Origin of the sequence: Chryseobacterium paludis, assembly GCF_025403485.1 — a bacterium.
Taxonomy (GTDB): Bacteria; Bacteroidota; Bacteroidia; order Flavobacteriales; family Weeksellaceae; genus Chryseobacterium; species Chryseobacterium paludis.
In genome coordinates, this window is the sequence record NZ_CP099966.1 from 2,768,231 (window position 1) to 2,998,916 (window position 230,686).

Below are 230,686 nucleotides of genomic sequence, written 5' to 3' on the forward strand. Positions count from 1 at the left end.
GTTTATCATACAAATAGTTCAAACACCTTTGATTTCTTTTATGCAAATCCTGTAATTTTGACTAATAATGATTTACAAGATGTTCAAATTGGATATGGATACTATATTCCTTTAATAATGCAGGCACAAAATGAAAAAGGTGAATGGAAAGATATTGAAAGTTATTATGCTGCTGATTGTGGCACCTGTTTAAGTATGATTTATTTTAAGCCCAACGAAATTACAGTTACAACTTCAGTAATCTATGATGGTAATTATGAAACTAAATTACGATTAAGACTTGGTGAAAATAATTTTTCAAATGTATTTACTGGAAAGATAAGTAGATTACAATTAGAATAAATAGCTCTGCCACTAAAGGTCTTTTAATTTAATTTCAATAAAAAGTACGTTTAAAACAATTAATCAAAAAATGAAAAAACTCACTATCCTTTTAATTTTCATTTTCACCATCACTCTATTATGTGCTCAAAATCAAAGATTTACCTATGAATATTCTTTTAAAATGGATTCTTTAAATAAAGAAAACGTGGAAAAAGAAATCATGAATCTTGACATTACAAAAGAGGGTTCCAACTTCTACAGTGCTTTGCTCATCACCAGAGATTCTCTTTTTAAAGCAGAAATTGAAAAAGGAAAAGCTTCTCAATCTATGGTTTTTGATATGAGAAAAATTAAACAGGCCAAAGTTAATTTCCGGGTTTCCAAAGACTATCCTAATTTAGAAACGGTTTATCATACGTCCATGAGTGCCAGCAATGTCGCTTTAAAAGAACAGCATAAAATAAACTGGACTATTACCCCGGACACAAAAACCATTGAGGGTTTTAAGGTTCAAAAAGCAACCACTACTTTTGGTGGAAGAAATTGGATCGCATGGTTCACGAATGACATTCAAATACAGGATGGCCCCTATAAATTTTGTGGCCTTCCAGGCTTAATTTTAAGTATTGGAGACGATAAAGGAGATCATATTTTCAACCTGGTTGGAAGTAAAAAACTTAATTATGAACCTTTAATGATGAATTCAAGCATGAAAGAAATTTTTCTGACCAATGAAAAATTCAATAAGCTCTGGAATGAATATAAAAAAGACCCTGCAAAGAATATAAAAATCATGCACAATTCTTCAGAAATGTCAGAAACGATATTTTCTGATGCCAATGGAAATCCACTAACAAAACAAGATCTTATTAAAGGAAAAGAACAACGAGCGCAAGAAAGTTTTAAGAAAAATAATAATTTTATTGAAAGAGAATTATACAAATAAAAATATTGGTAAACAACTCTCTCAATATTGATCATCCTTACTTAATAAATTTACTCTTTTACCAGACTTATGAAGTTCAAATTTTTATTTCTGTTTATATTAATATCTATAAAATTTTTAGCAACCGGCCAGCAAACTAATTTTATCACAATACAAGGGAAAAAGTATAAACTACTGAATGATCCTTTAGAAAGCTATTTTGAGAAACATCCAGAAGATCATCCTGTTTATGGAGAAAAGTTTGTAAGAAAAAATGAAAACGGAGATGAAACATTTTCAATGACTACCTCAAACCATCGTGGGTATATTGCTTATTTTGAAATAATAGATAATGAATTATTTCTGGTCGATCTTACAATAACGGATCCTGACAGTGATTCAGACACACAAATTTCAATGTTCAACAAAATTTTCCCCAATAAAAAAACTAAATTGAACTATTCAGGAATTCTTACTGTACCGAATGGAGATTTTATTGATTCTGATAATTTTGGTTTTTCAAGCTACTATTCAAGTTATCTAATTCTTACTTTACGCAATGATATCTTAACTAAAAGCAAAGAGTTACAAAACGAGGAGTACATCAAGTTTAAAATAAAGCAGTTCAAAGAATTTCAAAAAACTAAAGAATATAGAATTGCATATATAAACTATCTCAAAAGTAACAAAGAGGACAAAGAATGGGATCTATCCTATGAAAACACCAAAGAATTATCAAAAGAAGAAATTAAAGAGATAAAGAAACAATATTCAAAGAAACCGACAAAAGATCAAATTGACAATTTTTTATTTATGATGTCGAATTTGGAAAAGGTGTATGTTGATTATTAACAATAACTTTATGAAAATATGAAATCAAAATTATTACTCCTTATATTTTTTGGCTCATTGTTAGCTAATTCACAAACGCTTACATTTCAAAATCTCAAAAATATGTCTGTAGGCAGAGGTGCCATAACCAGTGTAATCGTGAATGATAATATTTATGTAAGCAATGGGTATCAGGAAAAAGCAAGTGATGCAAAGTATATTGAGAAATACAATATCACTGATAACAGTTGGAGTGTTCTTAATTCTACTCTACTTCCCAAAAGATTTGCTAATTCGGAGACTTACAATAATAAAATTTATGTTTTTAATGGTTGGGGAAACAGCCATCTTGAAATTTTAGACCTTGCCACCAATACCATAACAAAGGGCGCTGTTAATCGTTCCTATACAGGAAATGCAGGTTCTGCAATCTATAATGGCAAAATATATGTGTTCGGTGGCAGCGGACTCAATGGAGCTGCAAAGACTGTATTTTCTAATAAATTCCAGTATTATGATATTGCTTCAAATACTTGGAATCCATTACCCAATATGCCCACAGCCAGAGAAGCAAAGGGCAAAATTGTTAATGATAAGCTTTATGTAATTGGTGGTTTTAATGGCACACCGTCTCGTCTGATCAATGTTTATGACCTCAACACTAATCTTTGGGTCGATCAATATACGATGCCTGCTGCTATATCCGGACACTCTTTAGCGGTATCCGGTGATAAGATTTTTATTGTAGGTGGTTTTAATAATCAATCTTTTCTGGCCTATTTTGATACTACGACTAATAAATTACATCAGCTATCATCCAATATGATTCCCAGAAGACACGCTGCAGCGGAAGTATATAACAATAAATTATACGTCATCGGTGGAAGTACAACGTCTCTAACCAGCTCAGCTATTAAAAGCATACAAGTAGCAGATATTAGTGAAAATATACTCTCTGGAAAGATAACGATGGAAGATCAAGTATTGAAAACAAAAGCCTTCGTCAATGCCTATAGAGACGGTTTTGTAATCAGTAATAAAAATAATAGCAATCAATTTGAATACACCATTTTCTCAATAGATGGAAAACAAATTACCAAAGGTTTTACCTACTATAATAAAAATATAGATTTATCAAAAGTACGGAAGGGAACTTATATTTTTCGTTTTAAAAATGAAAAAGGAATTTTAGAATGCATTAAAATTGTGAGATAATAATAAACCTTCAAATATGAACATGAACATGAATATCAATTCCATAATTCGTTTTTCCATTTTAACAATTACAACTCTATTTCTAAGCCAATGCAAAAATAGTTCGGAGGCTAATAAATACCGTGTAGGCCAGGAATGGAATTACAAAACCCGTCCCGGAGAAGAAAAATCGGCTCTAAAATTTTAAAGATTGAAGAATATCCACAGACCGGGAAAGTGATTCACATTTCAGTTAGCGGATTAAGGATGAAAAGTCCAAAAAGCCCTGGAGGCTTTGCAAATGAATTAAGCCATCTCCCGATTTCTGAAGAAGCATTGAACAAAAGTGTCACCAAAATACAAAATGAAAACGGCAAAATGCCTGACTCCACTGAAATGGACGGATATTCTTTTTGGAAAAAAGAGTTTGACAAAGGAGAGGCCGGAATCTTCAAAGTTCCAGTTTCTGAGATTGTGGGAGTAATGGAAGATCAAATTGTTTCAGGAAACTATACTGACTAAAACACCAATGTGCAAAGTAAGGAAGATTTGAACAGCCTAGAGTTCTTTATCTTTATAAAAATCCATGACCAATGAAAATAAAAATTATAACCTTTATCATTCTCGCCATAACAAATTCATTTTGTCAGGCACAACAATCAAATCCATATCAAATTGAAAAGCTTGGATGGGTAATTAACCTTCCGAATGATTTCACTAATATGAACCTGGAAAAGAAGCCTGTTCAAATAGTAGAAGCGAACAACAAACAGGAAATAAAAAAGATAAATCCAGTAACGGAAAAGGCAGAAGAAACTAGATTCCAAGGAAGAAATCACACAAACTTTCTGACTTTTTACAAAAAAGATACATCAAAAACCAATCTATTCAAAGAATCTGAAATCAAAAAACAAAATAATGATTTAATTGAATCATTAAAAGTAACCCAGCCTGAAGCTCGATTTAACAGTAAAATTACAGTGGAAAAAATCGATGGAGTTACTTTTTATAAAACAGTTTTGGAAAAAGATTTAGGAAATAATGTTTCACATAACTTTATTATATATCGCACCCTGATAAATGGATATGAAGCCAGTTTTACCATCTTTTACATCTATCCTACCCCAGAATTAGATAAACTTGTGAAAGCATTTGAAAATTCAAAATTTAAAAAATAAAAAGAGTTCCACCCTGTAACCTCTCCCAAATCTTCTGACTTCGGACAACTTTTACCAATGTACACAAAGAAAATTCTAAATCTAATCTTAGCTCTATTACTTCTTTCATCTTGCAAATCACAAAAAAAATTGCAGGGAATTTATAAATCTAACAAAGTTGAATTTGGTTTCTTCGTCACTAAGATCGACTTAAAAAATAGCAATGAATTTAATTATATATTTTCTGGAGATCTTCAGCATACAGAACTTTCTGGTTTCTACAAACGAAGCGGTCATAATCTATATTTAAAATTCGATAAGAATAAAGGAGAAATAGAATCCGTAAATGATTCATTAACAATATCCGACATATTATCTGGCAACTATCATAATTATGATTTAAAAATCGAAAATGGAATTAACTACCATTTAAAATATAAAATTCAAGGAAATAAACTATTTGCTTATAGAATTGACAATGATAGACTCGTTAAAAAATCAAAGGTATATACTAATAAAAAGAAGTTTTTGCTTTTAGGTAGTAAGTGGAAAAATAAAAGAAGTTATCTTAAAAAAATTAAATAAGTCCCGCTACACAACCATCGTATACATATCTTAAAATCATTAATAATATATTTAAAACCGCTTTATTTTATACAAAGCGGTTTTTATTTAATAAAATAATTTATCTTTGTAACTAAGATATTTATCTACTAAGCATTATGGAAATCACAGAAGAAGTCGTTAAACTGAGAAAATTAAGCCAACAGTTTGCTTATACTTCCATTCAAATGCACGAAAGCATTGGAAGGAAAATAGGACTTACGGGTACTGATCATAAATACTTAGGATTTTTACTACAAAAAGGAGCAATGACGGCTGGTGAACTCGCTGTCATCACAGGATTAACAACCGGGGCGGTAACAGGATTGATCGACAGATTTGAAGCAAAGAAACTGGTTAGCCGACAGGCTGATAAGAATGACAGGCGAAAAATAAATATTGTTCCTGACATTGCACGAATCACTCAGTTAATCACTCCTTATTATCGAGATTTTCAGAATAATACCGATCAGCTGTTTGCTTCTTTTTCATCTGAAGAATTAAAAACTTTAGAAAAATATTTTCAAAATGCCATGGAAATCATGAACAACAAAATTGAAACAATCAACCAATAGCTTATATATTAACACAATGGAAAATAACAAAAATGAACCGTTTACTAGTGATGTTTTAGACAATGGACCATTTTATCACGGAACGAAGGCAGATCTACAGATCGGAGATTTGCTGACTGCCGGATTCGGATCCAATTATTATCCTGAAATAATCATGAACCACATCTATTTTACCGCTTTAAGAAATGGCGCCGGACTTGCTGCTGCTTTGGCACAGGGTGATGGTCAGGAGCGCATATACATTGTAGAACCTACAGGAGCTTTTGAAAATGATCCTAATGTAACAGACAAAAAATTCCCTGGAAATCCTACCCGATCTTATCGCAGTAAAGAACCTTTAAAAATTGTAGGCGAATTGACAGACTGGATCAAACTGACAGATGAAGAGCTCCAAAGATGGCGGGAAAATATCGTGAAGATACGAGAGAACCCTAATGCTGAAATTATAAATTAACTCATTAAAATACGATAGCCATTCTGCCTTTTCAGAATGGTTTTTTGTTATATTTACGTTCATTAAAAAGAATCAATGAAGGCAACATTGGGCACGATAATATTGTATGTTAGAAACGTTGAATTACTTAAAAACTTTTATGTTGACAACTTTAACCTGAAAGTGACTGAAGAAGATCCTATCTGGGTATTGCTGAATGCGGGAGCAATCAATATTGGCTTTCATAAAATTGGAGAGCAATTTCTTAAAGAAATAGATGAAGATTACAAGTTCGACAACAACACCAAATTAGTTTTTGAAATCGATCTTGATATAGAATCGACAAGGAGCGAATTTATATCAAAAAATATTCTGATGCGGGAAATCAAAACATTTGAGAATTATGATTTCTGGTTATGTGATGGAACAGATCCTGAAGGAAATGTCTTTCAGCTAAAGAGTAGAAAACAATAATAAAGGCTTATTCTATTCTGGAACTATTTGACCTTCGCTTTTAATACCTTGGTCAACTCCTGAATAGCTCCGGCTTTGTCTTTTTTGATTTTTTTCCCCAATTCTTTCCGTGGACAATTAGCATTGTACTTTGCCCCCCAATCCATTATCTCAATGACAATAGGCAGCAGATCAACTCCCTTCTTTGTTAAGCTATATATAAATTTTGACTTGTTAAGTGGTGATACTTCTTTAAGCAAAATTTTCTCAGACTCCAGAATCCCCAGCCTGTTAACAAGTATATTGGATGCAATCCGCTCTTCTGAATTTAAAAATTCACTGTAAGACATTTTACCTCTCAGCATAATATCTCTAATTATTAAAAGTGACCATTTATCTCCGAAAACATCAAGAGAACAACTAATTGGGCAATCCGACCTATGTTTATCCATAAAAAATATCTTATTGCATAATGCAATAACTTTTATATATTTGTACTTGCATAATGCAACAACAAATATAACCACAAAATTTTAATAAAATGGAAAATCAAGCAACAACAAGACAACTTCTTGAAATTTACTACAAAGGTTTTGCTGAAAAAGCAAACTGGGAAAGCATGATAGCCGATGACTTTGAATATATTGGCGGTGATATGAACAACACAACCCCTATCGTTGGAAAGCAAGCCTATATTGAAATCATAAAGCGATTTTCTCAGCGCTTTGAAGCAATGAGCGTAAAGGAAATGATAATTGAGGGGGATAAAGCAAGTGTTATTGGTAACTATGACTTTCAGTTCCCAAATGGTTTTAAAATTAATGGGAATGTCTCAGAAAATTGGACCGTAAAAAATGGCAAACTGCAATCTTTAACCCTTTATTTTGACACCCTGACTTTTATGGCCAATCTGAAACCATAACTTTCGATTATTGGGTGGAACGAAACGGTAGAATTGCTTAGCTTTAGCAAATGACTTAATTTTTTAATGAAGATAATAATTACAATCAGCTGTATAGTTTTGGTGTTGACTTTTATTTACTATCCTGCTTTCGACAGTGTAGGAATATCTTACTTCATTACTTTTTCTTGCTTTGTTGCGCTTTGTTTTTCAATTGCTAAAGTATATGCTCCTGATGATAAAGAGGTTTATGCTTCTGTTGAAAAAGAGGCCGATAGATTAGAGAAGTTTGATGGGGAATTTCAATATATAAATGACGGATTTTACCACAAAAATAAGAACCCATTGGAACTTATCAAGTGGGATGAAATTGTTTCAGTACATTCATTTAGTATTCCAGTTCCGGGTAGTAGCAGACAAACAGGCTTAGAAATAATTACCGATAAAAAACATTATGAATTGAATAGTGAAACCCCAGGAATGAAAAAATTAACCAATGAATTGTCTGATCATCTTCCAGATTGGCACCTCGATGCTCCTACTATTAGAGTCAATAATTATGGACTTGAAAAAACAAAACTGTACGAACGAAAGGATGTCGAAAGAGAAAAATGAAGAATAAGTTTTCATTTTCCAAAGTACCTTTCCTCTCTCTTGCCTTACTACACTCATAAAATCACAATTTCAATTCCTCTTAATTTTTTTGTAGTTTCGTTCTATTGACTCCTGACGAAATAAATCTTTTGTATAAGGTTCAATTAAAAAAACATCCATGAAAAACCTGCAACGGGAAGATATCCAAATTATCAGCCGCCACAGTAATGTGACCGAACAGGGCATTGAAAGAGCCTTAAAAGAAAACGTTTACAATGATAAAGAAACATGGCAAAAATTCTTCCGCCTTTTCCTGATCACTCTCGGTATTGGTTTTACGACAGCAGGGATCATTTTCTTTTTTGCCTATAACTGGGCGGATCTGAATAAATTTGTAAAACTTGGATTGATCGAAGTACTCATTGTAGCAACGACCATTATGGTCTTACTTCCAAAGATAAAAAGTGGAACCAAAAATATTATTCTTACGGGTTCTTCATTTTTGGTAGGGGCTCTATTTGCCGTATTCGGACAGATTTATCAGACAGGTGCCGATGCCTATGACTTCTTTTTAGCCTGGACCTTATTTATAACGCTATGGGTTATTGTTTCCAATTTTGCTCCGTTATGGCTGCTGTATATTGTTTTAATCAACACCACATTTTTTTTATATACAGAGCAGGTTGCCAAAGATCTGCCTGAAATCCTTGTTATTACATCATTGTTTTTGTTTAATACAGCAATACTTATTGCATCCGTTCTATTGGATCACTATAAAAAGATTGAAAATATTCCGAAGTGGTTTACCTACATTCTGGCTTTAGGATCGGTTACCTTCGCGACGATGGGAATTGTTTTTGGAATCTTGGATGATAATCCACCTTTATTTCCCCTTTTGATTTCAGCTGTTATACTGGTTTTTGCCCTTGGAATATGGCACGGAATACGTTCGAAAAATACATTTTATCTTTCAATCATTCCATTGAGCCTTATCATTATCATTACCACCTTATTATTTAAAATATCAGATGAAATGATCATGTTTTTAATTGTCGGCATATTTATCATTGTAAGTGTTACTTTGGTTATTATGAGTCTGCTTAAACTTCAAAAAAAATGGACCAATGAGAAATAAAGAAGAGATAAAAGAAGTATTGGATTATTTCCAAACAATGGATGATAAAGAATTGAAATTTGATGAAGAAGCTATTTTAACCGCATATCAGAAAAAAGAAGATCATCAGTCTTTAGCCATAAAAATCCTATCCATTTTTGGTGGAATTTCAGCAGGTCTTGTTTTTCTGGGAGCGTTGTTTATTACGGGGATATATGATTCAGATTCAGGATTATTAGCATTTGGAGTAGTGGCTATTATTGGAGGTGTCTTCATTAATAAGTTCTTTGATAAATTAATTATTGATACCATCAGTGTCTCGTCTTATATCATTGGGTTTATTCTTTTAGGTGTAGGTATGTTTAAAATGGAAGCGAGCGAAAATACGGTGTGCTTTCTGTTTATTCTGATAGCCATTGCATCATTACTGATCGTTCGGAGTTATATTATTTCCTTTATTTCGGTATTGATCATTAATGGATCTATTTTAGCACTACTCCTATTCAATAACAATTTTTTTGGTATTCAGATGTACACTTGTGTTCTTGCCATCATGGTAACTGTTGTGTTCCTGAAAGAGGCAAAAATAATTTCTATCCATCCAGCATTTTCAAAATTATACAACCCTGTTCGTATAGGACTGATTTTTTCATTCCTTGGAGGATTGGTTCTTCTTAATAAAAGTGACATTCCCGATATATCAATAAACTACCTTTGGATATCATCGGCAGTGATTATCCTGACCATACTATATGCACTTTCCTACCTTTTTGAAGTATTGAATATTTCACAAACGAAACAAAAGGCTGGAATATATATTGTAAGCACGGTCATATTGCTATCTACCCTATTATCTCCAGGGGTATCGGGTGCTCTTTTAATTATTCTTCTAAGTTTTCTGGTCAACTATAAAACCAGTTTTGTTATTGGCATTATTGCCTTCATTTGCTTTATTTCACAATATTATTACGACCTTCATTTTACACTGCTTACCAAATCTATATTTTTATTTTCGTCAGGTGTTTTATTTCTGGGTCTTTATCTATTAACTCACAAAAAACTGACATCAAATGAAAAAGTATAAATGGATTATTATAGCACTAAACCTCATCGTCTTACTGATCTATTTTAATTTTTCAGTATCTAAAAAGGAAGCCGTCCTAAAAGACGGAAAGTTGGTTCTTTTACAGCTTGCTCCGGTTGATCCCCGTTCTTTAATGCAGGGTGATTACATGAGTTTAAGGTATCATATAGCACAAAATATAAATCTGGATCATATTCCTAAAAGAGGATATTGCGTTGTTCGTCTTGATAAGAATGGAGTCGCAGATAGAGTAAGGCTTCAAAAAGAGACAACACCACTGAATAATGGTGAATATCTTATTAAATATTCTTCACCTGAACAGTGGACCATCAATATTGGAGCAGAATCTTTCTTTTTCCAGGAAGGACAAGCCGAAAAATATGAAAATGCCAAATATGGTGGTGTGAAAATCGATGAAAATGGCAACAGCGTGTTAGTGGGACTTTATAACGGGCAACTAAAAAACATAAAATAAAAACGTTATCACACAAGATTACAAAATATATGATCTGACTACAGATCAAGAAACCTACTTAAACTTTTAATTTCCAGCATTTATATAACATCATGAAAAAGGCACTTGAATTTCTTAAAAAAATCAATGAAAATAACAATCGCGAATGGTTTAGTGAACATAAGCATGAATATGATTTAGTTGTAAAAGAAAACAAAGTCTTTTTTAATGAGATCTATAGTGAGCTACAGCAGTATGATAATTTAAAAGGCATCCATATTTTCAGGATTTACAGAGACGTTCGTTTTTCTAAAGATCAATCTACGCCTTATAAAACTAATTTCGGAGTTGGATATTCCCGTTCAAAACCTATGTTAAGAGGCGGGTATTATATTAACCTGGAACCCAATAACAGCTTCGTGGGAGGTGGATTCTGGGGTCCTGAGGCTAAAGATCTCCTCCGTATCCGCAAAGAATTTGAACTCAATACAACAGAAATTGAAAAGATAATGTCTGATGAAACTTTTATAAAATATTTCGGAGAAATCAAAGGTGATGCCGTAAAAACGGATCCAAGAGGTTTTGATAAAAATCATCCTGCCATTGATCTCATCAGAAAAAAGCAATATGTTGTGATGCGAAAATTCACGGATAAGGAGATTCTGTCTGGTGATTTCCAGAAAGAAGCCATTCTGACCTTATTAGCCATGCGGCCTTTTTTTAATTATATGAGTGAAGTTCTTACAGTGGATTTAAACGGAGAACCTTTATTTTAAAAGTCAGCTCACCTGTTATCAAAGCCTTCCTGTTTTTAGAAAGTCTTTTTTGTTATATTTACTCTCATTTAAAATTCTAATATAACCAGCATGAAAAAAATTTTAGCCCTTTTTGTGATTTTATCTATACTTTCCTGTGAAAGCGAAAAGGAAAAAAAAGAAAGAATTTTTAAAGAATTCCAAAAGGAGGCAAAAGAATTGAAAAAAAATCAGATTGACTTCTTTCTTAATGCAAAGCCCAAATATTTTTCGGCTAAAACAATTAATGGAAGTGTTTTTAATTCACAAAATTATAAGGGTAAAAATCTGGTCATTTTTGTTTACGATAAATCTTATCTAAAAAAGAGTGCATCTTATGATATGCCAGAAGAGTTTAATGCGCTGTATAAAGAATTTAAAAACGAGGCCAATTTTATTGGTATTGTAGAAGGATTTATAGAAAATGAAAAAGAACTAAAAGATTATCTGAGCCAGTCAGATATTTTGTTTGAACAGATTGACAATACCAAGTCATATAGTAAATCCGAAAAATTAAACTACAACCTGTTTTGCAGTCCGGCAAAAATACTCATCGACACCAATGGAAAGGTGATCCATTCTTCTTGTGGTGGTGGAAACAATTCAGAAATCGAACGAAAGCTGGACAGCATAAGATCTGCTGTAAAATAATTAATTTTATCTTTAAAAATGAAAAAAGTAATATTAGATCTGGCGACTACTTTAGACGGATTCATCGAGGGACCGAACGGTGAAATCGATTGGTGTATTATGGATGATGATATGGATTTCGATGGTTTTCTTTCAAGTATAGATACTATTTTTTACGGGAGAGTGAGTTATGATGCCTGGGGAAATTATCAGGCTGGTGAAAATGCAACTCCAGAAGAACAGAAACTCTGGGAGGCCGTTCATTCTAAAAATAAATTTGTGTTTTCCAGTCAGGACAGAGAAGACAAAAATGCCATTTTTATTAATACGGATATTGAAACAAAAGTTTCAGAGATAAAAAATCAAGGCGGAAAAGATATTTGGCTGTATGGTGGTGCCAGTCTTATTAAAACTTTTATTCAGCATAATTTGATTGATGTCTACAGAATATCTGTTCATCCTATTGTCTTAGGAAGTGGGAAACCTTTATTTGAAGATCTGAACGAAAGATTACATTTAAAACTCATGACAACCAATGTCTTCAAATCCGGAGTAGTACAGCTTATTTATGAACCTGTAAAATAAAATGTATGCAAAATAACGACAGAGTTTATAATATGTCTTTTGCAGGAGTTTATCCTCACTATATTCAAAAAGCAGAAAAAAAAGGACGTACAAAAGAAGAAGTTCATGAAATTATTTTCTGGCTGACTGGTTATAATGAAAAAGATCTTCAGGAAATACTAAATAACAAAACCAACTTTAGAGATTTCTTTGAACAGGCTCCTCAGATAAACCCTAATGTTTCCTTAATAAAAGGCGTTATTTGTGGCTATCGCGTTGAAGAAATTGAAGATGAGCTGATGAGAAAAATTCGTTATCTGGATAAGTTAATTGATGAATTGGCGAAGGGAAAATCCATGGATAAAATTCTGAGACGATAAAATATTTTTAAATTTCTAAATAATTTTTCTCCATCTTTTGTCCAATTTCGAAAACTCGATTGTCATTAGAGTATAAACCCATAAAATTATACATAATGAAAATCACAGTAATTGGCGGTACCGGCCTTATCGGTAGCAAACTTGTTAGTAGTCTTAAAAATTTAGGTCATGAAGTTTTAGCGGCATCTCCCAATTCAGGAGTCAATACCTTAACAGGAGAAGGCCTTGACAAAGCTTTGGAAAATGTAGATGTCGTGGTAGACGTTGCCAACTCTCCTTCTTTTGCAGACGATGATGTCATGAAATTCTTCAAAACATCAGGTGAAAACTTAATTGCAGCAGAAAAAAAAGCAGGTGTAAAGCATCACATCGCTTTATCGGTAGTAGGGACAGACCGTCTACAGGAAAGTGGATATTTCAGAGCAAAACAGGTTCAGGAAGATCTTATTAAAGAGTCTGGAATTCCTTACACGATCGTTCACTCTACTCAATTTTTCGAATTTGTTGGTGGTATCGTTCATTCCAGTACAGTTGATCACAAGATTTTAGTTTCTCCAGCATTAATCCAGCCTATCGCTTCAGATGATGTGGTAAAATCAATGACTGAAGTTACCATTAATCCTCCTAAAAATAATACCGTAGAAATCGGAGGTCCTGAAAAAATAAAACTGGATGATTTGGTAAGAAAATACACATCGATCATGAAGAATCAGGATGAAGTAGTAACAAATCCGGAGGCTACTTATTTCGGAGCTCCATTAAATGACAGCACTTTAGTGCCCAATAACGATGCAAAATTAGGAAGTATCCGTTATGAAGAATGGATTTCAAATCCTGAAAATCAGAGATAAGATCCAAGCAGGATTTTTTATTATTAAATTTATAAAGTAAAATACATTTTATTTAAAATTACAACATCATGAATGAGTTTTTAATCGCCATACACCGGGATATTATTAATAAAGACGCAAGTCCTTCACCAGAGCAAATGCAGGCTTCTATTCAACCTTTTCAAGACTGGTTAGGAAGTATTGCCGCTCAGAATAAACTCGTTTCTCCACCCAAAAGATGGGACCTTGGCGGAAGAGTGGTAAAAAACGACACTGTTATTAATGGACCTTATGCAGAAATCAAAGAATCTATTGGCGGGATGTTCATCATCAGAGCTAATGATTATGATGAAGCGGTAGAAATAGCAAAAGGCTGTCCTATCCTTCAATGGGGAGCCAGTGTAGAAGTTAGGATGGCAATTCCACCAGCGCAATAAATTATTAAAATTTAATGCAGGAACATTCATTAATACCCAATTTATTCAGAACAGAGTACCGGAAAATTGTTTCGGTGCTCTGTTCTGTATTTGGTATCAATCATATTGAAATTGCAGAGGATATTGTAAGTGACACTTTTCTTACTGCTACTGAAACCTGGAGTATTAATGGGATTCCGGAAAACCCTACTGCCTGGCTTTATACTGTTGCCAAAAACAAAACCAAGAACTATTTCAAAAGAGATGCTTTGTTTCAACAAAAAATCTCAGATGAAATCAAATATTCAACTTCTGATCAGGAAGAATTTGAAATAGATCTTTCCGATAAAAATATTATTGACAGTCAGTTGGCGATGATGTTTACAGTCTGTAATCCTTCTATTTCAAAAGATTCTCAAATTTCATTAGCCTTAAACTTACTTTGTGGATTCGGAACCCAGGAAATTGCCGATGCTTTTCTGGTTAATAAAGAAGTGATCTATAAAAGATTGAAACGGGCAAAAGAGAAACTAAAAGCCCAGGGAATAAAAATTGAACAACCTTCAGTTGTTCAGATTCATTCAAGCCTGGAAACAGTTCTTACGACTTTATATTTATTATTTTCAGAAGGCTACTATTCAACATCACAAAATGCTATTCTAAGAAAAGACCTCTGTCTTGAAGCGATAAGGTTAACATTATTACTTCTTAAAAACAAGCTTACCAATACTCCATCTACTCACGCATTATTATCTCTCATGTATTTTCATTCCTCAAGATTCAATGCGAGGATTAATGATAAGGGTGAAAGTATTTTATACGGGGAACAGGATGACACTTTATGGGATCTGGAATTGATTAATAAAGGGATTAAACACCTGAACCAAAGTGCTTCAGGAAATTCTTTAACCAAATTTCATTTGGAAGCAGCCATCGCCTATTGGCACACAAAGAAACAGGATCAAGATGAAAAATGGGAAAATATTCTGCAATTATACAATCAGCTTTTACAGGTTGAATATTCTCCAATGGCTGCTCTCAACCGAACTTTTGCCTTTGCAAAGGTGAGAGGAAAAGCTGCGGCAATTATTGAGGGCGAAAAGCTGGAACTCATTGACAATCCTTTTTATTATTCCCTTTTAGGACATCTTTATACCGGTATTGATGATTTAAAAGCGATACAACATTTTGAATCGGCCATAAAACTTTCTAATTCGCAATCCGTTATGAAAACCCTGAAAAGGTATATTGATACTTTGAAAAGAAAATAACGTCATCTAATAGATATTTGTTCTCTTAAGTAGTTTTGAAAACCCATTATTTGATTTTTAACGCATACGCTCTTTGAATATATTCTAAAATACTATACATTTGCATTTATAATTAAATGAATATTCATTTAATTATAAATAACTGATAATAAAATAAATATGCGTAACCGGGATTCTACCAAAGAAAATATGATTAAGCAAAAGGCTATTGAAATCATTGTAAAAGATGGATTGGATGGTTTTACGATCAACAAATTGGCGAAAGCATGCAATATATCTGTAGGTACCCCTTACGTATATTATAAAGATAAAGATGACCTCATCGTTAAACTGGTTATTGAGGAAGGAAATAAAATGGAAACACTGATCAATGAAGGATTTGATCCGGCTTCTTCTCTTGAAGAAGGACTGCGTGTACAGTGGACGAATAGATATCATTATGCCATCAAAAATCCCCTACTCCTTCCTTTCTTTGAGCAGATCAACAATTCTCATTACAGCCAGCAATTTGTTCAAATGTTTAATGAAAAACCAGGGATGTTTATGAGCGAATTCAAAAACAATCTCTTAAATTTTATCTCCAATACGGTGCAACGGGGAGAAATAGAAGAAACGCCATTTGAAATTTACTGGTCAATTGCTTTTGCTCCATTATATACCTTATTACGTTTTCATCAACAGGGAAAGAACATCAACGGATTACCTTTTGTTTTAACCGATGAAATAATATGGTCAACTTTCAACAAGGTTTGCAAAGCATTAAAAAATTAATAAAAGAATCATAATTCAATACGCACAATGACACATTCATTTTTAATGATCGGACAATCCAATATGGCAGGTCGGGGGTTCATGAAAGACGTTCCTTCTATTCATGACGAAAAGATAAAAATGTTAAGAAACGGAAGATGGCAGATGATGGCGGAACCTATTAATTTTGACCGATCTACTTCAGGAATCAGTCTGGCAGCTACTTTTGCTTCTTCATGGCGATTATTTCATAATCAGGAAGATGATATTGCATTAATTCCATGCGCCGATGGAGGTACAAGCCTGGAAGATTGGTCTGTAGAAGGTCCGTTATTTCAAAATGCAGTTTCTCAGGCAAAAGCTGCACAAAAAATAAGTAACCTGAGTGGAATTCTCTGGCATCAGGGAGAAAGTGATAGCTATGGACAAAAACATCAGCTCTATAAAGAAAAATTAAGTCTGATTATAGAAACCCTGAGAAAAGAACTTAATGCTCCGGATATCCCTCTGATCATTGGAGGATTGGGAGATTTTTTACGAGACGGTATCTATGGTCAGTATTTTAATGAATATAATGAAATCAATGCAGCTTTAATTCAATTCGCAGAAGATCATGATCACACCTACTTTGTATCTGCAGAAGGTTTAACAGCCAATCCCGATAACATTCATTTTGATGCTATTTCTCAAAGAAAATTTGGAATCAGGTATTTTAGAGCTTTCGAGCAAAAAAATCATATTCTGGGAAGATTACCAGATGAAGATCAAATTATAGAAATGATCAATAACCGTCCACTGACGAAAAATGAAAAGCATGAATTGCTCCAATTTCAATTAGCAATGGGAGCTATAGAGGTTGAGGAATTTCAATCCCAATTAGCAAAACTTGCTTGATCAATAGATCTTACTAATCATAAGAAATAATAAAATCCGCTCTTTTTTCAGATCGGGTTTTATTTTATACAAACTCAATTCATATTTTATTTATTTTTATTTTGAAATAATATCAAAAACAACATCAAAAAATAAAATAATTATGAGCTTAAAAACATTAGTCACTAAAAGTGTTCAGTACAACAATTGGGTCGTTAATAAATACATTGACTGGCTTTCTACCAAATCGGATGAACAGCTTAATCAGGAAACGATCTCAAGCTTTCCAACCATTTTAAAAACATTACATCACATCTGGCAAACTCAGCAATACTGGTGGAGTCACATTGCTGAAAACGGTGATTTTGATTTTGCTAAAACTTCAGCAGTAAATACTAAGGAAGAAATTTTCAGTGCCATTAAAAACAATTCCGAAATGCTGGTGAAGTATGTGGAAAGCCTGTCAGAAGAAGATTTAACCAAAAATGTAAAAATAGAATCTCAGTGGTTTCAGTGTGATTTCTCCAAATATGAATACATCCAGCATGCCATCATTCATGGAACTTATCACAGGGGACAAATCGTAACCATGGGGAGAAATGTCGGAATTACAGATGCACCGATGACCGACTACAATTTCTGGAATATTTATAAAGATCAGTAATAAGTGAAATTATTTATTCCAATAAAGACTAACTTCAAACTAACCATTCTAAAATTTAGGATGGTTTTTTATTTTCTGAACAAATTAAAAAGTACACAAAAGAGTAATTGATTCATAATCATGGGCAGGGTAAATTTGGTATATAAATTAATAAAACAAACGACCATGAAAACACTATTTAAAACATTTTTTATCTTGCTAGTCTCCATTAATCTTATTCAGGCCCAAGATCCACCAAGAAGTTGTGAGCATTCAGTAAGTTTATTCGATGCCATTATAAAAGGAAAGATAACGAGCCAGGTTCGTACAGCACATCAGTATTATATGAACAGTTCAGATCCAAATGCAGGAAGCACCTACGAAGAAAGAACTGCTAATTTACAGAAGGAAATAGCCAAAACATTTCAGGCTTTTATGAAAGTCCGCAGAGAGGAATACAGAAAAACTATTTGTCATTACTACAAAACAGATTGGAATAAACCAGGCAACAGCAGCTATAGAACGCTAACCGTCCAACCCGGTTTCTATCTCTTGGTCAATACCCTGAAGCGCACAACAAATGGCGACTGGAAAGGAGGCCCAATATGGCAGCCCGATTCAACTGCTCCCACTTCAATTAGATGGAAAACCGGTGGGCACAGGAGAAGTGAAACTTTTGTAGATATCCAGGCCATGTACGGGGAAAGTTACATAAAAACAACGATTGTTAATGAATTAAACCTGGTACGAAAAGAACTTAATGATCTTGGTATACCCACTGAAATTCCCCCATTCCTCGAAGAATAAACCGTTGAACTTTAACTCTGGAGAATTATCTCAATAAGAATTTCACTAATATCAATATAAAACTGTTCTGATTTTCAGGACAGTTTTTCATTAAGCACCAATCAAATATGTATATTTGAATATAATATACATCACTATCTGTCCCCGCACAAAATGAAAAAAAACCTACTCCTTACTTTCACTTTTATATATACTCTTTATTTCTCCCAGAATAAAATTTCGCTTTCTCACGCGTCCCAGTATGATGATTTTATTGAGATCGGAATAGAAATAGACAAACCAGTCAGTAAATTTGATTTAATTGATCTGGATACCTTAATTATCAGTGATACTAAGAACAATATCCTAAAAGAGAATTGGGAATATCCGCTAAATTACAACTATAACAATGGCATCACCAAAGTAAGACGTTTTTACATCCCGGATAAAAAAATTAAAACCGCTGATATAAAGGGTGTATTTAACTATTTTACACCTTCTAAGGAAACCAATACTTACTTTGATTTGGGTACCCTTAAAGATATCAAGCGAAATGTAAATCTCATTGATAGGAAAATTACAGATAAAAATCCATACCTCCATTTCAGTATTGTTGATTCCACAGAGATCAAAAAAGTTTTTCCTGATTTCGAATATAAAGAGGGTGATGAGAAAGAATACAAAAAAATTAATTTCAAAGATTTTGATTTTATATATGCCTACAGATATAATAATAAACAAAAATTAGTTTATTTCTTTAATGATAATCCTGCCCCCGGATACCACACCTTCACCATGAGAGATAAGAAGACAAGAATTAATTATATTCTAATCAAATTAAAACGTGATATCACTCCTTCCGAACTGGGTAATGTCAGAATTGAACTGATGATAGAAAATGAAAAGTCAGTGAGAAAAATACCTTTTGAATTGAAAAACGTAGTTATTGAGAAGAAATAGACATTGAGATAATTAAGTTTGAAATTTGGCAATTAAAGTATAGATTATTTCAAAAATACATGACCCATATTAGAAAAAAAATTCCCAAATTTATATTCTTAGAAAATAATACAACCATTTTACTTATACCAATGGAAAAATACGCAACATCTTCGGACGGTCAGAAAATTCATTACAGAGAATCAGGTAAAGGAAATATTTCAATTATTTTTGTCCATGGATGGTTGGGCAATGTGGATTGGTGGATCACTCAAGTAGATTATTTGAAGAATCAATTCAATATCATACAAATTGACCTGGCCGGACATGGAAAGTCAGACAAATCAAGGCAAAACTGGACGAGTGAACAGTATGCTGATGATATCAAAGCAGTAGCCGATCAGATCGATTCACAAGATATTATTCTTGTAGGGCATTCGATGTCGGGTGCATATGTTCTTGATGCTTCTTTGAAAATTCCTGCAGTAAAAGCACTTATTTTAGTGGATACGCTGAAAGATCTTGATGAATACTTTAATGAGGAGATGGCCGAAGAATTTTTATTTGTACACTATCGAAATGATTATAAGAACGCAGTTGAAAATATTCTTCCGCAATATCTTTTTGTTGAATCGACTCCAGGTACAGTAAAGGATAGATTACAAACGGAGTTTCTACAAAACACGCCAGAGATGGCTATCAATCTTCTTAAACCATTATACAAAAGGGACTTCAGAAACGTTGCAAAACAAATTCAGATTCCTGTAAGGGCTATTAATTCTGATGGATCACCAACCAATACAGAGTCGAACAGAAAGTATTTTAAAGATTTTGATTATATAAATATGGCAGGGGTTGGTCACTACCCTATGCTTGAAAAGCCGGATGAGTTTAATATAATCCTTGAGGATGTCATAAAGCACCTGATTTAAAAACGTCCGTTTCAATAAAACCAAATAAACCGTTCCAATTCTTAGAGCGGTTTTTATTTTTAAATCTATTCTAAATTCTTTAAGGTACATTGATAAAAAGCATGAAAAATATTTTCTCCATTTCAAAAACTTCCCGAAATTAGCAGTCTGTGCGTTAAATACAAAATCAATGAACTAAAGAACAATTAAACAAACATACAGTAAAACTTAGTATAAGTTTTCTTCGGGGCAGGGTGTAATTCCCTACCGGCGGTTACAGTCCGCGACTCCTTTTTTATTAAAGGACTGATTTGGTGAAATTCCAAAACCGACAGTTAAAGTCTGGATGGGAGAAGAAAATGAAACGATCAATAAGGCTACCTTATGGACTTATTGTGTTGTATTTCATTTCCATGTACCGAAGTGTATTTTAACTTTTTAAAGTAAAATAACATGGAAAAATTATTAGAAAAATTCGGAGTTTCCTCCAGAGAACGTGTAGAAAATGCACTTTTAAAATTACAACAAGGTAAAGGAATCCTTTTAGTAGACGATGAAAATCGTGAAAACGAAGGCGACATTATCTTTCCTGCCTCCACCATTACAGAACAGGATATGGCACTTTTGATCCGCGAATGCAGCGGCATCGTTTGCTTGTGTATTTCTGAAGAGAAAAGCAAACATCTAAATCTCCGTCCGATGGTGGAAGCCAACAACAGTAAAAATCAAACCGCATTTACCATTTCTATTGAAGCTAAAGAAGGTGTTGAATCCGGCGTTTCAGCAAAAGACCGTGTGACAACGATCAGAACTGCTGTGGCAGAAAATGCTTTAGCAGATCACATTGCAAGTCCGGGGCATGTCTTTCCTTTAATTGCTAAAAAAGATGGTGTTTTCGAAAGAAGAGGTCACACTGAAGGCAGTGTAGATTTAGTAAAAATGGCTAACCTTGGTGACGATGCTGTACTTTGTGAACTCACTAACGAAGATGGTTCTATGGCCAGACTTCCGGAAATTGTAGAGTTTGCGACAAAAAGAGAAATGAGTGTGGTGACCATTGAGGATATTTATTCATATCGTAAAATGATGATCAGCCAGAACTAAACCAGAATAATTTAACGCACAGAAAATCTCCCACGACTTTGTCATGGGAGATTTTTATTGTAAATAGAATGATCATTAGAAAGTCGCTGCAGGAGCGGTTGAATTATTCAGTTTTTTCTCAAGATCCGTTTTCTTACCCCTAGAAAAATCATAGCTTAATCCCAGAACAAACATCGATTTATTGTTCATGATCTGACCAACCTTTGAATAGTTAACCAAACTTTCAGGAAGGCTTTTTGTTTTATATTCCGAAGGCATTCCTATCCAGTACATTCCCGTAGAAAATGTCCAGTCTTTATGTTTATAACTGACAAAAATGTGATTCTGGTTTTCGTTTGAATTAAGAAACGCTCCACTAAGCATATAAACAGGAATATTCAACTGATACTGTATTGAGAATGACTTATACTCTGAAGACAGCTCCAGGTTATTGGCTATATAATTGTTTTTGATCAATGCTCCTTTGCTGGTTCTTACCGTTTCTGATGAAGGAGCAACCATCGCTTTGATCACGAGAAGGTTGTTTCCAAAAGGTTTATAGGAACCCGTAAGCTGTATCCCATACTGTTTCGAATTTTTTGCATTCTCATAGGTAAGAGCATAACCTCCAAAAGTGTCATCTAATACATAAAACTGATTAATGGTACGGCGCGTATCCGAATAAAATAAATTGGCATTGAAATCAAAATGCTTATTATTTAATGAATAAATCAGGTTATTTCCCCATGTCAACTGTGATTTAAGAAATGGATTTCCTTTTTGCACAATATTGGGTGCCATCTGAACGACATTACTACTTAATGCAGCACTCCATGGACTTCTTGGTTTATAACTACTGGTCAAACGCAGACTCTGATTTCCTTTCAGCTGATATCCTAAAATGATTTTAGGTGTAACAGACCACTCATCAAATGTAGTTTCGGCACTTTTATTATGAATATTGGTAAGCCCTGCTCCGATTCGATATGAGAATTTTTTAATCTTACCTGAAAATTCTGTATAAAAATACTGTTCTAAATAATTCACCTTATACTGTGAGAAACCTGCAAGGTTTTGGAGATCATTCGAGATTGATGTGTTGGAAATACGATAACCTGAAGAAAGTTTTCCTGCTTCAAAGTCATGCGTGTGGGCAATTTCTCCAACCAAACCGGTTTGTTTAGTGTTAAGGTTCATATCATTGTCAAAAACAGGATTCCCAGTATTAGTAACCCATTCTTTTGTAAATTCGGATGTATCGGTTGTAAAGTGGGAACCTACAAGATTCACACTTAATTCATCTTTTTTACTCAGGTTTTTGGAGAAATAAAGATCAAGCGTTGGGGTCACATAATCTGTAGAACCTCTTTTCATCATCGTATGATCCTCCATTAAATTATCTTTTGAAAAAGAACTTTCTCCATTGCCTTTAACGAAACTATTAAGAATATCCATATTCAATTTTGCCTGAAATGAATAATTATCGGGAACCATGCGGGTGTATCTCAAAGCAATATTTTGATCGGTATATCCAAAATGATCTTTTTTATTTTCATCTGAAAGATAATGAGTATTATCCAGCTGGTAGTCGTAGATACTATGTACTTTTCTGTTATTATAATCTCTTAAATTAATAGAATATTCTAACCCGAAGTTATTTTTACCTTTGGTAAAATTGGCATAGGCTGATCCGTTCACAAACCCGGTATTCAAGGCTGTTCTGGCATCGGCTCCAAAAACATATCCCGTCTCGTTAGACCGGGTAATGATATTAATCACCGTATCTGCTCTTGTTGCCCATCTTGCTGGTGGAATATCATAGTATTCTACTTTTACCACTTCACTTGGTGCCACACTTCGGATCTGCATATCCGTGGCCTCAATTCCATTGATGAGAAATAAAGAGGTTCCACCTTTGGTGCTTTTAAGCTTATTTTCAATAGGGTCGAGTTGCAGCTCCGGTAATGTCTGCAGGAGATCTTTTGCATAGCGGGCTTTGTCTAAAGCATCTTTATCAAAGGTATAAACAGCCTTATCGGCAAATTGTTTTTTACGCTGAGATTTAATAATTACCTCCTGGATTTCGGCGGTTTTCGTTTTATCGATAGTATCATTTGTTACGGCCTCTTGCGAAAACACAAAAACCCCACAAAGAAAAAACACAGCACCTATGGTCTTTTTCATATCAGAATTGGAATAATATAAATAGAACAAGCAGGATCAGAAATTCATTACATAGTAATCGAATCCTAACTTCTATTAAAAGCTTATAAAACTTAAAATGAAGAGCTTATTTTTACTCAATTTTGCTTTTTGATTAATTCTTGCCCGTTTTTTGCTTCAACTTTTACGAACACCATCGCCTAATATTTAATGAAAATTTAAAGTCATGAAAAAAGGTCTTTTACTCTTCTTTTCTTTCCTTATTTTGAAAGTTTATGGCCAGGAAATCAGTGAATCTCCGTCGAACAAAATGAACATTATTAAAACCAATGTAACTGCATACGCCGTCAGAAATATTAATTTATCTTATGAAAGAGCTATTAATCAATGGTTTTCTATTAATGTTGGATTTGGGACAATGCCTGAAGGAAAAGTTCCTTTCATTAATGCATTTCTAAAAGACAAAGATGAAGACCGTTTCCAAAATCTGCGAGTTAAGGCTACCAATTTCACCGTAGAGCCTCGTTTCTATCTCGGAGCAGGCTACGGAAAAGGCTTTTATGTTGCTCCTTATTACAGATATTCTAAAGTAAGTTCCAATACTTTTGATTTCTATTATGATTTTAAACCTTTTAATGGAGTTACTTATCAGATTCCATTGCAAGGAACCGGAAGTACTAACGGTAACAGTGGTGGATTGATGGTTGGGGTTCAGTTTTTTCTCACCCGAAGCCAGAATTTAGTTTTAGATCTCTGGATTGCCGGAGCACACTACGGCAGTGGAAAAGGTGACTTTAGCCTTAGCAGTGATTTTTTACTTACCCCTGAAATGCAGCAGCAGCTTAAAAAAGAGATCGAAAACCTTGATATTCCTTTCGTAAAATATACCGTTGAAACCAATGCCAACGGAGCTAGAATAAAAGTGGATGGGCCTTGGGCTGGTTTTAGAAGTGGACTATCTTTGGGATATCGGTTCTAACAATATGAAAATGACCCCCTAAGAAACCATTCTCATTTTTTAGAATGGTTTTTTTATATCTTTAAGCCCGCAATAATGTATTTTGATTAATATTTTCACATGAAAATCCTTATCATCGAAGACCATAAAGATCTGGCTACCAACATTACAGACTATCTTAAAAAAGAAGATTACGTCTGTGAAGTGGCTACCAATGCAAAAGAAGCTTTAGAAAAAATTGAGCTTTTTGAGTATGATTGTATCCTTTTGGATCTTATGCTTCCCGACGGAAATGGATTGGAAATTCTTAAACATATTAAAAATGATGCGCCGGAATCAAGTGTTATCATTGTTTCAGCAAAAAACTCCTTAGATACAAAACTTACAGGCTTGGATGATGGAGCTGACGATTATATTACAAAACCATTCTCACTACCTGAATTACATTCCCGAATAAAGGCCGTTCTCAGAAGAAAAACCCCGGAAGCCCATCGTATTCTCAGTTTCAATGAATTTACAATCGACCTGGAATCCAAGGAATGTAGAGTCAATGACCAATTGCTGAATCTGACAAAAAAAGAACTAAATCTACTGATCTACTTCATCAACAACCAAAACAGGATGCTTTCCAAGCAAGCCATTGCCAGCCACCTTTGGGGAGATTACACCTATAGTGTTGATAATATAGACTTTGTATATCAGCATTTAAAGAACCTTCGGAAAAAGATTATTGATGGTGGTGGTAAAGATTATTTACAGACCGTTTATGGATTGGGTTATAAATGGATTGACAAATGAATTTAAGTTTTCGTTTTGCAAGAGCATTTACCATCTTGGTATTTTTCGTCCTTACGACGGGATTTACAATTCTATATTTTGCCTTTGAAAGAGCTACTATGCGTTCTGCCATTCTAAAGCTTGAAGATCTGAATGTTTATGTCGCCAAAAAACTGGAGCAAGACTCTGCTTATGATTATCTTAATTCTCACCATCGGCAGACTCAGGTTAAAATCCTTCCCGCAAATTATAAGAATACCAAAGAAAAGATTATTGAAGAAAAATACATCTGGAATAAGAGCGTACAATCTTATATCAACAAAATTACGGTGATCACCTATCCAGTAATTCATCAAAAAAGATATGCAATAACAAGTGTCCGATATATTACCATCATAGAAAATCATTTCCTCATAAGCATCATTATGGTTGTTGCATGGATTATGGTCTTTCTTATTATTCTGACCATTATTGTAGGAGTTCTGGTTTCTAAAAAAATTCTTGAACCTTTTTACCATGCTATAGATGAGATCAAAAAGTTCAGTCTGAAAGACAATCGTTCTATGAGCTTAATGAAAACACAGACGGAAGAATTTAAATCACTAAATACCTTTCTACTTAAAATGTCTGAGAGTTCAAAAAAAGATTATCACTTATTAGAGGAACTTTCAGAAAATACTTCTCATGAATTACAAACCCCTTTGGCCTCTATTAAAGGGAAGATAGAATTATTGATGGATAGTGATCTTTCCGAAAAACAACTCCTTACGCTTTCTTCAATGAATGATGAGCTGGATAGACTTTCTTCCATTAATCAATCCCTTATTCTTTTAGCCAAGCTGGAGCATTTTGAAAAAAATGATTCACATCATATTAATTTTTCAGAACTGCTTACTGAAAGGCTTTATTATTTTGAAGACTTATTCGAAATTCAGAATCTTACACTGAAGAAAGAAATCCAGAAAGAAGTTTATCTTAATTTTGATGAAAACTTAGCCATCATCGTTATCAATAATCTCATCAATAATGCTAAAAGACACAATATTGAAAATGGAAAGATCGCTGTAACACTTACAGAAAGCTATTTTCAGATTTCAAATACAGGAAATCCGCCTACTATTCCTACTGAAGAATTGTTCAAAAGATTCAAGCGTGGAAATCCAGATCAAAACTCGATTGGTATCGGTCTAGCGCTCGTGAAGAAGATTTTGGAGATTTATGATTCTGAAATCTCTTATCATTTTGAAAACAATCAGCACATATTAAAAGTCAATTTCACAAAATAAACGACTGAATTTCAAAAACATAACAACAAATATTGAATTTTGATTAAAACTTCAGAAATTCTTCAGAATTTATCTATTGTTTAGGTGCAAATAAAGCATCAATGAAAAAACTTCTCATTATTTTAGGTTTAGCTGCTATACAATATACCTATAGCCAGGATACTCTTAAAGTCGATAAGAACCCTGAAGAAATTGTGCCTGAAAAAGATCCTTTGGATATCGGCGAGCTTAAAATCAATCTGAATTCAAAAGGAGACAAATGGCTGAAATTTGGTATTTCGAGTCAGATTTGGCTACGTAGTATTGATAATAACCCTGGAACTTTAGTGAATGGGGTTCCTCAAGAACAAACCTATGATGCCGGAATCCGAAGAATGAGATTAACGATTCAAAGTCAACTGACACCGTTTTATTCTATCTTTTTACAAATGGGAATCAACAATCAGTCTTTTATTTCGGGAGGTGGAACGGGTACTGGAAATAATGGTGCCGGAAAAAAAGCCCCATTCTTTTTTCACGATGCTTATAATGAATTGGCCATTATTCCGAGAAATGATTTTCAGACTGGAAAGCCCAATAAAAACAATTTGTATCTGGGAGCAGGACTTCACTCATGGAATGGTGTCAGCAGATTAACCAATGCAAGTACTACGAAAATGCTGGCTGGTGATATTCCGGTTTTTAATTTTCCTGCTATAGAAATTGCCGATCAGTTTTCAAGACAATTTGGTATTTTCGTTCATGGAGAATTTGATAGATTAAATTATAGATTTAGTGTGAACAAACCTTTTGCAACTAATTTAAAACCTGCTATTGGAGGACCTGCTGTAGATAATAATCAAAGTGGGAAATTGTCTTATTCAGGATATGTATTTTATCAGTTTTTTAATAAAGAAACTACCGTAACCTCTTTTCTTCCCGGAAATAATCTTGCAGCTAAAAAAGTATTAAACTTTGGAGCAGGCTTTTATACCACTAAGGATGCCACTCAATCTCAACCTTCAGAAAATGTTTTTGAATCTCATGATGCCAATGTTTTTGGCGCAGATGTTTATTCAGAACTTCCATTAGGAAATAAGAATAAGGAAATGGGATTAACCTTATATTCTGTTTATTATAATTACAACTACGGTCCGAATTATTTAAGGGTAAGCGGGCTTCTGAATCCAGGTACTCCAGATCCACAATTTACAGGACAAAAGGCATTAGAAGGAGCAGGAAATAACAGAGTTTTGATGGGAACAGGAAATATCTGGTTTTCCCAAGTGGGTTTTGTTCTTCCTAAATTCAGTAAGATCCTGAAAGTACAGCCCTTCTTTAACTATGCATTGAAAGATATGAAAGCGCTTAACCAAAGCGGAAGCTATTATGATGTGGGTGCCAATTTCTATTTATATGGTCAGAATGCAAGAATAGTTGCGCAATACAGCAGCAGACCACTATATGATCTGACATCGAAAACAATTTTTGACAGAAAAGGAGAATTCTTATTGTCTTTGCAAATTATACTTTAAAAAATTTAATATATTACCCCTATGAATACGACTCAAATTACAACCGCCCAAAGGATCAAAGCCATCGTTGGTGGTTCCATTGGAAATCTTGTAGAATGGTATGATTGGTATGCCTATGCAGCCTTTGCCATTTATTTTTCCAATTCATTTTTCCCGGATTCGGATCTTAATGCTCAACTGATGAATACTGCAGGGATATTTGCAGTAGGATTTCTAATGCGTCCTATTGGAGGATGGCTTTTTGGAAGTATTGCTGATAAGATCGGAAGAAAAAAAGCAATGACCCTTTCCGTTTTACTGATGTCATTTGGTTCTTTGCTTATTGCCCTTACCCCGACCTATGAAACCATAGGTATTTTGGCACCCATCTTACTTTTAATTGCTAGATTATTGCAAGGGTTAAGTGTAGGTGGAGAATATGGAGTTTCAGCAACGTACCTCAGTGAGATGGCCACCGAAGACAGACGGGGCTTTTATTCAAGCTTTCAATACGTAACGCTTATTGGTGGTCAGCTGATTGCACTGGGAATTCAGTTGGTTTTACAAAAATTGCTTTTAACGGAGGCACAGTTGGAAGATTGGGGTTGGAGGATACCTTTTATCATCGGAGCAGCCCTATCGATTATCGCTTTATATTTACGGGCTAACCTTCATGAAACGGAAGCTTTTGAAAATAAAAAGGAAGTAAGCGATAAGAAAAAAGGAACTATTACTGAGCTTCTTAAACATCCCAAAGCTCTTCTTACTGTTGTAGGGTTAACTTTAGGAGGAACATTAGCTTTCTATACCTACACTACCTATATGCAGAAATTCCTTGTGAATACCGTTCATCTCACAAAAGAACAATCTACACTGATCTCTTTTATCTCCTTATTTATTTTCGCATGCCTCCAACCGGTTTTTGGTGGCTTATCAGACAGGATTGGAAGAAGACCATTGCTTTTAGGATTTGGAATTCTAGGAACCCTTTGTACTGTACCCCTGCTTACTGCCTTGAGTACAACAACTTCCATGTGGGGTGCATTCTTTTTAATTATGATCGCTTTAATTATAGTAAGTGGTTATACTTCGATTAATGCTGTAGTAAAGGCAGAACTTTTCCCATCCGAAGTACGGGCACTTGGCGTTGGTCTACCTTACGCTTTAACAGTCGCTATTTTTGGAGGAACGGCAGAATATATTGCTCTTTGGCTTAAACAATCTAATATGGAGTCTTACTTTTATTGGTATATCACAGCGTGTATATTCTTTTCATTGGTCGTATATGCCCGAATGAAAGACACCAAAGAAACATCAACATTAAATAAGGATTAAATACATATCCCATTAATAAGACGCGCCACAGAAATTCTGTGGCGCGTCTTTTATTTTTATTTTAGCTATAAGCTTGTCTGAATTTGACGATAAGATCATCTAAATTGTGACGCTGCACATAGATTGTTTTCACCTCCTCATATTTGGGAGACTTATAAAATACTTCATGAAAGTCCATGCTTCCATTTCCTACTTTTACTACTTTTTGTACTTCGATATTCAATTTTCTCAATTCGTCTTTTAGAACTTGAAATTCGTCTTGTATATTGTTCATCATATTTTTGGATTTAATTAAAAAAACGGCTACTTTATTTACAACACCCCCACTATCTTCATGGGGCAATTATAAATTCTTACTAAATTTAGTGAATTTTCTAATACAAACACTAGGTTTCACTAAAATTTTATTAATTCCTATACGATGCAAAAACTATACCTATTATTATAGGGATTACATAATATTTTTAAAAAAACCGAAGTTAACTTACAGGAAATGAGGACTAACAACCAAAACCTGACTTTACTTCATTAAATGTGATTTTAAAATTTCCAGAATCCAAGGGCATTTCCAAGCATTTCACATAATATTTTAAATTAATTTAAAAATTTTGTAACATTTTAAAAGGTGTCGTATCTAAAAGATAAATTAACCATTAAAAATTAGAAAAAAATGAAAAAACTAACTTTCTTAGCCGTGATATTATTATTTCTAGCATTATGTGCTAATGTATTTGGACAGATAAAATCATTTCCATTTGAGGTAAAAAAAACAGGACAGGGGAAACAATCATTAATTTTCATTCCAGGTTTTGCTTCTTCAGGTGATGTATGGAAAGAAACAACAGCAAAATTCGAAAAGAACTTTACATGTTATACATTAACAATGGCAGGATTCGCAGGAGTAAAACCACAGTCTGACGCTACTTTTAAAAACTGGGAAAGTAAAATTGCAGAATATATTGCAGATAATAAGATCGATAAACCCATTATCATTGGCCACAGTATGGGTGGCGGTCTGGCATTGGCTCTTGCTGCCGACTATCCAACATTAATCGGCAAAATAGTAGTGGTGGATGCTCTACCCTGCTTATCAGCATTAATGAACCCTTCTTTTACATCTAAAGAAAATAATGATTGTTCCCCAATGATCAGTAAAATGACTGCTATGACAGATGAACAGTTTCACCAAATGCAGGTAAAATCCATTCCACAGCTTTTGGCAGATACTACCATGCAGGAGACTGTTATTGGTTGGAGCGATCGATCAGACCGAGAAACTTTTGCTAAAATGTATTGTGACTTTTCAAATACAGACCTAAGGGAAAAAATAAAAACCATTCAGTGTCCTTCCCTTATTTTATTAGAATCTTATTTTGCTAATTTTAAGCCAGCCATGGAAGATCAATATAAAAATATGAAAAATGCTAATTTACTATACTCTACAAAAGGATTACACTTTATTATGTACGATGATAAAGAATGGTATTTCACCCAATTGAATAATTTCTTATTACCAAAGTAATGGCATTTGAAGAGATTTATCAGCTGTATTGGCAAAAAATATTCCGCCTATGCATGGGATATGTGAACGATTCTGATTCTGCCCAGGATCTGGCTCAGGAAACATTTATCATCGTCTGGCAGCAACTTCCAAAATTTAGAAATGAATCCAGTATTGGAACCTGGATATTCAGGATAGCTTCAAACAATTGTCTGCGACAGATTGAAAAAGAAAAGCGGTTTACAAAAGGTGATCTGCCCATCAATCTGGAGGAGAAAAAACAAGAGTCTTTGGAAACCGAAATACAGCTTCTTTATCAATTTATTTCAGAACTTCCGGAAACAGACCGTATCATCATTTCTTTGGAATTAGAAGACTTAAAACAGGCGGAAATAGCTAATATCGTTGGACTTTCAGAATCCAATGTAAGAGTAAAAATTCATAGGATAAAAGAAAAATTAACTCAAAAGTTTAAGGAACATGGAACCCACTAATATAGATTTTAAAAACATCTGGCAAAAACAAAAGGTCAGTGAGCCCAATTTTGAAGATTTGCTACGAAAATTAAAACAGTTTAAAAATAAAAGTTTGCGGAAATTGATCATTACAAACATTTTATTACTGTTGACAAGTGTCGGTATTGGCTTGATCTGGTATCATTATCAACCCCAGATGATCACTACAAAAATTGGAATTGTTCTTATTATTTTGGCTATGGCTATTTATCTATTTGCTTATAATAAACTATTTTCACTTTTCTATGTAACTGACAGCACGCAAACGAACAGCGAATATTTACAAAGTCTTTATGTACTGAAAAGCAAACAGGGATTTATGCAAACAACGATGATGAATCTGTATTTCATCATGTTATCGACCGGAATATGCTTATATATGTATGAATATGCTTCACGAATGACTATTTTCATGGCTGTTTTCGCTTATGGGGTTACCTTGATCTGGATAGGATTTAACTGGTTTTATGTAAGACCAAAGACTATAAAAAAACAACAGACCCAACTTAACGAATTAATTAAAAAATTTGAAGATATCAACAAACAACTAAAAGACTAAAAATAGTTTGATTAAAATATTTTCTTTCATGATGTCTTTTGTAATTTAGTCCCTGCTAAAAACATCATTACTTATGGGCTCGCCAACGAATAAAAATCACTGGGACACAGTATATGAAACTAAAAACCCTGATCAAGTAAGCTGGACGCAGGAAAGACCTGAAACTTCACTCAACTTTATTGCTTCTTTTGGACTTGGAAAAGATGCTAGAATAATTGACATTGGCGGTGGCGACAGTAACCTTATTGACTGTTTACTTGATGAGGGATATCAGGATATTACTTTACTTGACATTTCTGAAAAAGCATTGGAAAAAGTAAAAATCAGATTGGGAGACAGAGCAAAAAAAGTAACATTTATTGCGACAGATATAACAGAATTCAAGCCAGATCATCACTATGACATTTGGCATGACAGAGCTACTTTTCATTTTTTAACGGAACAAGAACAAATTTTGAAATACCTCAGCATTACAGAAAAAAATGTAAAAGGATTTTTAATATTGGGTACTTTTTCAAAAAATGGACCGACAAAATGCAGTGGATTGGAAATTAAGCAATATGATGAAGAATCTATGACAGGACAATTTGAAACTCATTTTGAAAAAATAGAATGTACTTCAATAGATCATACTACTCCTTTCAATACGATTCAAAATTTCACATTTTGTAGTTTTAAAAAACAATAGCAGGACACATTTCGTTATAATGTTTCTCGTTCTCGCTATTTTTCAAGTAATATAATCAAAATGAAAAATTTTCTTCTTGTCTTTTTTTTATCTGTATTTTCTTTGTTTTCTGCTCAGGATTCGATAAAAGCCCCAACACCTATTACAAAAGATACAAAATTCGGACTAGCACTCAGTGGGGGTGGCGCCAAGGGATTTGCACATCTAGGAATATTAAAAACGATAGATTCACTCGGTATAAAAGTAGATTATATTACCGGAACCAGTATGGGTGGAATTCTTGGTGGGCTTTATGCAATGGGATACAATGGAGATCAGTTAAAAAAAATGGTGTATGGCATGAACTGGAAAAGGATTCTAAGTAATAAAATTCCATATAACCAGGTCAATATAAGTGAAAAAGATGAGTACAATAAATATATCCTTGAATTTCCTGTTAATGATGGGCGCCCTTCTTTGCCAAGTTCTTATATAGAAGGTCAGTACATGAGTGAAGTACTTAATACGCTTACCTTTCCTGCAAAACATATCAATGACTTCAGCAAACTACGTATTCCTGTAGAGCTTACCTCATCGGACATTGTAAATGGAGGATTGGTTATGCAGAAAAAAGGGTCTCTCGCATTGGCTATACGTTCTACATTGGCTATACCCGCAGCTTTTGCGCCCGTTTATATTGATGGAAAACTTCTTGTAGATGGAGGACTTGATCGAAATTTTCCCGTAAAGGAAGTAAAAGATATGGGCGCTGATTATATTATCGGTGGTTACACGGGATTCAGGCTTTTCACAAAAGAAGAAATCAAGAACCCAATGAAAATGATCTATCAGACTCACGCATTTCATTCTGTTCAGGACTTCAATGAACAAAAGAAAACCTCTGATATCCTCGTCGATTTTGTAACACCGCTTAATGATTATACCACCAAGGATTTCAGAAAATATAAAGAGATCATTAAAATAGGTGAACAGGAAGCTAAAAGACATCTTCCTGAATTTGTAGCCCTTGCCAATGAACAGCGAAGACTGGGAATTATTTATGATCATCAGCTTATCGAAGAGGTAAAAAAGCCAACTATACAATTTACATATAGTGAAGACAATGGTACACCAATCACTAATCTATCAGAAATTGAAGCAATAAAAAGCCTGATGGGATTAAAGGAAGGCATATATTATGATGCAAAAACAATTAATGCAGCAATTGACAGAGTTTTTGGAGTGCGACAGTATGATAGGGTTTATTATACCTATACCGATTCTGAAAATGGATTAATTATGAATATTTTCGTAAAAAGATCGGCTCCCAGCAACCTAAAATTAGCCCTTCATTACGATAATGAACAATCTGTAGGGATTATATTAAATTACACTTACCGTGATTATGCGGAAGGAAAATTTCGAGCATTGGCTACCGTTGATATTTCAGAACGTTTTAAAGCACGCTTACAGTTTCAGAAGTTTCTGGATACTGATTATCACTGGTGGGTAAGTATGGAAGGGAATATTTCATTTTTAAAAAGTAATGATCTCCTGCTAAGATTTTCTGATAACAATGACGCAGAGAATAATTTGTTTTTTCCAAATTATATTTATAGAAACATCAAGGCTAATACAGCCATAAATTATTCTATCCATCCAAATACAATGGCTTCATTTGGATTAGAGTTCAATGCAGAAAAGCTGAACAGATCTGTCGACAGAATTAGTCAGACCTTTACCGATTTATACAGCAAAAAAGTCTACTATCACACCAACCTCGATCTATTCTTTAAATTTAATCAAAACAGTTTTAATACAAGGTATTATCCAACCTCAGGAAATAATTTACAGTTTATTACAAAATACTATTTCGGAGATCAGCACGATTTATACGATCTAAAGGAAATACAGCCGCAATTATATGAATATTTAAACCCGGGAACTGATGGATATTATAAACCAAAGAATCTTATTACTTTAACCCTTAATGAGAATTATATCATTCCCATCAATAAAAAGGTATCTGTAAAGGCAAGTGCTTTTTTAGGAACCAATTTTTCACCTCAGACTTTAGGATCTTCAGAAGGTATGCCTTACCTATTTCTTAACCAGAAATTTAACCTTGGTGGAAGTGAATTTAATTTTGATGGTATGAGTCCCGAATTTAATGGTTTCAGACAAAAAGAGGTTCCCATAAATTCTGTTGCGAAAGTTGGACTAGAAGTTCAATATAGATTTTACCATAAGTTATATCTTACCCCTTCTTTTCATTATGCAGCGATTAGTGATGAGCTTTCTCCTTTTAAAAGTAATGCCAAGCTAATTGGTTATGGACTAAACCTTGGTTATGAATCTATTTTAGGACCTATTAACTTCAATATATCAAGAAATGATGCTCTTAATTTCTGGAGGGCTTATTTCAGTATTGGTTTTAAATTCTAATTTTCACCTTAGCAATTAAAAAATGAAATTAAAGAAGATCGGATTGGTAGGCGGAATCAGTTGGGTATCCACCTTAGATTATTATACATTCATTAATGAGGGAATCAATAATAAGTTGGGTGGATTAAACTTTGCCGAATGCATCATTTACTCATTGAACTTTGGGGATATTCAGGAAAAAACCTGGGAAAATTCTTATGAACTTCTGCTTAATGCCTGCGAAAGCCTAAAGAAAAGCGGTGCTGAAGCAATTGTTTTATGTGCTAATACAGCCCATTTATTTGCTGATAAATTAGAAGAACAGATTCAACTGCCATTCATAAACATCATCTCTGAAACTGCAAAATCTATTAATAAAGCTGGCTTGAAAACCATAGGACTTTTAGGCACCAAATTCACGATGGAAATGGATTTTTACAGCACTAAATTAGAAAGCTTTGGAATACAGGTACTGACCCCTGAAACACAAGAAGTGCGAGACTATATTCAACATACCGTAAAGGAAGAATTGGGAAGAGGAATTGTAAACCATCATACTAAAGAAAAATATCTGGAGATCATCCAGGATCTGATTAAAAGAGGTGCCGAAGGAATTATTTTAGGCTGTACAGAAATTCCTTTACTTCTTAACCAAAATGATTTTTCAATCCCTGTTTTTGACACTACAAAAATTCATTCTGAAGCCATTATTGAATATGCAATATCTTCCTAATATCACCTATTAGGCACTTCAGAGGGCTTTTAAATTATTTCCCATAGTATTGATATTTTTGTTTAATTTTAATAATATTTTATTAACACCATTAACAAATATATTATGAAAAAACTATTATTCTCTGTTATTCTTGGTTTCTCGTGCACTACTTTTTATGCACAGAAAACCGAGTTAGTAGAATGCGGAACCGATGAATTAATGCGAAAACATTATCAGAGATTTCCGGAAGAAAAAGCCAGAGACGATGCTTTTAATTTAGAATTATCAAAACTGATCAAAAGTGGAAAACTAGCATCAACTATCGACAAAAATCAAGTCTATGAAATTCCTATCGTAGTTCATGTCGTAGGCGACGGAAGTGCTATAGGTACGGTAAACAACAAATCCGATGCTGATATTATTGCTTGGGTAAATTACACGAACGGTGTTTTCGCAGGAAATTCCTCCAGCGGTATGTCACCTTCCAGCGCTATATTGCCTGTAAAGTTTGTTTTTGCTAAAATCAGCCCCAGTTGTGCAACAACGAATGGAATCAACAGGATCAACGCATCAAATCTCCCTAAGTATGTAAGTGGCGGCGTAAATAATGACAATACCACCAATGCCGTAACTGCATCTGAAATTACAGCCATGGGAATGTGGGATACCAGCAAATATTACAATATCTACGTCGTTAAAAAATTAGCATCCAACTCTGGAACTCTTAATGGTTTTGCCTATTATCCTGGCGGAAGCAATGATTATGCATTTATGTCCACCAGTGCATCTGCTGTTAATGCCCAAACATTGGCACATGAATTTGGACACGCCCTAGGACTTCGCCACACTCATGAAGGCTTTAATGACTCCACTGGCGCATGTCCCACCAATACAGATTGTACATTACAGGGAGACCTGGTATGTGATACAGAACCTATGAAGAGCCTCTATCATTCTTCTGTTCCTTTTACGTGTCAGACAGGGCAGATCAATCCTTGTACAAGTCTAACCTATGCAGGAGGTGAAAGAAATGTAATGTCTTATACTTTCTGTTTCAGGGATTTATTTACCAACGGCCAATCTGACAGGGCAACAGCACAGCTTTTACAATACAGACAATCACTTATAAATTCTCCTGTAGGTAATGCAACTCCTCCTAACAACACGGTATCTTTAACAACAGCTTGTATACCGACAACCATTACCAATCCAGGAAATTTCAATATCGGAATTACATCCGTTAAGTTTGGAAGCATTAATAATTATTCAACCAATTTTAAGGCCGTATCTAACAATTTCTATGAAAATTTCACAGGAAATTATTGCTTAGGCGCATCAAAAACATCCATACCTTCAGGCTCTCCAACAACCCTCACGATTGCTCCCGGAGCAAATAACCCACATATAATTAAAGCATACATCGATTATAATAATGATGGCCAGTTCAATGAAACAACAGAATTGGTTCTTAACCAGAGTAATATAGCAAGTGGAACTACTGCGACCGCAGCTGTTACTCCACCATCGAACGCTGTCGTTAATAAAGCTTTAAGAATGCGTGTGATCGGTGAATATAATGGTACTGCGGTGACTTCATGTTATACCCCAAAATATGGACAAGTGGAAGATTATTCAGTTATTATTCAGCCCCGAACTTTATCCACTAAAAATAATATGATTGAAAACAGGACAACTATTTCCCAGATAGAAAATACAGTCCAAATAAACAGTGATATAAAAATTGTTTCACTCACCATCTATGATTCTTCAGGAAGAATGCTGATCAACCAAACCAACATCAGATCAACTGAAGTAACGGTTCCAATTAATGCTAAAAATGTTGTCGTTATAGTACGTGCAACACTGGAAAATGGAAAAGTGATCACCCAAAAATTAAGATTCTAAAAACACAAAAAAAAGAGAGCTGGTTTTCAGCTCTCTTTTTATATCTATTAAATTCTATTTATTTTATTTTGAAGCTTCACTCTCTGCTTCCATTTCAACCTCATGTCTCAGCTGAGCTTTATACAAAGTAGAATAATATCCATTTTTATTAAGCAATTCCATATGCTTTCCCTCCTCAACAATTTTACCATGCTCCATGACAATGATCTTATCTGCTTTCTCAATTGTTGAAAGCCTGTGGGCAATGATAATAGAAGTTCTGTTTTTGGTAATTTTTTCGGTTGCCCTTTGAATCAGCTTCTCACTTTCATGGTCAATAGAAGATGTAGCTTCATCAAGGATAAGAATTTTGGGATCTGATAAATAAGCCCTTAAGAAAGACAACAACTGTCTCTGACCTAAAGATATCGATGAACCTCTTTCACTTACTACATAATCATATCCACCCGGAAGCTGCTGAATAAATTCATCTACTTCAATCTCTTTAGCACCTGCTTTTATTTTTTCTAATGTAACAGAATCATCTCCGAATGCAAGGTTTTCAAAGATACTTCCGTGGAATAAGAAAACATCCTGCAATACCACCCCTATATGACTTCTTAGATTATATAGCTCATAATCTTTAAGTTCCACATCATCAATAAAAATTTCCCCGGAATTAATATCATATAGTCTTGTGATCAAACTGATGATCGTAGATTTTCCAGCTCCAGTAGCTCCCACAATCGCTACAGTTTCTCCAGGATTTACTTTAAAATTTATTCCTTTTAAAACTTCCTGTTTCTCATCATAGGCAAAACGAACATCTTTAAACTCGATTTTACCATCAAAATGATCTTTCTTAATAGTACCATGATTAGGCATTGCATAATCTTCATCCATTACCCCCAAAACCCTTTCTGCTCCAACAATTCCACGTTGAATATTATTAAAACGATCCGCTATTTGTCGCAACGGACGAATCAACATTGAGATATATTGAATAAACGCAATAACTACCCCTGCACTAATTGTAATGTATCCACCATAAAAAAGAATGAATCCGATAAATAATGAAGAAATAAGTTCTACTACAGGAAAGAATAATGAGAAAATGAAAACAGTTTTCAATAAAGCGCCTTTCAGCGTAATATTGATATCATCAAATTTTTTGAATTCTGCTTGCTGCCTGTTGAAAACCTGAATAATGGGCATCCCTGCTAATCTTTCCTGAACAAAAGAGTTTTGGTTCGCTGTCCATGTTCTTTCATCTCCAAAAGCTTTTTTCAGTCTCTTTTGAAAGAATCTCGTGATCAAAACCATTAAAGGGAGAATTGCAAGGGTAATATAACTCAAATGAACATTGGTACTGAACATCATCACCAATACAAATACAATTCTCAGTATATCTCCAAAAACCATCAGGAAACCATCTGTATATACAGTAGCAATGGTTTCAACATCACCAACAGCACGTGTTACCAATTGCCCAATTGGAGTTTTATCAAAAAATGATGTCCTGAAATAGATAAGTTTAGCATACAGCCTTTCTCTTATATCCCTGATTACATTCTGAGAAATATAGTTGGAGAAATACACCAAAAAGAAATTTAAAACAGTTTCAGCAAAAACCAATCCCACTAAAATGTAGATATGCTTCATCATTAAAGCTTTATCCTGCAGTTTCGTGATATCGTTATCTACAACCTGCATTGTAAGATAAGGTCTGTAAGTAGAAACTATTGATAGTATAATAGAAATTATTAGGGTAAGGATAAACCAAGAACGAAATTTCATTCCGATAAAGAAGAGCCTTTTAATAATTCCCCAGGTATCTTGTTTTTTCATTGTACAAATTGAAGAAAGAATTCAATTAAATTCTTTGCAAAAATAACACTTTATAATTTGAAAGCGGGAACAACTTATTCAAATAGTAATAGAAAATTTCTGATATCTATTATTTAAAATATGAATATCCTGTCATTACATATTCCTCATTTTCAACCCAAATATCCATCACACATACGATGGATAAATACAATAACAGATAAGTATTTATATATTTTCTTTAATGCCTATTTCTTCAATCTCTAAACTAGGTTTCTTCATAACTTCTTTCTTAAACTTTTTTTCAAGAAGTTGATAAATACCCCAGACCGCAACTATAGCAAATATCCAGCTTATAACATTAACCAGTGTAAAACCACTATAGTTATTATCTTCCAGAGAACCGGGATTCGTAATCGCAGTATAAACGCCGTAGCATAAAAGAAACACTACCTGAAATCCCAAGTAGATACCAATCGCCAAAAGCCCAAAATGCCATTTTGTTTTTCCAAATTTCTCGGCCAGCCCCGCGTAATATCTATAAGCTCCTATCAGAATAAAAATTGACATCATAGTTATTATTTTTTAGTTTTATTTTAAAATTCGTAGCCTACATCAACAAGAAAGAGACCCTGAGCCGGAGCAGAAGTTCCAGCAGAATTACGGTTTTTATCTTCAATAACTTTTCTTAAATCTTCGGGTTTTATTTTTCCGGCACCAATCTCTACCATTGTTCCAACAATTGCCCGTACCATATTTCTGAGAAAACGATTGGCAGAAACAGTAAACTTTAATTCATTCCCGTTTTGCTCCCATTCTGCTTTATACATTTTGCAGATATTGGTTTTATTATCTGTTTTCAATTTAGCAAAACTTGTAAAATCTTCGTATTCAAATAAAATTTTACAAGCTTCATTCATCGCCTCCACATTTAAAGATCTTCTCCACATCTGCCATGCAGAATCTATTGTAAAAGGATTTTTTTCCAAAGAAATATAATACTCATAAGTTCTATAAGTAGCATCAAATCGCGCATGGAAATCATCTTTTACCGGAAAAATTCTTTTAATGGAAATATCTGGTGGAAGAAAGCTGTTTAGTTTATGGGAAAGCTGATCATTTAAAACTTCTTCAGTATCAAAATGAGCAAACATTTTTTTAGCGTGAACACCAGTATCCGTTCTTCCGGCACCCGTCATTTTAATTTCTTCCCTTAAAATTGTGGAAAGTGCTTTTTCTAATTCTTCCTGTACAGAATTAGCATCCGGCTGGATCTGATAACCGAAATAATTTTTCCCGTTGTAAGAAAACTCTATAAAGTACCTCAATGTAATAGAATAACTCCACAAAAATACTTTAATTTTATTAAATATTTGTTGAAAAGTCATTGAGAATATTAAACAAAATCCTCTTGAAAATTACTATTTTTGCAATCGTATGAAAAGATGGTACCTTTATCCCTTCTCTGTAGGTTATCATTTGGTAACGGGTATCCGAAACACAATGTATGATCTGGGGATCTTTAAATCTACGAAATTCAAAACACCGATCATCAATGTCGGTAACTTGTCTGTTGGCGGAAGTGGAAAATCACCAATGGTGATGTACCTTGCCCAATATCTATCTAAACATTATAGAACCGGTGTTCTTTCACGCGGCTATGGCAGACTTACAAAAGGTTATGAAATAACGAATTATGACAGCAACTATAAAATGGTTGGTGATGAAGCTATGCAGTTATTCGAACGTTTTAAGAACCGGTTTGTAATTGCCGTTTCTGAAGAAAGAGTTCCTGGTGCTAAAAAAGTGATTGAGGATATGGATCTCGATGTTTTGGTGCTTGATGATGCACTGCAGCACAGAGCGATCAAAGCTGGTTTCAATATTTTGATGACCGATTTTAATGATCCTTATTTTAAAGATCACCTTCTTCCTGCAGGAGATTTAAGAGAATCGAGAGGCGGAGTAAAAAGAGCAGATATCATTATGGTCAGTAAATGTCCTGATGAATTGACTGAGGAAACCAAACAGTATTACATTTCGAGAATAAGACCTGATCGTTATCAGAAAGTATTCTTTTCATCTATCGGATATGACGAGAATGTATATGGGAAAGAAAAAATGCTTCCTGACAACAACCTTAATTATTATGATATTCTTTTAATTACAGGAATTGCAAATCCAAAACCTCTATTAGAACATTTGGCTAAATTTTCCAATAGAGTAAAACATCTAAAATTCAGGGATCATCATAATTTTTCTGACGACGATATCAAAAAAATTGTTGCTGAATATAAAAAATTAGGTGAATACAAATTAATCCTTACAACGGAAAAAGATTATGTCCGTTTAAAAAGCTTTGACTATCTTAGAGATATTGTTTACTACTGGCCTATCAATGTGATCATTGATAAAAAGGAAGAGTTTAACCAAATCATCTTAGATTATGTTAGAAAAAATCACGGAAACCGTTAATTTCATTAAAAATATTATTCGGGATACCCCTGAATTTGCTATTGTTTTAGGATCGGGATTAGGAAAACTACAGGATGAAGTTGAACCTATTCATATATTAGAATATAAAGACATTCCCAACTTTCCTCAAACTACCGTGGCTGGTCATGAAGGTCAATTAATTTATGGAATTTTAGAAGGTAAAAAAGTTTTGATGATGAGTGGTCGTTTTCATTATTATGAAGGCTATTCTATGGAAACTGTTGTATTTCCTATCCGTGTTTTTCATCTATTAGGAATCAAAAACCTTCTTCTTTCTAATGCTGCAGGAGGAGTAAATCCCAATTATAATGTAGCAGATATTGTAATTTTAAAAGACCATATCAATATGATGCCCGAGCATCCTCTTAGAGGCAAAAACATTGATGAATTCGGACCTCGCTTTGTTGATATGAGCGAGCCTTACAATAAAAAAATGATCGCTGTAGCAGAAAAGGCAGCTTCTGACCATAATATTAAAATTCATCAGGGAGTTTATGTAAGTCTGCAGGGTCCAACTTTTGAAACGCCTGCAGAATATGGAATGATAAAAGCGATAGGTGGTGACATGGTTGGAATGAGCACCGTTCCTGAAGTTATCGTTGCCAAACATATGGATATGAATGTCTTTTGTGTTTCTATTATTACCGATCTTGGAGGCCCGGATGTTGCTTTCGCTGTATCACATGAAGAAGTTCTGAATGCAGCCAACAAAGCAATGCCTATTGTAATTACGGTTGTAAAAGGCTTGGTTAAAAACTTTCAATAATTCTTTTATTGAATTTTCAAATTTCTTAAATTTTTTCTAATTAATACAGAAAGCAATTCATAACTTCGTTTCATTGTTTAGATTTGTAAAAAAAATGAAATTGAAAATGAAAAAGCTATTCTTATTTTTTATGTTAGGAAGTTTTGGACTTTCTTATGCACAGCAAACTCCAAAAGTTCTGAAAACCAGTTTTTCTAAAGAAGCTTTACAACAAAAGCTTGAAAATGAAGACGGAAAAAATATTACGATACAAGATATTCTTGATCAGCATAAAGGGAAAGTTGTTGTGATTGATTTCTGGGCCGGATGGTGCAGAGATTGCCTGAAGGCACTACCAAAAGCTCAGGAATTGGAGAAAAACAATCCGAATATAGATTTTGTATTTCTTTCATTAGAAAGATCTAAAGAGGGTTTTGATAAAAGCCTTGAAAGATTTGATATGAAGGATAAAGATAATTACTGGTTTGCAACGGGATGGAAAAATGATTTCAATAACTATATTGACCTCAACTGGATCCCAAGATATATGGTGATTGACCAAAAATCTGCAATTGCAAAATATTATGCGATCACACCGGAAGATCCTGAAATTCAAACTACCATAAATAAGCTTTTACAATAGAATAATATACTGTTATGACTATAAGAGAAGCTACGAAAGAAGATTTGAAAGTTCTTTTAGAATTTGAACAAGGTATTGTTGATTCTGAAAGACCTTTTGATAAAACTTTAATTGATGGTGAAATCCATTATTACGATTTAAATTTTTTGATTAGTTCAGAAGATGCTTTATTAGTTGTCGTTGAAAAAAACAACGAAATTGTTGCCTCAGGATATGCCTTGATCAAGGAAACACAAAAAGATTACAGCAATTTTAAAAAATATGCCTACCTCGGTTTTATGTTTGTAAAACCCGAATATAGAGGCCAGGGAATCAATCAATCTATTGTTGATAAATTGATTGAATGGTCAAAAGAGAAAGGAATGTATGAAATAAGGTTAGATGTATATGATAAAAATGAATCGGCAGTAAAAGCTTATGAAAAGGCCGGTTTCGAACCCCTGCTTCTTACGATGAGATTAAAAAAAGAATCTTAATTCACTGAAAAATAGAAATAAATGAATCCATATCTTTGTATATGGATTTTTCTTTTCCCATCCGCAAAATTATTCATGTTGATATGGATGCATTTTATGCTTCTGTAGAACAGCATGATAATCCTGCACTTCGGGGGAAGCCCATCGCAGTAGGCGGTGAACATCGCGGAGTTGTTTCAGCTGCAAGTTATGAAGCAAGAAAGTTCGGAGTCCGTTCTGCCATGCCTAGTAAAATAGCAAAAGAAAAATGCCCCCATCTTATTTTCGTTCCGCCACACTTCGCACGATATAAGGAAGTTTCAAAAAAGATCCGGGAAATCTTCCATGAATATACAGATTTGGTAGAACCTTTATCTTTAGATGAAGCTTATCTGGATGTCACTGAAAATAAAAAAGATATAGAATCTGCTAATGAGATCGCAAGAGAGATCCGTCAGAAAATATTTGAACAAACCGGCCTCACGGCTTCAGCAGGAATTTCTGTCAACAAATTTTTAGCAAAAGTAGCTTCTGATATTAATAAACCCAATGGCCAGAAAACAATACATCCTGATAAGATCGAAAGTTTCCTGGAAGAATTACCTGTAGAAAAATTTTATGGAGTTGGAAAAGTGACGGCTAATAAGATGTTTACTTTGGGGATTTTTAAAGGAAAAGATCTAAAGAAGAAAACACTCCCGGAACTTGTCAGTCTTTTTGGTAAATCAGGAAGTTACTATTATAATGTAGTCCGTGGCATTCATAATTCTGAAGTTAAACCTCATCGAATTCAAAAAAGTGTAGCTGTAGAACGTACATTTTTTGAAGATCTTTATGATGAACAGCAGATCAATGAAAAATTAAAAAGCTTAAGCGAGGAATTACATCAAAGATTACAAAAGAATAATATTCTTGGAAGAGCACTTACTTTAAAGATAAAATATAAAGACTTTTCGCTTTTTACGAGAAGTATGACAAAAGAAGAATATTATATTTCCGATGAAGAATATTTCAAAACAGCCCAAAAGCTATGGGAACTTAGACCTTTTGATAAGCCGGTCCGTTTACTAGGATTATCCCTCTCCCACCTTAATACGGAAGAAAAAAAACAAATCTCCGTTCAACTAAAAATCCCGTTTGAAGAGTTTGGAAATCAATAGTTATAAATTTTCACTACATTGTAGTAAGTAAACCTTATAATGTATGAATTCAACAATGATTCAGTTTTTTCACTGGTACTCAGATGGAAATCAAATGCTTTGGAAGGAGGCTCAAAATCAATCCGAATATCTTGCAGAATTAGGAATTACATCAGTATGGTTTCCACCAGCTTACAAAGGAACAAGCGGTGGGTATTCTACAGGATATGACGCTTATGATCTTTTCGATCTCGGAGAATTTGATCAAAAGGGAGGAATTCCTACCAAGTATGGTATAAAAGATGACTATATAAAAGCAATTCAGGCTTTAAAAAAACAGAATATCCAGGTTATTGTTGATATTGTTTTAGGACATAAGGCAGGGGGTGATGAGCTTGAAAAATTCAAAGCTGTAAAAGTGGATGAAAACAATAGGGAAAAAGTAATTTCTGATATTATTGAAATAGAGTCTTATACTAAATTTACCTTTCCCGGAAGACATAAAAAATACTCTGATTTTGAATGGAACTTTACCTGTTTCAGCGGTGTAGATTATGCGGAAGGAATGGATTCTCATATTTTTAAAATACAGTCTGAATATGGAAATGACTGGGAAGAGATGATAGATGATGAAAAAGGAAATTATGATTATCTGATGTATAATGACATTGAACATCGTAATCCTTTTGTTCGTGAGGAACTTAATAGCTGGGCAAAATGGTATTTTGATCAAACTGATTTTGATGGAGTGAGACTGGATGCTTTAAAACATATTTCTTTTGATTTTTATAAAGAATGGCTTACGCTGATCCGGTCCAACTCAGGGAAAAATATTTTTGCTGTTGGAGAATATTGGGCGCCGGGATACTTACATCTACTTCAAAAATACATTGACGTCACGGAAGGATGTATGAGTTTGTTTGACAGCTCTTTACAAAATAATTTTCATAATGCGTCTAAAGAAGGAGGTTCTTATGATTTAAGAAAAATATTTGATGAGACCTTGACCCAGGCAGATCCTTTACATTCGGTAAGTCTTGTTGATAATCATGATACTCAGCCACTACAGGACCTTGAAGCTCCTGTTGAAGAATGGTTCAAACCGATCGCATATGCTTTGATCCTATTAAGAGAAGATGGGTATCCATGCGTATTTTACCCCGATCTCTATGGTGCTCATTATGTTGATAAAGACAGGGAAGGGAATGATCAGGAAATTTTCCTGAATAAGGTAGATGGAATTGAAGAATTACTGAAAGCCCGAAAGGAGTATGCCTATGGGATTCAAAAAGATTATTTTGAAGATTCCAATTGCCTGGGATGGATTCGTGAAGGAAATGATGAGCATGCAGGCTGTGCCATTGTTCTAAGTAATAAAGAGGCTTACAATAAGCCCATGGAAATGGGTGAAAAATATATTGGACAAACTTTTTACGATTTACTCGGCAGATTCGACGAAAAAATAATCATTGATGAGAAAGGTTGGGGAAATTTTCCGGTTCCTGCAGGAAATGTAAGTGTATGGATCCCTCAATAAATTTTCAAAAAAAGAGCATACATGGCAGGAAAGGTTATTCCTTCTGTCATGTATGCTTAAAAGTGGAATCTTTTAATTAGTTTGTAGATCCTAACACTGTATATATCTACAGTTCCATATGTCCGTAGCCCATTCGCAACATTGGTTGTCTTCGTTTGAAGTACAACAAACCTTACCCCGGGTAATGTCTCCTGCTTTTATAGTTTTAAGTTCCTGTCTGTCGAGCTGTCGAACACGACGCTGTTGTAAAGTATTATTTTTCATTTTGAAATATTTTTGATTGATAAAGTAAAGTTTAATCGCTGAAACAGAAATTCGGACAAGGATCCGAAGTCACATAATTGTAAGTCCCACAATAGCAGGTATGTGTTGACCCTGTGCCACCTCCACCTCCTGTACTACCACCAGTGGAAGGATTATAAGGTACACATCGTCCATTATCACATATCTCACCAGAGCCACAGCCACCCTCTCCAGGGCCACCTCCTGAAAAACAATAAGCAGGCTCTCCGGGAGATCCGGCCAGTAGATTCTTTAGTGTATCTCTACTCAGTTCATTCCATTGAAATTTGGTATTCATGATCTTTTAATTTGGTATTAGTAGTTACTTTTTTGGTTTATGTTGTTTGTTCAGGATCTGGTCCACCTAGACCACCACCAGTTCCTCCGCCGCCACCACCAGAGCCACCTGTACCAGTACCTCCACCGGAACCACCACTACTTCCGGAAAGTTCACATCCATATAATCCACATACATAAGGATAAAGACATTCCTCACCTCCTCTGGCGGATACATTAGTACAGCCTTCACCACCAGCTAGTACTGTTTTCAGAGCTGTTCTGCTCAACTGTTTTTGAAAAAGTTTTGTTTTCATATTTATTACATTTAAGACTTGATTACTCAAATATAACAAAATATTAAACGTATTATTGAATAAAAATCACTAAATAAAGAATTAAAGCTACCAAAAACACATTTTGATTTCTTCTTTAAACACAAATCTTTAGCACAAATGTTTACAAATAGATTTTGTAGACCTATCAAAAGTCTCATTCTATTGGTTACATTTCTGACATCTTTTAATTCAAATGCAATGGCTTAGATTTTTAAAGCTCAGTATTCCCAAATAAATATCGGTGTGATTCGTGAAATCATTAGTGTTATTTGTGTTTAGATCTAAACTACATTCTTTGGATTTTTAAGATCTCCGGTTTTTCCGAATCATCGGAAATATGCCCGTTCCGAGCAAACTCCGCCCACAATGCTCTTAGTTTTCTTCCGTTTTCATGAATATACTCCCAAGGAATATCTTTTAATAATCCTGCAGATCTCCATGCACCTTCATTTCCAAATAATAAGGGTAAGTCAATGCTATGAGCTGCGCCGATATGATTCGTTTCCAGCGTCGAGTAAATCCTGAATAAATAAACATTACCTCCCGCCAACGCATAATTCTCAGCAAAAAGCTCTGCTGGTTTCCCATAGATCTTTTCTGTGGTTAAATGAACTGTTTTATTGATGAGTTTCTGTCCAAAACCCTTACCGAAATAGGTATTTAATGCTTCAGATGTTTTAAGGTAAAAAGCGGTTTCATCATTATTTAATCCTATTAAAACATCAAATTTATTTGCCCTGGTATTCCATCTTTCTTCTGCTTCATCTTCTCTGCATAAAGGTGGAAATCCATATTGAAGGCCAAATGGCATTACCGCTTTCAGTCCGTATTTTATGACAGAGGGAACTTCTTTTTTGTATGCTAACATCATTTTTAAAACATCAGCTTCATTTTTTATGCCGTCTGTTCTCCTGAGAAATTCAGCAGACATTTTTTGCCTGCCATGACGAAGTCCTAATGGTGCACTTTGAATAATAACGCGTTGGAATAATCCTTCAATACCGTCTGAGATCATTAAATGGGCAATCACATCACCTCCGGAAGACTGTCCAAAAAGGGTAATATTTTCTGCATCGCCACCAAAGCTTTCGATATTCATTTTGATCCATTTTAATGCTTCAATGACATCAAACAAACCAAGGTTTGCAGGTCTTTCTTCATTCCCTCCTAAAAACCCAAACATCCCTAACCGGTAAGAAACTGAAACAACGATAATATCCTGTTCTTTCACCCATTCACTGGCATCTGAAGTGGGAATATCTCCACAGCCTATTTCGTGGGAGCCTCCATGAATCCAAACAACAACAGGGAGTTTATTTTTTTCACCTTCAGAACGAACAACAGAAAGATACTGTGTAGATTCATCCACTTCAAAGTTGTCAAGATTGGTATGTCCAATCATTTTTTCAATAAGAGGGCTAATGCTCTGTGGACAAACAGGTGTTTGATCCGGGAAAATAATTTCAGCAGTTGATGGCTGAATAGGAACAGGCTTTTTAAATCTTTCGGAACGGGCATAACGGATACTTCTGGCCCTGATAACGCCATTTTCTCTAAGTGCTATTATTCTTCCGAAAGGAGTTTGAAAGACATAAGTGCCGATCTGCTGCTGTGATTTCATCTCAAAAAACTTCTTTATTAAAATTAAAGCAGTTTTTTTTAAATCTCGAATTTATTTGAAAGAAAATGACTATTATTTTAATTTACTTAAACACAAATGCCACAGATTTTTTAGCACAAATGTTCACAAATAATAAATATAACAATTAGTGCTATTAGTGTCAAAAAAGATTAATTCAACGATTTATATTCACTGGGAGACACTCCCACCTTAGCCTTAAACAACCTCGTAAAATGTTGTGGATATTTGAATCCCAGATCATAAGAAATCTCACTGATTGACTTGCCGGGATTAAAAATCTCCTCTTTAGCGACATCGATCAGTTTATTATGAATAAATTCCTGAGCTGAAACACCCAATTCTTTTTTAATTAAATCTCCGAAATAGTTGGCCGAAAGATTAAGTTGTTCTGCAAAATAATTAACCATTGGAAATCCAATGCTTTTAGGCTTATCAGATTTCAAGTATTCATTCAGGAGATTTTCAAATTTACCAATAACACCTTGGTTAATATGATCTCTAGTGATAAACTGGCGATCATAAAACCGCATACAATAATTTAAAAATAATTCAACATTATTAACGATTAAAGATTTGCTATGTTTATCGATAGACTGTTCTAATTCAAGTTTGATATTTTTAAAACATTCAAGAACAATTTCCCTTTCCTTCTCAGAAAGGTGTAAAGCTTCATGAACATCATATGAAAAGAAAGAATAATCTTTGATGTTTTTACCCAGATTGGTTCCCTTTATTAAATCGGGATGAAATATCAGAGCATATCCTCCAGGCTGGGTATACGTTCCATCATTATTGATCCCATACACTTGTCCGGGGGCTATAAAAACCAATGTCCCCTCCTGATAATCATAATTATTCTTTCCATAATACATATCTCCACACATAACATCTTTTAGAAACACAGTATAAAAACCATAACTCCTTCTGTATTGGGAAATAGGATCTGATTTAGAAAAATCTACAATACTTACCAAGGGATGTAAGGTCTCATGATTCATCATTTTATTATAATCCGAAACACTGCTAATTATCTGAACCTCTTGATTTTCCATAAAATACCCTTTTAATCTTATCCAAAATTACCACTTTCTATTCTACTTTTTATAAGGTCTGTAAAATTGGTACATGTTTCTGTAATCTGTATAAGTCCCGTTTGATTAAAAGTATCGACTTTTGTATTGTTATGGAAACATCAGAAAACAAAAACATTTTTCCCAAAGGAGAAAAAGCACCTTCCGAATATTTTTCGGGAGGAACAGCCTGGATACAAATTCTAAAACCTAATACAGACGAACTAAATTGCCAGATCGGAAACGTAATCTTCGAAGCTGGCTGTAGAAATAACTGGCATTCTCACGGTGGCGGACAAATTTTAATTGTAACTTCAGGAACCGGTTATTATCAGGAAAAAGGAAAGCCTATACAAATTCTAAATCCCGGAGATGTCATGAATATCCTTCCTAACATCATTCACTGGCATGGTGCCAGTCCCAATAGTGAATTTACCCACATCGCTGTGAATCCCAATACTCAGAACGGTATTGTGGAATGGATGGAACCGGTAACCGACGAAGAATATAACAATTTATAAACTAAAACATAACTTAAAATTAAAAATCAAATGAACACATTCACTGTAAAAGCTTACGGAGCAGAGTCTACTACGGCAGATCTGAAAGAAATGAATATCGAAAGAAGAGAAATAACTCCTAATGATGTAGAAATCGAAATTCTATATTGTGGGGTTTGTCACTCTGATCTTCATACTGCAAGAAACGATTGGGGCGGAACTATTTACCCGGCTGTTCCGGGACACGAAATTGTCGGAAGAATCACAAAAACAGGAAGTAATGTTTCTAAATTTAAAGTTGGAGACCTAGCAGCAGTTGGCTGTTTAGTTGATTCTTGTGGAACATGTGACAGCTGTAAACAAGATTTGGAACAATATTGCCTAAACGGATTTACCGGAACCTACAATGGAAAAGATGTACATTTAGGAGGGCATACTTTTGGTGGTTATTCTCAAAAAGTAGTGGTAGATGATCACTTCGTATTAAAAGTACCTGAAAATTTAGATCTGGCCGCTGTAGCTCCTCTTCTTTGTGCTGGAATTACAACTTGGTCTCCATTGAGACACTGGAACGTAGGACCTAACTCAAAAGTGGCTGTTGTAGGATTGGGAGGATTAGGACACATGGCTATTAAATTAGCCAAAGGACTGGGAGCTGAAGTAACTCTATTTTCAAGAACTCCTGGAAAATCTGAAGATGCAAAACAATTAGGAGCAGATCACGTAGTGATTTCTACAGAACAGTCTGAAATGGATTCTGTAAAAGGAAAATTTGATGTGATCATCGATACTGTTCCTTACGTTCACGATGTGAATCCTTATGTAGCCACTCTAAATATCAGTGGAACATTAGTTGTTGTTGGCTATTTAGGTGGATTGGAACCCATCTTAAATACAGTTCCAATGATCATGGGAAGAAAATCGGTAGCAGGTTCTGTCATCGGTGGAATTGCTGAAACTCAGGAAATGCTTGATTTCTGTGGTAAACACAATATTGTCTCTGAAATCGAAATAATCAAAATGAACGAAATCAACGAAGCTTATGAAAGAATGTTGAAAAGCGATGTTAAATATCGTTTTGTCATTGATATGCAATCTTTGTAATTCTTCGGATATTTTTTAATAGAAAGGCCCCTCAATTGAGGGGCTTTTTTGCTATACTTTTAATTTTCTCTTAACGTTTTAATTACACTGGTTTCCAATTGTGCTCTCCTTTCATATCCTGAAAAGCCCAATCTGCCATCGCATCGATCACAGGAGCCAGTTTATTGCCTGCTTCACTTAGCTCATACGTTACATGAGGTGGAACAACAGGCTTCGCCGTTCTAATGATTAAACCATCAGCTTCCAATTGTTTTAAATGCTGGATCAACATTTTTTCTGTTACTTCGGGAATGGCTCTTTTTAGCTCACTGTATCTTTTTCCTCCTGTTGACAACTGAAATAGAATAATAGGTTTCCAAAAACCACCAATCTTTTCCATAACGTACATTACGGGACATTGATCCAGTATATTTCGTCTGTTTTCCTGGATGGTTGAACTTTCTTTAATTTCTGCCATGATACATACTTTAGGGTAAGTACTTGTATAAAAGTAAGTACAAATATAACTTTGTTCTCAGAAATAAAAAAATATTTACATATGAAATCGCAATCACTTGATCAATTCATAAAGACTAATCAATATTCAACGATTACATATGACCATTAAAAACAATAAAAATTTTACATATGAAAATTATAATCACAGGTTCATTAGGAAATGTAGCCAAACCATTAGCTCAACAATTAATTACAGAAGGACATGATATTACTGTCATCAGCAGTAATGAATCTAAAAAAAATGAAATTGAATCATTAGGTGCAAAAGCAGCTATCGGCTCTATTACAGACTTAGATTTCTTAAATAAAACATTTGAAGGTGCAGATGCCGTTTTTGCCATGACCCCTCCAAATATGGGTGGTGTAAATATTGTTGAAGAAACTGCAAATGCAGGAAAGAATTATGCAGAAGCAATCAGAAAAGCAAACGTGAAGAGACTTGTCATGTTAAGTAGTGTAGGTGCAGCTTCTCCAATAGAAACTGGTCCTATTAAAGGTCTTCACCGTATCGAAAAATCATACAATGACTTAGAAAATACAGCTATCACTTTCTTACGTGCCGGATATTTTTACATTAATTTTTTCAATGATATTCCATTGGTTAAAAATGCAGGAATCATAGGTGGCAATTATCCGGAAAACGCAAGCATTCCGTTGGTACATCCAACAGATATTGCTAAAGCAGCGGCAGAAGAACTGGTTAAAAGTCCTGAGGGTAAAAATATAAGATATGTCGTAAGCGATGTGCGCACTCCATCAGATTTTGCTGCCGTTCTGGGTTCATCGATTGGAAAACCTGAATTGCCTTGGGTAGAATTTACAGATGAAGAATATTTGAACGGAGCACTTCAGGGAGGCCTTCCCCAGGAAATGGCTGAATTATATACCGAAATGGGGAAAGGAATGAGGACGGGAGTGGTACAGGCCGATTTTATTGAGCGTGGCTCACCTGTTTCAGAAGGAGTTAAATTAGAAGAGTTTGCGAAGGAATTTGCAGTTCAATTTAATTCCTAGATTTTTTATCAATAAAACAGTTTCGGCGGACCTTTGGTCCGCCGAAACTTTATTTTAATCGGATCTTAATCTTATTTATCTTTTAAAGTTCCCTTTAAAACTTTCAATTTACCATCAATTGGCTGGTCATTTTTCAATCCCAAGATTTCAGTCACTAAAGGATAGACATTCACATTGGTAAATTCATCAATAACCAGATTATTTTTGAACTGTGGACCCCAGGCAAAGAATGTTGCTTTCATCTCAGGAACAAGCCTTGGGTTATATCCATGCTTTCCAACCGATGTTGTCTTTCCTTTTTCTAAGAATATCTTTGGAGCCTTTGGTATCAGAAGGATCTGTCCTATTCTGTGATATTGATCATCTTTAGCTCCAAAATGCATGTATTTAGGAAGCCTTTTATCTAAGTAAACTTCGTAATCGTCAGTTTTCTTTGCTTTAAGTTCGTTATAAACTGTTTTAGTTTCTGCGGGATTTTTTACCACAACCCTTAATAAAGTCTGAGAATTAAAGAAATCGAATCTTTCTTTATTAAAAAGCATCTCAGGGATTTCTAAAGGAGTCCCTCCATCTACTTTTATCATTCCATGATCAGAAACAAAAATGAAATTTACATTTTTTAATCCCAGATTATTTACTTTCTGAACCAGTTCTCCGATTGCATTATCCACCAGATGAACGGCTACTTCCGTTTCCTTAGCATCAGGTCCAAAATGATGTCCGCTTCCATCTACTTCCGGAAAATATAATGTAATAAAATGCGGCCTTTTATCCATTGGCAATTTTAACCAGTTAACCACTTTATCCACTTTCTCAGAAGGAGTGAACTTTTCATGATAAGGATAATAATAGGTTGGTCTTTTCCCTCCTGCATCACTCGCAGAACCTACCCACATCATTGTGGCAGAGATCATCCCTTGTTTTTCAGCCAGCCCCCAAAGTGGAGTTCCACCATACCAACTTCCATCTTCAGCATTCTTTTTATCACTCATCGCATAAAACTCTTTCCTTTTATAATCGTAGAAAAAGTTATCAATTAATCCATGATGTGCAGGATACAATCCCGTGATTAAACTCCAGTGATTAGGAAATGTAATACTTGGATAACTTGGAATCATTGCCTTTGCCTGAACCCCATTATTAGATAATTTTAAAAGATTTTCAGCATTGTATTTTTTAGCATAATCATATCTAAACCCATCCGTTGAGATCATAATAACATATGGCTTCGTTTGAGCATCTACACTATTATATCGATTAGGGATCACGACCTGTGTCGTATCAACTGGTGCTTTCTGAGCAAATCCCATTACCGAAATAAACAGGAGTAAAATTTGTATTCCTCGCTTCATTATAAAATTTTTGGCAAAGTTACATCCTATGTTTTTCTCTGAAAAGTTTAATAGATTAAAAGTATATTAAAGAAATTGGAAACTGATGAAAATTAATTATCCTATCCGTTAATTCGAATAATCCACAAGCTAAGATCGACAATAGATTAAAAGAATTAATAATAAGATAACTGCTGATAATTACCATGGAAATAGACTTAAATTTGTACAGAAAGGCTTTAACTTAATTAATATGAAATATTTAAGATTTTTTATAGTGTTTATCGTTTTTGCAACAATAGTAATATTTTTAAAAAAAACAGGTGCAAAAGAAGATATTAGATTAAATAATGTTTTAAATAATAATGTAGAATTGAATGGTTATGTTACAAATATTAAACAGTCACGTAATCATGCCTTTGGTATTATTCAATTAAGATTGACACATAGCAGTGTAAAAGAGTTTAATAAGTCACTTAACGACACAGTAAAAAATGGAATTTATCCCTATAGAATTGAAGGATCTCTCGCTGAACTATATACAATAATACCCGGTGGAATAAATGAGGGTGATAGTGTTAGATTAAAATCGTGTGAGAAAAATAGTCATTATTATAATGTACAGACAAAACAAAGTTCCGAAGGATATATATGGGTAGTTGCCAATTCCACTGATATAGATTTTGTAAAAGAAAATACAATGTTTAAATAAAAAAATCCTCCGCTGCCGCACGAATCCTTTCGTGTGGCATTTTTATTATAATTACTTTCGACAAACTGCCTCATTTTATATCTTTACATAAAACATGTAGAAATCTGGTTAAAAATAGGTTTTGAATGAGATCTTATTTTTTTAAGATGCAGGAATATAATTTTATCCACACGAAAAGATTCGTGCGGTAGCGTGCAAGTAATAATATTATGAAAAAGAGAAACATAATAATCCTATTTTTAACCAGTATTGTATTTTTTGCTGGTTATTTATTTTACAGAAACTCTTATACTACATTTCAACCTACCAGGTTTGATGGTAATAATTATGAAAGTTATATTCCTGAAAATAATTCAGAATTTCATAGAAGATTAAAGAAAGTTTTAAGCTACTATGGTGAAGATTTTAAAACTACTGAAGATGGAAATATTCTCATAAAACAGGAGCTCCAATCAGATAGTGAAACTATATATAATTACACAAATAAAGCACTGGATTATAACTGGCAGAAATCTAAATAAGAAAAGAATCAATCATGTTTATGAGTGGCTTTTTTGTAATAAAATAGTAAACGACAATTTTGTTTACTTCAGAGCACATCAAGGAGAGCAATTTTCTCAAAGGATAAGTATCAACAAGAATATTAAAAACAACAATTTTCTTTATATTTGTACAAAGCACATAAACAACAACTATGGAAAAGCTAAGAATTTTAAGAAAGCAAAGAGGGTATACTCAAGAATACATGTCTAAAATCCTGGCCACAGATGTTTCCAATTATTGCAGAAAGGAAAGTGGAGATGTGAGAATATTTGATGATGAATGGGAAAAGCTGGCTAAAGCTTTAGAGGTTCCGGTTGAAGATATAAAAGAAGAAAAGCCTTCAAGTATCATCCAGAATAATGACAATCTTACATTTAATGATAGCTCGGGTAACTATAATTATTATTGTAGTATTCCCAATCATGTTTTAGATCATTTAAATGACTATATTAACTTACTTAAAGAGCAAAATGAGTCTCAGAAGAAAGACTTGGAAAAGTTTAAATCTGGAAAATAATCAATGATCATTTCTACTAAAAATATAAATGAAAGAATGCTGTTTCTATAGAAGCAGCATTCTTTTTTATGATTCAATATTAATATTATTCGCCATCTCAAACTGAGACACCCAATTTTCAAGACCTATTTTCCTCAGAAACTGAGACGTATTTTCTGAGGAATCATCTACATTATTCATAACGACTACCGATCCCGCACTCATCTCTCCTATCACCTTAAAAAGTTTCGCCCCAATCCCCATTCTCCTATTTTCTTTATTAACAGCCACCTGATATACTTTTCCTATCGCTGGATTAAATATAGCATAACCTACAAGCTCAGTCATTTCGTATGCTCCCAAAATAACCAAGTCATTTCGCATCTGGTCAAGGACAATTACCGAACTCTGCCATGAGGGTTCAATATCCCAGAAAGACTTGAACGTTTTCCATTGGAAGTGATCCAGCTGTTGCACATTGATCTCAGAAGATGTTTCTTTAGTTTCAATATTTCCTTTAAAACAAAGCAGTTTTCGAGAAATCTTAAATCCTAGATTGGTATATGCTCTGATCGCAGGTTCATTTCCTTCAATAACTTCAAGTGCCAATATATCTGTTTTTCTGTCTCGTAGCATTGGGATAATATAATCATACATTTTTCTCACCAATCCCTGTCCACGGTATTCAGGAGTAACCCCAGTTCCGGCATTATACACAATTCGTTTTCTATCTTCTACTTTTTCAGCATGCAGAATAAAACCAACAATCTGATTGGATTGAAATGCTCCAACTGAAAGATTCATATCTATTTTTTCTGCATTAATTTTTGATGTGAGCTGCTCCAAAGTCAAATGAAAAGGAACCAAATAATCAGAAAAAGAAAGATTAAATACTGATAAAAGGCCTGTTATATTGAGGTCGGCTAAATTTCTGAATTCCATTGATATTATTTTGTACGTTTTAAAATTACTGAATTAACCTGAATTTGGATTGAAGATGGTCGTGTTATGATACATGATTTTACGCAGGTCTTTGTAAAATCATCTCAAGTGAATTACAGGAGATCTCGATACATTTTCCTCCATTTCATTTCGAAAAACACTCGATCTGACGATAGATATTTTCACGCCGAAGATCATTCAAAAAATTATATTTTCTGCCCAATATAATATAAGCTCAGGTTTTCACAAAAATAAAAATACCTCTATTTCTAGAGGTATTATAAATTAAAGAATTATTTTTTTTCTTATTCTTTGATCAATTTCTCAAAAGATAAAGTTCCGTCTTTAGAAGTGATTTCAAAATAATAGGTTCCAGATTTTAAATCAGAAACGCTGATATTTTCACCATTCAATTTTACGGTTCTTACTTTTCTACCTGTTGTTTCATAAATGTCAATAGATTTTATTCTGTCAGCATTTTTGAAGTTCACTGTTTCTTTTGCAGGATTTGGATAAAGAACAATTTTTTTACTTTGTAATTCAGTATCGTTTACTCCTAATACAGCAGAAAAAGAAGCTGTTGCATATCCTACGTTAGCAGTCCCGCCATGAGGAGCAACCGTCGTTGTAGCAGTAGCTGGTCTTGGTCCTGCAAAGCTTATAGAATTTGTAGTAGCGTAAGGCATTTGATAATCATTAGGATCTGAATTTGTCAAAGCTCTTGTTAAAGTCAGTGTTCTTACAGCCCCTGAAACGACATCACTTACAATCGTCCAGTCTTGTGAAGCGTCTAGTGGTGGCTGAAATGTTCCTTGAAAATTTCTATCTGTCAGTTTTGGAGTCGTAACATCAGAATAAACCACAGCATCACCCGCTGACATGCTAAATCCTGCACTAACGCCAATCCCCAGACCGAACCATCTGTCAGCCGGACCTTTTAAAATCAAAGTTACTTTAGAAGTGGTATTATCCAAAGTAAAATTTGCAGTTATCCCGTTATTTGGGGATAAAGGTACATCACCTGTGGTCTTTTGTTGCGAAATGCCCAAAAAACCTGTTAATAGAAGAGAAAAGAGTACAATGTTTTTCATATTTTAATTTTTAAATTGGTTTATAAGTTCTTGATTTTTTGAAAGAACAGCATATTCAAAAGCTGTAGTTCCTTGTTTGTCCTTTAAATTTTTATCTGCTTTGTTTTTCATGAGAAGTTTCACCATTTCTATATTCCCTAATTTTGAAGCAAAAATTAATGGTGTTGTTCCTGTAGCATCTGTTGTATTGATATCTGATTTATGATCTAATAATTTTTGAGTTAGTTTTAAATCACCTTTATATATAACCGCCATGAGAGCAGTCCCCATTGAAGAATTATAATTAATATCTTTTACTTTATCCATCAAAAAATCAGCCACTTCTATATTCCCTCTGTAGCATGCTAAGATCAGAGGAGAGAAGCCACTTTCATTGGTTTGGTTGATAACATCCGGATTCTGTTTCATCTGTTCTTTAACTTCAGCTACAGTTCCACTTCTGGCAATATCAAAAATTGATTTTGCTTTTTCCTGAGCAGACACAAAAGAAAAGCTCAGGAAAACACTAAGAATAATAATTAGTTTTCTCATTGTTTAACCAGTGTATAATTGTATTCAACATTGATACTTTCAGCAATTTTTTTCGTAACCATTTTAGGAATGGTCACATTAAAATCGGCTGGCTTCGCTACAAAACTTCCCTGCATGTATATCTTTCCGTCTTTTGAGGAAATTGTTGCTGTAGAAGAAACCGGTTTATTTACCCCATGGAAATTTAATGTTCCCTGTACTGTATATTTTTGCGGTGTTGCAGACAGCTTACTTTTATCAAAATTGGCAATCTTTCCTGTAAAAGTTGTTTTGGGATATTTTGCCGTTTCTGCATAGCTTTCATTGAAGTGTTCTTCCATTAATTTTACTTTAAAATGGAAATTCTTCACTATTGATATAGATGCCATATCACCCGTATCTGTATTCACAACAACGATGTTGTTATCATCCTGGGCATACACATCTTCGAATAGTGGTACAGATGCTTCAAAAGTTACTTTGCCTGTTTTAGAGCTGTATTTTTGCGCTAAAATCAGATTACTAAAAAGTAACGAAACCATTATGAGTGTTAATTTTTTCATATTAAAATTGATTTAATTTTCAATAAGTCCATCAGCTTTCCATTTGATAAAAATATTGATTTGTGATTGTGGTAACGATCCTCCCTGCGGCATTTTCTCAGGATCTCCAAGTGGTCTTTGTATCCTATTTAACATATCATCTATACTGGCTTTCACCAGATCATAATTGGTAAATGGCTTATAGGCAGCTGGACCATTTACAGAATGACAACTGATACAATTGGCATCAATAATTGGTTTTATATCTGTTGTGTACTTTACCTGTTGAGTGATTGGCGTATTATCTGAAATCTCTTCGTATGTTCTGCTTTCACAAGAAATAAGTAAAGCTGTCGATGCTATGATGTATATTAACTTCTTCATCTTAAAAAACTCTATAAAGATTAAAACCAAAGTAAATATGTCCTTTTCCCCAGTTTCCAACAGCATTGGAAAGATAACCTATATCAGAATTGAGCTGGGAGTTGCTAAATACCAGCTGGAAAACATGGCCTCCTGTCTCGATGTCCATGCCTAATGATAAAGGATTTTTATAAAAACTATGATTGTCAAAATTCACAAAATATTCAGCATTGATAGAGATCCTTTTAGAAATTTTGTAACGTCCTCCTAATCCTGTTAAGAACTGATTTTTATCTTCATTTTTAGGTTCGTAAAGGTTCTTATGAATGTATGAGGGAGTTAACTGTAACGAAAGTTTATCATCAAATCTTCTGGAAATTAAAGCCTGAGTAAGATAAGAAAGTCTGTCGCCAAAATGAAGCCCCGGATAATTATCCTTATCAAGATCAGTATTCAAGGCCAATACATTGTAACCAACTACATCAACAGGAAAACTTTCGTTTTGTTTAAGGACCTTATATTTAGCGCCTAATTCAAAAGTTTTCTGATTGGTTTCTCTGGATAGGTTTAGAGATAGCCAATCGTTAACCCCATAAATAGCTCCTAATTTAGTAGAAGCTTCATCCAGTCCAAAGAAATTTTTGAATCCTGTACTGATGTCACCAAAACGGTGCGCCACCACAATGTACCATTCATTTTTAGCAGCAAGTTTTGTAGATTGTCCTGTAACAATCTGCAGGGCCTTAAAAGCGGGCTGCGAATTTTCTGTGTTTGCTTTAATGGTGTCAATATCTTTCAGCAAATCCTCCTGTGAAAAGGCAAGAGTTGAGGATAATATTGACAAAAATAATAGAGTTTTTGTCATACAAATTTTAAAAAATATTAGTATGGCAAACTTATAGAGTTATCAGTTCAAAAATGTGTGATAAAAGTCACCTAACAAATTGTATTTATCAATTAGCTTATTAAAAAAAACTATTAAAACAATTTTCATTAGAGTTAGCTAACATTTTCATGAATAGCAATTCTAATTCCCTCTTTTCCCTGAAAGATCTCACCTTCATTTTCTATCTTTTTCAGGACTCTGCTTACGACCTCCCTGGATGTCCCAAGGTTACTCGCAATTTCTCTATGTGTTAATTTTATAGGATGATTCCCTGTTATTGAAATTTGTTGTTTGATATAATTAAGTACCCTTTTATCCAACCTATGGAATACGGCTTCATTCACCATATTCATTACGTCTATAAATCGCTTATCATATTCCTGATAAAAAACTCTGTTAATTCCAGGAAAACGAATGAGCCAATCGTGCATTACAGAAACAGGTATTAACAATACTTCAGATTCTTCTTCGGTGATTGCATAGATTTTACTGATGTAATTACTGAAGATAGACGAAAATGTCATCACACAGCTCTCATTAGGTCTTACATAATAATAGATCAGTTCCCGTCCATCATTCAGACAGTATACCTTCACAGATCCTCTAATCATAAAAGGGATATACTTAATTTTCTCTCCTTCTCTGATCAATTCAGTCTTTGCTTTGATTTTATCTGTAATACTGTATTCATGCACTTCATTTACAAAATCATTACCTAGAAAGCCGAATTTATTAACAATAAATTGATGATCGATCATATATTATATCAAACTAATAGAAGACAAATATATAAAATGAATTGGTGAATAAATGTTAAATTTTTATTATCCGCATTCAAATGACGAATATTTTACTCTATTTAAAGTAATACTAAATAAAAAAAATTACACCGCTCAAATTCGTAATCATAAATTACTAATCGAATAATAATTTATCAAAATATAAACTATCATAAATTATAGTGATAAACACAGCAATTCTGGAATAATTAAAATTATACATAAAAAATGCCTCAATAAATTGAGGCATTCTGATTTATTTTAAGAAAAATCTTATGCTTGTACATTGTTACCTCTAAAACGAAAGGCTCAACTTCATTAATTTTCCCTAACTTCCATTTTGAGTTGTATTCTTCATCTGAAAAAATTAGAAAGACCTAGATTTAACTCTTTTTTTCTCTAAGCTTTGTATTACATATTCACTTGGCGTAATCCCTTCTATCTGTTTAAATACCCTATTGAAAGTAGCCTGATTGCTAAATCCCGCTTCCGTATAAATATACATAAGGGTCACCTTCTGCAAATCACTTTCATTGATAAGATTTTTGACATAGTTAACTCTAAACGTATTTAAATAACTATTAAAGTTCTTATACCCTTTGTAACGGATAATTTTTGAAATATAAGTATAATTTACATTTAAATGGGTACTTACTATTGATATAGTGAGATTCGAATTTTTAAATAATTCTTCATCCCTCATACACCTTTCCAGCTGTTCTGCTATTTCTTCATTAATCATATCATCTTTCCTTTCTATCTTCTCTAAAACAGTTACTTTTTGAACTTTAATGCGATTACGACCTAATTCCTGCTCCTGAATTTCCAATAAGAATTCCAATTTATTGATTTCGTTATTATAAATCAACAACATCATGATGAAAGTAAAATTAGAAACAAAAGCAATCGTATCAAGAATAATAATTTCTCCACGAGAATAGTCTCTAAATTGAAAATTAAAATAGTAATAAACAACAAAAGAAGCTAGTATATTGGCAATGATATACACAGAATAGGCTATAGCAACTTTTTTTGAGAAAAATATGTAAGCCATCAGTGGCAAAGGAAATAACCATGCAAAAGTTACCACTGTACTTTCCCAATGTACAAGCATGCTAAAAAAAAGATACAAGGGAAGTATAATCAGATAGGCATGTACCATTTTATCTGCAAGATATCTTTCTCGCATCATTAAATAGCCATAAGATAAAAATATCAGCCCACCTATATTATATAAAGCCATGACTGTATCATCTATAAAAAATCTAATCCCAATCTCTAACAAGACAATGCTGCTCATCAAAATGAAATACTGGTATATAAAACGACGTTTAAGCTCTTCCATTTTTACCTTATAAATTATCATTAGTGTTCTATCTAAATATTTTTCAATTTTATTTCATGTAATATACTGATTTTAAATACATTAAATAAAAAATAAATTTATTTTCAAATTTAATTTATATCCCATATAACTGATTTACAAAAGTACATAATTTTACAAAAAACATACAAGGAAAGCAAAAAAAACAAAAAAACACTATTCAAAAGCATAAATGAATCACCCTATACAACAAAACTTTAAACATATCCATATAGGTCAATACCTAAAGATTAAAGTTGAAGAGCTTCAAGTCCCAATGGCTAGGATCTGTAATTTTCTAAATGTCTTAGAAGAAGAAGTAGAAATAATGTATCAATCTGAAAGTATAGACAGTCGGCAATTATTGAGATGGAGCAAATTACTGGAGTATGATTTTTTCAGGTTGTATTCCCAGCATTTAGTACTCTACTCACCACCTTCAAAGCAAGGATTGTCCATTACTGAAAATAATAAAAAAAGCAGACTGCCAGTTTTTAAAAAGAATATATATACCCGGGAAATAATCAATTTTATTTTAGAACTGATCAGCAGTCAACAAAAAACAAAGCAACAGATTATAAATGAATACAGAATCCCTAAAACCACACTCTATAAATGGATATCAAAAAATACCAAATATGAACAACCCTAATTACAATAAAATTTATAGTGATCTGATTGAAAAAGAATTTCCTGAAAGAAGGAAAGAGCTCAATCCATTATTATCCAAAGAAATAAAAACTTCTCTTGAATTTATTGAAATACACAGAAGTATTTTCACTCATCAGACCAAAGAAATGCATGCTTTTAATCAGAAACTTCATTCTTATGATCAGATAAGTATCCAAAAAATTATAGAATATCAGAGAGTGAACAAAATCAATAATATACAGACCTCTAAATTATTTGGAATAAGCCGAAATACACTTGCCAAATGGAAAAGTCAATTTCCATTATCACTATAAAGGAACAATTAATTTTAAACACAAAAGCAATGAGAAAAAAAATCTATTATTTAGCAATTTGTATAATTTATTCATTATCGATGGGCAATCTGTCCGCTCAGATCGGAATAGGAAACAGCACTCCAAGGGGAGCACTTGATATCAACAAACCTACCACCAATAATATGGGACTTGTACTGCCTATTAATGCAGATCCTAATAATCTCATCAACCCAATAGGTGGCTCTGTAGCAATAGGAACCATTATGTATGATTCTACTCTCAGCTGTGTCAGGGTTTTTAAACCATCAGGCTGGTCCAACTGCTTATGTGATGATTGCAAAAACACAGATCCTGCTTTCACATTAACCTGCGATGGAGCTCTTGCAGGAATCTATAAACCGGGAATTAGCAGCTCGGGAAGCAAAGTAATTAACTACACAGCCGGCCAGGGACAATCTTACGGAGCCATCAGTATTGCATCTACAGGTGTTACCGGCCTTACTGCTACAGCACCTGCAGGTACCATGGCAAATGACAGTGGCACCATTGCACTCAGCATCAATGGTATACCAAGTGGTGAAGGTATTGCTAATTTTGCGATAACCCTGAGAGGACAAACGTGTCATTTCCAAATACAAGTAACCTCCGCTAACAACTTTGCTTTCAAGTGTGGAGAAGCTCAATTCTTCGGAAATACTACTGTAGGCGGAACGTCTTCAGGGCAACTAAGAATCCCCTATATCAATGGTAATGGTGCAAGCTATGCTGGTGGACAAATATTTTAATTCAACTGGAGTTACAGGCTTAACTGCCACCTCTCTTCCTTCAACACTTGATAACAACAATCCTCTTGATTTTACAGTAACCGGAACTGCCAATCAGCAAGGCTATGCTGTTTTCAATATAAGCATTTTAAATTCAGTACCATGTGCAGCTACGATCCAGGTACCCATTGAAAATCATTAAACCAAAAGTATTAAAAAGATCAGAATTCAAGTGATCTATTTCATTGTACTATTTTTCACAGATTTGATCATAGATAAGATACAAGTCTACATTACACCATTCTGAATAAAGTATGGCAATAGAATCTTCCTGAAAAATAAATATTAAAAAACATAGATGAATTGTATGGGTGTACTATGTTTATATGCTACAGCTTTCAACAGAAATAAAGCATTACCCTCACATGCATTTTTGTTGGCAACCTTAGAAAAATCACCTGTACAGACTAAATTATTATACAATTTTTTAACCTAAAAATTTCAGTTATGAAAAAAATCATTTTTTTGTTAGCTGCTTCAGCGCAATCGCTGGCAATGGCTAATGACATCCATTTTGATAACAAAATGGAAAAATCAAAATTAACGGCAAGCAGATTCATCGTGCCTTCAGGGATCTCACCCACCAGCGTTAATTTTGTTAATTCAGAATATTACGCTAATGTATATTCTACAGGAACTCTGGCTGTACCATACACTGGGGGAGCTTATTCGGCAATGAGTATAGCATCCCAAGGAGTAACAGGATTAACAGCCGTAGCCAATGCCGGAACTGGGGGGAATATTACGTTCAATATAAGTGGAACTCCCTCTGCCGTAGGTACAGCATACTTCTGGACTGTTATCAATAATACTCCTGTTCAATTTCAGGTTACTGTAAAAGAAGCGTTAAGCAGCGAAAGGGTAGCCTCTTTAGACTGTTCTTCTGCAACCGTTGTCGGAACTTTTTCTGCAAACATGCCAAGCGCAGGAAGCAAGGATATTCTATATACAGGAGGTAACGGACGTCCTTATTTAGAGAAACAAATAATCTCTACCGGAGTAACCGGATTAACTGCTGTATTGAATAGTGGAACATTGAACTCCGGTAATTCAGTTCCGGGAAAACTTTCACTTCAAATTTACGGTGTTCCAAGTAGTGCAGGAAAAGCTTATTTCACAGTATCTTTTGGTGGACAAAATTGTACTTTCTCTGTAGATGTGACCGATGCTGACGGAAGTGTTCTTTCTTTAAACTGTGCTGCATCAGAAGCAACAGGATCATTTATAGTAGGCGCTAACAGCAATGGTGCAAAAATAGTACAATATTTCTCTGGTAATGGAAAAGCTCATGCTCCGCAAGTAGCACATTCTACTGGGGTAACAGGGTTGACCGCAGTACTTACTGCCGGTGTATTAAATTCTGGTAATGGTAACATTACCTATCAAATTTCAGGTGTTCCCGCTAGTGCAGGTACCGCAAATTTTGTAGCAAGAATAGGAAATCAAACTTGTACATTCTCAGTGAATGTAGGAAGCCATCCTACTGTTACAAGCCTAAATTGTAATGGTACATTAACAGGTACTTACAGAAAGAAAAGTTATACATCCAACGGAACTAAAGTAGTCAGTTATCAAGGAGGTGCATCAAGCACTTACAATCAAATGGTAATCAACTCTACAGGAGTAACAGGATTAACCGCAGTAGCACAAGCTGGAATATTAAATAATGGTTCTGGTACTATTACTTATAAAATCACAGGAACTCCTCAATCCAGTGGTACGGCTACATTCACTGTAAACATTGGAAACAAATCTTGTTCATTTACGGTAAGAGTAGAAGATGAAATCCTAGATGCAAATTGCAATTCTGCAGAAGACTTTGGTTACAACATATCTGAAAATCCCAATGCTCCGACAACTCTTATGATCGGAGGCGAGCAAGTAAAAGTATATAGAAAAACCACTAACAGAGCAAAATACCCAAGTTGTTATGCAGCATTTTCTCAGACCCAAAATGGAATTACTATGGGGAATGCCTGTGCACGTTTCAGAATGGGGAATGGTTATGTTAATAGTATGACGCTGGTATTCGATAGACCTGTTAATAATATTGGATTCAAATCAACTTGGTACGCAAATAACGATTCAGCAATCATAACGACCAAGGGTGGAGGAACACTAGAAATGAAAGGGATAGCTGGTGATGCTTCATTGGTTACCAACAATTCTGGAACTTTCTTAAGAACAGCAGGTAACATATCTAGTAGAAATGCTGCAGGAGTTGCTTATATTATTTCGGCTAGCCAGCCTTACACAGAGCTTACTGTAACTTTTGACACTAAATATGATGATGTTATTGTAGCCTTCAGTAAGTGCAGTGCACGTGTGGAAGACGAGGATAATGGTACAATTTCTAACAGAATGGCGTCAGTTTCAGCAAATGCAATGAAAAATGATATTGAAACAAAAACTGTTACAACCAAGGAATCAACGATATTAAAATTATATCCAAACCCAGTAAAAGATTTTCTTAAGGTTTCTCCTATCAAAGGGAAAGCTTCATATCAAATCTTTAATTTAGGAGGAAGACCAGTCGCTTCTGGTACTGTTTCAGAAGATACTTCAATAGATGTTACAAAACTTATGCAAGGTACTTACATCCTTACAGTAGAAGATGCTGATGGAAAGCATAGCAATAAATTTTTAAAAGACTAATTTTTAATGTCTATTTAAATATAAAAACTGTTTAAAAATTCTATACTGAAGAATAGAAAAATCATAAAACAGCAAAAGATGGCCGGATTTTTCCGGCCATCTTTATTTTATAGATCAATTTTATATCAAATAATCCGTGATATTAGTAGAACTTTTTAGCCTGAAATATGATATGTAATCGGATCAGTATTTACTTACTGGGGAAAAAAGGCAAAAATACAACCATAATATTTTTATGTACCCCATCAGAATTTTAGATATTTTTTTAAGGTTAATTTTTATTATTAATCTTACATGATATAATAAAAAAAAGCCTCAATAAATTGAGGCATTCTGATTTATTTTAAGAAAAATCTTATGCTTGTACATTGTTACCTCCTAAAACGAAAGGCTCAACTTCTTTGATTTCTCCAAATTGTTGCTCGTAGTTAGCGATGTTTTGTTGAAGAGCAGATAATACTCTTTTAGCATGAAGAGGAGCAAGAATGATTCTTGATCTCACTTTAGCTTGTTGAACACCTGGCATTAATTGGATGAAATCCACTACAAACTCAGATGGAGAGTGGTTCACTAAAGCTAAGTTAGCATAGATACCAGCAGCTACCATTTCATTCAGTTCGATGTTGATGTTTCCGTCTTGTGGATTTTGATTTTGATTGTCCATGTTTTCTTTAAATATTTTTTTGTTTAAAAAGTTTCAGGCCTCTAATTTAAAATTTAAACTTGAATCCTGAAACTTTTATATACATTTTAGTTAATATCTTCGAATTCTTTTTTAGAACCTACGATTACACTCTGATACTCTTTAAGACCTGTACCTGCAGGAATTCTGTGTCCTACAATTACATTTTCTTTAAGACCGCTAAGGAAATCTACTTTCCCAGCAACTGCTGCTTCGTTAAGAACCTTAGTGGTTTCCTGGAACGATGCTGCAGACATGAATGACTTGGTTTGAAGAGCTGCTCTTGTGATCCCTTGCAATACAGGCGTTGCTGTAGCAGGAAGTGCTTCTCTTACTTCTACCAGTTTTTGATCTTCACGTTTCAGTTTAGAGTTTTCATCTCTTAGTTCTCTTGCTGTAATCATCTGACCTGGTCTGAATTCTTTTGACTCACCAGCTTCAACAACTACTTTAAGACCAAATACTCTGTTGTTCTCTTCTAAGAAATCGTATTTATGTTCTAAAGCTCCTTCAAGGAATTGAGTATCACCTCCGTCAACGATAGATACTTTTGTCATCATCTGTCTTACGATAATTTCAAAGTGCTTATCATCAATTTTTACCCCTTGCAGACGGTAAACTTCCTGAATTTCATTTACAAGATATTCCTGAACCGCAGTTGGACCTTTAATTCTTAAGATATCATCTGGAGTAATAGAACCATCAGAAAGCGGAGAACCAGCTCTTACGAAGTCATTCTCCTGAACCAAGATCTGATTAGAAAGTTTCACTAAGTAAATTTTTCTTTCTCCTGTCTTAGCCTCTACAATAAGTTCACGGTTACCTCTCTTAATTTTTCCATAAGAAACTACCCCATCAATTTCTGTAACAACCGCTGGGTTTGAAGGGTTTCTTGCTTCGAATAATTCGGTTACTCTTGGAAGACCTCCGGTGATATCCCCTGCTTTTGCAGATTTTCTTGGGATCTTGATCAAGACTTTACCAGCCTTAATTTTTTCACCATCATTTACCATTAAGTGGGCTCCTACCGGTAAGTTATAAGCTCTTTGCTCAACACCTTTAGAGTCTACCACCTTCAAGGTAGGTACGGCTTTCTTATTTCTAGATTCAGAGATTACTTTCTCTTCGAATCCTGTTTGTTCGTCAATTTCCAACTGGAATGAAATACCCTGAATAATATCTTCGTATTCTACTTTACCAGAAGTTTCAGCAATGATAACCGCGTTATACGGATCCCACTTACAGATAATATCACCTTTCTTCACTTTATCACCAGGTTTTACCGCCAATACTGAACCGTAAGGTACGTTAGCGATCATCAATGGTGTTTTAGTTTCGTTATCAGCGACTAATCTAAATTCCGTAGAACGAGATACTACTACTTCAGCAGTGTTTCCGTTTTCATCTTCAGAAGTAATTGTTCTTACTTCATCCATTTCAACGATACCATCTCTTCTTGCTACGATTGAAGGATTTTCTGATACGTTACCTGCAGTACCCCCTTGGTGGAAGGTTCTCAATGTTAACTGAGTTCCCGGTTCACCAATTGATTGTGCACCAATTACACCTACCGCTTCACCCATGTGAATTACTTTACCTGTTGCCAAGTTTCTACCGTAACATTTAGCACAGATACCTTTCTTAGCTTCACAAGTTAATGGAGAACGAACTTCAACAGCTTCTAAACCTGTTTCTTCAATTCTCTTAGCTAATTCTTCATTGATCACCTGATCAGCCTCAGCAATTAACTCATCTGTTTCAGGATCATAGATATTATGAAGAGAAACTCTACCTAAAATTCTTTCAGAGATCTTCTCAACGATCTCGTCATTTTTCTTCAGGGCAGTAACCTCAGTACCTCTTAAAGTACCACAATCTACTTCTGTAACGATAACATCCTGAGCTACGTCTACTAATCTTCTTGTTAAGTAACCTGCATCGGCAGTCTTAAGAGCGGTATCCGCAAGACCCTTACGTGCACCGTGGGTAGAGATAAAGTACTCTAAGATCGAAAGACCTTCCTTAAAGTTTGCAAGGATCGGGTTTTCGATGATCTCTGCACCAGTAGAACCGGCTTTCTGCGGTTTTGCCATCAAACCTCTCATCCCTGATAACTGACGGATCTGTTCTTTAGACCCCCTCGCACCAGAATCAAGCATCATATATACAGAGTTGAATCCACCTTGATCGGTTTTCATTCTGCTCATGATCATCTCAGTTAATCCAGCATTTGTGTTTGTCCAAACGTCAATTACCTGGTTATAACGTTCTGTATCTGTAATAAGACCCATGTTATAGTTGGCTCTAATTTCATCTACAGTTCCGATTGCCTGAGCGACCATTTGTTTTTTCTCAACAGGAACCACAATATCCCCAAGTGAGAACGAAAGACCACCTTTAAATGCGTTCGAATATCCAAGATCCTTCATTGCGTCCAAGAACTTCACTGTTGTAGGGAAGTCAGTATCTGCAAGAATTTTACCGATAACGTTTCTTAATGATTTCTTAGTTAGAAGTTCATTAATATATCCTGATTGTTTAGGTACAATTTGGTTGAACAAAATTCTACCAACTGTCGTTTCAATTAATCTAATTACTAATTCTCCATCTTCTTTAACCGGTAGTCTACATCTTACCTTAGCATTTAAAGAAACTTTACCTTCTGCATAAGCAATTTCTGCTTCCTCAGGAGAATAGAATGCAAGACCTTCACCTTTTACTTTCATATCTTCTGTAGAACTCAATTCTTTAGTCATGAAATAAAGACCAAGAACCATGTCCTGAGAAGGTACTGTAATTGGAGAACCATTAGCAGGGTTCAAAATATTCTGAGAACCTAACATCAATAACTGAGCTTCCAAAATCGCTTCTGGGCCTAACGGTAAGTGTACCGCCATCTGGTCACCATCGAAATCGGCATTGAAGGCTGTTGTTACCAACGGGTGTAGTTGAATAGCTTTACCTTCGATCATCTTAGGTTGGAAAGCCTGAATACCCAATCTGTGAAGAGTAGGTGCCCTGTTCAATAGAACCGGGTGGCCTTTCATCACGTTTTCAAGGATATCATAAACTACAGGTTCTTTTCTATCAATAATTCTCTTCGCAGATTTTACTGTTTTTACAATCCCTCTTTCAATTAGTTTTCTAATGATAAATGGTTTGTAAAGTTCTGCTGCCATATCTTTAGGGATACCACATTCGTGAAGTTTTAGGTTTGGACCTACAACAATTACCGAACGCGCAGAGTAATCTACCCTTTTCCCTAGTAAGTTCTGACGGAAACGACCTTGCTTACCTTTCAATGAATCTGAAAGTGATTTCAATGGTCTGTTTGATTCAGATTTTACGGCAGAAGATTTTCTTGTATTATCGAATAGTGAATCTACTGATTCCTGAAGCATACGCTTCTCGTTTCTTAAGATTACTTCTGGAGCTTTGATCTCCAATAGTCTCTTTAAACGGTTGTTTCTGATAATAACTCTTCTGTAAAGGTCATTTAAGTCAGAAGTAGCGAAACGTCCTCCATCCAATGGAACCAATGGTCTCAGTTCTGGTGGTATTACAGGAAGTACACGCATGATCATCCACTCCGGTCTGTTGATCATTCTAGTATTTGCACCTCTCAATGCTTCTACAACGTTCAATCTTTTAAGAGCTTCAGTTCTTCTTTGTTTAGAACCTTCATTGTGAGCTTTGTGTCTCAAATCGAAAGACAATGCATCAAGATCAATTCTCTTTAATAATTCTTCTACAGCTTCAGCACCCATTTTAGCGATGAATTTGTTTGGATCAGAATCATCAAGATATTGATTTTCAACAGGAAGAGTTTCCATGATATCAAGGTACTCTTCTTCTGTTAAGAATTCCATTTTATCAAAATCAGAACCATCTAATTTTTTAGCAATACCTTGCTGAATTACTACGTATCTCTCGTAGTAGATGATCATATCTAATTTTTTAGAAGGAATACCTAAAAGGTAACCGATTTTGTTTGGTAAAGAACGGAAATACCAGATATGAGCGATAGGAACAACAAGATTAATGTGTCCAATTCTCTCTCTTCTTACTTTCTTCTCTGTAACTTCAACCCCACAACGGTCACAAACGATCCCCTTATAACGAATTCTCTTATACTTTCCACAAGCACATTCGTAATCTTTAATTGGACCAAAGATTTTTTCACAGAACAAACCATCTCTTTCAGGCTTATGCGTTCTGTAGTTAATAGTTTCCGGTTTTAGGATCTCCCCTCTTGAATCCTGAAGAATGGATTCCGGAGAAGCTAAACCGATGGTTATTTTATTAAATCTACTTGATTTATTTTTATTTGACATTTTTTAGATTTTAGATTTTGGATTATAAATTTTGGATTTAAATTCTGAACTGATCAAAATTCAACACTCAAAATTTAAAATTATTCCTCTAGTCTTACATCAAGTCCAAGTCCTTGTAACTCGTGAAGTAATACATTGAATGATTCCGGAATACCTGGTTCAGGCATAGATTCACCTTTTGCAATTGCTTCATAAGTTTTTGCTCTACCAATCACGTCATCTGACTTCACAGTCAAGATTTCTCTCAAGATATTTGATGCTCCGAATGCTTCAAGAGCCCAAACCTCCATCTCTCCAAATCTCTGACCCCCGAATTGAGCTTTACCTCCTAACGGCTGCTGAGTAATTAATGAGTAAGGACCAATAGAACGTGCGTGCATCTTGTCATCTACCATGTGTCCTAGTTTCAACATATAGATTACCCCTACTGTTGCAGGCTGAGTAAATCTTTCTCCAGTACCACCATCATAAAGGTGAGTGTTACCAAATTTAGGAAGACTTGCCTTTTCAGTATATTCAGTAATCTGATCAAGAGTTGCTCCATCGAAGATTGGTGTAGCGAACGTCATTCCTAATTTCTGACCAGCCCATCCAAGAACTGTTTCATAAATCTGTCCGATGTTCATACGAGAAGGTACCCCAAGTGGATTCAATACGATATCTACTGGTGTTCCATCTTCTAAGAATGGCATATCTTCTTCACGAACGATTCTCGAAACGATACCTTTGTTACCGTGACGTCCTGCCATTTTATCTCCTACATTCAGTTTACGTTTTTTAGCAATATAAACCTTAGCTAACTTCATGATACCTGCTGGAAGCTCATCTCCGATAGAAATTGCAAATTTCTCACGGTTTTTAACCCCTTGGATATCGTTGAACTTGATTTTATAATTATGAATTAATTGTTTGATCAATTCATTTTTATCATTATCAACAGTCCAATCTGCACCGCTAACGTTAACGTAATCTTCAACTGAAGTCAATAATTTATGAGTAAATTTCACTCCTTTTCCGATAATTTCCTCGTCAAGGTCATTAGTAACCCCTTGAGAAGTTTTACCGCTTACAAGTGTATTTAATTTTTCAATTAAAGTATTTCTCAACTCATCAAACTTAGCCTTGTAAGTGTTTTCAATTTCTTCAAGTTTAAGTTTTTCTTCAGTTCTTTTCTTTTTATCTTTAATATTTCTAGAGAACAATTTCTTGTTGATAACAACACCTCTTAATGAAGAATCTGCTTTTAATGAAGCATCTTTTACATCACCAGCTTTGTCACCGAAAATCGCTCTAAGAAGTTTTTCTTCAGGAGTTGGGTCAGATTCACCTTTAGGTGTGATCTTACCGATCATAATATCACCAGGCTTCACTTCAGCACCAATTCTGATCATCCCGTTTTCATCAAGATCTTTAGTTGCTTCTTCTGAAACGTTTGGAATATCTGCTGTCAATTCTTCCATACCTAATTTGGTATCACGAACTTCAAGAGAATATTCATCCACGTGGATCGAAGTAAACCAGTCTTCACGAACTACTTTTTCATTGATTACGATCGCATCCTCAAAGTTATATCCTTTCCAAGGCATGAACGCAACCACTAAGTTTCTACCAAGAGCCAATTCTCCGTTTTCAGTAGCATAACCATCACAAAGTACCTGTCCTTTTTCTACAGTTTCACCAATTCTTACGTTTGGTCTCAATGTAATAGTTGTACTCTGGTTGGTTTTTCTAAACTTAGTCAGTTTATATGTTTTCGTAGCAGATTCGAATGATACTAAATCTTCGTCATCGCTTCTTTCATATTTAATAGTAATTTGATCAGCATCTACATACTCTACAGTACCATTACCTTCAGCATTGATCAAAATTCTAGAATCTTTCGCAACTTGTTGTTCCAGACCCGTACCCACGATTGGAGCTTGTGGCTTCAATAGAGGAACTGCCTGACGCATCATGTTTGATCCCATCAATGCACGGTTCGCATCATCATGTTCCAAGAATGGAATTAATGAAGCTGAAATACCAGAGATCTGGTTTGGTGCAACATCGATAAGATTAACTTCAGATGGCTCAACTACCGGATAATCTCCATCTAGTCTCGCAATAATTCTTTCAGTTAAGAATTCACCATTATCATTCAATTCAACGTTTGCTTGAGCAATAACTTTATCTTCTTCGTCTTCTGCATTCAGATAAATAGGAGCAGCATCAAGATCGATCTTACTGTTCTCTACTTTTCTATATGGAGTTTCGATGAAACCTAAGTTGTTAATTTTAGCATAGATACCTAAAGAAGAGATCAAACCAATGTTTGGTCCTTCTGGAGTTTCAATCGGACAAATTCTTCCATAGTGAGTATGGTGAACGTCACGAACCTCGAAACCTGCTCTTTCTCTTGATAAACCACCAGGTCCTAGGGCAGAAAGTCTACGCTTGTGCGTGATCTCTGACAATGGGTTGGTTTGGTCCATGAACTGAGAAAGCTGGTTGGTACCAAAGAATGAGTTAATAACTGATGTTAAAGTCTTAGCATTCACCAAATCAAGAGGAGTAAAGATCTCGTTATCTCTAACGTTCATTCTTTCCTTAATCGTTCTGGCAATTCTTGAAAGACCTACACCGAATTGTCCTGCTAACTGCTCTCCAACAGTTTTAATTCTTCTGTTAGAAAGGTGGTCAATATCATCTACCTCTGCTTTTGAATTTACCAATTCAATTAAGTGTCTTACAATAGCGATAATATCTTCTTTTGTAAGAACTTCAGTTGTTGTAGGAATATTAAGACCTAATTTTTTGTTCAATCTGTAACGTCCTACTTCTCCTAATGAGTATCTCTGCTCAGAGAAGAATAATTTTTCAATAATTCCTCTAGCTGTTTCCTCATCTGGTGGATCTGCATTTCTTAACTGACGGTAAATATATTCTACTGCTTCTTTTTCAGAGTTAGTAGGGTCTTTCTGTAATGTATTCTGGATGATAGAGAATTCATTGCTGTTTTCTTTGTGGATCAAGATAGATTTCACACCAGCATCAAGAATAAGATCTAAATGCTCTTTTTCAAGAACAGTTTCTCTATCCAGGATAATTTCATTTCTTTCGATAGAAACAACCTCACCAGTGTCTTCATCTACGAAATCTTCGAACCAAGTGTTCAATACTCTCGCAGCTAATGTTCTTCCCTCCACTTTTTTAAGAGCAGCTTTAGAAACTTTCACTTCTTCCGCAAGGTCGAAGATCTGAAGGATATCTTTATCAGATTCAAATCCGATAGCTCTTAATAAAGTAGTTAATGGTAACTTCTTCTTACGGTCAATATACGCATACATTACGCTATTGATATCCGTAGTAAATTCCATCCAAGATCCTTTGAAAGGGATAATTCTTGAATAGTAAAGTTTAGTTCCGTTTGCGTGGTAAGTTTGCCCGAAGAATACACCAGGTGAACGGTGTAACTGCGTAACGATAACTCTCTCAGCACCATTGATGATGAAAGAACCACTAGGTGTCATATAAGGAACCGGACCTAAATATACGTCCTGAACTACTGTTTGGAAATCCTCGTGCTCAGGGTCTGTACAATACAACTTAAGTCTTGCTTTAAGAGGAACGGAATACGTTAAACCTCTTTCTACACACTCGTCGATTGAATAACGTGGAGAATCTACCAGATAATCTAAGAATTCCAATACGAATTGGTTTCTTGAATCTGTAATTGGGAAATTTTCCTGGAAAGTCTTATGCAGACCTTCTTTTTTCCTGTCTTCAGGAAGGGTATCAAGCTGGAAAAACTCTTTAAAAGACTCTAATTGGATATCCAAGAAGTCAGGAGTAATAATTTTTCCTTTCGCTGATGAGAAATTAATTCTCTGATTTCCCCTAGTTGTTACTGTTGTTTTACTCATAAAACTTTTAAGAAGGGTTAAAAAATATTTTGATTTATAAAAAAATATCAGGAACAGAAGAAAGAAAATAGAGAAAAGATAAAAGACTTCAAATGTTTGGCGCTATTAGAAATAGTCTTTATTCTTTTTTCTTTATTCTAAGAATCTGATTCCTAACTGCAACACTGGTATATCTTTTCACAGCGTAATGCAAAATATTCTTAATACTTTTGAGGCAGAAATTTCGTAACACCTATAAACATAAAATCCCCTTCATCATTATGAAAGAGTTGATTTATAATATTTTATAGATTTACAAACAATTATTAGCGCCAAAAGAGGAGCAAAGGTACAAAAAGTTATCCACATTCACAAGATTTATTATGTAATGTATTAACGTAAAATGTATTAATGATTTCCAGGATGTGAATTAATTTTAATAAAACCTTTAACGATGCTGCTAAAAGCATTCTCAAACTTAAAATTAATACTGGAAATATATCTAAAAAGAATCAATAAAAAAAGCCCGAACAAATGTCCGGGCTTATATTTGTAAGATAAATTGAATTATTTTACTTCTACTTCAGCACCAGCTTCTTCAAGTTGCTTCTTAAGAGCTTCAGCTTCGTCTTTAGAGATACCAGTTTTGATTGCAGCAGGAGCTCCATCTACGATATCTTTAGCTTCTTTAAGACCAGCACCAGTTAAATCTTTTACCAATTTAACGATAGCCAATTTAGATGCACCTGCAGCCTTAAGAATTACATCGAATTCAGTCTTTTCTTCAGCAGCTTCTCCACCACCTGCAGCAACTACTACAGCAGCAGCAGCTGGCTCAATTCCGTACTCATCCTTAAGGATAGTAGCTAATTCATTTACGTCTTTTACTGTTAAGTTTACTAGCGTTTCAGCTAAATTTTTTAAATCTGACATTGTTGTAATGTTTTTTGTTGATTATTTTATTTAATTTTTTGAGTCTAATTATTCAGCACTTGGAGTTTCTTCCGTGCTTTCTGCTGCAGGAGCTTCTGGAGCTGCTTCAGCAGGAGTTTCTTCAACAGCAGGTGCAGCAGCTACTTCTTCAGCTTTCGCTTCTACTGTTTCAGGTTTGTTTTGAAGAGCAGAAACAACTCTTTGAATTGGAGATTGAAGTAATCCGATGATTTCACCAATCATTTCTTCTCTAGACTTGATGTTAGCAAGTGCAGTTAAGTTTTCGTCTCCAACATAGAAAGTTTCCTGAAGGTAAGCAGATTTTAAAGCCGGCTTATCTTCTTTCTTTCTGAATCCCTGGATTAATTTTGCTGGACCGTTTGCAGTTTCTCCAACCATTAATGCAGTATTCCCTTTAAAAGTCTGGAACATTTCAGAGTAATCTACTCCTTCAATCTGCTCCATTGCTTTTTGTAAAAGTGTGTTTTTTACCACTTTTACTTTGATGTTTTGTTTGAAAGCCTGTCTTCTGAATTCTGAAGACTTAGCAGCGTTCAACCCATCTAGATCTGCTACGTATACTACTTTTGCATCCTGAAGCAAGTCTTTGATCTCTTGTATTGCTACAACTTTTTGGTCTTTTGTCATTGTCTTAAGGATTTATATTAGTTAACAGATTTAGTATCAATTGCAATACCCGGGCTCATTGTAGAGGATAAATAAATACTCTTCACATAAGTTCCTTTAGCAGCAGTTGGTTTCATTTTAACCAATGTCTGGATTAATTCCTGAGCATTTTCTCTTAATTGAGCAGCATCAAAAGATACTTTACCAATACCTGCATGGATAATACCATATTTATCTACTTTGAAATCAATTTTACCTGATTTCACTTCAGTTACAGCTTTTCCTATTTCCATAGTTACTGTTCCTGATTTAGGGTTAGGCATCAAACCTCTTGGTCCTAATATTCTACCTAAAGGTCCTAATTTACCCATAACAGCTGGCATAGTAACGATAACGTCAACATCAGTCCAACCATCTTTTATTTTTTGTAAATATTCGTCAAGACCTACATAATCAGCACCAGCTTCTTTAGCTTCAGCTTCTTTATCTGGAGTTACAAGAGCTAATACTTTAACATCTTTACCAGTTCCATGAGGAAGAGATACTACACCTCTTACCATTTGGTTTGCTTTTCTTGGATCTACACCCAATCTAACAGCGATATCTACAGAAGCATCAAATTTTGCAGTGTTCACTTCTTTTACAAGAGCTGAACCTTCTTCAAGATTATATACTCTTCCTTTTTCTACTTTGCTTAAAGCTTCCTTTTGCTTTTTTGTTAATTTTGCCATTTCTCTAAGTTTTAAGCGTTAGCTGGTTTAGTTCCTGTTACTCTCAATCCCATAGATCTAGCAGTACCTGCAACCATAGAAAGAGCAGAGTCCAATGTAAAACAGTTAAGGTCTACCATTTTATCTTCTGCGATTTTCTTTACTTGATCCCAAGATACAGAACCTACTTTGTTTCTGTTTGGTTCTCCGGAACCTCCTTTAATTTTTGCAGCATCCATTAACTGAATTGCAGCTGGAGGAGTTTTAATTACGAATTCAAAAGATTTGTCTTCGTATACAGTAATTACTACTGGCAAAACTTGACCAGGCTTATCCTGAGTTCTTCCGTTAAATTGTTTACAAAACTCCATGATGTTTACACCGGCAGAACCTAATGCAGGACCTACTGGTGGAGACGGGTTTGCAGCCCCTCCCTTCACCTGAAGCTTTACCATTTTAAAGACTTTTTTAGCCATTTTCTTTTTTTTTAATTGAATAATTAATGAGTTTGGAAGCATTTATTATTCAGCAGGTTACCGCACTCACATATAGTAAACCTACTTTTCGGACTGCAAAATTATAAAATATTTTTGAAATAGCAAATGGAATTGATTGATTTTTAGAAAGTTTTTAATATTTTTTACAAACAAGTGTACTCAACCTTCCCGATAAATTTTGCTATAAAAGAAAAAAAGCCATATCCTATTATTGGTATATGGCTTTTTATATGGTTTATCTTTTTATTTAAAACCCAGACGGTTTATTAATCGTCTCCGTAGATCCATCTTTACCACCAAGATCAGTATTGATGTCATTTATATTCTGCTTGGTGATCAATCGCTTATATACCATCAGATAAAATTCCACTGTAAAGTCGTTGTACACTCTTGATGGTCTGGCCGAAGTAAAGGCAATTAATTTACTATTTGTAAATCCTGCTTTTAAATGCCATGTCCCGTTACTTTTAAATGCAATTACATTAGGAGATCCTTGTGCATTATCATCAATTCCGTTATCTCCATAATCAAGAGCGACACTCGTACTCCCGTCATTTAATTTAAAAGAGTAATTATGTACAGTTACCAAAAAGTCATTTGCATTTATTTTGGTATCGTAATCTGTAATTCCAGAAGCAGAAACCCCAGTAAGTGATAATTTGATATAATTGAATAATCCACTGGTTTCCAAATTCGGATCGTATATCTGTAATGAGTTTTGAGAAGTCGCTAAAAAGTGTCCTCCTGTTGTGGTTGGTTCGCCTGGATTTCTCATATATAAAGAATTCGTAAGAGAATTACCATTAACATCCAGTGTTTCAGTAGGAGTTGTAGTTTTAATACCTACATTTCCTGTTTGAGCCTGTAGGATCATCCCCATACAAGCCATAATGATGATATAAATTTTTTCTTTCATAATTTTTGTTATTGAAGTCCTACGGGTGTATTTGTGGATACTCCTGAATATCCAGGAGATGCTGAAGAAGAAACTGAGCCAGTAAAAGTTCCCCAATCCTTAATCAATGATCTTTCATAAACATTCAAAGTAAGGGTCCAGGTTCCATTTTTTGATCCTACAGTTCCCGCTCCTTTAAAAGCCAGGTTAATACCATGATAAGTTTTTCCTCCGCTGGTAACCTGGGTTATCTCAGTTGAGTAGGCACCATATGATTTAGGAGTAGTAGAAGTATTTGATGCTGAAACCGCATCAGTAAATACGGCACCGGTAATTGCTACTACATATTTATTAACCTCTAATCCAGTGTTCAAATTAATAACTTCATCCAGTTTAACGTTTTTCAAAACCACATTATATGCATTGACCGGAGCTACATCTCTTAGAGAAATGTCAAGCATCTTAACTTTACCTACAGGAGTAGTATCCTTTGATCTTGTAAGCAGAAAATAGTTTCCTGTTGCTGGCGAATTCGTTGTATCTATAATATAGGATTCTACTAGTGTACCACCAACCACATCTAAAGTTCCCTGTGGTGTATTTGTATTAATTCCTAGTTGGGCCTTAACGCCACAGAACGCATAAGCCATAAAAAATAGTATGGTAATTTTTTTCATTATGTGAATGTTTTTTATTGAATTAAAGGAGATGCAGCTACACCAGTAGTGGAAGTGGCCATCGCTTGTGTTTTATTGATTTCTTTTGCATAGGCCCTATCAAAAACTAGTAAGTTAAGTGTCCATACCCCAGCTGGTAAATTTGCTGCTGGAGCGAAACCCTGGTAGTCAGCCTTCACCTTCCAGGTGCCTGCATTATAATAAGCATATATTTGAGGTACTGGTGTAATCCAATCTGGACTATTCGTTCTTATTGGCTGAGTAAATCCGAAAGAAGAAATGACAACAAGAAATTTATCCGAGTTAATTTTTGTGTCATACTGATTAACCCAATCTTTATCTGTCGGGTCACAGGTGATCTTATATTGGATAATATTAATAGGTGCAGGAGAATTGGGTACAAAGGTGTCATTATACGCTGTAATTTTGTTTTCCGGTGCGGGAGACTTAATGATAAAGGTATAATTTTCATTAGAACCCAATTTTTCGATTGGATCTTTAAAAACCATTCCAGAAGTTTTCATTGTCCCGTTTACAGATAATTCTTTTTCAGGCGTTTTTGTATTGATCCCTACTTTACCAGTAACCTGAGCATTCATCAGTGCAATAGTACTTGTACAAAGTACTATCGAAATAATTTTTGTCATTGAAGTATGTGTTTATGTTTGTGTTTAAATTCCTGACAAAGAATTCTAAAGAAACAGTTAATTAAACCAGTGTATAAGTTTAAAAATCAGAATAATAGAACTCATTTGTGTTTTTCGAAAGTATAGTTTACAAGAAGTGTGCCATAGATAAAAAATATTTTTTATCTAAATATTTAGTTTTAATTAAATTACTAATAAGACATTACTATTAAAGCGTATAAAATAAATAAAAAGTTTTAAAATAAAAACATCTTAGCATTAAAATACTATGATGAATCTGACTTAAAATAAAAAAACCACTCAGATGAGTGGTTTTATATTATTGAGAGTATTTTTATACTTTTTCTACTTGCATATAGCTTAACTCCATTGGAGTCTTTCTACCGAAGATTAAAACAGAAACTTCAATTTTCTTTTTATCTTCAAGAATTTTTTCAATTGTTCCATTGAATCCGTTAAATGGACCATCGATCACTTTAACATTCTCTCCTACTACATATGGAATTTCAAGATCAGTAGCAAATTCTGATAACTCATCCATTCTTCCAAGCATTCTGTTAACCTCAGATTTTCTCATTGGAACCGGATCACCTCCTTTGGTTAAGCTTAAGAAAGATATAACTCCTGGAATATTCTTAATAACGTGAGGAATCTCTCCCATTAAATCTGCTTCAACCATTAAGTAACCAGGATAGTAAGGTCTTTCTTTAGGAACTTTTTTACCATTCCTTAATTGAATAACTTTTTCCATAGGAATAACCACCTGAGTAACGTACTGCTCAAACCCTAAACGTTTGATTTCTGTCTCAATATAGTTTTTCACTTTATTTTCCTGTCCGCTGATTGCTTTCAGCACATACCATTTCAATTCGCTCATTATGGGAAAATACTTTTTTAGTTGAACACATTAATTAGCATTCCTATTATGTTGCTAATTGCTTTTGAAAACAATTCGTCAACTCCAAAGGTAAATAACGCCAGAATAACTGTTGCAATAGTTACTACAATTGTAGATGATTGCAGATCAGCCCATTTTGGCCATTCAACTTTATGTCTGAATTCGTTATAAGAACCTTTTAAAAAATCGATAAATGAACTCATAATTATTATTTGCACGGGCACAAGGATTCGAACCCTGATCAACGGTTTTGGAGACCGGTATCCTACCATTGGACGATGCCCGTAGAAAAAGCTTCCGTAAAGAAATTCCTTACGGAAGCTTTATTTATTTTAAGATATTAATCTAAGATTTCAGTAACCTGACCAGAACCTACTGTTCTACCTCCTTCTCTGATCGCAAATCTAAGACCTACGTTAAGAGCGATTGGTTGAAGTAATTCTACAGTGATCTCTAAGTTATCACCAGGCATTACCATTTCTACACCTTGTGGTAAGAAGATCTCACCTGTAACGTCAGTAGTTCTTACATAGAACTGAGGACGGTATTTGTTGTGGAATGGAGTGTGACGTCCACCTTCTTCTTTAGAAAGGATATAAACAGATGCTTTGAATTTTTTGTGTGGCTTCACAGAATCTTTCTTAGCGATAACCATACCTCTCTTGATGTCAGTTTTTTCAATACCTCTCAACAATAGACCTACGTTGTCACCAGCTTCACCTCTGTCTAGGATTTTTCTGAACATCTCAACTCCTGTAATTGTAGAAGTTAATTTTTCATCACCCATACCTACGATATCAACTGGATCTCCAGTATTAATAACACCTGCCTCTATTCTACCAGTTGCTACAGTACCTCTACCTGTAATAGAGAATACATCTTCAATAGGCATCAAGAATGGCTTATCCATATCTCTTGTTGGTTGCTCGATCCAAGTATCAACAGCATCCATTAATTCTTCTACGCTTTTGAACCACTTATCTTCTGTGTTAACAGGAGTTGCAGTAGCTGCAGTAAGTGCACCTAGTGCAGAACCTTGAATTACAGGAGAGTTATCTCCGTCAAAATCATAAGTAGATAATAAGTCTCTAAGCTCCATTTCAACAAGCTCTAATAACTCAGCATCGTCTACCATGTCAACTTTGTTCATGAAAACAACAATTCTAGGTACGTTTACCTGACGACAAAGTAAGATATGTTCTCTTGTCTGAGGCATTGGTCCATCTGTTGCAGCACATACTACGATTGCTCCATCCATCTGAGCAGCACCAGTTACCATGTTTTTAACATAGTCGGCGTGACCTGGACAGTCAACGTGAGCATAGTGTCTATTTTCAGTTTCGTACTCAATGTGAGCAGTATTGATAGTGATCCCTCTTTCTTTTTCTTCTGGAGCAGAGTCAATCGCAGAGAAGTCTTTTTTCTCAGCAAGACCCTTGCTAGCTAATACAGCAGAAATAGCAGCTGTAAGAGTAGTTTTACCATGGTCAACGTGACCAATAGTACCAATGTTCAAGTGTGGTTTGTTACGATTAAACGTTTCCTTTGCCATGATTTAAATTATTTATTTATTGTTTATTCAAATTTTCGGTGTGCAAATATAATGAATTTTTAAATACTAAAATCTTTTTTCCTAAAAAATTTTAATATTCAAATCCAAAGAATTACAAACCTTATATACTTCGATGTATTGAAGTGCAAATTTACACAAATTTCTCGATAGAAAAAATCATTGGAAATCTTTTCATTAAAATCTAAACTATCTGATTAATTCTGAATATTATAGAGAATTGAAAATTGTTCATTCATATAAAAAAGTACTAGAAAAAACGACATTAATTTTGACATATACCAAGTAGAAAATCAACAAAATAGCTTTATTTCCTCTTTAGATAATTTGCAACTTATTTCTTTTAATAAAACAAAAGCCTGTCAACAATTATTGATAGGCTTTAATTAATATATTTAACTTAAGATAAAGGTAAATTCCTATTAAAATTTTAGATAAGAATTATTTCATCACATTGAATCGCTGGTTTATGTCAAGCTATCAAGCATATTTTCTAAATGATCTGATAAGAAGGTAAATTCCAAACAGGAAAGCTCCCCCTAATATAATTAAGGATGAAGCATAAATAGAATCAAACAATTCAAAGAATTTATTCAGGATATAACTTACACCATTAAAATCAAAAACTACAATAAGTAGCAGATATAAAGCAACAAAAGCAATACCCCAAAGTTTATATCTAGGTTGAAATACTGTTTTCAACAGCCTTTTTAATTTTGCTTTAAAATTTAATGGCACCAATTGTGAGGGAATAAAAAGTGCATAAAAACCTATTGAATAGGTAAATGATATATTAAACATCAGCAGCACATTTAAATGAAAAAACAATGTAACCAATATCATCAACCTAAAGAATTTAGGTTTCAAAAATGCCACCAGAAAAATAGTTTCAAAAAACACGGTACAATAGTCTAAAAATTCCCAAAAAAATTGAGAGTTGATTTTATCATAGGTATCTGACATAAGATCATCCCATCCAATACCATATCTGTATTGATAAAAAAACACCTGAGTACTTTGTATATCAGTATTAAGCCAACCTCCTAAAATTTTTGCAAGACCTGCTGTAAAAATTCCAAATCCAAGAAGCATACTTAATAAAAACATAGGCCATGATTTAGAAAGTATATCAGTTTCTCTTTTGGGCTCCGGAAAAAAACTATAGGTCGTATTCCAGGGCGAAAAAGCCATAATTATTATAGGGAGAGCATAAACAAAAGTGTGATTTATTTTTCCAAAAGAAAAGGCATAATTACTGCTCACAATATAGACCACCATATATAGTATTGCAAATATCCTGGGCTTCAACCCTATTAAAATCAATAAAAGACATAAATACATACTGTAATAGCATCCAATAAAAAACCATTCCGGAGGTACATTATCTGTAAATGATAAAATACTTATTGGTGGATGCATTGCACTATTGGGAATACTATATACCCAGCTATCGTTTGATATTCCCATCCATAATAAATATAAAGAAAAAAATATCCTATAGAAAGCCAAAAACTCATCACTCGGATTGTAGCTTGTGAACGGCAGTTTTTTTATTTTTTCAATCATTGTGCTCATTAAAACTTGAAATTAATCAGTGTGTCCCTGGTTACCCTATTCGTTAATTGTTTAGTCGTTATATCAAAATCTTTATTCTCATTAGTGACTAATATCTGAGCTACCTCTTTGTTTGGGAAGTTTTCTCTAAGCTTTTTTACAACAAAAGCTTTGCTTTCCTCTAAATTGATTTTCTTAATATTTCTATTGAGAATAGACTTTTTTAGTATATACAATCTTTTTTTGTAGGGCGGTAAGGAATTGACCCTTGCATCAAGTATGGGATATTCTGTGGGAAAAAGAAGATTTTTAATGAGCGTAATTTGTATCGTTCGCGGGATTTTATTTCCTAAATAATCGTTTTGCGCTACAATTGTATCAGTTTTGTCTTTAAAATAAACTTTGGTAGTCGTTTTAGTAAATACAATATATTTTTCTTCTTTAATAGGTAACGAAGCAAATCCAGGAAAATTAAATGAGGGATAGGTTTCTTCTAAACTTATTTTAAAAAACAATTGCAGGGGTAATAGTATACAAAAGCCTACAAATACGAATAATACGGTATTCTTATAACGTTTCATGTGAGGGATTTCTTGTGTTTTTAGTGGGAAACGGTTTACTTGTGCGCAAATATACTTTATTTTTTAAACTCATTATCATGAAATAAATGATTCCGATAAAAGAATTAAAGTTCTACCTATAATAAATAAAATAAAAAGATAAGTTCGGAATAAACCTATCCCCAACTTATCTTTTTATTTTAAAAATCGATCAACTATATATGTTCCGATTTTTTCGTTCTGTTAAAAATCCAGAAAATAATTGGGAAAATAAGCAATGTAAGTACTGTCGCAGTTATGAGTCCCCCAATAATAACAATTGCCAATGGCTTTTGAGATTCGGAACCTATACCTGTAGAAAGTGCAGCAGGCAAAAGACCAATGGAGGCCATTAAGGCAGTCATAATTACCGGTCTGGTTCTGGATTTCACCCCAGTAAATATTGCCTCATCCAGGTTTAATCCATTTTTAATATTCTGATGAAACTCTGTAATTAGAATTACCCCATTTTGGATACAGATTCCTAAAAGTGCGATCATTCCTACTCCTGCTGATATCCCAAAATTCATTCTCGTAACATGAAGAGCAATTATACCTCCAATCAGTGCGAATGGAACGTTCGCTAAAACTAATAGAGAATCTTTTATATTTCCAAATAGTATAAACAATAAAAAGAAGATCATCAGAATACTTACCGGGACCACCTGTGCCAATCGATGTGATGCTCTTTGTTGATTTTCAAACTGACCGGTCCATCCAATTGAATAGCCATCGGGAAGTTCAATCTTGGAAACTTTTTTCTGAGCATCAGCAATTGTGCCCCCCAGGTCACGATCACGTATTGAAAATTTCACACCGATGTAACGTTTAATATCATCCCTATAAATAAAGGCGGCACCATTATCTTTTACAATATTGCTTATTTCTTTTAAAGGTATTTTCGCCCCATCCTGAGTGGGAACCATCAATGCCGCAATATCATTTTCGTCTTTTCTATATTCCTGAGAATAACGAAGTCTTATTGGAAATTTCCGTTCACCATCAAACATTTCTGAGGCAGTTTTACCACCAAAAGCCATTTCCAGAACCGCCTGTGCATCAGCCGGCATTACTCCATAGGCTGCCATTTTATCTCTATCAAGCACCACACTAACCTCTGGCTGACCAATATTTTTAATGATTCCGGGATCTTTAACCCCATCCACATTTTTTATTTCTTTTAAGACCTCCGCTGCTAAACGATCTAAAGTCTGCAGGTTATCCCCATAAATTTTGATTCCGTTTTCAGCCTTAAATCCGGCTACCGCTTCCGCAACATTATCAGAAATTGGCTGCGAATAATTAAAAGTAATTCCTTGATAATTTCTTAGCTTTCCATCGATCTCTTGGATCAGTTCATCATAAGAAATCTTTCGCTTCCAATCTTCCCGTGGTTTCAGATTGACGGCAAACTGTACAAATCCAAATCCATTAGGATCTGTTCCATCATTACTACGTCCTGTCTGTGCCAATACGTCGGTAACTTCAGAAAAGCTCATAATGTCTTTTTTTAGGAGATCTGCAGTTTTTAAAGATTCTTTCAGTGAAGAACTCATCGGCATTTCTGCAGTGATCCATAATGACCCTTCATTAAGCTGGGGTAAAAATTCAGTTCCTAAGAATTTTCCCGAAAATAATGTAGCGACTAAGAAAGAAATAGAAACAATTAAACTTAATTTTTTATTTTTAAAAGTATAGCTGAATCCTTTTTCAACAATCCTATCCCAGAAATTTACAAATGGATTATTCTTTTCTCTTACATTTTTATTTAATAGAATATGAGAAAGAACGGGTACTAATGTCAAAGTAAATATTAATGCCCCCATCAAAGCAAATCCTAGCGTAAAAGCCAAAGGTGAAAACATTTTACCTTCAACTTTCTGGAATGAGAAAATTGGGATTAAAGAAGTAATGATAATTAATTTAGAAAAGAATATTGCTTTTCCTAAACCTGTTCCGGTTTGTTTTATCCACCCACCTTTTGCAAGCTTATTGAATTTTTCCATTCCATATTTTTTGGCTTTATGGTCAAGCATAACAAAGATACCTTCCACCATGACGACGGCTCCATCGATAATAATTCCGAAATCGACAGCTCCCAATGAAAGCAAATTAGCACTCATACCCGCCAGCTTCAGACATAGGAATGCAAACAATAAGGATAAAGGAATAATAATAGAAACTATTAATGTCGTTCTCCAGTCTGCCATGAATATTAAAACCATGACAGTTACCAGTACAATGCCTTCAAGTAAATTATGCATTACGGTTTCTGTCGTAAAATCCATCAGGTTATCACGATCATAAAAAGTAACCATTTTCACATCCTTTGGAAGGATTTTTTCATTCAGCTCCTTGATCTTGGCCTTAACACCTACCAATACCTCGCGGGGATTCTCTCCTTTCCTCATTACCACAATCCCTTCCACCGTATCTTCATGGTTGTTTAGCCCCGCCTGCCCTACTCTTGGCATAGAGCTCTCGTGAACATTGGCAACATTTTTTACCAATACAGGATTTCCACTTTCATTCTCAATGGTAATATTTCCAATATCTCCGATAGATTTTACCAAGCCAATACCTCTTACCACATAAGCCTGACCGTTCTTCTCTATCACATCTCCACCTACATTCAGATTACTTTTTGTAACAGCATCATACACCTGAAGTGGTGTCAGATTATATTTATCCAAAGCTCTCGGATCAATGCTCAGTTCGAAAACTTTATCCTGGCCTCCGAAGACATTGATATCTGCTACACCCGGCACTCCTCTCAATGCTCTGTCTACTACCCAGTTTTGTAGTGTTAATAATTCCCGTGAATCTTTCGTTTTACTCTCTAAAGTATATCTGAAAATTTCACCTGTTGGTCCGTAGGGTGGTTGTACTTCGGGATCTACCTCATCAGGAAGGCTTATAGTTCTTAGTTGGTTATTCACCTGATTTCTGGCAAAAGTATCGTCCACCCCATCATCGAACAGAATTTTAACAATAGAAAGACCAAACATAGTGGTACTTCTTACACTTGTTTTTTTCTGAACCGGACTCATTGCTAATTCTATTGGTGTGGTAACAAAGCGTTCTACTTCTTCTGCGCTTCGTCCGTTCCACTGGGTAATAATTACAATCTGGGTATTGGTAACATCAGGAAAAGCTTCAATAGGCATATTTTTGAAACTTATAAACCCAGCAACAGCCAATATTGCTACCCAAATAAAGGTAAATGCTTTATTTTTAAGTGAAAAAGAAATTATATTTTTAATGAATTTATTCATAGTATTTTAAATTGATGACCTAGAAAAGTCGTTTAAAAAAAGACTTTGATTTAGTTGTTAAGAGAACGATAAATCAACAATTGATTTTCAGTAATGACTTGTTCTCCATCCACTAACCCATCAGATATATAAGTGGTATCTCCCACCTGTTTTAAAACCTTGACTTCTTTAACTTTTAAATTAGTTCTGGATTTAAAAACAACAACAAAGCTTCTGTTATCATCGAAAATTACCGCTTTGGAAGGGACAGTTAATGCCATATTATTTTCTGAAGTAGAAACTTTTATGGTAGCCTTACTATCTGGGATCAGCAATCCGTTTGCATTATCTAAAACAACTCTGGCTTGCATCGCATTGGTTTGAGGATCAATAATTTTGAATATCTTATCAATCTTTCCGTAGAATATTTTATCAGGATAAGAAAGTGTAGAAACCTCAGCTTTCATTCCAAGACTAATTTTATCAATGTCAGATTCATTAACGTTCATAATAGCCCAAACATTAGTGGTATTGGCAACATCAAAAATATTGTCACTTCTATCTGTTCTCAACTGCATATCCTTATTGATATTCTTCTGAACAATAAATCCACTGATGGGAGCTAAGACACTATAAATATTTCCTCTCTTTACATTATAAACCGTGCTTATTGCACTTGCTCTCTGCATTTGGTCCTGTGCTTTTTGCAATTGACTTTTAGCTTCAAGGACATCTCTTTCTGTATTTAGTTTGCCTTCATACATTTCTTTGGCAACACGAACATTATTTTGAGCAACTACCAAATCTGTTTTAGCATCGCTTACATCCTTTTGTACTTCAGCAAGCTCCGTACTTCTGATGGTTGCCAGAACCTGACCTTTTGTTACATGGTCTCCAAGTTCAACATTTACACTCAAAACATTTCCTCCTACTAAAGGATAAACATCTATATAGCTGTTTTGATCTGCAGATATTTTTCCGTAAAAATTATAATTGTCTGCGATATATTTTTTTTCAACTTTTGCTAAAGCGATGGATTTAAGCATTGTATTGCTTAGTTCAAATCCTTTTGGTTCTACAACTTTCGTTTCTTCCTTCTTAGAGCAAGATAATGATGCAATGGCCACAAATAAAGCAATTATATATTTTTTCATTTTTTTAATAGAAGATTTTAGTTTGTACTAATTGATTAAGCTGTTCAGCCGATTGGATGATATCATTTTTCATGTCATATATCTGAAGAGCCGTTTGTCTGTAGCTTTCCATAAAGTCAGTAAATTCAATAAGACTTACATTTCCGCTTCTGAAATTTTTAAGCATCCCATTATATACAAGATCAAGATTATTAAGATCTGTCGCTTTTATTTCGGCTAACTGATCATATTGGCTTTTCCAGGTTCTGTATGAAGCCTGTACTTTTGTTTCAAGATCCAGTTTTTGGTAATCAGCATTTTTCTGATTCTGCTGAATAGCATAATTTGCTTTTTCAACATTTCCCTGATTACTTTTCCATAAAGGCAATGGAATACCTACCATCAAATTAATTTCATTTTTGAAAGTCCCTCCATTCTGATCCCAGCCTGCTCCTACATTAAGGTCGGGAACATTTAAAGACTTCTGCCATTGGGCAAATAATTTACTATTATCAATCAATTTTATGTTGTATTGATAGTCTGCATTATTTTCCAATGCCTTTTTCTTTAATTCCTCCTCATCACCAAAAGGCTGTGTGGCAAGAATTTCCTTAGCCTCAGAATCCGACAGCTGCGGTTCTATATCTTCTGTAATTCCTGTTAGGACTTTTAGATTTTGCTCTACTGTGAGAATATTTTTATTGATCTCTACCTTATCATTGTTCAGCTGAATAACGATACTTTGTAATCTTACCTCGTCTTTAAGTGATACATTTCCTTTTGCAGACTGTACTTTGTAAGCACTCAGAAGCTCTTTCATGTATCCCAACTGCTTGTTGGTGTTTTCCAGTTTTAATTTTTCAAAGTAAAGATTGTAGTAAGTGGTGTGTAATTGTGTTTTAAGATCAACTAAAAGTTGAGAAAATTGAAATTGTGCCAGTTCCTTATTCGATTTCGCAAAAGCAATCTCATTCTTTTTCTTTCCACCCATGTAGATCAGCTGAGTTACCTGTGCCCCTTTAGCGTTTCCAACATCAAATACTTTTTTCTTTTCAGGATTATAAGCATTGATTTGTCCACTTAGTTGCGGCAGTTCCCAGATCTTGGCCTGTAAAATATCAGCATCCGCCATATTGATATTATACTGTTGGGCGAGAAGTTGAAGATTATTCGTCTGGAAAGCATTTTCACAATCCAGGAGTGACATTTTCTGTTGTGCTGTCATGAATGAGGAAATGACAACAAACAGTCCTGCAATTTTGTTCATTCTTTCAATTTTATGATACAAAAGTGCTAAGACACGATTAAAACGAACTTAAATGAGGCTTAAAAAAAAATTAAATTTTAGTTTTTGAAGGTAACACTAAACTTGTTTACGTTTTCTAATGGTGAAGAATAAATGATATCAGCTCCGTGGTATTCTAAAATTCTTTTTACAATACGAAGTCCTAATCCGGAGCCGGAAATATGCTGGGAATTGTGTCCCCGCATAAATGCCTCAAATAGTTTTGACTGCTCATCCTCTGAAATAGTATTTCCATGAGAAATAACATCCACAATCAGTTTTGAAGTAGTTTCTGTAATAAGAACATCCACTTCAGTATTATCTGAATATACCGCTGCATTTTTGAACAGGTTGATAAACACGATATCTAGCAATGATTGTATTCCTTTAATGGTTAATAGTGCTTGTTCTGAAGTTTCTTCAGAAATTAAAAAATCCATTTTCAGATCCGGATAACTTTTTTCTACGGTTTCAAAGGAACTGAATATAACTTCATCAATTCGTACTTCCTCATACAAACTCTGAATATTCTCTTTGTCAAATTTGGTAAGAAGCAGCAAGGAATTGGTCAGATCAGACAACTGATATACATCTTTCTGAATCTGTTTTAATGAAGATAGTGTCTCAGGAGAATGTTTTTCAAATTTAATCAGATTCTCCAACTGGAATGCCATCCTTGTGATGGGGGTTCTTATTTCGTGCGAAGCGCTCGCTGTGAAATCTTTTTGAGATTGAAATACGTCATTTAGCCTTACAATCATCGTATTGAATGACTGTGCCAGAATGCTAATCTCGTCTTGAGATTCTTGTACGGGAATTTGTGTAGTCAGTTTGTGGGCTGTAACTTCGGATATTTCTTGATTCAATTCTTCTAATGGACGAAGAAACTGTCCCATAAAATAGTAACTGAAAAGACCAATCAAAAGTGTACTCATCACATAGGCAGTGATAAGTAGATATTTTAAATAGTTCAACTTTGATTTCCCATTGCTGTCAAAAGCGCTGGTGAGAATATAGTAATTTTCTCCACGGATGTTTTTTAATGCTGCATATATTTCAGGAACTGTCTTTTCTGTATAGATCATTTTTTTCTGATCCAGCTCCTTTAATAAAGCGGCGTCCCAGGTGACATTCCGATCTTTTATGGTACTGTAGATCAACTCCTTTTCCGCATTAAAGATCAGGATCTTTTCATTAAGAAGGATATTATCCGAATTTTCATTAAAAAAAATGGGTGCTTCCCTTTCAAAATCTTTAGATTCTGAGATAAAATGAGATGTAAATTCTAACCTCTGTCTGAATCTCTCTTTAAATTCATCTCTTCTAAAATCATTAAAAGACATGTATATTATAACCATCACAATACCGAAAAGTAATGAGAAGGCAATACTTAAATTTAAAGCGATCTTCCTTTTTAACGACATTTATAGTGGGCTTAAGTAATATCCAAATCCCGATCGGGTATGAATAAGTTTAACTTTAAAGTCTTTATCTATTTTCTTTCTTAAAAAATTGATGTATACCTCTACGGTATTCGTATTGGTATTAAAATTATGCTCCCAAACATGTTCTGTGATCTGTTGCTTGGAAACCGTCCTTCCCTGCGCTTCGGCCAGATAGGCCAATAATTGAAATTCTTTCAAAGTAAGGGTAATTTCATTTCCGGCTCTGAAAACTTTTTGCTCTGTTTTATTAATGATAAGATCATCAATCCGTACAATTTCCTGATCTGAAGTATCTACAGGCATTTTTCTTCTCAACAGAGAATTTACACGTAAAAGCAATTCTTCAAACTGAAAAGGCTTTACAAGATAATCATCCGCAAGTCTTGTGAAGGCATCTTTTTTATCAGAAAGATCTCCGTACGCCGAAATAATGATAATGGGTGTATTTTTATCAAAAGAACGAATCGTCTGGCAGACATCCAACCCGTTTATCTTGGGAACATTAATATCAAGAAGATATAAATCGTAAGAATTGTTTTTTATCTGGCGAAGGAAAGTTTCACCGTCATAAATTTTATCACAGGTAAAATGATTTGATTCCAAAAATTTACAAAGTTCAGCTGAGAGAATAAGATCGTCTTCTAATAAAAGTATATTCATCAAAAAATATTTATACGAATTTAACGAAAATTTTTATGATTGTTGATTAAAATCATCAACAGATGATTTATATGTTTCTTTGAATTTAATTTATTTCCAAAAAAAAATCCCGAAAGAATCCGGGATTATTACGAGAGCCAACTACGGGACTTGAACCCGTGACCTCTTCCTTACCAAGGAAGCACTCTACCGCTGAGCTAAGTCGGCATTAAGCAAAAAAATCACACTAAAAGCGTGATTTTCTTTGAGCGGAAGACGGGGGTCGAACCCGCGACATTCAGCTTGGAAGGCTGACGCTCTACCAACTGAGCTACTTCCGCAATTTTGTTTCCAAAACTATTGGTAAACGCTGTGCAAATCTATAAAAAAGCTTTTAAATTTGCAAGTCTTTTTTCTAATATAAAATGTGGGAAGAGCAGGATTCGAACCTGCGAAGCCGAAGCAACTGAGTTACAGTCAGTCCCATTTAGCCACTCTGGAATCTTCCCTCATGTTTTATATTAAATTGAGCCTCCAGAGGGATTCGAACCCACGACCCCGAGATTACAAATCACGTGCTCTGGCCAACTGAGCTATGGAGGCAATTTAAACTTTCTGAAGCTTTTCGAAGACTCTATCTTAAGCTGTATCAGGTTTAAAAAAAATCACGCCTTATGGTGTGATTTTACTGAGCGGAAGACGGGGGTCGAACCCGCGACATTCAGCTTGGAAGGCTGACGCTCTACCAACTGAGCTACTTCCGCAATTTTGTTTCCAAAACTATTGGTAAACGCTGTGCAAATCTATAAAAAAGCTTTTAAACTTGCAAGTTTTATTTTCAATATAAACAGTGGGAAGAGCAGGATTCGAACCTGCGAAGCCGAAGCAACTGAGTTACAGTCAGTCCCATTTAGCCACTCTGGAATCTTCCCTAGTTTATATTAAATGAGCCTCCAGAGGGATTCGAACCCACGACCCCGAGATTACAAATCACGTGCTCTGGCCAGCTGAGCTATGGAGGCATATTTTAAAAAGAATTCAAAAGATCACTGTTCCCTTTTTGCGAGTGCAAATATAGAACGGATTTTTTGAATTCTCAAATTTTTCGTTAACTTTTTTAAAAGTTTTTTCTATGCGGTTTCTTTTTTCTTGATTAATAGCTTCTTAGCAGTATCAACACATAGATCCAAACTCTCTTCAAAACTTACACTTGTCTTTTTTACTACGATATCGTCTCCTGGTACGGCCAAAATAATCTCGGTCGTTTTATTCGATTTATCCGAATTATTTTCAACTTTCAGGAATATTTTACATTCATGAATTTTGTCATAAAAGGTTTCAAGTTTGCTTACTTTTTTTTCGATGTGTGATTCTAATGGTTCGTGTGGAGTTAAACCAATTGATTGTACTGTGATCTTCATAATTCTTCTTTTTTAGACGCTCTTGGATGAGCCTGATTAAACACTTTTTTCAATTGTTCAATATTAGCATTTGTATAGACCTGCGTACTTGCAAGACTGGAATGACCTAATATTTTTTTTACTTTAGAAATCTCTGCCCCATTATCTAAAACGTGTGTAGCAAAGCTATGTCTCAGAATGTGAGGACTTCTTTTTTGCTTTGAAGTTATAAGACTAAGGTACTTATTTACGACTACATAAACAAACTTTTCCGACAGTTTTTTACCCTTCTTATTGACGAAAAAATAGGATTTATATTCTTCATCAGGTTTTCTTAATTCTAAATAACTTCGAAGTAAATGTGTTAAATCTTCAGCTATGGGAACATATCTTTCTTTATTCCCTTTACCTATAATTTTCAACTCATTTCCATCTAGGTTTACATTCTCAAATATCAAGCCACAAAGCTCCGCTTTACGAATACCTGTCTGATATAAAACCTCTATGATACAATGGTCTAAAACATCATGCCCATCTTCAAAAAATGCATTATCAAGCACTTGCATTTCTTCCTGAGAAATAGGAATCTGTTTTTCGGCGTAAAATTTAAGTGAAGAAATACTTTCTGTGGGTGAAACTTTAATTTCACCAATCTTTAAAAGAAAAAGATAAAAGCTGCGAAGTGAGGAAAGTTTTCTGTTGATACTTCTCTTGGAGATATTATTTTCGCTTAACGCAACTATAAAATTCCGGATTACTTTTTTATCAGCTTTGGAAATATCTTCAGAAGATTCTGTTTTAAGGAAGAAATAAGAAAAATCTTCAAGATCTTTTCTATAACTTGTAATAGTATGAGGTGAATACCTCTTTTCGAACTCTAAATATTCTAAATACTTATTCAGCATCACGTCTGGAGTGAACATAAAAAATTCACTCCTCAAATATAAGTATTTAAGAAGTGAATTTAGTATTTGTTTAAGAAAAATTTCTTAAGCCTGCTCTTCTTTGCTAAGTGCTCTTTGCTTGTAAGCAGCTTTTAACTTAGATTGTCTCAAAGTTACAGAAGGCTTGATAAACGCTTGTCTTGATCTCAATTGACGAACTGTACCCGTTTTATCAAATTTTCTTTTATATTTTTTTAATGCTCTGTCGATGGATTCACCATCTTTTACTGGAATTATTAACATATATTACATCTCATTTTGGATTGCAAAACTAGGACTTTTTTTCTTAATGTGCAAAATTACTCTCAAATTATTTTACATTTTTTATACGAAAACCAATTGTAACACCACTCAAACCTTGATTTTCTTAAAAACAGTAAATTGGAACATTGCTTTAAAACCTCCCAAACAGAGATCATTCAAAGGCATCGTTAAAAAACCGTTCATATTTGAACAAAAATCCTTACTTTTGCATTCACTTTAACATGGGGTTGACTGGTTTCGACAGCAAGACCAATGGGTAAGTAAGCATGCAGAGAACCGTAGCGCGATCTCTTAAATCCCTTGCTACAAAATTTTAACTGGCAACGAAGAGTTCGCTCTTGCAGCTTAATATCGAAGTTTAGTAGATTCAAGCGCTTTCCCGAAGATTTCAGTAGGGAAGCAAGATGTCTCACAAATGCTCTGTTTTGCGGCGTTTGATCCTGAGATATAGGAATGCAAAAATAAGGTTTTAGATACTTTGGCTAAAACTCGAAAACCTCAGAAGATAAGCTGGAAGTTGGGTGTCTGCTCTCTGCCTCCAGTCGAAAACCAATAGTAGAATAAGCATGTAGAAATCTTATGTATTGCTTGTTTGGACGAGGGTTCGAATCCCTCCAACTCCACTAAAGATACAGCTCCTCGTAAACATTGATTTACGAGGAGTTTTTGTTTCAAAAGACAGAAACAAGTGCAATATCCCGCTAAAAATTACTGATCATAACAAGGTCAACTGCCTTAAATTAATATTTTCAACATATAAATATTATTGAGGATTTTATTTTAAAATAACCCAAAAAAGGCAGTTTCTAATAAAAAAAATCATAATAATATGTTTTTATTATAATAATTATGCAAATTTAATTACTTTTATAGCTATTTATATTTTGAATTAAAAATTCCATAAATCAGGATTTTTTTTCATTTTACGAAATAACACCACCAAACACCATATTAAATATATTAACTATGAAAATTAAACAATTACTTTATCTGGGGATATTTATTTTATCCATTTCCCTGGGAAAGGCACAGGATTTTTTCACCACGATCAGTGAGAGATCCATTAAAGCAGACCCAAAAAACAGAACGGTTCAACCCGAAAAATCATTGACGTACACATTGAATGTGTCTGGAATGAAAAGCTATTTCAATTCGGTTCCGGAACTGAGAGACAATGAGCGTAAAGACAACGCACCGATTATTGTCCTGCCTATGCCTGATGGGACGAAAGCAAAATTCAGAATCTGGAAGTCTTCAGTAATGGCTCCTGAACTGGCTCAGAAATTCCCTCAACTGGTTACTTTCACAGGACAGGGCGTTGATGACCAATATGCTACTATAAAATTGGATTTTACAGAGTTAGGGTTTCATGCTCAAATAAAATCTGTAATAACTGGTGATACCTATATTGATCCTTATGCAAAAACTAATATCAATGATTATATTGTTTACAAAAAGAGTGATTTAATTGATAGAAATCCAAGAATTTGCGGAACAAAAGACGAGGAAATAACACCCGAAAAAAAAAGCGTTCAGAAAAGCGTTACTCCAAGCGTAGGTACTCAAATTAGAATTTTCAGATTTGCAGTAGCTTGTACCGGTGAGTATGCAAAGGCTGCAACAGGATTAGCTACACCTACAGTTGCTCAAGCCCTGTCTGCCATCGTAACCTCCGTAAACAGAGTAAATGGAGTATACGAACAGGAAGTAGCTGTAAGGTTGATATTGGTTCCTACTGAAACCAATGTTATCTTTACCAACCCTACTACAGACCCTTTTACAGGCAATAATGATGCATATACCTTAATAGATGAAAGTCAGGCACAGATTGATGCACTAATAGGAAATGCCAATTATGACATAGGACATACCTTCAGTACGGGAGGTGGCGGACTGGCCGGATTAGGAGTGATCTGCAGCACCGGTAACAAAGGAAGCGGCATTACCGGATCATCCAATCCTGTTGGAGATCCTTATGATATCGACTATGTTGCCCATGAAGTTGGACATCAGTTCGGCGGTCCTCATACTTTTAATGCAATAACAGGAAATTGTGCAGGAAACCGCAGTGCTTCAAATGCTGTAGAACCGGGAAGCGGAGTTACGATCATGGCTTACGCTGGTATTTGTGGTTCTGTAAACGACCTTGCACCAAACAGTATTCCTACTTTTCACACCAAATCATTCCAATCGATCACCACGAAAGTTCAATCAACAACATGTCAGGTGACAACGCCGGTTGCCAATACAGCTCCTGTTGTGAATGCAGGAAATGATTACACCATTCCTAAAGGAACTCCGTTTAAGTTAACAGGTTCTGCTACGGATACACAAAATAATGCACTTACCTACTCATGGGAACAAAATGACGTAGGACCTGCAGGAAACTGGAATGCTCCAACTGGAAATGCTGCTATTTTCAGATCATTTGTCCCTGTCACTGTTCCTTACAGATATTTCCCAAAAATTACTGATGTAATTAATAATACGGTGACCAGAGGAGAGATCTTGCCATCTTATGCAAGAACCATGGAGTTCAGATTAACGGTTAGAGATAATAACCCAGGCTGTGCAGGGGTTGCAAACGATGATGCAATAGTTACAGTGGATGGAAATTCTGGGCCATTTACAGTTACCGCACCAACAACTGCTGTAACATGGACGGGCAATACTACTCAGACCATCACATGGAATGTAGCGAATACAACTGCTGCACCTGTGAGCTGTGCGAATGTAAGTATTTTACTTTCAACAGACGGAGGTCTTACTTATCCTACCACAATTATCGCTTCTACTCCAAATGATGGTTCAGAGACGATTATAGTTCCTAATGTAACTACAGCACAAGCAAGAATTATGGTTGCAGGACAGGGTAATGTGTTTTATAATATTAATCCTGTTAATTTTGCGATTGATAAGGTATTAGGTGTTAGCGAAGTAGTAGGAAGTAAAGATGTATTTGTAGTATATCCTAACCCAAGTAAAGGACTTCTGAATATTAAATTTACCAACTCCAATGAAAACTACGACATCATGGTATATGATGCAAGCGGAAGAGTAGCATTCAGTAAGCTGAATAATACATTAGACGCTGGCAAGGTGGGCACTTTCAATTTAGCTCACTTAATGACAGGAGATTATGTGATTAAGATTAAAACTAAAAATATGGAGAAATCCGTAAAATGGGTTAAAGAATAAGAATATCTAAATCCATCAGTTTAATAAAAAAAGGTTGTTTTCATTGTAAAACAACCTTTTTTATTTTTATAATTAAATGATATAAAACCCATTGGATCATCAATATCAGTTAGAAACGAAACACTATTTATTGAAACCTTTTCACAAGCCACTTCCGTACAGGCACATCATAAAATCTCATATACAAGTAAGCCAATATAATAGAAATAACGACAGTCAGTAAACCAAAAATCCATGATCGGGGTTCTGCCAATGTATGTTTTCCATTGGCAACCCATGCATAATAAGTGTATGCCAACGGAAAATGAGTAATATAAATAGGATATGAAATATCACCCAGCCACTTACAGAATTGATGGGTATTTTTATTTAAAATTTTCCCTCCTGCTCCCAGTAAAATAACCACCGGAAATAAAATCATTAATGCAAAGCATTCATATAAAGCATTCTGCCAATGAGCATCATTTCCCCCCAGTCGTGGAATAGCCAATATGACCATCAATAAAACACTTGTGGTAAAAAAAGCATTTTTCGTCAATTTCAATTTGGCCGCTCTGGCTAAAAATATTCCCATTAGAAATGGAAAGGCCAACCTTATGAAACCAATTCTCAACTGCTTGGCATCATCAATAGACCAACCTCCGATTATATCGCCACTGGGATTAGTGAATGCATAATGAATGGTAAATGCTGCCGAAACCAAAACTAAGATCCCTAATACGATTTTTGAAACCTTCCGTAAAATCAGGGCGTAAAAAATATTCGCGATGTATTCATAAAATAATGACCAAGCCGGACCATTCAGTGGATGCATTTCATTCCAACCTCTGATATCAAGACCCTTTCCTACTGGAATTACCGTCATTCCAATGAACATTACCAACAAGAGCTTCCATACCGGAGTTGTTGAAATACCACCCCATCCCATTCCTTCCGAGTGTTGGAAATAAAATAAAACTGCTCCTACCAACGAGCCAATAATGATCATAGGCTGCAACCTTATCAAACGGCGTATAAAAAAATCTTTCATTGTCATCTGACCCCATCGGTTATCATAGGCATAGCTGATTACATAACCCGATAACATAAAGAAAAAATCTACCGCTAAATAACCGTGATTAATAATCTGTTTCGTATGATCACCATTCGAATACACTTCAAAAATATGAAAGAATACCACCATAATGGCAGCTACTCCACGTAATCCGTCAAGAATTTCGTAGTGAGGTTTAGAAGAGGAAATGGGTAAGGTTGAGCTCATATATGGATTATAAAATTTGATACAAAAATATAGGTTCGTAGTTTAAAATACTTGTTCTATATTTTTTAATCATTGTCTTATATTTACATAATTGATTTTATTATCATATAAATGAAGCAAAATTTAAAATATTATCCAAATATCAAAACCAAGAGGTTTCACTTTGACCATGTACATATCAAATGGGATCAACAGGTTCCACTCCACCAACAGGAAACGTGGGAACTGTCTTATATCATCACTGGAAGCGGAGCCAGAATTATTGGCGATGTCGTGGAAAATTTTTCAAAAGGCGAGATCATATTGATTCCACCTAATATCCCACATTGTTGGTCTTTTGATGAATCTGTTCATGACCGTGAAGGCAAAATTGAAAACATTACCATAGTTTTTGAAAGTGACTTCCTGAAAAACTGCACCCTGATTTTCCCTGAGCTATTTACTGCTATTTCTGAACTTCAAAACAATGAAAATGCAGTTTCATTTACAGGAGAACCCTTACAAAAACTTCAGGTTTTAATGACTTCAATGATTCATCAGAATGATATTGAGCGGATATCTTCCTTCATTATATTATTAGAGCTGATTTCCTATTGCAAAGACATGCGGATTGTTGGAAGACCAATAACTGAAAATAAACAGGAAAAGAAGCTACAGAAAATACACCTCTATATCCTGAGTAACTTCCAACGAAATATCACTCTGGAAGAAATTTCACAATCTGTGGGTATGCAGAAATCTTCATTTTGTGTTTTCTTTAAAAGAATGACCGGAAAATCTTTTTTCACTTATTTAACCGAATTCCGGATCGAATCATCATGTCAAATGCTATTAAAAACAAAACTGTCCGTGAAAGAAATCTGTATAGCATCGGGTTTTAGTGATATTCCTTATTATAATCGGGTTTTTAAAAAGATCAAAGGGATGAGTCCGGGTTATTATAGGAATAAATATCACTAGTACTGTGTTCTACTTTTGTAATTAAAAGTCCTTACATGATGACTTTCATTAACCATCCCTATTTGGATACGAGCAAGATGATTGCCCCAGAAGATATTTTAAAAATCCAGGAAAGAATTTTCCTGGATTTTCCTTTTCCAATATTTGTAAATCACTGAAAGTCTTATCTAAAATACAAAAGAAAAACTCCAGCTATCTTATACTAAAACATCTACTTAATGTCACTATAACTTTTCACCGTTTGTAACAACTCTTTTTTATAAAGATAGATATCCTCTAAACTATTTAAAAGTTTTTTTTCACCACTATCTTTACCATTATGGAATAATTCAATGTACTTATTTGATGAGTTAAAATGCAAACGACACAATGGCTTTCTATTGTTATCATCAAATAAAATTCCGAAATACGATTGAGTATCTCTAAACGCAATTCTAGAAGCTACTAATTCCTCTCGAAGTATAGCTTTTACAATTTGTGATCCTTCCACCTCTTCTTCTGTAGTATTTATTTTCACCAAATCAATATTTTCATCAATAGGTAAGGTTTCACCTGATCCCTTAGAAGGTACTGTCTCACTTATACTAAGTGCATTTTTTAAACGAAAATTAATTGATTCATTAATTGAATTCGCAAGCGCTCGTTTTGTATACTCCTTAAATGTAACGAGTCTTGCAGCCGTTATCGGTTTATCAAAAAATTTACCAACAAGGAGCTTTACCATTTCATCTGAAGGATTATCTAACTCTTTTTCAAATTCATTCTTGATAGCTTTAATATATTTTAATGCTTCGGCAGAATCCAAAATACTTTCCAAATTGTATCCATTTTTAGTAAAGTTTTCAAGAATTTTCAAACTCGAATCTTTTAGATTTGCAAGATCTAACGTATAAAATGGTTTTTCATCCATAATATTTGGTTTCTCCAAATCAGCATAAAAATTGTAGGTGTGCCCATTTGTTAGAACACCAAATCTAGCTTTAGAAACATGATAATATCGATGGAGTTGAGAATTATGTGCATCTGCATTTTCTTTCCAATGTTTACATTCAATGATAAGGATTGGTTCATCGTTCTTTTTAATAACGTAATCAACTTTTTCACCTTTCTTTGTTCCTATATCACAAATAAATTCAGGTATAACTTCTGTAGGGTTGAAAATGTCGTATCCTAATATTTGTATAAATGGCATCACAAATGCATTTTTAGTACCTTCTTCTGTGTTGATTTGATCTTTTAGAGAATCAACCCTTTGATGAAGTTGTTCTAGTTTTAATTTTAAGTCTGCTTCCATTGGTTATTGTTTAGTTTAATTTCAAATTTACAAATTATGTGAAACTATTAAGGTTTTATTTATTTAAGTACGGCATTTCTTTTAATACAGAGCGTCTTAAAAGAATAACTTGTAAACAATATCAAAAAAAAGCTTAATTATACTAGCATAATATCAATATCTCTTTTAAAAAAAATACCACCTCATCAAGGCAGTATTTTTCTATATTATTTTTTAAAAGCAGATACTATTTTTCAGATTCAAATTTCTTTAGTTTCTCTTTTAAAGACTCATTCTCTTCTTTCAACATTTTAATATAATCCTGTAGATTATCCATTATCTGATTTGGAACATTATAATAATTGGAGTTGATACCCGATTCATTAAAAGTCGAGTTATCAATATTCTGTACAATAGTTGCCGCTTTCTCTTCTTTAATTTCTTCAACCGGAACATCCAGCGCCTTAGCAAGCTTCTCCCATTCATCATCATAAATTTTTACATCTCCATTTTCCTTTCGGCAATAATTAGAAACATCCGTTGCCAAGACCTTTGACATGTATTCCTGAGTATATCCTCTTTGCTTTCTTAAACTTTTTAGTTTTTCCATAGTGCCCGTATATGTGCTTTGTACAAATATAAAGAAAATTGTAATTCAAGTTTGTCAATAGTAGAATAAGCATGTAGAAAACTTATTTATCGTTTGGACGAAGGTTCAAATCCCACCCACTCACTTAAAGCAAAAAGAGAATTTGTAATTACTACAAACTCTCTTTTCGTTTCTGAAAAGGATATGTCACGAACCACTCAATAACCATATCGCTACTTTATCAGAACTATGTATTAACCTAATTTTATATTTAATTCAACTCATTAAAGCTGATATCGATACTTTTTATATCAACGATCTTCGCTAATGTTTTCAAAGGTTCGTTGTAATGGGTTGTCATACTATTTATTATTTTATCATCCACATTATCATCAAATTTTCTTGCAAAAAGATTACTGCCTGTTTTTAAGAATTCAAAATCCGTTTTGGTAAATGTTTTTGGACGTAATTTAATATCTCCATCCGGAATCCATATAATTGCTCTTTTATCGTCATTTACTAAAATACCATCAAAAGAAGTATTCATTAAAACGGTTTGAAAAAAGGATTCATCAGCAATCAGGGTATTAAAATAATAGGTTTCAAACTTTTTTACTTCTGCACTATTGCAGATAAATTCGCAACAGTTTCTGGTTAAGATCATCCACTGTCCACCGATGTAAGGAATTATATCTTTCATAAAACCTCTTTTATGGGTGTCTTCAGAAATTTTATCTTCAAGCTCTTCGAAATAATTCTCAATACGGTTCATCGTTTCAGGTCTATTTAATTCCTGATCAGCTACTTTAATGTAACTCTTCCCATTATTTTTCGATAAAAATTCTTTGATTATTTTTTGTGATTTCAAAGGATAATCCTGTCCACTTAAGTTGATAAAATAATCCCATTTCTCGCTCATACTAAGCAGGTAGTTCATCCCATCCAGTTCTGCCTGAACCATACTATATCCACCCCACACTACTTTCTCACTTTTAAGGATATGCACATTCGGATATTCTTTCAGAAAATCTTTTACTTCTTCTCCAATTTCCTGATTGGCCTTTTTATCAATATGGATAAGATAGAAATTTGAAGGTTCATATATGGCTTTAAAAAGTCTCTTAAACTGTTCAGGTAATCGATGTACTAAAACCAGATAGGCAATACGGACAGGTTCTAGTGACATACTAATATGATGTTCATTGCTCTCGCTCATGTAAACATTTCTCATTTTATATTTTTTTAAAATTATGAATGCTTACAACTCATTTTATAAAGTATTAATAGACATTTTTCTCAATTTACGATAATTTAATGGTCTTTTATTTATTAATTTCTCAAAAAACCATTTCCCTGTATGAAATTATTTCAATGAAGTTCCTCCGATGACAGGCTTACATTGAAAACTTGCTTTATTTACATGAAGTACAATTTTCTTACATTTAAAGTTACTATTTTATGACTTGGCATATTTTTATCATAGGTGCACTAGTAATTGTTTGATTTAAAAAAAATGACTTATTTATCCAGAATTTATTTAAAAGATGATCACCCGGAAGATTTTCCGTTTAACCTTCCTATTTTTAAAAATGGTTTAAATCTTAATTTAAAAACCAATGTCACATTTTTTGTTGGTGAAAACGGAACCGGTAAGTCTACCTTAATGGAAAGTATTGCTGATAAATGTGAATTTAATTTATCGGGTGGAAATCGAAATCACAATTATGACTTCCATAAAACAGAATCTGTATTATCGGACTACCTTACACTTTCATGGCGCACAAAGATCAATGAAGGTTTTTTCATGCGTGCAGAAAGCTTTTTTAATTTTGCCACTTATATAGATGAAGTTTCTACGAGAGATTTAAGGGTTCTGGATGCATACGGAGGAAAGTCTTTACATAAACAATCTCACGGGGAAGCATTTCTGGCTTTATTCCATAATCATTTTGAAAAAGGCATTTATATACTTGATGAGCCGGAATCAGCACTTTCTCCACAACGCCAGCTTTCACTTTTATCTATCATACATTCATTGGAAAAAACGGGAAAGGCACAATTTATCATATCAACCCATTCTCCTATATTACTTAGTTATCCGGGCGCAACAATTTATTCCCTGGATCACCATCTTAAACCTATTAATTATAAAGACACCGAACATTATCAGATCACGAAAAACTTCCTGAATTCTCCCGACTTATATTTTCGTCATTTATTTAATGATGACGACATCTGATCAGAAACACTTTTTAAGAAGATAATTTACTTGGAGATAATCCATATTGCTTTTTGAAAGCAAATGAAAAATGAGAAAGATCTTCAAAGCCCAGATCCATATAAATATCCGACGCCATTCTGCCTTTTTCAGCAAGGAGGTAATGTGCTTCCTGTAATCTTTTCTGCAACAGCCATTTTCCGGGTGTGTTCCCAAATATTTTTTCGAAATCACGTTTAAAGGTTGCCAGACTTCTTCCTGTGAGATAAGCAAAGCGATCAAGGTTTACATTAAAATGGTAATTCTTGCGCATAAATGCCTCGATATCAATTTTTCCAGGTTCATTAAAATCGAATAAAATATCTTTCAGTTCAGGATTCTCCTGGAGCAGTAAAATAATCGCTTCTTTTATCTTCACCTCTACCAGACGCGGATCGGAAAGCGTATCAGTCTTCTTATACATCAGCAATAAATCCATATAATTTTTTAAAAGAGAACTGGATTCAAATAAAACTAAAGAGCTCGTCGAACATTTCTTCTCCGACATTACATTGTACATTAAACTAAAGTCCTGTAAGGTCTGCTGATCCAAGTGAATGGATAACGACTGAAATTCTTCACCCGGAGGAGGTATTTTCGTAAACTTCAAAAGCTGATTACGCTTTAAAAAACGAATAGAACCTTCTTCCGATTTGTATTCATTGATTCCATCATTTAAAATTAAGTCTCCGGAGATCTGGTAACTGATCACATGATCGGACACAAAATGTTCTCCCTGCCTGCTCAACTGAACATAGCAAGAGTATATGATATTTCCGAAATCCTGTCTTGTTGTTTTCATTTCATTACAAATATAATAAAGCATCTTTAGAATAATTCGATAAAACAAGTGTAAGTATTTTCATTACACTTGTTTATGATCAAAATATCAATCTATACGGATTCCTTTTTTTGCTAAAAACTTTTTGCCTTCTTCAGATTCCAAAACATTTACAGCATCATCATGATCTGTGGAAACACTAACCTCACGCCACTTTTCAAATTCTTCTTTTCTGTGTTGATCCGCATTTTGAAGAATGGCCGCCGCCTCACTTCCTAAAACCAGATGTAATGGAGGTGTTGGATGATCGACCAAATCAACCATTACTTTTGCTGCTTTAGCCGGATCACCCATTGGAAGAAATTTCCCTGACGTCAGATATTCTTTAATGCTTCCTACCGTATCCTCATAACCTTCAATATCTTTAGCAAAACTCATAGAAGCTCCAGCCCAATCTGTTCTGAACCCACCCGGTTCAACAGAAGTAACCTTAATTCCCAAAGGCAAAACTTCTTTACTTAATGATTCTGAAAAACCTGCAAGACCAAATTTTGAAGCCTGATAAATGGACAGGCCAGCATTTCCTACTCTTCCACCTACAGAACTGATCTGTAAAATATGCCCTGATCTCTGTTTTCGCATATGAGGCAGCACAGCTCTGGTTACTTCGATAGGAGCAAATAAATTAACCTCCAGCTGATTTCTCACCTGTTCTTCAGTAAATGCTTCTGCTGCTCCGGTGATTCCGAATCCAGCGTTATTTACCAATACATCAATTCTTCCAAAGTGATTAACTGCTTCTTCAACAGCAGAATAAATCTGCTCTTTAACCTGAACATCTAACTTTAATAAAAGTAACTGTGAGGAATAATTCTGCAACAGATCATTTAACTGCTCAGGATTTCTTGCGGTAGCCACAGCATAGTCCCCTTTTAACAAAACTGCTTCTAAAAGACTTTTCCCCAGTCCTTTTGAACTTCCTGTAATAAACCAAACTTTTTTCATTGTTTTTATTTTAAATTTTATTGAGACAAAGTTCCATCAAACCGACCAACATTCGGTTTGTTAAAAAGCTCAAATCCACTTTGTTAAAACACTCACTTCCGGTCATGTAATTTTGTGCTAGTATTCAGCTGAAATGAACTAGTCTTTCGTACTGCGCCTGAATAACTTTGCATCATAAAATAATTCAAATACAAAATAATGAGCAAAACAATTTTTATCACAGGAGCATCTAAAGGATTCGGAAGACTGTGGGCAGAAGCTCTTTTAGAGCAAGGAAATAATGTAGCCGCTACTGCGAGAAACATTTCTACTTTGGATGATCTTAAAGCAAAATATGGTGACCAGATTCTCCCATTGAAACTGGATGTCAATAACCGTCAGGAGGTATTTGACACAGTAGATACCATAGAAAAACATTTCGGAAAGATTGATGTTTTAATCAATAATGCAGGTTATGGCTTATTTGGCACTGTGGAGGAAACCACCGAACAGCAAGCCAGGGAACAAATGGAAACTAATTTCTTCGGTTCTCTTTGGGTATCGCAGGCCGTATTACCAATAATGAGAAAACAAAAGAGTGGGCATATCATTCAGATCTCCAGTTTTCTTGGATTAACTACTTTACCTTTATTAGGCCTATACAACGCTTCAAAGTTTGCGATAGAAGGTTTAATAGAAACTGTAGGAACAGAAACCGCGCATTTAGGAATTAAAACAACTTTAGTTGAACCAAACGGATATGCGACAGACTGGGCAGGAGCATCTGCCATACAAACGTCAGCTGATATTTCAGATTACAACCCAGTACGGGAAGCATTTGCAAAATCGGGAGACAATCCTGATACATGGGGAAAACCGGAAGCTACCGTACAACCTGTTTTAGACATTATAAATTCAGAAAATCCGCCACGACGTTTATTACTAGGAAAACTGGCCTACCACATGATACATCAGATGTACACAGATCGTTTACAGGAGGTGGAAGACTGGAAAGATGTGAGCATCACTGCGCACGGTCATTAGAATCAAAATAATACTTAGAAATCGAAAAATTCAATAATCTGCAGATCAATCTTATCTGCAGATTATTGTAATTTAGAAAATTGAAAATCCGATGAAACATTATAAGACTCTTATCGAACTTCATTCAGAAAGTAACTGGGAAGCACCACAACATCCATTATTAGGTTTGGTAGGATGCTTGTCGGAATGCACGATGGGAAACCGGGAGTTTACCACAGACTGCTATATGGTTGCTTTCAAAAAAATAAAGTCCGGCATCTTTATGTATGGCCGTACCCCTTACGACCATGATAACGGCTCTCTTTTCTTTACAAAACCAAGACAGCTCATTGAAATGAGAGATCTGGAATTTGAAGAAGAAGGTTTTATGCTTCTTATTCATGAAGATTATCTCAAAGGACATGAGTTACATAAAGCGATTGAACAATACAGCTACTTTGACTATGAAGTCACCGAAGCGCTCCATCTTTCTCCTAAAGAAGAGCAGAATATCCTTGAGCTTCATGATAAAATTAATAATGAGTACAGAAATAATCCTGATGAATATAGCCGGGAAATTATATTAAGCCACCTTTCAACTATTTTGAAATATGCACAGCGGTATTATAAAAGACAATTTATAGAACGTGAACAGATCACCGGAAAGATGGCTTCAAAATTTAATGATGTTCTGAAAAAATACATCAATAATGATAATTTGAAAAACCAGGGACTTCCAAATGTAACAGAATTAGCCGGTCAACTGAATATTTCTCCGCGTTATCTGAGCGATCTTTTGAAACAGGAGACAGGGAAAACAGCAATAGAACTTATTCATATTTATCTGATCTCGGAAGCTAAAAATCTTTTGCGACTGGGAGAAAAAGGAGTGTCTGAAATAGCCTATGAATTAGGCTTTGAAAATGCTTCATACTTCACCCGGTTATTCAAAAAACAAACAGGAATGAAACCTGTAGAATTTCGAAAAATGCATATTAATTAAATGATCTTATCAAAGATATAAGGGTGGAATCCTATCCTGAACACCAGAATAGACTCCAAAACCTGCCTATACATTTCATGATTGATTTCATCTTCTGCTTTGCATACAAATTCTAAACACCTGAAAACTAAAAGACTAAATCCCATCATGATAAAATACGTATAGTCTACCCACAAAAAAGACTAAAAAAATGTTTTATCGTAAAGAATTTTATATATTTGCAGCATCTAACAATTAAAAAAATAATTTACTATGTCAGACATTGCATCAAGAGTAAAAGCTATCATCGCTGATAAGCTTGACGTTGAAGAAACAGAAGTAACTCCTGAAGCTAGCTTCACTAACGATTTAGGAGCTGATTCACTGGATACAGTTGAACTTATCATGGAGTTTGAAAAAGAATTTAATATTCAAATCCCTGATGATCAAGCTGAAAAAATTACTACTGTAGGTCACGCTATCGCTTATATCGAAGAAGTAGTAAATAAATAATATTCTTCAACAAAAGGAAAATTTAAAAAAGTTTATGGAATTAAAAAGAGTAGTTGTAACCGGTTTTGGAGCAATAACACCGATTGGAAATAATGCGAAGGAATACTGGGAAAATCTTGTTAAAGGTGAGAGCGGTGCAGCTCCGATTACTCTTTTTGATGCCACAAACTTCAAAACAAAATTCGCTTGCGAGGTCAAGGGTTTTGATCCATTGCAACATTTCGATAAGAAAGAAGCAAAGAAAATGGATCGAAATACTCAATTAGGACTTGTTGCTGCAAGAGAAGCTGTAGAACATTCCAGAATTATCGAAGACTCTGTCGATAAAAACAGAGTTGGTGTAATCTGGGGTTCCGGGATCGGAGGTTTAGAAACTTTTGAAACAGAAGTTCTAGGATGGGCAAATACGGATATTCCAAGATTTAACCCATTCTTTATTCCTAAAATGATCGCGGATATTACGCCAGGACACATCTCAATCGAGTATGGTTTCCATGGTCCTAATTATACTACGGTATCTGCTTGTGCTTCTTCTGCAAATGCACTAATTGATGCTAAAATGCTTATCCAACTTGGAAAAGCTGACGTTATTGTATGTGGTGGCTCTGAAGCTGCTGTTACAGCAAGTGGTGTTGGTGGATTTAATGCTATGATGGCACTTTCTACAAGAAATGATGATCCAAAAACAGCTTCAAGACCTTTTGATAAAGACCGAGATGGTTTTGTATTGGGAGAAGGAGCGGGAACTATTATCCTTGAAGAATATGAGCATGCAGTAAAACGTGGCGCAACAATTTATGCAGAATTAAAAGGTGGAGGTCTTAGTGCAGATGCACATCATATGACTGCACCTCATCCTGAAGGTTTGGGAGCTTATCTGGTAATGAGAAATTGTCTGGAAGATGCAGGGTTAACTGCTGATGAAGTAGATCACATCAATATGCATGGTACATCTACTCCATTAGGAGACATTGCAGAATCTAATGCAATTTCAAAATTATTAGGCGAGCACGCTTACGACATTCAGATTAATTCTACAAAATCAATGACAGGACATCTTTTAGGTGCTGCCGGAGTTATTGAGGCTATTGCTGCTTTGGGAACAATTATTCATGGTATTGTTCCTCCTACCATTAATCATTTTACTGATGATGAAAATATTGACAGCAGACTTAATTTTACATTTAATGACGCTGTGAAAAAAGATGTAAAAGTAGCCATGAGCAATACTTTTGGATTTGGCGGGCATAATGCCTGTGTTCTGTTTACGAAAATCTAAATTTACTGAATGGAGTTACAGAAATACTTTTCTAAATTCCTTCTCAAAAAAAGAAAAAGAAAATTAACGGAGAGAGATTACTTTCTTAGTACCGAGCTCAGTAAAGTGCTTGGTTCTGAGATACAAAATGTTGCTCTTTACCGGGAAGCTTTTTCTTTAAAAAGTTCTTCTAAAAATCAAGACAGTAATTACGAAAGGCTTGAATTTTTAGGAGATTCTGTTTTGGGTACAATTATTTCTTGTCATTTGTTTCAGACTTATCCTCAGGCTAATGAAGGATATTTAACGCAAATGAAATCTAAGATTGTTAATAGGAAAAATCTTAATAAATTAGGAGAAGATTTAAAGCTGACGGATCTTTTAGTAAAACAAAATTCTGTAGCTTTAGGTGAAAATATCTCCGGAAATTTATTCGAGGCATTAATCGGTGCTGTTTATTTAGACTTCCAATATGACACTTGTAAAAAGATTATTTTGGAACGACTACTAACGCCATCCGAGATCAATAAGCTCGAAAATAAAATTGTGAGCTATAAAGGCCTTCTCCTGGAATGGAGTCAAAAGAAAAAAGTACATATAAAATATGAGACCTGTGAGGAAATTCAGGTCAATAAAGCAATTGTGTTTCGTTGCCATGTTTGGCTAGGCGATGAGAAGATTGCCAATGCTACGGAAACTTCCAAAAAGAAGGCAGAAGAAAAAGCTGCACAAAGGGCATTTTATATTTTAAACAAAAAAGAAAACATACTTGGAAATTCAAAAACTTTATGATATAGACGATATAGAATTTGAAGATATTGCCATAGGATTGGTAAGATTAGCAAAAAATGTATTCGATCATGAGTTTTTTTTCAAAATAAATCAAAGTAATGATCTCAAATTTTCAAGGATAGACGATCTTGTCTTTCACGGATCTTATTATGATTATTATTTTTCAAGATTTGAGGCTTATCACAAGTTTACAAAGACCTGCTTTACTTTTATTTCCAATAAATCTTCAGAAAGTAAGCAAAAGAAAATACAGACAGAGCTCTTCGCAGAAGAAGAGAATATTAAATTTTTATTAAATAATCAGGTAGATGTAGAATATATTCTTCATAGTTCGGAACAGTTTCCTGATTTTTCCGTAATTTTGCTCCCTGAAAATCTTGTGTTTCCAATTCAAGATTATACATTAAGTTCTGATGAGGAACTTTATCAAATTATCCAGTATTATGAATAAGTATTTAAAGAAGACAAAAATTATCGCAACGCTTGGCCCTGCATCATCATCTAAAGAAGTCATGTTAGGACTTATGAAAGCAGGTGTAGACGTTTTTAGAATAAATTTTTCACATGCAGATTATGACTTAGTTCGATCCAATATTGATATCATTAGAGAACTCAATAAGGAACATGGATATTCTGTAAGTATTTTAGGAGACTTACAAGGTCCTAAATTACGTGTAGGAGTTGTAAAAGAGGGATCATATCTTAATCCTGGAGACATCTTAACTTTCACTAATGAAAAAATTGAGGGTGATTCTACAAAAGTTTATATGACTTATCAGCAATTTCCTCAGGACGTAAATGTAGGGGAAAGAATCCTTATTGATGATGGAAAATTAGTTTTAGAAGTTATAGAAACCAATGCTGTAGATACCGTAAAGGCTAAAACAATTCAAGGGGGACCTCTAAGTTCTAAGAAAGGGGTAAACTTACCTAATACCAATGTTTCACTTCCGGCTTTAACGGAAAAAGATATTCAGGATGCCAATTTCATGCTAGATATGGAGGTAGACTGGATCGCTCTTTCATTCGTTCGTCACGCACAGGATATTATCGATTTAAAGGAGCTTATTAAAAAGCACCCGAACGGTAAATTCAAAACACCAATTATTGCTAAAATAGAAAAACCTGAAGGGGTAAAAAATATTGACGAGATCTTATTAGAGTGTGATGGATTGATGGTTGCCCGTGGAGACCTTGGAGTAGAAGTTCCAATGGAGGAAGTTCCGGCAATACAGAAAAATCTTGTTGAAAAAGCAAGATTCTATTCCAAGCCTGTAATCATCGCTACTCAAATGATGGAAACAATGATCAATAGCTTAACTCCTACAAGAGCTGAAGTAAATGACGTTGCAAACTCTGTATTGGATGGTGCTGACGCGGTAATGCTTTCAGGAGAAACTTCTGTAGGTAGATATCCTATCCAGGTAGTAGAAAACATGGCAAAAATCGTTCAGAATATAGAAAAGACCAACTTCTACCAGCATAAAAACGAACCTATCGAAAAAGACTACAACTGTATTGATGAGCGATTCATTACGAACAGGGTTTGTCTTGCAGCAGTTAGAATTGCAAAAACGACTAATGTTACTGCAATTGTTACTTTAACGCATTCAGGTTATACAGCTTTCCAACTTTCGGCACACAGACCAAACTCTCACATCATTGTTTACAGTGGTAATAAAAGAGTTATTAATATGCTGAATCTTCTTTGGGGTGTTCATGCGTATTATTATGACATGAATAAATCAACAGATGAAACGATTATCCAGGTGAATATGCTGACGCATAATTATGGATATATTGAAAGTGGAGATTTTGTTATCAACATCAATGCAACTCCATCATATGAAGGAGGGAAGACGAATACACTGAGATTAACAACGGTTTAAAATCGAAAAAGCAGAAATGCAAATTTGCTTTTCAATATAAAATAAAAAACTCTCGATAATTTCGAGAGTTTTTTTATGCTGTTAGTTTAAGATTAAAACTAATTTCCTACAATAGTCTTAGGTGTTACAAATTCTTTCAGGGCAATTAAAGAAAGTTCAGTTCCATATCCTGATGCCTTGGTTCCACCAAAAGGAAAACGTGGATCAGAGCTTGTCATTCTATTGATATTGACCGTTCCGGATTCTAAATTTTCAATAAAAAACATCTGGCGATCATTATTCTTTGTCCAAACAGAATTAGAAAGTCCAAAAGGAATATCATTAGCCATTTGTAGGGCTTCAGTATCATTTTTAGCAACCATTACCATTCCCAATGGCCCAAATAGCTCTTCCTGTAAAATAGGATTTCCTTCTTTTACTCTGATTAATCCAGGATTAAATTCATGATCAGAAATTCTTTCAAGAGGGATAATAATTTCAGCTCCGTTTTCTAAAGCTTTATTAAACTGCTTTTCCAGATCATCAGCAAGATCAGGTCTTGCCATACCACTGATCTTGGTTTCTTTATCCATTGGATCAGCTGGAATAAATTTCTTATATGCTTCAATGAATTTTGGCATAAACTCATCTTCAATCTTTTCATCAATAATAAATCTTTTTGCCGCAACACAGGTCTGTCCACAATTTTGAAGTCTTGCCTGGGCACCCACTTGTGCAGCCTTATCCAGATCAGCATCATCCAGAACAATAAAAGCATCACTACCTCCTAATTCGAGCACAGATTTTTTGATATTCAGTCCTGCTATTGAGGCTACTTCTCCCCCTGCTCTTCCACTACCTGTTAAGCTTACTCCTTTTACAGCATCGTGCTCCAGAATTTCTTTTACTTCTTTATGACCTACCTCCAGATTTTGAAAAATACCTTCCGGAAAACCTGCTTCCAAAAAGACCTGTTCAATGGCATTGCCACTTCCAAAACAAATAGAAGCATGTTTTAATACAACAGTATTTCCAGATAAAATAGCTGGAGTAGCAAATCTTAGTACCTGCCAAAAGGGGAAATTCCATGGCATTACACCTAAAATAACTCCTTTCGGAATATAATGTACTTCAGAAAATTTATATTCAGATTCTATTTTCTCAGGTTTTAGGATATTTTCGGCATCAGCATAATAATTCATCATTAAAGCAGATTTTTCAACCTCAGCGATTGATTGTGAAATTGGTTTATTCATTTCTCTGGTAATGATTTCTCCAAATTTCTCTGAATTTGCCTTTAGCACTTCTGCAGCTTTTGCAAGTAATTTTTGTCTTTCTTCAAAGGGTACTTTTTTCCATTCTGAAAAAGCCTTATCTGCCTTAATAAGTTTATTTTCAATTGATTGTTCCATAATGTAATTTTTGTTTCAAATTCAAAATAATGAATTAGAATGCTTTATTGGTAAAGCATGGATGAAAGCAACAAATTTTGTTCCTTTAGGTTAAATAAAATAATGATTTTCTCTATTAAAAGAATATATTTTTTGTTATATCATAAACCACTCGTTGATCAGGCTGGCTGCTAACCTCGCTGTCCTATCCTGAATATCATACGAAGGGTTAACTTCTGCCACATCTAATGCAACAAGTTTCTCATTCTTTAAAATATGTTTATAAAAATGCATAAAAGCCGAATCTGCAAAAATACCATTATATGCTGAAGCCGAAACTCCAGGAGCAACAGATGCATTAAATACATCCATACAAATGGTAAGGTAAGCTACATCAACTCCATCCAATAGATCATTTATACGCTGGTATATGGATGGAAGATTTTCAAAGAACAATTCATCAGCAAGGATATATTTCATCCCATATTGATGGGCAGTATCAAATAATTTCAGGGTATTGGAATTCCTTTGTATTCCTATATGCAATGAATTGATATCTCCCTCTTGTGCAATCTGCCAGAATCCCGTTCCGGAACTCGCTCCTACACCGTCTTCGGGCTGTCGATTATCAAAATGGGCGTCAATATTAATAATTCCTATTTTCTTCTCAGGAAAGGCTGTCTTTACACCCAAATAATGGGCATATGTCAACTCATGACCACCGCCTATAACAAGTGATTTCCCACCTTTCAACAGAACTTTTGAAACATTTTTCGCAAGGCTGTTCTGGGTCTTTTCAAGATTCGCATCATCACATGTAATATTTCCAAAGTCTAATAATGAGAAATCAGGAAGGATAACCGGAAAATTAGACATGTTCTTTCTTATCACATCCGGAGCATCCTTAGCTCCTAATCTTCCTTTGTTCCTTCTTACGCCTTCTTCAACAGCAAAACCATGTAAAACGAAATCATTAGTAGAAATAGTATCGTAATCTCTCGCTATTTTTACCCTCTGAAAAATTCTATGGTATAGAAGTTCATCTCCATCCCTCCTACCTTGCCAAATATTTTGTGATATCATTTTTTATAAATTCAATTACAGTTTATACTCAGTAAAACTAAATAATATTGTTTAAATAGTAAAACTACTTTCCTCAATTATAAAAGCATTCCTCTTACAGCTTTTATCCAGTTGCCATTATACTTTATTCTGATTGGCATTGCTGCTGATAAACATTTCGTTTTTCTCTTCCGAAATAATTTCTAAAAACCGTTCGTAATGTTTAAGCACATCAGAAATTAATTCATTCTTTGTGAAGTATTGTACATCATATCCTTCTCTTGCATCTCCAAAATATGATTTTGGATAATGGGTCGTACTATTTTCCAGATCAGGAAGGTTTTCTTCATTAATAACATATTCTGAAACCGTTTTCTTCTGATTCACTATTCCATAGATAAAGTTATTGACGACACCGTGATGAATTTCTATTTCAATTTTTGTAGGGTTTTCACCATAATTCATCTTTACTTCAATCCCATTCTCTGCAAACTCCTGCTGCAATTCGATAAAACCTTCTTTTACTGTACTTTGAATAAAACCATCAACAGAAGAATTATCTTTAAATGAAACAATTCTCTTTAACCTTTCTTTCCAAAATTCGCCTGACCACGGAATAGCAGAAGCAGAGAAATTCCTATCATAATATTTCTGATCGATGATCAATGCCTTCATCAAACTTACAATGAATAAAAGTACGATAATTGAAAATGGTAATGCCGTGATTAATGTCATACTCTGAAGAGCCTTCAAACCTCCGACATTTAATAATAAAAGAGAAAGAACAGCTAACAGCAGTCCCCAGAATACCAACTGCCATTTGGGTGACTTTTCGGCATTTTTCGTTGCAATACTGTTCATTACAAATATTCCGGAATCTGCTGAAGTCACAAAAAATATAATGATTATGGCAATAACAAAAAAACTGGTAATGCTCGATAATGGCATATATTCTAAAAACCTGAACATCAATGCATCAGGATTAGAAGCAAATTCACTTAGTTTACCATTGGCTACATTAAAATCAAACCATATCGCACTGTTACCAAAAACAGACATCCAAATAAAATTAAATAATGTCGGCAGCACCAGGACGGCAAAAATAAATTCCCGTATTGTTCTTCCTTTTGAAATTCTGGCAATGAACAAGCCTACATAAGGTGACCATGAAATCCACCAGGCCCAATATAAAATGGTCCAGTCATAGAACCATGGCAATGTTTCTTTTTCATAAACATGGGTACTAAAAGTAAGATCGAAAAAATTATTGATGTAATTTCCCAGTCCTTCGGTAAAGCTCCCAATTAAATAAACAGTTGGTCCTAATATTAATACAAACAATAAAAGTACAATTACACTGATCACATTTATATTACTCAATAGTTTCACTCCTTTATTTACTCCACTAATAGCAGAAAATACTGAAAGAGATATTAGGCAAACCACAATGATGATCTGATATATAAAATTATTTTCAGGAATTACCCTCATTATTTGTAGTCCTGAATTGATCTGAACAACTCCAAATCCCAGTGTCGTGGTAATCCCAAAAAAGGTACAGCAAAGTGCAAAAATATCGATCACATTTCCCCACTTTCCATTTATTTTATCCTTAAGTAAAGGATAGAAACAACTTCGTAACGACAATGGTAATCTATACCTGTAGGCGAAATAGGACAATGAAAGACCTACAATCCCATAAATAGCCCAGGCATGAATTCCCCAATGAAAAAAGGTATAAAGCTGTGCCTGTTTAGCTCTGTTTATATAATGATTATCTCCAAAGACTTTTGAGGAATAATGCTGCATAGGTTCTGCTACACTGAAGTATATTAAACCAATCCCCATCCCCGCAGCAAATAACATTGAAATCCAGGAAAAGAGCGAATATTCTGGTTTGCTATCATTAGCCCCTAATTTAATATTTGCATATTTACTAAACATCAGGTAGACTAAAAAAATAACAAATATGGTTACTGACCATACGTAAATCCAGTTTAGATTCACAAAAATAAATTCTTTAATACTATTTAAAACAGTCTCAGTCGATTTTGGATAAACAGCAGAAAGAAAACAAGTCCCAATAATAAAAATTAAACTTGGAATTGTTACCCCTTTGTTGAATGTCGTTTGTATTTTTCGAAATTTCATCATATTTATTTTCATATTAAATTACTGATACATCATTCTGGCAAAGCCGCAACAGAAGCAATCAAAAAAAATTAAGAAAAATAAGATGGTCTTTCTTTATCAATTAATTACACTTACGAACTACAGAGATTATTTTTTCTCTCAGAAAAAACAATATTTGCATACTAAGGAAACTTATCATAAGATACTAAACGGGGCGGAAGGGGTTTAAATTATAAATCCCACCTTACTCCATTGATATAAACATTTTCAGCCTTCAGGCTTCCTTGATTATATAATACATTTTGAAAATTATCAGTTCTAAAAGTTACAAAATCCGCTTTTAATCCGTTTTCTAACCTTCCTCTGTCTTCTAATCCCAGAGCATATGCTGAACGAAAAGTTATCCCTGCTAAAACCTCTGCAGTCGTTAACTTTTGATATGTTGCTAAAATAGATGCCTGAGTAATCAGATTACCCATTGGTGCGGAACCAGGGTTCCAATCACTGGCTATTGCAAGAATAGCTCCTGCATCCAACAACTTTCGTGCCGGAGTGAACTTTTCTCCTAATCCCAGACTTGCTCCAGGTAAAGCTGTAGCTACGGTATTTGAATGCGCAATAAATTCAATATCCTCATCAATAGTTGCTTCCAGGTGATCTGCAGATTGAGCTCCAACTTCAACAGCAATTCTTGAACTCCCTGGAGTGAACTGATCTGCATGAACTGTTATTTCAAAACCTAATTGTTTAGTTTTAAGTAAAAAATCTTTGCTTTCTTCTGGTTGGAATGCCGATTTTTCGATAAAAATATCTACTCTTTTTGCCAGGTTTTCTTCTTTTACTTTTGGTAGGATCTCGGTGATAATAAATTCTAAATATTCTTTATTACTGCCTTCAAAATCTCTGGGCTTTAGGTGTGCAGAAAGACAGGTTGGAACTAATGTTGCCTTAGTCTGTCTTTGTGCTTTTTGGATCATTCGAAGCATTTTCAGCTCATTTTCTACATCTAAACCATAGCCACTTTTCACCTCAATTGTTGTTATGCCTAAAGAAACAAGGAAATTGATTCTTTCCAGGAGTGTCTTTAATAAGTCTTCTTCTGATGCATTTCTTGTATGCAACACGGAACTCCATATACCACCTCCGCTTTCAGCAATTTCAAGATATGTTTTGCCGGCATTTCTCATAGCAAAATCATTGGCTCTGTTTCCACCGAAACAAATATGAGTATGAGAATCGACAAAAGTGGGAAGTACAATTTGCTCACCTTGAACTTCTTCCAATGTGATATTTTGATTTTCTGATCTTAGTTTTTCAAAATTCCCAATTTTTTGAATGATATCACCATCGATTAGAATTCCGCCATCAACAATTATTTCAAGTTGTTCATCGGTTAATTTTCCTCTTAATGGAAGATTGCTGAGTGTAATGATCTGCTTAAATGGTCCTATTAATTTCATGGGTTTATGATCAGAAAAAGTTGTGTTTATGTTTAAATTTCCATTCCAAAAATACTCAAAAAATATCTTTTAACCTTCATTTTTTAGCATAACCTTTTCCCTAACCTAAGTCTAAAATCCCTATCTTTGAAGTAAATGAAATGAATTAATGCCTGATTTTTTACATCCAGATAAAGAAAACTTTTCCCATGAAGAGCTCATGCAGGAAGAACAAATTCGTCCCCAGAGTTTTAAGGATTTTGCAGGGCAGAGAAAGACGTTAGAAAATCTTGAAGTTTTTGTTACTGCAGCTAAAAAGCGAGGCGGAGCTCTCGACCATGTTCTTCTTCATGGCCCACCGGGTCTAGGTAAAACAACTTTAGCAAATATTATTGCCAATGAATTGGGTGTAGGCTGTAAAATAACCTCCGGTCCTGTTTTGGATAAACCAGGAAGCCTGGCAGGTCTTTTAACTAATCTCGAGGAAAATGATGTTTTATTTATTGATGAGATACACCGTTTATCCCCCGTAGTAGAAGAATATCTGTATTCGGCAATGGAAGATTACAAGATCGATATTATGCTGGAAACCGGGCCTAATGCAAGAAGTGTCCAGATTGGATTGAACCCTTTTACATTAGTAGGCGCAACAACCAGAAGTGGAATGCTTACCAAACCGATGTTAGCAAGATTCGGTATTCAAAGTAGGCTGGAATATTATACGATAGAGCTACTATCAACTATTATCATAAGAAGTTCCAGAGTTTTGGGAGTAAAGATATATGAAGATGCAGCTATTGAAATTGCAAGAAGAAGCCGGGGAACACCCCGAATTGCCAATGCACTATTGCGCAGGGTACGTGATTTTGCAGAAATAAAAGGAAACGGTGAGATTGAAATTAATATTACAAAATATGCGTTGAATTCTCTCAATGTAGATGAATTTGGGTTGGATGAAATGGATAATAAGATCATGCGTGTTATGATTGAAAATTTCAAAGGAAAACCCGTGGGTATTTCAGCACTGGCAACTTCAATTGCTGAAAACCCTGAAACTTTAGAAGAGGTTTATGAACCTTTTTTAATTCAGGAAGGCTTTATTATCCGTACTCCAAGAGGGAGAGAAGTAACGGAAAAAGCTTATAAACATTTACATATTCCAATACCAAGAAATCCAGGAGAGTTATTTTAAAAATTATGTTTATCCCAAAAATATACAGAAGTGAAGATTATAATGTAATGCGAGAGATCATTAAAGAGAATGCTTTCGCCTTGCTTATTTCTTCGGTCGATAAGATAAGAGCAACGCATTCAATGATGATGCTCAATGAAGATGATCCTGAGCATATTTATGTAGAAACTCATATTTCGAGAGCAAACCCTCAGGCCAGAACCCTTAAGGATGGAGATGAAGTAGTATGTGATTTTTTAGGAGCTCACACTTATATTTCCAGCAGCTGGTATGATCACATGAATGTTTCAACCTGGAATTATGAAGCGGTACAGATCCACGGAAAAGTTGAGTTGATGAATGAGGAAGAACTTTATAAGCATTTAGACAAATTAACCAGCAAATACGAAAATTTTCAGCAATGCCCTGTATTGGTAAAGGATATGGGTAAGGAGTTTGTTGAAAAGGAAATGAAAGGAGCCTTCGGAATAAAGGTAATCGCAACAGAAATATTTATCAAACAAAAGCTTTCTCAAAATAGAAAGGAAGGAGATTATCAAAATATTATTTCCCACCTTGAGAATTCTGACGATCAGGCAAAAAAGATTGCTGAAAAAATGAAATTAAATAAAAAGTAAATACATTATAAAAACATAATATTATATGAAGCTATATCCAATACAATGTGGAAAATTTAAGCTGGACGGCGGCGCAATGTTCGGAGTCGTCCCAAAGAGTTTGTGGGAAAGAACAAATCCTGCAGACGAAAAAAATCTGATAGAACTAGGAACACGCTCATTACTTATTGAGGATGGCAAGAAGCTGATTTTAGTGGATTGTGGTCTGGGAAATAAACAGGACGAAAAATTTTTCGGACATTATTCTCTTTGGGGAGATGATAATTTAGATAAAAACTTAAAAAAGTATGGCTTCATAAAAGAAGATATTACTGATGTTTTCTTGACGCATTTACATTTTGACCATTGCGGTGGTGCTATTGAATGGAATGATGATAAAACAGGTTATAGACCAGCTTTTAAAAACGCTCAGTTCTGGACCAATGAAAACCATTGGAAATGGGCTACTGAACCCAATCCAAGAGAGAAAGCAAGCTTTTTAAAAGAAAATATTCTCCCTATACAGGAAAGTGGTCAGTTGAACTTTTTACCACTTCCAACTACAGGAAACTACGGTTTTGCTCCTGATTTGAAAATGGATGTAATTTTTGTAGATGGACATACGGAAAAACAAATGCTTCCGGTGATCCAGTATCAGGAAAAAACAATCGTATTTGCTGCAGATCTTATTCCTACAGCAGGGCATATCAACCAGGTTTATGTAATGGGATATGACACAAGACCTCTTTTAACGATGGAGGAAAAAGGAAAGTTTTTAAAGCAATGTGTAGATAATGAATATCTATTGTTTTTTGAACATGATGCACATAATGAGTTGGCAAGTCTGAAGATGACGGATAAAGGAGTAAGACTTGATGAAATTCACAGTTTTAATGACGTTTTCGGATATTAATTTGAACTATGGAAGAATTGTATTCAGAAACAAAAAAAGCAGAACCAGAACCAGCACCCAAGATCATTGGATTAACAGGAGGAATAGGTTCAGGTAAAACTACGGTTGCCCAGTTTATTGAAGAATGTGGATTCCCGGTTTATTATTCTGACGACAGAGCAAAAACTATCGTCAATGACAATGAAGATCTTAAGGATAAAATTAAAGAGCTTTTAGGGGATCAATCTTATGATATAAATGGCTTTTATGATCGGAAATTTGTGGCGGGAAAAGTATTTAATGATACCGATCTTTTGCATAAATTAAATGAAATCATACACCCTGCTGTCCGAATTGATTTTGAAGAATGGGTGAAAAGACAGTCTAAATATTTAGTTTTTAAAGAGACCGCTTTATTATTTGAATTAAAGCTTAATTTGCAATGTTACAAATCTCTTTTGGTAACAGCACAGGACAATATAAGGATAAAGAGGGTGATGGATAGAGATAACAAAACTTATCGTGAAGTACAAGCAATTATGGAACGCCAGATGCCTGAAAAAGATAAAATAAGAATCGCAGACTACATCATCTATAATGATACTAATTTAGAAGATTTAAAGGAGCAGACAGAGCGTATTATCTTTGAAATAGAATAAACAAAAAAGCGTTAGATGTTATTTTCTAACGCTTTTTTTATATAAAGATTAAAAAAATAAGCTCTCATTTCTGAGAGCTCATTTTTTATTTAATAGTGATTATTTACTATTCTTTGATAAATTTCTTCTGAGCTGTACCTTGAACATCTTCGATGTCTATTACATATACTCCATTTATCAATCTGCTTACGTCAATCTTATTATTCAGGATAACTCCACTAATAACAAGTTGCCCTGCAGCATTGTATAGTTTATAATTAGCTTTCTTGCTAATATTTTTCACATACAATACTGAACTTACTGGGTTAGGATAGATCAGAATTTCCGTTTGATTAACAGGGTTTGGTACTGTTTGTTTAGAAATTCTTACTGTATAATCCTCAACTTCTCCATTTGCAAAACTCACACAATTTACAGGGATACCATCTTTTTGCATTGCAACTCTCATAACAACATATTTGTAATCTGTCATACTGATGAATGCATCTGCCGGTACACTGAATGTTCCTTTCACAGGAGTGGTTGTATTAGGTCCAGAAACAAGAATTCTTTCATTAAGATCAAAAGTTCCGCTTCTGTCGAAATCTATCCATACTGCAATTCCTTCGTTATTTGTTACTCCTGACCAAGATTTAGCAATAGAAATTTCATTGCCCGTAGAACCTTGGATCAGTTCTATAAATTTCTCAGGAATACCAGTAAAGTCTGAATAATTCTGAGCGTTTGAATCATTAGACATTTGTGGTTTACCATTAGGTTTTACCGTAACGTTCGAAATGTATTCACTTATTGAACTTCCAGATGACATCTGACAATAAATTACTGTCGGAGTCGTAAAGAAATACGGAGGTGTAAATGTTCCAGGAGTACCACTACAAATGTTAGCAACCTGCATCTCATATTTCGTTAATTCTGTTAATCCTGTAAGCGTAAGGGTATTTGTTGCTACAGGAATTGTTGTCCAGCTCGGAATACCTACTTTTCTATATCTTAAGATATACGTAGCTCCCGGGAACGGATCCCAAACCACGACTGCCGTGGTAGGCGTCAGGCTAGTTATCGTTAATCCCGGAGGTGGTAATTCACAAATTCTTTCAGTAGTAAACACCTTAGGGTTTGAATATGGATTAACCGTAGTTTCACCCACACATATATTAGCTACCTGAACTTCATATGTTGTATATGGGCTTAATCCTGTTAATGGATATGAATTCCCAGGTGTTACAGGTACTGTTACATTGATCCAAGTAGTTGTTCCAACAACTCTGTATCTTAATACATAAGTTGAACTAGGAGCAATCGGCGCCCATGTTACTAACGCTGAATTCGTTGTTACGTTACTAATTGTTACTGTAGGAGGTGTAGGATCACATCTCGTAGAGAACGTTTTAATTGGCGTAAAGGTACCTGGTGTAGCTCCACAACTTGCAGCCACCTGTACTTCATATGTTGTAGCAGGTGTTAAACCTGTCAATGAAATAGGTGGATTCCCTGAAAGAGTAGATACATTCACACTTGTCCATGTAGTAGATCCCAGAGGTCTATACTGTAAAATATAAGTAAGACCATTAGTTACTCCTGACCAGTTGACAACAACTGAAGTATGTGTGATTGTATTGAATGCCAAGTTCGTTGGCGTACCAGTCGCACATGGTCTAATTCTTACGGCATAATCTTCCACCTCACCGTTCGCAGCAACCTGACACATTACAGGAGCACTACTACGTTTCAGTACTACTCTCATTGTGGTTGTCAAAGGTCCGCTATATGCAGTAGATGGTACATTGAATAATGCATTAACAGTATTCGTTGTATTGGCAGGTATTGCCATAATCTGCTCTGCTGCTTCGAAAACTCCATTTCTGTTAAAGTCTATCCAGGCGCTTACGGCATCGTTGTTCGTTGCTCCTGTCCATCCTTTTGTAACAGCAATTTTATTTCCTGTAGAACCAAGTTCTAAGTTAATAAGCGTAGCAGGTGTTGTATAACTGATATAGTTCGTTTGAACTGAAGTGTTACTCATAGGAGTAATACCTGGATTTACTGAAGTAACCGTTACATTAGAAATATGATCATTAGTTCCTGTTCCGGTCATATTACAATAGCTAATAGCCGTTGTAGTAAATGGAATTGAAGCTGAGAAAGCCCCTAAAGTTCCACTACACCTTGTTGCCACCTGTACCTGATATGCTGTAAGTTCAGTAAGTCCGGTAATAGTGTAACTGTTTCCAGGCGCAAGAACAGGATCGATAACATTCCATGTTCCGGTAGCTCCCAGCCTCCATCTTAATACATAAGTAGCTCCGGTAGATGCTAGCCAGGAAACATTTGCTGTAGTTGCTGTAATATTAGATACTGTAATGTTACTTGGAGGTGCAGTTGTACATGGCTGCATATCTACAAATTTAACAGCATAATCTTCAACTTCTCCGTTACTTGTGAAGTTTTGACATGCACTGTCAATCGTATTATAATAAACCACAACACGCATTTTAACTTTATTTCCTCCTGTATATGCATTAGCAGGAACAGTGAAAGTAGCTGTTACCGGTGTTGTACTGGAGTAACCAAGATTCATTACTCTTTCTGTCGCATTATCAAAAATACCATCTCCATTATAATCAATCCATACAGATGAAGCATATGTACCTGATAAGATGGTTCTTCCAATTGAAATATTATTTCCTGTAGAGCCACGAACAAATGTAGTAAGTTTAGCAGGATCGTTAGAATAATCTGTGTATGTAGTAGGTCCTGAATTATTAATCATTTGAATCGAGTTGGTTGGAGTAACTGTTACGCTACTGATGTAACCGTCAGTTACTGTTGCCGTCCCCGCATTACAATAATTAATTGCTAACGTTGTAAAGTTCATAGACGCTGACCAAGCTCCCTGAGTACCACCACAAATCGTAGCTACCTGTACTTCGTAAGGTGTAGCAGCATTTAAGTTACCAATAACATAGCTATATCCAGGTGCAGGAACAGGGTTAACTGTTGTCCATGCAGCAGATGCTGTAGCTTTGTATCTCAATGCATAGGTAGCACCAGTACTGCTTAACCAAGAAACTACCGCTGTAGATGCTGTAACACTACTTACTGTAATTGGTGCAGGTGGAGCTGTAGAACATGGCTGCATATCTACGATCTTAACAGCATAATCTTCAATTTCACCATTTGTAATATTTACACAAGGATCATTGATCGAAGCTGAAGAAATAATTACTCTCATTCTAAGAGTAAGTGGTCCATTGTACGATGTCATTGGAACCGTAAATGTTGCAGCGATAGGTGTTGTAGCACTAGTTGTTGTGTTTATTACTTTTTCACCTGCTTCAAATATTCCGTTTCTGTTAAAATCAATCCAAGCTCCAACCGCTAAATAAGGAGGGAATGAGCTTGGTATAAGCCAAGATTTACCAACTGAAATACTATTATTCACAGATCCACGTACCAATGTTACCAATTTGTCAGGATCAGGTGAATAGTTTGTGTAAGAGTTTGCCCCAGTGTCATTATTCATAACATATGAATTCGTTGGAGTTACCTTAACATTTGAAATATATCCGTTCGTACTATTACCTGTAACCGTACAATAGTTGACAGCTGGTGTACTGAACTGAACAGGAGCTGTAAAGGTTCCGGTTGTTCCGGAACAAACATAAGCTACACGAACCTCATACTGAGAAGATTCAGTTAAACCAGTAATAGTATATGCATTAGTTGTCAGAGGAACAGGTATCCAGGTTGTTGAACCTAAAGCTCTGTATTCTAATATATAAGTTGCTCCCACTGCCGGATCCCACATAACAAATGCCGATGTAGCAGTAATGTTAGTCACACTAAGGTTCAACGGAGCATTACTTGTACAAGGTATAGGCTGAATTAATTTTACTGCATAATCTTCAACCTCACCATCACCAAAGTTTTGGCACATTACAGGAGAAGTATTGTATCGCATTGCGACTCTCATTCTTGTTGTTGATGGACCATTGTATGCTGTTGCAGGTACGTTGAAAACAGCACTAACAGGAGTCGTAGTATTAGAAGGAGAGTTCATCACCTGCTCTGCCGGATCAAAAATGCCATTCCTATCAAAATCTATCCAAACACCTACTGCTTCAGAATAGGTAAATCCTCCAGGATAAAATTTTGTAACAGAAACAGTATTACCTGTAGAACCAATCACAAGATTCACTAAAGTACTTGGATTGGTGCTGTAATCTGTATACGTACTTCCTGCGGAGTTATTACTCATAGGAGCCGCTCCAATTGGCGTTACTGTAACATTGGAAATATACTCACTACCGAAGTTACTTGATTGCATCTGACAATAATTCAAACCAGGAGTAGTGAAATTAACAGACGCAGAGAAGGCTCCCTGTGTTCCTGAGCAGACATTTGCTACCTGTACTTCATATTGAATTCCGTCAGTTAACCCTGTTAATACAATAGAGTTAGTAGTTGCTGGTAAAGAAATCCAAGTTGTACTTCCTACCGGACGATATTGAACAACATATGTTGCTCCAGCAGAAGCAGCCCAAGAAACAGTGGCTTGTGTCTGAGTGATCGCTGAAACGGTAACTCCTGTTGTAGGAGCTCCGGTACAAGCTGCTAAACTTGCAACTGTTGCGCTACCAATCGCATAAAATACATTACCGATAGCACTCACTCTGATTTTAACAGTAGAGCCTAATGTTAGAGCTCCAAAGGTTAAACTTTCACTTCCATCATTAGCTGTAGACGCTGACAAAACAGTCCATGTAAGACCATTATCAGTTGTGTAGTCTATTTTAACATTAGCAACACTATAAGGAGCTGCTGTCGTATTTACAACATCCCAGGCTACTGTAGTAGGCCCGTTATTATAAGCTGTTGTAGTTGTAACTTTAAAAGGTCCGTTATTACCTACAATAATCGTTTGTTCTGCAAACTGTGTTTGCTGTTGATTTGCAATAGGGCTATTATCTCTAACAGTTACAGAGAATTTACTGTTTCTAGCTATTGTAGAAACTGATTCCCAACCATTGTTAGAGTTATTAAGAACCCCAGCTAATACTGAAGATAATTTAGGGAAATATCTTGTAGGACTTGTAGTTGGTTCCACAGATCTGAATGATGCACCACTAGTGGTTAGTCCTAAGTTATTTTTATTAATTATAACGGTAGCGTTATCTACCTCTTCCCACGTATAAGTCATTGGGTCATTCTCCGGATCAGTTGCAGATGCCGTCAATACGAACGCTGTTCCTTTAGGAATATTATACGTAGGTAAAGCAGCAATTACAGGTGGATTGTTGGCAACCGGAGTTTCAACATCACATGTTTTACTGATTAAATTTGCCTGTACCTGTTTAATACTGGCAATATGAAAATAATCATCTGAATGTGGCTGAACATCAGTATTTGGACCGGTAATCCCGGCATATCCCATAATAGTAGATCCAGAACCTGGTTCCATGTTTACACCACTTCCTTCAAGACCGTGAGAGAAAGTGTGATTACCTCCTAACTGATGTCCCATTTCATGAGCAACGTAGTCGATATCGAAATTATCACCTTGCGGAATTCCATCTGCAGGAGAGGTAAATCCAGAACCTTTACCTTTAGGAACTCCAGTTGTAGGATCTACGCAAACGCAACCTATACAGCCTGCATTACCTCCACCTCCTGAAGCACCAAATAAATGCCCAATATCATAATTGGCATTTCCTACATTAGCAGTTAATGTATTTTGCAATTCCAAATTCCAAGCCCCACCAACTCCAGGACCAGCAGCAGAATAAGGATCTGTCGCTGCATTGGTATAAATTACCCCAGGAAAATTCTGTAAATTTAAGTGTAAAGCAAAATCTTTTTCAAATACCCCATTTACTCTGGTTAGGGTTGCATTAATAGCAATTAATGCTCCCGCCACTGTTCCGCCATGAAACTGGGTGTACTCTCCAGTAACAGACATTGCCAATCTCATTGTTCTATACTTCTTATCAGAAGATTTAGAAAAATTGGTGGTCTGATTCGTAAATGCAGATCCCTTTTCGTAAAGTTTATTGATCTCTTGTTTAGACAAAAGGCTTTCATTCATAGAACATAAAAACCCTTCATTACTTTTATCAGTTTTAGGATGCACACCATAAACTGTCTTTTCTCTATTCAACGGTTCTATAAATTCGGACTTTCCATTTTTGACAATCATTGACTGAAAGTCATCAGGGGCTAAACTAAATCTTAGGTACTTGCCCGGATCATCGATTCCGACCCCTACATAAGATCCTAATTGATATTCATCTGCCAGTTCTTTTACAACAACCGGAAAGCTGTAAACGGCAAATTTTTCAATTTTCCCATCCATGGTTGGCAATGAAATAGTAACAGGCTTTGCATTTCTGCCTGTTTCCTGTGCTTTTGCCAATTGGGATTTTAATAAGGGAATGTCTAAAGAGTAATAGTTCCTGATTTCAGAACTTCCTCTGATTTTTTCCCCTCTGAATGATGTAGGACTCCATTGTGCACTGGTGACGACAAACAAACAGAGAAAGAAGAAAGAAGTAAAAATTTTCTTCATAAGTTTCTCAATATATTATATTAATTATACAAATCTAATCATTTTTTATTATTAATTTACACGTACAATCATTTTTTTCATACAAATTCCACAATAATATAATTTATCATTTCAAAATAAAAAAATCCCCAGGAATACCTGAGGATTTCATATTTATAAAAAAATTTTATTATTTTTTTTATTACTTTTTAATGAATTTAGATGTGAATAAATCTTTTCCTTTTTCATCAATTGTAATTACGTACCCACCTTTTACCAAAGTAGAAACATTAATTTTTCCACCATTTATATTTCCACTGCTTACTAATTGGCCAGTAACACTGTAAATTTTGTAAGTAGCTTTATCAGAAACCTTAGTAACGTTTAATACATCACTTGTAGGGTTAGGATAGATACTAAAGCTATCTTTAATTACTTCGTTAGTTGCTAAATTATTAGGCGAAATTACAACGTTATAATCTTCTACTTCTCCATACTGGAAGTTCACTCCACACAAATAGTCTGAAGGTAATGTTGCACCTGCATTTTGGTCTCCAACATAGAATACAACAACTCTCATTCTTAAAGGCTGTCCTTCTACAGCATTAGCAGGAACCATAAATGATCCTGTTATCGGAGCAGCTGTCGGAACTGCAACAGGAAAGTTCAGAACTCTTTCTGAATCTTCAAAAACACCATTTTTATTGAAATCAATAAAAATAGCTGCAGCATCATAATCTGGAACATCAGGATTACCAATTGTAAGTGAAATAGGGTAAGTAGTTCCTTTTGTTAAATTAACCTGAAGAGCTGTATTCGTTGTATAGTTCGTATAAGTACTTGCTCCTGAAGTATTATTCAAATTGGCAACTGTTACATTTGCAATATTCTCATAGCTTGTACTAGAAGTACTCGCAGTACAATAAGCAAGGACTAGTGTTGTAAAATTAACTGATGCAGAGTAAGTTCCAACTGTAGTTCCACAAACTAAAGCAACCTGTACCTCATATGCTGTACCGTCTGTTAAATTGCTCAAGTTAACTGAAGGAACATTTGTATCAATCTCAGTCCATACGCTTGCACTTGTTTTTTTATAACGTACTTTATAAGTAGCACCGGTATAAGACATCCAAGATACACTCGCTGAAGAACTGCTGATGTTACTTACCACCACATTTGTTGGTGCAGCACTGCTACATGCAGCAAGTGGACCTAATGTAACACTACCAATAGCATAAAATACATTTCCAATTGATGAAACTCTTACCTTAATAATCTGCCCGTTCATAGAAGATGGAAAGGTAAAGTTTTCAGAACCGTCATTCGGAGTTGAAGCAGCTAGTACAGTCCATGTAGTCCCATTATCTGCTGTATAATCAATCTTCACATTCGCAACACTATAAGGTGCAGCAGTAGTATTAGCTACAATCCATTGAATTGGAGTCGGTGTATTAATATCAGCATATTGACTCGCTAATCTAAAAGGTCCGTTATCTCCAACGATGATCGTCTGAATTTTACTCTGTGACTGTTGTTGAGCTATATTTGAATTATTATCCCTTACAGTTACTTCAAATTTTGTAGTTCTTGCAACGGTAGATACCGCTTCCCAAGTATTGTTTGCGTTATTCAAGACTCCATTCAATACAGATGAGAGTTTAGGGAAATATCTAGTAGGACTTGTCGTTGGTGAAATCGATCTGAATGAAGCTCCAGAACTGGTATTCCCTAAGTTATTCTTATTAATTGAAAGTGATGCATCATCAACCTCCTCCCAAATATATGTCATTGGATCACTTTCCGGATCTGTAGCAGAAGCCGTTAGTACGAAAGCCGTTCCTTTTGGAATATTATACGTTGGTAAGGCTGCAATCACTGGAGGGTTATTTGTAATTGACGTTTCTACATCACAAGTCTTATCAATCAAATTCTCTTGAATCTGGCCAATACTTGCTGTATGGAAATAAGGATCAGAATGAGCCTGAACATCTGTATTTGGCCCTGTGATACCAGCATATCCCATAATCGTAGACCCAGAACCAGGTTCCATATTTACACCACTTCCTTCTATATTATGCGAAAAAGTGTGATTTCCACCTAACTGATGTCCCATTTCGTGAGCAACATAGTCAATATCGAAGCTATCTCCTTGTGGAATTCCATTTGCCGGAGAAGTAAATCCAGAACCTTTACCTTCAGGTACAGCTGTTGTAGGATTAACACAAACACATCCGATACATCCGGCATTACCTCCACCTCCTGAAGCACCAAATAAATGCCCAATATCATAGTTGGCATTTCCCACATTGGCAGTAAGTGTATTTTGCAATTCAAGATTCCAAGCCCCACCAACTCCAGGACCAGCAGCAGAATAAGGATCTGTCGCTGCATTGGTATAAATTACTCCCGGAAAGTCTTGTAAGTTTAAGTGCAATGCAAAATCTTTTTCAAAAACTCCGTTTACTCTGCTTAATGTAGCATTAATAGCTGTTAAAGCTCCAGCTACGGTACCTCCATGAAACTGAGTATACTCTCCTGTCACAGACATTGCCAATCTCATTGTTCTATATTTTTTATCAGAACTTTTGGCAAAATTTGTTGGCTGATTTGAAAAAGATTGCCCATTTTTCAATAAGTCTTCAATCTGTTTTTTAGCAGCCGGACTTTCTTCTGTTGAACATAAAAATCCACTTTCGTTTTTACTTGTTTTAGGATGCACTCCATAAACAGTCTTATCAGCAGAAGCTGGTTCAATAAATTCATAGTTCCCTCCATCGATGATCATCGATTGAAAATCATTAGGAGCAACACTAAATCTTAAGAATTTTGTAGGATTATCAACACTAGCTCCCACATATGATCCCAGTTGGTACTTATCTGCTATTGTTTTTACAACAACCGGAAAGCTGTATACATTGAATCTTTCAATCTTCCCATTCATAGTAGGAAGAGAAATAACAACAGGTGCAGCATTCGGTCCCATTTCCTGAGCGTTCTTTAATTGGGATCTTAATAAATCTAAGTCCAATTTATAGTATCCATTACTTCTTGTACCTGATGGATTTACTTTAAATTCCGTACCTCTTTTCTTGTTGTCTACTTTTTTAAAGGAAGTTGGCGTCCATTGGCCGAACATAGCTCCCCCTACTAAAGTACACATTAAAGTAGTAAGTAGTTTTTTCATAAATTAATCTTTTTTTTAAATTCACATTTAACAAAAATATAAAAACTTAAACAGATATTTAATATAAAATATCATAAATATAAAAATACAATCATTATATTAAACAACCTGCCATGATTAGCAATTATCATTATGTTTTTAAAAAACAATAAGACCATAAAAAAAATAGCAAGACACAGCAACAAATAGCAAAAAGACAGAATTACAAACAAATAATAGAAGTAAAAAACAACAATAATATAATCAACAAAAAGAAAGTCTTCCACTATAAAGTAGAAGACTTTCTTTTTAAGTCTAAGTTTTAATATTATTATTTCTTAATGAATTTAATGCTTTCAGAAATTGCATTATCTTTTATTGAAATAACATATGTCCCTTTTACTAAATCAGCTACTCTGATTTGATTATTAGTGATGGTACCACCTTTTACAAGCTGTCCAACAGCATTATGAATTTCAAAGCTTGCCTTATTAGAAACTTTGGTAATATTTAAAATATCATTTACTGGGTTAGGGTAAATAGCGAAGCTATTCTTAACCACTTCTTTAGTTCCCAATACCTGTACTTTTAAAGATCTACTTTGAGTAGTAGCAAAGTGAGATCCTGAAAGTAGCGTTGTTCCAGATAAAGATTTAATATTATAATATCCACCATAAGGATAGAATCCATCACCAAACTGATCATTCACAGTTAATGTATAACATTCATCTGCACTTAATGTCCAGTTAAATGATTTTAAAGCCGGAAGAGCTGGTGTTGGAGAATCCGGATAAGGGCCACCACTATATACGGTAGTTCCTGAGCTATTTTTAAGTGTCCAAGTTGTTTCAGAACCATATTGGTCTAATTGAAGATTAAACACAACATTAGCATCTGCTCTTACAACAGCTCCTAGATAATTTACAGTAATATTGCTATTTGATAATCTTTGATCAGCTACACCATTTACTGAAGTTACATTAATATTCATTTGCCCACCTAAAGTATTCGCATCCATTGGAAGTGTCAGAACTTGATATTTGTCCTGAGCCAGACTTCCTGTCCAGTTAAATACCTTTGCATTTCCATTTACAGTATAATTTATTACTGCAGAAGTCAATAGACTTGTTCCTCTATTGTAAAGAGATACTTTTACATTTTGAGCTGTAGTAGTAGCGCATGTAGCTGTCGCACATTCTCTCTCCAGTTTCACTTCGGCATCATTTGGAAATAATGCAATTGGCTGATCTGCAGTTGATGTTTTAAGCTCAAGTCTCCTAGGAGAATTATTCATTACTGCTGTAATTCTATCTTTTTGATTAATTGTAAAGATATTCATACACGTATCATTTGTATAATCCATATAGTTCTGGACCATCTCAAATACAGTAGGAACAGTACAGCTTGCTATTGCTGGATTACAAGTATAATTTGATGTATGAGCCGTTGGAGTATCAGCACAAAAATCATCCCCACAACTTGCATCACCCCAGATATGTCGCAATCCTAAGAAATGGCCAACCTCGTGAGTCATTGTTCTCCCTTTATCATATGGTGCACCAAGAAGGAAAGTATTATTAACATTATAGTCACTGCTTCCAAAAGTAGCATAGTTAGCAACTACTCCATCGGAATAAGCTTCACCTCCTGAAGGACTCAATCCTGGCAGACCTGAAGTAGATGGGAACTGAGCATATCCTAATAAAGTAGTATCAGTAAATTTTAAGCTCCACATATTCATATATTTGGTAGGATCCCAAATAGTTTCAGGTTTCACAAAGCTTTCAATATCTGCTCTACCCCATGAAGGCTGACACAAATTTACTCTATCAATACCATTAGTTGGATTTCCTTTAGGATCCACTTTTGCTAAAGCGAACTGGATCATGACATCGGCTCCCACAACATTGTTGTTAAAACCTGGAGTACCTGCCAATCTACGATAATCATTATTCATTACCGTAATTTGAGAAATTACCTGCTCATCAACAATATTAGGAGCAACCCCTAGGTTCTGGCCATTATGAACAACATGTACCACTACTGGGATCGTAATGATATTTCCGTTTTGTGATTTATTGGCTTTAGCATTTTTAACCAATGGAGCCAACCATGATTCGAATTGATCTGCAGTCATTCTTCCAGGAAATTTTGCCTGCAAGTAGTTTTCATATTCTACAGTAGAACATCTTTCAAAGCCATGTGACTGAGTAAGTTCTGCAGGAGATTTTCCTGTGAATTTCGCTTCTCTTTTTACTCCAGCATTTGTAGTCTGTGCATTTAATAATCCTGCAACAAACAATGGAAGTAAAAAAAGAAACTTTAAAGTAGTAGATTTTCTCATTCTTTATTCTTATTTTTTTATATGATTTGCAAATATATTAGTTTAAACTAATATATTTAGTTATATTTCAAATAAATAGAATAAAATACATAAAATTTAAAAATGAAGAATATTATAGCATCTACAATCATATTTTCTATAGCATTTACGGGAAGTTGTAATTCACAGAAAAATACGGAAAACAATCAAAATAAATCAGTTATAACAGATCAAAAATATGATATTGAAAAAATCGAATTAACGGAACAAACCAGAGGAACAAATAAGAAGACCACTTTTACTCCTACTACCATCACTACTTTATTAAATGAAACTTCAAAAGTCTCCGATTTATCGGCTAACAATTGGAAAAGCATAGTAAAGGAAGCGAGCTTAATTGATTTAAATAAAATATCCTCTTATCCATCACCTACAACAGGTCGTTTTTCTGATCGGGCACTGTCATCAACTATAATCATTACCCATAAAGGTAAAACTTTCCAATCATCAGAATTTGATGCTGGAACACCTCCAAAAGAACTGGAAGCATTATATCAATTATTAAAAAAATAACCTGAAGCAAAGTTCAGGTTAAAAGTAAAAATTAGAATTTGTAGGCTATATTCCAGGAAAAGCCCATATTGAATTTAGATGAACTTCTACCAAAACCAGGAACAATCATAGGTTGTATATCGTCCTGTTTTGTTGTAAATACCATATACTTAGGTTGAAGGTTAACATCAATATAAAAATTAGATTCAAATAATTGTACTCTACCTCCAATAACTCCTTCAAGCCAATAGGAAGATTGAGTAGAAGACGGGAAAGCAATAGATGAACTGCTTCCTCCAAATCCCCGGACAGGTACAGCCATATACTCCTGAGTATAGAATGATCCTGCAGCTTTTCCGCCTGCATAGAAACCATTGAACTCATTTTCAGGATCCTGAGCAAGCATATAAAACACACCCAGCTTTACAAAAGGACCATTTACCTTTGCGTCATACCCATTCTTCTGATAAATATTTTTCTCAAAACCAGCTTCTGCAACTCCATGCAAACTTCCTTTAATCTTTGAAGATATAAATCCCTGATATAATTTCCTGTCTGAGAAAAAAGCACTTCCAAAATTAAGAACGTCAAAACCAACCATAAAATTAGGCTCATACTTCCATTTTTCTTTTTTAGGCTCTGCTTTTACTTTCTTCTCCTGAGCGAAGCTCAATAAGCTTAGTATACTAAAAAAGAAGGTAAAGATTAGTTTTGTCTTCATTCTCTATATTATTTTGTCCTATTTCTACTTTAGTAACTGGATTTGGAGTTACTAATTCAGAACTTACATTATTATATGTTTTCTTCACACCACATCCCGGAGAGACGTAGGTAGCTTTTGTGCCATAACTTATTCTTACTTTGGATTCCTGTCCTTTATCTGTAAGTCTGATATAAACGTCTGTATAAGGAGAGTCATCGACTCTAAGAGGCACTAATCTGGAGGTTATTTTTTGCTGTTTTCCTAATTGCACTTTTCCTGATCCATAATCTACAGCAACATACAGAGAATCTAAAGTTACTTCTTTATCAGTAGCTGCACTCTTGAACCCAATCTTAATTCTGGGCGTTCCTTCTCCACTTTCACAAATATCATCATCTCCACCACATGAACAAAGCATTCCCAAAATCAGGGTTAATATGAGAAATTTAAAATATTTCATAATATGATTTGAATTCAAATTTAGGCAAATTATTTTTTTATCAGCAATGCAATATTCTCAACATGATGGGTTTGGGGAAACATATCAACAGGTAATATTTTAACTACATTATAATGATCCTTCATTAGTGCTAAGTCTCTCGCCTGAGTAGCTGAATTACAACTTACATACACTACTTTTTCAGGAGAAAGTTTTAAGATCTGTTCTACAACTTTCTGATGCATCCCATCTCTTGGTGGGTCAGTAATTAAGACATCAGCTTTTGGATGATTTTCCAGGAATTCATCATTAAAAACATTCTTCATATCACCACAATAGAAGGTGCAATTGGTAAGGCCATTTAACTCAGCATGTTCAATTGCTGCATCAATAGCTTCCTGTACCGATTCTATTCCGATTACCTGTTTTGCTTTTCTGGCTACATACTGTGCAATAGTTCCGGTTCCTGTATATAAGTCATAAACTACTTCATCACCTTTTAAATCAGCAAATTCTAATGTCTTTCTATAAAGTTCCAAAGCCTGTTTGTAGTTGGTTTGAAAAAAAGATTTTGGTCCTATTTTAAATTTCAATCCGTCCATCTCTTCCATTAAAAACCCTTCTCCAAAATATGTTTTAATATTTAAATCATAAATAGAGTCGTTTTGCTTAGAGTTAATTGCATAGACTAACGTTTTAATCTGTGGAAATTTATTCAATAAAAATTCAAAAAGCTTTTCTCTGTTTTCTTTTTCTTCTCTATAAAGTTGGAATAGCACCATCCATTCCCCGCTAGAGTTTTGTCTCATCATTAGAGTTCTCAAAAAACCTTCCTGATTTCTAACATCAAAAAAGTCTAATCCATTTTCCACGGCATAGTTTTTTACCGCCAAACGGATCGCATTGGATGGATCTTCCTGAAGGAAGCATTCTTTAAGATCTAAAATTTTGCTCCACATTCCAGGAATATGAAACCCTAAAGCATCTCTGCTTCCAAAATTTTCTTCAGAACTTATCTCGTATTGAGTAAGCCATCTGGCATTTGAGAAAGAGAACTCCATTTTGTTTCTATAGAAATACTGATCCTCAGCACCTAAAATTGAAATGGTTTCAAAATTATCAATTCCACCAATTCTCTTTATATTATTATAAACCTCTTCTTGTTTGAAATCCAGCTGCTTTTCATAGCTCATATTCTGCCATTTACATCCACCACAAGTTCCAAAATGAATACATTTGGCATCTACTCTAAAAGGAGACTTTTCTAAAACTTCTACTGTTTCAGCTTCAAAATATTTAGATTTAGACTTTCTTACTCTTGCGTTCACAACATCTCCCGGAATAGCACCTGAAACCAAAACGGTTTTCCCTTCATCTGTCTTCCCTATTGCTACACCTTTAGCACCAGCTGTTAAAAGCTTAATATTTTCAAGAATAATATCTTTCTTCTTTCTCATTCCCTAATTTCTATTTTTTCTATATCACGAATGTAACCTTCCGGTTTCAATTTGCAAAAATACAATAAAAAAAACCTTATCCTAGGACAAGGTTTTTCATCTATGTTAAAGTTTATTATTTTGTTGGAGCGGGTTGAGGATTTTCTGGTTGAGGAGCCATCTGCTGTGCAGAAGGATCAACACCTAACCCTGGTTGCAATTGTACATTAGGATTTACTTTAGGTGCAGAAAGCCCTGTAATTTTATCCAAAATTGTTACCAATTCCGGTTCTCCCAAATTCACAAAAGATCTACTTGCTATTTTACCATCCTTATCTATGATTACAAAACAAGGTAACTTAAATCCATAAACGCCATATTTCTTAGCAATATCAGAATTTAATCCCCCATCACCATATACATTTGTTCCTGGAATTCCTTTTAGTAAAGAATTACTTGTTTTTACAAACTGATCTTTAGTATCATCAACATTTACAAATACGAAATTCATCTTAGATTTATAAAAATTAACAACTTCTTTCAGCACTGGTACAGCAGCTTCTCCTATGTATGGATTCCAAGATGCATAGAAAAGCAACATATAAGGTTTTCCTTTATTTTCAGTAAGTTTATAAGATTTACCATCTTGCTTTATTAAAGAAGCATCGGGAGCAACATCACCAATTTTAATACCATTTACTGCTATTTGAATTTTCGAAAGGTCACTCTTAATAGTAGCATCTTTGATATCTTCATCGATGATCTTCTTAATCTTATCAGTAACCTTAGCGGGTGAACCTGGATGAATATCAGACTGAGCCATTACGAAAGCCAAAAGATAATCCTTAGCCGTTTGATTGATATCCTTTTTTGATTTTAAATATTGGGCAAACAATTCTGAAGTTGTAACATCAGTTTTATTTTTGCTATTTGCTTCAGCATACTTTTGAAAATCAGGACTCATTTTAGCCAATAAATATTGTCTGTAATAAGGATTCTCTTTTATCATAACATCCTTATTTTCCTGAAGTTTATTTTCATAATCAGTAAAGGTTTTACCTACTTTAAATGAAGGATTACCGGTCTGACTTTGTTTCATTTCATACTGACTGATAATAGATAATAATGTACTGGAAAGATCATTCTTTTTCCATTTTACTACCTCACTGTCAGGACTAAATTTTCTTTCATTTTCTTCAATATTGCTGTTGATATCTTTTTCAACTTTTTGGATACCTGCAAGAAAACCTTTTTCATCTTTAGTCATCAGCTCATTCATGTTCACCGTTTGAGCATAATTAGTTAAATACTTTTGGGAAGCTGTAAAGAAGTCATTATTCTTTTTTGCATCTCCTGTAATAACATAATCATTTGGAAATGTCATTCCATTTCCTGAGATATTAAGGGTTTGCCCACCCTTTAAGTATACTAAGTTTTGCTTTCCAGCATAAGAAATAAGATACATCCCATTTTTAGGAGCTTCAAAGCTTCCAGCGAAAGTACCATCATTTTTCACTCCAATGTTAGCTAACGGTAACGTAGCAACCCCTGAAGCTTCAATAAATTCTATTCTTTCTAATGGTGATCCACCTGTAATTTTTCCTTTTACTTCTACTTTTTTAGAGCAAGACATCACAAATATTGCAATGATAAACAATAAAAGATATTTTTTCATTTTGATTTTTAATAATTAAACAAAAATAAGTTTTTCAAGTATACTAAATACAATTAAATAGTACTTTTTATGAAACATTTAACTAAAAAAATCGCCATCCAATAAGGAGACGATTTTTTTTATCTATTTGAACTAGTTTTATCCTTTATCAACTAGCGCTGACATATATTCTCTGTTCATTCTGGCAATGTTTTCAAGAGAAATTCCCTTAGGACATTCTACTTCACAAGCTCCTGTATTTGAACAGTTACCAAATCCTTCTTCATCCATTGCCTGCACCATATTAAGAACTCTTCTTTTTGCTTCTACTCTTCCTTGAGGAAGTAGCGCGAACTGAGACACTTTAGCACCAACAAATAACATGGCAGAACCATTTTTACAGGTCGCCACACAAGCACCACACCCGATACATGCTGCTGCATCCATTGCTTTATCAGCATCTTCTTTAGGTACTGGAATAGCATTTGCATCCAATGTATTTCCTGAAGTATTCACAGAAATAAAACCACCTGCGGCCATTACTCTGTCAAATGCACTTCTATCTACCATTAAGTCTTTAATTACCGGGAAAGCAGCACTTCTCCAAGGTTCAATAACGATCGTTTCTCCGTCTTTGAACATTCTCATGTGAAGCTGACAAGTGGTGATCCCTGTATCAGGACCATGTGCTCTACCATTGATGTAAAGAGAACACATTCCACAGATTCCTTCACGACAGTCGTGATCGAAAGCGATAGGTTCTTTTCCTTCGTTAATTAAATTCTCGTTAAGGATGTCCAGCATTTCTAAGAATGAAGAATCTGTAGAAACATCCGATATTTTATAGGTCTCAAACTGACCTTTAGTTTTTGTATTTTTTTGTCTCCAAATTTTCAGCGTAAGATGAAGGCCTTTTTTTGCACTCATAATTTTATATTTATAGGTTGGAGATTATTTGTAACTTCTTGCTTTAACTTCGATGTTTTCATAGATAAGATCTTCTTTGTGCAGAACTTCCTGTTTGATATCATCACCCTGATATTCCCAAGCTCCTACATATTTGAAGTTAACATCATCTCTTTCCGCTTCACCTTCCGGAGTAGCATGATCTTCTCTGAAATGTCCTCCACAAGATTCGTTTCTGTGTAAAGCATCAATTGCCATTAGCTGTCCTAATTCAATAAAGTCTGCTACCCTGAACGCTTTTTCAAGTTCAGTGTTCATCCCTTTAGCTTCTCCCATTACTTTTACGTTCTTCCAGAAATCTTTTTTCACTTCATCGATTTCTGCGATCGCTTCTCTTAAACCTTCAGGAGTTCTTCCCATTCCAACCTTATTCCACATGATGTGTCCTAATTGCTTGTGGAAATGATCTACTGAATGTGTTCCTTTATTATTAACAAAGAAGTTTACCTTGTCTTTAATTTCTTTTTCAGCTTCCTCAAACTCAGCAGAAGTCGTAGGAATTTCTCCCGTTCTGATATCTGCAGAAAGATAATCTGCAATGGTGTAAGGAAGTACGAAATATCCGTCTGCCAAACCTTGCATTAATGCAGAAGCTCCCAATCTGTTGGCTCCGTGGTCTGAGAAGTTAGCCTCACCAATTACAAAACATCCCGGGATTGTAGATTGCAAGTTATAATCAACCCAAACACCACCCATTGTGTAGTGAACCGCTGGATAAATCTTCATTGGAGTTTTGTAAGGATCATCTGCAGTAATCTTTTCGTACATTACGAATAAGTTACCATACTTCTCCTCAATCCAACTTTTACCTAAATCATAAATTTGCTGATCTGTAGGATTGTGAATATGCTTTTCAATAGCTGCTTCTTTACCTTTTTTAATGATTTCTGTAGAGAAATCTAAGTAAACACCTTCTTTGGTATCATTATTTTCAATTCCGAAACCAGCATCACATCTTTCTTTACCAGCTCTTGATGCAACATCACGAGGAACAAGGTTTCCGAATGCCGGATATCTTCTTTCAAGATAGTAATCTCTATCTTCTTCTTTAATATTTTCAGGTCTCAATTTACCTTCTCTGATGGCAACTGAATCTTCAATATTTTTAGGAACCCAGATTCTTCCTGAGTTTCTTAATGATTCAGACATCAAAGTAAGTTTGGACTGCTGTGTTCCATGAACAGGAATACAAGTCGGGTGAATCTGTACATAACAAGGGTTTGCGAAATACGCTCCTTTTTTATGAATTTTCCAAGCCGCAGAAACGTTTGAACCCATTGCGTTGGTAGACAAGAAATATACGTTACCGTAACCTCCTGAAGCAATTACAACTGCGTGAGCCGAATGTCTTTCAATTTCACCAGTTACAAGGTTTCTAGCGATGATCCCTCTTGCTTTTCCGTCTACGATTACCAATTCTAGCATTTCGTGACGATTGTACATTTTTACTCTTCCTTTTCCGATCTGACGGCTTAATGAAGAATATGCACCTAATAATAACTGCTGTCCAGTTTGTCCTTTTGCATAAAAAGTTCTTTTTACCTGAACCCCACCAAATGAACGGTTATCTAATTGACCGCCGTAATCTCTACCGAAAGGAACTCCCTGAGAAACACATTGGTCGATAATATTTGCAGAAACTTCAGCTAATCTGTAAACATTTGCCTCTCTTGCTCTGTAGTCACCACCTTTGATCGTGTCATAGAACAATCTGTAAGTAGAGTCACCGTCTCCCTGATAATTTTTAGCTGCATTGATTCCTCCCTGAGCTGCAATAGAGTGTGCTCTTCTTGGAGAATCCTGATAGCAGAATGCTTTTACATTATATCCTTGCTCAGCCAGAGTAGCTGCAGCAGAACCACCTGCCAAACCTGTACCTACAACAATAATATCAATCTTATCTCTGTTGTTTGGTGCAACAAGGTTCATATGATCTTTATGATTTTTCCATTTATCCTTTAAAGGACCCGCCGGAATTTTTGAATCTAATTTACTCATATTAGTATATTGATATTATTGAGTTACAAAATGATAAATTGCAATAAAAATAAACCCAAATGGAATAAGGATCGAATACCAAGTTCCTATCGCCTTAAGTATTGGAGTATATTTTGGATGTCTTGCACCAACTGACTGGAAAGAAGACTGAAATCCATGAGCCAGGTGCAGTCCCAATAATACAAATGAGATTACATATAAAGCTACTCTCCAGATATCAGCAAATTTCTCATGCAATTCCGGCCAAAAACGTTCCGCATCCGGAGCCAGTCCTTCCACATACTTGTAGTTTATTTCATGAATCCAGAAATCATAAAAGTGAAGCGCTAAAAAAGCCAATACAACAGCTCCGGAAATAATCATATTTCTAGACATCCATGTAGAATTCAAAGCCGCATTGTTTGAAGCATATTTAACTGGACGCGCTTTATTATTCTTAATCTCCAGCACAAATCCCATAATAAAATGGAAAAGAACTGCAAAACCAAGAATAGGTTGCATCAAGAATTGAACAAAAGGATTATACCCCATAAAATCTGATGCTGTATTAAAAGCATCGCGATTTATAACAGATAATAAATTTGTTGTTAAATGCAGTATAAGAAAAATCAGCAAAAACATAGCTGATAATGCCATAGCATATTTTCTACCTATTGTAGAACTCGTTAAACCTGCCATATTAAGTTTAAATTTGAATTTCTACAAAATTAGGAAATGTTAACAATATTATAAAGTGAGAAATCTCACTATTAGCCAGTTTGTAATCTTTCTAAATAAGAGCCTAAAGTATAGTAAATAAGAGAAAAAATAAAAAAATGTAACAATTAATTTATATCATAAATTTTGCTCTTATAGATAATCTTTTTCGTTATACCCTCTAAACTTTTCAATTCAATATTTTTTAATCTTCTTGATGAGCTGTATGGATTAATCACATACTTAATTACTTTCTCTCTGTCAGAAGTATTTGCCATCCAAAAATAAGCCCTGTTTCCATCCTTAATTGAAAGTACCTTATCCTTTCCTACTTGGTGAACCAAAATTTCTTCTCTCTGATTCTCTTTAATATTAAACCCAGACCGGACAATAAAAAACATTAAACTTAGTATGATGAATCTCATTATATTTTTAAAATTAAATTTAAGAAATACAAACCTCAGCACATATATAATTATTAACAAGAGAAAAACCTCAACCAAATTCATTGAGATATTTTCAAAAAAGAGAAAATCGAAATCGGCAAACCAATGAATAGATTTTAATAATCCGTGAATCACAAAGTCATACACCATATTAATGATATCAAAATCTAAATGGAGGGCAATTAAGCCTGCCATTCCAAATGATAACATAATGATCAGTTCAGAGAAAGGAACAATAACAAAATTGGCTAAAATGGAAATAAAAGAAAACTGATGAAAATAATATAAGACCAAAGGAAGGGTTGCCAATTGAGCTGAAATCGAAATAGAGATCGTATTAAAGATTAACTTTTTACCATAGCCATCCTGCTTTGGAAGGCACTTTAAAATAGGTTGATTTAACCAGAAAATCCCCAAAACGGCAATAAAACTTAATTGAAATCCTATATTAAAAAGCTGGTGAGTATCAAAAATTAGAATAATAAAAGCTGACAAAGCCATAGAATGTAATACATCGGGTTTTCTTTGAAGCAATACATAAATAAAATAAACGGTCAACATGATACATGACCTCAGTACTGAATTACCAAACCCAATAAAAGCAGCAAAAAACCAGAGAAACACTAAACTTATAATGATGGTATATCGCCTAAATTTGAGAGGTAGTACCAATTTAAAAAGAAAATAAAACAATCCAAAGATCACCATAATATGTGTTCCGGAAATAGCAAGAAAATGAACCAGCCCTGATCTGCTGAAATCCTGCACTATGGAGGAATCAATCTCCGTCCTATCGGCAAGAATAACACCTTTTAAAAACTCCCTGCTTTGAGCAGAAATGTCGGTATTATCTATATTCTGCAGGACTTTAAGCCTTTTCTGCTTAATTTTTTCCTGTATATCAAGATCAGTTCTTGGAACAGAAAGAATTTCATTCGACACATACAATTGGTACCCAATATTTTTCCGTTTCAGGTAATGGGAATAGTCAAATTGAAAATCATATTGTGGAGGTTTTAGCTTACCTATAAAAGCTTCTACTTTATAGTAGTGATCAAAATCAAGCTGATCGCGTTCTACAGGTATACGTACAATTGAACTAAAGTATTTTTTCCCAACCTGTGCAATACATTCATAATTTTTATACTTTTCATTGGAATTTAGTTTCTTAGAGATTTTAAAGACTACAGTCTTTTTTGATGAATCAAAATTGGTTTCAGAAGAAGTGACCATATTACAACAATGAATAATAATCCCTATTCCAAAAAACATTATTCCTAACAAAACCGACTTGCTTTTATGTATTAGATAAGATTTAAAAAATAGTGTAGCAAAAATGGCTGAACAAATTCCCGCAAAAATAAATATTGCCGTTTTATTCAGCGAAAATTGATCCTGGAAAATTATTCCAAGGATAAAACACAGGACAAGAATAAAAAGGGGTTGTTTGTTCAACTTAAGGATTTACTATACCAAAATAGTAAATAAAAACCACATAACTGCATGGTTTTGTTTTTCTTAAAATATAGGAACAGAAATCCGATATGTTTTTTCCTTTATATTTTCAAAATAATATCCGCAGCATGATCACTAGCTCCTTTTCCGCCAAGTTTCTCTCTAAGCAGCTCATAATCTTTTAGTACCTGATCTCTTTTTTGTCCTTCCAAAATTTTAGTTAATTCTTCAACAAGGTTTTTAGTATTCAGATCATTTTGTATCAATTCTTTCACAACCTCCCTATCCATGATCAGATTTACCAAAGAAATATAGTTGATATTCTTCACTAACCTTTTAGCAATGGCATAGGAGATTTTACTTCCACGGTAGCATACTACTTCAGGAATATTCAGCAAGGCCGTTTCTAAAGTTGCTGTTCCGGAGGTTACCAATGCTGCTTTAGAACATCTCAACAAATCGTATGTTCTATTGGAGACAAAATGAACATTATCATCCACATAACTTTGATAAAACTCTTTGGGAAGACTTGGTGCACCAGCAATTACAAATTGATAATTTTTAAAATGAGGCCTTACAGAAAGCATTATTTCAAGCATCTTTTCAACCTCCTGTTTTCTCGATCCCGGAAGCAGTGCAATTATTTCTTTTCCGTTTAAACCATGTTCTTTTTTAAATGCGTCGATGTTGATCTCTTGTAAACTTGAAATTGCATCCAGTAAAGGATGGCCTACAAAATGAGAGTGAACACCATGCTTTTTATAGAAATCTTCTTCAAAAGGTAAGATAACCATCATTTCATCTACGTACTTCTTGATAATCTCTACTCTACCCTCTTTCCATGCCCATAGCTGAGGAGATATATAATATACTACTTTTATCCCAAGTTCTTTGGCATATTTTGCGATCCTTAGGTTGAATCCTGGATAATCAACCAGAATTAAAACATCAGGTCTGTTATTCTTAATATCCTCTTTACAAAATTTTATATTATTAAGAATTGTCCTTAGGTTCATAGCCACTTCCAAAAACCCCATGAAAGCCAAATCACGGTAATGTTTCACTAATGTGCCACCTTGTTTAGTCATCAGATCGCCACCCCAAAACCTAAATTCGGCATTTGAATCTTTTTGTTTTAAAGCTTTCATTAAATTACTTCCGTGTAAATCCCCTGATGCTTCGCCAGCAATGATGTAATATTTCATTTCTATAATAAGGATAGAGAACAAATTAAGACTTTGTTAAATCTTAATTTGTAAATTTGTTCAAAGATAATGATAAAAAATGTCAGAAGAATTTGAAATCAGAAATAAAGTAAATGAAAGTGGTCTGGTAAATTTTGATCTTACTACTCTTCTTCCCAAAGGAATACGTAAGGGTATAGATCTTAAAGATTTTCTTTTCCAGGAAATGATCTTAAAAGAAAAAGATTTTCGCGAGAAAGTTGCCGCGATCAACACCGACGAATATACCGATACCTATATTTACATCTATAATTCCGCAGATGCCATTGTTCCATTATGGGCATATTTTGTCCTTACAGCTAAACTTACAGATGCAGCAAAAAAAATAGTTTTTGGCAATCGTGAAGATCTTGAAGTGATATTAATGCACAATGCAATACAAACTTATGATTTCGATGACATGAGAGGCAAAAGAGTTCTCGTAAAAGGTTGCTCAGATAAAGAAATTCCGGAAAATGCCTATGTAGAATTGGTAGAACAATTGAAACCTATTGTAAAGTCTCTTATGTTTGGAGAGGCATGTTCTAATGTCCCAATCATTAAGAACTAGTAATGAAAAAAAACGTAACCGCTTTTCTCTTATTTCTCATTTTTTTATTCATCTATTATGCTGGGAGTTTTACAAAAATTCCTTTCGCTGATTGCGTTGGATTTGTAGCACTTGTGGAAAAAGGTGAATGGATGACCACAGCCACAGCTACGACACATTTTTTTTATACCAATACGGCAATTCTCATTAAGAATTTAGCCAATATTAATTCTATAGAAGCAAGCAGGATTCTGGTTATTCTTTCCGGAGCAGCCACAATTGCGATAATTTACCTCACTGTAAGGATTGTTACAAAAAACGAATGGGTATCTATCACTACAGCTTTTGTGTTTGGTTTTAGCTTTACTTTTTGGAAAAATGCAGAAATAGTAGAAGTATATACCTATAATTCTTTATGGATTAGCCTCGTGTTTTTTTCAATAATAAAAAGTTTTATAGAAAATAAAAAAAATTACATTGTTTTAAGTGGATTATTTTTAGGGATCAGTCTCTGGATCCATATTCAGAATATCCTGTTGATCCCGGCGCTTCTTTTATTTCTTTTCTATTTCAGAGCAGAAAAAAAACAAGTCTTTTTATCCCTGCTTATTTTCTTAGTGCTTTTCTCTTCTCTATTTATTTTAAATACTTCTCAGGGATTATCACTAAGCTCTCCTTACACTTCCGATCAGGGAACCTGGGTTGAAGACTCCTTAAACAAAACATTTTTACAATATGTACAAGACTTCTTTAAGTCTTTTGTTTATCTAATTTATAACTTCAACATATTTACCTTCTTTGGAGTTGTTGGTGCATTTTTATTGTATAAATCAAATGCAAAAATGTTTTTTGTATTCTTTGCAGGATCATTATGCGTCTATGGGTTTTCAACTTTTTATGCGGTTTCGGATAACTATGTATTTTTTATTCCGTTCAATATCATCTTTGCGTTGTCTATTGGATATGGACTATCATCTTCAAAATATGCTGCCTTCAAAAAGATATCCTGGCTCTGTCTTTTTATCCCTTTAGGATATGTTCTTTCATATAGCGCAGTATCATCAACAGATAAAGGAAAAAACTTCAACGATTTTAAAAAATACAAAGGTGGACTAAAATATTATATGTTGCCATGGATGAATGACAATGTGGGTATTCTTGAATTTACTATTGATAAGAAAGAAGCTCCGGAACCAATCAACTGGATGACTGCCAGCGCTAAAGAATACATTAAGCTGTTAAGATCTAAAGGATATACCGACGAAGATATAAGAAAACTTTAACAGTAATTTTAGATTAAAAAAATTGTTTGGGAATATTTTTTGATAACTTTGGTTTACTAACAATTTAACAGACACAAACATGAATTTAATCGATTTGCTTACAGGAAATACAAGCAACCAGGTTGCAGAACAGGCAGAAAATAAATTTGGAATCAGTAAAAACCAGATTATTGCATTGTTGGCTGTTGCAGCACCTTTAGTTATTTCATATTTAAGAAATAAATCACAAGATTCAAAAGAAGCTGAAGCATTAAACAACGCCCTGGATAAAGATCATAACGGAAGTATTTTAGATGACTCTTCTCAGTTAGAAGCAAGACAAGCAGAAGGAGGTTCAATCCTTAGTCATGTTTTTGGTGGTGACAAACAAAATGTAGAAAATCAATTATCACAAAATACAGGGATTTCAATTGATAAAATAGGTCCCGTTCTGGCTATGCTTGCTCCACTTATCATGGGGTATATTGGTAAAGAAAAACAACAAAATAATGTTGGTGCCGGAGGCTTAGGTGATTTATTAGGCGGAATACTTGGAAATGCATCTAATCAGGCTCAGGCTGAGCAATCCAATCCATTAAATGACATCTTAGGAAGTGTATTAGGGGGTGGTGGACAATCTCAATCATCCGGAAATCCACTGAACGACATTTTAGGAAGTGTTTTAGGAGGGGGACAGCAAAAACAGCAGGAAGGAGGACTAGGTGGTATTTTGGGAAATATTTTTGGAAAATAATTTAATTTGTATATAAAAAAGGCCAAAGAATAGATCTTTGGCCTTTTTTTATTTTGTTTACTTTTTAGATTTTTCTTCCGAAGTCACTAATGATTTAGAAGCTTTTCTAGGTCTTCTTTTCCCATAGCTTCCATTATTAATTTTACCTCTTCTAGATTTTCTGTCTCCTTTTCCCATAATAATTAAGTATTTGTTGATTCATACGAATGTAAGAAAACTCGTTCGAAACAGACTACTTATCGCTGTTAAAGTTTTTATAAATCTAAACTTTAATGGTCTTCCATTTTCCTTTTTTAAATAATATAAAAGCCACTATTGTAATTAGAATTTCTGCTACAGGGATTGAAATAAAGACCCCTTTCGGCCCCATTCCAAGATGTTTTGACAGAAAGTAGGCAAAAGGAATCTGAAACATCCAAAATCCAAAAAAATTTATCCAGGTCGGTGTCCATGTATCTCCGGCTCCATTAAAAGCATTAACCATGACCATTCCTATTCCGTAGAAAAGAAAACCTACACTCATTATATGCAGCGCATTTTTAGCAAAGCTTTTAATTTCAACCTCCTGTGTAAAAAAACCGACCAGAAAATCTCCCAAAAGAAAAAATATCAAACTTACAACGAGCATAAAAACAACATTATACTTTACGGTTTTCATCACAGATTGTTCGGCTCTTAACATCTCGTTAGCCCCCATGTTCTGTCCAACCAAAGTAGAAGCAGCATTACTTAAGCCCCACGCTGGAAGCATAAAAAACATCATCAATCTTAATGCTGTCTGATACCCTGCTGAAGCATTTTCTCCTCCCGTTGTTGCGACAAGCTGTGCCAGAAATATCCAGCTGCATGATGCAATAACAAATTGAAAAATTCCTGGAGTTGCTATTTTTACAACTGATCTTATTAATCTGAAATCTGGTTTGAAATAATTTAATTTTATTCGGATTTGTGTATCAGCAATTAAGAGATGATACAATTGATAAATAACGCCCACACTTCTTCCTATTGTTGTTGCAAGGGCTGCGCCAGTTAAACCCATTGCCGGAATAGGACCAAAGCCCCTAATTAAAATGGGACAAAGAATAATATTGGCAATATTTGCGATCCATAAACTCTTCATTGCAATGGCTGCATTTCCTGCCCCTCTGAAAATTCCGTTAATTAAAAACAGAAGCATAATGATAACACTGCTTCCCATCATCATTCTTGTAAAATCTTTACCATAAGCGGCTGCTTCTGGCTTAGAACCCATAAGAATTAGGATTTCCTTTGCGTAAATTACTCCAAGTAAACTTAGAATAAAAGTAATGACAATCGAAACAAATAAAACCTGTGCAGCACTTCTGGAAGCTTGCTCAGGGTTTTTCTCACCAATTCTCCTTGCAACCAAAGCTGTTGCCGCCATACTCATCCCGATTGCAATAGAGTACATTACAGAAAGAACAGATTCTGTGAGCCCTACGGTTTGTATCGCATAACCACTTTCTTTCAGATGCCCTACAAAATACAGATCCACCAGAGCAAATACAGACTCCATTGCCATTTCCAGCATCATCGGAATGGCTAAAAGAAGTACAGCACTCCTTATACTGATCTTTGTATAGTCTACATCTCCGCCTTTAAATGCTTTTTTGAAAAAGTCTATATATTTTGTCATAATCTTTAATCATATTAATAGGATTCAAAAATATCACTTCCAAAACGATTAAGACTTGGCATATGGAAAGTTTTAGGAAAAAATAATATTATCTTTGCAAAAAATCTTATCAATGTTCAGAACACATACCAACGGAGAATTATCTCTAAAAAATCTTAATGAAGAAGTTACACTTTCAGGATGGGTACAAACTATCCGTGATAAAGGATTTATGATTTGGATAGATTTACGAGATCGTTACGGAATCACTCAGTTGGTTTTTGACCAGGACCGTTCTTCTACTCAGTTGATGGAAGAAGCTAAAAAACTGGGTCGTGAGTTTGTGATTCAGGTTAAGGGAAAAGTAATTGAAAGGGTAAGCAAAAACCCTAATATTCCAACTGGAGAGATTGAAATTTTAGTTGAAACATTAACGATTCTAAATGAGTCACAGCTTCCACCTTTCACTATTGAAGATGAAACCGATGGCGGCGAGGAACTAAGAATGAAATATCGTTATCTGGATATCAGAAGAAATCCTGTGAAAGATAAATTGATCTTCCGTCACAAAATGGCTCAAAAAGTAAGAAATTATCTTTCAGATGAAGGATTTATTGAAGTTGAAACTCCGGTTCTTATTAAATCTACTCCGGAAGGAGCAAGAGACTTTGTGGTTCCTAGCAGAATGAATCCAGGACAGTTTTATGCATTACCACAATCTCCACAAACTTTCAAACAGCTTTTGATGGTAGGTGGAATGGATAAATATTTCCAGATCGTAAAATGCTTCCGTGATGAGGATTTAAGAGCCGACAGACAACCGGAATTTACTCAGATAGACTGTGAAATGGCTTTTGTAGAGCAGGAAGATGTAATGAACGTTTTTGAAGGGATGACTAAAACGCTTATTAAAGATATTACAGGTCAGGAATTCGGAACTTTTCCAAGAATGACTTTTGCTGATGCCATGCAAAAATATGGGAATGACAAACCGGATATTCGTTTTGGAATGGAATTCGTGGAGCTGAATGAGCTTGTAAAAGGAAAAGAATTCAAAATATTTGATGATGCTGAATTGGTTGTCGGAATCAATGTTGAAGGTTGCGCAGACTACACCAGAAAACAAATCGACGAATTGGTGGATTGGGTAAAACGTCCACAGATCGGAGCTTCGGGAATGGTTTGGCTAAAATTCCAAAATGACGGGGTAAAAACGTCTTCTGTTAATAAGTTTTATAATGAAGAAGATCTGGCAAAGATCATTGAAAAATTTGGAGCAAAAGAAGGTGACCTCATGTTGATCCTTTCAGGAAATGAGCATAAAGTACGAACTCAGCTTTCAGCTTTAAGAATGGAACTTGGAAACCGTTTAGGATTGAGAAAAGGAAATGTTTTTGCACCTCTTTGGGTAGTTGATTTTCCATTATTGGAATTTGATGAAGAAACTCAAAGATACCACGCTATGCACCACCCATTTACATCTCCAAAACCTGAAGATATCCACTTATTAGAAACAGATCCTGGAAAAGCAAGAGCTAATGCTTATGATATGGTTCTTAATGGAAATGAAATTGGTGGTGGATCTATCAGAATTTTCGATAAGGATCTTCAGTCAAAAATGTTTGATCTTTTAGGGTTCTCAAAAGAAGAAGCGGAAGCTCAGTTTGGCTTCTTAATGAATGCATTCAAATATGGAGCTCCTCCTCATGGTGGTTTAGCATTCGGGTTTGACCGTTTGGTAGCTATTCTTGACGGAAATGAAGTGATCAGAGATTATATTGCATTTCCTAAAAATAACTCAGGACGTGATGTTATGATCGATGCACCAGCTTCTATTGCGGATGCTCAACTCGATGAGTTAGAATTAAAATTGAATTTAAAAGCATAAATTTAAAGCGAGGTTTTTCCTCGCTTTTTTATTTTATCCCATATGACAAAAGAAGAACTCATTGATTTTATAGACAATCTTAGGAAAGATTTTATCGAAAATAAGGAGCAATGAGAAAACAGAACCATTGAAGATTATTTAGAAGCAATGTCTAGCTATATTCAAGATATAGATGGTTATTATATTAATACCAGCCAAAATATTGATTTAGAAAAGATTAATTGGAAAGTTTTCTCCGACCTATTAAAAGGAAGCAGCATCTACGAATAGAAAGATATAGATTATTCTTAATCCATTTTTATAATCTGCTCTCTTCCGGGTCCCGTAGAAAGATAGCTCACAGGAATTTTCAATTCTTTTTCCAGGAAACTAAGATAATTCTTCAATTGTTCGGGTAAAGAAGAAGCATCATCATAATTGGAAATATCTTCGTCCCAGCCTTTCATCCACTGTAACACGGATTGAACTTCATCATCAATAAATAAACCAGGCATCATTGAAATCTGCTGATTCTGTATTTCATAGTGAGTACATACGGCTACTGATTCAAAACCACTTAAAACATCTGCTTTAGTAAGCACCAGCTGAGTTACCCCATTTATCATAACAGCATATTTCAAAGCGGGTAGATCCAACCAGCCAATCCTTCTTGGCCTTCCTGTATTGGATCCAAATTCATTGCCTTTCTGTCTAATTTCTTCACCCAGATCATTAAATATTTCTGTAGGAAAAATTCCATTACCTACTCTTGTACAATAGGCTTTAGCAACTCCATATATCTCACCTACTTTTTTAGGTGAAATTCCTAAACCACCACAGGCTCCCGCTGCTAAAGTAGTTGAAGAAGTAACATATGGATAGGTGCCATGATCAATATCAAGCAATGTAGCTTGTGCTCCTTCTGCCAGAATGGTCTTTCCTTTACTCAATGAATTATTTAAAAACATTTCTGCTTCAATAAATTCAAATCTTTTCAGAAACTCTACAGCATCAAAAAAATCTTCACATAGTTTTTCTAATGACGGAAGTATCTGCCCATAGCTCAAAAGCTGATTATAATCTCTTTCTAAAATATGAATTATCCGATCCGTAAAATCCGGTGATAAAATATCCCCTACTCGTAAATTCTGCCTAAGAATCTTGTTTGCATATGCCTGTCCAATGCCATTTCGTGTAGTTCCAATAGCCGTATAAGAAGAATTTTCTTCCATGAAGACATCCATTAATTGATGAGTAGGAAGAACAAGATGTGCCTTTTTTGAAATAGAAACATGCTTCTCCACCTGGATGGTTTCATCAAATGATCTTAAATTTAAAACTTCTTTTTTAAAATTAACAGGATCCAGGACCATTCCTGTTCCGATTACATTTTGTACACCCTTCATAAATATTCCTGAAGGAAGAGATTTTAATGTTATTCTCTTTCCATAACGCTCTATGCTGTGTCCGGCATTAGCCCCACCGTTGAAACGTGCTACAATATCATAATTCTGACTAATAAGATCAATGAATTTACCTTTCCCTTCATCTCCCCACTGTAAACCTAATACAATATCCATATCTATAATTTATCGTTTTTGTATATGACAAAGCTATCATATATGAATAGCGGGGCAATTGTCATTTGACAAGAAAGGATTTCTATAATATATTTTTCCGGATACGACTGAATGAAGAAGGAGTAATTCCTAAATAAGAAGCCAACATTGCTTGTGGAACACGATTGGCCAGGCCAGGATAATGACTGAGAAAATGAAGATATCGGGATTTAGCATCCAGGTTGAGCATTGTACTTACTACCTTAAGCTTATTCTCAGCAACAAAAGCATGTAGCTTAGCAATTAAAACAGGCCAAATAATAATTTCCTTTTCAATTGATTTTAAAAAATCAAAATCAAGTGTTAATAATACCCCATCGGTTATAGCTTCGATATATTCATTAGAAGGTACCTGATCAGCAAAACCTTGAAAATCTCCAATAAACCGTCCTTCATAAATAAAGTACCTCGTAAAGTCATCTCCTTGTTTGTTATAATACAATGATCGAAATACCCCTTCTTTTACAAAAGCAATCTTTTGGCTTATCTTACCAGCTTCTACAAATGGTTCTCCTCTAGAAATGTTCACTTCTTTGATTCCACCAGCAATTAATTCTTCCTCTTTGTCACTAAGCATTCCAAATTTTCTGATGTAATTAAATAGCTCTTTCATGTTTTGATCAATCGAATTTTAAAGATATACAAATACTTATTATTGTCAATTGCCAATTGGTAATAAAACTAAACAGCTACTATCACACCTCTCAATTATATATTTATACATGATAAATCTGATTTTAAAGCATATAAAAAGCGGAGAATATATCCGCTTTTTATCATTGATCTAGAATTTCAAATCATTAATTTTTTCGCTTTTAAAGATAATTATTCTGTACCAACCAAGCCGTAATTCTTTTAAGAGTAAGTGCATTAGGATCTACAACGGATGAAAGAGAATTCACTTTATCTTTCTGTGGAATAGAAACCACTTTCCGCACTTTATCCCGTGCTGTAAATAATTCAAAATTCTGAGCATTGTTTCCTCCTGCAAAACTTATTTTAGCTACCATAATTCCATCGGGAATAAAAAATTCGTACGAGTCTTGACCGTTTACATATCCTGTAGAAGTAAAAAAGCCAATCGTTTCTCCTCCCTGTTCAATTGACTTTGTTTCCTTTAACTCGATTGGCCAGTTTTTATTACGTGATACCAAACTATAATTAACGGCAGTTCTGGGTGTCACTCCTTTTGTAGCAATTAATTCTGTAATTTTATCTGCATTTAAGCTATTCCCGTCAATTACTCCTCCTTTACCGATTAAATTTACAAACCCTTTCTCCATCCCCAACGTTGATAACTTGAAAATTCCAACCTGATTGGTAGGTAAAAAAGTGAAACGATAGTACATACTTGCATTGTCATTTTTATCACCTTCAAACTCTGTACTGAGAACTGCAATGACCAGTTTTTCGCCTTCCATTGAGTAAAGGTTAAAGTTTTTGGTAAGCCCAAAATTTTGTTTCTGTACTTCGACTTTTCCAAGCTTATTTCCATCCACAGTAATGATATTATTTTTGTAATCGACTTTCTGTGCCGATAGAAAGACATTTACTCCAAGTACAAATAAAAAAGTAAAAATTGTTTTCATTATAGGTTATATTTTATTTTGGTCCAAAATACAAATAATAATTTAGTGTGCTTATCCTGTATTTTTAATATTAATCAAAATAATACATTTAGTAAATATTTTTCACTCGGCACAATCATTGTACGTTATTATGTAAACATAGTACAATGAAAGCAATTTGGAATGGTGCCATTGGCTTTGGTTTAGTCAATATCCCTGTAAAGATTTATTCCGCAACCGAAACAAGTAAGTTGGATCTGGATATGCTTGATAAATCTGATTTTTCAAATATCAAGTTTAAAAGAGTCAATGAAAAATCAGGTAAAGAAGTGAAATGGGAAAACATCGTAAAAGCTTATCTCATGGATGACAGATACATTGTTCTTGACGATAAAGATTACGAAGCAGCAAGTCCCGAAAAGAGTAAGATACTTTCTATTGATCAGTTCGTAAAAGAAGTGGAAGTAGACAGCGTTTATTTTGAAAATCCTTATTTTTTGGAACCTCAGAAAAACGGAGAAAACGCTTACCGCCTTCTAATGAAAGCTTTAACAGAAACTAAAATGGTCGGTATAGGAACTTTTGTTCTTCGTGAAAGTGAGGCTATCGGAATGATTCGACCCTATAATGAAGAGGTTTTAATTCTTAACAGATTACGCTTTAATCAGGAAATAAGAGATTATAAAGACTTAAAGATTCCACCTAAGAAAGCTCCAAAACCTGCGGAATTAAAAATGGCAGTAAGTCTTATTGAACAACTTTCCCAGGAGTTTGATCCTACTGTGTATAAGGATACCTATTCAGAAGCATTAATGAAAATCATCAAACAGAAAGCGAAGGGTAAGAGTGTAAAAGCCCAAAAGGCAGAGCCGACAAAAGAAGGTAAAGTCATTGACTTAATGGCACAATTGAAAGCCAGTTTACAAAGTTCTAAATCCAAAAATGCATCGTAATGGCTCTTAAAGATTATAACGAAAAACGGAAATTCAACGAAACCAGTGAACCAAAAGGGAAAACTAAGAAGAGTAAGGATCAACTTATTTTTGTAGTTCAGAGACATGCGGCATCACATCTCCATTATGATTTTCGATTAGAGATGGAAGGTGTCCTTAAAAGCTGGGCCGTTCCAAAGGGTCCATCATTAGACCCTAAAGATAAACGTCTTGCCATGATGGTGGAAGATCATCCATACGATTATAAAGATTTTGAAGGGAATATTCCTGAAGGCAACTATGGAGCCGGCCAGGTTGAGGTTTGGGACAGTGGCACTTACGAACCACTGGAAGAAAACAACAAGCTTTCCGATGAGAAAGAACTGTTAAAGGAATTACACGCCGGATCATTAAAATTTATTCTCCACGGTAAAAAATTGAAAGGTGAATTTGCTTTGGTTAAAATGAAAAACACTGAAGGCAATTCCTGGTTGCTCATAAAACACAAAGATGAATATGCAGAAACAAATTATGATGCTGAAGAAAACACTTCTGCAAAATCTTTAGTCACCCAATTTTTAGAGGAAAAAAAAAGCCTAAAAAGCAGCAGAAAGAAATCATAACGACTCAGCCAAGATTCAGAAACTTTAATGCTCTAACCAACGAAAAAAAACTTAAAAATTTCATCAGGCCAATGCTTGCAAAGTCCTTTGAAAAAGCGTTTGATGATAAAGATTGGATCTTCGAGATAAAATGGGATGGCTATAGGGCTATTGCTGATGTTAGTAATGATACGCCTCTGTTTTATTCCAGAAATGGCATTTCTTTCCTGGATAAATTTCAAAAGATTTCAAGAGATTTCGATTCGCAAAAACATAAGATGATTCTGGACGGAGAAATTGTAGCTTATGACGAAAACGGAAAGCCCAGCTTCCAGTTGCTACAACAGATCGGAGATAATCCTAACCTTGCTTTGGTTTACCAAGTTTTTGACCTTCTCTGGCTCAATGGTCATTCTACAGAAGATATCCCATTATTGCAAAGAAAGGAACTTTTAAAAGAGGCCTTGATTGAGACTGAAGTTATTAAATATTGCGACCACATTCCCGAAAAAGGAATTGACTTTTTCAATCAGATGAAAAAAATGAAGCTTGAGGGGATGATCGCAAAGAAAGCAAACAGCAACTATATTGAAAACCATAGAACCACGGATTGGCTCAAAATAAAATTTACGGATACTGAAGAAGCCATTATCTGTGGATTTACGGAACCGAGGGGCTCAAGAAAAGGATTTGGAGCATTGATCTTAGGAAAATATAGTAATGGGAAATTGATTTATTCCGGTCATACAGGAACAGGATTTAATAAAGAATCTTTAAACCAGCTTCATGAGAGATTGAAAAAATTAATTATAAAGAAATCTCCATTTGAAACTGTTCCTAAAACCAATATGCCTGTAACATGGATAAAGCCCGAATTGGTTTGTGAAATTAAATTTTCAGAAATTACAAAAGATGGTATTTTCCGGCATCCCGTTTTTATTGCAATCCGTGAGGATAAAGATCCCGAAGAAATAAAAGGTTCGACAAATACCAATATCCAAACTAACGAAAAACCTAAAGAAATGAAAGCTACAACCTCTTCTCCCAAAAAAGCGCCACATTCTGAAAAGGAAATAACGTTAAACCGACATTCTGTAAAGTTGACCAATCAGGATAAAATCTATTTTCCAAAAGATGGTATTACAAAAGGGAATGTTATTGAATATTATCAATCGGTAGCTGAATATATACTTCCGCATTTAAAGAACCGTCCACTTTCCTTAAACCGCTTTCCAAATGGAATTGAAGCCCAGGGTTTTTATCAAAAAGATGCCAGTGATAATATACCTGATTGGATAAAAACCACTCAAGTTTATTCAGAGTCCAATGATAAGTACATTGATTATATTTACTGTAATGATAAAGCCACCTTAGCCTATCTTAATAATTTAGGCTGTATCGATCTCAATCCATGGAACAGTTCGCTTCCTGATCTGGAACATCCAGATTATTTGGTTTTGGATCTTGACCCTTCTAAGAAAAATAGTTTCGATGATGTGATTGAGGCGGCATTACAGGTGAATGAAGTTTTAAATTCAATTAAAATTAAAGGCTACTGTAAAACTTCCGGAAGTACCGGAATTCATATCTACATTCCAATGGGTGGTAAATACGATTTTGACCAGGTGAAAGACTTCGCTCATATCGTGATGAAACAAGTTAATGAAAAGCTACCTAAAACAACTACATTAGAAAGAAACTTACAAAAAAGAGATGATAAGAAAATTTATCTCGATTATCTTCAAAACAGAACAGGTCAGACATTGGCGAGTGCCTACAGCTTAAGGCCTAAGGAAGGAGCTTCTGTTTCTATGCCTTTAGAATGGGATGAGGTAAAGCCAGGATTAAAACCAACAGATTTTACTATTCATAATGCTTTAGAAAGAATTAAAGAAAAAGGAGATTTATTTAAATCTGTATTGGGAAAAGGAATTGATATGATGAAAGCATTGGAGTTGTTACAGAATCTTAAGTAAGCTTTGACTGATGAGGATCATTTCAGCATTCAAGCCATGGTAATAAAAAAATTCCTGCATTTATAATTAATGCAGGAATTTTTACTATTTTTATTTATAACCGTTACTTATTATAAAGATGTACATCTCGTTGTGGAAAAGGAATTTCAATTCCAGCTTGATCAAGAGCTGCTTTACAGGTTATCATTAACTCTTCGTTCATCGCCCAGAAATTTTCATTGGTAGTCGCTACTCTTATAGATAAATTAACTGCACTATCTCCAAGTTCAGTTACGACCACTTGTGGGACTGGTTCTTTAAGTGCATATTCGTTATTCTTTATCACCTCCAGTAGTATTTCCTTTGCCTGTTTTAAATCGGCGTTATAAGAAACTCCTATGTCGAACCATGTTTTACGTGTTCCTAGCTGTGTGTAATTCGTAATACTTTTATTTGAAATTTCGCCATTAGGTATTACGATTAATTGATTTTGTGGAGTAATTAATCTTGTGTGGAAAACATCAATTGCATTTACCGTTCCTGAAACTCCCGAACTTGTGGAAATAAAATCTCCGATCTTAAATGGTTTCAATAATAAGATAAGTATCCCACCTGCAAAATTGGTCAGTGAACCTTGTAATGCCAATCCCACCGCCAAACCGGCAGCACCTATCATTGCAACAAATGCAGAGGTCTGTACCCCCAATTGAGTTACGACAACGATAAAGAGCAAAATATTGAGACTCCAATTAATAATATTCAAAAGAAAAAGCTGTAAGGACGGCTCCATATTGCGCCTTTTAAAGGCTTTTTCAACTAATTTCTTTATCATCCTTATGATCCATGATCCGATGAGATATATCAAGAACGCAGAGATTACTGCTGTAATAATCTTTGGAGCCCATGCAATAGCTGAAGCCATAAAGGTATCCCAATGTTGCTGAATGTTATTCAATTTTAGATCGTCCATCTTTGTATTTATTTAATTTTTGATATTTTACCCGTTTATTTACTCTCATTTTGTAATTAATTTTGAAAAATAACCTGCATCCAAAAAACAACAAACTCTAAACCTTTGGTTTAAAGTACATATTATAGTAAAAAAATAAATTGGATAGCAAAATAGCCCTGTTTCAGGCTTAATCAATGATCATTTTTGAAATTGAATCTTGTAAAAAGAAGTAATTAGAATTTTAAAAATACTGAAAAAAAAAGTAATCCACAATTTCTATGAAGTCTGCCTTTTGGAAAACCTATAAGCACAAAAACAACAAATAAATCTATTTATTCTATTTCATGAAAATAAATTATCAAAAATAAAAATTAAATGAAAAAAATTACGGCAATTTAGCAACAAGACTTTCAGGTAAAACTTTCAAAATATTATAAATTATCTTCCATTTAAGATTAGGTACAATGGTAAAAGAATTACCTGCATGAACAATGAACTTTGCTACATAGTCGGGTTCCATCATTAAAGAATCATTAAGCTCCAGACCTTCATTCATTTTAGTTCTGATATAGCCAATCACTAAAGCATTAACAATGACTTTTCTGGAAGACAGTTCTTGTCTTAGCCCCGCTAAATATTGTGTGAATGCAGATTTTGTGCTTCCATAAATAAAATTACTCTTTCTTCCTCTTACCCCTGAAAGTGAAGAAAGTCCAACAATTCTTTCCAATCTTTTATTACTTTCATCCATGGCTATAATATTAAGGATAGAGACTCCACCCATATAATTCACCTGCATCATCTGGTAAGTTCCTTTGAAATCTCGTAAAGCTTTTTGATTATCAACTAAAAAACCTGCGGCATAAACCACAATATCAGGTTTTACAGGAAGGTCATTATAAAACTTCTGATGAGAATCAAAATCAGCTGCATCAAAATATAAAACCTTTATTCTTGAAACATCTAAATCATTATCTCTTACAAAACTCTCCAAGGATTCCGTATTTCGCGATGCTGCAATAACAGAAAATCCCTTCTGCAAGTATTGTCTACCTGCCTGCTTAGCAACATCAGAATTAGCACCTAAAATAAGAACAGTTTTATTTGTATTTTGATTCATCAAGCAAAGATAGATTAAACCATAGATAAGTCAAATAATCAAATATTTATTAGCTATTCAAACTGGTATAAAAAAATCGGCGCGGTGAACAAAGTTCACCGCGCCGATACTATACGATTTAAACTAAAAATTATTTCTTTTCAGTTTCAATTACTTCTTTTTTCTCAGCAGTTTTTTCAGCTGCTTTTGTTGCTTTTTCTCCAAAACGAGTATCAGTAAATTCTCTTGATACTGCTGCTTTTTCGAATTTTAATTTTCCTGATAATGTTTCAATAACAAAACCATCATCCTGAATTTGAGCAATTCTTCCATGAAGACCAGAAGTAAGAACTACCCTACTTCCTACTTTCAGATTCTCCTGAAAGCTTTTTTCCTGCTTTTGTTTTCTCATTTGTGGTCTTATCATTAAGAAATAAAAACCGACAAACATCACACCCATCATGATCAGCATCATAGAAGATCCTCCACCTTGTGGCTGTGCTTGTAAAAATATGGTTAACGTATTCATTTTATTATGGTTGAATATTCGCTGTGAATGTTAATTTAATTGGAGCTTTTTCTACGTTAGCATATACATCAGCATATTTCTGAACGTTTCCATCGAAGTTTGAAGAATCAAAGTGTAATGTAATTTTTCCTTTTTTTCCAGGTAAGATAGGCTCTTTAGTAAAATCAGGAGCAGTACATCCGCATCCAGGTTTAACTTCAGAAATTACCAATGGATTTTTTCCGGTATTAGTAACTTCATATACATGCTGAACTTTATCTCCTTTTTTGATCTTTCCAAAATCAAAATTACTTTCTGATAGAGCAATTGATGTAGATGGCTGGTCAGACTTTACCGGAGCTGCTGCAGTTTCTTCAGCTACAGGAGCTGTTGCAGAGTCAGCAGGAGCTGTAGTTACAGCGGCAGAATCTGCTGCTATAGATTCAGCACCTTTAACTTCTTTGTTTTCTTTTTTACAAGAAACTAAACCAAAGCCTATAATAGACAAAGCGATAATTGATAACGTCTTTTTCATGTTAAATTCTATTTTGATCTTTACAATATTTATCTAAAATTCCATTAATGAAGATATTAGATCGATCAGTAGCAAATACTTTAGCAATTTCTATATATTCATTAATTATTACTCTTGAAGGCGTGAAAGGAAAATTATCAATTTCTGAAATAGCTGTAGATAAGATAACTTTATCCATCAAAGCAATTCTTTCCAAATCCCAGTTTTCTAATCTCTCACTTAATTTCTTCTCATTATTCTCCCAGTTATTCAATGTGTCTCTAAGAAGTTTACCCGCAAAGCTTTTATCATCTTCATCTTTGATCATTTTTATCAATGTTCTGCTTTCTTCGTCTTCTTTAAGGAAACCAATCGTTTTCTGAACCATTGAATTTGCTATGTGAATATCATCATACCAAGTTAATTCTTTATCACCAAGGTAATCATGAAAATCTTCATTTTCAGCGATATATCGCAAAAATAATTTCCCGATAAATTTTTGATCTTCTTCGAAAGAATATTCTTCCACTTTCATGAAATCCTGATAACGCTTTCCAGCAGTAATCCTTTGGAAAGTTTTTACCAATAGGTCATCATGCAAATCCCATTTTAATTCCTTATGTTGTCCTGTAAAGAAAAGTCTTTCTGGATTTTCTTCAAGTTTAATCAACACCTGGTTGCTAATAAATTTTTGATTGGGATTAATGTCAGAATCAGTCTTCAAATACTTCTTCTTCCCAATTTCCATTTGGTTTTCCGCAAGATCTTTAAGACCTACTAAAAAATTAAGTTGATAAATATAGAGATGATAGATTTTTTCTATACTAGAAAACATGTTTTTCTCTAAAACATCGAACTTAATGGGATTCTGGTAGTATGAATATACATTTTCTACCACTTTTTCACGGATTTGTCTTCTTCCTAACATTCAAAGAGCTTTTTATGGGTGCAAAGATACAAAATTTAAAATTTATGAAATTCGTAGTGTGAAGGTATTTTTGTAATTTTGTAAAACTATATGAAAGCTTTAAAAACTCTGAACCCTTACTTTTGGAAACACAAAATATTATTGTTTTGGGGGTTATTATTCATCATCGCCAGTAATTTCTTCAATACCTATAAGGTTCAGTTTGTGGGAAAATCCGTAGATGAGCTTACAAAAGGAGGACAGATGGGTTTTAATAAGCAGGTATTGATTTACGTTGCTATCATTGTAGGCTGTTCATTATTGACAGGATTCTTCACTTTCATGATGAGGCAAACAATTATCGTTGCTTCAAGAAGAATTGAGTACGAGTTAAAAAATAAGATTTACAGACATTATCAGGAATTATCTTTAACTGATTACAAACAAACTACCATCGGAGATCTCATGAACAGGTTAAGTGAAGATGTAGTGGCTGTAAGAATGTATCTTGGCCCTGGTGTCATGTATGTTGTGAACCTGGTAATTTTGCTTCTTATCACCAGCATCTATATGATAAAAACAGATGTTTCAATGACCTTATGGACATTGTTACCACTTCCCATATTATCATATCTTATATTTAAGGTAAGCTCGATCATCAATAAAAAGTCAAAAATCATGCAGAAAAGCCAGTCTGGCATTTCGACTTTTGTACAAGACAGTTTTTCGGGGATCAGGGTTGTTAAATTCTTTGCCAAAGAAAATTACATTAAAAAAAATTACGGTATTAAAGTTACCGACTATCAGGATAAGGCCTTAGATCTAGCCAAAACGGAAGCCTATTTTTTTACAATTATCCTATTTGTAATAGGACTTTTAAATGTAGCGATCATTGTAATTGGTGGCCAAAAATACATTGCCGGAGAATTGAGCATCGGAAAAATCGCTGACTTTTTCATGTATATTAATACTTTGATATTTCCATTTTCAATGGTCGGATGGGTAACTTCGGTTAATCAGAGAGCGGAGGCTTCTATGCAAAGAATTAATGAATTTTTAGATAAAAAATCTGAGATCACTAATAAGAATTTCGATGACTATTCTATTAAAGGTGACATTGAATTTAGAAATGTTTCTTATGTTTACCCAAATACAGGAATTAAAGCTTTAGAAAATCTAAGTTTTACAATTAATGCAGGACAATCACTAGCCATTATGGGAAAGACCGGAAGCGGAAAGTCTACTATAGCATTACTCCTTTGCCGTCTAATTGATCCTACGGAAGGAGAGATCTTGATTGATGGTAAAAACCTTAAAGAACACAATCTTGAGGTTTACAGAAATTTTATAGGTTATATTCCTCAGGAAAGTTATTTGTTTTCTGATTCTATTGAAAATAACATTGGTTTTGCGATTGACAATCCTTCGCATGAAAAAGTAGTTGAATATTCAAAAATTGCTGATGTTCACAAAAACATTATAGAGTTTAAAGAACAATACAAAACTACGGTTGGAGAGCGTGGAGTGATGCTTTCGGGGGGCCAAAAACAAAGAATTTGTATCGCAAGAGCATTAATTAAGGATCCAAATATCATTATTTTTGACGATTCTTTATCTGCTTTAGACACCGAAACAGAGCAAAATATTCTTGAAAATATTGACACTAAAATCAATAACGCAACATCCATAATCATCACACACAGAGAGTCTAGCGCTCAAAAAGCTGATAAGATCATTAATCTTACCGAAATTACCAATTCTGTAACTGCTTAGCCGATTCATTCAAAATTGTTAAATAAATCATAAAAAAAATTTTGTGATTAAAAGAAATCTTTTATATTTGTTCTTAACAAGATTAAAAAATATCTAACAATGAGTGAATACAAGGAACGCCATGAAAATGAAATTTTCACGAAGGTGTTAAAAGCAGGAAGAAGAACATATTTCTTTGATGTGCGTGAGACGAAAGCAGGGGATTATTATCTTACAATTACCGAAAGTAAAAAGAATTTCGGAGAAAATGGAGAGGCTACATTTGAGAAACACAAAATATACCTTTACAAAGAAGATTTTAAAAGTTTCCAGGAAATGTTCAATGAGTCAACAGATTTCATCATTAATGAAAAGGGTGAGGATGTAATTTCAGAAAAACATGACAAAGACTTCAAAAGCAAATCTTATACTATAGATTCTGACGACGAAGTTTAAAAAAAAGAATATCTAAAAACACAAGCATCTGAAAAAAGGGTGCTTTTTTTGTGTCCAAAAATTCTAAAAGTGACCATTTTCCTTATTAAATATTTAAAATAAAAAAGTACACTTTTGAAAAGTGTACTTGTATGCTGTTAGCTGCTATAATCTCGAACCATTTTCTGACTCTTGCATTGTTTTTATTCCACAACTTTGATAGAAGTAAGCCATACAGTATAATACATTTCTTAGTTTTTAATAAATTTTTTAACGGCATCACCATTGTTTGTAATTACTTTAATCAAATAAGTACCAACTTGATAATTTGACACATCAAGTTGAACATCTTTTTTATTTACCTTTTCAGCTTTCAATACCCTTCCTGCCATGTCATAAAGTTCAATAGATTTAATATTTGAGTTTGAATTTTTAACGGTGATTATTGAATGAGCTGGATTTGGAAAAACTTCAATATCATCGTTCTCAAAATTTAATGCTGATAACCCAAGCAGAGAAGCAGGAATTAGAGAAACATTGTCTAAAAAATAATATGCATCAGGACCATTGCTATTTTGAAATTGAACATTATTTAATCCCCCAATATAAAGGTATTTTAAATTCGGGTTGCTGCCAGTTGTAAATGTAAAAGTAATTGTTTCCCATTCAGTTGCCGAAGTAGAGCTTGAAAACGTTGGATTTGTCAAAAAAACTTTATCCGAAGTTATATTTGAAGTTGGAATAATTCCGCCTGTTGTTAACTCTAAATTAGCATCTGTAATAAATACTTGAAATTTTATGCCGTTTAATAAATAATTATCAGCCTTTGATACATCAAAAGACAATTGATATTTAGTGTTCGGCAGCAAAGAACTCGTTAACTCGGTTTTTAAAGATTCACTATAAACATTTTGTAATAAAGCAGGTCTATTTGAAGAGATAAACATTCCAACATAAGCATGGTTTCCACTGATTTTATCGGCCTGATTACCAAATACGTTTGAAGGAATGCTTACTTGTGGATATGTTGAATCTGAATTGAAGTAATCAGGAGATGGGAAATAACTTGGAGATTGCCAACCACATGATTTATACAGTTGACTGGTATAACTGGGAGCGTAACTGTGTTCTTCAAAATCACCATTTCTAACCAAATTGGGTTGAGTAACACTTGTACAATGATTGAAAACATTAACATAAATATAGGTAATGTTTCCACGTTGCCCAGTTATATTGTCAAATGGCACATACCGTAACAGATGAACACCCGGGACATAAGATTTGAATGTAAATGAAGTGGGGGTAATTCCTGATATAATTGCATCCGGATCATATAAATCCTGAACAAATTCAAAACTTAAATTGGACGATGAACCACTAGTATAATCATTACTCAATATTCCATCTATACTAATATTTGTGCCTCCATTGCCTTGATAAGTATAAACTCCATTTAAAAATCCGTCATTAACTCCGCCAATTGATATTCCTCCACAACTTGCGACCCCATAATTTTTGTAGGTAAAGTTGCTAGTACTTCCAAAAGTTCCTTGAAGACTATAACCAATATCACATAACACCTGTCTTTCTTCACTTGTTAAAGTTCTTTTAGCGAAAAAACTGGAAGCCCGGTCGCTCATCATAAAATACTGATCGTTAGAATTCCCGTTGTAACAAGCGTCTTCAAAATGACTTAAGCTACCTCCATTTTCAAAACACGGCGGATTGTAAACAGGTACTGTAACATTACCAACATATTTCATCGAACTTGAACAATTAAAAGAACCACTATTGCCGTTAAATTCAGGTGGAAATACATTGCAGCTCGGAAATAAAACAGGACCTGGAATAGCTAAATTATAATTAAAACCATACATTTGGCCACCAATTGCGGGAGAATTTATAATTAATGATACATCTGAACTTGTTTTCAAATTTTTATCATATCTCGTAAAATAATTTCCCAGATTATTAAAGAAAGAACTGTTTCCATTATATCTCATTAAACTATTAACCCCCAAAGCATGTGTAACTTCATGAATTATTGTGGAGTAAAAATCAAGATAATTAGCTGGATATGCCGTAGCTGTATTATATTTATTATAATCTAAATTCCAGTTTACTGTTCCTGTAAAATTAAAACATGCCCAACCGTGATAGAACTCACCGACACTATTTGTGTTAATAATAGGAAGAACAGTATTAGAATACGAATCAACTCCGGCATGTATCGTCTTCCAGATTTCATTATCTAAAATTCCCCCAAAATCAATATTTTGATTACTAATTCCGGCTGAAAATGTTGGAAAACTATAAAAGGCACTTGCAGAACTACCTGTATTTGAGGACAACCCTACAGTTGTGGGATTTCGTATCCAAAACTTCACCTTATTTCCTGTATTTTTTAAAGGAGTGTTGATAAAATCAGAAATATCCAGAAATGCCTGAAGTATTATAGACCTTCTTTGGTCATGAACCACATTTCCGACAATTTCCATACCACTTCCATTTTCAAAATAAAGCTCAAAAATACCTGAAGTGAAAGACTGTCCATTTAATATTGTTTTTCCATTTTCTGTAGAATGAGATTTTATAATTTCAATTTCGGATAATTTCAATATTCGACCTTCATTATCGAAAACTTGGTCAAAAATCCCATTTGGTGTATGGTAAATTTCAGAAGCTTTTTTATCCTGTGCAAAACCCAAACAACTTATAAACAGCACTATATAAATAAACTTATATAATTTGTGAAAATTAGAATGAATCGATTTTTCCTTGTCTAGATAATTTTCCATTGACGTTTAATTTAAGAGTTTTAATGGGGTTAGTTTTTACAAATCTAGGAAATAATAGCATTTCTTTATTTTTTTGAACCAAATTTCATTAAATTAAAATTCAATCATTTTTTCACATCACTATTTAATGTAATTCAAAATTTTTCTCCCCGTTTTATATGCTCTGCGGAAAATTATCAATAAAAAAAAATTAAACAAAAGAATTGAATCTTAATAATTATGATTCTTTTTAATCTTAAATTGATACAAAATAAAAAAGTACACTTTTAAAAAGTGTACTTTCTTTGGGTGAATGAGGGGTCTCGAACCCCCGACCTTCGGAACCACAATCCGACGCTCTAACCAACTGAGCTACAATCACCGTTTTGTGGTTGCAAATATAGGAAAGAATTTTTAATTACAAAACAATTCCTTCAAAATTTTTCAATGCAATTAACTTCTCTGTCGTAAAGCCCTCAGCGTAAGCAACTCCCGATAAACGCCCTAAATCCTGAGCTCTGTAAGTTAAACTTTCAAGGAAGTCTTTGGTGGCAATTGGAGTCACCGGTTCTTTAGAATTTGGGTCATAAAATTGAGTTTTGAATGCTAAACATGCTTCAATCTTTTTATCAAGATGTTCGGATATATCTATTACGAATTCCGGTTGGATATGTTTCCACTGGATATAATGAAAAATATGCTTCGGTCTCCATACTTCTTGGTTTTCTCCTTCTGCTACAGTTACCACTTTTCTAAGCCCTGCTAAAAAGCATGCATCGGAAACTAATTTTGATCCTTTTGCATGATCTGGATGTCTGTCATCAATCGCGTTGGCTAAAACGATTTCTGGACGGTATTTGCGGATCATTTTCACAATTTCCATTTGGTACTCTTCTGAATTAACAAGAAAGCCATCCTTCATTCCTAAATTCTCCCTAGCAGAAACGCCTAAAATCTTAGCAGAATCAGCAGCTTCCAGTTTTCTGGTCTCATCAGTACCTCGAGTTCCCAGTTCACCTTTTGTCAAATCAACAATAACGCATTTTTTACCCTCTGACACCAATTTGGCTATTGTGCCTCCGCAACCCAATTCTACGTCATCAGGATGCGCTCCAAAAGCTAGTATATCTGTTTTCATCTGTTCTTTTTATTTTTTAATATGTCAGATGGAACGCCCAACAATTATGCTCATGTTTTTGAATTTTTAACCAAGGGCGTTTCATATTTTCAAAGATAAGTTTAAAACAAAAACTTCCCAAACATTACGAATGGGAAGTTTTAATATCTATAATTTAAATTTTAAATTACTTATTGATCTCGCCGTTAAGTTTTACAGCATCCTGATATGTTGGATCTAATTGAAGAGACTTAGCAACATAATCTTTAGCTTTAGCAATATCAGAGTCTTTACTCATATAAGCTACTGCAAAGTAAGCATAAGCTAAAGTCTGCTTATTAGCTTCTGTATCGGCAGGCTTTACAGTACTGATAAATTTCTCATAAGCTATTTTCGCAGCATCATTATTTCCAGCTTGTTGATAAGAATATCCCTGACTGTAATAAGCAGGAGCCCAATCTGGAAGTAAAGTACTCATTTTTTGCCAAGTAAGGATTGCCCCATTCCAGTTTTTAACATCTTGATAAGCTGTTGCTAATTTGAATAATGAATCAGTATCCTGAGTATTAGCAGCTACTTTTTGTTTTAAACCTTCAATTGTTGGGTTTGTTGGTCCTGAATCTGCAGAACCTTGTGTTGCCCCACCGCCTGCAATTTTAGCAAGCTCCATATCCCACTTCATGGTTTCATCTTTTGCAGCTTTAGCAATAGCAACTTTTTGTTGAGCTTCAGTTGTTAAAGCAGTCTTCTTAGCAGCATCCTTTTCGTCTTTAGCCAATCCAGCAGCAATTAGCCCCTGTAAACCTTGATCTGCAGGCTGCATTCTTGATTTATCAGCCTGAGAAGCGAAGCTGTCCATATTTTGTTTAGCTTCTGCATATTTTCCATCAGCATACAATTGATAAGCCCTCAATTTAAATTTGATTGGATCATCGATCTTGTCAAATATCTTATCTAATACTGCTTTAGAATTAGTATAATCTTCATTTGTAAAATAAAGTTTAGAAATTTCTAATTGTGTATATGGATCTTCATCTGCATATTTTGTATAATTGATCAAATCCTGAGTTGCTTTATCATTCTGCTGATACTTGATATCATAGGCAGCCAAAGCTTTATAAGCAGGAGCATATGTTGCATCAACACCAACTGCTTTATCAATATTTTCTTTAGCTAACTTCCATTGTTGAGCAGCCATCCATAAAGTCCCCATTCTTGCATAAACAGAAGCTTTATTTTTAGCAAGTGGTAACGCTTTATCATAAGCCGTCATTGCATCACCAGGAATTTTCTTTAATCTGTAGGCATCACCTAAAGTATAGTAATAATTTGCTGGAACTTCTTTTTTCTGTGCTCTTTCGATTGCTTTATTCAAGAATTGAATTGCTAAGTCAGGAGAGTTATTTTTCTCAAATAAAGTTAAAGCTTCAGCCGCTCTAAACAATACTTCAGCATCTTTTTCTCTTGAATCACTTACAATTTTCTGAATTTCAGCTACTGCAGCTTTATCACCTTTTCCTAATTTTACAGCTGCCAATCCAATCTTGTTTAGGTAACTTTTGTTATCCGCTGCAAGACCTTTGTTGAAACTCTCTGTTGCTTTTGCAAAATCTGGTTCACCCTGTCTTAGAAAAGTATTTCCCAAATAGAAATAATTTTCAGCAGTAGGTGCTTTTGCGATCATATCAGTGAAGTTAGTTTTTGCCTGAGCAAATTTATCACTATCGATGCTGTTAATACCATCTTGCAATGTTTGTGCAAACGAAAAATTGGCAAAAAATACCACCGCTGCTCCAAAAGCAATCTTTTTTACATTCATAATCATTATATCTTTCATTTTATATTTTCTAAATCGATTTAAATGATACACAATTTTCAGACCAAAATAGTGTATTTATTTAGGGTAAAAAGTTAATTTAATATTTTTTAACGCATTTGCACCTCTCTTTTATAGATATTATATGGTTGCAAACCTTCTTTTTGAACGATCATCTGCCCTAATTGGGTACATGAATATCTAATAAAGCCATTAGCAATATTAAAATTCCCTTCATTTGTTAAAAAATACAAAATTCTTGTAAAAGGATATTTCATTTCCCGTAAACCTGCAGCATCCGCAGTATATAATTTTCCGTTATTTTCTACAGGTAAAATTTTAACCATATCTCTTAATTGTTCAGAAGTCTTATCATAAGGACGACTAAATGTATTGAGTCCAATTACTCCAATTTTGTCGGGATACTTGTTCAACTGCTCAATAATATTTTCACTACCTGGAATAATAGAAAATTTCAGATCCTTAGGTTGTTTCTTTAATTTCTGAGCAACAAAATTCAGATTACTGGAATTCACACCATCAAAAATAAACTCTTTACTTTCGGAGAGAAGACCTTTTTGAACTTCATCCATTGAGATACTGGTCTTCGCAGAATTTTTCGGAACTACAAAAACAACTGCATCTGCAGCGAATCTGGCAGGAAGAAATTTAGAACCAACCTGCTCCTTATAGGCTTTAAGTTCTTCAGAACTAAGATCTCTTGACATGACAGCAACTCTGGCTTTATCATTTAATAAATCCAAAAAGCCTAAATCTTCTTTCTTTGTAACGATTTTTATATGTGCTTCAGGATAGTTGATCATATAGCCATCAGCTAATGCTTCTGTAACACTTTTAAAGGATTCATCTGTAAGAATCGTAAGATCTCCTTTATAATAGGAAGGAGACTTATCCTCTTTTTTACAACTTACAGCAATAACGCTTAAAACAAAAAGCATTATAACTTTTATACTATTCTTCATTTCCTGAATTTTTTATTCTTGAAACCGCTCTATAAATTCTAAAGATTCCGTATAGGATCATAACGCCTCCAAGAGGATACGCTACAGTAGGCTCTAAAATAATAAAGAAGAATTTGTAAAAAATAACTACAATTCCTAAGACAATATAAAACAATCCTGTAACTAGGGATAACCAATTGAACATCATACAACAAAAATACCAAAAAAAATAAAAAGAGAAGCATATGCTTCTCTTTTTTAATTATTATTTAAAGATAAAAATTACCCTTCAAAATTCATTGTCAATGGTAATCTGAAACGGTAACGTACAGATTGTCCATTAATTTTAGCAGGACTCCATTTATTCTTAATAGATTTAATGGTTCTTACTGCCTCAGAATTAAAGTCTGAATTTTTACCAGTTGCTTTAACGTCTGTAATACTTCCATCTCTTTCAACTACGAAAGTTACTTCAGCTTTTACAGCTCCTTCATCTCCATTCATCGCAGAACCATCAAAGTTACTAGACACTTTATTTCTAAATGCGTTAATACCTCCTGGGAATTCTGCAGTTTGCTCTACCTCGGTATAAACCTGAGTATCACTAACTTTCACTTCAGCAGTTGAAGTTTTTGTCCCTGTAGATGGCGGTGGCGGTGGTGGTGTGTAAGCCGGAGCTTTTACCCCCTCCTGATTATTTAAACCAGTCGTCGTTTCTAACTGCTTAGAAATTGGCGGTGGTGGAGTTTCAATCTTTGGAGCTTTTACAGGCTCCGGAACTACGTTCTGGATCACCTCAATTTTCTCCTCTTTTGGAGGTGGAGGTGGTGGAGGTGGTTCTTCTTCTTTTGGCTGCTCAATAATTTTATCTTCCTGAAGAATTTCTACCAAATCAGCTTTAACTTCTTGCTTTTCCGGTGCTGTAAGTCTTTTAATAGTAAGATAAATAAAAGGAGACAAAGCCGCAACTAGGAATAATGCCGTTCCAACAATAAAAGATTTTGTCAGAAGTCTTGGATACTGATGTCTCAGATCATAGGCACCATATTCCTTGTTTCTATTTTCAAATACAATCTCGTCTAAAGTAAGATTCTGACCGTATACATTTTCATCTGCCATAGATTTACAATTTTATGGTTAAATTACTTTGTAGCTGGTGTAGCCGCAGCTCCATTATTCCCAACTTTCTTGTTATAAATAGCTTGCTCCCAAGGCTTCACATCGGTAACTCCGTACTGCTCGCTTTTGGTAATAGCCATTTCATCAAGAATATCAACAAAGTTCTTATATACAGCATCGTCTGTCGGCTTGATAATTACAGTAAATTTAGTTTTATCTGCCGCTTGTGCTTTTGCTTGCTCAATTACTTTTCTAACACCTTCTCTATCAAAAGTAGTTTCATTAAGATTCTGATCAGTTAAAGATGTATTATCTTGCTGATGCCAAAAAATCCTATTGTTCTTACCTAATAATAAAGAAATTGAGTTAGAAAGTTTAATTTCAGTTGGAGGTGGTTTTTTGTCTTTTTCTTTCGGTTTTGCCGGAAGACCCAAATCCATAACGTTAGGTTTACTAAACGTGGTTGTGAACATAAAGAAGGTAATCAATAGAAAACCCAAGTCCACCATTGGAGTCATATCGACTCTGGTACTCTGTTTCTTGGAACGTACCTTGCCGCCTTTGGCGCCTTTTTCCTGTACTTGTACTTCTGCCATTTCTAGTGATATTAAGGTTTACCTTCTTGTGATGTAATCAACCAAAATTTAAGAAAATCGATATCTCTTAAACCTTCAAATAGGCTTTTAACTTTAGGATATTGAGTTGTAACGTCTCCTTTGATCGCTAATTTGTAATCAGGATTTACGCTCAAACTTTGTTGTACCCAGTCTACTAACTGCTTATTTGTACTGTCCATAGGAATCCCGGTAGGACTCTTAAAACTTTTCTGCTCCTCATCTGACAAATCAAGATAGCTTTTAAGTTGGTTCATAGGAACCCCAATTGCTTGTACTTTTTGAAATGCAGCTTTTTCGTTGTTGTCAAAACTAATTCCATATTTTTGACCCATTTTATCTAAAAGCTGTAATCTCTCTGATGCGTTCTCAACAGGCTGGAAATAAAATTTTCCATCCGGAGTAGCGTTGATAGTCATTAAACTAGCATCAGGAAGTAACTTCTCTGATATTGAAGATGGCGGTTTAATCTGCTCCACGTCAGGTTTTTTAAACTGAGTGGTCAATATAAAGAATGTAAGTAGTAGGAACGCAACGTCACACATTGCGGTCATGTCCGTTACTACTCCATGTCTTTTTGGTTTGACTCTCGCCATTATTTTTATTATTTTTAATTAAACTTCTTTTATTGCTAATGCAAATAGCTTGCTAAAAATTCTTAGTTGAATTCCGCGAAAGATTGTTGGATGCTCATAGCGATCTCATCGATCTTGTAAGTTAATCCATCAATTTTAGATGTAAAGAAGTTATAAAGGATAATAGCGATAGCTGAAGTACCAATACCTAATGCCGTGTTGATCAAGGCTTCAGAGATACCTGTAGAAAGTGCAGCAGCATCTGGAGTACCACCACCTGAACCTAATGCGAAGAATGCTTTGATCATCCCGATTACAGTTCCTAAAAGTGCTACTAACGTTGCAACAGTACCTAAAGTAGAAAGAATCATCATGTTCTTTTCTAACATTGGCATTTCAAGAGTTGTAGCCTCTTCGATAGCTTTATTAAGAGCTACCATTTTTTGCTCTTTGTTTAAAGTCGTGTCATGAGATAAAGCTTTGTAAGTCGTAAGACCTTCTTTAACTACATTACCTACAGATCCTTGTTGTCTGTCGCACTCTTCTAAAGCTTCATCAATTTTGTTTTGATTTAATAAACTTCTTACTTGAACTACGAAGCTATCTAAGTTTCCTTTTCCAGCTGCTTTACCAAGAACGAAGTATCTTTCAAAAGAGAAAACGATTACAGTGATCATGAAAGTAATCAAGATTGGTACGATAACCCCTCCTTTGTAGATAATACCTAAAAACGACTCTGGGTGAATGTCTTTTCCTTCAACACTTGAAAAAGCTACAGATCCACTCCCTAGTTTATCTGCATCTTTGAAGTTACCAGGACTCCCTAATACGAATAAATAAATACAAACTCCTATAACGAATAAAATAGGAATAATAATAGCCGGGTTTAAACCTCCTGCTTTTCTAGCAATTACTTGCTCATCATTTTTTGAAACATTCATTTCCATATTTAACTAAATTATATTGTTTTAAAATTTTATCAAGTTGTAAATTAAAGGCAAAATTAATTAAAATACAAGAGTCTTAAATAAACATTTTGCTTTTTTTTGATAACGAAATATTATTACGATTTCGATATTTCAATTATTTTCTTTTTTTTTATTGATATTCTCCAATATTTAAAAATACTTTAAAAATTTGAAAAAATTAACCCCTCATTTTTTCAAATTTACCAATGTTAATTTTTTTTTAAATTACAATATTCACAATTCTGTGAGGGACAACAATGATTTTTTTAGGGGTTTTTCCTTCCAAAATTTGTTGCATTTTGGGATCGCTAATCACCAAATCTTCAACCTCTTTGGCCGATAATTGAGCAGATAGGGATATTTTGAACCTCATTTTACCATTTACGCTTACAGGATACTGAATTTCATCTTCTACTAAATAAGATTCATTCAATTCCGGGAATTTCTCAAACTCTATAGATGTATTATTTCCTAACAGACTCCACAGCTCTTCACAAATATGAGGAGCATAAGGAGAGATGATAACGGCTAAGGGTTCAAGAATATTGCGTTTGTTGCATTTTATTTTTTGTAATTCATTTACAGCAATCATAAATGAGGATACAGAAGTATTGAAAGAGAAGTTTTCGATATCGAAAACAACCTTCTTTATTAAGGTATGTAATATTTTATATTCAGCTTTTGTAGGTTCTTCATCAGAAACTTCAAATACATCACCATTAAAATATAGGTTCCAGAATTTTTTAAGGAAACCATATACTCCACTTAGCCCTTGTGTATTCCATGGCTTTGATTGTTCTAACGGACCTAAAAACATTTCATACAATCTTAATCCGTCTGCTCCGTATTCATTACAGATATCATCGGGATTTACCACATTGTATTTTGACTTAGACATTTTTTCTACTTCACGATCCACAATGTATTTTCCATCTTCTAAAATAAATTCTGCCTCTGCATAATCTGGTCTCCATTGTTTGAACGCTTCAGTATCCAATTCGTCAGACGTACCTTTTAATAAAGAAACATCAACATGGATCTTCTGAGTCTTATATTCATTTGATAGAGCTTTTGAAACATATTGGTTGGTTCCCTCTATTCTATACACAAATGCACTCATCCCCAAAATCATTCCTTGATTGATCAATTTTTGAAATGGTTCATCCTGATTGATATATCCTCTGTCTTTTAAGAACATATTCCAGAAACGGGAATATAGTAAGTGTCCGGTCGCATGTTCGCTTCCTCCTATATATAGGTCTACCTGTCCCCAATAGTCTGTTAATTCCTTTTTAGCAAAACCTTCTTCATTATGAGGATCCATATATCTTAAGAAATACCATGAGCTTCCCGCCCAACCTGGCATTGTAGATAATTCCAGTGGAAAAACAGTTCCATCATCTATCAGATCTGTAGCTACTACTTTTTGATTTGCTTCATCCCACGCAAAAAATTTCGCGTTTCCTAATGGTGGATCTCCATCTTCAGTTGGCAAATATTTTTCAACTTCAGGAAGTTCTAAAGGTAAAGCAGAAACTGGCAAAGTATATGGCATTCCATCCTTATAATATATAGGAACCGGTTCACCCCAATAACGCTGTCTTGAGAATATAGCATCACGCTGTCTGTAATTTGTGGTTCCATGACCAATATTGCGATTTTCAACTTCAGCAATTATTTTTGCTTTAGCCTCCTCGTAACCTAATCCGTTTAGAAAATCTGAGTTTACGCAAGTACTCGTTTTAGAATCAAAAGATTTTTCCTGAATATCTTCATCGGTTTCAACAACCTTTTTAATTTCCAAATTAAATTTCTTAGCGAATCTGTGATCGCGCTCATCGTGAGCTGGAACAGCCATTACCGCTCCTGTACCATAACCCATCAATACATAATCTGAAATGTAGATCGGCATTTTTTCATTGCTGAACGGATTGACCGCATAACTTCCGGTAAAAGCACCACTCACGTTTTTAACGTCAGCCATTCTGTCTCGCTCCGTTTTTTTAGAAGTTTCTTCAATATAAGTATCTACTTCTGCTTTTTGAGCTTCTGTAGTAATAGCATCTACTAAAGGATTTTCAGGAGCCAACACCATGAATGTTGCTCCATATATAGTATCCGGCCTTGTTGTGAAGACCTCGATAATTTCGTTATGATTTTCAACGTTAAATTTTACCTGAGCTCCCTGAGACTTTCCGATCCAATATTCCTGAGAATCTTTCAACGGTTGTGGCCAGTCTAAAGTTTTCAGACCTTGAAGCAATCTTTCAGAATATGCAGAAATTCTCATACTCCACTGCATCATTTTTTTCTGAAACACTGGAAAACCTCCTCTTTCAGACTTACCATCTTTTACTTCATCGTTAGCAAGTACTGTTCCTAATGCAGGACACCAGTTTACAGTCGTTTCTGCTCTGTAAGATAAACGGTAATTTAACAAAGTATCTTCCTTATCTATATCAGAAGCATTTTTCCATTCTTCTGCTGTGAAGTTTAACTCTTCATTTTGATTGGCATTTAAACCTTCCGTTCCTTTTTCTTCAAAATGCTGAATTAAAGTTTCGATAGATTCTGCCTTGTCTGTATTTTTATTATACCAGGAATGATATAATTCAATAAAGATCCATTGTGTCCATTTATAATAAGAAGCATCTGAAGTTCTCACTTCTCTACTCCAATCGAAGGAAAAACCAATTTTTCTTAACTGCTCTTCATATCGCGTAATATTCTGCTCAGTAGTAATTGCAGGATGTTGTCCCGTTTGAATAGCATATTGTTCAGCTGGAAGTCCAAAACTGTCATAACCAACGGGGTGAAGTACATTAAAACCTTGATGTCTTTTATATCTCGCATAGATATCAGATGCGATGTATCCTAGAGGATGCCCAACATGAAGTCCTGCTCCGGATGGGTACGGAAACATATCGAGAACATAAAATTTGGGTTTATCTGTTGTATCGGAAGTCTTATAGGTCTGTTTTTCTTCCCAGTATTTCTGCCACTTTTTTTCTATCTGCTGATGATCGTAAAACACTTATGTATAGATTTTATTTAAAATTATTTTCAAAAAATTTGAAGAATTACAAAAATAAAGATTTTAAAAGAAATAGAACTTTAATTTTTAATTAATTAGCATGCTTTAACTAAACTAAAAGATCCCATCCGAAGATGAGATCTGTATATTTAATATGTAAAGTCTTATATATTACTGAGGAATTCTCTTGAATGTAATAGTTTTTGACTTGTATACATTAGGATCTGTAGCATCTTCGATCGTAAGATTCATTGTACTTTCATTGAGCGTAGTTACTTTTCCTTTATCCGGAACTACAGTTCCCTGATATTTAATCTCTATTCTGTTATCACTTGTACTGTAGGTATATGTAAAATTCTTTTCAGAGACTGTACTACATATTGCTGGATTTCCTATTTCATCTTTATCTGTTCTTTTTCCAGTACTCCCCTCATTGAACAGCCATCTTGAATCTTTTTGGCATGTTGTGTAGGCAATTTCGTCTGATACTCCAGCCCCATTTACAGGAACAGTTGTTACCACTTCTTTTAATGGTTGCCAAAGTCCGTTAATTGGAAATAGCTGCTGTGGATCATCATCTTTACACCCGGTTGCTACTAATAATGATAAACCTGCAAATAGTAATGCTAATTTCTTCATATATCAAATTTTTCAAGGCCTAAAATTATGATTTTTTTTAAATACTCTGTCATTTTTTTTAGGTTTTGCAATTATAATTTTCATTTTCTTAAAATTCCTTCAATAAAACAGATATTTTAAAACCTTATATTTGCAGAAAAACACGCATGCCCCAAGTTTCGATAATTACTCCATGTTATAATTCTGCCAGGTTTTTGGAAGAAACGATACATTCTGTAATGAGCCAAACATTTACAGATTGGGAGTGGTTGATCACAGATGATAAATCTGCTGATAACTCTGTGGAAATTATTCGGAAGATCAGTGATCCAAGAATAAAACTATCTGTTGCCGGAAAAAATGGTGGTGCCGGACATGCAAGAAATCTTTCTTTACAAAAAGCAAATGGTAGATATATTACTTTTTTAGATGCTGACGATTTCTGGGAACCCAATTTTTTAGAAGAAATGGTTAATTTTATGAAACGTGAAAATGCTGAAATTGCCTATTCAAATTATGCCAGATGTAACGAAGAACTAATTCCCCAAATTGAAGACTTCAAAGCTGACAAAGAGGTTACATTTGATAATCTATTAAAAACATGCCGCCTGTCTTTATTATCTTCAATGTATGATTCCCAGAGAGTAGGAAAAGAATACTTCCCGGAAGGCAGCAAACGTGAAGATCACGTAATGTGGCTGAATTTACTTAAAAAAATCCCTGTAGGAAAACCTCTTCCTAAAACTATGGCAAAATACAGAATGCATTCAACAAGCGTTTCGAGAAAAAAACAACATATTATAAAAGATCAATATCTGGTATACAAAGACTTTATGAAATTTTCTACATTAAAATCATTATACTATACCGCCAACTGGGCTTTAAATGGATTTATGAAATATTCTAAAATTTTCAACTAATGGAATATTCAAAAGAATTCAAAACTGCATTAAGTAATTTTTCTTCTATAGAAAAAGACCGTCTTATTTTCAGACTCCTCAAAAAGGATAAGCTTTTATCTAAGAAATTATATTTCGAGCTTATTGACACTGAAACAACAGATCAGAAAAGAGACCAAATGGAAGAATTAATTGAAGAAAAAGTTCTTTCCGCATCTAAACATCTGAGCAATCCAAAATATTTCCTCGTTCTCATCCGCAAATTAAGTGCAGAAATTACGGAACATATAAAAGTGACCACGGATAAATTTGGTGAAGTATCTCTTCATTTATTTCTGATCAATAAAATTTTAGATCATAATGATAAGTTAAGCCATCAAAGATTCGACAATGTTTACAAGTTATATCTTTATCTGATCAATAAATTGATAAAAGCTCTGCTCACCATAAAAAAACTGGATGAAGATTATTGGATCGAATTTGATGAATTATTAGAAGAATTGGAAACTAAGATACTTAAAAATAATTATTTACAAAAGCTTTGTATCAATAATAGTTTTGATTTTAATTGGTTAAAATCCGATGGAATCCCCGAAAACTTAGATCTGATTATAAAAGGAATAAAAAGCCAGGGCTTTTTAAAATGATTTGATTTTTTCTATAATAAGTGCTGAAGATTCTGGTTTATCATCTACAAATTTCCTGGCATTACCTGACATTTCTTCAATTACCTCATCGTTATTAAGAAGAAAAAGAATAAAATCGGCAGCTAAAGCTTCACTTGAGAAGGCTTTCCCTCCATTTGCAGAAATTAATTCATCTGCTTCAGGGTTTTTCTTGTAATGATCCCCAAACACGACTGGGACCCCGTACGTTGCTGCTTCAAGAATATTATGTAATCCGGCATCATGAAACCCCCCTCCTACGACTGCAATATCAGCATAGGAATATAATTTAGACAGTAAACCAATGCTATCTATAATTAGGAGTTGTTGATTCTTAATTAACGATTGGTCATTAGTTATTTCACTATACAATAAGGAATCTGGAAAACTTTGTTTTAAATTATGAACTCTTTTTAAATCATGGGGAGCAATAATAATTTTAACACTCCTATTCATCCCCGTAATTAACTCCGCAATTTTTTCTTCAGCATGCCATGAACTTCCAAAAACAATTGTCTTGTCTTTTCCTTTGAAGTCTTTAATATAATCTACATGATGATCAACGTTTCTCAATTGCTTCACTCTATCAAATCGGGTATCACCTGTTATAGAAGATTTTACCAATCCTACATTTTTAGCTAAAGCATACGAAAACCCCGTTTGGTGAAAAAACCAATCGACATTATTCTGCAATTGCTTTACAAACCATTTTCCGTAGGATGTAAAGAAAGACTGCCTTTCATAAAACAATGCTGAAATCACAAATACTTTTACATTTCTGCTTTTCAGCTCTGCAAAGAGATTATACCAATAGTCATATTTTACCGTAAAAAATAGTTTAACATTAAACTGTGAGACAAACTCTTTTATAACTTTCTTTCTATCAAAGGGTAAATAACAAACAACATCTGCAATATGTTTCTTTTTAACCACGTTTTCATAACCAGAGGGAGAAAAAAAAGTAATCAGAATTTTATGATCTGAAAATTCTTCTTTTAATTTTTCTAAAACAGGAAGTCCTTGTTCATATTCCCCTAAACTCGCAGCATGCATCCAAATAACTTTATCGCTTGGAGAAAAGCTGGATTTAACAAGTGCTAAAGATTCTTTACGACCTTCAAAACCCTTTTTTGTCTTTTCATTGAACAATGAAAAAAGTCTCATTCCGAAAACGAGTAAATTGACAAATATGTTATAAATAAAAGACATTAGTTATTTTTCAATTTCGGTTCTATCATTGTTAGTTGAGGGGTTAGAGATCACTAAGAACTCAAGATCTTTTGTTGCTTCATTAGCAATATAATGTTGAACTGTAGGTAAGATAGAAATACTTTCTTCTTCTTTTACTAAAACTTTTTCATTGTTGATATAAAACACAGCTTCTCCTCTTAAAATATAGAAGAACTGACTGGCTACCTTGTGGAAGTGTAATTTTTCAGCACTACCAGGAGGCATTTTTTCTTGCTTTACAGAAAGCCCGGGAGTATCTTTCAATACCCAGCTATCACAATTATTTCCCCAGATATAATGTTCGGAATTATCTTTCGAGTTTTTCATTTCTACTTTTTTTGAGCATGATAAATATATTAAACCCTAAAGCAATAAACAATAATCCCAGAAACACAAAAATCATATTACTTAATGTCCTGATCTTCTCTTCAGCCACCCACACACTCTCTACAACAGTATCTCCCATTAATAATAAAAATGGAATTAAGATACTGTAAGCAAATATTTGTATTGATTTCTTGTTACGAAAGCCATCAGGAACATGAACCATCGGAGAATTTGGGTTTCTTGTAACTCCGACAAGAATAAGAAAGACAAATGTAGAAATAGAAGGGGCAACCCATATCATTTTTTTATGATCATACCCATTTATATTTCCCTGAGCATCAAAATGAGTGGGAATAATATCTGGCAGTCCTGCATATTTCATTCCGGTAAAAACCCAAATTGAAATAAGTAAAATAATGCTGACAATTAATAAACACTTTGAAATCATTTCCTTTACTTACTAAAGAACACTTTTTATGACCCTCAATTTGTGGGTATGTTTATTCATTTCTTTATTAAAAATCCCTGTAGAATCCAGGATATCAATTCTTACTTTTCCTGAAGCGTGAATAATTTTCTGATTCTCCAGCATAATTCCAACATGGATAATTTTTCCTTCGGGGTTTTCAAAAAAGGCTAAGTCTCCCGGCTGACTTTCTTCAACGAACGTTAGCGGTTCTCCTACTTCCGCCTGTTGATAAGTATCTCTAGGAAGTTTTATATCGTGAATCTTATAAACCAATTGGGTAAAACCAGAACAATCTACTGCAAAGAAACTCTTTCCGCCCCATAAGTAAGGAACATTAATGAATTCTCTTGCTGTTAATGCAATACTTTCACGAATGTCATGACTTCTTCGGGATGCTACTGCAGAAAATTCAACTTCTGAACCCATGGAAAGTAATGTTTTCCCATCATTCATTAACACTGAAGCAAAGTCCTCAGTAATTAAAGTTACCTTTCTTTTAGCAAGCTCTTCGTCTGAAACAGATCTTATTTGTTTAGTATCCATCCATCCTTCATACCCATCATAGTGCATCTTTATTTTGGTCCAGTTTTTATCTACTTCCAAAATATCAGCACTTTCACCAAACAATATCTCTGTAACAATTTCTGCTTTATCCGAGTTTTCTGCACGAACAGGAGCTACAGTAACAATACAAATTCCTTTACTCATTAAGTTTATATTAAAAGATTGAATGATTCAAAGATTAAAGAATTAGATTCTCCAAAACCCTTGAATTTATTTTCTTCTCAGAAAATTTACGCCATCACGCAAAGGTAAAATAAGATTTTCAAAATCTTCATCTTTTGCAATCAAATCATTAAGTTCCTTAATTACCTGTGTTGATCTTTGTTTTGGATTCTCTTCCAATACTTTTCCGTACCAAAGAACATTGTCAAATAATATTACAGAACCAGATTTTGTATGCGGTTTAATTAATCTAAAATATTCAGCATAATTATCTTTATCCGCATCAATGAAAACCAAATCAAAAACTTCTTCAGTTTCTTTTAAAAAATCTTTGGCATCCTGAAGTCTAAAATATATCTGCTCTGAATATTCACTTTCTGAAAAATATTTCTGGGGAAGATAAGCAAGATCTTCATTCACATCTAAAGTCGTAATTTTTCCATCTTTAGACAAGCCTGTAGCTAAGCAAAGGGTTGCATAACCTGTAAAAGTTCCTATTTCAAGAACATTTTTAGGCTGCATCATTTTGGAAATAATAGTCAAAAGCCTTCCCTGCTGATAGCCGGAGATCATGTGAGGCTGCGTTGTTTTCTGGAAAGTTTCTCTCCTTAATTTTTTTAGAATTTCAGGTTCTGAAGAAGCATGTGCTTCCAAATATCTGTCCATTTCAGGGTTCTTTTCTTCAAAAAAACTCATGTTACCAATTTTTGTTATTCAAATTTAGCTAAATAAAAGAAAAAAATACCTCAATCCGCAACAAAAGATATGATAAAAATAGGGAAACCCTCATTATAAATACCGTAAAAACCCGGATGGTTTCGCCGACAATACATGGTATCTTTGCTAAGCGATAACGACACCAAATATTATATTATATATACCATGGAAACAGAAGTAAGTAAAGTTAAACAAAAGAGAAGAGTTACAGGATCTCTCGAAAATGTATCTTCTTCTGGAGAAAAGACACGCAAATTATCCGATTCATTTTTTAAGCGAATTATTTCATTATTGAAAAGAGAAGAACTAGTTTGATTAAAAGAATAAATCCCGAATTTCTTCGGGATTTATTTATTATTATAGTTTTTGAATTATTTCTTAGGCGTAATATCCATTAGTTTCATAAACTCATCAAGTTTAGGCATAATGATAATTTCTGTTCTTCTGTTTTCAGCTCTTCCGGAAACGCTCATATTTGTTGCCTTAGGATTGTATTCTGAACGTCCTCCCGCAGTAATTCTTGAAGGATCAACACCAAACTGAGTTTGTAGTATTTTAGCAACAGCAGTACCTCTCAATGCAGAAAGATCCCAGTTATCTCTTGGTAAATTCGCTGAACTTAAAGGAGCATTATCTGTGTTACCTTCGATCAATACAGAATATTTATCGTAATCGTTGATTACTTTCGCTACTTTACCTAACACCTCCTGAGCTGCAGGCAAGATATTGTAATCTCCAGTTTTATATAACATTTTATCAGATAGAGAAATCATAACTACTCCTTTCAATACTTTTATCTGAACATCTTCATCCGTCACATTATCCAATGATCTTTTCAGTTTATTAGACAATGCTAAGTTCAAGCTATCGTTTTTAGCATTATTTGAAATCAATTGCTTGATATAAGAGTTGGAAGCATTAATCTCACCTACCAATTTATCAATATTCGCAGAACTTTTTCCTGTATTAGACAAACAGGCATCTAAAGATGACTTTAAAGCATCATGCTGACTTTTCAGTAAATTATTCTCACCTGATAACGCAGAATTCTGAGACTTCAGATCCTGGATCTCTCTTTGTCTTTCTCCGATGTTTTCAATACATTGCTTATAGTTAGAACTTAATGCATCATACTGCTTTTTGCTGACACAAGATGTCATTCCCAACGCCATTGCAGAAACTGCTAAAATTTTTAATATCTTCATAAATAATCTTTTTTAGACGAATCAAAGTTAGAAAATTCAATTGAATTATATGAATTATCTTTGCACAAAAGAAATTCTCAACATGCATGTTGAAAAAATTAAGTATTAAAGATCAGCTAGAAAATCTCGTTAACCTACCAGAAAAATACACCTACCTTTTAGCGGTAAGTGGTGGTGCTGATTCTATGGTTCTAGTGTCACTTTTCCACAACTTGGGGCTCGACTTTGAGGTCGCCCATATTAACTATAAACTTCGGGGTGAGGATTCTGATTTGGATCAAAAAGTTGTACAAGATTTTTGTGAGAAAAATCATATTAAATTTCATTTGTATGAAGTTTCAGAGAAAGATAACAAACCAGAAAATTCTATTCAACTTTGGGCCAGAGAAATCAGATATCATTTTTTTAAACTAATTCAGGAAAAAGAAAATCTAGACTTTCTCGTAACAGCACATCATTTAAATGATCAGCTGGAAACCTTCATTATCAATCTTTCAAAAGCATCCGGAATTACTGGGTTGAGTGGAATTCCTGCAAACGACAATAAAATACTGCGACCACTCTTAAGCTTTTCCAAACAAGAGATCTATGCTTTTGCAAAAGATAATAATATTCAATACAGAGAAGATGCTTCCAATAAAAAAAGTGATTATCTAAGAAATAAGATCAGAAATGAAATTGTTCCGAAACTTATGGAAACAAATGATCATTTTTTAGAAAATTTCAAGAAAACATCTTCTTATTTAAATCAAACTAAAGATTTTGTTCAGAAACAAATTCAGGAAATTGAAAATAACCTTTTAATATTTAACAAAGACCATAAAATACTATCAAAAGAAAAGCTAAATCAGGAAAGTGATTTTGTAAAGTTTGAGATTCTGAAGAAATATGGCTTTAATCAGGAAGAGGAAATTAAAAAAATTTTTAATGCCGAAACCGGAAGTTCTTTTTTTTCCAGTAATTACCAGTTGATTGTCAATAGGAATGAATTAATTATTATTAATCAAACCGATGAAAAAGAAAATGAAGAGGAAATTATTCTGATGGAAAAATTCAATTCCAATACAACAGATATTAACATAGATCTTAACGACTTTATCCCTCCAGGTACTGATATTGAAAAAAGTTTCCGATGGTGTTTTGATGCAGAACAGATCGAGTTTCCATTAGTTTTGCGAAAAAAACAGGAAGGCGATTTATTTTATCCATTATACTTTTCGGGAAAAAAGAAAGTTTCCAAGTTTTTTAAGGATGAAAAATTATCTATTTTAGCGAAGCAAAAAATTTGGGTATTAGCAGACGGCAATAAAAATGTATTAGGCGTTATTCCTTACAGACAAGACAGACGATTTGTATGTACTGAAAAAACAAAATATACCCTCAACCTTTTTAACTAAAAGTAAAAATGAAAAGTAAATTTAAAGCATGGCTGTTATTAGCTTTGGTATTCTTATTTTCAGGACTCAACGCACAGATCAAAAATCCTGTAAAATTTAAATTCACAGTCAATGATCTAGGAAATAATCAATATGAAGCAGTACTGAATGCTACTATGGAAAGCGGCTGGCATATTTACTCCAGAGACATTCCTGAGGATACAGGAATTCCTACGGAGTATAAAGTTTCGGGGAAAAACATAGAATTGATTGGAAAATTTCAAGAGGTTGGAAAAAAGCACGAGGAATTTTCAGAGGCTTTTGGTGGTACCATTGTTTTTTATTCAAACTCTGCAGGTTTTAAACAAAAATTCAAACTTAAAGATCCTACAAAACCAGCTGACGTAACTTCAGAGATCACCTATCAAACTTGTGATGATAGAGTCTGTCTTGCTCCCAATACATTAGAATTTAATCAAAAAGTAACCCCAAAAGGAGTTACTGAAGAAGTAATTCCTGAAACCACCACAGAAGCTGCAAAAGATTCTGCGAAAACAGCAGTAACGGTTGTAGAAAATCCTGCAAAGGGTGATGTTACTGTTACAGAAGCATCACATTTAGACCCTAAACAATTAAAAATAGAAACACTAGATTTCAAAAAACCTTTAACTGATTGTGGCACTAAATCTTCAAAGGTTGACGAAAACTATTGGACTTATCTGTTTTTAGGGTTTATTGGGGGCTTAATCGCCTTGTTAACACCATGTGTTTTCCCAATGATTCCTTTAACGGTTTCCTTCTTTACAAAGGGAAACAAGAACAAAGCAAAAGGTAAAAGAGATGCCCTTATTTATGGATTTTTTATTTTATTAATATTTGTTCTGTTAAGTCTTCCTTTCCATTTAATTAATGGAATCGCTGGAAATATTTTCAATGAAATTTCTACGAGCGTTTGGCTAAATGTAGCCTTCTTCATTATATTTATTTTCTTCGCAGGAAGTTTCTTTGGATATTATGACATTACATTACCAAGCTCAATAGCCAACAAATCTTCTAAAGCTGAAGAAGCAGGAGGAATTATCGGAATCTTCTTCATGGCTTTAACACTGGTTATCGTTTCATTCTCTTGTACAGGACCAATTTTAGGAAGTTTATTAGGAAGTGCTGTTACAGGTTCTACGAATGTACCCATGTTATTAACTTTTGCACTAGCAGGATTTGGATTAGCTTGGGCAATTATTTTTGGACTTTTAGCATTATTCCCACAAGCATTACAAAGCCTTCCAAAATCAGGAGGCTGGATGAATACAGTAAAGGTCTTTTTAGGTTTCGTAGAATTAGCTTTAGCTTTAAAATTCTTATCCAAAGCAGATTTGGTTTCTAAAACATTCTTCCTAAAAAGAGAATTATTTATCGTTATCTGGATTATCATTACTATAGGTCTTACTCTATATTTATTTGGACTGATCAGATTCCCTCACGATGACAAAAAACCTAAGATCTCTATTACAAGAAAAATATTGGGAGCACTAGGTGTTGGATTTGTCATCTATTTAATTCAAGGGTTAATTCCTTCAGAACGTCCAAAGCTTCAATTATTGAGTGGAATCTTGCCACCATTGAATGTTAGTTATTTCCATGATGAAAAAGATGGAATTCTGGGAATGCATCCTGAACATGATTTCTTTAGTGCTATTGAGTTAGCGAAAAAAGAAAATAAGCCAATTCTAATTGACTTTACCGGTTATGGTTGTGAAAACTGTAGAAAGATGGAAGAATTTGTTTGGAGCGAACCAGACATTTTGCCAATCCTTCAAAATGATGTTGTTCTTGCCTCTCTTTATGTAGACGACAAGGAAGAGCTTCCGGAAGATCAAAAAACTAAAATTGATCTTGGAGAAGGGCAAATAAAAAAAGTAAAAACAATTGGTGACCGATGGAGTTTGTTCCAACAAGTGAATTTTAATAATAACTCACAACCACATTACGTATTGGTTACACCAGACGGAAAAGTAATCAATTCACCCGTATCCGGCTACATGCCAAAAGAGGATTTCAAAAAATTCCTTGAATGCGGAGTTAATTATTACAAACAGAATAAATAGTTTTAAACTTAAAATAATGCAGCCTTACCAATCTCTTTGGTAAGGCTTTTTTAATGCATTGATTTTAACAACATTTAAGTATAAATATTCAATAAAACAATTAAATTATTATCACTTTACTTAATTAGGTATAAACTTTGCATAGATTTCCTCAAATAAAGAAAAACACTTCATTCTTTATTAAAAACCGTTTAACATTTAAAAATTGTATTATGGCTGAAGTTATCGCACAAGAAAAATCAGGAAGCAAGCAACGGAAAAAATTAATCCGTATTGACATGACTCCAATGGTAGATTTAGGTTTTTTATTAATTACCTTTTTTATGTTCACTACCAATTTTACGAAACCGAATGTAATGGATCTGGGATTGCCTGCAAAGGATCACACTCCCAACCCTATACCTCCACCAATAGATATTGACACCCAAAATCAAATAACATTTATTATCGGGAAAGATAACAGAGTGTTTTACCACCAAGAGGCAAAAGAAGATTTAAACACCAACAATTTAAAGGAGACAAACTTCAGTGGAGTAAATATCTCAAAAGTAATTTCAGAAGCTTATAAAAAAGCTCCTAAAAAAGAAATCTTTACTATCATTGTAAAACCTACAGACGATTCCAATTATAAGAACTTTGTAGATATGTTAGACAATATTGCTATTTCTAAAAAGGAACGATACGGCGTTACAGATATCAAGCCTTGGGAGAAAAAAGTCTACGAAGAATTAACAAAATAAAAAAGAAAAAGAGCATTTTATGAATGCTCTTTTTTATTTACTTTTGAGTGTATAATTATATTCTTTGATGAAAAATATTTTAATTGCAGCCATTACCGCTACCTTTTTCGTTTCATGCTCAAAAAAAGAAACACAATCAACTCTAAATCAAACAGACAGTATCAAAATCATTGATTCTATTAATGCAGCCCGAACAAAAATAAATGACAGCATTAGAAGTACAAATTATTTTAAAGATTTTAACGGAGATCACAAATTCACCCACAACCTTATTAAAAAATCGGGTTCTGTAAATTTCAAAAAGACAGAAGGAGAAAAGGATCACTACAAAGTTCTTGGGGATATAAAATCAGGAAAAGATTATGTACATATTCAAGGTTATATGAAAATTGTTTCTGAGAAACATATGAATTTTACAGGAAGTATATCACAAAGTATTTCTGAAAATGAGAACGGAAAAATAGACATAAGACAGGGTACAAAAACTTTCCTATCCAAAGATGGTGGAAAAACCTGGCGGCTTCAGGACATGGTAAACGGCTCAGGATTTGTAGACTATATCGATATTCACTTTTAATTTTTGAACGCATGCTAAACTTTGAGAAAACAGGAAATGGAAAAGAGACATTAGTTTTACTTCATGGCTTTATGGAAAATCTTTCCATTTGGAGTGATGTTGAGTCTCATCTATCAAAAAACTTCACTCTTCTAAAAATAGATCTGCCTGGTCATGGGAAATCTGAAATTTTAGCCGATGTTCATACCATGGAACTTATGGCTGAAGAAGTAAAAAAAGTCTTAGTTGATCAAAAACTTGACAAAGTTCATTTATTAGGACACTCCATGGGAGGTTATACTTCATTAGCATTTGCTGAAAAATACCCCGAATCACTAAAAAGTTTAACTTTATTTTTCTCCACCTACTTTGCTGACGATGAGGAAAAGAAAAAACAACGTATAAAAAGTTACCGAATTATTCAGGAAGCATTTCCAAATTATGCCAGAGCGGGAATCCCCAATTTATTCAATCCAAATGAAAGAGATACGCTTGAAGGAAAAATAGAAACAGCTTTAGAGGTTGCCCTTTCTACCAATAACCTTGGGGCTTTAGCATGTGTAAAAGGTATGGTTGCACGAACAGATAAAAAACACGTCATAGAAAATCTCGAAGCGAAAATTCTGGTTCTGTCAGGAAAACATGACAATGCGGTAAAAACAGAAACCACCATTAGCAATCTTCCTGACAGAACAAATATAAAATCTTACGTTTTAGATTGCGGACATAACGGACACTGGGAAAAACCAAATATTTGTGCCGAAATTATCAACACAGAACTGCTTCATAATATGCCGAAAAATTTAGTTTTATAAAATTTAGTATATGAAAATCTGGATACTCTCATTCATCTTTATTGTATTTCTCAACTGCAACAAAGAAGCTGCAGAAGCGAAGAGTATTCCAAAGGATTCAATTCAATTAATTGAAAACACCAAAAAGGACAGTATAAAAACACCAGAAAATAAACCTGGCATCTTTACTTTCACCACTGAACTTTGCAATAACACCGGGTATTATGACAAGACCAAATATACGAAAGAAGAACTGGAAGGAACCTACAAGTTATATTTTGAACTTAATGGTTTATTACTAGATTCACCGCACGTTTTTGGACTCGAAGCGCTCCGGGAGACCAGAAGAAATAAAGATCAGATATTGCAAAAATTGGAGAAAGATTTTACTGAGAAGAAAAAGCTAATTGAAAACCTGAAAATTGTAAATATCCCGTATTGGCAGAATATGAAGAGGCAAAAATATCAGGAACTGCTCCAATACTATGAAAGGCAAAAAATTCAGATCATGGCCTATTCTGATCCATCGATTTTACTCAGCACCAAAACATCTCAAAAGTGCAGCCGTTTTGTAAAAGCTCTGAATTCGGATGACACCCAAATGGTTGAAGTATGGAGAAAGCTAAGAGAAGAGATGAGTAAAAGGAATGGAAACCCTCAAGAAGTTATGAATGAGTTTGAGAACCATCTCAATTCAGTCGACAAAAAAGACTATGCGATCATAGATCTGATTGTTTTTGGCTGGGGAAACTGCGTTAATAACGAAATTGAAAGGCCTAACTATGATGAAAAAATGAATGACCAATTTTATGCTCTCTTTATAAAAATGGATTCTGAATGCGATGAACCCTAATCCAGCCTTATTAAAATTTCTTGTATCTTAGTAAAGATTAATTTTCTCAATGAGTTTATTCTCTTTCAAAAAAAAGGACCCCATTATCGGCTTGACACTTTCTGGCGGAGGCATGCGTGGAATTGCTCACATTGCTGTTTTAAAAGCACTAGAAGAGTATAATTTAAAACCACAAATTATTTCCGGAACCAGTGCAGGTTCTATTGTTGGAGCATTCTATTCTTTCGGGAAAACACCCGATGAAATGATGGAAATCGTAAAGAGTACAACTTTTTTTTCAAGGTCCTATTTAAAGCTTTCTAAAAATGGGATTTTCAGCTCAAATTTTATTTTAAAACTCCTTACTGATTACTTTCCCGAAGATGATTTCAAGATTTTAAAAATCCCTGTCTATGTTGCTGCAACAGAAATGACACATGGAATTGTAGATTTCTTCTCGGAAGGCCCACTATTCCAACCTCTGTTAGCCTCTTCCAGTGTTCCTTTTGTTCTTCCTCCTGTAAGAATGGGTGAAAAAATATATGTAGATGGTGGCGTTTTAGATAACTTACCTATTGAACCTATTATTGATAAATGTGATTTCTTAATTGCATCTCATGTTAATTCGATCAGTTATGATGAATTAAAAAAAATGAGCTTAATGAAAGAGTTTGATAGAATTTTGCATTTAGCAATTGCAAAATCCGTTTATTCTAAAGTGAGTTCCTGCGATATCTTCTTAGATCCGCCCAAAATGACAAAATTTAGTTTATTCCACAAGAAAAATCTGGATGAAATGTTCCAACAGGTCTACGAATACACCTGTAAAGAATTGGAGAGCAAGGGGTATACAAAAATTTAAAAACCCTTTTTCTCTCTTTATGACTTCTTAAATCTAAACGATTTTACCTTCTTACAAATTCTCTTCTGCCACTCTGGTTTTAAAGGTCTCGAGGGTATCAGGTAAAGATTCATTTGATTTTCCACCTGCCGCATTGATATGACCACCGCCATTGAAATACTTTCTTGAAAACTGATTCACATCCACATCATCTTTACTTCGGAAAGATATTTTTATGAAATCCTCGTACAAATCTTCCATAAAAAATGCAGACATTTTAACGCCAACGATACTTAGTCCATAATTAACAAAACCTTCAGTATCTCCTTTTTGGAAACCATATTCCTGAAGCTCTTTTCTTGTCAGATACAAAACCGCTACTGTGCCATCATTTACCACTTCTATCCTTCCCAGAATTAAAGCAAGTAAGTGTAATCGGGAGACAGTGTTGGTATCCCAGGTATTAGAAGTAATAACAGAAGGATCAGCACCCTTTTCAATTAGATTAGCAATAATACGGTGCGTTGTAGCACTCGTGGAACGAAAACGAAATCCTCCGGTATCTGTCATAATTCCGGTATAAAGACATTCTGCAATATCTTTATTCACTAAATCTTCATCACCCATTGCTTCAATAAAATGATAGATCATTTGTGAAGTGGCAGGAATAATCGTATCAGAATACACATAATCAAATGCTTCAGGCTGCTGATGATGGTCGATAAGGATTTTTTTTGCAGTAGATTTTACAAGCCAATCTCCTAAAATTCCAATTCTTGAAGGTGAATTGAAATCCAAACAGAAAATTACATCAGCCTCATTAATCAGATCAAAAGCAATCTTTCTCTTATATTCAGCGACTATATTTTTCCTCGCCTCAGGCATCCATTTCAGAAACTTAGGAAAATCATTTGGCACAAGCACTTCAGCTACAATTCCTTTAGCATTCAAATAATGTTTTAAACCTAAACTGGAACCGATAGCATCACCATCAGGATTATAATGGGTAAGAATAACTATTTTATTTTCAGGAGTAAGTAGTGTATTAATTTCTAAAAGTTCCGCTGGTGTAAACATCTTTATGTTCTTTAAATTTGAGTCTCCAAAGATAGAGCTTTTAAATAAATCATTAAGCATTAATTTAAACAACATAGATGCTCTATTTACAATCAACCATATTAATATGACACAAAAAACATTTGAAATTATTTCAAAAAAAAGTAATATAAATTTGTAACTTCTAAAAAAATATATATCTTTGCAACCTGAAAAATAAATAGATAATTACGATTTAAATATATAGTAATGAGTAAAAGAACATTCCAGCCATCAGAAAGAAAAAGAAGAAACAAACACGGTTTCAGAGAAAGAATGTCAACGCCAAACGGTAGAAGAGTTTTGGCTGCAAGAAGAGCTAAAGGCAGAAAGAGTTTAACGATCAGTGCTGCACGCGCTAAGAGATAATCTCAAAATTATCATATACAAATCATGCTTGAAAAGAAGTTTTTCAGGCATTTTTTGTTGTTAAAATTTACTAAAATTTAGGTTCTTTAGGTTTCTTTTTTCTATTTTTAAAATCTGAAAAGATTTTCTTTAGAAATAGCCCTTTTAAAATTGAATTATGCCACATACAAATATCATAGGAGATAGCATTATAACTTTGCAGCACGCAAAAATTGCCCAAAAAAGCTTCACTGTACTTTCCGACGTTAATCTAAACATTAAGAAAGGAAGATTCTGTTATCTTATTGGAAAAACGGGATCAGGAAAAAGCTCTCTTTTGAAAACACTGTATGGACATATTCCTTTAGCATCAGGACATGGAGATGTAGTAGGTTTTGATCTTGCTAAAATGAGAACCTCTGACATTCCTAATCTAAGAAGAAAATTAGGAATTGTTTTCCAGGATTTCCAATTGCTTTCAGACAGAACCGTAGAAAAGAATTTAAAATTCGTCCTTGAAGCTACCGGATGGAGTGATAAGATAAAAATGGAGGATCGCATCAATGAAGTTCTGGGAAGCGTAAACATGAAAAGCAAAAAGCATAAAATGCCACACGAACTTTCCGGAGGAGAGCAACAACGTATAGCGATTGCAAGAGCTTTATTAAATCATCCTGATCTTATTTTAGCGGATGAGCCAACTGGAAATTTAGATCCTGAAACTTCAAATGAAATCATGACCCTTCTAAAGCAGGTTGCTTTGGAAAACGGAGCTGCAGTAGTAATGGCAACCCATGATTACCATATGATTCAAAATTTCCCGGGGGAAGCTATCAGATGTGAAGATGGAAAAGTATCAGTATTGGATACTACAGAATTATTTGAATAATTATTTACTAAAAATATGAAACTCTTTTGTGAGTTCCAGATATTGGTCCGAGTATTTTCTCGGACTTTTTTCTATCACAAAATCAACTTCTTCAATATTACTTTGATTCAAAGAAAATTCTAAGATTAATCTCTTAGTCTTTGAATTTTCTATTCCTTTAATATCAATTCTCCTTTTTAAAAACAAATGATGATCTTCAGAAATCTTCATAAAATCATTTCCGGCCTCAACAGGAATAATTACGGAGAAAATTCCATTTTCAGAAAGCAATGAAAAAGCTTTTGAAATCAGTTGCTTAAAATTTAACTCAACAGTTTGTCGGGCAACTTTATCTTTAGCAGAATTAGACTCTTCAAAATAAGGTGGGTTAGAAACAATCAGATCAAATTTTTCATTGGTTTCGAAAGTTTTAAAATCCTGAAGGGTATTTTTTAATCTTGCTCTAAAAATAGAATTTTCAAAATTAGTTTTAGTTAGGTTTACAGCCACATCCTGAATATCTAATCCTAAAAATTCGGCATCGGAGTTCCTCTGAGCAAGCATTAATGATATTAAACCAGTCCCTGTACCCACTTCCAGCACTTTTCGTACACCTGTTACATAGGCAAGAGCTCCGAGCAAAACACCATCCGTCCCAACACGGAAAACCTCCGGGGATTGATGAATATCAAATTGTTTAAACTTAAAAGGGTTCACTATAAGTTAGTGGGGAGTGTGATCGTAAATGTAGAACCTTTATCAACTTCCGATTTCACAGAAATCTCACCTTTATAATCTTCTACCATTTTTCTTACCATTGATAACCCTAATCCCATTCCACTATTTTTTGAAGTGAAATTAGGCTCAAATATTCTTTCATACATATTATCAGGAATACCTACCCCATTATCCTGCACAGAAATCATTACCCTTCTTTGATGCTGTTCTATATCGACATTAATGATTAATTTCCTATCATCACTTTGAGCCTGTTTCGCATTGGTAACAAGGTTTGTAATGATTCTTGAAAGATAAATCTTATCCATATTAATCATAATATTGGATTTGTTCGTATGAACGAAAACACTGTCATCGCTGAAAACCCGAAGAATATCCGCTATTTCTGCATTAAGGTTAATTGTCTCATTGTTTTTTTCAGGAAGCTTTGCAAATTCTGAAAATGCTGAAGCAACAGTAGCAATTAAATCGATCTGATCTACCATCGTCTTACTCATCAATTTCACCCTCTCCGTAACATTGGGATCCTGTGGATCGAATTTCCTTTCAAAATTCTGAATGGTAAGTTTCATAGGAGTCAAAGGATTTTTCACTTCATGAGCGACCTGCTTTGCCATTTCTCTCCATGCTTCCTCAGATGCTTTGAAACGAAGCCTTTCTTTTTGATCCTGAATCTGAAGGATCATCCTGTTATAAGCTCTTGCTAAGGCATTCAATTCATCATTCTTATAATATCTGATCGGACGCATTTCGTTCTCAAACAAAGTAATCCGGGTAATCATATCAGAAAATTTAGTAATATTTTTTGCTAAACTGTTTGATGTTACCCAACTGATCCATATACTAAATATGATAAGGAAAAAGTCAACTAAAAGGATATATTTAACATACTTATGAAGCACCTCCAGATAAGATGATTCATTATGATAAAGCGGAATATATACGATCCCTATTGGCTCCAAAACATTGTTTTTTAAAACCATATAAGAGGAAGTAAATACCGCATCTTTAGCCTGATCATAACCCCTGATATCCACTCTGGCATCAGTTGTCAGTATTCGATTAACAATATCTACCGGAATTGACTTTTGTGAGATCAATCCCTCATCTTTATTTGAAAGCAGATAATGACCTTTTAAATCGTAAATAACAATATCATGTTGATTAATATCTGCAATTTCGAAAATCTTATTTCCTAAAACTTGTGGAAGATCTTTTGTCTCAAGAATAGTACGACTTACAGCATAATCCAGAAATCTCATTACAGCACTGGTTTTTTCCTGCATGTCTATCTTACTTTGCTGTAATGAATTGCTTCTTAAAACAAAATAAGGAACAAGAGATGAAGCAACTACACTTAAAAGACATACCAACAAGAAACCGAAAAACACACGATTTCTCAAGCTATATCCTTTGTACTTATTAATTGCCATTCTGTTTATTAATTAACCTAGCAATATACTTACCAATTATATCAAATTCCAGATTTACTTTGTCTCCAATTTTTAAATGTTGCATATTGGTAAACTCCCAGGTATAAGGAATAATGGCTACCGAAAATTGAGAATCTTCACTTTTTGCTACTGTTAAACTTATTCCATTCATGGTAATTGAACCCTGAGGAACAGTTACAAAACCTCCTTCATTGTCATATTTAATGGTAATAAAATAACTTCCGTCTTTATTTTCAATTCCTGCAACCTCTCCCGTTTTATCGACATGCCCCTGAACAATATGCCCATCCAGTCTTCCGTCCATCTTCATACAGCGCTCCAGGTTCACAACTGTTCCAACGTTCCAATTTCCGAGATTCGTTTTTTCTAATGTTTCATTAATCGCTGTTACAACATATTGGTCATCTTTAATTTCAACAACCGTTAGACAACAACCGTTATGAGCCAGACTCTGATCTATTTTCAATTCATTGGTAAAGGGACAGGTTAAAGTAAAATCAATATTACTTCCTTTTTCCTCAATTTTCTCAATAACCCCAACTGCTTCAATAATTCCTGTGAACATATTATTTTTTGCTAAATTTGTAAAATTATAATCTTCAAAGATAATCAAAATGAGTCCAAAAAACTATAAAGTACGAGTAGGAATTTCAATAGGTGATTTCAATGGTATCGGCCCTGAAATCATCATGAAGTCTTTGAAAGACAAAACAATTACAGATTTTTTTACTCCGATAATTTTCGGATCAGGAAAACTTTTTACTTATCAGAAAAATATTTTTAAACTGAATCTTAATTTCAATTATATTAATGAAACTTCACAAGCGCAAGGCGGAAAGCTAAATATGGTAAACCTTGCAAAAGACAACTCCAATGTAGAATTAGGTGTTCCAACGGAAGAGTCTACCCAAATGGCAATTGCTTCTCTGGAAGCTGCTACTGAAGCTTTGATAAAAGGAGAAATCGATGTTCTTGTTACTGCTCCCATCAATAAAGATGAAATGGTAAAAATGGGCTTCAAGCACGCAGGTCATACCGGATATTTTGAAGAGAAATTCAATAAAAAAGGGCTAATGTTTCTAGTAACTGATGATTTAAAAGTAGCCGTTTCTACCCATCACATCCCTATTGCCAAGGTAGCAGAAAACATATCCAAAGAGAAAATCAAAAAGCAGATCAAAGCTTTAAACCAAACTCTAATAGAGGATTTCTGTATTCAGAAACCCAAAATTGCTGTATTAGGATTAAATCCTCACTCAGGAGATGGCGGAGTTATTGGAAGCGAGGAAATAGAAATTATAGGACCAGCTATAAAAGAACTGTCAGACAATGGAATTTTAGCTTTTGGCCCATTTCCCGCAGACAGCTTCTTTCAGCCCAATAAATACAAAAATTTCGATGCCGTTTTGGCAATGTATCATGATCAGGGATTGGCACCATTCAAAACATTAGCTTATGAAGAGGGTGTAAATTATACTGCTGGGTTACCGTTTATAAGAACCTCTCCTGACCACGGAGTCGCTTATGATATTGCCGGAAAAAACATTGCAGATGAGCAAAGTTTTACGGAGGCTATTTTTACAGCAATTAAAATTTTCAACAACAGGAGTGAATATAATGATCTAATGAGCAATAGAATGCAGCCAAGAAAAATGGTTGTAGACAATGGAATAGACGAAGATTTGCCTGATGAAAACGAAGCGTAAATAAAACAAACGCATTTTAAAACAATTTGTTTGACATTTTATTTGTAATTATAAAAAAAATGCATATTTTTGCACACTCATTTTATGGACAAGTTAAGAAACTATGACGTAAGCTTTTCCGGATTAAAAAACGGCAAGCATCAGTTCAAATTTGAGATAGATCAATCGTTCTTTCAATTATTTGACACTGAACAGGAATTTACAAATCCTAGAATTACGGTAGATGCTTTCCTAGAAAAGCACACCACTTTTTTAGAATTTGAAATAAAAATCAATGGAATTGTAGAATTGGTTTGTGATATTACAAACGCAGAATTCGACTATCCTATAGAGAATGAAATTAAAGTTTTGGTAAAGTTTGGAGAAGAATATGATGATAGTGATGAAAACGTTATTACCATTCCAAGCACAGACCACGCTTTCAATGTAGCACAGTTGATTTACGAGAATGTGATGCTTTCCATACCAATGAAAAAAGTATCTCCAAACGTAAGCGATGAAGATTTAGAAATTCTTGATCAATTCAGTCCTAAAGATATTGAAGAGGTTGAAGAAGAACACGAAAGTGACCCGAGATGGGAAGCGCTTAAAAAATTAAAAGACAAAAATTAAAATAATTTAAATATGATGAGATGATGAAAAAAATCTCATCGCTCATCAAATTAAAATAGTTATTACACAATGGCACATCCAAAGAGAAGACAGTCGTCCACAAGAAGAGATAAGAGAAGAACTCACTACAAAGCTGTAGTTCCTCAATTAGCTAAAGATGCAACTACAGGTGAACTTCACCTTTACCACAGAGCTCACTGGCATGAAGGAAAACTTTACTATAGAGGTAAAGTAGTATTGGAGAAAACAGTGGAAACTACTGAAGAAAACTAAGAGGCTATTTTTTAAAAAAACCTCATTTTAATACAAAAACCGTCCAATTTTGATAAAATTGGACGGTTTTTTGTTGTTTTTTATGTTTTTTTGGTATCTTTGACCCAAAATCAAATATCAAATTTATGGACATTAAAGACATACAAAATCTTATTAAGTTTGTATCTAAAGCTGAGGTTTCAGAAGTAAAATACAAAACTAAAGATTTCGAAATCACTATTAAAACTCCATTAGCAGGAAGTGAAGTGAACTATGCACAACCTGCAGTTTACCATACTGCTCCACAGCAAGCAGCTGCTCCTGTACAAACGGCTACTCCTGTCGTTCCTACTGAAAAGACTGAAGCCGCTTCTGATGACAGCAAATATGTAACTATCAAATCTCCAATGATTGGTACTTTCTACAGAAAGCCATCTCCAGATAAAGATGTTTTTGTAAATGTAGGTGACGAGGTTTCTAACGGAAAAATTGTTTGTGTAATTGAAGCAATGAAGTTATTCAACCAGATAGAATCTGAAATCAGCGGAAAAATCGTTAAGATATTGGTAGATGATGCTACACCTGTAGAGTATGACCAACCTTTATTCTTGGTAGATCCATCTTAAGGAATTTTAGATTAAAGATTATAAATTTTAGATGAATACTTTTCATTTAAAATAATTTAAAATTCAAAATTTATAATTTAAAATTTCGGAAAGATGTTCAAAAAAATATTAATAGCCAACCGTGGCGAAATTGCAATGCGTATTCTTCGTACTTGCAAAGAAATGGGGATCAAAACCGTTGCAGTATATTCTACTGCAGACAAAGACAGTCTTCACGTAAGATTTGCTGATGAGGCAGTTTGTATTGGTCCTGCGATGAGTAAAGACTCTTATCTTAAAATTCCAAATATCATTGCTGCTGCAGAAATAACCAATGCAGATGCTATTCATCCTGGATATGGTTTCTTATCTGAAAATGCTAATTTCTCAAGAATCTGTCAGAAGAATGGTATTAAATTTATTGGTGCTTCTCCTGAACAGATCGAGAAAATGGGTGACAAAGCTAATGCCAAGGCAACTATGAAAGCGGCTGGTGTACCATGTGTACCAGGTTCGGATGGATTGATCGAATCCTATGAACATGCTGTAAAAGTAGCTGGGGAGACAGGATACCCAGTCATGATCAAAGCAACTGCAGGTGGTGGTGGAAAAGGAATGAGAGCTGTTTGGAGAGCTGAAGACCTTAAAGACCATTGGGAATCTGCCATTCAAGAAGCCGTAGCTGCTTTCGGAAACGGAGGTATGTATATGGAAAAATTAATTGAAGAGCCTAGACATATTGAAATTCAGGTAGCAGGAGACCAATACGGTAAAGCCTGTCATCTTTCTGAAAGAGATTGTTCAGTACAGAGAAGAAATCAGAAATTAACTGAAGAGACTCCATCTCCTTTTATGACTGATGAACTTCGTGAGAAAATGGGTGATGCAGCAGTAAAAGCAGCAGAGTTTATTGGTTACGAAGGTGTGGGAACAATAGAATTCTTAGTAGACAAGCACAGAAATTTCTATTTCATGGAAATGAATACAAGAATTCAGGTGGAACACCCGATCACTGAGCAGGTAATTGATTATGATCTGATCAGAGAACAAATTCTTTTGGCTGCAGGAACGCCTATTTCAGGAATTAACTATTATCCAAAATTACATTCTATCGAATGCAGAATCAATGCAGAGGATCCTTATGCTGATTTCAGACCATCTCCAGGAAAAATCACAGGATTGAACATTCCTGGTGGACATGGAATCAGAGTTGACACTCACGTATATTCAGGATACACAATCCCTTCCAACTATGATTCAATGATTGCAAAATTGATCACTACGGCTCAGACCCGTGAGGAAGCAATCGCTAAAATGAAACGTGCATTGGAGGAATTTTATATTGAAGGTGTAAAAACAACAATCCCTTTCCACAGACAATTAATGGATGATGAGGATTATCTTGCAGGAAACTACACCACAAAATTCATGGAGAGTTTTGTAATGGATAGAAAATACGATAATCATTAGGATTATTTTATATAAAAAAGCAGAAACTGTCTCATTATGAGGCAGTTTTTTTTATTTAAAATTCACAGAATTCAACAAGAAATCTACAATCAATTATACTGCATGACTTTTATCACATCTCATTATTTCCCTTTTTTTTGATTTAATATTACTTTTGACATGATTTAGAAAAAATTATGAAGAAACAAATTCTATTATGCATAAGTACCTTGCTTATGCTATTTATGTCATCATGTTCCAGTGATGAAATTAATCAAACAACCACTGAAAAATCAGCAAATGAGAATCCAATATCGCTTGAAGATAGTAAAGAATTTGGATCCTATAATGCTTTAGGATACGGCTATAACGTTACCGGAGAATATGCAAATTCCAATTCTACAGGCTTTAAAGTAATTGATATTGATAAGTTTAAAATACACCAAAATCCTAGATTGGTTGATGAAAATACAGTATCTCAAGAATATTCAGAAGAATATGGCGCAGATGCAGCAGCTTTTTCACAAGTCATTTCAAAAAAAGTAAGTGCAACAGATAACCTGCTTCTTTATGGAAAAACAATATCAAATCCATTCAAGTCGGCCATCACAGAAAATTTTAATTTTTTTGATCCTAAATATATTTATGGAAGTTACAACCTCCTAATTAAACAAAAAAGATTTCGATTCAATGCTACAGCAGATTTACTAAGCAATTATTTAACTCAAGATTTTTTAAAAGATCTACAGACAAAAACACCAGAGCAAATAGTACGTGACTATGGTACACATGTCACAGTAGACATTTACACAGGTGCTAAATTAGATATCTTCTTTCAGGCACAAACAACAAATCAAGATCGTCAACGTGCTGCAAGAGCAGGCATAGTAACCGCTGTAAGTACTCTGAACTCAAGTATAGCAAACGATATAGACATACAGGAGGCTTCTAAAAATTATTCTAAAAAGCTATATTACAAAACAAGAGGAGGTGACAAGTCTAAGCGTTTTGCTAACATTATAAATATCGATCAAGGTATACCAAAAATTAATATTTCAGATTGGCAAAGCACCTCTAATAAAAACAATTCTGTTTTAGTAGATTTCGGAGCCAATGGCTTGGTAATAATTTATGATTTAGTAAAAGATCCATTAAAAAAATCTCAAATGAAATCATACATTGACAAATATCTCACTAACAATCAAGTATTTTTAGCTCCGTAAAAATATTATACAATTACTCCCATATTACATAGTCCGCCCATTATATGGCGGATTTTTTATTACTAAAAAACACCTTTAAAATATAATAAGAGATTATAAAATACAATCCAATTGAAATTCCAAATTAAAAATAAACATATCACTAATCAATCCAACATATAATTATTAACTTTGTACAAAACCAAAAGAATATGTCAACAGTAGAAACAGAAAAAAACTCACAGTATTTTATTGACCTTGAAGACAAACATGGAGCACATAACTATCATCCTTTACCCGTAGTTTTAGACCGTGGAGAAGGTGTTTTTGTTTGGGATGTAGAAGGCAAAAAATATTATGATTTTCTTTCAGCTTACTCTGCTGTTAACCAAGGGCATTCTCATCCTAAAATTGTAGAAGCTTTAGTAAATCAAGCAAAAAAATTAGCTTTAACTTCTAGAGCATTTTACAATTCTAACTTAGGAGAATACGAAGAGAAAATCACAACCTTATTCGGCTTTGACAAGGTATTACCTATGAATTCTGGAGCAGAAGCTGTAGAAACAGCGGTAAAACTTGCCAGAAAATGGAGTTATGAAGTAAAAGGAATTTCTGAAAATGCTGCAAAAATAGTTGTATGTGAAAATAATTTTCACGGAAGAACAACAACGATCGTTTCTTTCTCTAATGATCCTGATGCTAATCAGAATTATGGACCTTTTACACCCGGGTTCATTAAAATCCCATATAATGACATTGCTGCACTTGAGGAAGTACTAAGCAAAGAAGCAGGAAATATTGCCGCATTTTTAGTTGAACCTATTCAAGGAGAAGCTGGGGTTTATGTTCCAAATGACGGATTTCTGAAAAATGCATCTGAGCTTTGTAAAAAACATAATGTTCTCTTCATTGCTGACGAAGTACAGACAGGTATCGCAAGAACAGGAAAATTGATCGCTTGCCATCATGAAGATGTACAACCTGACATTTTAATTTTAGGAAAAGCGCTTTCAGGTGGTATGTATCCAGTATCTGCTGTTTTAGCAAATAATGAAATAATGAATGTCATTAAGCCTGGTCAACACGGTTCAACATTTGGCGGAAACCCAATAGCATGTGCGGTTGCAATTGCAGCTTTAGATGTTGTTGCCGATGAGAATTTATCTGAAAGAGCCGAGCAATTAGGACAACTTTTCAGAAGCGAGATCGAAAAATTAATTGAAAAATCTGATTTGATTACTAAAGTTAGAGGTAAAGGCTTATTAAATGCTATTTTAATTAACGATACACCAGATAGTTCTACAGCTTGGAATCTTTGTCTGAAATTAAAAGAAAACGGATTGCTAGCTAAACCAACTCACGGAAACATCATCAGATTGGCACCACCATTGGTAATCACTGAAGAGCAGTTACTTGATTGTGTGAAAATTATCGAAAAAACTATTTTAGATTTCAAAAAATAAATATGCCTGAACTCACTGAAAAAGTAAGTGGCTTAATCATAACCTATAACGAAGAAAAAAACATTCGGGAAGTACTCGAATGTTTTGATTTTTGCGATGAAATTGTTATTATTGACTCTTTTAGTAGTGATAAAACTTTAGAAATTGCTGATGCTAATCCTAAAGTAAAAATAATCCAGAATGTCTTTGAAGATTTTACAAAACAAAGAAATCTGGCTCTGGATCATGCTAAAAATGATTGGGTTTTATTTTTGGATGGTGATGAGAGAATTACGTCATTATTAAGAGCTGAAATTATTAACGAGCTCAATAAATCCGACAAAAAGGATGCCTATTATTTTTATAGAAAATTCTTTTTTGCAGGAAAGCCTATTCATTTTTCGGGAACTCAAACTGATAAAAATTTTAGACTTTTCAGAAGATCAAAAGCAAGATATATTTCAGAGAAAAAAGTTCATGAAACATTGGACGTTTCAGGAACAATTGGAGAATTGCAAAATAAATTACTCCATTTTTCCGTTTCAGATTATGAGTCCTACAAACACAAGATGATTCATTACGGAATTTTAAAGGGGCAGGAGTTATCAAATAAGGGGAAAAAATTTACTACAATAACACAATATACTAAAACAGCATTTAAATTCTTCAAGGCATACATTTTGCGGTTAGGAATATTAGATGGCAAAGAGGGGTATCAACTTTCATATTTACAGGCGTTAAGTGTATATGAAACTTATGAATCGTTAAAAAGGGAACAAAATTAGTTGAATGAAGATTTGTGTAATTAGTTATGATTTTTGGGGTTATGATAAACATATTGTAGAAACATTATGCAAAAAAGGTATTGATGCACATCATATCAAAATTGCTAATGTTACCCATTCTAATTTTCAAGAAAGAGCAACTAATGCAATTAGCAAGGTTTTCTTAAATAAAAATCTAAAAACAGAAAAAAGACAACAGTTTGTTTTAAATTCATTAGCGAAAATAGGTCATCAGGATCAAATATTAGTTTTAAACCCTGATGCTTTTGATACGTCTACTTTAGAAGAAATTAAAACCTATAGCAAACGACTGATCACCTATCTCTATGATAGTCTTGAAAGATTTCCTGTAGAAGATGAAAAGCTGGCTCTTTTTGATAAAGTTTTTTCGTTTGATATTACTGATATCGAAAAGCATGGATTCGAAAAGCTGACTAATTATATTTATCTGGATCATCTTTCCAATAAGAGTCAAAATCCTCAGATGGATCTTTTTTATATTACCTCATATGATAATAAAAGGGTCTCATACATTAAATTACTAGCTAAAAAATTAATTGCGCTGAACTTAAAATTTCAAATAATGATTATTGGAAAGAAAAGTTGGAAAAATCAGCTAAAAAACTTATTTATCACTGTCCCAGAAAACCTTTCCGTTATATTTAGCATCAAAAAAATCTGTCACAAAGATCTTCCTAGTTATTACAAAAACTCGAAAGCTTTACTAGATCTAACTCGAGAGAATCAACACGGTTTAAGTTTTAGAGTTTTTGAAGCAATGGCTCTTGAAAAAAAAATTATTACAGATAACAGTATTATCAAAGATTATGACTTCTATAACCCTAATAATATATTGGTTTTAGACGAAACTTGCAGTAATTTAACCAAGTCTTTTTTTGACCAGCCTTATCAAAAAATTCCCGATGAGATTTATAATTATTATATGTTAGACAAATGGGTAGATCGGGTTTTTAGACTATCTTAATCAAAAAAATTGAACCATACATCAATGATTACTTATACTGATCAATCGAAAATTATAATATTTTGTCCACCAAATAGTGTAACCGGAGGTCCTGAAGCTCTGCATCAACTCGCAGATAAGCTATATCATCTCCACATAAAAAATGTTTTTATGCATTACATCCCTAAAAGGAAAAATGCAAAACCAAAAAATTATTCTGTTTATCATACAAGTGAAATTGACATTGTAGAAGATAATTCTAAAAACATTTTAATAATTCCAGAATCTATGACTTTTTTGGTAAAAAAGTACCCTGAAAGCCAAAAAATAATATGGTGGTTGAGTGTTGATTTTTATAAGGTTTTGATGGATCATAGAATAAGAAAGCAAAATATTTTCACAAAACTTTTCTACAAACAAAAAGATAAGGAATATTATTTTGAAAATTTACCTAATGTTTTTCAGTGGGCTCAGTCTTATAGATCATCTGTTTATATTAAAAAGCATGGCATTCCTGAAAATCAAATAGATTTTGTTTGTGATTATATTAACCCTAGTTTCTTACAGAATAAAGGAACCATTGTAAAGGATTTATCAAATAAGAAAGTTCTATACAACCCTAGAAAAGGAAAGAAGGAAATATCTCAATTAATCAAAAATTCACCAGAGTTAAATTGGGTACCAATTCAAAACATGAATGCTGATCAGATAAAAGATTTGATGTCACAATCCCTGTTATATGTTGATTTTGGGGAAAATCCTGGTAGAGATAAAATGTTACGAGAATCTGTGTCTCAGGATTGTTGCATTGTTTCAGGAAAAAATGGTTCTTCCATTTATTACGAAGACCTGATGATTCCAGATGATTATAAATTTAGCTTTAGTGAAGATAAGATCCCTGAAATTATAAAAAAAATAAAGGAAATTTTGGAAAACTATAATGAACATATTCCTTACTTTTCACTTTACAAAAAAATGGTTTTAGATGAGGAAATCTCATTTGAAGAAAAACTAAAAGAAATATTTAAAAAATGACGCCAAAGAAGATCACATTAATCTATCCTTTTGCGTACGGTTATATAGATTTTATTGTTCAGGAGTTGCAATCAATTCCTAATGTAAAAGTTACGGATCTCAAAACAGATATCATAAAATATAAGTATCCAAATATATTTGTGAAAATCTGGAATGGCGTTACCAAATTATTTGGAAGTAATGTCAAGAAAAAATATCTTAGACAACAGATCCTGCAGAAAATCAAAGAAAAGCAGGATATTATATTTATTATTCGTCCTGATTTATTAGAAAATTCTTTATTAAAAGAGCTCAAGAATAATACAGCTTGTTTTATCGCATATTATTATGACAGCTGCAAAAAATATCCCCGACAAATTGAAATAATTCATTTTTTTGATGAAATATACTCGTACGAAAAAGAAGATATAGAAAAATATCATTTTATTGAAACTTCCAATTTTATTTATGATGAGACTTTACAATCACTACCTATAAAGTATGACATTTTCAATGTTTCGTCTTATGATTCAAGAATTGATGAAATCGACAGAATTTCAAAGACATTATCTGATGCTGGTTTCATAATTTATTTTGCATTATTCTGGTATGAGAAATTGGTTTATCCGCATTTACATTCTATAACAGAATATTTGTCCCTTAACGAAACGAAGAAACTTATTTCCGAGTCTAAGGCAATGATAGATATTCAAAGGAAAGACCAGAGGGGCCTTTCTTTTAGAACATTTGAAAGTATAGGATACAGAAAAAAATTGATTACAACAAACCCAGCAGTTAAGGACTATGATTTTTATCATCCAAATAATATACTAATTGTTGATAGTGATCAGCTAGATACTGCCGAAATTAAAAAATTTCTTGAATCAGAGTATGTAGAGATACCACGGGATATCATCAATAAATATACAGTCAAGAGCTTTATAAAGAAAATATTCAAATTATAGAATCATGGGTATTAAAAGAAAAATAAAAAATTATATATATTTAAAAAATCATTATCCTTTATCAGAAAAGACCATTATTCCTGATGAAAGTAAAAAAAATATACTTATTGTAGACAGTCAGATCCCAACATTTGATAAGGATTCTGCTTCTAATCGTATTACAGAAATTGCTAAGTTTCTGGCAAAACATTATAATGTATATCTTATGGATTGGAGAAAGGCAATTCCAAAAGTAGAATCTAAGAAATACATCAAAAATCTAAATGATCATAATGTAAATGTTTATACTCCATTTATAGGAAAATATGGTATAATGAAGGGTAAAAAGCACTTTATTAATGATTTGCTTCCAAAACTTGATTTCGTGTGGTGCCACAGACCTGAACTTTTCGAATATTATTTAGATTTCTTTAGAGAAAAAGCACCGAAAGTAAAGATCATCTATGATATGGTGGATATTCATTATCTAAGAATGGAGAGGGGTCTTGAAATTAAGTATGATAAAAACAGAGCTAAAGAATTAGTTCATTATAAGCATATAGAAACTGAATTATGCAAAAAAGCAGATAAAATTGCAGTAATCAGTGATAAAGAAAAAGAATTTATGACCGCTTTTGTAGATGAATCAAAGTTGTTTACAGTAAGTAATGTTCATAATTTAAAGGTAAAACCAGAAGATATGCCAACTTTTGAAAAGAGAAATGGAATATTTTTTATAGGTACTTTTTTACATGATCCCAATGTGGATGCTGTAGAAATATTATATCATAAAATCATGCCCTTGGTATGGAAAACCCTGCCAGACTTAAAAATTACAATTATTGGTTCTGAAGCTCCTGAATCAATTGTAAAAATGAATTCAGAAACATTTGAAATTGCAGGCTTTGTAGAGAATATAATTCCTTATTATGAAAAATGTTTTGCTTCTGTATCTCCGTTAAGATTTGGAGCTGGTGTAAAAGGTAAGATTGGACAGGCATTAGAGTATACTCTTCCTGTATTAACAACCGAAATAGGTGCAGAAGGAATGTTTTTAGAAGATGGAATTACTGCTTTAATTTCTGGTAATGAAGATTATCAAAAATTTGCAGATAACATCATTGAGATATGCAGTAATCCATTAACCTGGAATACATTGCATAACAATTCGGAAAAAGCTATTTATCCGTTTTCGATAGAAGCTCAGAAAGAAGAGATTTTTAAAATGCTGCAATAATTAGGAAAGTATATTGTTACAGATCACTTAAGAATCGCTTATTTTTTGATAAATAGTAACAAGTTCTTCAGCACTTTTTTCCCAAGAGAAGAGTGCTGAGCGATCCAGTCCTTTTCTAGCATATTTCTCTCTTAATGGCTCATTCAGATACAAGTCCAGCATAATTTTGGACAATAATTTTTCATCACTGGGGTCCAGCATAATTCCGGCATCACCAACAACTTCTGGCAATGATGAAGTGTTGGAGGTAACGGTTGCTACACCACATTGCATAGCCTCCAAAGGCGGCAAACCAAAACCTTCGTAAAATGACATATAGTAAAAAGAATGTGCATGGCTGTACAAACTGGCAAGATCTTCATCCGGTACTCTTCCTGTAATTACAATTCTATCTCTTAATTCTTGAGCATTATTATATTCATCAAAAATTTTATCATAATCCCAACCTTTTGCACCTACTAAAACCAGCCCTAGATCACAAATTGCATTTTCCTTAATCACTTTTAAAAAAGCTCGAATTACAAGATCTACATTTTTGCGAGGTTCCAAAGTACCTACACTCAAGAAATACTTTTCGGGAAGGTTATATTTCTTTTTTATTGAATTAAATTTTTCCTCGTTCCGGCAAACGTAGAAAAGTGATTTTGAAGCAGCAAGTAAATTAACAAAAACATGATTCGGATTGAGATGGGGTGCATAATTGAGTAGATCTTTTTTGGTGTTTTCTGATACACAGATTGCGTATCCATCCCTTCCAATACTTGCTATAATATCTTGTATAAGGTCTGCTGTGAAATGTAAATCCGGAAACAAAATAGGTATCAAGTCATGAACTGTAACAACTTTTTTTAGATTTGTATACTTTCTGATTTCGTTATTTATAGGATAATAAAACGAGTGAAAAATATTGGCATTTTTAAAAACCTCTTTAAAATGAGTATTTTTGTAATTATAAATTCCTACTTTATTATAGAAATAACGGAATAGCTTTTCTTTTCTGAACGGCAAAAATCCCCTTCTACTCCTGCTATTGGCTCCATTTATTCTTATTGAATCTTCAGTGAAAAAATCATCCAGCTCTTTTGTGGATGTTTCACTATTAAGTAAGCTTAAATGAGCATAAAATACCTCTATAGCGTCATTACGACTTATCTTCCTAAAGAGTTCCAAAGTTACCCGAAAGATTCCGGTTCGGTTATCTTTATAGAAATCTGCAATAACATCGGCATCTAAAATGATTTTTAGCTTCATAAGAATATTTATACAATGGTATCGTAAAAAGAATTTTGTTGTTCCTGTCGTTTTATTTCTTTAATGTGGAGCAGGCACATTGAATAATCTGAAGCTGGAAGCCCCGCAATTTTTTTATAATTACAAAGTTTTTCGTGGACTTTATTTTCCCACTTAATTCCCCTGTTAAGTTTAAAAATCCGATGTTGGTAGTCCGGAAAATTGATATATCCCTTATCATTTACAAGCCAATTCCAACGTTCAATATGTTCATTTGTAATTCCGTTTACAACATTTATTCTCGGAACCATAAAAACATCTTTTTTCCTTTTTTTAAATAAATAATATTTTATTTCTTCTATGAGAGAGCCTTTCGGGATTTCATCTGCATCTATTTGAAATAAATAATTTTTCGTTGCTTGCTTTATTAGGTTATTCTTAAATGTAGCAAAATCTCCATCGAGACGTGCTTCAATTCTGATAATCTTATCACCATAAGTATCCAAAATAGCTGCTACTTCCTTATTTTTCTCAGTAATATCTTGTAACACGATAACCTCATCATTTTTATTAATGAGGGGAAGTAATACATTTAAAAGTTGAGCAATTTCACCAACCTCATTATTAACCGTGATTCCGTAAGAAATACTGATAAAATTATTTACAATTTTTTTAATAACTTTCATATGATTAATTATTAATTATCGGATAATTACCAGAAAAATGAACAAAATAATTCTCTGATATTACATTGCGGACAAAAACTCTATACTTTTTAGTAGGAAAAAAACAATATCCTTCTTTTCTATAATAATAATTTCTAATGAATTTTGGAATCTTTTTTTCAGCGACTTCAATTTCCTTTCCTTTACTCGTTCCTTTTAATTGATATAGAATCTGGATATTAAATTTAGGGGGTAATGCTTCAAACCATTCATTAGTTTGAGAAATGTAAGCAAAAGGTGTTTCTTCAAAACTATTTAATTCGCCTTGATTATGTTCAGAAAAGTAGTATTCTTTAAAAACATCTGCCACTTTTTCTGGCCGGAAAACAAATACTCCCCCATTTATGCTTCCAAGCAATAAAGGATGTGGATCAAAATGACGATCAGTAAAATATATTTCAGTAGTTTCCTCTAATATTCTTGGAATATGTCCCCACGTCTTATTAAATTCTTTTGTTCCTCTGGGATCTAAAATAGCGCCAAAATATTTATGCTCTGGGAGATACTCAAAAATTGAGGGAGCTTTACTTGATATTACTATATCCAGATCCAGAAACAACACAATATCATAACCTTTTGTTTTTAAAGGGATAAGTAGCTTTTGGGATAGCAACGGACGGTGAAAAGTATCATCCAAAGGTTTGTCAAGAATAATTAAATCTGCCCCACATTTCTTGGCATAGCTTTCAAACTGTACTTTGTTTTTATTAAACAATTTTTGATATTTCTCTCCAACTATAAAAAGACAAATTGCTTTTTTCATTTACAACTTCAATGTTTTTGGATTACAAAAATACATTTAAAAAATATAAGGTGATTTGAATATTTATATAACTTTAAATTTCTATATAGAGAACAAAATTCGTTCTGTGTCCCGTATTCCAAGTGCAATTCGAATTTTTATACATAATAATTTTAGTATATTTGCATCCTAAAATTTAAAGCATATTTATGAAAAAAAAATTAATTTATCTCGCGGGATTATTTTTAATTACTTCTTGTTCTGAGAGAGAAGATGCATTAATCGCAAATGACCAATCTTCTTCAATCACCAATACTAATTTTCAGATGAAAGCTCCGATTGAAACAAATCGGCCTTCTCAAAATGGTGACTTTATAAAAGTAACGGATAATGGGAATGTATTGTATTGCATTAAGTTTGACGGTGTTTGGAGACATATTGATTCTCCTATGACATGGAATGGACTGTTTGTATCCTCAAAAACATTTCGCTATGAGTTCTCATCTATCCAAGACGCTACTTTTGCGACAAGAACATATTTTGGGGACCCCTTACTTGCCGATAATGGATTAGTTCAGGATAATTCTACTGGTAAAATATATTTTAGAGAAAAAAATTATTTGAGATGGATTCCTAGTATGGACTTGTTTAATAAATACAAATTTAATCCTGAAGCAGTACAACATGTAAGCTCTATTTCCGGCTATATAGTCAATCCAGATTTAAAGTAATAATATAAAACCTTCTCTCAGAAGGTTTTTTTATTAATATTATTAAGCTAATTCGGAAATAATTTTAAGTAAATTTGCACAAAATTTAAATTGATAATGGAGAAAGTAAGAGTACGTTTTGCTCCAAGTCCTACGGGACCTTTGCATTTGGGAGGTGTAAGAACCGCATTATATGATTATCTTTTTGCTAAAAACCAAGGTGGTGAATTTGTATTGAGAATTGAAGATACAGATACAGCGAGGTATGTAGAGGGAGCAGAAGAATATATTGAAGAAGCTTTAGAATGGTGCGGGATCATTCCTGATGAAAGTCCTAAAAAAGGAGGGAAATTTGCTCCTTATAGACAGTCTGAAAGAAGAGACATCTATGATAGGTATACAGAGCAGATATTAAAAACTGATTATGCTTATCTTGCTTTTGATACCCCAGAAGAACTGGACGCCATTCGTGCTGAGTATGAAGCAAAAGGAGATGTTTTCTCATATGACAACAAAACCAGAAATCGATTAAGAAACAGTCTTGCTCTTTCCGAAGAAGAATTGCAACAATTACTGGATGCAAAAACACCTTATGTTGTAAGATTTAAAATGCCAGTTGACAGGACTTTAAATCTTGAGGATATCATTCGTGGAAAATCATCTGTCAATACGAATACTTTAGATGATAAAGTTTTAGTTAAAAATGATGGAATGCCAACATATCATTTTGCTAATGTAATTGACGACCATGAAATGGAAATAACCCATGTTATTCGTGGGGAAGAATGGCTACCTTCTTTAGGCTTACATACTTTATTATATGAGGCAATGCAATGGGATGCTCCACAGTTTGCTCATCTTTCACTTATTCTAAAACCAGAGGGGAAAGGAAAATTAAGTAAAAGAGATGGTGACAAATTCGGTTTTCCTGTATTTCCATTAGATTTCAAAGATCCGGAAACAGGAAACATTTCTAAAGGTTATAGAGAAAACGGATATCTTCCGGATGCTTTTATTAATATGGTTGCTTTACTCGGATGGTCTCCCGCTGATGATAAAGAAATTCTGCCTTTAGAGGAAATGATTAAAGAGTTTGATCTTCATAAAGTTCACAAAGCAGGTGCGAGATTCAGCAAAGAAAAATCTGAATGGTTCAACCATCAGTATATTCAGTTAAAATCCGACAAAGAAATTTTAACGATTTTAAGAAATACAGATCTTGACATTTCAAATATTTCAGACGAAAAACTGATCAAAATAATTCATTTGATGAAAGAAAGAGCTACTTTCCCAAAGGACATTTATGAAAACGGAAAGTTTTTCTTTGTTGCTCCAGATTCTTATGATGAAAAGGCAGCTAAAAAAGCATGGAATGATGAAACTTCTGCAACGTTGGGTGAATTAGCCAATGTATTCAATGGTACTGAGGTATTTGCAGCTGAAGTTTTAAAACAAACTGTCCATGATTTTGCCGAAAATAAGGGCTTAGGAATGGGAAAAGTGATGATGCCTCTTCGTTTAGCTTTAGTTGGAGAATTAAAAGGACCTGATGTCCCGGATATTTTAGAACTACTTGGAAAAGAAGAAAGTATAGCAAGAATAAACAATGCTATTAATAATTTTAAATAGAGTCTCATAATTTTTCATAAATTTGAAAGATTAAATTTACTTCAAGAATGGAATATTTAAGTTTCGAACTTCCTATAAAAGAATTAATGGATCAATACCAAACATGTTCTTTAGTAGGAGAAGAAAGTGGTGTTGATGTAAAATTAGCATGTAGTCAAATTGAGGACAAGATCATAGAAAAGAAAAAAGAGATCTATGGGAATCTTACTCCTTGGCAAAGAGTACAGTTATCTCGTCATCCTGATCGTCCTTATGCATTAGACCATATTAAAGGGATTACAGATAAAGGTAGTTTTCTGGAACTTCACGGAGACAGAAATTTTGCGGATGATCCAGCATTAGTTGGAGGCTTAGCTACCCTGGATGGTCATAAAGTGATGATCATAGGAACTCAGAAAGGGAGAACAACGAAAGAAAGACAGTTTAGAAGATTTGGAATGCCAAATCCTGAAGGATATAGAAAAGCTTTAAGGCTGATGAAATTGGCTGAGAAATTCCATATTCCTATTGTAACTTTGGTTGATACTCCTGGTGCATATCCAGGACTGGAAGCTGAAGAAAGAGGGCAAGGGGAAGCTATTGCAAGAAACATCTTTGAAATGGTTCAGCTGAAAACTCCAATTTTCACTTATATTATTGGCGAAGGAGCTAGTGGTGGAGCTTTAGGAATTGGTGTAGGAAACAAGGTATATATGCTAGAGAATACATGGTATACTGTAATTGCACCGGAAAGCTGTTCATCCATTCTGTGGAGAAACTGGGATCACAAAGAAGACGCTGCCAATGCTTTAAATCTTACGCCAAAAGATGCTTTACGAGAAAAGTTTATTGATGGTATTATTGAAGAACCTCTTGGAGGGGCACATTATGATCCAGAAACAGCATATCTGAACTTAAAAAGTTCTATTTTGCAAAATATAAAAGCTTTCTCGAAGTTTACAGGACAAGAACTTGAGACCCAGCGACAAGAAAAATTTATTGCAATGGGGCAATTTAAAGGATAAAATAAAAAAGGTTAAGAATGTTGATTCTTAACCTTTTTTCATATCTGTAATCAATCATTTTATTCAGCAGATACATTCAATTCTATTTCAATATCCTTACTTATCTTTTTGATTGAGGAATATTTTGCATCACAAACCATTGTTGTTAATACATACTCTCCTTTATCTATGAGAATAAAATTCTGCCCTTTTGCCGGAACAGTCAGATTGTAATATTTTTTTCCACTGATTTTTACTATTAAATTACAAGAAGACCTGTTTTTAATATTGATATACGCTTCATTTAAACTGGCATCATTACTGAAAATATGTGTCAACATTGCAGCTGTTCTTTTATTCTCCTCACTTGGTTCAGATTTCTTACTACCACTAATGCTTGCATAGTTCACTTTTTTCTCGGGCGATGTGGGTGCTGAGTTTACAGCTACAGTCTTTCCACTATTTAATTCATTGTTTTTAACAATCTTCTCAATCTTCTCTTTACTAATAGGTTTAATCGTTGGTTTTGCTTCCGGAGAATTATCTGCCATGATAATTTCGATTAGTTTTCTTTTGAAATAATCAGTCTTAGCATGATTTGGATTTTGCTTTAAAAAACCGGCAATAACTCTCGCTTCTTTTGAGCTTTCAGCGTCCTGCTCTGTGTATATGATGAGCGTTTCCTTTTCCACAACAGCCTTAGATTTGGCTCTTTTCTTTTTCTGAGAAAAACCAAGTGTAAAAATGCATAAAAATATAAGGAGAAAAATTTTTTTCATTAACGAAGCATTTAAATAAATTATTAAGTATTAAAATAACGTAAAAAGTCATTTTTTAGTTTGTCATTAAAATCATTATCTTTGCATTGCTCAAAAATAAACTAAAAAATCAAAAGTAATCTTAATAAAAAAAATAATAGATATTATGTCTTATACACCAGCTGCTGCAGACGTAGCAAAATTGAGAAACCAAACAGGTGCAGGTATGATGGACTGCAAAAAAGCTTTAGTTGAAGCAGAAGGAGACTTCGAAAAAGCAGTAGATATCCTTAGAAAAAAAGGACAAAAAGTTGCTGCTAACAGAGCTGACAGAGAATCTTCAGAAGGAGCAGTTATTGCTAGAGTAAACGAGGATAATACTTTAGGTGTTATTATCTCTTTAAACTCTGAAACTGACTTTGTTGCTAAAAACGAAGCTTTCATTGAATTAGCTTATGAATTAGCTGAAATGGCGATTTTTGCTGCTACTAAAGAAGAGCTTCTTGCTACTGATTTCCACGGAATCACTGTTGCTGATAAACTTATCGAGCAAACAGGAGTTATCGGTGAAAAAATTGAAATTGGTGCTTTCGAAAGAATTCAAGGTCCTTACCTAGGAGCTTACATCCATGCTGGAAACAAGATTGCTGCAATTACGTCTCTTTCTACTAAAGTAGATGGAGCTGACGAAGCTGCTAAAGCTGTTTCTATGCAGGTTGCTGCAATGAACCCTATCGCTCTAGACGAGACTATGGTTTCTCAGGAAACTATTGACAAGGAATTAGAGATTGAAAGAGAACTTCTTACTAAAGAAGGAAAACCTGAAAATATTATCGACAATATTTTGAAAGGTAAAATGCAGAAATTCTACAAAGAAAATACTTTGGTACACCAAGCTTTTATTAAAGATGGAAGCCAGTCTGTTGCTGATTATGTAAAATCTGTAAACGGAGATCTAAAAGTTACAGGATTTGTAAGAGTAAGCTTAAGCTAATCGAATCTTTTAAAAGAAACATAAAAATCCCGATGAAGTTTCATCGGGATTTTTTATTAGTGGTAGAAAAATCTAGAAATTCAATCAAAATTATATTTGAATTTAAAAGTGAGTATCCTTCATCAAGCTATATACTACGAAAAAGACTCAATAAAATTACAAGTTTTCTATTCTATATAGATTTTAATAAAGAATCAAGAATATTTTTTCACTTTCACTTATTATTTATTAATAATATATCAAATATTATTTTAAATTTGTAGAAATCCTAATTCCCAAGTTTATGAAAAGATTTCTACTCAGTTTAGTATTGGTTTTTTTTACAGTTAATACAGTCTTTGCACAAAGAGATACAGAACATTGGATAGCACCTTTTTATGCCAATTCCAATGTTGGCGAGTATACTAATGCCTTGTACCTTTCCACAGATTCAGTAACTCCTTTTGATGTGCAAATTTTCAGTGATAATGCCTTAGTTACTACACTTACAATTAGCAAAGGTGATCCAAAGGTTTATACTATTACTGATAATGATATAATTTCCGCCAGCACTCCTGCTGATGGTTTTAAAGTCATTAATAAAGGTCTGTATCTTAAGGGAGACAAACCTTATTATTGCAGTTTAAGAATGGCACAGAGTGCCCATGGAGAAATTATTACAAGTAAAGGAAAAGCTGGTATTGGTAAAGAGTTTTTTGTAGCAACCAGCCCAAATACTTCGACCAACACACTCTATAATTTTACAGCAGGAATTCTTGCTACAGAAGATAATACAACTGTCACGGTAACATGGAATGGCATAGGTGTAACCTTTTTTGGAGGAACACCTGCCGGGAATTCTCATACTTTTACTTTAAATAAAGGACAATCATTCTTATTTGCTGGTGATGGTGGAGTAAATGCAAACCTAACAGGATTTATTGGAGCTAAAGTAGTAGCAGACAAACCTATTTCCCTTACCAACGGAAGCTGTAATGGGAACTTTGGAATAGGAGGCTCAGGAGGCTCAGATGCCGTTCTCGATCAATCTGTTCCGGTAGAAAGACTTGGTAGTACATTTGCCATAGTTAAAACTAAATCAACTGCTCCAAGTGAAAACATGGAAGGCGGGATTATTATCGCAGTAGAAGACAATACTGATATATTCCTAAATGGCTCCACTACAGCAGCAGCATCAATAAATGCGGGACAATGGTACAGAATTAATGAAACCAATTATGTAACACAAACTGGCGCCGGAACACATTCCAATATGTTTATTTCTACTTCTAAAAAAGTATATTTATATCAATTCGTAGCAGTTGGAAGCAGTAATGCAACCTGTGGATTTAACTATATCCCACCTTTAAACTGTTTTCTACCCAGAAAAATTGATGAAATCGGTAAGATTAACGAAATGCCTACTATTTCAACAAATACTATAGGTCTTAAATTAAATATTTTAACGGAGACTGGTGCAACTGTTTTAGTAAATGGAGCACCACCCACAGCGGCGCAAGGCCCTTATCCTTTAACCGGAAATACCCAATGGCAAACCTATGCCATTGAGGGAATTGCAGGAAATTTATCCATTACTTCTACCAAAGCCGTAACAGCAGGGGTAAATGGTGGTTTCAATACTGCAGGATACGGAGGATACTTTGCCGGATTCTCATCCATTCCTGTCATTGCTAAAAAAACAGGAGAGTGTATACCAGGTATTGTATTGGAAGTTGATGATGGATATGAAACCTACCAATGGTATCTAAATGGAGTTGCTATTCCTGGTGCTACAACCAATACTTACACACCTACCCAACCAGGAAATTATACTGTAAATGTGGGAATGGGAACATGCCCTACTGTAACAACACCAGTATATAAAGTTTTCAATTGTATTAAGAATACAACAATTAATGTAAATGCTTGTGCTACTAAAGTAATCACACCTGCTTTTTCAAGTTCAACACAAACTCCTGTTCCAAGTACGGTTTCAATTTTAACAGCACCAACTCATGGAACAGCTACCATAAACGCTTCTACAGGTGTTATTACCTACAATCCCACATCTGGTTATTTAGGACCTGATGTCATTGTATATACATTCTGCGGAAATGCACCAGAATTCATTGACTGTGAAACTATTACAGTAAACTTAACAGTTGTTCCTTTTATTGTAAGAGATGCAACATTAGAAGCATGTCAATATGAAGATAAAGCTTATTTTGATCTGACTACAGCCAATGTTATTGATCCTCTGTTAGTTGTTAAAAAGTTTTACCCAACTTTAGCTGATTTAAATGCAAATACCAATGAAATTATTCCGCCTACAAATTATGGCTCGACTGGAGGCGTTGTCTATGTTAAAATAACGAGTAATGAAGGCTGCGTAGGAATTGCAAAAATCACATTGATCGCAAAACCAATTAAAAAATCCCCAATTCTGTTAGATAAATATATTTGTATTGATGCAAAAACAAATCTCGATGCGGGTCCTGGCTATGAATCTTATCAATGGAATACCGGTGCTACAACACCTGCCATTGAGGGAGTAGGAGTCGGTGAATATACCGTTATCCTTGGGAAAGATGGTTGTTTTGTAACTCAAATTGTAAGGGTATTTAAAACTCAGGATCCTGTAATCACTCAGATCGAGATCTCAAATACTACAGCAACGGTCATTGTAAATGGAGGAACTGCTCCTTACAAATATGCAGTAGACGGAACTTCAAATTGGCAGGATTCTAATGTATTTACAAACCTTACAAGAGGACAGCATACTTTCTTTGTTAAAGATGTCAATAACTGCGCACCAATTTCTGTTGAAATTACAGTGCCAAATCTGATCAATGCTATAACTCCTAATGGTGACAATATTAATGACTATATCGATTACAGTGAATTAGCTTATAAAGAGAATCTAAGTTTCGTTATTTATGACCGGTATGGCAATAAAGTATTTACCGGTGATAAATTCAATAATTATAAATGGGATGGTAAACACTTTGATAAAAAAATTCTAACAGGAACCTATTGGTACCATATTAATTGGAATGAACCTAACAAAGAAAAAACTCCAATAAAATATACAGGCTGGATATTAGTTAAAAACAGAAATTAATATTAAATAATTATTAAATAATTAAACCACGATCTTAAAATCGTGGTTTTTTTTATCATAATGCCAATATTATTTTCAAAACATATTAAATAATCCACTATTTTTGTATGTAAAATTAATTCCCCGCACCATGAAAAAAATTATACTTGGCCTAGTATTGATTTTTTTTTCAATTAATACGCTTTTTGCACAAAGAGATACAGATCACTGGATAGCGCCCTATTATGCCACTATTGGAGGTTATACCAATGCCTTATACCTTTCCACAGATTCAGTAACTCCTTTTGATGTACAAATTTATAATAACAATAACATTATTGGCACTGTTGTTATCAGCAAGGGAAATCCACAGGTTTACACTCTTACTGATAATAACATAATCTCCACCAGCACTCCTGCTGATGGTTTTAAAGTCATTAATAAAGGTCTGTATTTGAGAGGAGATAAGCGTTTTTATTGCAGTTTAAGAATGGCACAGAGTGCCCATGGAGAAATTATTACAAGTAAAGGAAAAGCTGGTATTGGTAAAGAATTTTTTGTAGCAACCAGCCCAAACACTTCAACTAGCTCGATTTACAATTTTACAGCAGGAATTCTTGCTACAGAAGATAATACAACTGTCACGGTAACATGGAATGGCATAGGTGTAACCTTCTATGGCGGAACACCTGCCGGGAATTCTCATACTTTTACTTTAAATAAAGGACAATCATTCTTATTTGCAGGATTGGGAAATTCCAGCTCAAACCTAACAGGATTTATTGGAGCTAAAGTTGTAGCAGACAAACCTATTTCCCTTACCAACGGAAGCTGTAATGGGAACTTTGGAATGGGAAGCCCGGGAGGCTCAGACCCTGTTCTCGATCAATCTGTTCCGGTAGAAAGACTTGGTAATACATTTGCCATGGTTAAAACCAGATCAACTGCTCCAAGTGAAAACATGGAAGGCGGGATTATTATCGCAGTAGAAGACAATACTGATATATTCCTAAATGGCTCCACTACAGCAGCAGCGTCAATAAATGCGGGACAATGGTACAGAATTAATGAAACCAATTATGTAACACAAACTGGCGCCGGAACACATTCCAATATGTTTATTTCTACTTCTAAAAAAGTATATTTATATCAATTCGTAGCAGTTGGAAGCAGTAATGCAACCTGTGGATTTAATTATATCCCACCTTTAAACTGTTTTCTACCCAGAAAAATTGACGAAATCGGTAAGATTAACGAAATGCCTAGTGTAACAGGTATCTCATTAAAATTAAATATCTTAACTGAAACCGGTGCAACTGTTCTAATAAACGGGACAGCTCCAACCGCAGCTCAGGGCCCTTATCCTTTAACCGGAAATACCCAATGGCAAACCTATGCCATTGACGGAATTTCAGGAAATGTGTCTATTACTTCTACTAAAGCTGTAACAGCAGGGATCAATGGAGGCTATAGTACTGCAGGATACGGAGGATACTTTGCCGGATTTTCATCCATTCCTGTCATTACTAAAAAAGCCGGAGATTGTGCCCCGGGTATTGTATTGGAAGTTGATGATGGGTATGAATTATATCAATGGAACTTAAATGGGGTTGCTATTCCTGGTGCTACAACCAATACTTACGCGCCTACACAATCAGGAAATTATACAATAAAAGTAACCATGGGAGGGTGTTCTGTTACAACACCAATATATAAGGTTTTCAATTGTATCAAGAATACAACAACTCATATAAATGTTTGTGCTACTAAAGTAATCACACCTGCTTTTTCAAGTTCAACACAAACTCCTGTTCCCAGTACGGTTTCAATTTTAACAGCACCAACCCATGGAACAGCTACCATAAATGCTTCTACAGGTGTTATTACCTACAATCCCACATCTGGCTATTTAGGACCTGATGTCATTGTATATACATTCTGCGGAAATGCACCAGAATTCATTGACTGTGAAACTATTACAGTAAACTTAACAGTTGTTCCTTTTATTGTAAGAGATGCAACATTAGAAGCATGTCAATATGAAGATAAAGCTTATTTTGATCTGACTACAGCCAATGTTATTGATCCTCTGTTAGTTGTTAAAAAGTTTTACCCAACTTTAGCTGATTTAAATGCAAATACCAATGAAATTATTCCGCCTACAAATTATGGCTCGACTGGAGGCGTTGTCTATGTTAAAATAACGAGTAATGAAGGCTGCGTAGGAATTGCAAAAATCACATTGATCGCAAAACCAATTAAAAAATCCCCAATTCTGTTAGATAAATATATTTGTATTGATGCAAAAACAAATCTCGATGCGGGTCCTGGCTATGAATCTTATCAATGGAATACCGGTGCTACAACACCTGCCATTGAGGGAGTAGGAGTCGGTGAATATACCGTTATCCTTGGGAAAGATGGTTGTTTCGTAACTCAAATTGTAAGGGTATTTAAAACTCAGGATCCTGTAATCACTCAGATCGAGATCTCAAATACTACAGCAACAGTCATTGTAAATGGAGGAACTGCTCCTTACAAATATGCAGTAGACGGAACTTCAAATTGGCAGGATTCTAATGTATTTACAAATCTTACAAGAGGACAGCATACTTTCTTTGTTAAAGATGTCAATAACTGTGCACCAATTTCTGTTGAAATTACTGTACTTAACCTGATCAACGCCATAACTCCTAATGATGATAATATCAACGACTATATCGATTACAGCGCACTTGCTTACAAAGGAAATTTAAGCTTCGTTATTTATGACAGGTATGGTAATAAAATATTCACTGGTGATAAATTCAATAATTATAAATGGGATGGTAAACATTCTGATAAAAAAGTTGTGACTGGAACCTATTGGTATCATATTAATTGGAATGAACCCAACAAAGAAAAAACTCCAATAAAATATACAGGTTGGATTTTAGTAAAAAACAGAAATTAATCCCGAATTACAAAGCTTTTAAACAGTGAACCTATAATCTTGTTTTTTTCTATTATTGCGTGCAATTTTATAAAAACATATTATGATTTATCAAATAATCTACTACTTTTGCAAACAATCCTAATTCCCCTATCAATGAAAAAATATCTACTCAGTTTATTTTTATTTTTAATTACACTTAACACGCTTTTTGCACAAAGAGATACAGACCATTGGTTTGCTCCTTATTTTGATAACTCCTCCACATCAGCAACTAATTATACACATGGCCTGTATTTTTCTACAGATTCCACGACTCCTTTTGATGTGAAAATTTACAGTAACAATGTTGTTATAGGAACTGTTACTATTAGTAAAAATAATCCTCAGTCTTTTGCACTAGGAGCACAGTATATCAGAACAACAAGTTCTTCAAGCGCAGCTGTTCCAACTAATCTTGGTGTTTACACCAAAGGTGATAAACCTTATTTTACTTCACTAAGAATTTACAATAGCTCTCACGGAGAGATTGTCACTTCAAAAGGAAAAGCCGGCATTGGAACTGAATTCTACGCTGCTGCCACTCCCATGACAGTAAATTCAACATCTAATAATTTCACTACTGGAATAATGGCAACAGAAGATAATACAACTGTAACCGTTTCAGGATATGATCCGAACATACAATTTATTAACAATACAACTCCTCCACTTTCTATGACTGTTAATTTAAATAAAGGACAGTCTTATATTCTGGCAGGACTTGGAGATTCAGCAGCAAACCAAAGTGGCTTCATAGGAGCCAAAATAGTTGCTAGCAAACCAGTATCTGTCACTAATGGTAATTCTAATGGATTCTACGCCACTATTGCTGCAGGAGATTTTCCTGACGGCTCAGACCTGATTATGGATCAATCAGTACCTACTAATCGTCTTGGAAATGAATTTGCCATGGTTAAAAGTATCTCTACCAGTAGTGATAATATGGAAGGTGGAATTATCATCGCAACACAAAACAATACGGAAATTTACCTTAATGCCGGGACAACACCTGTAGCAACAATTAACGAAGGAGACTATTATAGAATTTTAGCAAATGCTTATGTTACTCAAACTGGAGGACACTCAAACATCTACATCCGAACTACTAAAAATGTATACTTATATCAATTAATAGGTTCTGGAAATGCCAACAATACGGGAGGATACAATTACATTCCACCTTTAAATTGTTTCTTACCCCGAAAAATTGATGAGATTGGTAAAATCCAGGAAATGCCAACCTATACTGGTAATGTTACTTTAAAACTCAATATTCTAACCGAGGCTGGTGCAGCTGTAACAGTAAATGGTACAACACCTACTGCAGCGCAGGGCCCATTTCCTCTTACAGGAAATACACAATGGGTAACTTACGGGATACAAGGTATCACAGGCAATGTGACAATTACATCTACTAAGGCAGTAACTGCTGGAATCAACGGTGGGTATAATACAGCAGGTTATGGCGGATATTTCGCAGGATTCTCATCTATTCCGGTAATTGCCAAACAAACAGGGGACTGTATTCCTGGAATTGTACTAGAAGTTGATGATAGTTTTGAAACTTATCAATGGTCATTGAACGGAAATCCGATTCCTGGCGCTACAAGCAATTCATATACTCCAACTCAATCAGGGAATTACTCTGTAAGAATTACTGTAGGAAGTTGTCCACCGGCAACAACTCCTGTTTATAAAGTATTCTCTTGTCTTGAACAATCTACTAAAGCAATAACACTTTGCGAAGGCTATCAGGCAATTGTTCCAGAATTTACAAATTCAACCCAAACATATGTTCCCGGAACAGTAACGATTGTTACCCCGCCTACTAATGGAGCTGCAACTATTGATCCTGTAACTGGAGTCATTACTTACGTTCCTAATTTCGGTTATTTCGGTCCGGATACTCTTGTCTATAAGTTCTGTGGAAATGCTCCTGAATTTATCGATTGTGAGCAGATAACATTGAGTTTAATCGTGTCTGCTACACCAGTTGTTAATAATGCTGCTCTAAGAACTTGTTTTCTTGAACAAAACCTTGCGACGGGTCTGTTTAACCTTACAACAGCAGGAGTAACTTCACAAACTGGAATTACGAAAAAATATTATCCATCTCCAACTGATGCTATTAACGGCACAAATGAAATTACAAACCCAATTACATATATTGCTCCAACCGGTGTAGTATATATTAAGGTAATTAATGCTAATGGATGTTATAAAGTTGCCGAAGTAACACTTACTGTTATGGCTCCTGTAAAATCTGCAGTGTTAGTTGACAAAATTATCTGTATGGAAGATAAGACAACCCTTGATGCTGGTCCTGGATTCAACACTTACGAGTGGAGTACCGGAGCAAATACACAATCCATAACCAACGTTGGAGTGGGAACTTATTGGGTAAAATTAAAAACAGGAGAATGTACAACATTACAAACAGTAAACGTCTATGCATCAGAACAACCTGTTATTTCAAATATCGATATTACAAGCAATACAGTTACGGTTTATGCTTTAGGTGGAACACCTCCATATAAATATTCTATAGACAATATCAACTGGCAGGACTCTAATATATTCAATAATATTCCGCGGGGTGATGCTACTGTTTATGTTAAGGACGCTTATGACTGCGATCCCATTAATGTAAGTATCACTGTTCCTAATTTAGTGAATGTAATTACTCCGAATGATGATGGAGTGAACGATTTTATTGACTATTCATCATTATCATACAAGCCTAATTTAACATTCAATATTTATGACAGGTATGGTGCTAAAATCCATGAGGGAAATAAACTTAATGGATATAAATGGAATGGTACAACAAATGGAAGCAAAAGAGTATCTACTGGAAACTACTGGTTTGATATAAGCTGGAGTGAACCAAATAAAAGGCAAACACCTATAAAATATTCAGGCTGGATCTTGGTAAAAAACAGGGAATAACAGTTTTAAAATATCTATATCAAAACCACGATTTGAAATCGTGGTTTTTTTATTGTTTTTTCAACACATTAATGCTTTTTATTATTAAATTTGCGTTAAAAGCTAGCGCTAAATGAAGAAAACTCTATCTTTTCTATTAATATTTTATATTTTCACGTCTGCTTTTGCACAATTAGACAGGGAACACTGGTTTGCTCCAATGGTAGATAGAACAGGTAATCCCAATCCGTATCAAAATTTGTATTTATCTACCAATCGAATAACATCGTTTCCGGTTAGTATTTATAACAATAATGTTTTGATTGGCACAGTAAATATAAGCAAGAATAACCCTCAGAAATTTGATGTATTAAGAGATTACATTATCACTACCCAACAAACGGATCTCTTTACTCCTACGTCAAAAGGACTTTACTTAAAAGCTGAATTTCCGTTTTATGCTAATTTAAGATTCTCTGTATTTAATCATGCCGAGATTATTACTTCGAAAGGTATTCCATCCACTGGAAAAGTCTTCTATGCTGCAAATGCACCACTTAGCGTCAATAATCCCATCCTAAATTTCATGACAAGTATTCTGGCAACAGAAGATAATACTACAGTTACCATATCAGGATATAAACCAGTTGTACAATTCTCAAATGGAACAACAGGGGCAAGTAATCCGGTCATGACTTTCACTCTTAATAAAGGTAAATCATACATTATTGATGGTATAGGAGATATTACAGGAAACTCCGATGGTTTTATAGGAGCTAAAATAGTTGCTAATAAACCAGTCAACATTACCAATGGTAATTTTAATGGCCAATATGCCGGAAACTTTCTTACAAGTTCTGATATTTTAATGGACCAGTCCGTCCCCGTTGAAAGGCTTGGTAATGAATTTGCCCTTGTAAAAGGAAATGGAAATCTCGGCGCAAATATGGAAGAGGTACTTGTAATTGCAACCGAAGATAACACTCAGGTTCTTGTTAATAATGAATTAATTCCTATTACAACCCTAAATACAGGACAATATTTTGTGATCCCGGATAGTAAATATCAATTGCAGGGAAATAATCATTATAACCTATACATCAGAACCTCAAAAAACGCTTATATATATCAGATGTTAGCAGGAACTTCTGTTGCAGGTGATGAAGTTGCAACAGGTGGTTTTAATTTCATTCCAGCCTTAAATTGTTACTTACCAAAACAAATTAATGAGCTCGGTTTTATTGATGAAAATTTTGTCTACTCCAATATTAATCCGAATGGGATTCTCAACATTCCAACAAAGCTAAATCTAATTACAGAAAGAGGAGCAAATGTAACGGTAAATGGTATTACTCCTCCAACTACAACTGGTCCATTTAATATGACAGGTACAAACAATTGGGTCACTTATGGAATTCCTAATGTTACCGGAACGATTACGGTCGTTTCTGATAAGGCTATTACTGCCGGTATTAATGCTGGAAGCGACGCAGTAGGATACGGAGGCTTTTTTGCGGGTTTCCCAACTCAGCCGGTTATTTTAAAATCAGGAGGAGATTGTGTTCCCGGAATTGTCCTTACGGTAGATCCAACAATTTACAATGCCTATCAGTGGTACAGAAATGGAGCCATTATTCCGGGAGCTACAGGAATAACGTATATTCCAACACAATCAGGAAATTACACTTGTGCAGTTACTATGGGAAGTTGTGCCCCTCTAATTACCCTGCCATATAAAGTTTTAAATTGTACCAATCAAACTACTGCTACTTATGATGTTTGTACAAGTCATGTGATAACTCCGGCTTTTACCAATTCACCACAAGCTCCGGTTGTATCCACAATAGCTATTACAACACCCCCTACTTCAGGAACAGCAACTATAAATCCTACCACTGGTGTTATCACTTACAATGTTACCAACCCAGGAACTGCCGGAACTGACACTTTTACATATACATTTTGCGGTAATGATCCAGATTTTCCAGATTGTGAAACCGTAACTGTAACAATAAATATCAAAGTTATTACTGTAACGGATACAAGTTTATCTGCCTGCAGTATTAATGGTCAGGGAACATTTAATCTTACATTAGCAAATGTTACCACAAATACCCCGGTAACAATCACATACTATCCTACTCTTATCGATGCACAAACAGAAAATGCGGCAGCACTGATAACAACCCCCAACACCTATTCGGCACCAAATGGTACTATTGTATATGCTGTTGTAAAAAATAATTTGGGATGTAAGAGTATTGCTAAAATAACACTCAATTTATATCCTGTGGCAATTGTCCTACAAAATTATACAGGTACTTTTTGTGATGATAATTTTGATGGCATTGTAACGGTTATCCTACCCAACATTACACCCTTGGTTTTAACTAACAGCACCTACTTCCCAAACGTCCGATATTATGCTAATTTTGCTGATGCCGACGCTGGAAACACAAGTACACTACCCAATACATGGAGTTTTAGTGCCTCAACAACCATATTTATAAGAGTAGATTCCCCTGATGGATGTGCAAAAGTTATTCAGCCTCTGAATTTCGTAATTGGTGCCAGGATCCCGCTGATAAAAGACACCGTAACAGAAAACTATTGCGATGATGATCTAGATGGAATTAAACAGGTTAACCTATCCCAATATATCAGTCAGTTTACTGCTGATCCACTAGTAACAGTAAGTTTTCATGGAAGTCTTTCGGATGCTCAGAATGATATCAGCCCAATTACTAACCCAGCAACCATAACGGGTACCCAAACGATATATGTAAGATTTGAAAAACCCGGAGTTTGTGCCCAAATAGGAAAGATTATCATCACCATTAAAACTCCGAGAAAATCTGATCTCCTGACTGATCAAATTATCTGCCCTAAAACAAGAACTACATTGGATGCAGGTCCAGGTTTTGAAAGTTATCTTTGGAGTACAGGAGCCACTACTCAATCGATTTCCAACATTCCTGCCGGCAGCTATTGGGTTGACCTAAAATATAATGGCTGTATATACAGACAATTTGTAAATGTTGTTGAATCCCAATCTCCAGCCATTATTTCAATAGATATTAATGGTAGTACTGTAACTATTGGAGCAAGCGGGGGAACACCACCGTACGAGTATTCATTAGATGGAACTACATGGCAAACTTCAAATGTCTTTCAAAACTTACCTAGAGGCAGCTATATTGCCTATGTAAGAGATTCTAAAAGGTGTGAAGATGTTCAAAGACCTTTTACCATCATAAACCTGATCAACACGATTACTCCAAACGATGATGGCCATAATGATGGAATAGATTACTCTGCATTAATGACTAAGGAAAATATTGAGTTTAGAATATATGACAGATATGGTGCAGAAATTTTCCGTGGCACTTCATCAAATCGTTACACTTGGGATGGAAAATTAGGTGGCAGGCCAGTGAATACAGCAACCTACTGGTATACGATCAGCTGGACTGAATTCGGAGCCAGTACTACCGTAAAATATTCAAGCTGGCTATTGGTTAAAAATAGATAATCAAGAATCTCATCCTTATAAAAAATGCTAAAACAATAATGTTATAACATTCATTAACAATTATGAACCAAAGTTTAATATAACTTTAACCTGTTTTCACTATCTATATAGGTATAAATTGATGTAATTCTGTGTAATTTTGCCCTAATATATGAAGAAACTTATTACTCTATTGCTGCTGGTTTTTCTGGCAAAAATCAACGCTCAAGTCTATTCCGGGGAAGTATTTCTCAGAGATAATTCAATACTATATCTTAATCAGGTTTATGTAACGAATCTTAATACACAGAGAACCGTTCTTACAGATTACAATGGAGATTTTAATATCCAGGCTAACCCTGGTGATATCATCCGTTTCACTTCCATTGTTACAGAAAGGAAAGATATTCAGCTTACCCCTCAAATGTTTGGTCCTAAAAGCTTAATTGAATTAAAAATTGCTTATCATGATATTCAGGAAGTTGTTATCAGCAGATTTAAACCAACTGGGAATTTAAGATATGATGTAAATGCAATAGCTAAAAAAGACAAAGCCCTCGAACTGAAAAAAGTAATTGGTCTACCAGAGCCCAAAGGAGATGGAAATCCCCCTCAACTTCCTGTGGCAGGGCTACGTGATGGTGGATTGACTTTCAGTCTGGAAAGTATTTATGATATCTTATCTGGTGAAAGAAAAAAGCAACAACGTTATGTAGCTTATGAAAACATGAATAATTCAGTTACTCAGATAAAAAATTATTTAGGTAAGGATTATTTTGTGAAATTTAAAATCCCGGAAAATCTAA

216 protein-coding genes, 9 tRNA genes, 1 other RNA gene and 1 riboswitch (2 of these 227 cut by a window edge) are annotated in these 230,686 nt (G+C 34.3%); of the genes, 116 read left to right on the forward strand and 110 right to left on the reverse strand.

What is annotated here, in order from left to right; genetic code table 11:
• The 10 genes from NG806_RS12465 to NG806_RS12510 all read left to right on the forward strand — a co-directional run.
• A protein-coding gene (locus tag NG806_RS12465) for a hypothetical protein (RefSeq protein WP_261509890.1) crosses the window boundary here: on the forward strand, positions 1 to 342 show its 3' portion. It extends 333 nt beyond the left edge of the window; only the last 342 of its 675 coding nucleotides appear in the window; its start codon lies off the left edge, out of view; it ends in the stop codon at positions 340 to 342.
• 70 nt (positions 343 to 412) lie between these two features.
• Positions 413 to 1,270, forward strand: a complete 858-nt coding sequence (locus NG806_RS12470) for a GLPGLI family protein (RefSeq protein ID WP_261509891.1) — start codon at positions 413 to 415, stop codon at positions 1,268 to 1,270.
• 69 nt (positions 1,271 to 1,339) lie between these two features.
• Positions 1,340 to 2,101: a hypothetical protein gene (locus NG806_RS12475; protein WP_261509892.1), complete on the forward strand. Its 762-nt coding sequence runs from the start codon at positions 1,340 to 1,342 to the stop codon at positions 2,099 to 2,101.
• 18 nt (positions 2,102 to 2,119) lie between these two features.
• Positions 2,120 to 3,295: a T9SS C-terminal target domain-containing protein gene (locus tag NG806_RS12480; RefSeq protein ID WP_261509893.1), complete on the forward strand. Its 1,176-nt coding sequence runs from the start codon at positions 2,120 to 2,122 to the stop codon at positions 3,293 to 3,295.
• A 135-nt stretch (positions 3,296 to 3,430) separates the two neighbouring features.
• Positions 3,431 to 3,796, forward strand: a complete 366-nt coding sequence (locus NG806_RS12485) for a hypothetical protein (protein ID WP_261509894.1) — start codon at positions 3,431 to 3,433, stop codon at positions 3,794 to 3,796.
• Between the two features lie 71 nt (positions 3,797 to 3,867).
• Positions 3,868 to 4,452, forward strand: coding sequence for a hypothetical protein (locus NG806_RS12490; protein ID WP_261509895.1), 585 nt, complete (start codon positions 3,868 to 3,870; stop codon positions 4,450 to 4,452).
• Positions 4,453 to 4,509: 57 nt separating this feature from the next.
• Complete coding sequence (locus NG806_RS12495; RefSeq protein ID WP_261509896.1) at positions 4,510 to 5,016, forward strand: hypothetical protein; 507 nt, start codon at positions 4,510 to 4,512, stop codon at positions 5,014 to 5,016.
• 137 nt (positions 5,017 to 5,153) lie between these two features.
• A complete protein-coding gene (locus NG806_RS12500) occupies positions 5,154 to 5,609 on the forward strand; it encodes a MarR family winged helix-turn-helix transcriptional regulator (RefSeq protein WP_261509897.1) in 456 nt (151 codons plus the stop codon).
• 16 nt (positions 5,610 to 5,625) lie between these two features.
• Entirely contained in the window at positions 5,626 to 6,063 is a 438-nt protein-coding gene (arr, locus tag NG806_RS12505; protein ID WP_261509898.1) for an NAD(+)--rifampin ADP-ribosyltransferase, read from the forward strand.
• Between the two features lie 75 nt (positions 6,064 to 6,138).
• A complete protein-coding gene (locus NG806_RS12510; RefSeq protein WP_261509899.1) occupies positions 6,139 to 6,516 on the forward strand; it encodes a VOC family protein in 378 nt (125 codons plus the stop codon).
• Positions 6,517 to 6,539: 23 nt separating this feature from the next.
• Here the strand turns inward: NG806_RS12510 and NG806_RS12515 are convergent, their stop codons facing one another.
• Positions 6,540 to 6,947: a winged helix-turn-helix transcriptional regulator gene (locus NG806_RS12515; RefSeq protein WP_261509900.1), complete on the reverse strand. Its 408-nt coding sequence runs from the start codon at positions 6,945 to 6,947 to the stop codon at positions 6,540 to 6,542.
• Between the two features lie 89 nt (positions 6,948 to 7,036).
• Between NG806_RS12515 and NG806_RS12520 the strand changes: the two genes are divergently transcribed.
• From NG806_RS12520 to ribB, 19 genes are all read left to right on the forward strand, one after another.
• On the forward strand, positions 7,037 to 7,417 hold the full coding sequence (locus tag NG806_RS12520) for a nuclear transport factor 2 family protein (RefSeq protein ID WP_261509901.1): 381 nt from the start codon (positions 7,037 to 7,039) through the stop codon (positions 7,415 to 7,417).
• 66 nt (positions 7,418 to 7,483) lie between these two features.
• Positions 7,484 to 8,011: a hypothetical protein gene (locus NG806_RS12525; protein ID WP_261509902.1), complete on the forward strand. Its 528-nt coding sequence runs from the start codon at positions 7,484 to 7,486 to the stop codon at positions 8,009 to 8,011.
• A 157-nt stretch (positions 8,012 to 8,168) separates the two neighbouring features.
• Positions 8,169 to 9,125 carry a DUF2157 domain-containing protein gene (locus NG806_RS12530; RefSeq protein WP_261509904.1) on the forward strand — a complete coding sequence of 319 codons (957 nt, stop codon included), beginning with the start codon at positions 8,169 to 8,171 and terminating at the stop codon, positions 9,123 to 9,125.
• Positions 9,115 to 10,188 (forward strand): DUF4401 domain-containing protein, encoded by a 1,074-nt coding sequence (locus tag NG806_RS12535; protein WP_261509905.1) that lies wholly within the window; start codon positions 9,115 to 9,117, stop codon positions 10,186 to 10,188. The genes NG806_RS12530 and NG806_RS12535 overlap by 11 nt, the downstream gene beginning before the upstream one ends.
• Entirely contained in the window at positions 10,175 to 10,663 is a 489-nt protein-coding gene (locus tag NG806_RS12540) for a GDYXXLXY domain-containing protein (RefSeq protein ID WP_261509906.1), read from the forward strand. The genes NG806_RS12535 and NG806_RS12540 overlap by 14 nt, the downstream gene beginning before the upstream one ends.
• 92 nt (positions 10,664 to 10,755) lie before the next feature.
• Entirely contained in the window at positions 10,756 to 11,418 is a 663-nt protein-coding gene (locus NG806_RS12545) for a DUF2461 domain-containing protein (protein ID WP_261509907.1), read from the forward strand.
• A 90-nt stretch (positions 11,419 to 11,508) separates the two neighbouring features.
• Complete coding sequence (locus NG806_RS12550) at positions 11,509 to 12,087, forward strand: peroxiredoxin family protein (protein ID WP_261509908.1); 579 nt, start codon at positions 11,509 to 11,511, stop codon at positions 12,085 to 12,087.
• Between the two features lie 18 nt (positions 12,088 to 12,105).
• Positions 12,106 to 12,651, forward strand: a complete 546-nt coding sequence (locus tag NG806_RS12555) for a dihydrofolate reductase family protein (RefSeq protein ID WP_261509909.1) — start codon at positions 12,106 to 12,108, stop codon at positions 12,649 to 12,651.
• A gap of 5 nt (positions 12,652 to 12,656) precedes the next feature.
• Positions 12,657 to 13,010: a DUF2200 domain-containing protein gene (locus NG806_RS12560; protein ID WP_261509910.1), complete on the forward strand. Its 354-nt coding sequence runs from the start codon at positions 12,657 to 12,659 to the stop codon at positions 13,008 to 13,010.
• Between the two features lie 95 nt (positions 13,011 to 13,105).
• Positions 13,106 to 13,861, forward strand: coding sequence for an SDR family oxidoreductase (locus tag NG806_RS12565; protein WP_214827966.1), 756 nt, complete (start codon positions 13,106 to 13,108; stop codon positions 13,859 to 13,861).
• Positions 13,862 to 13,929: 68 nt separating this feature from the next.
• Complete coding sequence (locus tag NG806_RS12570) at positions 13,930 to 14,277, forward strand: YciI family protein (protein WP_214827964.1); 348 nt, start codon at positions 13,930 to 13,932, stop codon at positions 14,275 to 14,277.
• A gap of 14 nt (positions 14,278 to 14,291) precedes the next feature.
• Positions 14,292 to 15,527 carry an RNA polymerase sigma factor gene (locus tag NG806_RS12575; RefSeq protein WP_261509911.1) on the forward strand — a complete coding sequence of 412 codons (1,236 nt, stop codon included), beginning with the start codon at positions 14,292 to 14,294 and terminating at the stop codon, positions 15,525 to 15,527.
• Between the two features lie 189 nt (positions 15,528 to 15,716).
• Positions 15,717 to 16,298: a TetR/AcrR family transcriptional regulator gene (locus NG806_RS12580; RefSeq protein ID WP_261509912.1), complete on the forward strand. Its 582-nt coding sequence runs from the start codon at positions 15,717 to 15,719 to the stop codon at positions 16,296 to 16,298.
• A 27-nt stretch (positions 16,299 to 16,325) separates the two neighbouring features.
• Positions 16,326 to 17,171: a sialate O-acetylesterase gene (locus NG806_RS12585; RefSeq protein ID WP_261509913.1), complete on the forward strand. Its 846-nt coding sequence runs from the start codon at positions 16,326 to 16,328 to the stop codon at positions 17,169 to 17,171.
• Positions 17,172 to 17,313: 142 nt separating this feature from the next.
• Entirely contained in the window at positions 17,314 to 17,814 is a 501-nt protein-coding gene (locus NG806_RS12590; protein WP_261509914.1) for a DinB family protein, read from the forward strand.
• 165 nt (positions 17,815 to 17,979) lie between these two features.
• Positions 17,980 to 18,600 (forward strand): hypothetical protein, encoded by a 621-nt coding sequence (locus NG806_RS12595; RefSeq protein ID WP_214827952.1) that lies wholly within the window; start codon positions 17,980 to 17,982, stop codon positions 18,598 to 18,600.
• 153 nt (positions 18,601 to 18,753) lie between these two features.
• Entirely contained in the window at positions 18,754 to 19,539 is a 786-nt protein-coding gene (locus NG806_RS12600) for a hypothetical protein (RefSeq protein ID WP_261509915.1), read from the forward strand.
• 131 nt (positions 19,540 to 19,670) lie between these two features.
• Positions 19,671 to 20,450: an alpha/beta fold hydrolase gene (locus NG806_RS12605; protein WP_261509916.1), complete on the forward strand. Its 780-nt coding sequence runs from the start codon at positions 19,671 to 19,673 to the stop codon at positions 20,448 to 20,450.
• A gap of 215 nt (positions 20,451 to 20,665) precedes the next feature.
• A riboswitch (FMN riboswitch) is annotated at positions 20,666 to 20,791 on the forward strand.
• A 91-nt stretch (positions 20,792 to 20,882) separates the two neighbouring features.
• The gene (gene ribB, locus NG806_RS12610; RefSeq protein ID WP_214827945.1) at positions 20,883 to 21,533 is read left to right on the forward strand and encodes a 3,4-dihydroxy-2-butanone-4-phosphate synthase; all 651 of its coding nucleotides are present in this window, start codon (positions 20,883 to 20,885) and stop codon (positions 21,531 to 21,533) included.
• A 75-nt stretch (positions 21,534 to 21,608) separates the two neighbouring features.
• On the opposite strand, the gene NG806_RS12615 is transcribed toward ribB, so the two are convergent.
• Positions 21,609 to 23,696, reverse strand: a complete 2,088-nt coding sequence (locus tag NG806_RS12615; RefSeq protein ID WP_261509917.1) for an outer membrane beta-barrel protein — start codon at positions 23,694 to 23,696, stop codon at positions 21,609 to 21,611.
• A gap of 205 nt (positions 23,697 to 23,901) precedes the next feature.
• Between NG806_RS12615 and NG806_RS12620 the strand changes: the two genes are divergently transcribed.
• The 5 genes from NG806_RS12620 (at position 23,902) to NG806_RS12640 (ending at position 29,524) form a co-directional block, all read left to right on the forward strand.
• Entirely contained in the window at positions 23,902 to 24,654 is a 753-nt protein-coding gene (locus NG806_RS12620) for a DUF3575 domain-containing protein (RefSeq protein ID WP_261509918.1), read from the forward strand.
• Between the two features lie 99 nt (positions 24,655 to 24,753).
• On the forward strand, positions 24,754 to 25,431 hold the full coding sequence (locus tag NG806_RS12625) for a response regulator transcription factor (protein ID WP_214827935.1): 678 nt from the start codon (positions 24,754 to 24,756) through the stop codon (positions 25,429 to 25,431).
• Positions 25,428 to 26,696 carry a sensor histidine kinase gene (locus NG806_RS12630; protein ID WP_261509919.1) on the forward strand — a complete coding sequence of 423 codons (1,269 nt, stop codon included), beginning with the start codon at positions 25,428 to 25,430 and terminating at the stop codon, positions 26,694 to 26,696. Before NG806_RS12625 ends, NG806_RS12630 begins: the two co-directional genes overlap by 4 nt.
• Positions 26,697 to 26,797: 101 nt before the next feature.
• Positions 26,798 to 28,210: a porin gene (locus NG806_RS12635; RefSeq protein ID WP_261509920.1), complete on the forward strand. Its 1,413-nt coding sequence runs from the start codon at positions 26,798 to 26,800 to the stop codon at positions 28,208 to 28,210.
• A gap of 21 nt (positions 28,211 to 28,231) precedes the next feature.
• Positions 28,232 to 29,524: an MFS transporter gene (locus NG806_RS12640; RefSeq protein ID WP_214827926.1), complete on the forward strand. Its 1,293-nt coding sequence runs from the start codon at positions 28,232 to 28,234 to the stop codon at positions 29,522 to 29,524.
• A 61-nt stretch (positions 29,525 to 29,585) separates the two neighbouring features.
• Here the strand turns inward: NG806_RS12640 and NG806_RS12645 are convergent, their stop codons facing one another.
• Positions 29,586 to 29,801, reverse strand: coding sequence for a hypothetical protein (locus NG806_RS12645; RefSeq protein WP_251040529.1), 216 nt, complete (start codon positions 29,799 to 29,801; stop codon positions 29,586 to 29,588).
• Positions 29,802 to 30,194: 393 nt separating this feature from the next.
• Here NG806_RS12645 and NG806_RS12650 point away from each other — a divergent pair, with 393 nt between their 5' ends.
• From NG806_RS12650 to NG806_RS12680, 7 genes are all read left to right on the forward strand, one after another.
• The gene (locus NG806_RS12650) at positions 30,195 to 31,046 is read left to right on the forward strand and encodes an alpha/beta fold hydrolase (RefSeq protein WP_214827925.1); all 852 of its coding nucleotides are present in this window, start codon (positions 30,195 to 30,197) and stop codon (positions 31,044 to 31,046) included.
• On the forward strand, positions 31,046 to 31,519 hold the full coding sequence (locus NG806_RS12655) for an RNA polymerase sigma factor (RefSeq protein ID WP_214827916.1): 474 nt from the start codon (positions 31,046 to 31,048) through the stop codon (positions 31,517 to 31,519). Before NG806_RS12650 ends, NG806_RS12655 begins: the two co-directional genes overlap by 1 nt.
• Complete coding sequence (locus NG806_RS12660; RefSeq protein ID WP_214827914.1) at positions 31,506 to 32,099, forward strand: hypothetical protein; 594 nt, start codon at positions 31,506 to 31,508, stop codon at positions 32,097 to 32,099. The genes NG806_RS12655 and NG806_RS12660 overlap by 14 nt, the downstream gene beginning before the upstream one ends.
• A gap of 73 nt (positions 32,100 to 32,172) precedes the next feature.
• Complete coding sequence (locus tag NG806_RS12665; protein WP_261509921.1) at positions 32,173 to 32,787, forward strand: class I SAM-dependent methyltransferase; 615 nt, start codon at positions 32,173 to 32,175, stop codon at positions 32,785 to 32,787.
• A gap of 60 nt (positions 32,788 to 32,847) precedes the next feature.
• Positions 32,848 to 35,211 (forward strand): patatin-like phospholipase family protein, encoded by a 2,364-nt coding sequence (locus NG806_RS12670; protein WP_261509922.1) that lies wholly within the window; start codon positions 32,848 to 32,850, stop codon positions 35,209 to 35,211.
• A 22-nt stretch (positions 35,212 to 35,233) separates the two neighbouring features.
• Positions 35,234 to 35,923, forward strand: a complete 690-nt coding sequence (locus tag NG806_RS12675; protein WP_214827907.1) for an aspartate/glutamate racemase family protein — start codon at positions 35,234 to 35,236, stop codon at positions 35,921 to 35,923.
• A gap of 105 nt (positions 35,924 to 36,028) precedes the next feature.
• Complete coding sequence (locus NG806_RS12680; protein WP_214827905.1) at positions 36,029 to 37,810, forward strand: GEVED domain-containing protein; 1,782 nt, start codon at positions 36,029 to 36,031, stop codon at positions 37,808 to 37,810.
• Between the two features lie 63 nt (positions 37,811 to 37,873).
• Here the strand turns inward: NG806_RS12680 and NG806_RS12685 are convergent, their stop codons facing one another.
• The 3 genes from NG806_RS12685 to truA all read right to left on the reverse strand — a co-directional run bounded on the left by NG806_RS12685 (position 37,874) and on the right by truA (position 41,004).
• Positions 37,874 to 39,637 (reverse strand): ABC transporter ATP-binding protein, encoded by a 1,764-nt coding sequence (locus NG806_RS12685; protein WP_214827903.1) that lies wholly within the window; start codon positions 39,635 to 39,637, stop codon positions 37,874 to 37,876.
• A 207-nt stretch (positions 39,638 to 39,844) separates the two neighbouring features.
• Positions 39,845 to 40,189, reverse strand: coding sequence for a hypothetical protein (locus NG806_RS12690; RefSeq protein ID WP_214827901.1), 345 nt, complete (start codon positions 40,187 to 40,189; stop codon positions 39,845 to 39,847).
• Between the two features lie 23 nt (positions 40,190 to 40,212).
• Positions 40,213 to 41,004, reverse strand: coding sequence for a tRNA pseudouridine(38-40) synthase TruA (gene truA / locus NG806_RS12695; protein WP_214827899.1), 792 nt, complete (start codon positions 41,002 to 41,004; stop codon positions 40,213 to 40,215).
• Between the two features lie 49 nt (positions 41,005 to 41,053).
• On the opposite strand from truA, the gene lpxK reads away from it, so the two are divergent.
• From lpxK to NG806_RS12725, 6 genes are all read left to right on the forward strand, one after another.
• On the forward strand, positions 41,054 to 42,091 hold the full coding sequence (lpxK, locus tag NG806_RS12700) for a tetraacyldisaccharide 4'-kinase (protein ID WP_261509924.1): 1,038 nt from the start codon (positions 41,054 to 41,056) through the stop codon (positions 42,089 to 42,091).
• Positions 42,063 to 42,878 (forward strand): purine-nucleoside phosphorylase, encoded by an 816-nt coding sequence (locus NG806_RS12705; protein WP_261509925.1) that lies wholly within the window; start codon positions 42,063 to 42,065, stop codon positions 42,876 to 42,878. Before lpxK ends, NG806_RS12705 begins: the two co-directional genes overlap by 29 nt.
• Before the next feature lie 106 nt (positions 42,879 to 42,984).
• Entirely contained in the window at positions 42,985 to 43,500 is a 516-nt protein-coding gene (locus NG806_RS12710) for a TlpA family protein disulfide reductase (RefSeq protein WP_214827892.1), read from the forward strand.
• Between the two features lie 14 nt (positions 43,501 to 43,514).
• Positions 43,515 to 43,976 carry a GNAT family N-acetyltransferase gene (locus NG806_RS12715; protein ID WP_261509926.1) on the forward strand — a complete coding sequence of 154 codons (462 nt, stop codon included), beginning with the start codon at positions 43,515 to 43,517 and terminating at the stop codon, positions 43,974 to 43,976.
• A 41-nt stretch (positions 43,977 to 44,017) separates the two neighbouring features.
• The gene (gene dinB, locus NG806_RS12720; RefSeq protein ID WP_214827887.1) at positions 44,018 to 45,115 is read left to right on the forward strand and encodes a DNA polymerase IV; all 1,098 of its coding nucleotides are present in this window, start codon (positions 44,018 to 44,020) and stop codon (positions 45,113 to 45,115) included.
• 43 nt (positions 45,116 to 45,158) lie between these two features.
• Entirely contained in the window at positions 45,159 to 46,631 is a 1,473-nt protein-coding gene (locus NG806_RS12725) for an alpha-amylase (RefSeq protein WP_261509927.1), read from the forward strand.
• Between the two features lie 90 nt (positions 46,632 to 46,721).
• Here NG806_RS12725 and NG806_RS12730 read toward each other — a convergent pair whose 3' ends face one another.
• The 5 genes from NG806_RS12730 to NG806_RS12750 all read right to left on the reverse strand — a co-directional run bounded on the left by NG806_RS12730 (position 46,722) and on the right by NG806_RS12750 (position 50,221).
• A complete protein-coding gene (locus NG806_RS12730) occupies positions 46,722 to 46,895 on the reverse strand; it encodes a hypothetical protein (protein ID WP_214827876.1) in 174 nt (57 codons plus the stop codon).
• A 31-nt stretch (positions 46,896 to 46,926) separates the two neighbouring features.
• Positions 46,927 to 47,211, reverse strand: a complete 285-nt coding sequence (locus NG806_RS12735) for a hypothetical protein (protein WP_261509928.1) — start codon at positions 47,209 to 47,211, stop codon at positions 46,927 to 46,929.
• Between the two features lie 37 nt (positions 47,212 to 47,248).
• Positions 47,249 to 47,506: a hypothetical protein gene (locus tag NG806_RS12740; RefSeq protein WP_214827871.1), complete on the reverse strand. Its 258-nt coding sequence runs from the start codon at positions 47,504 to 47,506 to the stop codon at positions 47,249 to 47,251.
• Positions 47,507 to 47,813: 307 nt separating this feature from the next.
• Positions 47,814 to 49,148 carry a carboxylesterase family protein gene (locus tag NG806_RS12745; protein ID WP_261509929.1) on the reverse strand — a complete coding sequence of 445 codons (1,335 nt, stop codon included), beginning with the start codon at positions 49,146 to 49,148 and terminating at the stop codon, positions 47,814 to 47,816.
• Between the two features lie 170 nt (positions 49,149 to 49,318).
• Positions 49,319 to 50,221 carry a helix-turn-helix domain-containing protein gene (locus NG806_RS12750; RefSeq protein ID WP_214827867.1) on the reverse strand — a complete coding sequence of 301 codons (903 nt, stop codon included), beginning with the start codon at positions 50,219 to 50,221 and terminating at the stop codon, positions 49,319 to 49,321.
• A 131-nt stretch (positions 50,222 to 50,352) separates the two neighbouring features.
• Between NG806_RS12750 and NG806_RS12755 the strand changes: the two genes are divergently transcribed.
• Together NG806_RS12755 and NG806_RS12760 are read left to right on the forward strand one after the other, a co-directional pair.
• Complete coding sequence (locus NG806_RS12755) at positions 50,353 to 50,760, forward strand: cupin domain-containing protein (RefSeq protein WP_261509931.1); 408 nt, start codon at positions 50,353 to 50,355, stop codon at positions 50,758 to 50,760.
• 30 nt (positions 50,761 to 50,790) lie between these two features.
• A complete protein-coding gene (locus NG806_RS12760) occupies positions 50,791 to 51,843 on the forward strand; it encodes an NAD(P)-dependent alcohol dehydrogenase (RefSeq protein ID WP_214827863.1) in 1,053 nt (350 codons plus the stop codon).
• Positions 51,844 to 51,925: 82 nt separating this feature from the next.
• Here the strand turns inward: NG806_RS12760 and NG806_RS12765 are convergent, their stop codons facing one another.
• Positions 51,926 to 52,300: a winged helix-turn-helix transcriptional regulator gene (locus NG806_RS12765; RefSeq protein WP_261509932.1), complete on the reverse strand. Its 375-nt coding sequence runs from the start codon at positions 52,298 to 52,300 to the stop codon at positions 51,926 to 51,928.
• Positions 52,301 to 52,470: 170 nt separating this feature from the next.
• On the opposite strand from NG806_RS12765, the gene NG806_RS12770 reads away from it, so the two are divergent.
• Entirely contained in the window at positions 52,471 to 53,355 is an 885-nt protein-coding gene (locus NG806_RS12770; RefSeq protein ID WP_261509933.1) for an NAD(P)H-binding protein, read from the forward strand.
• A gap of 71 nt (positions 53,356 to 53,426) precedes the next feature.
• Here NG806_RS12770 and NG806_RS12775 read toward each other — a convergent pair whose 3' ends face one another.
• Positions 53,427 to 54,707: an alkaline phosphatase family protein gene (locus tag NG806_RS12775; RefSeq protein ID WP_261509934.1), complete on the reverse strand. Its 1,281-nt coding sequence runs from the start codon at positions 54,705 to 54,707 to the stop codon at positions 53,427 to 53,429.
• Between the two features lie 232 nt (positions 54,708 to 54,939).
• Between NG806_RS12775 and NG806_RS12780 the strand changes: the two genes are divergently transcribed.
• The 3 genes from NG806_RS12780 (at position 54,940) to NG806_RS12790 (ending at position 56,458) form a co-directional block, all read left to right on the forward strand.
• Positions 54,940 to 55,398, forward strand: coding sequence for a hypothetical protein (locus NG806_RS12780; protein WP_261509935.1), 459 nt, complete (start codon positions 54,940 to 54,942; stop codon positions 55,396 to 55,398).
• A gap of 209 nt (positions 55,399 to 55,607) precedes the next feature.
• The gene (locus tag NG806_RS12785; RefSeq protein WP_261509936.1) at positions 55,608 to 55,919 is read left to right on the forward strand and encodes a hypothetical protein; all 312 of its coding nucleotides are present in this window, start codon (positions 55,608 to 55,610) and stop codon (positions 55,917 to 55,919) included.
• A gap of 173 nt (positions 55,920 to 56,092) precedes the next feature.
• Positions 56,093 to 56,458, forward strand: a complete 366-nt coding sequence (locus NG806_RS12790; RefSeq protein WP_261509937.1) for a helix-turn-helix transcriptional regulator — start codon at positions 56,093 to 56,095, stop codon at positions 56,456 to 56,458.
• A gap of 66 nt (positions 56,459 to 56,524) precedes the next feature.
• On the opposite strand, the gene NG806_RS12795 is transcribed toward NG806_RS12790, so the two are convergent.
• The 8 genes from NG806_RS12795 to NG806_RS12830 form a co-directional block, all read right to left on the reverse strand.
• The gene (locus NG806_RS12795) at positions 56,525 to 57,379 is read right to left on the reverse strand and encodes a GNAT family N-acetyltransferase (RefSeq protein ID WP_261509939.1); all 855 of its coding nucleotides are present in this window, start codon (positions 57,377 to 57,379) and stop codon (positions 56,525 to 56,527) included.
• A gap of 305 nt (positions 57,380 to 57,684) precedes the next feature.
• The gene (locus tag NG806_RS12800) at positions 57,685 to 58,470 is read right to left on the reverse strand and encodes a T9SS type A sorting domain-containing protein (RefSeq protein ID WP_261509940.1); all 786 of its coding nucleotides are present in this window, start codon (positions 58,468 to 58,470) and stop codon (positions 57,685 to 57,687) included.
• 3 nt (positions 58,471 to 58,473) lie between these two features.
• On the reverse strand, positions 58,474 to 59,001 hold the full coding sequence (locus NG806_RS12805) for an ankyrin repeat domain-containing protein (protein ID WP_261509941.1): 528 nt from the start codon (positions 58,999 to 59,001) through the stop codon (positions 58,474 to 58,476).
• Complete coding sequence (locus NG806_RS12810; protein WP_214827827.1) at positions 58,998 to 59,543, reverse strand: YceI family protein; 546 nt, start codon at positions 59,541 to 59,543, stop codon at positions 58,998 to 59,000. The genes NG806_RS12805 and NG806_RS12810 overlap by 4 nt, the downstream gene beginning before the upstream one ends.
• Positions 59,544 to 59,555: 12 nt before the next feature.
• Entirely contained in the window at positions 59,556 to 59,906 is a 351-nt protein-coding gene (locus NG806_RS12815; protein ID WP_214827823.1) for a c-type cytochrome, read from the reverse strand.
• Position 59,907: 1 nt separating this feature from the next.
• Complete coding sequence (locus tag NG806_RS12820) at positions 59,908 to 60,750, reverse strand: DUF5777 family beta-barrel protein (RefSeq protein WP_261509942.1); 843 nt, start codon at positions 60,748 to 60,750, stop codon at positions 59,908 to 59,910.
• A 134-nt stretch (positions 60,751 to 60,884) separates the two neighbouring features.
• Entirely contained in the window at positions 60,885 to 61,529 is a 645-nt protein-coding gene (locus tag NG806_RS12825) for a Crp/Fnr family transcriptional regulator (protein ID WP_261509943.1), read from the reverse strand.
• A 388-nt stretch (positions 61,530 to 61,917) separates the two neighbouring features.
• Entirely contained in the window at positions 61,918 to 62,895 is a 978-nt protein-coding gene (locus tag NG806_RS12830; RefSeq protein ID WP_214827812.1) for a helix-turn-helix domain-containing protein, read from the reverse strand.
• 211 nt (positions 62,896 to 63,106) lie between these two features.
• Here NG806_RS12830 and NG806_RS12835 point away from each other — a divergent pair, with 211 nt between their 5' ends.
• The 5 genes from NG806_RS12835 to NG806_RS12855 all read left to right on the forward strand — a co-directional run bounded on the left by NG806_RS12835 (position 63,107) and on the right by NG806_RS12855 (position 67,339).
• Complete coding sequence (locus tag NG806_RS12835; RefSeq protein WP_214827809.1) at positions 63,107 to 63,565, forward strand: transposase; 459 nt, start codon at positions 63,107 to 63,109, stop codon at positions 63,563 to 63,565.
• Positions 63,552 to 63,878, forward strand: a complete 327-nt coding sequence (locus tag NG806_RS12840; RefSeq protein WP_214827806.1) for a helix-turn-helix domain-containing protein — start codon at positions 63,552 to 63,554, stop codon at positions 63,876 to 63,878. The genes NG806_RS12835 and NG806_RS12840 overlap by 14 nt, the downstream gene beginning before the upstream one ends.
• A gap of 29 nt (positions 63,879 to 63,907) precedes the next feature.
• Positions 63,908 to 64,645 (forward strand): hypothetical protein, encoded by a 738-nt coding sequence (locus NG806_RS12845; protein WP_261509944.1) that lies wholly within the window; start codon positions 63,908 to 63,910, stop codon positions 64,643 to 64,645.
• Positions 64,629 to 64,826: a hypothetical protein gene (locus tag NG806_RS12850; protein ID WP_261509945.1), complete on the forward strand. Its 198-nt coding sequence runs from the start codon at positions 64,629 to 64,631 to the stop codon at positions 64,824 to 64,826. The genes NG806_RS12845 and NG806_RS12850 overlap by 17 nt, the downstream gene beginning before the upstream one ends.
• 305 nt (positions 64,827 to 65,131) lie before the next feature.
• Entirely contained in the window at positions 65,132 to 67,339 is a 2,208-nt protein-coding gene (locus NG806_RS12855; RefSeq protein ID WP_261509946.1) for a T9SS type A sorting domain-containing protein, read from the forward strand.
• Positions 67,340 to 67,694: 355 nt separating this feature from the next.
• Here NG806_RS12855 and NG806_RS12860 read toward each other — a convergent pair whose 3' ends face one another.
• The 31 genes from NG806_RS12860 to rpsU form a co-directional block, all read right to left on the reverse strand.
• Complete coding sequence (locus tag NG806_RS12860; protein ID WP_089027859.1) at positions 67,695 to 68,003, reverse strand: DUF3467 domain-containing protein; 309 nt, start codon at positions 68,001 to 68,003, stop codon at positions 67,695 to 67,697.
• Between the two features lie 86 nt (positions 68,004 to 68,089).
• Positions 68,090 to 72,355 (reverse strand): DNA-directed RNA polymerase subunit beta', encoded by a 4,266-nt coding sequence (rpoC, locus tag NG806_RS12865; protein WP_214827793.1) that lies wholly within the window; start codon positions 72,353 to 72,355, stop codon positions 68,090 to 68,092.
• 80 nt (positions 72,356 to 72,435) lie between these two features.
• Positions 72,436 to 76,257, reverse strand: a complete 3,822-nt coding sequence (rpoB, locus tag NG806_RS12870) for a DNA-directed RNA polymerase subunit beta (protein WP_214827789.1) — start codon at positions 76,255 to 76,257, stop codon at positions 72,436 to 72,438.
• 546 nt (positions 76,258 to 76,803) lie between these two features.
• Positions 76,804 to 77,169, reverse strand: coding sequence for a 50S ribosomal protein L7/L12 (rplL, locus tag NG806_RS12875; RefSeq protein ID WP_034710359.1), 366 nt, complete (start codon positions 77,167 to 77,169; stop codon positions 76,804 to 76,806).
• Positions 77,170 to 77,217: 48 nt separating this feature from the next.
• A complete protein-coding gene (rplJ, locus tag NG806_RS12880) occupies positions 77,218 to 77,817 on the reverse strand; it encodes a 50S ribosomal protein L10 (RefSeq protein WP_214827786.1) in 600 nt (199 codons plus the stop codon).
• Positions 77,818 to 77,834: 17 nt separating this feature from the next.
• The gene (rplA, locus tag NG806_RS12885; protein ID WP_214827784.1) at positions 77,835 to 78,527 is read right to left on the reverse strand and encodes a 50S ribosomal protein L1; all 693 of its coding nucleotides are present in this window, start codon (positions 78,525 to 78,527) and stop codon (positions 77,835 to 77,837) included.
• Between the two features lie 11 nt (positions 78,528 to 78,538).
• The gene (rplK, locus tag NG806_RS12890) at positions 78,539 to 78,982 is read right to left on the reverse strand and encodes a 50S ribosomal protein L11 (RefSeq protein ID WP_214827780.1); all 444 of its coding nucleotides are present in this window, start codon (positions 78,980 to 78,982) and stop codon (positions 78,539 to 78,541) included.
• Between the two features lie 268 nt (positions 78,983 to 79,250).
• A complete protein-coding gene (locus NG806_RS12895; protein ID WP_214827777.1) occupies positions 79,251 to 79,919 on the reverse strand; it encodes a hypothetical protein in 669 nt (222 codons plus the stop codon).
• A gap of 8 nt (positions 79,920 to 79,927) precedes the next feature.
• Positions 79,928 to 80,575, reverse strand: coding sequence for a hypothetical protein (locus NG806_RS12900; RefSeq protein WP_214827774.1), 648 nt, complete (start codon positions 80,573 to 80,575; stop codon positions 79,928 to 79,930).
• 14 nt (positions 80,576 to 80,589) lie between these two features.
• The gene (locus NG806_RS12905; protein ID WP_214827771.1) at positions 80,590 to 81,222 is read right to left on the reverse strand and encodes a hypothetical protein; all 633 of its coding nucleotides are present in this window, start codon (positions 81,220 to 81,222) and stop codon (positions 80,590 to 80,592) included.
• Between the two features lie 334 nt (positions 81,223 to 81,556).
• A complete protein-coding gene (gene nusG, locus NG806_RS12910; RefSeq protein WP_214827761.1) occupies positions 81,557 to 82,099 on the reverse strand; it encodes a transcription termination/antitermination protein NusG in 543 nt (180 codons plus the stop codon).
• A 17-nt stretch (positions 82,100 to 82,116) separates the two neighbouring features.
• The gene (gene secE / locus NG806_RS12915; RefSeq protein ID WP_172280674.1) at positions 82,117 to 82,323 is read right to left on the reverse strand and encodes a preprotein translocase subunit SecE; all 207 of its coding nucleotides are present in this window, start codon (positions 82,321 to 82,323) and stop codon (positions 82,117 to 82,119) included.
• A 12-nt stretch (positions 82,324 to 82,335) separates the two neighbouring features.
• Positions 82,336 to 82,406: transfer RNA gene (locus NG806_RS12920), tRNA-Trp, on the reverse strand.
• A gap of 54 nt (positions 82,407 to 82,460) precedes the next feature.
• Positions 82,461 to 83,672, reverse strand: coding sequence for an elongation factor Tu (tuf, locus tag NG806_RS12925; RefSeq protein ID WP_214827758.1), 1,212 nt, complete (start codon positions 83,670 to 83,672; stop codon positions 82,461 to 82,463).
• A 498-nt stretch (positions 83,673 to 84,170) separates the two neighbouring features.
• Entirely contained in the window at positions 84,171 to 85,265 is a 1,095-nt protein-coding gene (locus NG806_RS12930; protein ID WP_261509947.1) for a hypothetical protein, read from the reverse strand.
• Entirely contained in the window at positions 85,265 to 85,825 is a 561-nt protein-coding gene (locus NG806_RS12935; protein WP_214827751.1) for a hypothetical protein, read from the reverse strand. The genes NG806_RS12930 and NG806_RS12935 overlap by 1 nt, the downstream gene beginning before the upstream one ends.
• A 194-nt stretch (positions 85,826 to 86,019) precedes the next feature.
• Positions 86,020 to 89,118 (reverse strand): efflux RND transporter permease subunit, encoded by a 3,099-nt coding sequence (locus NG806_RS12940; protein WP_214827749.1) that lies wholly within the window; start codon positions 89,116 to 89,118, stop codon positions 86,020 to 86,022.
• 50 nt (positions 89,119 to 89,168) lie between these two features.
• Positions 89,169 to 90,251, reverse strand: a complete 1,083-nt coding sequence (locus NG806_RS12945) for an efflux RND transporter periplasmic adaptor subunit (protein ID WP_214827747.1) — start codon at positions 90,249 to 90,251, stop codon at positions 89,169 to 89,171.
• 4 nt (positions 90,252 to 90,255) lie between these two features.
• The gene (locus NG806_RS12950) at positions 90,256 to 91,497 is read right to left on the reverse strand and encodes a TolC family protein (protein ID WP_214827745.1); all 1,242 of its coding nucleotides are present in this window, start codon (positions 91,495 to 91,497) and stop codon (positions 90,256 to 90,258) included.
• A gap of 77 nt (positions 91,498 to 91,574) precedes the next feature.
• Positions 91,575 to 92,939 carry an ATP-binding protein gene (locus tag NG806_RS12955; RefSeq protein WP_214827742.1) on the reverse strand — a complete coding sequence of 455 codons (1,365 nt, stop codon included), beginning with the start codon at positions 92,937 to 92,939 and terminating at the stop codon, positions 91,575 to 91,577.
• On the reverse strand, positions 92,940 to 93,620 hold the full coding sequence (locus NG806_RS12960) for a response regulator transcription factor (RefSeq protein ID WP_214827740.1): 681 nt from the start codon (positions 93,618 to 93,620) through the stop codon (positions 92,940 to 92,942).
• Positions 93,621 to 93,755: 135 nt separating this feature from the next.
• A tRNA-Thr gene (locus NG806_RS12965) sits at positions 93,756 to 93,827 on the reverse strand.
• A gap of 40 nt (positions 93,828 to 93,867) precedes the next feature.
• Positions 93,868 to 93,940, reverse strand: a tRNA-Gly gene (locus NG806_RS12970).
• A gap of 87 nt (positions 93,941 to 94,027) precedes the next feature.
• Positions 94,028 to 94,108 (reverse strand) — tRNA-Tyr (locus NG806_RS12975).
• 20 nt (positions 94,109 to 94,128) lie between these two features.
• Positions 94,129 to 94,202, reverse strand: a tRNA-Thr gene (locus NG806_RS12980).
• Between the two features lie 88 nt (positions 94,203 to 94,290).
• A tRNA-Gly gene (locus NG806_RS12985) sits at positions 94,291 to 94,363 on the reverse strand.
• An 87-nt stretch (positions 94,364 to 94,450) separates the two neighbouring features.
• A tRNA-Tyr gene (locus NG806_RS12990) sits at positions 94,451 to 94,531 on the reverse strand.
• A gap of 16 nt (positions 94,532 to 94,547) precedes the next feature.
• Positions 94,548 to 94,621 (reverse strand) — tRNA-Thr (locus NG806_RS12995).
• 108 nt (positions 94,622 to 94,729) lie between these two features.
• Complete coding sequence (locus tag NG806_RS13000; RefSeq protein ID WP_214827737.1) at positions 94,730 to 95,020, reverse strand: HPF/RaiA family ribosome-associated protein; 291 nt, start codon at positions 95,018 to 95,020, stop codon at positions 94,730 to 94,732.
• Positions 95,017 to 95,904, reverse strand: coding sequence for a tyrosine-type recombinase/integrase (locus tag NG806_RS13005; protein WP_261513103.1), 888 nt, complete (start codon positions 95,902 to 95,904; stop codon positions 95,017 to 95,019). Before NG806_RS13005 ends, NG806_RS13000 begins: the two co-directional genes overlap by 4 nt.
• A gap of 84 nt (positions 95,905 to 95,988) precedes the next feature.
• Positions 95,989 to 96,186, reverse strand: a complete 198-nt coding sequence (gene rpsU / locus NG806_RS13010) for a 30S ribosomal protein S21 (protein WP_045501128.1) — start codon at positions 96,184 to 96,186, stop codon at positions 95,989 to 95,991.
• A gap of 244 nt (positions 96,187 to 96,430) precedes the next feature.
• Between rpsU and ssrA the strand changes: the two genes are divergently transcribed.
• Both ssrA and NG806_RS13020 read left to right on the forward strand, forming a co-directional pair.
• Positions 96,431 to 96,833, forward strand: a transfer-messenger RNA (tmRNA) gene (ssrA, locus tag NG806_RS13015).
• Between the two features lie 340 nt (positions 96,834 to 97,173).
• Positions 97,174 to 99,405: a reprolysin-like metallopeptidase gene (locus NG806_RS13020; RefSeq protein ID WP_261509952.1), complete on the forward strand. Its 2,232-nt coding sequence runs from the start codon at positions 97,174 to 97,176 to the stop codon at positions 99,403 to 99,405.
• A 127-nt stretch (positions 99,406 to 99,532) separates the two neighbouring features.
• Here NG806_RS13020 and NG806_RS13025 read toward each other — a convergent pair whose 3' ends face one another.
• Positions 99,533 to 100,666: an acyltransferase family protein gene (locus NG806_RS13025; RefSeq protein WP_261509954.1), complete on the reverse strand. Its 1,134-nt coding sequence runs from the start codon at positions 100,664 to 100,666 to the stop codon at positions 99,533 to 99,535.
• A 111-nt stretch (positions 100,667 to 100,777) separates the two neighbouring features.
• On the opposite strand from NG806_RS13025, the gene NG806_RS13030 reads away from it, so the two are divergent.
• A complete protein-coding gene (locus tag NG806_RS13030; protein WP_261509955.1) occupies positions 100,778 to 101,626 on the forward strand; it encodes an AraC family transcriptional regulator in 849 nt (282 codons plus the stop codon).
• Between the two features lie 211 nt (positions 101,627 to 101,837).
• Here NG806_RS13030 and NG806_RS13035 read toward each other — a convergent pair whose 3' ends face one another.
• From NG806_RS13035 to NG806_RS13045, 3 genes are all read right to left on the reverse strand, one after another.
• The gene (locus tag NG806_RS13035) at positions 101,838 to 102,920 is read right to left on the reverse strand and encodes a type I restriction endonuclease (protein ID WP_261509957.1); all 1,083 of its coding nucleotides are present in this window, start codon (positions 102,918 to 102,920) and stop codon (positions 101,838 to 101,840) included.
• A 226-nt stretch (positions 102,921 to 103,146) separates the two neighbouring features.
• Positions 103,147 to 103,509: a helix-turn-helix domain-containing protein gene (locus tag NG806_RS13040; protein WP_214827702.1), complete on the reverse strand. Its 363-nt coding sequence runs from the start codon at positions 103,507 to 103,509 to the stop codon at positions 103,147 to 103,149.
• A 250-nt stretch (positions 103,510 to 103,759) separates the two neighbouring features.
• A complete protein-coding gene (locus NG806_RS13045; protein WP_261509959.1) occupies positions 103,760 to 104,719 on the reverse strand; it encodes a beta-1,6-N-acetylglucosaminyltransferase in 960 nt (319 codons plus the stop codon).
• A gap of 282 nt (positions 104,720 to 105,001) precedes the next feature.
• Between NG806_RS13045 and NG806_RS13050 the strand changes: the two genes are divergently transcribed.
• Positions 105,002 to 105,727: an AAA family ATPase gene (locus tag NG806_RS13050; RefSeq protein ID WP_261509960.1), complete on the forward strand. Its 726-nt coding sequence runs from the start codon at positions 105,002 to 105,004 to the stop codon at positions 105,725 to 105,727.
• 13 nt (positions 105,728 to 105,740) lie between these two features.
• On the opposite strand, the gene NG806_RS13055 is transcribed toward NG806_RS13050, so the two are convergent.
• Together NG806_RS13055 and NG806_RS13060 are read right to left on the reverse strand one after the other, a co-directional pair.
• Positions 105,741 to 106,547 carry a helix-turn-helix domain-containing protein gene (locus NG806_RS13055; protein WP_261509961.1) on the reverse strand — a complete coding sequence of 269 codons (807 nt, stop codon included), beginning with the start codon at positions 106,545 to 106,547 and terminating at the stop codon, positions 105,741 to 105,743.
• An 87-nt stretch (positions 106,548 to 106,634) separates the two neighbouring features.
• On the reverse strand, positions 106,635 to 107,531 hold the full coding sequence (locus NG806_RS13060; RefSeq protein WP_261509962.1) for an oxidoreductase: 897 nt from the start codon (positions 107,529 to 107,531) through the stop codon (positions 106,635 to 106,637).
• 198 nt (positions 107,532 to 107,729) lie between these two features.
• Between NG806_RS13060 and NG806_RS13065 the strand changes: the two genes are divergently transcribed.
• From NG806_RS13065 to pyk, 7 genes are all read left to right on the forward strand, one after another.
• Positions 107,730 to 108,554 carry an SDR family NAD(P)-dependent oxidoreductase gene (locus NG806_RS13065; protein ID WP_261509964.1) on the forward strand — a complete coding sequence of 275 codons (825 nt, stop codon included), beginning with the start codon at positions 107,730 to 107,732 and terminating at the stop codon, positions 108,552 to 108,554.
• 91 nt (positions 108,555 to 108,645) lie between these two features.
• Positions 108,646 to 109,536 (forward strand): helix-turn-helix domain-containing protein, encoded by an 891-nt coding sequence (locus NG806_RS13070; RefSeq protein WP_261509966.1) that lies wholly within the window; start codon positions 108,646 to 108,648, stop codon positions 109,534 to 109,536.
• 252 nt (positions 109,537 to 109,788) lie between these two features.
• Positions 109,789 to 110,028 (forward strand): acyl carrier protein, encoded by a 240-nt coding sequence (locus tag NG806_RS13075; RefSeq protein ID WP_002976354.1) that lies wholly within the window; start codon positions 109,789 to 109,791, stop codon positions 110,026 to 110,028.
• 34 nt (positions 110,029 to 110,062) lie between these two features.
• Positions 110,063 to 111,307, forward strand: coding sequence for a beta-ketoacyl-ACP synthase II (gene fabF / locus NG806_RS13080; RefSeq protein ID WP_214827687.1), 1,245 nt, complete (start codon positions 110,063 to 110,065; stop codon positions 111,305 to 111,307).
• A gap of 9 nt (positions 111,308 to 111,316) precedes the next feature.
• On the forward strand, positions 111,317 to 112,078 hold the full coding sequence (rnc, locus tag NG806_RS13085) for a ribonuclease III (RefSeq protein WP_214827684.1): 762 nt from the start codon (positions 111,317 to 111,319) through the stop codon (positions 112,076 to 112,078).
• A complete protein-coding gene (locus NG806_RS13090; protein WP_214827681.1) occupies positions 112,056 to 112,529 on the forward strand; it encodes an IPExxxVDY family protein in 474 nt (157 codons plus the stop codon). Before rnc ends, NG806_RS13090 begins: the two co-directional genes overlap by 23 nt.
• Entirely contained in the window at positions 112,522 to 113,967 is a 1,446-nt protein-coding gene (gene pyk, locus NG806_RS13095; RefSeq protein ID WP_214827678.1) for a pyruvate kinase, read from the forward strand. The genes NG806_RS13090 and pyk overlap by 8 nt, the downstream gene beginning before the upstream one ends.
• A 98-nt stretch (positions 113,968 to 114,065) precedes the next feature.
• Here pyk and NG806_RS13100 read toward each other — a convergent pair whose 3' ends face one another.
• From NG806_RS13100 to hutI, 4 genes are all read right to left on the reverse strand, one after another.
• Entirely contained in the window at positions 114,066 to 115,358 is a 1,293-nt protein-coding gene (locus NG806_RS13100; RefSeq protein WP_214827675.1) for an aldehyde dehydrogenase family protein, read from the reverse strand.
• Positions 115,359 to 115,493: 135 nt separating this feature from the next.
• Positions 115,494 to 116,420, reverse strand: coding sequence for a formimidoylglutamase (gene hutG / locus NG806_RS13105; RefSeq protein WP_261509991.1), 927 nt, complete (start codon positions 116,418 to 116,420; stop codon positions 115,494 to 115,496).
• 117 nt (positions 116,421 to 116,537) lie between these two features.
• Complete coding sequence (locus NG806_RS13110; RefSeq protein WP_214827670.1) at positions 116,538 to 118,553, reverse strand: BCCT family transporter; 2,016 nt, start codon at positions 118,551 to 118,553, stop codon at positions 116,538 to 116,540.
• A 209-nt stretch (positions 118,554 to 118,762) separates the two neighbouring features.
• The gene (gene hutI / locus NG806_RS13115) at positions 118,763 to 119,992 is read right to left on the reverse strand and encodes an imidazolonepropionase (RefSeq protein WP_261509994.1); all 1,230 of its coding nucleotides are present in this window, start codon (positions 119,990 to 119,992) and stop codon (positions 118,763 to 118,765) included.
• 148 nt (positions 119,993 to 120,140) lie between these two features.
• Between hutI and ruvB the strand changes: the two genes are divergently transcribed.
• The 4 genes from ruvB to coaE are packed head-to-tail and all read left to right on the forward strand — an operon-like array spanning position 120,141 to position 123,310.
• On the forward strand, positions 120,141 to 121,163 hold the full coding sequence (gene ruvB / locus NG806_RS13120) for a Holliday junction branch migration DNA helicase RuvB (protein WP_214827666.1): 1,023 nt from the start codon (positions 120,141 to 120,143) through the stop codon (positions 121,161 to 121,163).
• Positions 121,164 to 121,168: 5 nt separating this feature from the next.
• Entirely contained in the window at positions 121,169 to 121,780 is a 612-nt protein-coding gene (locus tag NG806_RS13125; protein ID WP_261509995.1) for an FMN-binding negative transcriptional regulator, read from the forward strand.
• Positions 121,781 to 121,805: 25 nt separating this feature from the next.
• On the forward strand, positions 121,806 to 122,672 hold the full coding sequence (locus NG806_RS13130) for an MBL fold metallo-hydrolase (RefSeq protein WP_214827653.1): 867 nt from the start codon (positions 121,806 to 121,808) through the stop codon (positions 122,670 to 122,672).
• Positions 122,673 to 122,680: 8 nt separating this feature from the next.
• Positions 122,681 to 123,310, forward strand: a complete 630-nt coding sequence (coaE, locus tag NG806_RS13135; RefSeq protein ID WP_214827651.1) for a dephospho-CoA kinase — start codon at positions 122,681 to 122,683, stop codon at positions 123,308 to 123,310.
• A 106-nt stretch (positions 123,311 to 123,416) separates the two neighbouring features.
• On the opposite strand, the gene NG806_RS13140 is transcribed toward coaE, so the two are convergent.
• From NG806_RS13140 to NG806_RS13150, 3 genes are all read right to left on the reverse strand, one after another.
• On the reverse strand, positions 123,417 to 129,875 hold the full coding sequence (locus NG806_RS13140; RefSeq protein ID WP_261509998.1) for a GEVED domain-containing protein: 6,459 nt from the start codon (positions 129,873 to 129,875) through the stop codon (positions 123,417 to 123,419).
• A gap of 181 nt (positions 129,876 to 130,056) precedes the next feature.
• Positions 130,057 to 133,038, reverse strand: coding sequence for a reprolysin-like metallopeptidase (locus NG806_RS13145; RefSeq protein WP_261510000.1), 2,982 nt, complete (start codon positions 133,036 to 133,038; stop codon positions 130,057 to 130,059).
• A 310-nt stretch (positions 133,039 to 133,348) separates the two neighbouring features.
• Positions 133,349 to 135,361 (reverse strand): M43 family zinc metalloprotease, encoded by a 2,013-nt coding sequence (locus NG806_RS13150; RefSeq protein WP_261510002.1) that lies wholly within the window; start codon positions 135,359 to 135,361, stop codon positions 133,349 to 133,351.
• A 102-nt stretch (positions 135,362 to 135,463) separates the two neighbouring features.
• On the opposite strand from NG806_RS13150, the gene NG806_RS13155 reads away from it, so the two are divergent.
• Positions 135,464 to 135,913 carry a hypothetical protein gene (locus tag NG806_RS13155; protein ID WP_261510004.1) on the forward strand — a complete coding sequence of 150 codons (450 nt, stop codon included), beginning with the start codon at positions 135,464 to 135,466 and terminating at the stop codon, positions 135,911 to 135,913.
• Positions 135,914 to 135,944: 31 nt separating this feature from the next.
• Here NG806_RS13155 and NG806_RS13160 read toward each other — a convergent pair whose 3' ends face one another.
• The 9 genes from NG806_RS13160 to lpxB form a co-directional block, all read right to left on the reverse strand.
• Positions 135,945 to 136,613 (reverse strand): DUF6048 family protein, encoded by a 669-nt coding sequence (locus NG806_RS13160; RefSeq protein WP_261510005.1) that lies wholly within the window; start codon positions 136,611 to 136,613, stop codon positions 135,945 to 135,947.
• A complete protein-coding gene (locus tag NG806_RS13165; RefSeq protein WP_214827633.1) occupies positions 136,579 to 137,055 on the reverse strand; it encodes a DUF6452 family protein in 477 nt (158 codons plus the stop codon). The genes NG806_RS13160 and NG806_RS13165 overlap by 35 nt, the downstream gene beginning before the upstream one ends.
• Before the next feature lie 29 nt (positions 137,056 to 137,084).
• Positions 137,085 to 138,491 (reverse strand): 23S rRNA (uracil(1939)-C(5))-methyltransferase RlmD, encoded by a 1,407-nt coding sequence (gene rlmD / locus NG806_RS13170; RefSeq protein ID WP_261510006.1) that lies wholly within the window; start codon positions 138,489 to 138,491, stop codon positions 137,085 to 137,087.
• A 115-nt stretch (positions 138,492 to 138,606) separates the two neighbouring features.
• Complete coding sequence (locus NG806_RS13175) at positions 138,607 to 140,145, reverse strand: TlpA family protein disulfide reductase (protein ID WP_261510007.1); 1,539 nt, start codon at positions 140,143 to 140,145, stop codon at positions 138,607 to 138,609.
• 138 nt (positions 140,146 to 140,283) lie between these two features.
• Positions 140,284 to 141,051 (reverse strand): succinate dehydrogenase/fumarate reductase iron-sulfur subunit, encoded by a 768-nt coding sequence (locus NG806_RS13180; RefSeq protein ID WP_214827602.1) that lies wholly within the window; start codon positions 141,049 to 141,051, stop codon positions 140,284 to 140,286.
• Between the two features lie 24 nt (positions 141,052 to 141,075).
• Positions 141,076 to 143,088, reverse strand: a complete 2,013-nt coding sequence (locus NG806_RS13185) for a fumarate reductase/succinate dehydrogenase flavoprotein subunit (RefSeq protein ID WP_261510009.1) — start codon at positions 143,086 to 143,088, stop codon at positions 141,076 to 141,078.
• A 15-nt stretch (positions 143,089 to 143,103) separates the two neighbouring features.
• Positions 143,104 to 143,766: a succinate dehydrogenase cytochrome b subunit gene (locus NG806_RS13190; RefSeq protein ID WP_214827597.1), complete on the reverse strand. Its 663-nt coding sequence runs from the start codon at positions 143,764 to 143,766 to the stop codon at positions 143,104 to 143,106.
• Positions 143,767 to 143,912: 146 nt separating this feature from the next.
• Complete coding sequence (locus NG806_RS13195; RefSeq protein ID WP_390882514.1) at positions 143,913 to 145,685, reverse strand: ComEC/Rec2 family competence protein; 1,773 nt, start codon at positions 145,683 to 145,685, stop codon at positions 143,913 to 143,915.
• 101 nt (positions 145,686 to 145,786) lie between these two features.
• Positions 145,787 to 146,890, reverse strand: a complete 1,104-nt coding sequence (gene lpxB, locus NG806_RS13200; protein ID WP_214827593.1) for a lipid-A-disaccharide synthase — start codon at positions 146,888 to 146,890, stop codon at positions 145,787 to 145,789.
• 79 nt (positions 146,891 to 146,969) lie between these two features.
• Here lpxB and NG806_RS13205 point away from each other — a divergent pair, with 79 nt between their 5' ends.
• The 3 genes from NG806_RS13205 to NG806_RS13215 all read left to right on the forward strand — a co-directional run bounded on the left by NG806_RS13205 (position 146,970) and on the right by NG806_RS13215 (position 149,474).
• Positions 146,970 to 147,479: a DUF2480 family protein gene (locus NG806_RS13205; RefSeq protein WP_261510012.1), complete on the forward strand. Its 510-nt coding sequence runs from the start codon at positions 146,970 to 146,972 to the stop codon at positions 147,477 to 147,479.
• Between the two features lie 2 nt (positions 147,480 to 147,481).
• Entirely contained in the window at positions 147,482 to 148,741 is a 1,260-nt protein-coding gene (locus NG806_RS13210; RefSeq protein WP_261510013.1) for a DUF2723 domain-containing protein, read from the forward strand.
• Positions 148,742 to 148,820: 79 nt separating this feature from the next.
• Positions 148,821 to 149,474: a DUF937 domain-containing protein gene (locus NG806_RS13215; RefSeq protein WP_214827587.1), complete on the forward strand. Its 654-nt coding sequence runs from the start codon at positions 148,821 to 148,823 to the stop codon at positions 149,472 to 149,474.
• A 57-nt stretch (positions 149,475 to 149,531) separates the two neighbouring features.
• Here NG806_RS13215 and NG806_RS13220 read toward each other — a convergent pair whose 3' ends face one another.
• Positions 149,532 to 149,651, reverse strand: coding sequence for a 30S ribosomal protein THX (locus NG806_RS13220; RefSeq protein WP_214827584.1), 120 nt, complete (start codon positions 149,649 to 149,651; stop codon positions 149,532 to 149,534).
• An 85-nt stretch (positions 149,652 to 149,736) separates the two neighbouring features.
• The gene (locus tag NG806_RS13225) at positions 149,737 to 151,131 is read right to left on the reverse strand and encodes an MATE family efflux transporter (protein ID WP_261510016.1); all 1,395 of its coding nucleotides are present in this window, start codon (positions 151,129 to 151,131) and stop codon (positions 149,737 to 149,739) included.
• Between the two features lie 112 nt (positions 151,132 to 151,243).
• On the opposite strand from NG806_RS13225, the gene aspS reads away from it, so the two are divergent.
• Positions 151,244 to 152,998, forward strand: a complete 1,755-nt coding sequence (gene aspS, locus NG806_RS13230) for an aspartate--tRNA ligase (protein ID WP_261510018.1) — start codon at positions 151,244 to 151,246, stop codon at positions 152,996 to 152,998.
• Positions 152,999 to 153,124: 126 nt separating this feature from the next.
• On the forward strand, positions 153,125 to 153,268 hold the full coding sequence (locus NG806_RS23095; protein WP_449243642.1) for a DUF7660 family protein: 144 nt from the start codon (positions 153,125 to 153,127) through the stop codon (positions 153,266 to 153,268).
• Positions 153,269 to 153,285: 17 nt separating this feature from the next.
• On the opposite strand, the gene NG806_RS13235 is transcribed toward NG806_RS23095, so the two are convergent.
• From NG806_RS13235 to NG806_RS13245, 3 genes are all read right to left on the reverse strand, one after another.
• Positions 153,286 to 154,557, reverse strand: coding sequence for an adenylosuccinate synthase (locus NG806_RS13235; RefSeq protein WP_315941730.1), 1,272 nt, complete (start codon positions 154,555 to 154,557; stop codon positions 153,286 to 153,288).
• Between the two features lie 82 nt (positions 154,558 to 154,639).
• A complete protein-coding gene (locus NG806_RS13240; protein ID WP_261510020.1) occupies positions 154,640 to 155,209 on the reverse strand; it encodes a Crp/Fnr family transcriptional regulator in 570 nt (189 codons plus the stop codon).
• 202 nt (positions 155,210 to 155,411) lie between these two features.
• On the reverse strand, positions 155,412 to 156,185 hold the full coding sequence (locus NG806_RS13245) for a hypothetical protein (RefSeq protein ID WP_214827573.1): 774 nt from the start codon (positions 156,183 to 156,185) through the stop codon (positions 155,412 to 155,414).
• Between the two features lie 146 nt (positions 156,186 to 156,331).
• Between NG806_RS13245 and ku the strand changes: the two genes are divergently transcribed.
• From ku to ligD, 3 genes are all read left to right on the forward strand, one after another.
• On the forward strand, positions 156,332 to 157,117 hold the full coding sequence (gene ku, locus NG806_RS13250) for a non-homologous end joining protein Ku (protein ID WP_214827564.1): 786 nt from the start codon (positions 156,332 to 156,334) through the stop codon (positions 157,115 to 157,117).
• On the forward strand, positions 157,117 to 157,719 hold the full coding sequence (locus tag NG806_RS13255; RefSeq protein WP_261510021.1) for a DNA polymerase ligase N-terminal domain-containing protein: 603 nt from the start codon (positions 157,117 to 157,119) through the stop codon (positions 157,717 to 157,719). Before ku ends, NG806_RS13255 begins: the two co-directional genes overlap by 1 nt.
• Before the next feature lie 71 nt (positions 157,720 to 157,790).
• A complete protein-coding gene (gene ligD / locus NG806_RS13260) occupies positions 157,791 to 159,674 on the forward strand; it encodes a DNA ligase D (protein ID WP_261510023.1) in 1,884 nt (627 codons plus the stop codon).
• 103 nt (positions 159,675 to 159,777) lie between these two features.
• Here the strand turns inward: ligD and NG806_RS13265 are convergent, their stop codons facing one another.
• The 5 genes from NG806_RS13265 to NG806_RS13285 form a co-directional block, all read right to left on the reverse strand.
• Positions 159,778 to 160,623, reverse strand: a complete 846-nt coding sequence (locus NG806_RS13265; protein ID WP_214827554.1) for a mechanosensitive ion channel family protein — start codon at positions 160,621 to 160,623, stop codon at positions 159,778 to 159,780.
• Between the two features lie 367 nt (positions 160,624 to 160,990).
• Positions 160,991 to 161,725 (reverse strand): SDR family NAD(P)-dependent oxidoreductase, encoded by a 735-nt coding sequence (locus NG806_RS13270; RefSeq protein ID WP_214827550.1) that lies wholly within the window; start codon positions 161,723 to 161,725, stop codon positions 160,991 to 160,993.
• A gap of 130 nt (positions 161,726 to 161,855) precedes the next feature.
• Positions 161,856 to 162,233: a preprotein translocase subunit YajC gene (gene yajC / locus NG806_RS13275; protein ID WP_214827545.1), complete on the reverse strand. Its 378-nt coding sequence runs from the start codon at positions 162,231 to 162,233 to the stop codon at positions 161,856 to 161,858.
• Between the two features lie 4 nt (positions 162,234 to 162,237).
• Positions 162,238 to 162,747, reverse strand: a complete 510-nt coding sequence (locus tag NG806_RS13280; RefSeq protein WP_261510026.1) for a DUF1573 domain-containing protein — start codon at positions 162,745 to 162,747, stop codon at positions 162,238 to 162,240.
• 1 nt (position 162,748) lies between these two features.
• Positions 162,749 to 163,654 carry a transcription antitermination protein NusB gene (locus tag NG806_RS13285; RefSeq protein WP_214827543.1) on the reverse strand — a complete coding sequence of 302 codons (906 nt, stop codon included), beginning with the start codon at positions 163,652 to 163,654 and terminating at the stop codon, positions 162,749 to 162,751.
• A 90-nt stretch (positions 163,655 to 163,744) separates the two neighbouring features.
• Here NG806_RS13285 and NG806_RS13290 point away from each other — a divergent pair, with 90 nt between their 5' ends.
• A complete protein-coding gene (locus tag NG806_RS13290) occupies positions 163,745 to 165,406 on the forward strand; it encodes an ABC transporter ATP-binding protein (protein ID WP_214827542.1) in 1,662 nt (553 codons plus the stop codon).
• Positions 165,407 to 165,505: 99 nt separating this feature from the next.
• Complete coding sequence (locus tag NG806_RS13295; protein WP_034679055.1) at positions 165,506 to 165,841, forward strand: DUF3276 family protein; 336 nt, start codon at positions 165,506 to 165,508, stop codon at positions 165,839 to 165,841.
• A 230-nt stretch (positions 165,842 to 166,071) separates the two neighbouring features.
• On the opposite strand, the gene NG806_RS13300 is transcribed toward NG806_RS13295, so the two are convergent.
• The 12 genes from NG806_RS13300 to NG806_RS13355 form a co-directional block, all read right to left on the reverse strand.
• Complete coding sequence (locus NG806_RS13300) at positions 166,072 to 168,618, reverse strand: T9SS type A sorting domain-containing protein (protein ID WP_261510028.1); 2,547 nt, start codon at positions 168,616 to 168,618, stop codon at positions 166,072 to 166,074.
• 286 nt (positions 168,619 to 168,904) lie between these two features.
• Positions 168,905 to 168,980: transfer RNA gene (locus tag NG806_RS13305), tRNA-His, on the reverse strand.
• Positions 168,981 to 169,015: 35 nt separating this feature from the next.
• The gene (gene bshB1, locus NG806_RS13310; protein ID WP_214827534.1) at positions 169,016 to 169,735 is read right to left on the reverse strand and encodes a bacillithiol biosynthesis deacetylase BshB1; all 720 of its coding nucleotides are present in this window, start codon (positions 169,733 to 169,735) and stop codon (positions 169,016 to 169,018) included.
• 166 nt (positions 169,736 to 169,901) lie between these two features.
• Complete coding sequence (locus NG806_RS13315; protein WP_261510031.1) at positions 169,902 to 171,551, reverse strand: tetratricopeptide repeat protein; 1,650 nt, start codon at positions 171,549 to 171,551, stop codon at positions 169,902 to 169,904.
• 89 nt (positions 171,552 to 171,640) lie between these two features.
• Positions 171,641 to 172,513, reverse strand: a complete 873-nt coding sequence (locus tag NG806_RS13320) for a PstS family phosphate ABC transporter substrate-binding protein (protein WP_214827528.1) — start codon at positions 172,511 to 172,513, stop codon at positions 171,641 to 171,643.
• The gene (locus NG806_RS13325; protein ID WP_373428030.1) at positions 172,503 to 172,700 is read right to left on the reverse strand and encodes a DUF308 domain-containing protein; all 198 of its coding nucleotides are present in this window, start codon (positions 172,698 to 172,700) and stop codon (positions 172,503 to 172,505) included. The genes NG806_RS13320 and NG806_RS13325 overlap by 11 nt, the downstream gene beginning before the upstream one ends.
• Before the next feature lie 74 nt (positions 172,701 to 172,774).
• On the reverse strand, positions 172,775 to 173,611 hold the full coding sequence (locus NG806_RS13330; RefSeq protein WP_214827525.1) for an energy transducer TonB: 837 nt from the start codon (positions 173,609 to 173,611) through the stop codon (positions 172,775 to 172,777).
• Between the two features lie 23 nt (positions 173,612 to 173,634).
• Positions 173,635 to 174,207: an ExbD/TolR family protein gene (locus tag NG806_RS13335; protein ID WP_261510032.1), complete on the reverse strand. Its 573-nt coding sequence runs from the start codon at positions 174,205 to 174,207 to the stop codon at positions 173,635 to 173,637.
• An 11-nt stretch (positions 174,208 to 174,218) separates the two neighbouring features.
• On the reverse strand, positions 174,219 to 174,821 hold the full coding sequence (locus NG806_RS13340) for an ExbD/TolR family protein (protein WP_214827519.1): 603 nt from the start codon (positions 174,819 to 174,821) through the stop codon (positions 174,219 to 174,221).
• A gap of 62 nt (positions 174,822 to 174,883) precedes the next feature.
• Positions 174,884 to 175,747 (reverse strand): MotA/TolQ/ExbB proton channel family protein, encoded by an 864-nt coding sequence (locus tag NG806_RS13345; RefSeq protein WP_172280800.1) that lies wholly within the window; start codon positions 175,745 to 175,747, stop codon positions 174,884 to 174,886.
• Between the two features lie 241 nt (positions 175,748 to 175,988).
• Complete coding sequence (gene leuS / locus NG806_RS13350) at positions 175,989 to 178,802, reverse strand: leucine--tRNA ligase (RefSeq protein WP_261510036.1); 2,814 nt, start codon at positions 178,800 to 178,802, stop codon at positions 175,989 to 175,991.
• A 171-nt stretch (positions 178,803 to 178,973) separates the two neighbouring features.
• A complete protein-coding gene (locus tag NG806_RS13355) occupies positions 178,974 to 179,441 on the reverse strand; it encodes a lipocalin-like domain-containing protein (RefSeq protein WP_214827514.1) in 468 nt (155 codons plus the stop codon).
• A gap of 146 nt (positions 179,442 to 179,587) precedes the next feature.
• On the opposite strand from NG806_RS13355, the gene NG806_RS13360 reads away from it, so the two are divergent.
• Both NG806_RS13360 and NG806_RS13365 read left to right on the forward strand, forming a co-directional pair.
• A complete protein-coding gene (locus tag NG806_RS13360) occupies positions 179,588 to 180,340 on the forward strand; it encodes a glycosyltransferase family 2 protein (protein WP_214827511.1) in 753 nt (250 codons plus the stop codon).
• Positions 180,340 to 180,966, forward strand: a complete 627-nt coding sequence (locus NG806_RS13365) for a deoxyuridine 5'-triphosphate nucleotidohydrolase (RefSeq protein ID WP_261510039.1) — start codon at positions 180,340 to 180,342, stop codon at positions 180,964 to 180,966. The genes NG806_RS13360 and NG806_RS13365 overlap by 1 nt, the downstream gene beginning before the upstream one ends.
• Here NG806_RS13365 and NG806_RS13370 read toward each other — a convergent pair.
• From NG806_RS13370 to NG806_RS13395, 6 genes are all read right to left on the reverse strand, one after another.
• A complete protein-coding gene (locus NG806_RS13370) occupies positions 180,958 to 182,193 on the reverse strand; it encodes a 3-deoxy-D-manno-octulosonic acid transferase (RefSeq protein ID WP_261510041.1) in 1,236 nt (411 codons plus the stop codon). The genes NG806_RS13365 and NG806_RS13370 overlap by 9 nt on opposite strands.
• A gap of 3 nt (positions 182,194 to 182,196) precedes the next feature.
• Positions 182,197 to 182,541, reverse strand: coding sequence for a cupin domain-containing protein (locus tag NG806_RS13375; protein WP_214827502.1), 345 nt, complete (start codon positions 182,539 to 182,541; stop codon positions 182,197 to 182,199).
• Positions 182,522 to 182,989 (reverse strand): DUF1648 domain-containing protein, encoded by a 468-nt coding sequence (locus NG806_RS13380; protein WP_261510042.1) that lies wholly within the window; start codon positions 182,987 to 182,989, stop codon positions 182,522 to 182,524. Before NG806_RS13380 ends, NG806_RS13375 begins: the two co-directional genes overlap by 20 nt.
• A gap of 12 nt (positions 182,990 to 183,001) precedes the next feature.
• Positions 183,002 to 183,718 (reverse strand): C40 family peptidase, encoded by a 717-nt coding sequence (locus NG806_RS13385; RefSeq protein ID WP_214827497.1) that lies wholly within the window; start codon positions 183,716 to 183,718, stop codon positions 183,002 to 183,004.
• 66 nt (positions 183,719 to 183,784) lie between these two features.
• Positions 183,785 to 184,432 carry an O-methyltransferase gene (locus tag NG806_RS13390; RefSeq protein WP_261510043.1) on the reverse strand — a complete coding sequence of 216 codons (648 nt, stop codon included), beginning with the start codon at positions 184,430 to 184,432 and terminating at the stop codon, positions 183,785 to 183,787.
• Positions 184,433 to 184,824: 392 nt separating this feature from the next.
• A complete protein-coding gene (locus NG806_RS13395; RefSeq protein WP_214827485.1) occupies positions 184,825 to 185,658 on the reverse strand; it encodes an OmpA family protein in 834 nt (277 codons plus the stop codon).
• An 86-nt stretch (positions 185,659 to 185,744) separates the two neighbouring features.
• Between NG806_RS13395 and tilS the strand changes: the two genes are divergently transcribed.
• The 7 genes from tilS (at position 185,745) to NG806_RS13430 (ending at position 192,923) form a co-directional block, all read left to right on the forward strand.
• Complete coding sequence (gene tilS, locus NG806_RS13400; protein ID WP_261510044.1) at positions 185,745 to 187,055, forward strand: tRNA lysidine(34) synthetase TilS; 1,311 nt, start codon at positions 185,745 to 185,747, stop codon at positions 187,053 to 187,055.
• Between the two features lie 8 nt (positions 187,056 to 187,063).
• Entirely contained in the window at positions 187,064 to 189,139 is a 2,076-nt protein-coding gene (locus NG806_RS13405) for a protein-disulfide reductase DsbD family protein (protein WP_261510045.1), read from the forward strand.
• A gap of 212 nt (positions 189,140 to 189,351) precedes the next feature.
• Positions 189,352 to 189,879, forward strand: coding sequence for a biopolymer transporter ExbD (locus tag NG806_RS13410; RefSeq protein WP_214827476.1), 528 nt, complete (start codon positions 189,352 to 189,354; stop codon positions 189,877 to 189,879).
• 67 nt (positions 189,880 to 189,946) lie between these two features.
• Complete coding sequence (locus NG806_RS13415; RefSeq protein WP_261510048.1) at positions 189,947 to 190,456, forward strand: hypothetical protein; 510 nt, start codon at positions 189,947 to 189,949, stop codon at positions 190,454 to 190,456.
• Positions 190,457 to 190,467: 11 nt separating this feature from the next.
• Complete coding sequence (locus NG806_RS13420; protein ID WP_261510050.1) at positions 190,468 to 191,250, forward strand: alpha/beta fold hydrolase; 783 nt, start codon at positions 190,468 to 190,470, stop codon at positions 191,248 to 191,250.
• Between the two features lie 10 nt (positions 191,251 to 191,260).
• On the forward strand, positions 191,261 to 192,082 hold the full coding sequence (locus NG806_RS13425) for a hypothetical protein (RefSeq protein WP_261510052.1): 822 nt from the start codon (positions 191,261 to 191,263) through the stop codon (positions 192,080 to 192,082).
• A gap of 49 nt (positions 192,083 to 192,131) precedes the next feature.
• Entirely contained in the window at positions 192,132 to 192,923 is a 792-nt protein-coding gene (locus NG806_RS13430; protein WP_261510053.1) for a patatin-like phospholipase family protein, read from the forward strand.
• 51 nt (positions 192,924 to 192,974) lie between these two features.
• Here the strand turns inward: NG806_RS13430 and NG806_RS13435 are convergent, their stop codons facing one another.
• Complete coding sequence (locus NG806_RS13435) at positions 192,975 to 193,979, reverse strand: DHH family phosphoesterase (protein ID WP_214829195.1); 1,005 nt, start codon at positions 193,977 to 193,979, stop codon at positions 192,975 to 192,977.
• A gap of 228 nt (positions 193,980 to 194,207) precedes the next feature.
• On the opposite strand from NG806_RS13435, the gene rpmH reads away from it, so the two are divergent.
• Together rpmH and NG806_RS13445 are read left to right on the forward strand one after the other, a co-directional pair.
• On the forward strand, positions 194,208 to 194,366 hold the full coding sequence (rpmH, locus tag NG806_RS13440) for a 50S ribosomal protein L34 (RefSeq protein ID WP_034681061.1): 159 nt from the start codon (positions 194,208 to 194,210) through the stop codon (positions 194,364 to 194,366).
• Between the two features lie 157 nt (positions 194,367 to 194,523).
• On the forward strand, positions 194,524 to 195,234 hold the full coding sequence (locus tag NG806_RS13445; protein ID WP_214827459.1) for a cell division ATP-binding protein FtsE: 711 nt from the start codon (positions 194,524 to 194,526) through the stop codon (positions 195,232 to 195,234).
• On the opposite strand, the gene NG806_RS13450 is transcribed toward NG806_RS13445, so the two are convergent.
• From NG806_RS13450 to NG806_RS13460, 3 genes are read right to left on the reverse strand one after another with little or no spacing between them, the layout of a single operon-like run.
• Entirely contained in the window at positions 195,235 to 195,930 is a 696-nt protein-coding gene (locus tag NG806_RS13450; protein ID WP_261510056.1) for a tRNA1(Val) (adenine(37)-N6)-methyltransferase, read from the reverse strand.
• The gene (locus NG806_RS13455; RefSeq protein ID WP_214827455.1) at positions 195,930 to 197,384 is read right to left on the reverse strand and encodes a sensor histidine kinase; all 1,455 of its coding nucleotides are present in this window, start codon (positions 197,382 to 197,384) and stop codon (positions 195,930 to 195,932) included. The genes NG806_RS13450 and NG806_RS13455 overlap by 1 nt, the downstream gene beginning before the upstream one ends.
• Positions 197,374 to 197,970, reverse strand: a complete 597-nt coding sequence (locus NG806_RS13460) for a riboflavin synthase (protein ID WP_261510057.1) — start codon at positions 197,968 to 197,970, stop codon at positions 197,374 to 197,376. Before NG806_RS13460 ends, NG806_RS13455 begins: the two co-directional genes overlap by 11 nt.
• A gap of 49 nt (positions 197,971 to 198,019) precedes the next feature.
• Here NG806_RS13460 and pdxA point away from each other — a divergent pair, with 49 nt between their 5' ends.
• The 12 genes from pdxA (at position 198,020) to NG806_RS13520 (ending at position 209,617) form a co-directional block, all read left to right on the forward strand.
• Positions 198,020 to 199,111 (forward strand): 4-hydroxythreonine-4-phosphate dehydrogenase PdxA, encoded by a 1,092-nt coding sequence (gene pdxA, locus NG806_RS13465; RefSeq protein ID WP_261510059.1) that lies wholly within the window; start codon positions 198,020 to 198,022, stop codon positions 199,109 to 199,111.
• 84 nt (positions 199,112 to 199,195) lie between these two features.
• Complete coding sequence (locus tag NG806_RS13470) at positions 199,196 to 199,723, forward strand: YceD family protein (RefSeq protein ID WP_214827447.1); 528 nt, start codon at positions 199,196 to 199,198, stop codon at positions 199,721 to 199,723.
• A 69-nt stretch (positions 199,724 to 199,792) separates the two neighbouring features.
• Positions 199,793 to 199,996: a 50S ribosomal protein L32 gene (rpmF, locus tag NG806_RS13475; protein WP_034681046.1), complete on the forward strand. Its 204-nt coding sequence runs from the start codon at positions 199,793 to 199,795 to the stop codon at positions 199,994 to 199,996.
• Between the two features lie 125 nt (positions 199,997 to 200,121).
• Positions 200,122 to 200,601: an acetyl-CoA carboxylase biotin carboxyl carrier protein gene (accB, locus tag NG806_RS13480; protein WP_214827444.1), complete on the forward strand. Its 480-nt coding sequence runs from the start codon at positions 200,122 to 200,124 to the stop codon at positions 200,599 to 200,601.
• A 93-nt stretch (positions 200,602 to 200,694) separates the two neighbouring features.
• Complete coding sequence (gene accC / locus NG806_RS13485) at positions 200,695 to 202,050, forward strand: acetyl-CoA carboxylase biotin carboxylase subunit (RefSeq protein ID WP_261510062.1); 1,356 nt, start codon at positions 200,695 to 200,697, stop codon at positions 202,048 to 202,050.
• Between the two features lie 176 nt (positions 202,051 to 202,226).
• Positions 202,227 to 203,252, forward strand: coding sequence for an MACPF domain-containing protein (locus tag NG806_RS13490; RefSeq protein ID WP_261510064.1), 1,026 nt, complete (start codon positions 202,227 to 202,229; stop codon positions 203,250 to 203,252).
• Between the two features lie 191 nt (positions 203,253 to 203,443).
• Positions 203,444 to 204,694 (forward strand): ornithine--oxo-acid transaminase, encoded by a 1,251-nt coding sequence (gene rocD / locus NG806_RS13495; protein WP_261510066.1) that lies wholly within the window; start codon positions 203,444 to 203,446, stop codon positions 204,692 to 204,694.
• A 2-nt stretch (positions 204,695 to 204,696) separates the two neighbouring features.
• Positions 204,697 to 205,458: a glycosyltransferase family 2 protein gene (locus tag NG806_RS13500; protein WP_261510067.1), complete on the forward strand. Its 762-nt coding sequence runs from the start codon at positions 204,697 to 204,699 to the stop codon at positions 205,456 to 205,458.
• Positions 205,459 to 205,462: 4 nt separating this feature from the next.
• A complete protein-coding gene (locus NG806_RS13505; RefSeq protein ID WP_261510069.1) occupies positions 205,463 to 206,443 on the forward strand; it encodes a glycosyltransferase family protein in 981 nt (326 codons plus the stop codon).
• Between the two features lie 24 nt (positions 206,444 to 206,467).
• Positions 206,468 to 207,457, forward strand: a complete 990-nt coding sequence (locus NG806_RS13510; RefSeq protein WP_261510071.1) for a hypothetical protein — start codon at positions 206,468 to 206,470, stop codon at positions 207,455 to 207,457.
• Positions 207,454 to 208,401: a hypothetical protein gene (locus NG806_RS13515; RefSeq protein WP_261510072.1), complete on the forward strand. Its 948-nt coding sequence runs from the start codon at positions 207,454 to 207,456 to the stop codon at positions 208,399 to 208,401. Before NG806_RS13510 ends, NG806_RS13515 begins: the two co-directional genes overlap by 4 nt.
• Positions 208,402 to 208,405: 4 nt before the next feature.
• Positions 208,406 to 209,617 carry a glycosyltransferase gene (locus NG806_RS13520; protein WP_261510073.1) on the forward strand — a complete coding sequence of 404 codons (1,212 nt, stop codon included), beginning with the start codon at positions 208,406 to 208,408 and terminating at the stop codon, positions 209,615 to 209,617.
• A gap of 27 nt (positions 209,618 to 209,644) precedes the next feature.
• Here the strand turns inward: NG806_RS13520 and NG806_RS13525 are convergent, their stop codons facing one another.
• From NG806_RS13525 to NG806_RS13535, 3 genes are read right to left on the reverse strand one after another with little or no spacing between them, the layout of a single operon-like run.
• On the reverse strand, positions 209,645 to 210,868 hold the full coding sequence (locus tag NG806_RS13525; RefSeq protein WP_261510075.1) for a glycosyltransferase family 4 protein: 1,224 nt from the start codon (positions 210,866 to 210,868) through the stop codon (positions 209,645 to 209,647).
• 8 nt (positions 210,869 to 210,876) lie between these two features.
• Positions 210,877 to 211,533 (reverse strand): glycosyltransferase, encoded by a 657-nt coding sequence (locus NG806_RS13530; RefSeq protein ID WP_261510078.1) that lies wholly within the window; start codon positions 211,531 to 211,533, stop codon positions 210,877 to 210,879.
• A 4-nt stretch (positions 211,534 to 211,537) separates the two neighbouring features.
• A complete protein-coding gene (locus tag NG806_RS13535) occupies positions 211,538 to 212,335 on the reverse strand; it encodes a glycosyltransferase family protein (RefSeq protein WP_261510079.1) in 798 nt (265 codons plus the stop codon).
• 188 nt (positions 212,336 to 212,523) lie between these two features.
• On the opposite strand from NG806_RS13535, the gene NG806_RS13540 reads away from it, so the two are divergent.
• From NG806_RS13540 to NG806_RS13550, 3 genes are all read left to right on the forward strand, one after another.
• Complete coding sequence (locus NG806_RS13540) at positions 212,524 to 213,045, forward strand: hypothetical protein (RefSeq protein WP_261510081.1); 522 nt, start codon at positions 212,524 to 212,526, stop codon at positions 213,043 to 213,045.
• Positions 213,046 to 213,141: 96 nt separating this feature from the next.
• The gene (gene gltX / locus NG806_RS13545; RefSeq protein WP_214827410.1) at positions 213,142 to 214,653 is read left to right on the forward strand and encodes a glutamate--tRNA ligase; all 1,512 of its coding nucleotides are present in this window, start codon (positions 213,142 to 213,144) and stop codon (positions 214,651 to 214,653) included.
• A 47-nt stretch (positions 214,654 to 214,700) separates the two neighbouring features.
• Positions 214,701 to 215,657, forward strand: coding sequence for an acetyl-CoA carboxylase carboxyltransferase subunit alpha (locus tag NG806_RS13550; protein ID WP_214827407.1), 957 nt, complete (start codon positions 214,701 to 214,703; stop codon positions 215,655 to 215,657).
• Positions 215,658 to 215,716: 59 nt separating this feature from the next.
• Here NG806_RS13550 and NG806_RS13555 read toward each other — a convergent pair whose 3' ends face one another.
• Complete coding sequence (locus NG806_RS13555; protein ID WP_214827404.1) at positions 215,717 to 216,415, reverse strand: DUF6759 domain-containing protein; 699 nt, start codon at positions 216,413 to 216,415, stop codon at positions 215,717 to 215,719.
• A gap of 145 nt (positions 216,416 to 216,560) precedes the next feature.
• On the opposite strand from NG806_RS13555, the gene tsf reads away from it, so the two are divergent.
• The 6 genes from tsf to NG806_RS13585 form a co-directional block, all read left to right on the forward strand.
• Positions 216,561 to 217,388 carry a translation elongation factor Ts gene (tsf, locus tag NG806_RS13560; RefSeq protein ID WP_214827400.1) on the forward strand — a complete coding sequence of 276 codons (828 nt, stop codon included), beginning with the start codon at positions 216,561 to 216,563 and terminating at the stop codon, positions 217,386 to 217,388.
• Positions 217,389 to 217,671: 283 nt separating this feature from the next.
• Positions 217,672 to 220,488: a T9SS type B sorting domain-containing protein gene (locus NG806_RS13565; RefSeq protein ID WP_261510083.1), complete on the forward strand. Its 2,817-nt coding sequence runs from the start codon at positions 217,672 to 217,674 to the stop codon at positions 220,486 to 220,488.
• A 130-nt stretch (positions 220,489 to 220,618) separates the two neighbouring features.
• Positions 220,619 to 223,420, forward strand: a complete 2,802-nt coding sequence (locus tag NG806_RS13570; RefSeq protein ID WP_261510084.1) for a T9SS type B sorting domain-containing protein — start codon at positions 220,619 to 220,621, stop codon at positions 223,418 to 223,420.
• Positions 223,421 to 223,555: 135 nt separating this feature from the next.
• On the forward strand, positions 223,556 to 226,390 hold the full coding sequence (locus NG806_RS13575; RefSeq protein WP_261510085.1) for a T9SS type B sorting domain-containing protein: 2,835 nt from the start codon (positions 223,556 to 223,558) through the stop codon (positions 226,388 to 226,390).
• Positions 226,391 to 226,502: 112 nt separating this feature from the next.
• The gene (locus NG806_RS13580) at positions 226,503 to 229,901 is read left to right on the forward strand and encodes a T9SS type B sorting domain-containing protein (RefSeq protein ID WP_261510086.1); all 3,399 of its coding nucleotides are present in this window, start codon (positions 226,503 to 226,505) and stop codon (positions 229,899 to 229,901) included.
• 151 nt (positions 229,902 to 230,052) lie between these two features.
• Positions 230,053 to 230,686, forward strand: the 5' portion of a protein-coding gene (locus NG806_RS13585; protein WP_214831743.1) for a hypothetical protein. It continues 155 nt past the right edge of the window; 634 of the gene's 789 nt are visible here — the first part of the coding sequence; it begins with the start codon at positions 230,053 to 230,055; the stop codon falls past the right edge of the window.

Coding starts and splice junctions, on each gene's coding strand:
- NG806_RS13050 (WP_261509960.1), top strand. CDS start 105,002: ATGACTTATTTATCCAGAATTTATTTAAAAGATGATCACCCGGAAGAT.
- ligD (WP_261510023.1), top strand. CDS start 157,791: ATGCTTGCAAAGTCCTTTGAAAAAGCGTTTGATGATAAAGATTGGATC.
- NG806_RS13140 (WP_261509998.1), bottom strand. CDS start 129,875: ATGAAGAAAATTTTTACTTCTTTCTTCTTTCTCTGTTTGTTTGTCGTC.
- lpxK (WP_261509924.1), top strand. CDS start 41,054: ATGAAAAGATGGTACCTTTATCCCTTCTCTGTAGGTTATCATTTGGTA.
- NG806_RS13225 (WP_261510016.1), bottom strand. CDS start 151,131: ATGACAAAATATATAGACTTTTTCAAAAAAGCATTTAAAGGCGGAGAT.
- NG806_RS12530 (WP_261509904.1), top strand. CDS start 8,169: ATGAAAAACCTGCAACGGGAAGATATCCAAATTATCAGCCGCCACAGT.
- rlmD (WP_261510006.1), bottom strand. CDS start 138,491: ATGAGAAAGAAGAAAGATATTATTCTTGAAAATATTAAGCTTTTAACA.
- NG806_RS13325 (WP_373428030.1), bottom strand. CDS start 172,700: ATGATGTTCAATTGGTTATCCCTAGTTACAGGATTGTTTTATATTGTC.
- NG806_RS13520 (WP_261510073.1), top strand. CDS start 208,406: ATGGGTATTAAAAGAAAAATAAAAAATTATATATATTTAAAAAATCAT.
- NG806_RS13315 (WP_261510031.1), bottom strand. CDS start 171,551: ATGAAAGATATAATGATTATGAATGTAAAAAAGATTGCTTTTGGAGCA.
- NG806_RS13540 (WP_261510081.1), top strand. CDS start 212,524: ATGAAAAAAAAATTAATTTATCTCGCGGGATTATTTTTAATTACTTCT.
- NG806_RS12790 (WP_261509937.1), top strand. CDS start 56,093: ATGGAAAAGCTAAGAATTTTAAGAAAGCAAAGAGGGTATACTCAAGAA.
- NG806_RS12815 (WP_214827823.1), bottom strand. CDS start 59,906: ATGAAGAAGTTAATATACATCATAGCATCGACAGCTTTACTTATTTCT.
- NG806_RS13185 (WP_261510009.1), bottom strand. CDS start 143,088: ATGAGTAAATTAGATTCAAAAATTCCGGCGGGTCCTTTAAAGGATAAA.
- NG806_RS12960 (WP_214827740.1), bottom strand. CDS start 93,620: ATGAATATACTTTTATTAGAAGACGATCTTATTCTCTCAGCTGAACTT.
- NG806_RS12620 (WP_261509918.1), top strand. CDS start 23,902: ATGAAAAAAGGTCTTTTACTCTTCTTTTCTTTCCTTATTTTGAAAGTT.
- NG806_RS13330 (WP_214827525.1), bottom strand. CDS start 173,611: ATGGCAGATGAAAATGTATACGGTCAGAATCTTACTTTAGACGAGATT.
- rplJ (WP_214827786.1), bottom strand. CDS start 77,817: ATGACAAAAGACCAAAAAGTTGTAGCAATACAAGAGATCAAAGACTTG.
- NG806_RS13345 (WP_172280800.1), bottom strand. CDS start 175,747: ATGGAAATGAATGTTTCAAAAAATGATGAGCAAGTAATTGCTAGAAAA.
- rocD (WP_261510066.1), top strand. CDS start 203,444: ATGTCAACAGTAGAAACAGAAAAAAACTCACAGTATTTTATTGACCTT.
- NG806_RS13240 (WP_261510020.1), bottom strand. CDS start 155,209: ATGAAAGAGCTATTTAATTACATCAGAAAATTTGGAATGCTTAGTGAC.
- NG806_RS12665 (WP_261509921.1), top strand. CDS start 32,173: ATGGGCTCGCCAACGAATAAAAATCACTGGGACACAGTATATGAAACT.
- NG806_RS13070 (WP_261509966.1), top strand. CDS start 108,646: ATGAAACATTATAAGACTCTTATCGAACTTCATTCAGAAAGTAACTGG.
- NG806_RS13390 (WP_261510043.1), bottom strand. CDS start 184,432: ATGAGTTTTTTTGAAGAAAAGAACCCTGAAATGGACAGATATTTGGAA.
- NG806_RS13100 (WP_214827675.1), bottom strand. CDS start 115,358: ATGGAACAATCAATTGAAAATAAACTTATTAAGGCAGATAAGGCTTTT.
- NG806_RS12745 (WP_261509929.1), bottom strand. CDS start 49,148: ATGAAATCACAGCAGCAGATCGGCACTTATGTCTTTCAAACTCCTTTC.
- NG806_RS13435 (WP_214829195.1), bottom strand. CDS start 193,979: ATGTTTACACCAGCGGAACTTTTAGAAATTAATACACTACTTACTCCT.
- NG806_RS13490 (WP_261510064.1), top strand. CDS start 202,227: ATGAAGAAACAAATTCTATTATGCATAAGTACCTTGCTTATGCTATTT.
- NG806_RS13535 (WP_261510079.1), bottom strand. CDS start 212,335: ATGAAAAAAGCAATTTGTCTTTTTATAGTTGGAGAGAAATATCAAAAA.
- NG806_RS12775 (WP_261509934.1), bottom strand. CDS start 54,707: ATGAAGCGAGGAATACAAATTTTACTCCTGTTTATTTCGGTAATGGGA.
- NG806_RS12810 (WP_214827827.1), bottom strand. CDS start 59,543: ATGAAAAAATTAACACTCATAATGGTTTCGTTACTTTTTAGTAATCTG.
- NG806_RS12570 (WP_214827964.1), top strand. CDS start 13,930: ATGAATGAGTTTTTAATCGCCATACACCGGGATATTATTAATAAAGAC.
- pyk (WP_214827678.1), top strand. CDS start 112,522: ATGAATAAGTATTTAAAGAAGACAAAAATTATCGCAACGCTTGGCCCT.
- NG806_RS13565 (WP_261510083.1), top strand. CDS start 217,672: ATGAAAAGATTTCTACTCAGTTTAGTATTGGTTTTTTTTACAGTTAAT.
- NG806_RS12805 (WP_261509941.1), bottom strand. CDS start 59,001: ATGAGAAAACTAATTATTATTCTTAGTGTTTTCCTGAGCTTTTCTTTT.
- NG806_RS12540 (WP_261509906.1), top strand. CDS start 10,175: ATGAAAAAGTATAAATGGATTATTATAGCACTAAACCTCATCGTCTTA.
- NG806_RS12825 (WP_261509943.1), bottom strand. CDS start 61,529: ATGATCGATCATCAATTTATTGTTAATAAATTCGGCTTTCTAGGTAAT.
- NG806_RS12645 (WP_251040529.1), bottom strand. CDS start 29,801: ATGATGAACAATATACAAGACGAATTTCAAGTTCTAAAAGACGAATTG.
- NG806_RS12500 (WP_261509897.1), top strand. CDS start 5,154: ATGGAAATCACAGAAGAAGTCGTTAAACTGAGAAAATTAAGCCAACAG.
- NG806_RS13320 (WP_214827528.1), bottom strand. CDS start 172,513: ATGAAGAATAGTATAAAAGTTATAATGCTTTTTGTTTTAAGCGTTATT.
- NG806_RS13220 (WP_214827584.1), bottom strand. CDS start 149,651: ATGGGAAAAGGAGACAGAAAATCTAGAAGAGGTAAAATTAATAATGGA.
- NG806_RS12675 (WP_214827907.1), top strand. CDS start 35,234: ATGAAATTAAAGAAGATCGGATTGGTAGGCGGAATCAGTTGGGTATCC.
- NG806_RS12770 (WP_261509933.1), top strand. CDS start 52,471: ATGAAAATTATAATCACAGGTTCATTAGGAAATGTAGCCAAACCATTA.
- NG806_RS13055 (WP_261509961.1), bottom strand. CDS start 106,547: ATGAAAACAACAAGACAGGATTTCGGAAATATCATATACTCTTGCTAT.
- accC (WP_261510062.1), top strand. CDS start 200,695: ATGTTCAAAAAAATATTAATAGCCAACCGTGGCGAAATTGCAATGCGT.
- NG806_RS12625 (WP_214827935.1), top strand. CDS start 24,754: ATGAAAATCCTTATCATCGAAGACCATAAAGATCTGGCTACCAACATT.
- NG806_RS13155 (WP_261510004.1), top strand. CDS start 135,464: ATGAAGAATATTATAGCATCTACAATCATATTTTCTATAGCATTTACG.
- NG806_RS12545 (WP_261509907.1), top strand. CDS start 10,756: ATGAAAAAGGCACTTGAATTTCTTAAAAAAATCAATGAAAATAACAAT.
- NG806_RS12630 (WP_261509919.1), top strand. CDS start 25,428: ATGAATTTAAGTTTTCGTTTTGCAAGAGCATTTACCATCTTGGTATTT.
- aspS (WP_261510018.1), top strand. CDS start 151,244: ATGTTCAGAACACATACCAACGGAGAATTATCTCTAAAAAATCTTAAT.
- NG806_RS12845 (WP_261509944.1), top strand. CDS start 63,908: ATGAGAAAAAAAATCTATTATTTAGCAATTTGTATAATTTATTCATTA.
- NG806_RS12495 (WP_261509896.1), top strand. CDS start 4,510: ATGTACACAAAGAAAATTCTAAATCTAATCTTAGCTCTATTACTTCTT.
- NG806_RS13460 (WP_261510057.1), bottom strand. CDS start 197,970: ATGTTCACAGGAATTATTGAAGCAGTTGGGGTTATTGAGAAAATTGAG.
- NG806_RS13430 (WP_261510053.1), top strand. CDS start 192,132: ATGAGTTTATTCTCTTTCAAAAAAAAGGACCCCATTATCGGCTTGACA.
- NG806_RS13470 (WP_214827447.1), top strand. CDS start 199,196: ATGGACAAGTTAAGAAACTATGACGTAAGCTTTTCCGGATTAAAAAAC.
- NG806_RS12750 (WP_214827867.1), bottom strand. CDS start 50,221: ATGGAAAATCAAGAGGTTCAGATAATTAGCAGTGTTTCGGATTATAAT.
- NG806_RS12855 (WP_261509946.1), top strand. CDS start 65,132: ATGAAAAAAATCATTTTTTTGTTAGCTGCTTCAGCGCAATCGCTGGCA.
- rplK (WP_214827780.1), bottom strand. CDS start 78,982: ATGGCTAAAAAAGTCTTTAAAATGGTAAAGCTTCAGGTGAAGGGAGGG.
- NG806_RS12515 (WP_261509900.1), bottom strand. CDS start 6,947: ATGGATAAACATAGGTCGGATTGCCCAATTAGTTGTTCTCTTGATGTT.
- NG806_RS13525 (WP_261510075.1), bottom strand. CDS start 210,868: ATGAAGCTAAAAATCATTTTAGATGCCGATGTTATTGCAGATTTCTAT.
- accB (WP_214827444.1), top strand. CDS start 200,122: ATGGACATTAAAGACATACAAAATCTTATTAAGTTTGTATCTAAAGCT.
- tilS (WP_261510044.1), top strand. CDS start 185,745: ATGTTGAAAAAATTAAGTATTAAAGATCAGCTAGAAAATCTCGTTAAC.
- NG806_RS13505 (WP_261510069.1), top strand. CDS start 205,463: ATGAAGATTTGTGTAATTAGTTATGATTTTTGGGGTTATGATAAACAT.
- NG806_RS13125 (WP_261509995.1), top strand. CDS start 121,169: ATGTTTATCCCAAAAATATACAGAAGTGAAGATTATAATGTAATGCGA.
- NG806_RS13005 (WP_261513103.1), bottom strand. CDS start 95,904: ATGCTGAATAAGTATTTAGAATATTTAGAGTTCGAAAAGAGGTATTCA.
- NG806_RS13295 (WP_034679055.1), top strand. CDS start 165,506: ATGAGTGAATACAAGGAACGCCATGAAAATGAAATTTTCACGAAGGTG.
- NG806_RS13180 (WP_214827602.1), bottom strand. CDS start 141,051: ATGAGTGCAAAAAAAGGCCTTCATCTTACGCTGAAAATTTGGAGACAA.
- NG806_RS12780 (WP_261509935.1), top strand. CDS start 54,940: ATGAAATATTTAAGATTTTTTATAGTGTTTATCGTTTTTGCAACAATA.
- NG806_RS13040 (WP_214827702.1), bottom strand. CDS start 103,509: ATGGAAAAACTAAAAAGTTTAAGAAAGCAAAGAGGATATACTCAGGAA.
- NG806_RS12650 (WP_214827925.1), top strand. CDS start 30,195: ATGAAAAAACTAACTTTCTTAGCCGTGATATTATTATTTCTAGCATTA.
- NG806_RS12755 (WP_261509931.1), top strand. CDS start 50,353: ATGGAAACATCAGAAAACAAAAACATTTTTCCCAAAGGAGAAAAAGCA.
- NG806_RS12830 (WP_214827812.1), bottom strand. CDS start 62,895: ATGGAAGAGCTTAAACGTCGTTTTATATACCAGTATTTCATTTTGATG.
- ribB (WP_214827945.1), top strand. CDS start 20,883: ATGGAAAAATTATTAGAAAAATTCGGAGTTTCCTCCAGAGAACGTGTA.
- lpxB (WP_214827593.1), bottom strand. CDS start 146,890: ATGAAATATTACATCATTGCTGGCGAAGCATCAGGGGATTTACACGGA.
- ku (WP_214827564.1), top strand. CDS start 156,332: ATGAAAGCAATTTGGAATGGTGCCATTGGCTTTGGTTTAGTCAATATC.
- NG806_RS12950 (WP_214827745.1), bottom strand. CDS start 91,497: ATGAACAAAATTGCAGGACTGTTTGTTGTCATTTCCTCATTCATGACA.
- NG806_RS12735 (WP_261509928.1), bottom strand. CDS start 47,211: ATGAATACCAAATTTCAATGGAATGAACTGAGTAGAGATACACTAAAG.
- NG806_RS13510 (WP_261510071.1), top strand. CDS start 206,468: ATGATTACTTATACTGATCAATCGAAAATTATAATATTTTGTCCACCA.
- NG806_RS12740 (WP_214827871.1), bottom strand. CDS start 47,506: ATGAAAACAAAACTTTTTCAAAAACAGTTGAGCAGAACAGCTCTGAAA.
- NG806_RS12490 (WP_261509895.1), top strand. CDS start 3,868: ATGAAAATAAAAATTATAACCTTTATCATTCTCGCCATAACAAATTCA.
- fabF (WP_214827687.1), top strand. CDS start 110,063: ATGGAATTAAAAAGAGTAGTTGTAACCGGTTTTGGAGCAATAACACCG.
- NG806_RS13205 (WP_261510012.1), top strand. CDS start 146,970: ATGTCAGAAGAATTTGAAATCAGAAATAAAGTAAATGAAAGTGGTCTG.
- NG806_RS13445 (WP_214827459.1), top strand. CDS start 194,524: ATGCCACATACAAATATCATAGGAGATAGCATTATAACTTTGCAGCAC.
- NG806_RS13165 (WP_214827633.1), bottom strand. CDS start 137,055: ATGAAATATTTTAAATTTCTCATATTAACCCTGATTTTGGGAATGCTT.
- NG806_RS13000 (WP_214827737.1), bottom strand. CDS start 95,020: ATGAAGATCACAGTACAATCAATTGGTTTAACTCCACACGAACCATTA.
- NG806_RS12725 (WP_261509927.1), top strand. CDS start 45,159: ATGAATTCAACAATGATTCAGTTTTTTCACTGGTACTCAGATGGAAAT.
- NG806_RS13415 (WP_261510048.1), top strand. CDS start 189,947: ATGAAAAATATTTTAATTGCAGCCATTACCGCTACCTTTTTCGTTTCA.
- pdxA (WP_261510059.1), top strand. CDS start 198,020: ATGAGTCCAAAAAACTATAAAGTACGAGTAGGAATTTCAATAGGTGAT.
- NG806_RS12590 (WP_261509914.1), top strand. CDS start 17,314: ATGAGCTTAAAAACATTAGTCACTAAAAGTGTTCAGTACAACAATTGG.
- NG806_RS13530 (WP_261510078.1), bottom strand. CDS start 211,533: ATGAAAGTTATTAAAAAAATTGTAAATAATTTTATCAGTATTTCTTAC.
- rplL (WP_034710359.1), bottom strand. CDS start 77,169: ATGTCAGATTTAAAAAATTTAGCTGAAACGCTAGTAAACTTAACAGTA.
- NG806_RS12595 (WP_214827952.1), top strand. CDS start 17,980: ATGAAAACACTATTTAAAACATTTTTTATCTTGCTAGTCTCCATTAAT.
- NG806_RS13420 (WP_261510050.1), top strand. CDS start 190,468: ATGCTAAACTTTGAGAAAACAGGAAATGGAAAAGAGACATTAGTTTTA.
- truA (WP_214827899.1), bottom strand. CDS start 41,004: ATGACTTTTCAACAAATATTTAATAAAATTAAAGTATTTTTGTGGAGT.
- coaE (WP_214827651.1), top strand. CDS start 122,681: ATGGAAGAATTGTATTCAGAAACAAAAAAAGCAGAACCAGAACCAGCA.
- NG806_RS12800 (WP_261509940.1), bottom strand. CDS start 58,470: ATGAAAAACATTGTACTCTTTTCTCTTCTATTAACAGGTTTTTTGGGC.
- NG806_RS13065 (WP_261509964.1), top strand. CDS start 107,730: ATGAGCAAAACAATTTTTATCACAGGAGCATCTAAAGGATTCGGAAGA.
- NG806_RS12765 (WP_261509932.1), bottom strand. CDS start 52,300: ATGGCAGAAATTAAAGAAAGTTCAACCATCCAGGAAAACAGACGAAAT.
- NG806_RS12565 (WP_214827966.1), top strand. CDS start 13,106: ATGAAAATCACAGTAATTGGCGGTACCGGCCTTATCGGTAGCAAACTT.
- NG806_RS12520 (WP_261509901.1), top strand. CDS start 7,037: ATGGAAAATCAAGCAACAACAAGACAACTTCTTGAAATTTACTACAAA.
- NG806_RS13365 (WP_261510039.1), top strand. CDS start 180,340: ATGGAATATTCAAAAGAATTCAAAACTGCATTAAGTAATTTTTCTTCT.
- NG806_RS12900 (WP_214827774.1), bottom strand. CDS start 80,575: ATGAAAAAAATTACCATACTATTTTTTATGGCTTATGCGTTCTGTGGC.
- NG806_RS13285 (WP_214827543.1), bottom strand. CDS start 163,654: ATGTTAGGAAGAAGACAAATCCGTGAAAAAGTGGTAGAAAATGTATAT.
- NG806_RS12680 (WP_214827905.1), top strand. CDS start 36,029: ATGAAAAAACTATTATTCTCTGTTATTCTTGGTTTCTCGTGCACTACT.
- NG806_RS12605 (WP_261509916.1), top strand. CDS start 19,671: ATGGAAAAATACGCAACATCTTCGGACGGTCAGAAAATTCATTACAGA.
- NG806_RS13145 (WP_261510000.1), bottom strand. CDS start 133,038: ATGAAAAAACTACTTACTACTTTAATGTGTACTTTAGTAGGGGGAGCT.
- NG806_RS12525 (WP_261509902.1), top strand. CDS start 7,484: ATGAAGATAATAATTACAATCAGCTGTATAGTTTTGGTGTTGACTTTT.
- NG806_RS13045 (WP_261509959.1), bottom strand. CDS start 104,719: ATGAGAAATGTTTACATGAGCGAGAGCAATGAACATCATATTAGTATG.
- NG806_RS13190 (WP_214827597.1), bottom strand. CDS start 143,766: ATGGCAGGTTTAACGAGTTCTACAATAGGTAGAAAATATGCTATGGCA.
- NG806_RS13455 (WP_214827455.1), bottom strand. CDS start 197,384: ATGGCAATTAATAAGTACAAAGGATATAGCTTGAGAAATCGTGTGTTT.
- NG806_RS12785 (WP_261509936.1), top strand. CDS start 55,608: ATGAAAAAGAGAAACATAATAATCCTATTTTTAACCAGTATTGTATTT.
- NG806_RS12955 (WP_214827742.1), bottom strand. CDS start 92,939: ATGTCGTTAAAAAGGAAGATCGCTTTAAATTTAAGTATTGCCTTCTCA.
- NG806_RS12655 (WP_214827916.1), top strand. CDS start 31,046: ATGGCATTTGAAGAGATTTATCAGCTGTATTGGCAAAAAATATTCCGC.
- rpmF (WP_034681046.1), top strand. CDS start 199,793: ATGGCACATCCAAAGAGAAGACAGTCGTCCACAAGAAGAGATAAGAGA.
- NG806_RS12840 (WP_214827806.1), top strand. CDS start 63,552: ATGAACAACCCTAATTACAATAAAATTTATAGTGATCTGATTGAAAAA.
- tsf (WP_214827400.1), top strand. CDS start 216,561: ATGTCTTATACACCAGCTGCTGCAGACGTAGCAAAATTGAGAAACCAA.
- gltX (WP_214827410.1), top strand. CDS start 213,142: ATGGAGAAAGTAAGAGTACGTTTTGCTCCAAGTCCTACGGGACCTTTG.
- hutG (WP_261509991.1), bottom strand. CDS start 116,420: ATGATATCACAAAATATTTGGCAAGGTAGGAGGGATGGAGATGAACTT.
- NG806_RS13385 (WP_214827497.1), bottom strand. CDS start 183,718: ATGAGTAAAGGAATTTGTATTGTTACTGTAGCTCCTGTTCGTGCAGAA.
- NG806_RS12510 (WP_261509899.1), top strand. CDS start 6,139: ATGAAGGCAACATTGGGCACGATAATATTGTATGTTAGAAACGTTGAA.
- NG806_RS12685 (WP_214827903.1), bottom strand. CDS start 39,637: ATGAAAAAACAAGATACCTGGGGAATTATTAAAAGGCTCTTCTTTATC.
- NG806_RS13360 (WP_214827511.1), top strand. CDS start 179,588: ATGCCCCAAGTTTCGATAATTACTCCATGTTATAATTCTGCCAGGTTT.
- NG806_RS12860 (WP_089027859.1), bottom strand. CDS start 68,003: ATGGACAATCAAAATCAAAATCCACAAGACGGAAACATCAACATCGAA.
- NG806_RS13500 (WP_261510067.1), top strand. CDS start 204,697: ATGCCTGAACTCACTGAAAAAGTAAGTGGCTTAATCATAACCTATAAC.
- rnc (WP_214827684.1), top strand. CDS start 111,317: ATGGAGTTACAGAAATACTTTTCTAAATTCCTTCTCAAAAAAAGAAAA.
- NG806_RS12905 (WP_214827771.1), bottom strand. CDS start 81,222: ATGACAAAAATTATTTCGATAGTACTTTGTACAAGTACTATTGCACTG.
- NG806_RS12945 (WP_214827747.1), bottom strand. CDS start 90,251: ATGAAAAAATATATAATTGCTTTATTTGTGGCCATTGCATCATTATCT.
- NG806_RS13255 (WP_261510021.1), top strand. CDS start 157,117: ATGGCTCTTAAAGATTATAACGAAAAACGGAAATTCAACGAAACCAGT.
- NG806_RS12560 (WP_261509910.1), top strand. CDS start 12,657: ATGCAAAATAACGACAGAGTTTATAATATGTCTTTTGCAGGAGTTTAT.
- secE (WP_172280674.1), bottom strand. CDS start 82,323: ATGAGTTCATTTATCGATTTTTTAAAAGGTTCTTATAACGAATTCAGA.
- NG806_RS13555 (WP_214827404.1), bottom strand. CDS start 216,415: ATGAAAAAAATTTTTCTCCTTATATTTTTATGCATTTTTACACTTGGT.
- NG806_RS12715 (WP_261509926.1), top strand. CDS start 43,515: ATGACTATAAGAGAAGCTACGAAAGAAGATTTGAAAGTTCTTTTAGAA.
- bshB1 (WP_214827534.1), bottom strand. CDS start 169,735: ATGAAAACAGATATACTAGCTTTTGGAGCGCATCCTGATGACGTAGAA.
- NG806_RS13175 (WP_261510007.1), bottom strand. CDS start 140,145: ATGAAAAAATATCTTTTATTGTTTATCATTGCAATATTTGTGATGTCT.
- NG806_RS12705 (WP_261509925.1), top strand. CDS start 42,063: ATGTTAGAAAAAATCACGGAAACCGTTAATTTCATTAAAAATATTATT.
- NG806_RS13425 (WP_261510052.1), top strand. CDS start 191,261: ATGAAAATCTGGATACTCTCATTCATCTTTATTGTATTTCTCAACTGC.
- NG806_RS12940 (WP_214827749.1), bottom strand. CDS start 89,118: ATGAATAAATTCATTAAAAATATAATTTCTTTTTCACTTAAAAATAAA.
- NG806_RS13130 (WP_214827653.1), top strand. CDS start 121,806: ATGAAGCTATATCCAATACAATGTGGAAAATTTAAGCTGGACGGCGGC.
- NG806_RS13575 (WP_261510085.1), top strand. CDS start 223,556: ATGAAAAAATATCTACTCAGTTTATTTTTATTTTTAATTACACTTAAC.
- NG806_RS12580 (WP_261509912.1), top strand. CDS start 15,717: ATGATTAAGCAAAAGGCTATTGAAATCATTGTAAAAGATGGATTGGAT.
- NG806_RS13075 (WP_002976354.1), top strand. CDS start 109,789: ATGTCAGACATTGCATCAAGAGTAAAAGCTATCATCGCTGATAAGCTT.
- NG806_RS12470 (WP_261509891.1), top strand. CDS start 413: ATGAAAAAACTCACTATCCTTTTAATTTTCATTTTCACCATCACTCTA.
- NG806_RS13270 (WP_214827550.1), bottom strand. CDS start 161,725: ATGAATCAAAATACAAATAAAACTGTTCTTATTTTAGGTGCTAATTCT.
- NG806_RS12550 (WP_261509908.1), top strand. CDS start 11,509: ATGAAAAAAATTTTAGCCCTTTTTGTGATTTTATCTATACTTTCCTGT.
- NG806_RS13235 (WP_315941730.1), bottom strand. CDS start 154,557: ATGGATATTGTATTAGGTTTACAGTGGGGAGATGAAGGGAAAGGTAAA.
- yajC (WP_214827545.1), bottom strand. CDS start 162,233: ATGAATACGTTAACCATATTTTTACAAGCACAGCCACAAGGTGGAGGA.
- NG806_RS13025 (WP_261509954.1), bottom strand. CDS start 100,666: ATGAGCTCAACCTTACCCATTTCCTCTTCTAAACCTCACTACGAAATT.
- NG806_RS13110 (WP_214827670.1), bottom strand. CDS start 118,553: ATGATGAAATTTCGAAAAATACAAACGACATTCAACAAAGGGGTAACA.
- rpoC (WP_214827793.1), bottom strand. CDS start 72,355: ATGTCAAATAAAAATAAATCAAGTAGATTTAATAAAATAACCATCGGT.
- NG806_RS13370 (WP_261510041.1), bottom strand. CDS start 182,193: ATGTCTTTTATTTATAACATATTTGTCAATTTACTCGTTTTCGGAATG.
- NG806_RS12730 (WP_214827876.1), bottom strand. CDS start 46,895: ATGAAAAATAATACTTTACAACAGCGTCGTGTTCGACAGCTCGACAGA.
- NG806_RS13355 (WP_214827514.1), bottom strand. CDS start 179,441: ATGAAGAAATTAGCATTACTATTTGCAGGTTTATCATTATTAGTAGCA.
- NG806_RS12760 (WP_214827863.1), top strand. CDS start 50,791: ATGAACACATTCACTGTAAAAGCTTACGGAGCAGAGTCTACTACGGCA.
- NG806_RS13340 (WP_214827519.1), bottom strand. CDS start 174,821: ATGGCGAGAGTCAAACCAAAAAGACATGGAGTAGTAACGGACATGACC.
- NG806_RS12670 (WP_261509922.1), top strand. CDS start 32,848: ATGAAAAATTTTCTTCTTGTCTTTTTTTTATCTGTATTTTCTTTGTTT.
- NG806_RS13570 (WP_261510084.1), top strand. CDS start 220,619: ATGAAAAAAATTATACTTGGCCTAGTATTGATTTTTTTTTCAATTAAT.
- NG806_RS12710 (WP_214827892.1), top strand. CDS start 42,985: ATGAAAAAGCTATTCTTATTTTTTATGTTAGGAAGTTTTGGACTTTCT.
- NG806_RS13215 (WP_214827587.1), top strand. CDS start 148,821: ATGAATTTAATCGATTTGCTTACAGGAAATACAAGCAACCAGGTTGCA.
- NG806_RS12820 (WP_261509942.1), bottom strand. CDS start 60,750: ATGACAAAAACTCTATTATTTTTGTCAATATTATCCTCAACTCTTGCC.
- NG806_RS12895 (WP_214827777.1), bottom strand. CDS start 79,919: ATGAAAGAAAAAATTTATATCATCATTATGGCTTGTATGGGGATGATC.
- NG806_RS12600 (WP_261509915.1), top strand. CDS start 18,754: ATGAAAAAAAACCTACTCCTTACTTTCACTTTTATATATACTCTTTAT.
- NG806_RS12585 (WP_261509913.1), top strand. CDS start 16,326: ATGACACATTCATTTTTAATGATCGGACAATCCAATATGGCAGGTCGG.
- nusG (WP_214827761.1), bottom strand. CDS start 82,099: ATGAGCGAATTGAAATGGTATGTGCTGAAAGCAATCAGCGGACAGGAA.
- NG806_RS13265 (WP_214827554.1), bottom strand. CDS start 160,623: ATGGACGATCTAAAATTGAATAACATTCAGCAACATTGGGATACCTTT.
- NG806_RS13035 (WP_261509957.1), bottom strand. CDS start 102,920: ATGGAAGCAGACTTAAAATTAAAACTAGAACAACTTCATCAAAGGGTT.
- NG806_RS13210 (WP_261510013.1), top strand. CDS start 147,482: ATGAAAAAAAACGTAACCGCTTTTCTCTTATTTCTCATTTTTTTATTC.
- NG806_RS13280 (WP_261510026.1), bottom strand. CDS start 162,747: ATGAAAAAGACGTTATCAATTATCGCTTTGTCTATTATAGGCTTTGGT.
- NG806_RS12835 (WP_214827809.1), top strand. CDS start 63,107: ATGAATCACCCTATACAACAAAACTTTAAACATATCCATATAGGTCAA.
- NG806_RS13030 (WP_261509955.1), top strand. CDS start 100,778: ATGAAGCAAAATTTAAAATATTATCCAAATATCAAAACCAAGAGGTTT.
- ruvB (WP_214827666.1), top strand. CDS start 120,141: ATGCCTGATTTTTTACATCCAGATAAAGAAAACTTTTCCCATGAAGAG.
- NG806_RS12930 (WP_261509947.1), bottom strand. CDS start 85,265: ATGAGCACAATGATTGAAAAAATAAAAAAACTGCCGTTCACAAGCTAC.
- NG806_RS13395 (WP_214827485.1), bottom strand. CDS start 185,658: ATGAAGATATTAAAAATTTTAGCAGTTTCTGCAATGGCGTTGGGAATG.
- dinB (WP_214827887.1), top strand. CDS start 44,018: ATGGATTTTTCTTTTCCCATCCGCAAAATTATTCATGTTGATATGGAT.
- NG806_RS13290 (WP_214827542.1), top strand. CDS start 163,745: ATGAAAGCTTTAAAAACTCTGAACCCTTACTTTTGGAAACACAAAATA.
- NG806_RS12690 (WP_214827901.1), bottom strand. CDS start 40,189: ATGATGTCAATTTTTATTCTGATAGGAGCTTATAGATATTACGCGGGG.
- NG806_RS13380 (WP_261510042.1), bottom strand. CDS start 182,989: ATGATTTCAAAGTGTTTATTAATTGTCAGCATTATTTTACTTATTTCA.
- NG806_RS13410 (WP_214827476.1), top strand. CDS start 189,352: ATGGCTGAAGTTATCGCACAAGAAAAATCAGGAAGCAAGCAACGGAAA.
- NG806_RS13245 (WP_214827573.1), bottom strand. CDS start 156,185: ATGAAAACAATTTTTACTTTTTTATTTGTACTTGGAGTAAATGTCTTT.
- NG806_RS13060 (WP_261509962.1), bottom strand. CDS start 107,531: ATGAAAAAAGTTTGGTTTATTACAGGAAGTTCAAAAGGACTGGGGAAA.
- NG806_RS13150 (WP_261510002.1), bottom strand. CDS start 135,361: ATGAGAAAATCTACTACTTTAAAGTTTCTTTTTTTACTTCCATTGTTT.
- NG806_RS13020 (WP_261509952.1), top strand. CDS start 97,174: ATGAAAATTAAACAATTACTTTATCTGGGGATATTTATTTTATCCATT.
- NG806_RS12795 (WP_261509939.1), bottom strand. CDS start 57,379: ATGGAATTCAGAAATTTAGCCGACCTCAATATAACAGGCCTTTTATCA.
- NG806_RS13160 (WP_261510005.1), bottom strand. CDS start 136,613: ATGAAGACAAAACTAATCTTTACCTTCTTTTTTAGTATACTAAGCTTA.
- NG806_RS12575 (WP_261509911.1), top strand. CDS start 14,292: ATGCAGGAACATTCATTAATACCCAATTTATTCAGAACAGAGTACCGG.
- NG806_RS12555 (WP_261509909.1), top strand. CDS start 12,106: ATGAAAAAAGTAATATTAGATCTGGCGACTACTTTAGACGGATTCATC.
- hutI (WP_261509994.1), bottom strand. CDS start 119,992: ATGAAATTAATAGGACCATTTAAGCAGATCATTACACTCAGCAATCTT.
- NG806_RS13300 (WP_261510028.1), bottom strand. CDS start 168,618: ATGGAAAATTATCTAGACAAGGAAAAATCGATTCATTCTAATTTTCAC.
- NG806_RS12485 (WP_261509894.1), top strand. CDS start 3,431: ATGGAATTACAAAACCCGTCCCGGAGAAGAAAAATCGGCTCTAAAATT.
- NG806_RS13515 (WP_261510072.1), top strand. CDS start 207,454: ATGACGCCAAAGAAGATCACATTAATCTATCCTTTTGCGTACGGTTAT.
- NG806_RS12935 (WP_214827751.1), bottom strand. CDS start 85,825: ATGAAACGTTATAAGAATACCGTATTATTCGTATTTGTAGGCTTTTGT.
- NG806_RS12635 (WP_261509920.1), top strand. CDS start 26,798: ATGAAAAAACTTCTCATTATTTTAGGTTTAGCTGCTATACAATATACC.
- NG806_RS13375 (WP_214827502.1), bottom strand. CDS start 182,541: ATGAAAAACTCGAAAGATAATTCCGAACATTATATCTGGGGAAATAAT.
- rpsU (WP_045501128.1), bottom strand. CDS start 96,186: ATGTTAATAATTCCAGTAAAAGATGGTGAATCCATCGACAGAGCATTA.
- NG806_RS12660 (WP_214827914.1), top strand. CDS start 31,506: ATGGAACCCACTAATATAGATTTTAAAAACATCTGGCAAAAACAAAAG.
- NG806_RS13335 (WP_261510032.1), bottom strand. CDS start 174,207: ATGGCAGAAGTACAAGTACAGGAAAAAGGCGCCAAAGGCGGCAAGGTA.
- NG806_RS13580 (WP_261510086.1), top strand. CDS start 226,503: ATGAAGAAAACTCTATCTTTTCTATTAATATTTTATATTTTCACGTCT.
- rplA (WP_214827784.1), bottom strand. CDS start 78,527: ATGGCAAAATTAACAAAAAAGCAAAAGGAAGCTTTAAGCAAAGTAGAA.
- arr (WP_261509898.1), top strand. CDS start 5,626: ATGGAAAATAACAAAAATGAACCGTTTACTAGTGATGTTTTAGACAAT.
- NG806_RS13550 (WP_214827407.1), top strand. CDS start 214,701: ATGGAATATTTAAGTTTCGAACTTCCTATAAAAGAATTAATGGATCAA.
- NG806_RS12535 (WP_261509905.1), top strand. CDS start 9,115: ATGAGAAATAAAGAAGAGATAAAAGAAGTATTGGATTATTTCCAAACA.
- NG806_RS12480 (WP_261509893.1), top strand. CDS start 2,120: ATGAAATCAAAATTATTACTCCTTATATTTTTTGGCTCATTGTTAGCT.
- NG806_RS12475 (WP_261509892.1), top strand. CDS start 1,340: ATGAAGTTCAAATTTTTATTTCTGTTTATATTAATATCTATAAAATTT.
- rpoB (WP_214827789.1), bottom strand. CDS start 76,257: ATGAGTAAAACAACAGTAACAACTAGGGGAAATCAGAGAATTAATTTC.
- tuf (WP_214827758.1), bottom strand. CDS start 83,672: ATGGCAAAGGAAACGTTTAATCGTAACAAACCACACTTGAACATTGGT.
- NG806_RS12640 (WP_214827926.1), top strand. CDS start 28,232: ATGAATACGACTCAAATTACAACCGCCCAAAGGATCAAAGCCATCGTT.
- NG806_RS12615 (WP_261509917.1), bottom strand. CDS start 23,696: ATGAAAAAGACCATAGGTGCTGTGTTTTTTCTTTGTGGGGTTTTTGTG.
- rpmH (WP_034681061.1), top strand. CDS start 194,208: ATGAGTAAAAGAACATTCCAGCCATCAGAAAGAAAAAGAAGAAACAAA.
- NG806_RS13405 (WP_261510045.1), top strand. CDS start 187,064: ATGAAAAGTAAATTTAAAGCATGGCTGTTATTAGCTTTGGTATTCTTA.